We start from the raw sequence: 230,686 nt of genomic DNA, 5'->3' as shown, positions 1-230,686 counted from the left end.
TGGGGCACGTCACGTACGTCATCAGCTCGACGCGCTCGGTGGCGTGGGCGACGGCGCCGAGCACACTCCAGGCATACGGAGCATGACCCTGCGCCGACAACCAGGGGAAATAGTGATCGCTGGACACTTCGAAGTCGAAGCCCACCTCCTCGGCTCCGACCGCGAACCGGACAAGATCCTTCGGGCCGGCCTGTTCGGTCATCAGGGTGTAGCCGAAGCGTGTGGGCATCGATACTCCTTCGCTGAGCCACTGGGGGGATTGTCCGCGACGCCCACGGGGTAGCACTTTTGGTCGAGAACCAAACCCATGGAGGTCCACGTGAACGATTCGAGGTCCAGCGGGTCACCCGCGACCGACCAACCAGTCGACACCGTCCTGCTCGACGTCGACGGCACCCTCATCGATTCGACCTACTTCCATGCCCTTGCCTGGATCCGGGCGTTCGCCGAGCATGATCTGACGCCCGATTGGTGGCGCGTACACCGGACGGTCGGCATGGGCGGCGACCTCCTCGTCGGGGAGGTGTGCGGCGACGATGTCGAACAGCGGCTCGGCGACGATCTGCGTACGGCGTGGGCCGACCGCTACCGGAAGCTGTTGCCCGAGGTCAAGGCGTTCTCCGGGACCCGCGAGTTCATCGGGTCATTGCAGCGTGCAGGTCTTCGTGTCGCGCTGGCCTCGTCGGGCGCGGCGGAGTTCACCGACGCGGCCCTGGACATCCTCGGTATGACACGAGATCAGTTCGTCGCCGTCACCTCGTCGGAGGATGCGGACAACTCCAAACCCGAGCCCGACATCCTTGCGGTCGCACTGGACAAGGCGGGCGGCGGCGCGGCGGTGGTGGTCGGCGACACCGTGTGGGACGTCGAATCGGCCACACGATTGGGCGCTCGGTGCGTCGCGGTCCGCAGTGGAGGCTTCTCCGAGGCCGAACTGCGTGAGGCGGGCGCGGTACGCGTGGTCGACGACGTGGGAGTCCTCGCCCGGGAAGGGTGGAAGCCGTGAGCCACCCCAGCAGCCACCTCCATGTGTGACAACGTCACCTTGCGCCGATCGCGAGGTGACGTTGTCACGGTGGGGTGTCCGCACCGAAGACGGTGGGCAACGCGCGTCCGGCGTGGCAGGATTTCACCGTGGCCGCCACGTCCGAAGCCGACCGTCTGCGTGACATCGCACGACTGCGGCGCGTCCGCGACCGGATCGACCGGGAGTACGCAGAGCCGTTGAACGTCGAGGCACTGGCCCGCGGTGCGCACATGTCGGCCGGTCACCTGAGCAGAGAGTTCCGCAGGGTGTACGGGGAGTCGCCATACTCCTACCTGATGACTCGCCGGATCGAACGGGCGAAGGCGCTGCTCCGTCGCGGCGACCTCACCGTGACCGAGATCTGCTTCGCCGTCGGCTGCTCCTCACTGGGCACATTCAGCACGCGCTTCACCGAACTGGTCGGGATGTCGCCCAGCGCCTACCGCGACTACGACGGTGACATCACGGACGGCATCCCGGCGTGCCTGGCAAAACAGGTCACCAGACCGATCAGGAATCGAGAAGCGTCCAGTCGCACTCCACGTCTAGCGTGATGCGCATGGACATCAACATTCAGTACACCTTCCTCCCGCACACCGATGCCGACGCCGCGCTGGAATTCTATCGGGACACACTCGGTTTCGAGGTCCGCAAAGACGTCGGCTACGAAGGGATGCGGTGGCTGACCGTCGGCCCGCCGAATCAGCCGCAGACATCGATCGTCCTGCACCCGCCCGCCGCGGACCCCGGGATCACCGACGACGAACGCCGGGTGATCCTGGAGTTGATCGCCAAGGGGAGCTTCGCCGCGGTCACGTTGGCCACCGACGACCTCGACGCGCTGTTCGAGAAGCTCGAGGCCAGTGGAGCCGAGGTGCTGCAGGAACCCACCGATCAGCCCTACGGCGTGCGCGACTGCGCTTTCCGCGACCCGTCTGGCAACCTCATCCGCATCGATCAGGTGCCGTGACCGGAGTCGACGGACATGTGCACCTACCGGCAAGGGCACATCGTCACCCGCTCCACGACGATGGATCCGCCACCACCGACCACAGCAGAGCCCCTTCGACCAGTTGAGTCGGCCACACACCGCGAGGTGCGGGCCGAGCCGAACAGATGGAGACACCGTGAGCGCCGCCGCGAGGACGAAGACCCGGACCAAGAGCACATCGCCTGAGATCCATGCAGCCGACAACCACGATCGGATCCGCGTCACCGGAGCACGGGAGAACAACCTCAAGGACGTCAGCCTGGAGATACCCAAACGCAGGTTGACGGTGTTCACCGGGGTGTCCGGCTCCGGGAAGAGTTCACTGGTGTTCAGCACGATCGCCGCGGAGTCACAGCGGATGATCAATGAGACCTACAGTGCGTTCGTCCAGGGCTTCATGCCCAACCTCGGCCGCCCCGACGTCGACGTGCTGGAGGGACTGACGACCGCCATCATCGTCGACCAGGAGCGCATGGGCGCCAATCCGCGGTCCACGGTCGGCACTGCGACCGACGCGAACGCCATGCTGCGAATCCTGTTCAGCCGCCTCGGCACACCCCACATCGGGTCGCCCCAGGCGTTCTCGTTCAACGTCGCGTCGATCAGTGGGGCCGGTGCGGTCACGATCGAGAAGTCCGGCCGCACTGTCAAAGAACGGCGCAGCTTCTCGATCACCGGCGGGATGTGTCCGCGGTGCGAAGGTCGGGGCGCGGTCTCGGATTTCGACCTGAGCGCACTCTACGACGACTCCAAGTCGCTCAACGAAGGCGCACTCACCATCCCCGGGTACAGCATGGAGGGCTGGTACGGGCGCATCTACCGCGGATGCGGATGGTTCGACCCGGACAAGCCGATACGCAAGTACACCAAACGCGAACTCAACGACCTGCTGTACAAGGAGTCGACCAAGATCAAGGTCGACGGCATCAATCTGACCTACCTCGGCCTCATCCCGCAGATCCAGAAGTCGTTCCTGTCCAAGGATCGCGAGGCGATGCAGCCACACATCCGGGCCTTCGTCGACCGTGCGATCACCTTCCAGACGTGCCCGGACTGCGACGGCACCCGCCTGACGGCGGAGGCCCGATCGTCGAAGATCGACGGCAAGAGCATCGCCGACGTCTGCGCCATGCAGATCAGCGACCTGGCCGAATGGGTGCACACTCTCGACGAGCCGTCGGTGGGTCCGTTGTTGACGACGCTGGGCGAGACCCTCGACTCGTTCGTGGAGATCGGCCTCGGGTACCTGTCGCTGGACCGGCCCGCCGGCACCCTCTCCGGCGGAGAGGCCCAGCGCACCAAGCTGATCCGGCATCTCGGTTCCTCCCTGACCGACGTCACCTACGTCTTCGACGAACCGACGATCGGCCTCCACCCGCACGACATCGCCAGGATGAACAACCTGTTGCTGCAGTTGCGGGACAAGGGCAACACGGTGCTGGTCGTCGAGCACAAGCCGGAAGCGATCGCGGTCGCCGACCACGTCGTCGATCTCGGTCCGGGCGCAGGTAGCGACGGCGGGGAGATCGTGTTCGAGGGGACTGTCGACGAACTGCGGGGTGCCGACACCCGCACCGGACGGCACCTCGACGACCGGGCCAAGGTCAAAGAGTCGGTACGCAGCGCCGAGGGCGCGCTCGAGATCCGCGGCGCTTCGACGCACAATCTGCGCGACGTGGACGTCGACATCCCACTCGGCGTGCTGGTGGTGGTGACGGGAGTGGCCGGGTCCGGAAAGAGTTCGCTGATCGACGGCTCCCTCGCGAAGCGAGACGGCGTCGTGTCGATCGATCAGGGCGCGATCCGCGGTTCGCGGCGCAGCAACCCGGCCACCTACACCGGCTTGCTCGACCCGATCCGCAAGGCGTTCGCCAAGGCCAACGGCGTCAAGCCGGGTCTGTTCAGCGCCAATTCCGAGGGCGCCTGCCCCAACTGCAACGGCGCGGGCGTGATCTATTCGGATCTCGCGATGATGGCGGGGGTCGCCACGCCCTGCGAGGTGTGCGACGGCAAACGATTCTCCGCCGAGGTCCTCGACTACACATTCGGAGGCAAGGACATCAGCGAGGTCCTCACGATGTCGGTTGGCAAGGCAGAGGAGTTTTTTGGCAGCGGTGACGCGAAGATCCCTGCGGCACATAAGATCCTGGTTCGACTGCGGGATGTGGGTCTGGGCTACCTGACGATCGGACAGCCACTCACGACCCTGTCCGGCGGTGAGCGCCAACGCCTCAAACTGGCCGCGCAGATGGGCGACAAGGGTGACGTCTACATTCTCGACGAGCCGACGACCGGTCTGCATCTCGCCGATGTCGAGCAACTCCTGGAGTTGCTGGATCGGCTCGTCGACGCCGGCAAGTCCGTCATCGTGATCGAGCACCACCAAGCGGTGATGGCCCATGCCGACTGGATCATCGACCTCGGGCCGGGCGCCGGCCATGACGGCGGCCGGGTTGTGTTCGAGGGCTCGCCGGCCGACCTCATCGCCGAGGCGTCGACGGTCACCGGTGCGCACCTGGCCGAATACGTCGGCGCGTGAGGTCGGTTACGGAAAACCGGTGACGGCGGTGGTACGGCGACGTACACTCGCGTTTGGAACAACAAACACGTTTCGTTCCTTTGGTGCGGACAGCCCGATCGCACCCGGGGGACGCGGTCTCGGGTTGGAGCGCTCATGGACGCGAAGAAGACGATGCAATCGGCACTGGGTTCGCTCAGCAAGGCCTATCCGAGCGCACCGCGACCGTTGGCCGAGCCACCTGCCGGTTCCGACCTGAAACCCGTGATGGGCGACCCCGGGCTGCCGTTTCTCGGCAACTCCCTGGAAGCGCTCAAGGACCCACTCGCCAGCGCGATGGCGCGCTTCGAGAAGTACGGTCCCGTGTCCTGGTCCGGTTCGTTGAACATGAACATCGTCACCCTCGTCGGCCCCGACGCGATCGAATGCGCATGGATGAATCGCGAGAAGGCGTTCTCCAGTGAGCAAGGTTGGGAACCGATGATCGGCCCGTTCTTCCGACGGGGCATCATGCTGATGGATTTCGAAGAACACATGCACCACCGCCGGATCCTGCAGCAGGCGTTCACCCGGCCCCGGCTCAACGGCTACCTCGACATGATGACTCCGCACATCGAGAAGACCCTCGCAGACTGGGAGGTCGGGAGCGGATTCCGGATGTACTCCCGCACCAAGGATCTCACCCTGTCGCTGGCCACCGAGGTGTTCGTCGGTGCCTCGTTGAGCGAGACCGAAGCCCATCGCCTCGAGGAGTCGTTCGAGGCGGCCGTGCGTGGGGGGCAGGCCATGGTCCGCGCCGACGTGCGCGATTGGACCTGGGCGCGCGGACTACGTGGGCGTGAGGCGCTGCAGCAGTACTTCCGCTCCGAGATCGCCGCGCGCAGGGCCGGCGACGGCGATGACCTGTTCAGCGTGCTGTGCCACAGCGCGGACGAGGACGGCAACACCTTCACCGACGAGGACGTGGTCAACCACATGATCTTCGTGATGATGGCCGCCCACGACACCAGCACCATCGCGTTGTCGATGCTGACCTACTTCCTCGGGCGGTACCCGGAGTGGCAGGAGCGCCTGCGAAGCGAGTCGCTGGCGCTGGGCAAGTCCACCATCGACTACGACGACCTCGACAAGCTGCCGAGCCTCGACCTCGCGTTCAAGGAGACACTGCGCATCAACGCTCCGGTCGGCATGCTCTTCCGGAAAACCGTTGCCGACACCGACATCCTGGGCCACTTCGTCCCGAAGGACACGCTCGTCGGGATCCATGCGTGGGCGTCGATGCTGCGCGAAGAGTGGTGGCCGAACCCCACGCGCTGGGACCCCGAGCGCTTCGCGCCGGAACGGCGTGAGGACAAGGTGCATCGTTTCGCGTGGGCACCGTTCGGCGGTGGGGCGCACAAGTGCATCGGCCTGTACTTCGGCGGCATGGAGGTCAAGGCGATCATGCACCAGATGCTGCAGCGCTTCGAGTGGTCGGTACCCAGCGACTACCGCCTGGACCTCACCTACGGGACCGGCCCGACCCCCGCGGACGGACTACCGATCGACCTGCGCCACCGCGTCGCGCACTGAGCTCTATGGCCCGCCGTTCGCTCGCCTCGGCGGCACGAGCGAGCCGACGACCTCCACCAGGTCGCCGATGAGCTGTTCGGTCTCCCGTCTGGCCTGCCAGGCCGCAACCGTGGTGATACTCGCGCGCATTCCGTCGATCGGCAGGATACGCACCGGTTCACCGTGAAAGAGCCTGGTGGCCATGCCGTTGCCGAGGCCGACCAGTGTGAAGGCCTGTCCCGTTGCGACCAGATGCGCCAGACCCGCGAAATTGTCGCCGGTCAGGGTGATCCGCTTGCGGATACCGTGCCGGGTCAGCAGGCCGTCCAGGTTGCGGTAGAGCTCCGGCGCCGAGTCGTGATTGATCGACGCGAACGGGATCTCGGTCAGGTCGGCCAGGGCGATCGAGCTCCGATCATCACCGACCGCATCCGTGCCCACTGCGACCCCGACCGGTTGGCGTTCGAGGAATCGCGTGGTGATGCCGGACCCGCCGACGGGGCCGTGTACCAGGGCCAGGTCGAGGTGACCGGCGCGGAGATCGCGCAACAGCGGTTCGGTGCTCGCCGGCACCAGCCGCGGTGCGACGTCGGGGTGACATTCGGCGAGACCTGCCAGGAATGCGTCGCGCACCGTCGGGGACACCTCGGGCGCGATGCCGACGACGGCTTGCCTCGGGGCACCGCCGTCGGCGGTACGGATCGCGTCGCCGAGCGCGTCCACCCGATCGAGGATCTCACCGGCCCGGGGCAGCAGCACCTCGCCGGCAGCGGTGAGTTCGACGCGGTGGTGGGCGCGCACGAACAGCGGCGCCCCGAACTCGCGCTCGAGGTCCTTGATGCGGCGGCTCAGCGGTGAGGCCGCGATGTGCAGGCGTGCCGCGGCGCGGGTGAAACTCCGTTCTTCCGCGACCGCCACGAACGAACGCAAATGGATCAGGTCCACCGCGCCAGCCTATCGGCGCCATCGGCGCAGTGACCGAAACGGTCATGTCGACGTGCTCGGATCGGCTCTGGTGAGTCGGTCGACATCTTCCTAGCCTGAGAGGTGAGGGTCACCGAGGATCCATGCTCACAGGGAGGTGGCAGATGGCGCGCGAGCCGATCAGGATCGCGAACTTCTCCGGCTATCTGGGCGACCGCCGGACGGCGATCGACGAGGCCATGGCGGGCGATCGGGTGGACGTGTTGATGGGGGATTATCTCGCCGAGATCACCCTCGCGGCCCTGTCGGCCGCGCACCAACGCAATGCCGACCGCGGTTACGTCGACTACTTCGTCGATCAGGTTCGGCCTCATCTGGCGGCGATATCCGAACGCGGCATCAAGGTCGTCACGAATGCCGGTGGTTTCCACCCGGCGGGCCTGGCCGCAGTTCTGCGGGACGAGATCCATTCGGCCGGAGTCGATCTGCGTGTCGCTCACGTCGAGGGCGACAACATTCTCACCGCGTTGCCGCAACTGAGGGAGCAGGGCCATTCGCTGGCCAACCTGGACACCGGGGAGCCGCTCGCGGATTGGGTCGCCACTCCGTTCGCCGCGAACGCGTATCTGGGTGGCTGGGGCGTGGCCGCCGCGTTGGGGGCGGGTGCCGACATCGTGATCTGTGGTCGCGTCACAGATGCGTCGCTCACGGCCGGACCGGCGGCGTGGTGGCATGACTGGGCACCCGACGACTGGGACGCGCTGGCCGGCGCGGTCCTCGCCGGTCACGTGATCGAATGCGGCGCACATGCCGTCGGCGGCAACTTCTCCGGATTCCTCGACATCGCGAACCGCACGGTGCCCGGGTTCCCCATCGCGGAGATCTCCGCGGACGGCAGTTGCGTGGTGACCAAGCATGGTCGCGACGGGGGAGAGGTAACCCTCGACACGGTGACCGCACAGATCATGTACGAGATCCAGGGTCCGGTGTACCTCAATCCGGACGTCACTGTTCGTCTCGACGACGTCCGGGTGACCGACGACGGCCCTGACCGTGTGCGTGTGTCCGGGGCCTCGGGTGCGCCGCCACCGCCGACGACGAAGGTCGCGATCTTCGGGCCGGTCGGATTCACCGTGGTGAACACGGTGTTCGTCACGTCGCCACACATCGAGGAGAAGATCGCGATGATCCGCGATCAACTTCTGCTCGACATGCCCGACGGGGTCGTCGTCGATCTGACGCAGATCGGAACCGCCGCAGACGATCCCGAATCACAATGGGCCGCCACCGTCGCATTGCGGGTGATGGCCACCGCACCGACCGCCGATCTGATCGCCGGCGCGGACCTCGGACGGCGCCTCGGCTCTCTGTATCTGCAAGGCATTCCGGGCTTCTACCACGATGGCGCCGCCGGGCTGCACTCGGCGCCACGTCCGCGGGTCGACTACTGGCCCGGGCTGTTGCCGTTGTCGGCGCTGACCCACGACGCGGTACTCGGCGACGGTCGACGGATCGCTGCGGTCGTACCGCCGGACACCGCGTATGTCGCACAGCCCATCCATCCCGAACCACATGAGGCCCCGCTGGCGGAGCGGGTCACGCGTGCGCCGTTGGGCGTTGTGGCACACGCCCGCAGTGGCGACAAGGGTGGCAACAGCAACGTCGGGGTCTGGACCCGGGATCCACGGGTCTGGCTCTGGTTGAGGCGGTACCTGACGAGCGACGAATTGCGCCGACTGATCCCGGAGACCAAAGACCTCGACATCCAGCGACACGAATTCCCGGAGCTGCAGGCCGTCCACTTTGTGCTGCGCGGCCTGCTCGGCACCGGCGGATCGTCGAACACCCGGGTGGACCAGGTCGGCAAGGCGGTCGGTGAGTACCTGCGGTCGCGGCAGGTGCTGATCCCCGACGACCTGCTCGCCGATGCCGCAGATGCGGCTGTGGAGGAGATTCTGTGACCTCGTTGACCGAACGGCTGCGCGCAGCAGTCGACACCCCGGCCACCGATGATGCGTTCGATCCCGCCGGTGAGCTGGACGACGTCCTCGCCGGCATCGGGATGAGCGCCGACGACACTGGTGGTGCGGTTCGCTTCGTCGGGGCCGACCCGGTGGTGCCGAGCACGCTGCGGCTCGGCGGTGCGGCCGCGATCGCCCTGGCCGCCAAATCGGCAGCGATCGCCAAACTCTGGCAGCTGCGTGGTGGTGCCGGACAGGACATCTCCGTCGATCTTCGGAGCGCCCCACACCGCTTGTGCCCCTTCTACGACCGACGGTGGGAGCTGGTCAACGGCTATCCCGCCGGGACACCGTCGAATCCGTCAAACGCGTTGGGCTTCCGGTTCTACCGCACCGGCGATGATCGCTGGATGATGCCGCTGAACCCATACCCCAAGATCAAGGTCGGCGCGCAGAAACTCCTGGGGGTTCCGGACGACGAACAGGCGGTGTCCGATGCGATCGCCTCCTGGAAGGGCCGCGAACTCGAACTCGCGGGTGCCGATGCGGGTGTCGTGATGCCGATGCTGCGGACGGTCGGAGAGGTGCTCGACGAACCCCACTTCCGCGACGTCCTCGCCGATATGCCGCTGATCGAGGTCACCAAGATCGCCGACGGCGACCCGGTGCCCATGTCCGCCGCAGCGGACCAGCCGCTCGACGGGGTGCGGGCATTGGGGATGGGCCACGTCATCGCCGGCGCCGGAGTGGGGCGGGCACTGGCTCTGCACGGGGCCGATGTCCTCAACGTGTGGCGCCCCAACGAACTCGAACACGACGCGACCTATGTCAGCGCCAACGTCGGCGTCCGGTCGGCGACCCTCAACCCGTACAAAGGCGAAGGTGCACAGCGTATTCGGACTCTGATGCAGGAAGCCGACGTGTTCTACGCCAACCGTCGCCCCGGCTACCTCGCCGGGCTCGGTCTCTCGCCTGATGACATCGCATCGACGCACCGGGGCATCGTGTATGCGACGGCGTCGCTGAACGGTGACACCGGACCGTGGTCATCATGGGTGGGTTTCGACCAGACTGCGGGCAGTCTCGCCGGGATGATGTTGTTGGAAGGCGGCGGCGACAGCCCTCGCCTTCCGCCGATTCTGGTGGTCAACGACTACATCGTGTCCTGGCTGATGGCGGCCGGCATCGTCGAGGCACTGACCCGACGTGCCCGGGAGGGCGGCAGCTACCGGGTCCATGTCTCACTGACTCGTGCAGCGTTGTGGATTGTCGGGATGGGTGTCTTCGATCTCGACTACGCACACGGTGTCGCCGGCCGCGGAGATCGGCATCGCTACCTCGATCCCGAGGTCTTCACCGCCGAGACGCCGCTGGGCCAGTACCAGGGCGTCACCGACCAGGTGCACATGTCGGGGACGCCGGGACGCTATCGGTGTGTGCTCGTTCCGCGAGGTTCGTCGCGGCCGAAGTGGCTTGAGCGGGCGTGATCACACCGAACGCGTGGTCGTTCGGGAGGAATCGCCGGCGAATCGATCCGAGCCATTTCCACCGAACCGAGGGAGCGGTCGGTCGGGTCGGGTAGCGTCGCAGCGTCGGATCTTGTTCGTCGGACAGAGGGGGACCGTGGCCGAGGTGAGCACGTTGAAGTCAACCGATCCCGCCCAGGTGGGCACACGCATCGCCGCCCGATTGGGCACGATCTGGGGACGAGAGGTGGCGGTCCGCCAGGCACGGGTGCTGCCGGCGGGGGCCAGTCGTACGACGTACGCGCTGACAGTGGGTGATGACAGCGGTGACGAAGCGGTCATCGTCCGCGCCGTTCCGGCCGCGGAACCCGGATCGGGAGGTCTGACGGCGGAAGTCGACGTTCTGCGCGCCGCGATGGAGGCTGGGGTACCGGTTCCCGAGGTTCTCGACCTGGGCGACTCCTCCGATGGCGACAACGTCCTCGGCTTTCCCTACGCGCTGATGCGGTTCGTCGACGGCGAGTCGATTGCGCGGCGCATCCTTCGCGACGATGCCTACGGGCCGATCCGCGAGGACTTCGCGCGTCAGGCGGGTGGGATCCTGGCGCGTATCCATGCCATGGACACGGCTACGACGGGCCTGACGTCGATCGGTGATCCCGTGGCCGCGCTGCGAACCCTGTTTCCCCGCGAGTACGACGAAGCACCGGCCGGCATCGTTCTGGCGATCGATTGGCTCGAGCGCAATCGCCCGGAGCCGTCACCGGAGACGGTGGTGCACGGGGATTTCCGGCTCGGCAACCTGTTGATCACCCCGGATCGCATCTCGGCCGTTCTCGACTGGGAACTCGCCCATCTGGGCGACCCGATGGAAGACCTCGGCTGGCTGTGCGCCAAGGCGTGGCGGTTCGGCGCAGCGGCGCCGGTAGCGGGGATGGGCTCGCGCACAGACCTGCTCGATGCGTACGCCCAGGTTTCCGGCCGGCGTCCCGACGAGGCCACCCTGAAGTGGTGGGAGCTGTACGCGACCGTTCGCTGGGGCCTGATCTGCGGGGCGCAGGCCAACCGGTATCTCGACGGCACCGAACGGTCGATGGAACTCGCGGCGATCGGAAGGCGCAGCGCCGAGCAGGAATTCGACGCACTACTGGCGCTGGGGATCACGACACCGCAAACGGTGCCCGATCCGCTCGAGGATGCGGACGTGGTTGCGCGTCCCGAGGACCCGCACACGGCCCCCACGATGCTCGACTTGCTGGACTCCGTTTCCGGATTCCTCCACGACGAGGTGGCTCCCGACGGCGGAGTGTCGTCGCAGGTCAAGTTTCGTACCCGCGTCGCGGGAAACGTCCTGGCGACGGTGCGTCGACAGTTGCTGGTGGGAGAGCGTCAGTTGGAGGCCAGTCGTCGTCGACTGTCTGCGCTCGGTGTCGGCAGCAGCGCCGAACTGGCCGACGCGTTGCGTCGCGGCTCGCTCTCGGCCACCGACGACAACGTGCGTTCTGTGGTGGCCGCCGAGGTCATCGACCGTCTCACGGTCGCCAACCCGCGGCACATGTCCCGACCCGACAGCTGAGAAGAAAGGCACACCGACGTGGATTTCGCACTGCCAGAATCACTCACGGACTATCTTGCCGAGCTCGATGCGTTCATCGAAGCCGAGATCGTGCCGCTGGAGCAGGCCGACGACAACATCCGGTTCTTCGATCATCGGCGGGAGGACGCGCGCACCGACTGGGATCGAGGCGGGCTGCCCAGCGCCGAGTGGGAGGCCCTCCTCCATGAGGCATGCAAGCGTGCGGACGCGGCGGGACACTTCCGGTATCCGTTCCCGGCCGAGTTCGGCGGCCGCGACGGGTCCAATCTGTCGATGGCGGTGATCCGCGAACACCTGGCATCCAAGGGCCTGGGCCTGCACTGCGACCTGCAGAACGAGCACGCGATCGTCGGCAACAACATCGGGCTGCTCCTCATGCTCGAGTACGGCTCGGAGCAACAGAAAGAGGAATGGGTCGAGGCACTCGCCGCGGGGCAGAAATTCTTCGCCTTCGGGATCACCGAACCCGAGCACGGTTCCGATGCCACCCACATGGAGACCACCGCTGTCCGGGATGGGGACTCCTGGGTGATCAACGGTGAGAAGACCTGGAACACCGGAATCCATGTCGCCCACCGGGACATCATCTTCGCCCGCACGAGCGGAGACGCGGGAGATGCCCGCGGCATCACCGCATTCCTCGTCGATCCCGAGGCCGAGGGCTTCACCGTCGAGGAATACCTGTGGACGTTCAACATGCCGACCGACCACGCACACATCACGCTGCGCGACGTTCGTGTGCCACATTCGGCCATCATGGGCGAGGAGGGCCGTGGCCTGCAGATCGTCCAGCACTTCTTCAACGAGAACCGGATCCGGCAGGCCGCGTCGAGTCTCGGTGCCGCACAGTACTGCATCAACCGCGCAGTCGCGCACGCGAACGAGCGTGCTCCGTTCGGCAAGAAGTTGTCGACCAACCAGGCCATTCAGTTCCCCTTGGTCGAACTGCACACCCGGGCCGCGATGCTGCGGGCCCTGATCCGCGAGACCGCGTGGAAGATGGACACCTACGGGCCCTTCTCGGCCTCGCAGGAAGTGTCGATGTGCAACTACCAGGCCAACCGACTGTGTTGTGACGCCGCCGATCAGACCATGCAGGTGTTCGGCGGGCGCGGCTACTCACGGCACGAACCGTTCGAACACATCTACCGCCATCACCGTCGCTACCGGATCACCGAAGGCGCCGACGAGATCCAGATGCGTCGGGTCGCCGGATACCTGTTCGGCTTCATGTCCGCGGGCGCACCGAAGGGCGTGGGCAGTCGTTGATCACCCCTCACCGTTGATCGAGTAGGATCAGGGCCGCCCCCCAACCGTTGATCGAGTAGGACCGAGCCACCCCCCAACCGTTGATCGAGTAGGGCCGAGCCACCCCCCAACCGTTGATCGAGTAGGGCCGAGCCGCTAGGCGAGGCCGTATCGAGATCTACCGCCACCCAACAGGTCTCGATACACTGCTCGCCTAGCGGTGGGGTAACCCTTTCGACCAAGCCGGGGTCGGCACGGGCAACGAGGACCCCGCCGCCCCAACCGTTGATCGAGTAGGGCCGAGCCGCTAGGCGAGGCCCGTATCGAGATCTACTGCCGCTCACGAGGTCTCGATACACTGCTCGCCTAGCGGCTCGCAGCTACTCGACCAGCGGTGGGGCGACTCGACCAGCGGTGGGGCGACTCGACCAGCGGTGAGGCGACTCGACCGACGGCGGGGCACTCGACCAGCGGTGGGGCGACTCGACCGACGGCGGGGCACTCGACCAGCGGTGGGGCGACTCGACCGACGGCGGGGCACTCGACCAGCGGCGGGGGGACTCGACCAGCGGCGTGAAGCTACTCGACCAACCGGGTCGGACCGGTCGGGGCTGCGCCGGTCACCTGTTCCATCGCCCAGTCCAGCGCGTAGTCGGCGACCTGCTCCCACCCGGGCTCGGCACATGTCCAGTGCGATCGACCAGGGAACTCGTGGTAGTCGGTGACCGCCTTGGATTTCCGATACTTCCGCGCATTCGACTTGTTGACCGACGGCGGCATGATGTGATCGGCGCCGCCGGCGATGAACAACAGCGGCGCGCGATCGTCACGTGAGTAGTCGACGGCGGTCTCCAGATGGCGTGGGGTCAGATTGGCGAACACCCCGTATCGCCACACCCACGATCCCGGCGCCGGGATGGCGTAGCGCTCGTAGACGGCAAGCGATTCCTCGGCGGTGAGGGTGTTCGTGAACGAGTAATGGAACTCCTCGGCGGTGAAACCGGCCGCCTTATGCCTGTTGCCGGGGTTCTTGAGGATCGGGAACAATGACTTGAGCTGAGATGGCGGATTGACCAGCACCCCCTCGGTCGGGGCCGAGTCGACCACGACCGCGGCTGCACCCAGTCCGCGGTCGACCAGTAATTGGGTCAGCGTCCCACCGAACGAGTGGCCGATGATGATCGGCGGCGACGGCAGGTCGTCGATGATTCCGGCGAGATGGTCCACCGTGTCGTCGACGGTGGCGTCGGCGATCACCTGCGGATCGGCACGAAGAGCCTCGACCTCCACCTCGAAGCCCGGATACGCGGGAGCGAGGACGCGCAATCCTTTGCCCTCGTAGTAGGCGACCCAGTTCTCCCAGCTTCGCGGGGTCATCCAGAGGCCATGGACGAGTACGACCGTGTCCGGCGGCGAGGGTGTCATGGTGTGCTCCGATCCCCGCGACGCGCGGGTGCGCAGGCTCCGAGACCGTCTCGGCGCATGGTCTGTGGGATCGCACCCTAGCGGCGCCACCGTCCCGCACACTGGCCCAGCGTGCACACTTCTGTCCTCACAGAGCACGGTGGCACCACCCGTCGCACATGTGCGCCAGCGGATCCCGCGTGTGCAGGCACAGAACAGTCTCGTGCAGTGTGCACCAGATCGGCCCGAGTCCCGCACCTTACCGTTGAGTTCCCGCACACATGAAAGGGATTCGGTGATGTCCTCCTTCTCGCGAAACCGGCCGCTCCGCCGTGGTGTACTCGGAGTGTTCATCGTCGTCGGCATCGTGCTCGGTCTCTTCGGTGCGTCCGCGCCTGCCCGAGCGGTCGAACCGAAGCCGACGATCGTCCTCGTCCACGGGGCCTTCGCCGACTCGTCGGGATGGCGCGACGTCGCAGCGACACTCACCGCGGCCGGCTATCCGGTCCAGACCTTCGACAATCCGCTGCGTGGACCGGCTTACGATTCGGCACTGCTGGAGAAACAGCTCTCGACCATCACCGGTCCGGTCGTGCTCGTCGGACACTCGTACGGTGGCGCTGTCATCACCAACACGCACGACCCCGACGTGGTCGCGAACGTCTATATCGCAGCCTTCGCGCCGGAGCGCGGGGAGTTCGTCCAGGGCCTGCTGAATCCGTTGACATACCCCGGCAGTCGACTACTGCCGCCGGCGCTGCAACTGAAGATCGTCGACGACGCGAGCGTTCCCGGCGGCAAGAACGTCGACGGCTACATTGCCGAGCCGTACTTCCACGAGATCTTCGCCCAGGACGTCGATGCCGCCACGGCCGCCGACATGTACGCCCATCAGAAATCGGCCGCGCTGGTGGCCAATCTCGAGCCCTCGGGGGACCCGTCGTGGCGGAAGGTTCGTAGTTGGTACCTGATCTCCGGCCAGGACCGCGTCATCCCGCCCGCTCTGCAGCGCTTCATGGCATCGCGGGCCGCCCCCGGCCGCACCGCCCAGATCGACGCCGGGCACGCGTCACTCGTCTCGCGCCCCGACGCCGTGTCGGCGATCGTGCTGGCCGCCGCCGGCGCCTGAGTGATCCACTCGGGGAGGTCGGACCGATCACGCCCGTGTGATGACCGAGAGTCCGGTGCCGCCAGAAGTGCTGACGCGAAGGGTCATGGACTTCGTCCGGAGCCATCTGAGCGATCTCGATCTGTCGGAGCGGGTGATCGCGGATAATCTGGGTGTGGCCATTGCCCAGATCCGGGATCTCTCGGCGTCCACCCAGTTCGACCTCGACAGGTGGATCGTCGCGGAGCGTCTCCGCCTGGCTCACCACACGCTGGCGCGTCAGGGATCCGGGTGGCATCCCGAACAGTCGCGACGATGGGGCTTCGGGAGCACGTCCGACTTCATCGAGGAGTTCACGGCAGCCTATGGGGTATCACCACGCGATTGGCAGCGGATCTCGGCGGAGGAACGGCGCGCGGGTCGCCCACCCGATGAGCGGTGTTGAGGTGGGCTGACGAGGTGGCGTACTGACATGGTCATGGTCTTCAACACCGAGGCGCTGCATCCATCGGACCGGGTCGAGGCGACCTGCGTGGCGATGCAGGAGCAGTCGGTACCGTCGACGGTCGAACTCGAGAACGCCGAGCAGGTGGCGTCGCGGATGGATGTGTGGACCTACGGGGACACCAGGATCTTCCGCGCCGAGATGACCGGGTTCAGACTCGTCCGGACGACGAATCAGATCCGATCGGGGCCGGGGGAGATGCTGGCGATCGCCGTGCACGAGAACCGTATCGGCAAGCAAGAGCAGTTCGGGACCCAACGCTTCGCGCGTCCGAACGAACTGATGCTCATGGATCTGAACTCGACCTACGACTATGAGTTGAAGGGCAAGCTTCCCGGCGCGTCACGTTGTCTTCATGTGCCCGTCGAGGCGGTCGGGTTACCACACGAGGTCATCCGCACCGCAGCAGATCGTCTCGCCGCCAGTCCGATCCACAAGATGGTCGTCGCCCACATCAACGAGCTCACCGTCCGTGCCGACGCATTGAGTGTCTCCGGCGCGGCGCAGACGTTGGGCGAGGCCAACATCGACATGGTCCGCACCCTGCTGGCCTCGGCCTACGACATCGACTACGCCCGCGGCGCCATGGCGGAGATGCTCTTGCCGAGAATCCGGTCTTATGTGCGACGGCACCTCTCGGACCCGCGCCTCGGGCCGGCGTCGGTCGCCGCGGCGCACGGGATCTCACAGCGCCACCTGTTCAAGTTGTGTTCCACCGCCGATTTCAGCCTGGAGCAGTGGATCATCGCCGAACGACTCGAACGCGCCCGCGACGAACTCGCACGCCCCGACATGCTCGCTCTCCCGATCAGCGCCATCGCCCGCCGGTGCGGCTTCGCCAACGACTCGCATTTCAGTCGGCGCTTCCGGCTCATGTACGGTCTGTCGCCGCGAACCTGGCGCCAGTTGAACACGCGGCGTCCCCCGTCGACGCCCGAGGCCGAGTGACGCGGCCGCGGGGCGATGATGGGGTTGCTGCTCGACACCGAAGGCCGCGGGTCCCCGGGCCTGCCCGACGACCTGCGCACCGCCCTGACCACTGCCGGCGGAGCACCCGCCGCGACCGTGACACCGTTGACGGGACAGCGCGGATTCCATGCGACGGTCAGCAGTTGGCAGATCGGCGACGGCATGTTCCTGATGGACGTCGCCTGCGATCCGGTGGCGGTGTCGACCAGTGCGGCACGCCTTGCGCAACACCAGTACGACCGGGTGGCCGTCGCCGCGGTATCGGCGGGTGTGTGGACGCACCGACACCACGGCGTGACCGTCGAGTCGACGTCGGACGAGGCCACCCTGATCATCGTCGATCCGGCCAGCCCGTTCGACTTTCGTCGATCGGACCGTGGATCGGCTGTGGTGATCTTCGTGGAGGCGAAACACCTGAATCTCCCACCGTCGTCGATTCGAAGGGCAGCGATGACCCTACGTCCGACGCATGCGCACTATCGGCTCTACCGGTCGTTCCTCGGAGAACTCCGAACGGTCGCCCTTCGTGAGCCCGCTCTGCTGACCGAACTGAACGCGACGGCCAATCAACTGACCCGTGCATTGATCATCGACGCCGCGGACACCGCCGCCGGGAACCCGACGGCTGCCGTACCCGATTCGGACCCCGCCGCCCTCGTATCTCGCGTCCGGCGCCACATCGAGGTGCACCTCACCGACCCCGAGTTGTCTGCCGCCACCATCGCACGCGCCCACAATGTCTCCGTGCGGTCGTTGTACAAACACTGGGAGGCGACCGGTGTCCGCCTGCAGGATCACATCATCACGCTGCGCCTCGAACGGGCCTCCCAGACACTGCTGAGCGAGCGTCACCTCTCGGTCACCGCCGTCGCCCGCAGATTCTGCTTCGTCGATCCCACCCATTTCGCCCATCGTTTCCATGATCGGTTCGGGATGAGCCCGACGGCGTGGCGGATGACGAACCCGTGACGCGGTGTGGTCACGCGCCCGCCGGTCCGGCAACGGGTCGCAGAATCGGGCTACGCCGACGCTCCGACACCGACGATCGAGTGGCCAGCCGGACATGGTGCAGACCATCGGTGGCGAAGAGGTCGACCCCGTCTGGAAGCTCACGCGCGATCCGTCGCACCTGAACGGTCGGGCGGGTCCTGCGCATGCCGACGACGACCGCAGTCGCCCGATGACGCGCCGCCGCACCGACGAGCGCCCGAACCGGGTCCGCGACGATCGCCTCACTCGTCACGGCCGCGGTCGTTCGCCGTGCCACCAGTTCTCTTCCGTGCCGCAATTGCTCGTCGACGATCGCGCCGTCGGAGAGGAGATACGCCTCCGACTTGAGCTCATCGTGCAAGAACGTGTCCGAGCGCGGTGACCGCGGTGGCTCGATTGCCATGACCAGCGCGATACGGCAGCGCGCGTCGGCTGAATCAGCCTGTGCCAGCGCAGCATCACGCGAGGATGCAGTACCGCTGTAGCCGACCACGACGATGCCGCGCGGCAGGCCGTCCACCGGCACGGGATTCCATCTGCGTGAAAGCACAAGTCCGTTCATCGTCGTAACCCTCACCTCGAGTAGTGGGAACTGCTGATCTCACAGACGACGCTAAGCGGGCGACACCACTGCGATCTCCGTGCCGAGGACGGAATCCATCTCCACCCCGGGGTGGAGAGCGGCATCCACCCAGAACGCGATGAACCACCACGTGAACCGCCTATCGTTGTATCGGTGAGGTCGGCGATCAGGTGGTTGCGTAGCCGGATAGAACTGGCGGGGGACGGATATCCGCTGCTCTATCCGGTCGTGACGGTGTCCGGTTCGTTCGTGATCATCGTCGTCGCAGTGATTCAGCGGCTGCCGATCGCGCCACCTTGGTGGGCCCTGTGGGGCGCGGCGGTCGCGCTGCTGTCACTGCTGCTCGATCTCTGGTTGCAGAGCAAGTTGCCATGCACCATCCTGGCGTCGGTGTCGACCGGGCTGATGCTGATGGATCCGGTCCCTCTCGACATCGCCCCACTGTTCCTGGCACTCACCACCGCCATCGCGGCAGCCATGGAGTCGCTGCGCGCAAGCCTGGGGGTGGCAGCGCTGTCGATCTCCGTGATCGTCGTCGCCGCCGCGACAGATCATCTGGAGTCGCCCGCCGCCGCACTACTGGCCGTCCTGTGCGGCTGGCTCGTCGGCTACATGATGCTCTATCAGAAGTTGCTGTCGCAGAACGAAGTCCGCGACCAAAGAGTCCGTGCGGATCGCGCGGCCCTCGACGAACGACGACGGATCGCGCGCGAGGTGCACGACGTGATCGCCCACTCCTTGTCGATCACCATGCTCAACGTGACCGGTGCGCGCCGTGCGCTGGAGGACGGCGACCGCAGCGACGCCCTCGAAGCCCTGGAAGACGCCGAGCGGCTGGGCCGTCGGGCGATGACCGAGATCCGCTACATCGTCAAGGTTCTCGGCACCGACGATGCGGACGCGGCGCCCACGCCAGGGGTGTGTGACGTCGAGAAGCTCGTCGAGGAGTACCGCCGGGCAGGGCTGATCGTCACACTCGACATCGTCGGTGACGTCGCCGCCGTCCCGGCGCCGGTGGGGACGGCGCTCTACCGGATTGCACAGGAGTCCCTGGCCAACGTCGTCAAGCATGCGCCGAGTCCGGAAGCCTCGGTCACCCTGCACGCTGACGACGCGGTCACGCTCTCCGTGCGGAATCCGTACACGCCCAGCGTTCACCGGATGGGCACCGACGGGTCCGGAATCGAAGGGATGAAGCAGCGGGCGCGACTGCTCGGAGGGGTGGTCGATGCCACTGGCAACAGCGATTCGTGGGTGGTACGTGCCAGCTTCCCACCGGGCCCACGACACGCAGAGGCGGCGGTCTGATGACGTCGACCCACCCTCTGCCGGTCAGCGCATCACCGATCCGGGTGCTGCTGGTCGACGACCAGGAACTGGTGAGAACCGGTCTGCGCCGAATCCTCCGGGTGCGAGACGGATTCGAGATAGTGGGGGAGTGCGGCGACGGAGGTGAGGTCGTGACCGCGGTGGCCACCTGTTCGCCCGACATCGTGCTGATGGACCTGCGGATGCGCCACGTGGACGGGATCACTGCCACAGCGTCGGTGCGCCGCCTCGCGGAACCACCACCCGTGCTGGTGCTGACCACCTTCGATGACGATCAGTTGCTGTCGGGTGCGCTGCGTGCCGGTGCCGCGGGATTCATCCTGAAGGACTCGCCGGCCGAGTCATTGATCTGGGCAGTGCGGGCCGTCGTCGCCGACGGTGCATTCCTCGACCCGGCGGTGACCGCTCGTGTGCTGCACGGCTTTCGGCGCTCCGCTCCGCAGACACCGACCGGTGCGGACCATCCGCTCACCGATCGCGAGATCGAGGTACTGAAACTCATGGCCCGAGGGCACACCAACGCCGAGATCGGCGGCCGGCTGTACATCTCGGAGGTCACCGTCAAGAGTCACGTCAACCACATCTTCACCAAACTCGATCTGCGGGATCGTGCTGCGGCGATCGTGTACGCCTTCGACCACTCCCTGGTCGTGCCCAACGGTCAGGACGACTGACCGGACACCGAACGCGCACCGACCGGGTTTGTTGGAATCACAACGTCGATTCGCTAACGTGAATCATGGCAACCGAGCTGGTCGAGGGTATGGCGTTCCGGACATCCGGCGCGGTCACGGTCGACGACGCGCTCATCGCATCGTTCGCCGATGTCGTCGACGACGGGCAGGACCCGTGCCCACTCTCGGTCATCTTCCGCGTCAGCGTCGAACTCGCCCATCAGGCAATGGATTCCGGTGTCGTTCCGCGCGACGGACTGGTCCACACTGCGGAGTCGGTGCACCTGCACCGGCCACCCCGGCGGGGTGACCGGCTCTCCGGCGTGCTGACCGTTACGCGTGTCCGCCATCGCGCCGGCGCCACCCAGGTCGACATAAGAAGCGACATCTTCGCCGAGGGCGAAGGGCCTCCGATCGCCGACAGCACGTCAACACTCGTCTTCCGGTCGGCGGAGGTCTCGTCATGAGTGATGTTCTCGGCCAGCAGATCGGTTCGACACCACTCTGGGATGCGGAGGAGGTGCTCACGCTCGACCGCGTCCGGCGCTACGCACGCGCTTCCGGTGACACCAACGCGATCCACATCGACCCGGCGGCGGCCCGCGCGGCGGGTCTCGCCGCGCCGGTGGCACACGGCTTCCTGTTGATCGCCCTGGTCCTGAAGTACGCCCAGCGTTGGGCGCACCACAACGGGAACCGGATCACCGCCTGCGACACCCGATTCGTCCGGCCGGTCTACGTCGGAGATCGACCGGCCGTCCTGCACTTGACGGGGCAACAGATCTCAGCCGGGCACATCAATGCGACCGTGTGGATCCTCGACGACGACGGGATCACGCACCGTGCGGTCATCCGACCGATTCGGATCTCCTTCGAACCGGACCCCGTGCGCTGATCACGCGCTCGGCGATTCGGCTGCGAGAAGTGCCGCGGCACGGTGTAAATCGTGCCGCAATGCGCCGGGCGTGAGCAGACGTAGCGCGAGAACGGCGGGACCGAGGACGCTCGGAACCGTGAGGTACGCCTGAGCGCGCACCTCCGTGCCTCCGTCGACGTCGGTGAACGACAGCGTCAGCAGCGCGTCGATGACGTGCCAGCCACCGATCTCACTCCAGCGCACTCCGGGCCGGTAGTCGACCACTTCCAGTCGCGGCGAGACACCCGGTACCACGGTGCGATCGATCCAGCTGGTCCCCACGTCTCCGCGACGATCGCCGGGTTCGCTGAGTTCGTCGATGCCACGCAGTGACGACTGCCAGTGCGGGCGGTTGCGTGGATCGCTGAGGTAGTCGAACGCCGCGTGCGGGGACGCGGGAACGCGCACCCGGACGTCGGCGATCTGTGCTCGCGTGCTCATACCGACCATTCTGGTCGATGATGGTCGTCGACTAGCTGAGGCCGCCAGGCGTCAGTGCGCCAGCTTGAGACCGACCACCGATGCGACGATCGTCAGAATCAGCCCCACCTTGAGCAGGGATGCGGTCTCGGCGCCCGAGACCATCGCGAAGATGACCGTCAGCGACGCGCCGATGCCCACCCAGACCGCGTACGCCGTACCGGTCGGGAGGTCGCGCATCGCATATGCCAGACCCGCCATCGACAGCGCCAGGGCCACACCGAACACCACGGTCGGCGTGAGTTTGCTGAAACCCTCGGATCTACCCAGTGCGGTGGCCCACACGGCCTCCAGCACACCGGACACCACCAAGACGATCCACGACATGACCTTTCCGAACCTCCAGGCGCCGTCTTGTCGCTGTCCGGGTACGGCGCGCCTCGTCCGGTTGTCCTCGTCGACCCTTCCAGGGTACCCACGCAAACAGCAGGTGAATGGTGTTCTTCGTCTCCACACCTCGACCATCGCGAGCAGCAGGCGGTGGACCCCGGGGGAACGGTCCGCTATTCTGACGACATGCGTAGTCAGAATGAGGTGGGGCAGTGAGCACCCACGCCGAGCGGATGTCGCGGGCGGAGATGGACGCCATCGACAGCAGTTTTTTCGCACAGTCCTTGCTGTCCATGGGGCAGACGATGAGTACGGCCAACGTGATCATGCAGTTGGCCAATCCGGCGGTGGGGTACGGGGTGGCGCGCAGCACCGTGGAGAGCGGACGGCTCGACCGACACCCCGTGAAACGCGCCCGCACCACGGCTTCGTATCTGGCGGTGGCCGCCATGGGCACCGCCGACGACCGGCGACGCTTCCGTCAGGCCGTCAACCGACAGCACGCCCAGGTTCGATCGGACGACGAGAGCCCCGTCGAGTACAACGCGATGGATCCGCGCCTGCAGCTGTGGGTGGCCGCATGCCTGTACTACGGCTGGGAGGACATCTATGAACGCGTGCACGGTCCGTTGACGGGGCCGGACCGGGAGACCTTCTACCAGCAGGGCAAGGTGTGCGGTACGACGTTGCAGATGCCGGCGGAGATGTGGCCTGCCGACCGCGAGAAGTTCCAGCTTTACTGGGACGAGCAGGTCTCGAAGATCCAGATCAGCGACGAGGTCCGAGAGTTCCTGCTCGACATCGCGAACTTCGGGTATGCCCACCGTGAGATCCAGAAGCGATACGGGCCCGTCAAGTATCGGCGCACCATCGGCTACCTGCCCCAGGCGTTCCGGGACGCCTTGCGCGTGGAATGGTCCGACGCCGACCAGGAATGGTTCGACGACTACGTCCATGGTTACGTCGATCGCGAACGTCGTCGACCACTATGGCTGTCGCAGATGGGCTTTCGGGCACTGTTGTGGGATGTCCGGTTGCGATGTCGACTAGGGCGGCCGCTGGTGTGACCGCCGATCAGAACGAGTCGCGGTGACGCTCCTGCTCCACGACGGCGTCGAGGTCCTTGAGTCGGTGCATCGACGAGACCGCTCGCGCGGTGCGGTGATTGGACCGGAGTAGCTCCCGGTGGCGGTAGGTGAACGCCCAATAACCCGCGGTGAACGGGCACGCGTCGTCGCCTACACGCTTTTTCGGGTCGAACACGCACGACCCACACAGGTCGGACATCTTCGAGATGTATGCACCGCCCGAGGTGTACGGCTTGGTGGCCATCTTGCCGCCGTCGGCGTGCTGACTCATCCCGATCACGTTGACGGGCATCACCCAGTCGAACCCGTCGACGAAGTTCGCTCGGAACCACTCGGTCAGTTCTGCCGGGTCGTATCCGCGCTGCAGGGCGTGGCTGCCCAACACCATCAGCCGGGGGATGTGGTGCACCCAGCCGCGTTCGCGTACGCCGCCGAGCGCGTCCGACAGGCACCGGGCGTCCACAGCGTCGGTGTCCAACTCCCGGAACCAGCGGGGCAGCGGCACGTGGGCGTCGAGGCGGTTCTGCGTGGTGTAGTCCTGGCCGAAGTGCCAGTACAGGTGCCAGACGAACTCGCGCCACCCCAGGATCTGCCGGATGAATCCCTCGGCGGCGGCGAGGTCGACGGCATCGGCACGAACCGCGTCCTCCGCTGCCTCGACCACGTCGATGGGGCTCAACAGTGACAGATTCAACGGCACCGACAGCAGCGAGTGCGACATCGCCCAGTCCTCGCCCAGAATCGCGTCCTCCCAACGGCCGAAGGTGGCGAGTCGATGATCGATGAAGTGCCGCAACGCGTTCTGCGCTTCGTCGTGGGTGACCGCGAACAGCCTGGGGCCGTCGTCGCCGACGAACTCGACATCCATGTCATCGAGGTCGGCACGCACCTGCTCGTCGATGTCGTCCTCGGTGGGCCACCATGGGTCGGGGACCCCCAACGTCGTGCGTCGGGGCGGGGGTTCACGGTTGTCGCGGTCGAAGTTCCACGTTCCGCCGGTCGGGCGGTCACCGTCCATCAAGACGTCGAACCGTCGACGCTGGAACCGGTAGAAGTCCTCCAAGCGGAATCGCTCGGCATCACCCGCCCATGCGGTGAAATCGTTTCGGGACAGGGCGAACGACGGATTCGGGAGTATGTCCGACACCAGCTCCTCGTCGGCCAGCCGATGGACGAACTCCGACGCAGCCCGCGACGACGGTTCGTGCACCACGACCGGTCGTCCCAATTCGATGAGGGCGTCGCGATATCCTGCGGCTTGCCACAACTCGGCGCGATCACCGAGCTCGACAGCCAGATGACGCATCCCGGAGAGCAGGATGTGCGCCTTCTGACGATGCCCTCCGCGCCGCCCGAACGCTGCCGACGATTCGATGAGCACGACCTCGCGCTCTTCGTTGCCGGGCGCCGAGTGGATGTGCTGCCCGAGCTGATCACCGAAGAGCCACAACGGGTCTGACGATGAATGACGAGCCACCCTGACCACCTCCGGACCCCGACGCTAATCCGGTTGCCCGAGTTCCTGCGCTCGCGGCTCGTGATCGCAACCCCTTCGGGATGTCGGTAACGGCGCGGTAACCGCACCTGTCCTCGCTGCCCGGTCCGGCATGATCCCGCGAGGGACTCGGCTCAACCCCAGTAGGCGAACCCACATGTCGGGCTGGGTTCGTTCTCGAACGCCACGAGATGCTCACCCATCGTGATCGTGCAGCCGACGGTCCGGGCACCCGACTCGACCGTCACCGAGGTCTCGAGTTCCGGATACACGGAATATGACTTCTCCCAGGGCAATATCACGCCCTGCTCGGTCTGCTCGGCGCCACCGTTGATGCGATAGGTCAGGTCCACTGCGCCGTCGCCCGTGACCTGCATGACCGCGGTGCCCACCGGAGTCCCGGTGGCCGCGGGCGCTGTCGAGGTCGCGCTCGACTGGTTCGGTGTCTGGTTCGCGCTGGTCGAGGCCGAGATCGGAACCGTCTCCGACGACCCGTCATCGCTGTCGTCGGCACATCCGGAGATCAGCGCCGTCATCGCGACGGCGCTCACGGCGAGGATCGACAGTCGACTCATCCACATGTGGTGAGGCTACGACGTAGGACCGAGGAAAAGTGGCCAGGTGAGCACCGGGAACCCGGAATTCATTCACCCGGATGGAGCTTCAGTGTGTCTGTTCGGCATCCGGATCGGCGGTGATGTGCCGGCCCGCCAGCTCATGGAGTGCACGGAACACCCGCCGGGAGGGTTCGGCCCACGGCATCAGGATGGGGAACACGTGGAACATCCCGTACTCCTCCATGGCGTAGACGCGCACGCCGGCTGTCTCGAGCGCTGCCGCGAACGCCTGGATGCCGTCGCGGAACATCTCGTCGGCGCCCCAGCACACGAACGTCGGCGGAAACCATTCCGGGTCGAGCTCGGCGTACACCGCGGACACACGGGAGTCATTCGGTTGCACCCCGTGCAGATACGGCGTCACGGGCACGTTCCACGGCAGGATGTCGAGTTGCGCGTTGTCGGTGATCGACGGACGGTCCAGGTCGAGGTCGACCTCCGGCGAGAACAACGCCACCGCAGCCGGTTTCGGCATCGCCTCGGCCTGCAGGTGCGACATCAGCGACGTGGCCAGCCCACCTCCGCCCGAGTCGCCGGCCACCACCAGGTGCGATGGGGCGACACCCCGCTCGAGCAACCCGCGGTAAACGGCTGCGGCATCGAGTACACCCGCCGGGAACGGGAACTCCGGGGCCATCCGATAGTCGGCGATGAACACCTCGTATCCCGTGTGCTTCACCAACGCTGCCGCGAAGGCCGTGTACATGATCGGGGAGGTGCCGATGTATCCGCCGCCATGCAGGTACAGGATGGTGGCGCCGATGGCCTGCTTGTCGTCGGCATCATCCACATATGCATCGGAACTCGCCTTGGCGCGGCACCAGAGACCCGGCACGCCACCAACCGTGTCGCTGGTGATCTCGACGCCGTCGCTCAGCGCGATGAACGGCGGCATCACCGCCTGGCAGATGTCGTCGAGGACCTTCTCCATGGACCGGAACTCCTCGATGGGCAGACCCATCGAATAGCCCATGAAGGAGCGGACCACCTGACGTGTCACGGACTGGCCGAGGTTGTCCAGCAACCCGCCGGGGCCCTCCCACGGTCGCCGCAGCGGCACGCGAGCGAGTCCGTTCACCAGGCTCTCGGCCAGACCCACCACGGTCAGGGCGGTCACCGGACCGGACGCCGTCTGCACCTCGGGACGATCTGCCATCACCACGTGGCCCATCGTAGAGACGTCGTGGGTGCCCGCGCTTGATATGCAAGTGCACACTTGCATATAGTCGACGGGTGGCCGATGTGTTCCGCGCGCTGGACGACGAGACGAGGCGCCTCGTCCTCGACGAGTTGGCGGCGCGCGACGGCCAGAGCCTGTTCGAGATCTGCTCGTCGCTCGCGATGCACCACGGTGTCACGCTCACCCGGCAAGCCATCTCGCAGCACCTCGCCACCCTCGAGGCAGCCGGCCTGATTGCGACCGAGCGACGTGGCCGCACCAAGTTCCACTACTTCACCCCGGGCCCACTCCGGGAGATCACGCGGCGGTGGCCACCCGATGACGACGGGACATCACGGGACCCGGGTGAGGCCAACAGAAAGGAATGAGCCCATGCGAATCGAACTGACCAGTGTTTTCGTGGACGATCAGCGCAAGGCGTTGGAGTTCTACACCGAGGTGCTGGGCTTCCAGAAGCACCACGACATCCCACTCGGGGACGCCGCATGGCTGACCGTGGTCTCCCCGGAATCGCCCGGCGGACCCGAACTGCTCCTGGAACCGGCCGGCCATCCCGCCGTGGGTCCCTATCGCGACGCGCTGGTGGCAGACGGGATCCCGTTGATCCAGCTCGCCGTCGACGATGCAGCGGCGGAGTATGCGCGTCTGACCGAACTCGGTGTCGTGTTCACCCAGGCGCCGACCGACATCGGAACCGCTGTCATGGCGGTCTTCGACGATACGTGCGGAAACCTCGTGCAGATCGTCGAGGTGAAGTCCGAGGCCGTGACGACGGCGACGCCGGATGCGGCGGCTGGCGACCACGCGTAGCAAGGAGCTACGCTGGTAGCAGATTGCTACACAAGGAGTGCCTGATGCCTCGTTCCACCGACAAGGTGACCCGGTTCGACGCCGACCTGGTCGACAGCGCGATCACCGAGGGCCGTCGACAACAGCGCACCGGGCGCCAGCAACTCGAGCACTGGGCGCGGGTCGGCCGAGCCGTGACCGGCTACGAGACCGCCGGAGTCGCGAAGGTACAGGCCGCCCTCGGCGGAACCCGTTCGGTGGCGGATCTCAGCGATGACGAGGGCCGCGCGTTCAACGCAGAGATGCGGGCGCGGATCTCCGAGAGTCTGGCCGACGCCGACTATCGCGGCACTCTCGCCGCACGCGGCGTCACCACGGTCGCCCTCGACGACGACGGTCGCGTCGTCGAGTATCGCCCCGACGGCACGACGCGCGTCGTCGAGCCCGAGTGAGGCGACTCGACCTGGTGATCGGCCCCAACGGGGCGGGGAAGTCGACGTTCGTCGAGCTGACCCTGGCGCCACTGCTGCCTCGCAGCGTGTTCGTCAACGCCGACCTGATCGCTCGGCAACGCTGGCCCGACGAGGCCGAGTCACGGTCGTACGACGCGGCGAGGGCGGCGGCCGCTACTCGGGACCGCCTGATCGCCGACGGCCGGTCGTTCATCGCCGAGACGGTGTTCTCCCATCCGTCGAAGCTCGATCTCATCGACCGCGCCCACGACCGCGGATTCGTCGTCGTCCTGCACGTCCTGCTCGTCGGTGAGGACATCTCGGTGCTGCGCGTGCGGCACCGAGTCGCCGCGGGCGGTCATCGGGTACCCGAGACCAAGATCCGGTCGCGGTACCGGCGATTGTGGCCGCTGGTCGTCGACGCCATCGGACGTGTCGACGAGGCCACCGTGTACGACAACGCATCGGCCGTCGCACCCAGGGTCGTGGCCGAGTTCACCGGTGGCATCCTCGTCGGTGACGCCCGGTGGCCGGTCTGGACGCCTGCCGCTCTGAACGACCGGTGGTGACCCACCGGGCCGGGCCACCTGCCCCGAGCCCGACCGGCGACCCGGGCAGACGACACCGGCAGACGACACGGCCGAGGTGGTCCTCCGTGGGCATGGCAGACTACCTCGGGTCCTCTTGTCCCTGTGACCCCAGGCGGCGATGACGAACACACGGTGAGGCGGCGATGGAGAACACTGAGCAGTCCACGCTGACGCAGGCGTGGGAGGCCAACCGATCGATCCAGCGCTCGGCAGCGGTCCGCCTCTTCGCGGCGACCAACTCGTCGCTGTACGTGACGCTGATGGAGCGCCATCTGGACTTCGGGGCCAGACGATCGGAGACGGAACTCGCGGTTCGGCTCGAACGGGATCTCGCCGAGCTCGGTGTCGGCGACCAGTCCGGCGGACTGGAGCTGATCAAGCTGTGGGCCAAGCAGGGATGGCTGCACCGGATCACCGATCCGAACACCACCACCGGCCGCAATGTCTGCCTGCTCACCGCCGAGGCACGCTCCGTCCTCGACTACGTCCGGCGCCTGCGCCGCGCGGACAGTGTCGCCACCGGAGGCTCCATCGTCGGCATCGCTGCCGGGCTGCGACGGGTGGCCGGCCAGGTCTCCGACGACCCCGGTCAGATCCGGGACGAGATCGAGCACCAGATCACGGAGCTCGACGCCGAACTCGCCGAGTTGGACGCGGGGCTGCGACGCCCTCCCGATCTGCGATTCGCCGAGGACGAAGCCCGAGCGATCGCGTACCAGATGGAACAGATCGTGTCCGACATCGGACAATACGGCGCGATGCTCGACCGGATCACCACAGCGCTGCTCGACGACCCACACGACTCCGATCTGGCCTATCGCGATCGTCAGCGGCAGATGTTCGACGACTACGAGGCGTTGCTCGAGTCGTCGCAGAGCGCGTCCTATCACGCCTTCACCAACATGATCCAGGACCCCGTCAAACGCGAACGCCTCGTCACCGACATCGCCACCGTCACCGCGCAGATACCCGGAATCGATGGCGGGCTGAGGGCGGTGATGGACAATTTCGTCGAGTTGGTCACCCAGCAGATCGCCGAGGTCGGCCGCACCCGCCAACGGTGCGCACGCCGCATCCGACGCTTCGTCGCATCCGGCACACTCGAACAGAGCCGCGGGGTCGCACGGCAACTCAACGAGGCCCTCGCCACCGCGCACGAGTTGCTCAAGTCGTCGTTGTCCGACCGGCGGATCTCCTACGAGTTGCCCCTGGCCACGCCGGAAGTCACCTCGATCGGCCGACTGGCCTTCGAGATTCGCGATCGGGCACCCGCGGCGCAGGCCGTACCCGCCACCGGCAACGCCGACCTGAGATCGTTCGCATCGCTGGCCGGACAGGTCGACACGGTCGAACTCACCGAGACCGTCAACACCGCGGTGCACACGGGGCCGGTGACGCTGCCGGAGCTGATCGGCCGACTCGACGAGCCGTATCTGGCCCATGTGATCGTGCTGTGGTCGTGGGCAGTCGCCCAACCCGGCGGATCGGACCACGAGAACACGACGGCAGATCGCGCCCTCACGACGGTGCGGTTCCGGTCGCTGGAAGGGGAGGACCGAGCCATTGAGGTGCCCGCATTGACATTCACCGAACCGATTCCGACGGCGGAGGTCGACACGCTGTGAACACCGAAACCGACTCCGACAAGGGCCGTGACCCCGGCGACGCCCGACCTTCCGAGGACTACGCCGGCTTCGACGCGCTGCCGGCGGTCGAGAAGGCCGGACTCGAACAGTCCGCAGACGCACCGCGATTCGACGGCGATGTCAGCGCCCTGCCCGATCGGGCCTGCTGGGCGCTGCAGAACCTTCTCACCCGGCGCTATGTGAGCGGGGACCGCCAACCGCAGCTCTGGGCCTGGGTCCTGGAGTATCAGGATGCTCTTCGCGTACGTCTCTCCGAACTCGACCTGCGGCTCCGGATCGTCGATGAAGTCGAGGTCGCCTATGTGGAACAGGCAGGCTACGACTCGCGTTGGGGCCGAAAGATTCTCAAACGTGAGACGATCCACACCTACGACGCGATCCTGGCACTGCACCTCGCAAAGCATGCGCGAGCTTCCCGCGACGAGCACGTCATCATCACCCGCGAGGAGATCCACGAGCTCTTCGCGGGCGTCACCAACACCATCGACCGCGACCTGGCATTGTTCGACAAGCGCATCGGCCGGGCCATCGACAAGCTCGAAGAGATCGAGTTCCTCCGCAAGCACCGCGACGATCCCGACACGTTCACGGTCAGCCCCGTCATCTCCGCGGTCATGACCGCCTCCGTGATCACCGATCTACAACGACAGTTCGAACAATTCGTCGGGTCCGGCGACGTGCCCCCCGATCCCGCCGGAAGGGAGTCGGCCGCGGGCCGCGACGAGGACCACGACGGCATCGACGATGAAGGAGACGATTGGTGAACGCTCTGGTCGACCAGTACCACCTCTCACGGCTGCAGCTGATCAACTGGGGCGTGTTCGACGGGTATCACTCGATCCCGTTCAGCGCGAGCGGATCGCTCATCACGGGATCGTCCGGAAGCGGGAAGTCGTCACTGCTGGATGCCATTTCGCTGGCATTCCTGCCCGATCACCGTCGGAACTTCAACGCATCCGGCGACGCCACCGCGGCCGGGTCGGCCAGTGGAAGAAGGACTGTCGGAAAGTATGTGCGCGGCGCATGGGGCGAGCGTCGCGACAGCGCCGGCACGCAGCGCGAGATCATGTACCTGCGTGGGACGGGTCCGGCGTGGGCGGCGATCGCTGTCACGTACACGTCCACATCGGGCGCGGCGATCACCGGACTGGTTCTCAAATGGCTCGCCGCCGGCAAGATGACTGACGCGCACAGCGCGTACTTCATCCGTGACGGTGACACCGACATCGTCGACGTGTGCAACGAGTGGGCACGGACCAACCACAACTCCGCGGTCTTCCGCGATCTGGGATGGCGGGGCGGACCGGGGGAGGGCAAGTACCTGGCTTCCCTGTACTCACTCATCGGCATCCGTGGTTCCGATGCGGCACAACAGCTTCTGGGAAAAGCCAAGTCCCTCAAGAGCGTTGGCGGGCTGGCCCAGTTCGTGCGGGAGTTCATGCTGGACGAACCGAGCAGCGTGGTGGGTATCAAGGACGCACTCGAACAGATCGATCCGCTGGTCGAGGCGCGGGAGCTGCTCGATGTGGCGCGTCGCAAACGGACCCTCCTCGGCAACATCGAGGAGATACAGGAACGCTACGCCGCGGAGTCGGCGACGTTCTCGGTGCTCGACACGATCGATACCGCAGCCGTTCGCGCGTATCTCAACAATCTCCGTCGACACACCGCCGAGCCCGAGATCGCCGACCTCGACGATCAGATCGCCAGGCTCGACGCAGACCTCGCCGCCCTCACCGCGCAGCACGATCAGCTCCGGCAGGATCACAGCCATCTGCTGTCTCGAATCGCCACCTCCACCGGCGATCTCGCGCCGCTGCAGGAACAGCTCTCGACCGCGCGCCGGTCGGCCGGCGACGTCGCCACCCGGCGCAGTACGTATGAAGACAAGATCGCCGCGCTGGACTTCGATCTCCCCGACGATGCCGAACAGTTCTGGTCGCTGCGAGAGCACCTGATGGAGGAGGCCACCCGGATCGACGGGCAACTCGAGGCCGGTAAGACCCACTACGCCGACGCGCTGGCGCGCGAGGTCGCTGCACGCACCCAACGCGACGCGGCGCGCGACGAACTCGATCGGGTGCGACAGGCCGGTTCGGCCCTTCCCAGATCCGAGCACGACATGCGCCGGGCAGTGGCGCGTGGGTTGCAGATCGACGAGTCCGAACTCCGGTACGTCGCCGAACTCGTCGAACTGCGTCCGGAGCAGGAACGATGGCGACTCGCAGTCGAGAAGGTGCTGCGCACAGCAGGACTCCGACTCCTCGTGCCGGACAGACATTTTCGCGCAGCCCTACGATTCGTCAACTCGCACGACATGCGAGGCCGAATCCAGTTGCACCGGGCCGAGAACCGGGCGGCACCCATCGCCGACGCGGGGACGCTCGGCGCGACGCTGCAGGAGGTCGATCCGGCGCACCCGTGTTCGGCGGAGGCGATGGCCATCCTCGCCCGGCTCGGCAATTATGTCTGCGTCGATTCGCCGACGGACTTCGCCGATCACGCCAAGGCGGTCACGGACCGCGGCTTGCGGAAGGACTCGGCGAAGCTGGCGGTGAAGGATGACCGGCAGTCGCTGCGACCGTCACAGCACATCTTCGTCGGGGACGTCGCAGCGAAGATCGAGGCACTGCAGGCGGAGCTCGACGACGAGCAGCGAGCCCACGATGCCGCCCGTGAGGCGAGCACCACCCTCGAGGTCGACCGGACCGACAAACAACAGCGGCGCGATGCGTATCGGCGGGTGTGTGAGCAGTTCACCCAGTGGAGTGAGATCGACACCGACTCCGCCGACGACCGCGTCGACCAGCTCACCCAACAGTACGAGCTGCTGATGGACGAACATCCCGACGCCGATGCGTTGCAGCGCAAGGCCGACGATCTGTGGGATCAGGTGCGAGCCGCGATCTCCCAGGCCGCGCTCGTGCGCGACAAGATCGCCGGACACGACCGCCGGCGCACCGAGTTGCTCGAACTGGTCGACCGGCTCGCGCCCGAGGACATCGCCGCGCAGGCGCAGCAGTCGCTCGACGCGTTTCGCGAGGAGTCCGGTGCGACGCTGGATGTGCTCGCGCCCGAACCGTACCGGCAGGAGCTGCTCAAGCTGGTGGCCAAGGACCGCGACCGGATGCGCGCCGACGCGCGGCGCTCCCGCGACGAACTGGCGCGGATCCTCGACTCCTACGACGAGGAGTTCCCCGATGCCGTCCCCAACGACAGCGACGACCTCGACGAGCGGGTCCACGACTACGTCGCGGTGAGTCGCCGGATCGACGAGCGGGAGCTACCGGCCGCCTACGAGCGCATGCGACGCCTGATCACCGAGCAGGCGCCCGGCGCGATTCTCAACCTGCACATGGCCGCCGACGCAGAGGAACGACGCATCATCGAACAGATCGAGCGCGTCAACACCGGTTTGGGCGCGGTGGCCTTCAACAGCGGGACGCGGCTGCGGCTGCATCCCGGGCGCAAGAATCTCTCCGCGGTCGCCGACCTCACCGAGCGCGCACGCCAGATCTCGCAGCGCACAACCGCGGTCAGCTTCGGCGACGAGCAGGCGATCCTCGAGCAGTACACCGACATCCTGCAGTTGCGGGAGCGACTGGCCGGGGTGACCCCGGAGGATCGCCAATGGACGCGCGACGCTCTGGACGTGCGCAACCGTTTCGACTTCTACTGCGAGGAACACGACGCCGTCACGGGGGCGACGATCCGCACCTACAGCAACGCCGGCGACAACTCGGGCGGCGAGCAGGAGAAGCTGATGGCGTTCTGCCTGGCGGGAGCGTTGAGCTTCAACCTGGCGAGTCCGGACGGCACCGACAATCGGCCGATCTTCGCTCAACTGATGCTGGACGAGGCGTTCTCGAAATCGGATCCCCAGTTCGCCCAGCAGGCGCTGTCGGCGTTCCGCAAGTTCGGTTTCCAACTCGTCATCGTGGCCACGGTGCAGAACACGAGCACGATCCAGCCCTACATCGACAACGTGGTGATGGTGTCGAAGTCGGAAGTGGCCTCGGACGGGAGCGCGGACACCCGACCGGTCGCGACCGCCACCTCGACATCGATCCGGGCGTTCTCCGACCTCCGCCGGTCCAGCGGCGGACGACTTCCGGTCTGACCCATCACCGCGACAAGGTGAGCTACTGCGCGGCGAGCAGGCGGTGGTCGTCGCGCAACCACCTCGCGAATCGGTCACCGTCCATGTCGGTGGCGTGCAGTCGCGGTAGGACCCGCCGGTCGTCGGCAAGGGTGGCAGGCAGGGGAACGCTGGTACAGGCCAGCTCGACTCCGAGTTCGCCGACGGTGCGGATCGCGCTGCGGTCGAAGCGACCGAACGGGTAGGAGAACCGGGTGACCCGACTGTCGGCGAGTTCCGCCACCCGCCGATGCCCCTCCACGATCTGCTCGGTCTGCATCTCCGGAGTCAGATCGGTCAGCGACGCATGGTCAAGCGTGTGACTGCCGACGGTGATCAGCGGGTGCGCGGCGAATCGTGCGAATTGCTCGGCGTCCATCGGTCGACGGGCCGCGGGCGCCTCGACGGGCCGTCCCGCCCACGCCAGGAGGTGATCGACCGCCGCGTCCTGCTCGGCGGGCTCCAGGACGACGATGGCGTCCCAGAGCGTCCGAAAAAGCCGTTGGCGCGGAGTCGGTCGGTCGTGACCGTCGGCCCGCCACCCGGCATTCGTGACGGTGGCGCCGGCTGCCTCGTGCAGGGTGTACGTCTGCGGTCCGCTCCCGAATGGGAAGTGGAGAACCTCGGGGAGAGCCGCGTCGTGCAGCACGGCACGATCCACCGCGTCCCACCAGAATTCACGGGTGCGGCCCACGGCCCGGCCGACGAGGAACAACGTGGCGGGGATCTCGTAGCGTTCCAGCACCGGCAAAGCGGCGGTCATGTTGTCGACGTACCCGTCGTCGAAGGTGACCGCGATCTGCCGGCCCGCCCGCGTGTACGCCGTGTCGTCGGTGAACGCACCGAGATCGACCGCAGCACGCGCGTCGGCGAGCACGGCCATCTGTTCGGCAAATGCTTCCGGGGTCACGCAGATGGCCCACGGGTCGCAGACCTCCGCGCAGATGCGGTGATACATCAGCACCCCGCCGCGTCGCCGCCATCGGCGGGCGCGCACCTTGAGCCCCCACCGTATGTCGCTACTTCTCCACATGGAGAACGGTCATCGTTCCCGTGCCGCCGGGAGTGTCGACGAGCTCTTCACGAACGGTCATCCCGGCGAGATAGCTCAGGAGTTCCTCTCGCGGAAGCTGCAGGACCGGCGTCGGCTGCTCGTCGTCGAGTCGCAACTCGCTGTCGCCGAGTGGAATCGAGATCACGAGCACCATGCGTTTGTGGAATGAGCGCACCGTGTCGCCGAGAACTCGGCGCCAGTCCCAATGATGCTCGAGCACGTTGCTCACGTACAGGCAATCCGTGCCGATCTCGGGGTCCGGCAGTATCCCGTCTCGGTTATCCCAGATCTCGATGCCGTCGCTGATGTCGCGGAGAAAGTCCATTCCGGGTTTCTCGCTCGGAAGCTCTTGTGAGACAGGCGAAGTTCCATGATCTCCGGCTACGGACCGGCGCTGTCCGGCGTCGGCCGTCCGGGCCACCACCGTGACGATGACGGGGTATTCGGGGTCGATCACATCCAGCTCGCTGCGGCGGAGTTCCCGGTCGGAGATGCCCTGGAGGAACGAGGTGGCGGCCAGTACGTTGCCGAACGTGCGGACGTCGACGGCGCCTGGCGGGAACACCGAGCCGAACAGCCGCCGCGCCGACAGTTCGGTAAATGACCAGTACCAGGTGGAGTTCCACACCGGGTCGCCGATCTGGCTGATCCCGGGGGCGGTGCACAGCAGGACCCCGCCCGGCTTGAGGATTCGGTAGATGGTGCGCAGCGCGGCTTTGGTGTCGTAGATGAACTGCAGCGTCTGCGTCATGATGATGCAGTCGTAGGTGTTGCTCGGCACGTGCGGCGCATCGGTCAGATCCGCGACGTAGGTGGCATCGGTCACGTCATCGACGTGCAGCATGTCCGAGCGGGTCACGCCGTTCCCGAAAGCCTCGGTGTAGGTTCGTTCGCCGATCTCCAACACACTCCCGGTGATCAGGTCGCCATGCGCAGCAAGGAAGCTCTCCACGTAATAGCGGTCAACGGGGCGACCACGGGCATACCCGTACTCGCGGCAGATCGGCTCGACGCGCCGGAGGTCACCGAACCGGACCTTGCCGACACGAGGCCGCTGCCGTCGGTCGTTGAGGATGCGCAGCGCGCGTCGATAGCCGTCGTCACCCAGGACGGCACGGGCAACCGTGGTCCGGCTGCGTTGCAGAATCGTCATCGTCATATCCGTTCCGTGGCGGCCGGTCAGACCGGCCCGGCGGTGGCCCTCCTGTGGGCCAACAGACGATGAGATTACCTTGTGAGTTAGGTATGGCTTACCTGTGGGGCGAGGTCTCTGGCTCTCGGACGTTTGGATTGCCGACTCCCGGTGAACTCCCGAGCGAGGGGAGAGGAGTTGATAGCGATGCAGAGTCATGTGGAACGCGAGACGAAGTGGGATGTCGAACCGGATGTCCCGCTGACCTTCGACGTGAAGACCGGCGCCGACCAGGGCGTGGAGACGGTCGAACTGACGAACACCTATTACGACACCGACGATCTCGATCTGTTGAATCACGGAGTCACGCTGCGTTACCGCGAGGGTGACGAGAGTGATCACGGATGGCAGGTCAAGGTGCCCACGGACGACGGCCGGATCGAGTCGACGTTCGACGGCGACTCGACGACGGTGCCGACCGAGGTGGCGGACATGCTGTGGGGTCTGCGCCTGGGCAGAGACCTGGGCGTCGCCGCGATCATCCACACCCGTCGCACCCGACATCGCCACCTCGACACCAAGGGGCGGTTGCGCTACGAGATCGCCGACGACACGGTGTCGGCCACCGTGCCCGGCCCCGTCGCCACGGCCACGACGTGGCGCGAGATCGAGGTGGAACTTGGCCCGCAGTCACGCGACATTCCCAAGTCGGTCCGCAACCGGTTGCTCGACGTGGGTGCACGCCCTTCCGACGCGTCCACCAAGTTGGCACGCGCAGTGGGATATGCGCCACTCGACACCCCGCGACGCGGCTCGGCCGCATCCGAGGCGGTTGCCCGATACATGCGGACACAGCTCGCGGCGATCTTCGCCGGCGACGTCGCACTCAGATTGGGCGAGGACCCGATCCACGACACGCGCGTGGCGATCAGGCGTCTGCGCAGCACCCTGCGTACGTCGGCGAAGCTGTTCGACGCGGAGGTGATCGCCGGTGCCGACGACGAACTCAAGTGGTTCGCGGGTCTACTCGGCGAGGTACGCGACCGGCAGGTACAGCGGGCGCGGTTCGTCCGGGCACTCGACGCCATCGCGGCCGAAATGGTGCTCGGTCCGGTGGAGAAGAAGATCGACGACGAGCTCGCCGACGAGCAGGCCGAGCACCGGGCGAAGGTTGCCGAGGCGATGGTGTCGGACCGCTACCGGGACCTGCTGGAGATGCTGGTCGCCTGGGATCGTGGACTACCGTTCGTCGACGCCCGGGTGCGGACCAAACAGCTGCGCAAGATCGTCGAACGTGCCGACCGCAAGGCCGACAAACGACTGACCGAGGCGGTCGGCACGGGTGTTCCCGAAGACCTTCACCGGGCCCGAAAGGCAGCGAAACGCGCCCGCTACGCGAGCGAACTCGGACGCCCGGTGTTGGGCAAGAAGCAGGGGAAGGCGCAGGTCAAGAAGTACAAGAAGATCCAGACCATCCTGGGCGAGCACCAGGATGCCGCGGTCGCGGCGGAATCGCTGCGCCGATTGGGCGCTCGAGCCGGTGTACGCCGCGGAGAGAACGGATTCACCTACGGCATGCTGTATCAGCGTGAACTCGCTGCGGCCGAGGCCGCCCGCGCGAAGGTCATCGCACGCGGACGGCACTGAGGTCCCGGGCTACCGGATCGAAAAAAGGTGGGGCGTATCGGAATTCCGATACGCCCCACGTCACGTTCGATCTCAGTCGCGTGCCGCGGACAGAGCGTCGTTGAAGGTCTTGCTCGGCCGCATCACCGCCGCGGCCTTGTCCGGAACCGGGAAGTAGTAGCCGCCGATGTCGGCTGCTTCTCCCTGCGCACCGTTGAGTTCCTTGACGATCGTGTCCTCGTTGTCGGCGAGGGTCTGCGCGAGGGTGGTGAACCGGTCACGCAGTTCCTCGTCCTCGGTCTGCGCCGCGAGTTCCTGCGCCCAGTACATGGCGAGGTAGAACTGGCTTCCCCGGTTGTCGAGCTCACCGGTGGTACGCGAGGGGCCCTTGTCGTTCTCGAGCAGCTTGCCGGTGGCGGTGTCCAATGTCTTCGCCAGGATCGTGGCCCGCTTGTCGTCGGCCTTCTTACCCAGATCCTCCAGGCTGACGGCGAGTGCCAGGAATTCACCGAGCGAATCCCAGCGGAGATGGTTCTCCTCGAGCAACTGCTTGACGTGCTTGGGTGCCGAGCCTCCCGCGCCGGTCTCGTACAGACCCCCGCCGGCCATCAGCGGCACGATCGACAGCATCTTGGCGCTGGTGCCGAGTTCGAGGATGGGGAAGAGGTCGGTGAGATAGTCGCGCAGGATGTTGCCGGTCGCCGAGATCGTGTCCAGGCCACGGATGACCCGCTCGAGGGTGTATCGCATCGCGCGCACCTGCGACATGATCTGGATGTCGAGGCCCTCGGTGTCGTGGTCGGGAAGGTACTTGTGCACCTTCTTGATCAACTCGTTCTCGTGCGGTCGGTACGGATCGAGCCAGAACAGCACCGGCATCCCCGAGTCGCGGCACCGCGTGACGGCGAGTTTCACCCAGTCCTGGATCGGCGCGTCCTTGACGATGCACAGACGCCAGATGTCGCCCTCTTCGACGGTCTGTGTCAGCAGCACCTCGCCGGTCTCGAGGTCGGTGATGTTGGCCGTGCCGCCCTGTGGGACCTCGAAGGTCTTGTCGTGGGAGCCGTATTCCTCGGCCTTCTGCGCCATCAGCCCGACGTTCGGCACGGTGCCCATCGTCGTCGGGTCGAACGCGCCGTTGGTCTTGCAGAAGTTGATCATCTCCTGATAGATCCGGGAGAAGGTCGACTCCGGATTCACCGCCTTGGTGTCCTTCATACGTCCGTCGGCACCGTACATCTTGCCGCCGGCGCGGATCATGGCCGGCATCGACGCGTCGACGATCACGTCGCTGGGTGAGTGGAAGTTGGAGATGCCACGCGCGGAATCGACCATCGCGAGCTCGGGCCGGTGCTCATGGCATTTGTGCAGGTCGTCGATGATCTCTTCGCGCTGCGCACTCGGCAGCGACTCGATCTTGCTGTAGAGATCGGACAGACCGTTGTTGACGTTCACACCCAGTTCGTCGAACAGGTCTCCGTGCTTGGCGAAAGCATCCTTGTAGAACACCTTGACCGCGTGGCCGAAGACGATCGGATGCGAAACACGCATCATGGTGGCCTTCACGTGGAGCGAGAACATCACCCCCGTCTTGTAGGCGTCCTCGATCTGCTCCTCGTAGAACTTGACGAGCGCCTTCTTGCTCATGAACATGCTGTCGATGACGTCGCCGTCAGTGAGGGCCACCTTGGGCTTGAGGACGAGCGTCTCACCGGAGTCGGTGATCAGCTCCATCTTGACCTCACGGTCGCCCTCGACGGTCATCGACTTCTCACCGTGATAGAAATCGCCCTCGGTCATGTGTGCGACGTGGGTCCGTGAGGCCATCGACCATTCACCCATGCTGTGCGGGTGCTTGCGGGCGTACTCCTTGACGGCCTTGGGGGCGCGTCGATCAGAGTTGCCCTCACGCAGAACCGGGTTCACCGCGCTGCCCAGGCACTTGGTGTACCGGTCGCGGATCTCCTGCTCCTCGTCGGTCTTCGGGCTACCGGGGAAGTCGGGCAGGTCGTAGCCCTTCTCCTTCAGCTCTTTGATCGCGGCCAGCAGCTGGGGCACCGACGCGGAGATGTTGGGCAGCTTGATGATGTTGGTGTCGGACCGCTGCGTCAGTCTGCCGAGTTCACCCAGGTTGTCGGGGAGGCGCTGCTCCTCGGTCAGGTAATCCGGGAACTCGGCGAGGATACGCGCGGCCACAGAGATGTCGCTGGTCTCGACATTGATGTCGGCGGCATCGGCAAACGCGCGGATCACCGGCAAGAAGGCGTAGGTCGCGAGCATCGGCGCCTCGTCGGTCAGCGTGTAGATGATTGTCGGCTTCTCCGCGCTCATGATTCTCTTCTCAACTCCAGTTCTTGGTCGCGTCTGCGGTGTGCGGGATTTTGTCCCGGCGTTACCAGTATCACGTCGGTGGTGGCGTTGTGTGCACCGACCGGTTCAGAGAAACCCCTTTCGCCCTCGGGTCTGGGCGTCATCGGAACGGGTCTACGCGACCGATTCCCAGCCTGCGCAGGGGCGTACCGAGCCGCCAATACAGCAAACCACCCAGCCCCCGAGGGAAGAACGTGGACGTGGAGGTGATCTCGACCACCTCGTCGTCGGCCGTGCTCCATGGGGTCAGCGTGTGGTCGATGAAAGCGCGGCCGGGGAGTCCGTTGTCCTTGCGGACGCGGAGGTGGGTGGGTTGGTCTGCTTCGACGAGGCCCCACCCGGCCCCCACCGAGCCCCGGATTCGCTGCCACTCGTCATCGATAGGGCGCTTCACCACCTTGCGCTCGACCATCTCGAACCTCTCCTCCCCGGACCACGGCGGGTCCGTGGGTAGCGGTTCGGCTGCGGCGCTGTCGGCAGTGGCGTACGACCAATCGACCGCGTCGGCTCCACGGGCCACCCGGTCGAGGGTGGACTCGAGCGCGGTCCGGTACGACATCAGCCCGCCGGTCGGCTTGGGTATCACGTCGTCGATGTCGTGGTCGCGGCAGATCGCGTCACATTCGAGGGACTCGATCAGCGGCCGGGCGATCTTGCCCCGAATGGGTGTGACGAATCGGACCCATCGGCTCGCGATCGTCGGTGTGAGGAACGGCAGGACGATCATCTGGCGGCGAGGCAGTCCCGCCACCTCGGCGTAGATCTGCATCATGTCGCCGTACTCGAGTACGTCCGGCCCGCCGATGTCCCAGGTCCGCGATTCGGGCACAGGGGCGGTGGCCGCCTCGACGAGGTAGTGCAGCGCATCCTCGACGGCGATCGGTTGGATGGTGTTGTGCACCCATCTGGGGGTGGTCATCGCCGGTAGGCGTTCGGTGAGATGCCGGATCAATTCGAAGGATGCGGAACCGGACCCGATCAGGGTGCCGGCCTGCAACGCGACCGTCTCGACCGCCGAGTCGATGAGGATCTGACCGACCTCGGCACGCGAGGCGAGGTGTTCGGACAACTCGACGCCCTCGGGATGTAGCCCGCCGAGGTACACGATCCGCGTGACACCGCATGCGCGGGCGGCGGCCACCACGTTCTCGGCGGAGCGCCGTTCCTCCGCGGCGAAATCGGCATCGGTGCTCATCGAATGCACCAGGTGATAGACGACGTCGACGTCCGTGAATGCCGCCTCGAGCGAGGCCCGATCGGAGAGGTCGCCGCGCACGATGTCGGCGTGGGGGTCGGCCGTCCACGGCGCATCGGCGATCTTCGACGGTGTCCGGGCCAGGGCCCGCACGCGATGCCCCCGAGCAAGGAGTCGTGGGACGAGTCGCCCGCCGACGTAACCGGTGGCGCCCGTGACGAGGCACCGTCGCGTGTCGTTCACACATCCCACAGTACGGACGCCGTCCGTCGACCTCGCCGAGGTTTCGGATGCCGTCGGTCGTGGTAGCTCGGTGGGGTACGCGGATGTCACAAGGCGCCTTCGGGCGCGGGAAGCGAGGGAGATCGATGACCACGACGACCCGGACACGGGTGCTCAAGGAAGCTCTCGACGCCGTCGACTATCCGGCAGACAAGGAGCAGCTGCTCGCCGAGGCCGAGCACGCCGGGGCCGGCACCGCCACGATTCGCGCGCTGCGCAGCATTCCGCTCGAGACCTATCAGAACTTCGCCGAGGTGTCGGCGGCCGTCCCGGTGGACGACACCGCCGACGAGCGATCCGCATCCGACAAGGCTCAGCAGCACCGTCACCACACCAAGGACGGGCTCGCTGCCGGCGAACGCGAGATCCCCGTGAATCCGATCGTCGACGAACTGGGCGAGAACCGCGGCAGCTGACCGGCGATCGCTGGGCGCGCGCCCGGCGACTGGGAACGAAAAGGGTTGCCTCAGTTAACTATCCGATGGGTGAGGGCAGGCTCAACTTGCTGGCGCAAGGTGCTGTACGACCCTAGGCTGATCGGTAGACGCCTACGCGGCGTCGGCCCAGCACCTTCAGCCCAGGAGTGAGTATGGCCACCCTCGAAATGCCGCATGTCACGGAATGCACGGTCACTGCGTGTTCCTACAATCACGACGGTTGCCACGCCTTCGCGATCAATGTCGCCGGCCACAACGGCACCGCCGACTGCGCGACGTTCATACCCCTGTCCACCCGGGGTGGACTCGACGTCGTGTCGCCACAGGTGGGCGCGTGCCAGCGTGCCGACTGCGTTCACAACGAGAATCTCGAATGCACCGCCGCAGCAGTTCGGATCGGTGCCGGCGAGAGTTCTGATACCGCCAACTGCCTGACGTACAGCACCCGCTGAGCTCCACGTCGCGCAACCTCTGCCGCCGCAGTCCCGGATCGGGGCTGCGGCGGTTGTATTCGGTCGATGCGGTTCGGAAGTCCTCGACTCGTGACGACGATCCTGTCGAGAATGTGGTGATGGCTCCGTCCCAGGGGTACGAGCGGTCACCCGGCCGCACGACCAGAAGGAGAAGCGACCATGAAGTACCTACTGCTCAAGCACTATCGCGGCGGGCCGACACCGACCGTCGATTTCCCACCGATGGACCAGTGGGCACCCGACGAGGTGAACGCACACATCCAGTTCATGCGCGACTTCTCGGACCGTTTGGAGAAGTCCGGAGAGATGGTCGATGCGCAGGCGTTGGCACCGGATGGTGCCTTCGTGCGTTATGACGGTGAGGGCCGCCCACCCGTCACCGACGGCCCTTTCGCCGAGACCAAGGACCTCATCGCCGGCTGGATGGTGATCGACGTCGACTCCTGGGATCGTGCGCTCGAACTGGCCGGCGAACTGTCGGCGGCGCCCGGCCCGGTGGCGAGCCGATTCACGAGTGGTTGGAGGTGCGCCCGTTCCTCTCGGCGCCGCCGACGGTGACCGAGTGAACGAATCCGTACTGCGGGATCTGGTGCCCGCGGTGATCGGTGTCCTCGTCCGGCGCGGCGCAGATTTCGCGTCGGCCGAGGACGCCGTTCAGGACGCTCTGATCCGGGCACTGCAGACCTGGCCGCAGGACCCGCCGCGCGACGAGAAGGCGTGGCTGATCTCGGTGGCCTGGCGGAAATTCCTCGACGCGGCGCGGAGCGAAACCGCCAGGCAGAACCGGGAATTCGTCGTCGATATGGAACCTGCGGCGGGCCCGGTGCCGACATCCGACGACACTCTGCGCCTGTACTTTCTCTGCGCGCATCCGACGCTGCCACCGCAGTCGGCCACCGCATTGACCCTCCGGGCCGTGGGCGGACTGACCACACGGCAGATCGCGCAAGCGTATCTCGTCCCCGAATCGACCATGGCCCAACGGATCAGCCGTGCCAAACGCAAGCTCTCCGGGTTACCTCTCGACACCCCCGGCGATCTCCGGACCGTCCTGAGGGTGCTCTACCTGGTGTTCAACGAGGGATACAGCGGAGACGTCGACCTCGCATCGGAGGCGATCCGCCTGACCCGGCAACTGTTCGCCGTGGCCGACGACGCCGAGGTCGCCGGCCTGCTCGCCCTGATGTTGCTCCATCATTCACGGCGCGCATCACGGGTCGTCGATGGGGAGCGCCTTGTGCCCCTTGCGCATCAGGACCGATCGCTGTGGGACACCACCGAGATCGCCGAGGGGGTGACGATTCTGCAGACCGCACTGGCCCGCGACCGACTCGGCGAGTATCAGGCGCAGGCTGCGATCGCCGCGCTCCACGCCGACGCCCCCAGCACCGCGCAAACGGATTGGGTGCAGATCGTCGAGTGGTACGACGAGTTACTCGCACTCACCGAGAGCCCCGTGGTGCGGCTGAATCGGGCGGTGGCCGTCGGAGAGGCCGACGGCGCGGCGGCCGGTCTCGCGGCCCTGGCCGAGGTACCCCACGATCTGCCGCGTCGCGTCGCCGCATCCGCCTATCTACATGAACGAGCGGGCGACATCAGCGCGGCGGCCGAGCTCTACGCGGAGGCCGCCCGCGCCGCCCTCAGTGTCGCCGAGCGCGACCACCTGACGCGGGAGGCCGCGCGGCTACGCCACTCTTCCGGTGCGGGACTCTAGCTGCCGGACTGCTCCTGCTCGGCTGCGACGATCTCGGCGCGCACCTGATCCATGTCGAGGCCGCGCACCGCGCCGATCAGTTCGTCGAGCTGGGCTGCCGGGAGCGCACCTGCCTGATTGAAGACCAGCACGCCGTCTCGGAACGCCATCAGCGTGGGGATCGACCGGATCCCGAAACCCGAGGCGAGCTGCTGCTCGGCCTCCGTGTCGACCTTGCCGAACACGATGTCGGCATTGGCCTCGGATGCCTTCTCGAACACCGGCGCGAACATCTTGCACGGACCGCACCATCCTGCCCAGAAGTCGAGCATGACGATGCCCTCCTGGCCGATGGTGTCCTGCAGGTTGTCGAGTGTTATCTCACGTGTGCTCATGCTCGGTTCAATGCATGTGTCTCGGGGATATTCCCGAAAGGCGTGTCACGGCCGTCGCGATTCCAGTCGGACGCGATAACCCGCGGCGGCCAACCACTCGCGCGCCCGGCCGAGTTTGCGCTCGTCGGAGAACAGCATGAAACGAGTGAATTCCTCTGGCGCCTCGGACAACACGTTCTTGAAGCGACGAAAGGCGCCCCGGCCGTCGAGAGCGACATCGAGCTGGCCGGCAAGTCTCGGGTCGGTGATCGTCCCGGCGAAGTCAACCATGTCGCGGTAGCCGTCGCGTGAGCCGATGGACTCGACGTGCAACCACCGGGTCGAATCCTCGAGTTCGTCCTCGTCGAAGACCTCTTCGCCGCTGTCCTCGAGGACCACGTCAGGCCATGTCTGCCCGGTCCGGAGGTCGATCATCCCTCCGCTGTTCATCAGATCGCCCTCGAGGATCGAGCACAGTTCCTCCAGTTCAACAGGCAACGACCGGAGGGCCGGCGGGGTTGCTGCCGACGCGGCGTCGAGCTGATCCGCGAGGTCGACGTCACCGGCCCACCCCCGGTCGCGCAGCGCAGCAATACACTGCGCCGCCAACTCCGGCCACCCGGGCGCACCGTCTTCGACAGCGATCACCGCGACGTCACCGATCGTCTGCAGGACATCCCCGACAGGATGCCCACGGATCAGATCAGCGACATCGCCACGATCGCGCCGGTACACCGCGCTTCGAAGGGCCTTCAACGTCTCGAGGTTCCAGTTCTCGGCCATGGGCACCGAGGGTAGTTGCAGCTCGACGTCACGCACCTGCAATCGTGGGTTGTTCAGCGCAACGCGTCGGCCAACCGTCGCCACTGCTCGCGCGGCAGCGCACGCAAATCGTCGGTCAGTACCTGCACGCACACGTGGTCGGCGCCGGCGTCACGGTGTTCGGTGATACGACCCAGGACCGCCGACTCGTCGCCCCACGCGATGATCGCGTCGAACAGCTTGTCGCTGACCGTTTCGAGGTCCTCGTCGGTGAATCCGAGTCGCCGGAGATTGTTGGCATAGTTCGGCATGGCGAGGTAGCCGCGCAGCCATTTGGTGCCGATCGAGCGTGCTTCCTCACGATCGGTGGTCAGGATGACGGTCTGCTCCGGAGCGAGTAGGGGCCCGGTTCCCAGCGCCTCGCGGGCGATGGCGGTGTGTGACGGTGTCACGAGATACGGGTGGGCGCCACGGCTACGTTCCGCGGCGAGGTCGAGCATCTTCGGCCCCAGCGCGGCAAGCACGCGGCTGTCGGTCGGAACAGGCGCAGCTGCGTCGTCGAGTCCGTCCAGGAACGCCTTGGTGGTCGCCAGCGGCTTGCGGTAGCGGCCTGCCTCCTGAGCGTCGATCAGCGGGGCGTGGCTGATGCCGAGCCCGAGAAGGAACCGGTCACCGTGTTCGCCGGTGAGGCGCGCATGCGCGGCGGCGACGTCGCTCGGTTCGTGCATCCACATGTTGAGGATGCCGGTGGCGATGACCGCTTTCTTCGTGGCCCCCAGCAGATTGGCGACCGAGTCGAGGACCGGCCCGCCGACGTCCGGAATCCACAGAGCGGTGAAGCCCAGCTCGTCGAGCTCGGCGGCGGCCTCGGCAGCCTCGCCCGGATCCCCATATCGCAGTGGCGAACTCCAGATTCCTACCCCGTTGAGATGCATGCCTCGACACTACATAGTCATCGCAGCGTGGCCCGAACTACCGACTTTTGGCCGCTTCTGTGCTGTCGGCACGTAACCGTGAACCCATACCTTGAGAACGTGACCGAGGTCACAGGCGTTGCGGATGTCCGGGACGCCCCGACGGACGAGGGAGAGAAGAACGCATGCCACTCGAACCGGTATCGCAGGGTCTACTGCAGCAGCTCGCCGAGGAGCGACAACCCCCGATCAGCGAACAGACACCGGCACTGGCCCGGATGACCGGGCCGATCTTCGCCGGTATGAGTGGGCGCGGCCCAGAGGTGGCGGAGGTGCGCAACCTCAAGCTCAACGGTGTCGACGGCGAGCGCTTCCGCGTGCGGGCGCTGATCCCGGAGGGGGAGCCGCAGTCGGTCATCGTCTACTTCCACGGCGGCGGCTGGGTCCTCGGCGACATCGACCTGCAGTACGACCACCTCGGCCGCGACCTGGCGAATCGCACGCAGTCGACGGTCGTGCTCGTCAACTACCGCAAGGCCCCGGAACACCGGTTCCCGACGGCTATCGACGACAGTTACATCGGTTTGTGCTGGGCGGCCGAGCACGCGGCGGAGTTCGCCGAACCCGGCGCGCCCCTGATCGTCGCGGGCGACAGCGCGGGCGGCAACATCGCTGCGGTCATGACGCTGTGGGCGCGTGATCGCGAGGGCCCCAGTATCGACTATCAGGCCTTGGTCTATCCGGTCACCGACTGCGACGTCGACACGCCCTCCTACGTTGACCCGGAGAACCAGCTGATGTTGAACCGGGACACGATGATCTGGTTCTGGGACCACTACCTGCCCGACCGAGAGGCCCGAACCCATCCCGACGCCTCCCCGCTGCGAGCCCCCGATCTCTCCGGTCTTCCACCCGCGCTGGTGTATGTGTGCCAATACGATCCGCTGCACGACGAAGGCGTGGCATATGCCCGGGCGCTCGAGGAGGCCGGCGTCCCGGTCACGTTGGCCGAGGCCGAGGGGCAGATGCACATCTACTTCCAGATGGCGAACATCCTGCCCGGCTACGAGACCGGGATCGGGCTCGTGTCCGAGCACATCCGCGCCTTCATCGACCACCACTCTTCCACCGCACCGGGCGCGACATCAGCGCAGAAGGAGGCAACCAGCGATGCCTGACCGCGACGTACTCATCATCGGCGCCGGGTTCTCCGGTCTCTACCAGCTGCACAAGCTCCGGCAGCTCGGTTTCGACGCTCAGATCGTCGAGGCCGGGCCACAGGTGGGCGGTACGTGGTACTGGAATCGTTATCCGGGGGCGCGGTGCGACATCGAATCCATCGGCTACTCCTACTCGTTCGATCATGAGCTGCAGCAGGAATGGAATTGGTCCGAGCGCTACGCTGCGCAGCCCGAGATCCTGGCCTATCTCGAACATGTCGCCGACCGGCTCGATCTGCGCAAGGACATCACCTTCGACACCCGGGTGCAGTCCCTGGTGTTCGACGACGCCGACGACTGCTGGACGGCCACCACCGGCAACGGATCGACGATCAGCGCACGTTTCGTGGTCGCGGCCACCGGATGCCTGTCGAAGCCGCTGACCCCTACGTTCGACGGGCTCGACGACTTCACCGGGGATGTCCACTGGACCTGGGACTGGCCCGCCGGGGGCGCGGACCTCGCGGGCAAGCGGGTCGCGGTCATCGGGACAGGATCGTCGGGAGTGCAGACCATCACGGCCATCGCACCCGTCGTGGGGTCGATGACCGTGTTCCAGCGGACGCCGACCTATGCCGTGCCGGCGCAGAACCGGCGGATCGACGAGGAACTGGCCGAGCTGAAAACCCACTACGACGACTTCAGGGCCGAGAGTCGGCTGTCGGTTGGCGGATTTCCCTGCGGTGACGAACTGCCGCCGTTCTTCGAGGATCTCGACGACGTACGTATCCGGTCGGAACTCGAGGTGCGATACGGCAACGGCGGCTTGTGTTTTCAGCAGTCGTTCCGCGACCTGCTGCAGAACGAGGAAGCCAACGCCCGCGCCGCCGAGTACGTTCGCAACCGGATCAGCGAGAAGGTCGACGATCCGGCGGTGGCCGAGAAGTTGACACCGCGGACCTATCCGATCGCCGCCAAGCGGATGTGCGTGGACACCGGCTATTACGAGGTCTACAACCAGGACAACGTGGCGCTGATCGACGTCAACGAGCAGCCGATACGGCGCATCACCCCCCGAGGCATCCTGGCCGGCGACACCGAGCACGAGTTCGACGTGATCATCTTGGCCACCGGCTTCGATGCGATGACCGGGGCACTCGAGGCGATCGACATCAGCCACGGCGCACAGACGCTGCGGGACAAGTGGTCCGACGGCCCGCGGACCTATCTGGGATTGATGTCGGCGGGCTTCCCCAACCTGTTCACCGTCACCGGGCCGCAGAGCCCCTCGGTGCTGTCGAACATGGTCACGTCCATCGAAACCCACGTGGAGTGGATCAGCGCCGCGCTCGAGTACCTGCACGAGCACGGACTCACGCGCATCGAACCGGACGTGGCGGCCGAGGACAACTGGGTGAACACCACCAACGACGCCGCCGACATGACGCTGCTCGGGCAGGCGCCATCCTGGTACATGGGCGCCAACGTGCCCGGCAAACCGCGTGCCGCGCTGCCGTTCGTCGGCGGTGTCGGTGTCTACCAGCAGATCCTCGACGGGGTGGCGGTCACCGGATATCACGGCTTCGAACTGGTCTGAGAAGCAATATGATTCGGCGTCCGATCCCTGCGGCTACGAGCCGGGATCGGACGCCGATGACTGTCACGCCTGCGACGCCGAGCCCGCCCAGCGCCGCATGGCCCGCGAGAAGCTCGACCAATCCCGGTACCCGAGCCTCTCGGCGATCTGTGTCCGCGGCAGCGTCGTGTCGCGCATCAGATCGTGGGCGAGTCCGCGCCGCACGTCGTCATGGATTGCACGGTAGGAGGTGCCCTCGCGGGTGAGGGACCGGCGCAGAGTACGTGCCGAGTAGTGCAGGTCGGCTGCACACTCCTCAAGGGTGCAGTCCAAGGACGGACGGTCGATCAGGTATGCGCGCACGCGACCGGCGATTCCGTTGGCGTGCAATCGTTCCGCGCGCAGTCGCTCGCACTGTTCGATGAACACGGCGGCGGTGTGGGGGTTCGCCATCGGAAGCCGGAGATCCAGATACGAGCGATCGAAGATCAATTCGCTGCGCGCGCAGCCGAAACCGACCGGGACCTCGAAGACATCCTGGTAGGCCATCCGTGCGGCCGCACCGTCGACTCGATGGCTGAAGCGCACCTCCCGGAGCGGCGTCACCCCGGTGCCGGCGAACAGCTCCCGCTGCATCTGCACACTGGCAGCCAGGTCCCGCTCGATGACAAAGGACGCCAGGTCGCCGGGGACGCCGTCGGTGCGGGCGACCAGCGACCAGGAGTCGTCGCCGACGAGTTCCCCGGTCATCGTCGCGAAGGCGAACGTCAGCGGGGAATACCTCAGGCCGCACCGCACCATGTCGGTGACGACCTCGCAGGCCTGCAACAGATACCCGTAGTAGCCGTAGGAGGTGAGGTGATACTCGCGACCGATCTCGGCGCCGGTTCCCGGATGATGACTGAAGGCCGCGAGCAGATTGCGGATGACCACGATCTCCTGTTGCGCCTCGATCAGAATGGTCGCATCCCGCAGCGAGTCGGGGGTCAGGCCACTGCCGCGCAGCAACTGGGCAGGCGCGCATCCGCGTTCCTGCGCCCAATCGCAGATGATCGCGACGCCCGCGGTGGTCCGAGGGTGGTCCCAGGGATCCGGCATCCTCGCGAACACGATGTCGTCGGGATCGGAGTCATACCGTCCCCCGTCCGCGTCGACGGTCATCGTCACGCCGTGATCCTCTCCTCGCGCGAGCCCTACTTGTGATCAGTATCACGACGATCCGCTTGGACGGCAATCACCCGCCGCCGCCACCTGCAGTTTTGGGACAGCCGACCCACACGTCGGTGGCCGCAATTGTCGGGCTTCTGGCCCCGGATGGCATGTCGCCACCCCGATGTCCGACCATACGCTCGACCGTGACTGACGTGACAGGCATCACAGTTGGGCAGTCAGCTCGATGAAACCACTCGAGCCGGGGTGGAACCGACCGCACCGAGCGCGATGGCCTACGACGACTACCGAGGAGTCTCACCATGCGGACACACAAGGATCACTTCATCAACGGCCAATGGGTCCCGTCCACGGGCAGTTCATTGCTGCCGGTCACCAATCCAGCGACCGACGAGATCATCGCCGAGGTGGCCGCCGGTTCCGCCGACGATGTCGATCGCGCGGTGGCCGCCGCGCGGGCCGCCTTCGACGGGTGGGCGGCGACGCCGACGGCCGAGCGCGCGCAGTTCCTCGGCGCCATCGCCCAGGGCCTCACCGAACGGGCGGACGAACTGGCGGATCTGATCTCCAGCGAGATGGGGTCGCCGTTGTCGTTCGCCCGCGCCGCACAGGTGCCGCTGCCGATCAACAGCTTCGCCAAGGCCTCGGCCATCCTGTCCGAGTTCGAGTTCGAACAGGAGTACCGAGGCTCCACGATCGTCCGAGAGCCCTACGGCGTCATCGGGGCGATCACGCCGTGGAACTATCCGCTGCACCAGATCGCCCTGAAGGCGGCATACGGAATGGCGGCCGGGAACACGGTCGTGGTCAAGCCAAGTGAGGTCACTCCGCTCAACGCCATCGTCCTGGCCGAGATCGTCGAGGCCGCCGGGCTTCCGCCAGGTGTGTTCAATGTGGTGTTCGGCACCGGTCCCGACGTGGGTGAGGCCATCGCGTCGCATCGCGACATCGACCTGGTCAGCTTCACCGGATCCACCCGCGCCGGGCGACGGGTGAGTGAACTCGCCTCGGGAACCATCAAGCGTGTCTCCCTCGAGCTGGGGGGCAAGAGCCCCAACGTGCTGCTCGACGACGCCGACCTGTCGGCCGCGGTCCCCGCCGCGGTCCAGGCCGCGATGCTCAACTCCGGCCAGACCTGTTCAGCGCTGACCCGTCTGCTCGTGCCACGGTCAAGGCTCACCGAGGTCGAGAACATCGCCAAAGCCGTCGTCGAGTCGATCCCGGTCGGCGACCCCACCGACGAGTCCACCGTGCTCGGACCGTTGTCGTCGCGAAACCAGCAGGAGCGGGTGCTCGGATTCATCCGCAAGGGCATCGACGAGGGGGCGCGTGTCGTCACCGGCGGGCAGACCGAGCCCGGAGCGGGCGACGGCGCCTTCGTGCAGCCGACCATCTTCTCCGACGTGACGCGCGAGATGACCATCCATCGCGAAGAGATCTTCGGTCCGGTGCTCGCCATCGAGCCGTACGACACCGAGGACGAGGCGATCGAGATCGCCAATGACACCATCTATGGCCTCGCGGGTGGCGTGTGGTCGGGTTCGACCGAGCGCGCTCAGCAGGTCGCACGCAAGATCCGTGCCGGCCAGATCGCGGTCAACGACGCTGGAATGAATCTCGATGCGCCGTTCGGCGGATACAAGCAGTCCGGGATCGGCCGTGAGGCAGGGCAATTCGGACTCGAGGAGTTTCTGGAGGTGAAATCGATCCAGGGCTGAGGACGGCGAGCCGTCCGGCTCCGCGAATCGACGATTCGTCTCCGAACGATGAGCTCTGCGACCTAGTGTGTGGTCGAGGCCACATCTGCTCGGGCGTCTCGGACGGCCCGGTCATGACCGACAGCGACAGGGGAGAGGGACGCTATGACAGCCACCGCGAACGGAACGACGACCGATCTGACCACCGAGCCGATGCGTTCGCGCCGGAACCACTGGAACAACCAGATACGTCGACATGCGTTCATGACTCCGGACGCGGTCGCCGTGAGGTACCTCGACAAGTCGACCACGTGGCGCGAACTCGATGAACGGACGCACGCGTTCGCCGCCGCGCTGCATCGGCGAGGCGTCGGTTTCGGCGATCGAATCCTGATGGCGATGCTCAACCGCACCGAGTACATCGAGGCGGTACTCGCCGCCAATCTGATCGGTGCCATCCCGGTTCCGGTCAACATCAGGATGAGTCCGGCCGAGGTCGCCTTCCTGCTCGATGACAGCGGGGCAACGGTGGTCGTCACGGAGTCGATGCTCGCGCCGTTGGTGGACGCGGCGGCTGCATCGACCTCGGGGGTGGCGGCGACCATCGTGGTCGACCGTGCCGGCGACGACTCCCGTCACCTCGACTACGAAACCCTGCTGGCCGAGGATCCGTCCGACCTTCCGGAGATCGACGTTCCCGAGGACACGGTGGCGCTCATCATGTACACGTCGGGGACCACCGGAAAACCCAAGGGCGCCATGCTGACCCATCAGAATCTGCAGGCACAGGCGGTCACCATCATCGCGACCGCGGGGGAAGCCGGCGACGACGATGTCGCCTCGATCGTGCCGCCGATCTTTCACATCGCGGGTGTCGCGGCCTTCGCGCCGGTCTTTTACCGGGGCGTTCGGTCGGTGATCCATCCGCTCGGCGCGTTCGATCCCGACGACATGCTCGACACCCTCGAGCGGGAGGGCACGACATCGGTGTTCATGGTGCCGGCGCAATGGCAGGCCGTGTGTGCGGCGCAGAAGGCGCGTCCGCGCGACCTGAAACTGCGGACGATCAGCTGGGGTGCGGCTCCGGCGTCGGACAGCGTCCTCAACGCCATGAACGACAACTTTCCGGCGGCGCTCAACCTGACCGCATTCGGCCAGACGGAGATGTCGCCGGTCACGTGCATCCTCGAGGGCAAGGACGCGATCCGCAAGATCGGTTCGGTCGGCAAGGTGGTCCCGGCGGTGACCGCACGCATCGTGGACCCGATGATGAACGATGTGAAGCGCGGCGAGGTCGGCGAGATCGTTTACCGCGGACCGAATCTGATGAAGGGCTATTGGCAGAACCCGCAGGGGACGGCCGATGCCTTCCGCGGCGGGTGGTTTCATTCCGGCGACCTGGTGCGCGAGGACGAGGAGGGATTCCTCTACGTGGTGGACCGGGCCAAGGACATGATCATCTCCGGGGGAGAGAACGTCTACTGCGCCGAGGTGGAGAACGTTCTGTTCGGACACGACAAGATCACCGAGGCCGCGGTGATCGGACGGGCCGACGACAAGTGGGGCGAGATCCCGGTCGCGGTCGTCGTCCTCGCCGCGGGCGTCGATGATCTGACGCTGGCCGAACTCGAGCCGTACCTGAACGAGAATCTCGCCCGCTTCAAGCAACCCAAGGATCTCGTCATCGTCGACGAGTTGCCCCGCAACGCGGGCGGAAAGGTGGTCAAGCCCGCGCTGCGTGACGCGTACGGCAGCAAGGACGCGGGCCTGGCGCACTGATCGTGGTTCCTCGGGGGCGGCCCTTCGTGACGGCCTCCGCAAGCTCCGGCCTCCTCAGGGACCGGGGTGGTTCCGGCCTCCGGGAGCGTGGCGGCCCTTCGTGACGGCCTCCGCAAGCTCCGGCCTCCTCAGGGACCGGGTTTGACGTCGCCCCGATCCCTGAGGAGCGAGCTTGCGAGCGTCATGAAGGGGCGGGCTACTTCGCGTAGTCGTAGAACCCCTTACCGGTCTTCTTGCCGAGGTATCCGGCCTCCACCATCCGCTGCAGAAGCGGTGGCGGCGCCAGGTGCGGCTCGCGGAACTCCTGATACAACGACTCCGCGACGTCGAGGACAACGTCGAGTCCGACGGTGTCGGACAGCGTCAGCGGGCCCATGGGGTGGGCGCAGCCGTTGATCATGCCGGTGTCGATGTCCTCCTTGGTCGCGTAGCCGCTCTCGAACATGCGGATGGCGCTGACCAGATACGGGATCAGCAGGGCATTGACCACGAAACCGCCGCGGTCGCCCGCCTGGATGGTCTTCTTGCCGAGATGGTCACGCGCGTAGGTGGTGACGGTCTCGATGGCCTCCGGCGAGCTCGCGAGGCTGGCGATGATCTCCACCAACGGCATCACCGGAACCGGGTTGAAGAAGTGCACACCGACGACCCGTGACGGATCCGCCACATCCTTGGCGACCCGGATGATCGGGATCGACGACGTGTTGGTCGCCAGGATCGCCTCGGGTGCGGTGACCTTGTCGAGTTCGGCGAAGAATCCGACCTTCAGCGATTCGATCTCGGGCAGTGCCTCGATGACGAGTTCGCGATCGCCGAAGTCCTTGACCGCGGTCGTCAGGCGAAGTCGAGACAGCGCCTGCTGCGCGTCATCCTCGGTGATCTTCGCCTTCGACACGCCGCGTGCCAGCGACTTCTCGATGCGCTGACGTGCGGCGTCGGCCGCGGCATCGTCGCGTTCGAGGACGAGGACGTCGTCACCGGCGCGGATCGCGATCTCGGCGATTCCGGCTCCCATGGTGCCGCCGCCGACCACTCCCAGCTGTGTCATGCATTCTCTCCAGATCTCGAGGATGGGTCGTGGCCAGGATAGAGCCGGTCGGCGTGGTCGCGATTCGGTGGTCGACGAGCACGCGGTCGCGGTGTCTCAGAGGCACCCGGACACCCCCGGAGAGCAGATGTGAGCAATTCCTCACCTTTTGCCGGGCTACGCGTGCAGACGACGCGCGACGTCGTCGCCGATGGTCCATCCGCAGCTGCGCTCACCGATCGATGTGTACCGGAGTCTGCACCCTGCACAGACCTGCGAGGGCGTCGTGCCGGGTCGCTGCACATGTCGACCGGCGAGTGCACGGAAATGGGCCCACGCCTGTGCTTTCACCGCAACCACCGCGACCGAACGAACGCGTTGGCGAGGGACCCGATCCTCGAACCCCTCCCGGAATCGGGGAACCGATCATCTGGCCTCCGCCCCGACGAATCCGTCGGTGGCACGTCCCCGACGGGGCCGCGGACCCGACCAGTCGCGACTCGGCTACGGCCGATTCGCCCGGATTCATGCCACGCGGACGATCGGACCGTACTCGCGCGTAGGAAAACGATTCGCAACAATCGAGCGGTGTCCGTCGCCGACGCCCCCGAAAGCCGTCGGCCGGACCCGCCCGACCTGGCACTTGTCATGACCCACTCGGCGGGGAGCGCGAACGACCGCGCGGACCGACCGACAGGCACACACAGAGAAGGGAGTCGGCGATGTTCACTCGCATTGCCATCGTGAACCGAGGCGAGTCCGCGATGCGACTCATCCACGCCGTCCGGGACCTGTCCGCCGAGACGGGACAGCCGATCGAGGTGATCGCGCTGCACACCGACGTCGACCGCAACGCCACCTTCGTCCGTGCGGCCGACATCACCTACGACCTGGGTCCGGCTGCGTCCCGTCCCTACCTGAACCTCAAGGTCCTCGAGCGCGCACTACTCGAGACCGGCGCCGAGGCAGCCTGGGTGGGGTGGGGCTTCGTCGCCGAGGATCCCCTCTTCGCCGAACTCTGTGAACGCATCGGCGTCACCTTCGTGGGGCCGTCGCCGGAGGCGATGCGCAAACTCGGCGACAAGATCGGCGCAAAACTGATTGCCGAAGAGGTCGGTGTCCCGGTGGCCGCGTGGAGCCGCGGCGGTGTCGACACCCTCGAGGAAGCCGTGGCCGCGGCTGCCGAGATCGGTTACCCGCTGATGCTGAAGGCGACCGCAGGCGGTGGTGGTCGAGGTATCCGGAAGGTCGCGAGCGACGCCGATCTGCGCGACGCCTACACCCGCACGCGCGACGAGGCCGAGCGCGCCTTCGGCAGCGGCGTGGTGTTCCTGGAACGACTGGTCACCGGAGCCCGGCACGTCGAGGTGCAGGTGATCGCCGACGGTCAGGGCACTGCGTGGGCGTTGGGTGTGCGCGACTGCTCGGTGCAGCGCCGCAACCAGAAGATCATCGAGGAGTCGGCGTCACCGGTTCTTCCGGCCGACCAGGTCGCCAACCTGAAGGCATCTGCCGAACGGCTCGCCGTCGCGGTGGGCTACCGGGGCGCGGCCACCGTGGAGTTCCTGTATCACCCCGGTGAGAACCTGTTGGCCTTCCTCGAGGTCAACACCCGCCTGCAGGTCGAGCACCCCATCACCGAGACCACGACCGGGTTCGACCTGGTGCGCGCGCAGTTGCACGTCGCATCCGGCGGCCGACTCGAAGGTGAGCCGCCGCAGGAACGGGGCCACGCCATCGAGGCCCGCCTCAACGCCGAGGACCCGGACCGCGACTTCGCGCCGGCGCCGGGACGCATCGCGCTCCTGGAACTGCCCGCCGGGCCCGGCATCCGGGTCGACACCGGTGTCAGCGAGGGCGACACCATCCCGGCCGACTTCGATTCGATGATCGCCAAGATCATCGCCTACGGCCGTGACCGCGACGAGGCGCTCGGCCGACTGCGCCGCGCGATGCGTGAGACCCGGGTGATCATCGCCGGCGGTGCCACCAACAAGAGCTTCGTCCTGGAACTGCTGAGCAGGCCGGAGGTCATCGACGGCAGCGCCGACACCGGCTGGATCGACCGCGTCCGCGCCGAGGGTGGCCTGGTCGCCAATCGGCACTCCGCCATCGCCCTGGCCGCCGCCGCGATCGACGCCTACGAGGAAGAAGAGCACGTCGAACGGCAGCGGCTGCTGTCCACCGCATCCGGCGGTCGCCCGCAGGTCCAGCACCAGAGTGGCCGACCACTCGACCTCAAGCTCCGCGGTGCGGGCTACCGGGTCCGCGTGGCCCGCATCGGCGCGCACCGCTTCCGTGTGGCGATCGAGGCCGGCGCCGAGACCCACACCGCCGACGTCGACCTCGAACGGTTCGACACGCACAGCGCGCAGATGGTGGTCAACCATGTGCGCTACCGGCTGGTCACCGACACCCACGGACCGATCCACCTCGTCGACGTCGACGGCGTGACGCATCGGGTGAGCCGCGACGAAGGCGGCGTGCTGCGGTCGCCGGCACCCGCACTGGTCGTCGCGACGCCGCTCGAGGTGGGCGCCGAGGTCGAGGCCGGGGCGCCTGTCCTCGTCCTCGAGAGCATGAAGATGGAGACGGTGCTGCGAGCTCCGGTCCGCTCGCGGCTGAAGGAGTGCTCGGTGTCGGTCGGCACCCAGGTCGAGACCGGTGCGCCGCTACTGCGACTCGAACCCCTTGCCGACGACGACGAAGCGGACGCGGCCGAGGACGTGGCGGAGGCCGTCGACCTCGAATTGCCCGCCGAGCGGACCGATGTGGAGGCGCACGAGCGCACCACCCGGACCCAGGAGGATCTGCGCAGCCAACTCCTGGGCTACGACGTGGATCTGCACGACCGCACCCGCCTGCTCGACGACTACCTCGCCGTGCGGCACGCCGCTCTCGAGAGTGGACGACGGCCGCTCGCCGACGAGCTGGAACTGATCACCGTGTTCGCCGACATCGCCGAGCTCAGCCAGAATCGGCCGTCGGGGGAGGTCCTCGGGGTCGAGCACGTCCACAGTGCCCGCGAGAACTTCCACACCTACCTGCAGAGCCTGGATGTGGAGCGCGACGGTCTTCCCGAGACCTTCCACACGCAGCTGGGTCGGGCTCTCGGCCATTACGGCGTTGCCGAACTGGACCGTAGCCCCGAACTGGAAGCGGCCGTCTTCCGGATTTTCTTGGCCCTGCAGAATCCGGCCGACTCGGTCAGTGTGATCAGCACGCTGCTGCGCGAGTGGCTGCGCGAGCCGACACCGCGGGAGGAGCTGCGCGACACCGTCGGCAGCTCGCTCGACGGGCTGGTGGCCGCGACCCAGGTCCGTTTCCCCGCCATCGCCGACCTCGCACGCGGCGTCATCTACGCCTGGTACGGCCAACCCCTGCTGCGGCGCGACCGTGCCCGGGTCTACAACAATGTCCGCAAGCAGCTGCGTTACCTCGACGAGAATCCCGACGCGTCCGACCGTTCCGACCGGATCGCGGAGATGGTCCGCAGTACCGAACCCCTGGTACGTCTGCTCGGGCAACGGATCGTGCGCGGCAACCTCGACAACTCGGTGATGCTCGAGGTGCTGACCCGCCGCTACTACGGGAACAAGGGGCTGCGCGACATCCGGATTCAGCCTGCCGGTGGCGCGAGCTTCGTCGTCGCCGAACGCGGTGGCGCGAATCTGGTGTCGGCCGCGGTGAGCTTCGACGATCTGCCCGCCACGATGGGCGGACTCGCCGAGCTCGCGCGGGAGACCGCGTCGGTCGATGCGGACCTCTACCTCAGCTGGGAGCAGCAGCCCGCGGACTTCGATGCGATGGCCGGCAAGCTGCACGAGATCATCACCGCCACGTCGATGCCCGGACAGGTGCACCGGATCACCGTGACCGTCGCCGGCAGCGGTGACGCGCGCATGCACAATCACTTCACGTTCCGACCGTCGGCGACGGGCATGTCCGAGGAACGTCTGATCCGCGGATTGCATCCCTACATCGCCCAGCGCATGCAGATGGAACGGCTGCGGAAGTTCGACCTCACCCAGCTGCCGTCGTCCGACGACGAGGAGGTGTACCTCTTCCGTTGTGTCGCCAAGGAGAATCCGTCCGACGAGCGACTCATCGCGTTCGCCCAGGTCCGCGACCTCAGCGCGATGCGTGAGCACGACGGCCGGCTGCTGACCCTGCCGACCGCGGAGACAACTCTGGCGTCGTGTGTCGATTCGATCCGTCGCGCACAGCGCAGCTCGAACCGGACGTCGTCGACAAACCGCATCGTGATGTACGTGTGGCCACCGATCGACGCTCTCGACGACGACCTCAACACCATCGCCGACTACTTCCGTGGCGCGGCGACCGGCGTGGGCCTCGAGGAGGTCCTGCTCATCGCGCGACGACGCGAACCCGGCAGTCGTGAGCTGACCAAAGTCGCGGTGCGCTTCTCGGTCAACGCCACCGGCGGCTTCGACGTCGCCGTGGGCGAACCGTCGGACGAGCCCATCGAACCCGTCGACGAGTACCGGCAGAAGGTGCTCCGCGCCGCCCGCCGAAACACCGTGTACCCGTACGAGCTGGCCACGCTGCTCGGCGAGTTCTCCGAGTACGACCTCGACGCGGAACAGCGTCTGGTGCCGGTGAATCGGGCCCGCGGCCGCAACACGGCGGCGATGGTCGCCGGAGTGGTCACCACCCCGACCGAGAAGTACCCGGAAGGCCTGACGCGGGTCGTGCTGCTCGGTGACCCGACCAAGTCCCTCGGTGCGTTGTCGGAACCCGAGTGCGCGCGGGTGATCGCCGCCCTCGATCTCGCCGAGCAGATGCAGGTGCCACTCGAGTGGTACGCGCTCTCGTCGGGGGCCCGGATCTCGATGGACTCCGGAACCGAGAACATGGACTGGGTGGCCCGGGCGCTCAAACGGGTGGTCGAGTACACGCAGGCGGGTGGTGAGATCAACATCGTCGTGGCCGGCATCAACGTCGGCGCGCAGCCGTACTGGAACGCCGAGGCGACGATGCTGATGCACACCAAGGGCATCCTCGTGATGACCCCGGATTCCGCGATGGTCTTGACCGGTAAGCAGTCACTGGACTTCTCCGGCGGCGTGTCCGCCGAGGACAACTTCGGCATCGGCGGCTATGACCGCGTGATGGGCCCCAACGGCCAGGCGCAGTACTGGGCGCCGAATCTGGGTGCGGCGCGCGATGTCCTGATGTCGCACTACGACCACACATATGTGGCGCCGGGGGAGCAGTCCCCGCGTCGGGCCGCGACCAGCGACCCCTCCGACCGGGACGTCTCCGAATTCCCGCACGTGTTGGCGGGCAGCGACTTCAGTACCGTCGGCGACATCTTCTCGTCGGCGAGCAACCCGGATCGCAAGAAGCCCTTCGACATCCGCACGGTGATGCGTGCGCTGGCCGACCAGGATCACACTGTGCTCGAGCGGTGGGCCGGCATGGCCGACGCGGAGACGGCCGTCGTCTGCGACGTCCATCTCGGCGGTATCCCGGTGTGCCTGCTGGGGATCGAGTCGCGCGAGGTCGCGCGACGCGGCTACAAGCCGACCGACGGACCGGACACCTACACCGCGGGAACGCTTTTCCCGCAGTCGTCGAAGAAAGCTGCGCGCGCGATCAACGTGGCCAGCGGCAACCGCCCGCTGGTGGTGCTCGCGAACCTGTCCGGGTTCGACGGCTCACCCGAATCGATGCGCAAACTGCAGTTGGAGTACGGCGCGGAGATCGGCCGCGCCATCGTCAATTTCCGTGGGCCCATCGTGTTCTGCGTGATCTCGCGCTACCACGGCGGGGCGTTCGTGGTCTTCTCGAAGGCGCTGAACCCCAACATGACGGTGCTCGCGATCGACGGATCGTTCGCCTCCGTGCTCGGTGGTGCACCGGCAGCGGCCGTCGTCTTCGCCGGTGAGGTCGCCAAGCGTGTGGGCGCCGACCCGCGCGTCCGGGAACTGGAGACCCGCGCCGCCGGCGCGTCGGGCACCGACCGGTCGGCGCTCAACGCCGAGCTGGCCGACGTCCGCCAGTCTGTCCGCGCCGAGAAGATCAGTGAGATCGCCGCCGAGTTCGACTCGGTGCACAGCATCCGTCGCGCGGTCGAGGTCGGTTCGGTCGACGCGGTGATCCAAGCTGCCGAACTACGCCCCCGCATCATCGGCGCGATCGAGAGCAGCTCCAACTGGTCGGACCGCGGAGCTCAGGCCGCCATGTCCTGACGCTCGAGGAACTCCCCGGAAACCGGGGTCCCTACATCACGCCGTCTGCCGGGCCGGAGGATTCGTCCTCCGGCCCGGCAGACGTTTTTCGCTACACCGACACGAGGTATTGACATACAACCGATTGGTTGTATGTTTGTGGTGTGGCCGACGCGGACGAGGACAGAGCAGACGCCCTCTTCCACGCGCTCTCCGATCGCACGCGGCGCGACATTCTGCGTCGTGTGCTTGCCGGTGAGCATTCGGTCTCGGTGCTCGCGGCGAAGTACGAGATGAGCTTTGCCGCGGTGCAGAAGCACGTCGCCGTGCTCGAACGGGCCGGCCTGCTGATCAAAAGGCGTAGTGGCCGTGAGCAGTTGGCCTCGGGCGACGTGGCTGCGGTGCAAGCGGTATCAGACCTGCTGGCGGAGTTCGAGCAGGTCTGGCGCGGCCGCATCGCACGTATCGACGAACTGATAGCAACCGAACCGTCACCGGAGGACTGAGCCATGCCTGTCACCAATGTTTCCCATGACATCGACGCCCGCACCATCACCATCGCCGCCGAGTTCGCCGCCCCGGTCGACCGGATCTGGCAGGTGTACGCGGATCCCCGCCAGCTCGAGAAGATCTGGGGCCCGCCGACCTTTCCCGCGACCGTGGTCGAACACAGCCTCAAGCCCGGCGGGCGGATCACCTACTACATGACCGGACCCGAGGGCGAGAAGTACGCCGGATACTGGGAGGTGGACACCGTCGATGAGCCGAACGAGTTCACCTTCCGTGACGGTTTCGCCGACGAGGACTTCAAACCTGTTGAGTCGCTGCCGGTGTCAACGAACACCTACAGCTTCCGCGAGGAAGGCGGCCGCACGATCGCGACCTATGTGAGCATCTACGAGACCGCTGAAGGTCTGCAGAAGGTGCTGGAGATGGGTGTCGAGGAAGGTGCGTCCGAATCGATCAACCAGATCGACGGGCTGGTGGCCGGATAGCGTCAGGTCGACGTTGGTCGGCCGTCGAGGATGACCCCGGCCGTCGCGGCCACAGTCGGATCGGCGTCCTCGAGCAGTCGGCTCAACATCGGGTCGGCCCGCGGGACCGGGAATTCGGCGAGCGCCTGGGTGATGCGCAGTCGGACGGCGGGATCGGGGGTCGTGTCGTACCGCTCCTGCAGCGTCGCGACGATGTCCGCCGAGGTCTGCTCGGCCAATCGGCCGAGGGCCTCGGCGGCCTCGATGTCGCGTCGCCCGTCGACCACCATCGCCACCAGCCGGGGGATCGCGTCGACCGTACCGGTGTGCGCGAGCACCACCGCCGACCGGTCGCTCACCTCGTCGTCGGGGTCATCGAGCGCTCGCCGCAGCAGAGCCGTCACATCCGGATGGTCGATGGCGACGATCGCGGCGACCGCTCGACGGCGGATCGCCACATCGTTGTCGACGAGCCCCTGTGCGAGACCCGGCAATCCCTCGCCTCCGGCCCGTGCAATCGCCCAACGTAGGGCGCCGGCGACATTCGGATCATCTTCCGACAACACCGCTCTCACGAGTTCCGCGATCGCGGGGCTGGTCTCCCCGGTGGGGGAGAGCACGGCCTGTTGCCTGCGTGCTCCCGATTCGGACTCCAACGCGCGCGCCTGCGTGACCACCCGGACGACGTCGGTCCAGTCCGCCGGCGCGGCAAGTTCCACCCGTTCGAGACGGCGCAGCAGCTCCTGCTCGGACGCGATGCGCTCACGCGTACGCCGGATCACCTCGGTCACCAGTGCATCGGGCGAGAACCGTGGTTGCCCAAGGGCTTCGGCGACCTCCTCGAGTGACAGCCCGAGCGTTCGGAGACTCTCCACGTGGAAGAGCCTCCGAACGTCGTCCGCCGAGTATTCCCGGTACCCACCGGATGTCCGGCCGGTGGGCGTCACCAGCCCGAGTCGGTCGTAGTGCCGCAGCATGCGGGCACTGACGCCGCACCGTCGGGCCACCTCCCCGATCAGCATCGGTGACGCTCACACATCGACACCCACCGAAGCACGACGCGCCATCTCGACCGAGAGATCGAACGCGGCATCCGGATCACTCAACAACCGCTCGGTGGCAGCCGCGTGCGCCCCGACCCGCGGATCCGCGTGGTGCACATACACGTCCACCACTGGATGGGCCGAATCACCGAGCTCGACCATCGCGCGTGCCAGGCTGAGTCGCACCTGCGCATCACCGCGGCCGAACTCCGCGGCGAGGTCGGCCGCCAGATCCGATGCGTCGGCGGGATCGACGAGAGCCACCGCAGCACGCCATGCGGCACGTGCCACGTCGTCGTCGGGGTCATGGATCGACATCGCCACGCGAGAGAACGCTCGTCGTTCCCCGATCTTGGACAACGTGTGCAGCGCCTGGCTGCGGGCCTGTGGATGGGCCGACTCCAGCTCGGTGAGCAGCGCCGGGACGGTGATGTCGGCCGACGCCCGGCACAACGCCCAGGTCAACATGTCGCGCACGAAGAAATCCGGTTCCGTGCCACACCTCTCGATGAGCACCGGGACGAGCCGCTCGTCCGCAGCGGTTCCCGCGGCCAGTGCGGCCCGGAGCCGCTGCGACGCGTCGGTGGCGCCCAGCGCGGTGATCAGTGCAGTGCTGCGATCGTTCGTGGTCATGACGATCACCTCCTTCACCGACCATGAAACAGCTTGTCACGATGACAAGGTCAAGTGCGGCCCGAACGCGCACGAGGTCCGGTTACCATACGACCCATGTCAGCCGCTCTTGCGACGGGAGAGCGAATCATGGCGACCGGCTCGCTGACCACCGACTATCTCGTCGTGGGTGCCGGCGCGATGGGCATGGCATTCACCGACGCCCTGATCGACCACGCCGACGTCCACGTGACGCTCGTGGACCGTCGGCCAACCGCGGGTGGCCACTGGCTCGATGCGTATCCGTTCGTCCAACTGCACCAGGCGTCGGTGTTCTACGGCGTCGGCTCGACGGTGCTGGGCGACGGTACCGTGCAGCGAACCGGTCCCGAGCAAGGGTTCGGGGAGCGCGCTCGCCGGCCCGAGATCGCGGCCTACTTCGACGACATCCTCTGGCGCCGATTCGTGGGCTCCGGACGTGTCACTTTTCTGGGCACGAGCGAGTACCGGTTCGACGGCGAGAACCACCTGGTTGAATCGCGGGTGTCCGGACGGATCCGCCCGGTCACGGTGAGACGCAAGGTCGTCGACGCCACCTACCTGTCGCCGACCATCCCTGCGACGACCCCGGCTCCGTTCGCGGTCGCCGACGAGGTCCCGGTGATTCCGGTGCACGAGCTCGCATCCCTGCGTGAGGCACCTGACCACTTCGTCATCGTCGGGGCCGGAAAGACCGCCACCGACGCGATCATCTGGCTGCTGACGCGCGCCGTGGATCCCAACCGCATCCTCTGGGTTCGTCCACGCGAACCCTGGATGTTGAATCGGGCTGTGGTACAACCCGATCCGCTGGTAGCCCTCCAGCTCGCGACCGACACGATGGCAGCGGCCACACAGGCCGGAACCATCGACGATGTGTTCGCCTCCCTCGAGGACGTCGGGGTGATGATGCGAATCGACCCGACCGCGTTCCCGACCATGGCCAAGGCACCCACCCTCGGCGCCTGGGAACTCGAACACCTCCGGACAATCGACCGAGTTGTCCGTCTGGGCCACATCGAGCGGATCGACCAGCGCGAGATCGTCCTACAACAGGGGAGGGTCGCGCTTCCACCCGGAGCGCTTGTCGTGCACTGCGCCGCATCCGGCCTGCGCTACCCACCGCTCGTGCCGATCTGGGGCGACGGTCCCATCCGCCTGCAGACCATCCGGGCGGGCTTTCCCTGTTTCAATGCAGCGCTGGCCGGATACGTCGAGGCCACCCGCGACGACGACCGTGAACGCAATCGCCTGTGCCCGCCCAACCGACTGTCGGACACGCCGCGCGAGTGGCTACACATGCAGGCACGTAGTGCCCGTGCGACCCGCGCGTTCGGCGCCGAACCCGACATCGCGGCCTGGGCGAACGACTGTGCGCTCAATCCGGCGCGGATCCGACCCGAACTCCGCGACAGCGCGGCGGTGCAGGCGGCGCACCAACGCCTGTCGGAAGTCGCGCAACCAGGTCTCGCCCGGTTGACCGAGCTCGCGGCGAGCGCGACCTCGGCGGCGGGCGCCGACCACACCCGCTGAATACTCCGACCCGAAGCCGGCCGCGGTGTCAACCCGCCGCGAGAAACCCGGTGGTCGTCACGCGTCCTGATCGGCCTTGGTCAGGATGACGTACTGTGCCGAGATCTGTTGGTAGGCATCGGTGATGTCGTCTGACCGAACGTATCCGACGTAGCGGCCTTCCTGGACGTGGCAGGAGTACATGGTGTCTTGGCCGACGCTTTTGCTGCATTCAGCGGTGGCGAGTCCGGGTGGCGGGTCGATGGGGGTACTGGTATCCCCGGGTCCAGCGTCGGCTTCCATGATGGCCGTCGCCCCGTCCGGGGTTGCGGCGCGATACACGATGGACCGTTCGACGGCGTTGGCGGTCGAGCCGGTCTCGGTGAGCACCGTGAAGGTGGTCTTGGGATCGGTGCTGGTGTGCGCTCGTCCACGCGGGCCGTACACCGCCCGCAGCTGGTGACCGGGGCCGAATGTGCCGCCGGTCTGGAGTTCCTCGTCGGTCATCGGCAGCGCATAGATCAACACGCGGTCCTGGTCGACGTACGGTCGGACGGAGCCGGTGATCCCGCGTTCGGCGGCCTCGGCCTTGGTCGGGGTGGCGGGGAACTGATCGATCAACGTGCGTTGCAGGCTCAACGCCTTGCGGAGTGTCGGTTCGAGCAGGTCCTCCTGCTCGGGCGTGGTCTCCACCCACTGGTACAGGACGTACGAGTTGTGCGGGGTGAACGCGAGCATCTGCTCGTTGCCGCCGACACTTGTTCGCTTCACGATCGCTGTCGGCTCACCCGGCAGCCCGGTCAGCTCCGTCTTGTCACGGGTGGCGAGCGCATCGGCCATCTGCCGGGCGGCCATCCGCGCGTGATTCGCGTCCGCGTAGCGCACCACCATGTTGTTGAGACTGCGTGCCGTGCCCGCTCGAAGGTGAGAGTCCGGTGTGGAGGCGGTCGTCGTGTAGCCGCCGAGCAGGAACTCGTTGGCGGGTACGTCGACGGCCTCCGGCCCGAGGATCATGGTGAAGTTCTTGCGCGAGGCGATGGTCTGGGTGGGCATCTTCTGGTTGGTGAGGTCCCCGTCCACCTCGAAGGGCACCACGATGAACTGGGCCATTCGTTGGGCCTCGACCTGCACGATCTCGGCGTCGGTGGCACGGCCGAACGGCTCTCGTGGTTCCGTCGGGTAGCTACCGGTGTCCAACGCGGCCAGGTCGATCGCTGCCTGCGTCTCACCGGCCGCCGACGGACTGGGCTGCGGATTGCCGTTGGTGGTACATCCGGTCGCCACGGCAGTCGCGGCGACCACGACTCCGAGGACGCGAAGAGCCGAACGAGACACGTCGAGTCGAGACGTGATGGATCGAGACTGAGTGGATCGAGACATGACTGTGCTTCCCTCTCACTGCACGCAGCGGCGCGTGCACCCCCTGGTGTGCTTCCGCGGCAGACGTTCCCTGGTCAGAGATTGGTTGCAGCGGAACGCGTGAAAGTTCCCCGACCGGGCACATTCACGATGTTTGCGACGCAGTGCAGGGTAATGCACAGGTGGTCGTCGCTGGTGATCGGGGTCTCAGTACACTGCCGATCTGATAGGACCGCGATCGGGCACCACACTCACCAGCACAGGACAGCTCATACTCATGGCGGATGCGGCTTGGACTCTCGCGATCGATTTCGGTACGTCCAACAGCGCGGCAGCGCATTCCGGGGCGACCAGTGGTGGGATCGAGACCTTGTCGTTGTCGCATGCGAGCCACCTGATGCCGTCGGCGGTGTACGTCGAGCACCCCGACCGGATCTCGGTGGGCGATGCGGCGGTCAATCAGGCCCAGCGCGATCCGAGTGGATTCGTCGCAGCGCCGAAGCGGCTCATCGGTGGACAGCCCACGGTCACCGTCAACGGCCATACGTTCCCCGTATCGATGATGGTTGCCGCGGTGATCGGCGCCATCGTCCATCGCGGGACGGCTGCGCATGCGGGGACGCCACCCAGCAGGCTGATCCTCACCCACCCAGAGGCGTGGTCACCGCAGCAGATTCAGGTGCTCGTCGATGCCGCAGTGCGCGCCGGTATCCCCGCTGCCGCGATCTCGACCATCTCGGAACCCCGTGCGGCGGCGGCGCACTACTCGCGTTCGCACGCCATGCACCCCGGGGCACGGATCGCGGTGTTCGATTTCGGTGGCGGAACTCTCGATGTCGCCGTCCTGACCGTCGCCGGCGACAGCACCTTTCGCGTCGTGGCCGCACGGGGCGACAACGGACTGGGCGGCAAGAACATCGATGCCGTCGTCGCACGGTGGGCCGAGGAACGTCTCGGTGACCGTGATCCGACCCTGGTGCAGTGGCTGCGTCGCGAGGCCACCGTCGACGTTGTCCAGCAGATGCAGGACTCGATCCGTCGGGGCAAAGAGCTGCTCTCGGAGGCACCGTCGGCGACGATCACCGTGCCCACCCCGCAGGGCCGTCAGACCTTGCAGCTCACCCGCGACGAGTTCGACGAGATGATCGCCCCCGCCGTGGATCAGGCGATCCGTCTGACCCGGGCCACCTTATTGGACGCCGGAATCCACCACCCGGACCAGCTGACCGCCCTGTATCTGACCGGAGGATCGTCCCGCATTCCCCTGATCCAGCATCGGCTCGGCGAACTGGGACCCGTCGCCACCCTCGACGACCCGAAAACGGTTGTCGCACAGGGTGCAGCCGTCACTGCGCGGGCCGCGTCGGCGGGGACCGGCAACCGCGGCGTCCCGGTCGCGGCGCAACTGATGCCGGCGTGGCAGCAGCAACGTGCCCCGATGACCGGCGCCCCGCGGCCTCCGACAGCGTCCGCCGACGGCATCCGAACGGACCCGCCCGGCAAGCGGCGCTGGGGACGCCTGGCGGGCGTCACCGTCGGGGTCGTCGCCACCATGGGTATCGCCGCAGGCGCAGTCGCACTCATCGCGCGCGATGATGCGGTACCCCCCACGCCCCGTCCCGAACAGTCGACGGCGGCCACGGCAGCCGGGGACACCGGTAAGGACGGTGGCCGGGTGATCGACGACGAAACCGCGCTGCTCGATGCACTGCCCACCGCCTTACGTTCGTCGACCACCGAGTGCCGGAAGTCGGGCTTCACCGCGAACGACGCTCTGCAGATGAGCTGCCAGATCGCCGACGACAGTGAACTCGCCCCGCTCATGACCGGTGACGGTCCCGTCAGCGACTACATCATGTTCAACGTCGATGACAATCAGGCTCAGTCGGAGATCGTCAACCTGCGCAACGGCATCTACACGAACGGCGACGGTGAACTGTTGGAGAACTCGGCCCGAACCGCTGCGGGAGAGATCACCGAAGACCCGAGCGCGGGATTCTTCAAGGTCCGGTATGCGCGCACCGGCGACGGACTGGTCGCGAGCATCTACGGTCTCGAGTCACTGGCGGATGCCCGCACGTTTTTGACCAGGTCCGGCCTCATCTGAGACTGCGGGAACATTCCCCGCCGCACCCGCCATCCAACCGTCGACAGCGCACCTGAGCCACCGATGGATCGTCCGTGGACCGAACTGAAAGGCCGACCCGATGTCTGATCCCACCAGCCCCGACCTGACCACCGAAGCCGTCACCGACAGCGACGGCGACGGGCAGCCGGACACCGTGCACATGCGCGACGAGCACGGCAACGAGTACACCGGCCATGTCGCCGACGACGGCTCGGTGACCGTCGAGGGCGGTCCCGACGGACCGGTCACGGTCAGCCCCGACGGCACGGTCACCGGACCGGGAGCAACTCCCGAGTCCACCCCGGCACCGGCACCGGCACCGGAGGATGCCAGCGCTACCGAGGACCTGACCGCAGCGGAGAACCCGCAGATCGCACCTGACCGAGCCTACGAACCGAACGCAGACTCCACGGCTGCCGAAGGATTGCCGCCCGCACCGGCCCAGGCACCGAACACTGACGAGAACACCAGCGACCCGGCGGACCGCGAGCCGGCCGCCGCGCCAACCGGTGCGGTCCGACCCGAGTCGACCGATCCGGCGGCTCCCGGCGGTTCTGCCGCAGAGGGGGAGGTGACGATCGACTCGACCGTCGACGTCGATCGTGACGGCGACGCCGATGTGGCGCGCGGCGACGTGGACGGCACGCCGATCACCGCATATCTCGACAGCGAGGGCAACGCGATACTGGTGGAGGCGGACACCGACCACAACGGCACCTTCGAGACCGCGATGTACGCGGGCGACAACAGCACGGTGATCGCCGAGGTCGACACCGACGACGACGGGATCCCCGATCTCGCAGCGCAATACACCGATGACGGGGACCTGTACCGCGTGGCGACCCTGGACGCAGAGGGCCAGGTGACCAGCGTGAGCACCGACGTCAACCTCGACGGCACCCCCGATGAGGTTCTCATCGACACCGACAATGACGGAACCCTGGACTCCACGGTGCTCGACGTCGACGGTGACGCCATCCCCGACACCGTTCTGACCGACCACGACGGTGACGGCACCACCGACGAGATCAGCTATGTCTACGGCGGACCGGACAACCTCGAGGCCCCCGGAGGGCCGACCGACCCCGGCTACGCCGACGACGCATCGTTCTGAGAATCAGCTGCGGGGCGGTGACACCGAGGGGTGTCACCGCCCCGCAGCCGTTCGAGGGCACCCGATCGACGTCGTCCCCCAATCGCAGGACAACTCACCGAAATGTGTAACGCAGAGCACACCCTGCGGTATGTATCTACCAAGAGGTGATCGACGCCTTCAGTCCTCCACATCAGATCGGAGCACCATGCGCAAGGTCCTCAAACGATGCGCTGTTTCACTCGGTTTGGCCGCCGCCGCAGCGTCGGCGACCGTCGGGGCCGGGTCTGCCCAGGCGGCTCCGCCGCACACCGTCTTTCAGATTCCCGCGACGGCCCTGGCGACCAGCGGACTGGTGGTACCCGGCCCCTACTTCGCGAACGTCGTCGCGGCGCCGACCAACCGGCCCGGCCAGACCGCTTTCTCGGCACCGGCACCTCGGTCGATCTGCAGCAGCAGCGCAGCCGGCTCGTTGGTGCGGATCAGCTACGTCAACATCACCACCGGTCAGTCCGGCGCCGTGATGGTCAAGCCATGCTTCTACTACCTGAACCCGACACCGGTCGTCGCCACCGCGAACACCGGCGCAGGCCAGGTGGTGGCCACGATCCAGGTGACCGGGTCGGCGGCCTACCCGAATGCGGGCCAGCCCTCGCTGCCCGGCGTGGCGACCTTCGCCGCTCGCTGAGCCAGTCCCCGAGCCGGCAACGGAGTCCTTCCGTCCCGACCCGGGGTCACTCGGGATCGGCGAACCGCGGCTCCCGCTTGGCAAGTCCAGCGTGGACGGCCTCGAGTTGGTTGGCCGAGCCCATCAGCCCGACCTGCAATTCGCTCTCGAGCATCAACGCCGCGGACGCGTCCGCGCCCGTCCAGGTCTCGTCGTAGAGACGTTTGGCGGCGCGGACGGCGTGCGGTGATTTCCGGGCGATCTTGTGCGCGAGCTCCAATGCGGCGGCGAGAGGATCCTCGACTGCGCGGGTGACGAGTCCCAACACCTGCGCTTCCTGACCACTCACGATGCGGCCGGTGAACGTCAGTTCCTTCGCGACGTCCACAGCGACGACACGGGGGAGCGTCTGGGTGATGCCCATGTCAGGCACCAGACCCCACTTGACCTCCATGATCGACAGCCGGGCGTCGGGTGCCGCGTAGCGGATGTCGGCGCCGAGGGCGATCTGCAGGCCGCCGCCGAAGCAGTTGCCGGTGATCGCGGCGATCACCGGTGCCGGGACTGCGGCCCAGTCCACCGACACGCGCTGCGCCCGGTTGGCGCGGTGTCCGTCCTCGCGTTCGAGGAGCGACTCGGCGCCACCACCCTGTCCGAGGCTCGAGATGTCAAGTCCGGAGCAGAAGCTCTTGCCCGCCCCGTGGACGACGACGGCCCGAATCCGACCGTCGGTCTTGAGCGTGCCGGTGACGTCGAGCAGCGCGTCGAACATGGCGCCGTCCAATGCATTGTGTTTGTCGGCGCGGTCGAGAGTGACAGTCGCTACGCCCGCTTCGTCGATGTCGACGGAGATCCTGTGTTCGCTCACCGGCGACATGCTAGTCGTCGGGTACACCACGCGGGGCGAGTCGCCGCGACTCACGGAAGCAGGCTGACTCCGCACCCGACGGTTCAGGAACCGAGCAACCGGGAGTCGGGGTGCGCTCGCTGCCACGCCGCGATCGCAGCGTCCCATTGATCTCCGTCGAGCGTGGTCACCGATGCCGGGAACAGCGCGTCTTCCTCCTTCGCGATGTGCTCATGCAGATCGAACACCGCTGCACGAAACCGGTCCTGGTATGGCGGCATCGTCAGGTCCATCGACTCCAACAGCTCTGCCAGTTCGCGATGCTCGACGATCAACGGATCGATGTACTCGGCGAAGATATCGTCGCCGGCCAGTAACTCCGCGAACAGACCGTCCTCCTCTCCGCGCCAGTGCGACCGCAGCTCGGCAGCCAGGCGGCCAGCGAGGTCACCCGCCCGGGCGAGGTCACCGGCGTCCAGCGCGCGAACGGCGTCGCCACCGAGGTTGACCGCGCGCTCGTGCTCGGCGGTGTAGTCACGCAACAGCGGCATCTCCCGACATCCGCAGTACTGACACATGCCGACCTCCTCGGCTGGATGGGCTGACAGCCCAACCGTAATGGCAGCGTCGGGTGCGATGTCGGGATCGCGGTCAATGGATCTGCGTCACCGAGATCGTCTGCCACAGTGAGTGGTCGGAACCGGCAGGCACGTCGACCCGGTTCGGTCCGACGTTGGCGGCCTCGACGCACACGAATTCCCGCCAATGTGACCCCACGTCGGCCATTCCCGACGCCGATGCCTCTCCCGGATTCCACACCACTGCGCTGCGCCCGCCTCGAGCCGTCACCTCGACGCTCCGTCGCAATCCCGGGTCGATGATGCGGTAGGTACCGCCGGCATCGGGGTAGACCCGGTCGCTGCGGCCGGAATCCTCTGGCAGTGACCAGTTTCCGTCCTGCGTGTGTGTCCTCATGTCGTCGAACTTGTCGATGTAGGTGAGCTCCCTCAGACCCTCGACGTGTACCCGACGGACGTCGGCCACCTTGAAGTAGTTGTGAAACGCCTCGGTCATCGTCACCGCAGCCAATCTCGGGTTGTGGGTGTGAAGACCCTGGGTCAGCGTGGCGCCGACACGAACGGTCATGTGCACGGTCAGGTCGAGATGATCGAGCCCTTCGGGCGCCAACTCCAGCTCGGTGTCGCCGTTCTCGGTGGTGCGGGAACCGGTCAGGGCCCATCGCGCGGTGCGGGCATACCCGTGCGACGGCACGTCGTCGCTCTGGCCTTCGCGTGCGAAGTACGGCCAGCACACGGGTATTCCCCCGCGGATCGGGGTCGGTGGAGCCGCGACGAGCGGAGACACCCACAGCACTTCGTCGTGGCCGGCGGGTACGAACGACAGGATCTGCCCGCCGAAAAGTGACACCGCCGCGGTGGCGGCCGGGGTCTCCACAACGATCGCCTCGAACCCGTGAACAAGGCCATGCCGCACGCCGCCGATGTCGCCCGATTCCGTCACAGCCCCAGCATCGCACAGCACGCGCGCCCGGTCTCAGCGTCGATCTGGGATGATGGTCGACGATGAGTACCCCGTTGCCGCCAGTGCCGTCCGACGTGCGACTCGTCGTCAGTGACATGGACGGCACCCTCCTCGACCCCAGTAAACGCATACCGGAGTCCCTGTGGCCGTTGCTCGACGAACTCGGGGAGCGCGGAATCGTGTTCAGCCCGGCGAGTGGCCGTCAGGCGGCGACGCTTCTCGACCAGCTCGGCCATGCGGTGCCCGGTCTGGTCGTGATCGCCGAGAACGGCGCGGTGGTGGCCCGCGACGACGAGACGCTGCGGGTGACCCCGATCGACGACCGAGCCGTCGCGGCCGTGCTCGGTCGTGCGCGAGAGCTGGCGGCCACTCGCGTGTCGGACGTGGGAATCGTGTTGTGCGCGCCCGATGTGGCGTTCGTGGATCGTGCCGACCCACCTTTTCTGGAGCAGTTCCAGCCTTACTATCACTCGCACCAGATCGTGCACGATCTCGCCCTCGTGGATCGCGAACTGGTCAAGATCGCAGTCTTCGACTTCGGCAACATCGAAGACGTCACGGCCCCCGCCATCGCGTCGCTCGGGGGCACCATGGAGGTCGTGGTCTCCGGCCGCAACTGGCTCGACGTCATGGCGCCCGGCGTCGACAAGGCGGGCGCCGTCCGCGCCGTGCAAGAACGACTCGGGATCACACCCGCCCAGACGATGGTGTTCGGCGACTATCTCAACGACCTGGCGATGCTCGACACCGCCGAGTGGTCCTACGCGGTGGCAAACGCACATCCGGCCATCCGTGCGGCCGCTCGATATCTCGCGCCGTCCAACGAAGAGAACGGCGTCGTACGCACGGTTCGCGCCGCGCTGGGACTGCCCGACCTGGCCGTTGCCACCTGAGCACTGATTCCGGAGCGGGGTTCTGGTGTCACTCGCGTGAGGTCTCGTCGTTGTCGCGGTTGTCGTCGCCGACGAGTTCCGGATCGTGTGAACTGCCTGCCGGGTTGTCGAAGGTCACGTCGATCTCCTGGAAACCTTTGTGCCGCTGCGCTCGTGCCTGAGCCGAGTATGCGGCTTCGTCGCCCGGCATGAGGACGACGTTGTCGGTGAACGGTGTCAGCAAGGACCGCGGATAGAGGTTGTCGACCCGCACCGCGTTGGCCTCGAGGCACACCACGACCATCACGGCCGCGACGTACAGGAATGCGAGTAGGCCCAGGACGACGGCGAACACACCGTAGGTGGCGCCGGCGTTGGCGATCACGCGCTGGACGAAGACGCTGCCGAACGTCTGCAACACCTGCCAGCCGACGGCTGCGGCCAATGCACCGGGCAAAACATCCGAGATACCCAGGGGGCGAGCGGTGCCGAAACGGAAACCCACGACGAAGACCGCGCTGTAGAGCGCCAACGAGCCGACGATCGCGAGGACTCGTCCTTCGCCTCCGAGGTCGATCGCTGCGGTGACCCCGTTGAGCACGGTGAGGCCGATCACCGCCATCCCCACCGTGGACAGCAACAGAGCCCCTTTGACCCGGACCTGAATCGGATTCGGTCGCTCGTTGCGGGGGACGGCCCACACGTTGTTCATCGCGTTCTGGATCGCCACGGAGACTCCGAGGGTACCGTAGATGGCGCTCACCAGGCCGATCGTCACGGCGGTGACGCTGCCGCTGAGCTGGCTCGATCCGGTCAGCTGGTCGCCGACGACGGGGATCTGCGACATCGCGGAATCGACGATGCGTTCCTGCAGATCGGGGTCGTCCTCCAACACGAATCCGAGCACCGACGTGAACACCAGCAGTAGTGGGAACAGTGACACGAAGCCGTAGTAGGTGATCAGGGCTGCGAGGTAGCCGCCCTGATCATCGAAGAACTTGTACGCCACCGCGAGCGGGTAGCCGCTCTTGGGATGGCGGGTCTGGAATCTGTCGATGCGCTCTGTCAGCGACACGCGCCACCTTCCCTCGCACGATTCACGTCGGGAATCCGGGCGAACCCGCAGTACACGCACGGTATCAGCGATGCCGACGGCGAGCATCGGGTGCGTGATGTCGGCGAGTCGCCGGGATGCTGGTGCGGGACACTAGTGCACGAACGGCGCCACCGACGTGGCGAAGTGGCGCAACTGATCGACGGGTTCGGCCACCGGCCAGATGAAAACCCGGCAACACCGGCCTCGACGTAACGCGCCAGCCTTGCGGCGCACACCTCGGGTGCCCCGATGAGCAGTTGCTCCGCGAGCACGGCGGGGTCTCGACCCAGCATGCGCGCCACCCTGGTCAGGTGGATATCCGCCTCCGCCACGGAGTCCGTGACGTAGGTCCACATCGTCGCGATCACGGTCGGGAACCCGGTGTCGTCGCGGCCGACGGCGCGGAGGTTGTGACGGATGTGCTCGCGTCCGACGGTGATCCTTTCGGGGCTGGTGTTGTAAGCCGAGGCCAACCATCCGTCGCCGAGATCAACGGCACGCCGCAGCCCGGCCGGCGATCCCCAACTCCCGATCCAGATCGGGACCGAGCGTGCCGGCCCCGGCTCGAGGGCCGGCACGTCGTAGAAGGTGCCGGTGTGTGATCGCGGGGTGTCGGAGAGTGATGTGCGCAGTATGCGCACCGCCTCGTCGAATCGTGGCCATCGTTGCTCGAAAGGGATTCCGGCCGCGGCATAGTCGCCGGGGGAGGAGCCCGGTCCAACGCCGAGCACCAACCGCCCTCCCGACAAGATGTCTACTGCGGCAGCCGCTTTCGCCGTCACAGCCGGACCACGGATCACCGGGAGGGTGACCGTGGTCGCCAGCGTCAGGTCCTCGCTATGCTCGACAAACTGACGAGACCATCCCGCCACGGCTTCGAGAACACCACGTGATCATTCGCCCCGATCGCGCTGAACCCGGACTCCCGCGCGGCATCGACTAAGCGCGCCGGCGACGTGGGCTCTGTCCCGTCAAGGTCGATCAGCGGCAGGTGCGCACCGAACCACACCGTCACAGCGTAGCGAACGCGCGTGGGCGAGAAGCCGACCTATATTTCTGTCGTTCGAGTGATGGATTCCGGCCGCCCCGCGAGTCATACCAGGTATGGACGTCGAAGAGCAGAACAGAAGTCCCGGAGGGGACCGAGTCGACCTCACCTCGGCACGCGCCGGTGATCCGGACGCGTTCACACGCCTGGTGGAGCCACACCGCATCGCCCTGCAGACCCACTGCTACGCGATGCTCGGCTCGAGCCACGACGCCGACGACGCGGTGCAGGACACCCTGCTACGGGCGTGGCGGCATCTCGGGTCCTATGCGGGGCGTGCGCCGTTCGGGGGATGGCTGCACCGGATCGCCACCAACACGTGCCTGACCGCCTTGGAACAACGGTCGAAACGGTTCATCCCGGTGGACCTCGCCGACCGTGAGCCGATGGAGTCCGGGGATGGCCTGGCGGGTCACCAGACGGCGGAGGCGATGAGGCCGGGGCCGCTACCGACGGCGTGGTGGCCGTCCGAGCGCGTGGAGCTTCGCGAGGCCGTCGAGTTGGCGTTCGCGGCAGCCCTCCAGCACGTCCCACCGCGCCAGCGCGCTGTGCTGTTGCTGCGAGATGTGCTGGGCTACAACGCCCGTGAGACCGCGGACATGCTCGACACGACGCCGACGGCGGTTGACAGCGCACTCGCGCATGCGCGGCGGACCGTCGCCTCGCGCGTCGGTGAACTGTCCCAACAGCGGACGATCCGCGCGCTCGGCGACCGAGCGGTCCGCGACCTCGTCGCCCGATATACCGACGCCCTGGAGAGCGGCCACGTCGAGCAGATCCTGGCGCTGCTCACCGACGACGCCGAGTGGTCGATGCCGCCCTCGACCGCATCTTTCCGTGGGCACCAGGCCATCACGGAATTCCTCGTCGACGGGCCCCTGCGCCACCGGTGGCGTCACCTGCCTACCAGCCTCAACGCTCAACCGGCCGTCGCCTGTTACTGCTGGGACGACTCCGCCGGGCAGTACCGTGCCCATGTCGTCGATGTCCTGACCGTTCGCGACAACCGGATCGCTGCGGTCACCGCATTCATCGACCCGTCGCTGTTCGACGTTCTCGGGCTGCCGCCGGCATTGTCGTCGAAGGTCAGGTCATGACCGCGGACGTGCGCCCCGGGGTGGTCACCGCTGTGCTCGGCGCCGCGTTCCTCATGACCGTGCTCGACTCGACCAGTGTCGTCGCGGCCCTGCCGAGCATCGAGGCAGCACTGGGATTCGAGACCAACGACGCAGCCTGGGTGATCACCGCCTACGGCGTCGCGGTCGGCGGGTGCCTGCTGTCGGCCGGCCGACTCGCCGACGTCGTCGGCGCCCGCCGCACCTTCGTTGTCGCCACAGCGGTATTTGCTGTCGCGTCCTTGACCTGCGGCCTTGCCTCCAGTCCGGTTGTGCTGGTCGCCGGTCGTGTTGTGCAAGGTGTGGCCGCGGCCGCGATGACGCCATCGGCACTCGCACTCCTGCTCGCCGCACATCCGGAGGGGCCGCAGCGCAACCGGGCGATCGGCATCTGGGGCGGACTGGGCGGGATCGGTGCCACCGCGGGGCTGCTGGTCGGCGGGCTTCTGACGTCGATGGCCGGCTGGCAGTGGATCTTCTTGGTGAATGTCCCGGTGTGCGTCCTCGTCGTGGCGCTCTCGGCTCGGGTGCTGCCGGATCCCCGCCCGTCCGGCGATCGCGAGATCGACATTGCGGCTGCGGCGACCCTGTCGTGTGGTCTGGCCGCTGCCATCCTGGCGGTCTTGCGCGGGCCGGTGACGGGGTGGTCCGACCCAGTGGTCGTCGCCGCCACCATCGGGGCGGTACTGATGGTGACGGCCTTCGCCGTCGTCGAACGCCGTAGCCACGACCCGGTCATTCCGCCACGATTGCTCCGGATCCGCGGCCTCGTCGCCGGCAACACCGCGGTCTTGCTTGCCGGGATCGCCGTCGACGGCCTGCTGCTGCTGTCCACCCGCTACAGCCAGCAGATCCTCGGTGCCGGTGCCCTGGCGTTCGGCGCCGTCGCCGCGGTGATGACGGTGACCTCCGTGGCGGGGGTTGCTGCCGGGCAGAGTTTGGTGGCGCGGTTCGGGGTCCGCACGGTGACCGGCGTCGGCATGGGGCTCATGGTGTCGGCGGGAGCGCTACTGACCCAGGTCGGCGAAACGCGGTGGACACTGCTCGTGCTGGGTCTGGCCTTGTTCGGACCGGGGATGGGAATGGCATTCGTTGCCGGCCAGATCGCCTGCCTCGCCCAGGTTTCCGAGTCAGACGCAGGGACGGCGTCGGGACTGGAGGAGACGTCGTTCGCGGTCGGCACCACTCTGGGCACCGCCGTCGCGAGCGCAGCCCTGGCAGCAGCCGTGAGTGACGCCGCCGGGATCGCTACGGCGGGTGCGGTGGGCACAGCGTTTCTACTGGTGTCGGCGGTGGGGATGCTGGGGCTCGTGGTCAGCCCATTCCTCCCACGTGCCCAGGTTGCTGCGATGGCCGGGGGACGACCCGGATAACGGCCGGGCGCAGCCGAATCGGTGTGGTCACCCAGGGTCCATTCTCCCGTCAACTGCCGGTGTGGTCCCGTACACGAGAGTCGCCGAGACGAATCGACACGGCGTCGAAACACGTAGTGCGCTACTCGTTCCTGCCGTTGAATCGCCCGGCACACTGAATGCACACACCTCCATCCGCCGGAAGAGGCCGACATGAGAATCGCCACCTACAACGTCGAGAACCTGTTCGCCCGAGCGAAGGCGATGAAGTCGCCGATGGGCGGATCAACTGCCGATACCCTCGCTGCTCACGCCGAGATCAACACCTTGTTCAACCGACCCACGTATGACGACGCGACCAAGACCCGGATGCTCGAACTTCTCGAGCAATTGGGCCTGCTGACGTCCGACACCGCTGATCTGGTGATCCTCCGCAAGGTGCGCGGCAAGTTGCTGACCCGCCGGAGGAACGGAACCGTGGAGATCGTCGCATCCGGACGCGCCGACTGGATCGGGTTCGTCGAACTGCGGACCGAAGCGGTGGATGACCTCGCGATGCAACACACCGCGATGGTCATCCGCGACATCGACGCCGACATCCTCGGTGTCATCGAAGCCGAGAGTCGTCCGACGTTGCAGAAGTTCTCCGCAGCGGTGCTCGACGCGGTCCCGGGCGGGCAACCGTACGAGCGGTCGATGGTGGTGGAGGGCAATGACGACCGTGGCATCGACGTCGGCCTGTTGTGGCGACCCACCTACCAACTGCAGCACATCCACACGCACGTCTTCGACGCCGACGACAAGGGAGTGATCTTCTCGCGGGACTGCTGCGAATACCATCTCGCGGCGCCCGGCAAGCCCCGACTCGTCGTGCTGGTCAATCATTTCAAGTCCAAGGGCTATTCGAGTCCCGGGGATCGGCTCGGAAACACCAAGCGCAGCAGGCAGTCGACTCAGGTTGCGAAGATCTACCACTCGCTGGTCGATCAAGGGTTCGAGCATGTCGCAGTGGTCGGCGACCTGAACGACCTGCCGGACAGTGAGTCGCTGAAGCCCCTGATCGCCAAGACCGATCTGAGGGACATCAGCGAACACGAGACGTTCGACTGGCAAGGACGTGAGGGAACCTACGGCAGCACCAACGACAAGATCGACTACGTTCTGCTGTCGCCGGCGCTGTTCGAGCGCGCAACCGGCGGTGGGGTGTTCCGAAAGGGTGTGTGGCGTGGTCCCCGTACCCGCAACCCCTGGGAGATCTACGACTCCCTGACCGCCGACGTGCATCAGGCTTCCGATCACGCAGCGGTGTGGGCCGAACTCGACATCTGATTGCCGGCGTCTCGGTCAGACGATCGCGAGAGTCTCGTCGAGCCAGTCGAACATGCGCTGCTCCGTCAGCGCCCGGGCCATTGGCTGGCAGTGCCAACTCGCTCCCTCGGCGGCGCGGAACGGTACCACCGTGGTGTCACCACCGGACATCGCAGCGAGCTGATCTGACTGGCCGGGCCAGAACTGCTCTGCCTCCGGTGAGGTGATCAGCATCGGGGTGCGGATGTTCGCAGCCACGTCGGCGGTGAGTGTGTATTGGGAGACCGCTTTCATCGTCCCCGAGTACGTGTCCTGGCCGTACGGTCGGGCCCTCCAGTCCCAGAGGCGCTTGGTGGCCCTGCTTGCCTTCATCCCGAGGGACATCATCTGGTCGAAGTCGTGGTCTTTGCCCTCGGCCAGTTTCTTCTGCAACGCGTGTCCGAGTTTGGGTAGCCACGATGCGTCGACGGCCACCACACCGGGATCGGCAATGGCCGCTGCGAACCGATGCTCGAAGGCGATGGCCCGCGGGACCCAATACCCGGCCTGGCTGATGCCGTACACAGCCAGCCGCTCGGTGTCTACGCCCGGCAGTCCGACGACGACGTCGGTTACCGGGGTGAGGACGGCTTCCCAATCGGGACGAAAGAAGGTGCCGTGCTCGAAGAGCATGGACTGCTGACCCGGTCCGTCGAACATCACCACGCGATAGCCCCGCTGTAGGGCACCATCTGCTGCCGACGACCACTGACCCGACACCGGCCCGTCGCTACCATTCACCATCACCAGGGTGGGTCGAAGGCTGTCACCCGCATCGACCGGGGAGAAGTACCACCCGGGTAATGTGCTGTGCTCGTACGGGATCGAGATGCGCTGCGCGACGAAAGGTCCGTGGTCGACGAAGTTCTCCCAGGCGGCACGGTGCTCGGCGAATACCGGCATGCGCTCGGTGTCGTCGGCGATACCGTCGAGCGCGTCGAATGCCTCGGCGAGATATGTGGCGGCACGGAGATAGGTCCACGCCGCACTCAGATTGTGCCCGCGACGGGCGCTGTCGTCCGCTTCAGCCGTGAGTCTCCGGCCCAGGCGGTGCCACGCCTCGTACCAGTCACGGTCGTGGCCGTCGCCGACGGCGTCGATCGTGGACAGCACTTCACCCGCATCAGCGGCGCGGGAGTTGCAGTTGCCGAGCAGGATTCGGATGGCGTAATCGCGCCCGTCGTCGGAGTAGAAGCCGTTGCTGTAGACGGTGTGCGCAGCGTGGGGGAGTTGCATGGGATCGTGCCTTCTGCAGTGTCGAGTGGTTGATGACGCTCTCAACTCTGCTCCGTCCGTCGGCGCATGACATCCGTCGTATGACGGAGTTTTCGATGTCAACGAGCGGCGTCCCGGCATGATGCCGGTCAGTCCGGTGGACGTTTCCTCACCGACCGCCCAGCGTCGTCAGCGCGACGGCCGGTCCGTCGGTGATGAGCAGACCGGTGTCCACAGGTGCGGCACCCGACGGTCTGAGACTTCCGTCGGCATTGATCACATACGTGTGGACCTGACTACTTGTGCTCCGGACAGTCGCCACGTCGACCACATACATGTGCTTGCCGTCCGGGTGCAGCGCGATCTGACCGGGCAGACTGCCAAGCGGCATCGGGTAGGGCGAGTGGGGTAGGGGACTCAACCGCCCATCGCGGTGAATGCGGAATCCGGCGACCGAGGTCCCGACGCCGATCGCATTGGGCACGTACAGACGCTGCCCGTCGGGCGTGACGATGGCGCCGTGCGGAATGCCCCCGGTCGGGTATGGGGAACCTGCTGTGCGGGTGAGACTCCCATCGTCCGACACCTCAAAGCCGGACACGCTGAACGAGAGTTCGTCGCTGGTGTAGAGGAACCTGCCGTCGGGGGAGAAGGCCGGTGCGACAGGTCCGGCTCCGACGGTGCTGACGCCGTGCGGGGTGAGTTGACCGTTCGCGCCGATGGCATAGCTCGACATGGTGTTTCCGACGTAGGTGAGAACCCGCAGGAATCTACCGTCGGGATCGATGGCTGCCTGTCCGATCGCGCTGAGACCGTCGACCGGTACATGTGGTGCGCCGGTGGGTCGTAGTTCGCCCGATGGGGAGACGGCGAATGACTCGACGTGTCCTGGCACTCCGCCGACCACGACGAACAAGTGTGTGCCGTCCGGGGTCAGTTGCGCGGCGGTCGGTGGGCCACTGAACCGCTGGTACGCCCCCGGAATCTTGTGTAGCCGCCCAGACCTGTCGAGTCGGTATCCGCTCACGGCCGGTTCGAGGGCACGGGGGACGAACACCGTGGATCCGTCGGCGGAGACCGTCAATGACAGGACGCCGAAGCCGGTCGGAAACGGACTGCCCGGTACGCGGATCAGGGTCCCGTCGTCGGACACCCGTTGCACGCTGATGCCCATCGAGGCGGTTGCAGCCGTCACGAGAAATCGGTCGACGGCCGCGGGTTCGGAGCGCCCGACCGGTGCGGGACTCACGACGAGGGTGACGATCGCGAGAACGACGACCATCGTCGTCACCCGCAACGGAGTCCTCAGTGTGCTGATCACCTGCGACATCACTGCGCTGAACACCCCCGACTTCTGTCGCCCCCACGTTCGCCAGTGGCCTCGACGGTATCCGGCGCGTCGGCGGTCCGGGCCGAATTCGTGAGAGAGCCGCACGAATGGACTCACCGGAGTGTTCTCGCGCCACGAAAATCCGCTCGTCTCGTAGACTCCACAAACATCGACGACACCGAACTCACGCACCTGCGCGCCGCGATAGCTTTGGCCGCCGAAGCCCGCGCACAAGGCCGTCATCCCTTCGCCGCGTTGGTGGTCGACGGCCGCGGCCGTGTGATCAGCACCGCGATGAACAACTCGCGGCCTCCGTCGGGAGACCCCACCCAGCACGCCGAACTGTGCGCGGTGGGCGCAGCGGCGCGGACAGTCCGGCCCGACGAACTCGCCGACGCGACACTGTTCACCAGTGCCGAGCCGTGCGCCATGTGCGCAGGGGCGGTGTATTGGACGGGCGTGGGCCGTGTGGTCTACGCGCTCAGCGAATCCAGGCTGCTCGAGTTGACCGGCGACAACCCGGAGAATCCGACGTTCGCCCTGCCGTGCCGCGAAGTCTTCGCGCGCGGGCAGCGGGCGATCGAGGTCCACGGCCCGCTCCTCGAGGAGGAAGCCGCTGTGCCGCATATCGGGTTCTGGAAGTGATCGGCTCGCGACCTTCGGCGAACGTTCGGCTGGCGGTGCGCACCGCAGAGATCAAGACGACGATGAAGACGGTGAGATCGTCGTCGCCCGGTTGCCCCGGAGGGTCTGTTCAGACCGCGATCAAAGCGGCGTAATCGATGCCGGACACCTCGGTGAGTCGTCGTGCCGCAACACGGGCAGATGCCGAGCGGAAGTACGGCTCGCGGAGTGCGTGGGCACGTGCATTGGTGGAGCCGGGGCCGTGACGCCGGAGCATGTTGCGCATGCGGTCGTCCAACGTCAACCGTTCTCCCGCCGGGCCCGACGTCTGGTCTGCCACGGTGAGCGCGTCGGTCATCGCGTCTTCGGTGAACTCGTATGCCCGGAGTTCGTCGGCGAGGCCGAGCGGGCCTGCCTGAAATCTCGCTCCAGAATGGTGAGCGACCAGACCACAGATCTGTTCAGACCAGCCGATCGATTCGAGAAATCGGGCGCCGTCGAGGGGATGAAATCCCGTCGACACCAGCTGGGGGGCGTAACCCACGTCGTGCAGCCACGCGGCGGCCACCAACACCGGGCGATCTTCGACAGCGACGGTACCTGTGAGGGCACTGGCTTTGGACACCACGCCTTCGGTGTGCTTCATCCGCAACGGCAAGGGCGCCAACAACTCTCGTGCCGTTGACGCCGCTTCCTCAATGAGCGGGTGCGTATGCGTGTGTCGAACCATTGAGACCCCCAGACCTCTCGGGATTTACGTTACTCCCGGGTAGGTTCTTGGGCCAAAGCAGTGTCGGCAATCTCACCTACCGCTCAAACCCGGCAGCTCAGGGCCGGCAGGCCTTGACGCATGCCCATATAGGCATATGATCGATTGTATGGCACGCGCGGCGACCACATCAGACGCCTTCAACGCGATCGCCGAGCCACAGCGGCGCGAGATTCTGGTGTTGCTGCGGAGCGGTGAACTCGCGGTGAGCGAACTCGCCCACGACCTCGGCATGAGTCAACCGCAGGCGTCGAAGCACCTTCGAGTACTCCGAGAGGTCGGACTGGTCCAGGTGCGCGGTTCGGGCAAACAGCGGTTGTACGACCTCGACGCGGGCGGCCTGAGACCGGTGCACGAATGGCTGGGTGGCTTCGAACAGTTCTGGTCTGAGAGCTTCGACCGCCTCGACGACTACGTGCAGGTCCTGAAACAGACCAGGGGAGAGAGGCAATCGGATGACAACGATCGGTAGTGGCGGCGAGGTCGGCAAGGGTACCAACGGTGCGACTGCGGATCGCGAGATCGTGATAACGCGGACCATCAACGCACCGCGGGAGCTCGTGTTCGAGGCGTTCACCGAGGTCCGGCACCTTGCACAATGGTGGGGTCCCGATGGGTTCTCCACCACCACAAGGTCATTCGATTTCCGTCCCGGCGGCGCCTGGGACTTCGTGATGCACGGCCCGGACGGGACCGACCACCAGGAATGGATCACGTGGCGCGAGATCGTCCGACCCGAGCGGATCACCATGCTGCACGGTTCATCTCGCGACGATCCCGACGCCTTCGAGTCGGATCTGTCATTCGCCGCGGTGGGCGACGAGACCCGCGTGGTCATGCGAACAGTGTTCCCCACCAAAGAACTCCGCGACATCGCGGCCGAGAAGTATCGCGCGGTCGAGGGGGGCGAGCAGACCCTGGGCAACCTCGCGTCCTACGTCGTCCGACTCGTCCGCGGCGATGACCGACCCGATTCACCGACCACACGATGACCAGGAGCACACATGTCTCTCGTCCGCGTTCACAACTTCTCTGTCTCACTTGACGGCTTCGGTGTCGGGGAGGGACAGACGTTCGACTCTCCGTTCGGCCATGCCGGAGCACGCCTCATCCAATGGGCCCTACCGACGCGAACCTTCGAGCAGATGGGCATGCACGGCGAGCAACCGGGCACGGTCGGCATCGACGAGGCCTTCGCCGGCCGATGGGGCTCGGATATCGGGGTAGAGATCATGGGACGCAACAAGTTCGCGCCGAAGAACGGCCCTTGGCCCGACGAGTCCTGGCGAGGCTGGTGGGGCGAGAACCCGCCCTTCCATACCCCGGTCGTCGTCCTGACCCGTCATCCCCGTCCACCGTTGGAGATGCAGGGCGGCACCACGTTCCACTTCGTGGATGCGAAACCGAAGGATGCACTCGCCCAAGCGCGACGTCTGGCCGGCGACCGTGACGTGCGCATCGGTGGCGGTACCACCACAATCCGCGAGTTCCTCGCTGAAGACCTGATCGACGAGATGCACATCGTCATGGTCCCGATCCTCCTCGGCCGAGGAGAGCGGTTGTGGGAGGGCTTGGAAGGGCTCGAGCAGCGCTTCCGCATCGAATCGGTGACGTCGCCGAGCGGTGTCATCCATCTGACCTTCGAGCGCCGGGTCGGCACATAGGCGATCGGCATCACCCGTTGATCCGGGAATCGACGACGCGCCAGCTTGGTTGGTGTGGGTATGCGAGCAATCACCTACGGCCGCTTCGGCGGCCCCGACGTCCTGCAGCTGACCGACCTCCCCACCCCGAAGGTCGGGCCCGACTCCGTCCTCGTGCGGGTGCACGCGGCAAGTGTCAACCCGGTCGACTGGAAGGTTCGTGAGGGCTACCTCGACCAGGTCATGGACACGGTGTTTCCCGCCGTTCCGGGTTGGGACGTGGCCGGCGTCGTCGAACAGGTCGGCCTGGACACGCCCGAGTTCCAGGTCGGCGACGAGGTGTTCGGCTACGTACGCAAGGACCTCGTGGGTGGTGAGGTCGCGGGTGGCACGTTCGCCGAACTCGTCGCCGCTCCTGTGCGCACACTGTCGCGAAAGCCTGCGGCCTGGTCATTCGAGGAGGCAGCGGCGGTACCGCTCGCCGGACTGACCGCCTACCAGACGATTCATCGGGCCGGCGTGCGGCCCGAACACACGGTGCTGGTCCATGCCGCCGCAGGTGGCGTGGGATCCTTCGCGGTCCAGATCGCCCGGTCCATGGGTGCTCGCGTGATCGGGACCGCGTCCGAACAGAACCATGAGTACCTCCGAGAGCTCGGTGCAGAGCCGGTGACCTACGGCAAGGGACTCGCCGATCGCGTGCGCGCTCTCGCGCCCGAGGGCGTCGACGTGGTCCTGGACTATGTCGGTGGCGAGTCGCTCGACTCCGTGCCGGATGTGTTGCGCGAGGGCGGCACCGTCGCGTCGATCACGGACGCGCGTGCGCGCGACGAGTTCGGCGGGCACTACGTCTGGGTACGTCCCGACGTCGCAGATCTCACCGAGCTCGCCCGCCTCGGCGACGCCGGCGACCTGAAGCCCGAGATCGCCGAGGTCTTCGACCTGGCGGACGCCGCAACCGCTCACGAACGCAGCCAGTCGGGGCATGTGCGCGGCAAGATCGTCGTACGCATGTGACGAATCGGGCAGGCACGCCGTCCACTGAATGACCGACCCCAGGCGTGAATTGGGGGATAACCCCGATTCCTTCTGCGGGTCGGGTACGCAACGATCGATTGCATGTTCACTTCGGTCGCTCGATGGACGGTCCGCAATCGCTGGCCCGTTGTTGGCACGTGGGTGGTCGCGCTCGTCGGCTGCATTATTCTTGCCGGGATGTTCGGCGGCGATTCGATCACGAACTTCGCCGACGATGACCGCACCGAATCCGGTCGCGCACTCTCTACTCTCAATGCCGCGGTCGGTGGATCGGCCGCGGATGAGGCCCAGGTCGTTGTCGTCACCGATCCGTCCGTGCCCGGCGGGGTTCGCAATCCGGTGGTTCGGGAGCAGGTCGATGCGCTCCGCGAGCGGATCACAGCGATCGACCCGGACACCCGGATGGTGGACCTGTACTCGCCGACCCTGTCTCCGGACATCGCGATCTCACCAGATGGCACCGTCGGTTACACCACCCTCACGGTTCCGGCGGAATCCGACAGCGAACGATCCGCACTCGTCGCCGAGATCAAGGCCACGACAGAGCAGTTCAACGCCCCCGACACCCGGGTGAACTTCGCCGGTGACTGGTTCGCCGAGGAGGCGCCGGCCGGTCTCGGCGAGGCGGTCGGTCTCGGATTGGCGATGGTCATTCTGCTCATCGCGTTCGGCACGCTGGTGGCCGCCGGATTGCCGCTGTTGACAGCGCTTTTCGGGGTCGGCGTCGGGGCGTCGGTGTTGATGCTGCTCCAGAATGTCGTGGACACACCCAACTTCGCGGTGTCCCTGACCGTGATGCTCGGGATCGGTGTCGGGATCGACTATGCCCTGCTGATCCTGACCCGGTTCCGTGCCCAGCTGGCGGAGGGCGTCGACGTGCCCGAAGCCGTGGTGGCGGCGATGGACACCGCGGGTCGATCGGTGGCGTTCGCCGGGGCGACCGTCACGATCGCGATCGCCGGCTTGCTGACCCAGGGCGGAGTGATCGGTCCGACGATGACCCTCGCCGGTTGCGCCGGAGTGCTCGCGGTGATGGTCGCCGCTCTCACGCTGTTGCCGGCGTTGCTCGCAATCATCGGCACACGCGTGAACAAACTGGCCATACCGGGGCTACGGACCCGGCCGGGCACCGACGGAGCGCTCGCGCAACGCTGGAGCAGGACGGTGCAGCGGTACCCGTGGGGTGGGGTGCTGGTGGCCCTCGCCATCCTGATCGTGTTGTCCATCCCGGTTCTCGACCTGCGCCTCGGGTTCGGTGATGCCGGTAACCGGTCGGCAGAGGACACCACCCGAATCGCCTACGACGACCTCGCCCGCGGCTTCGGAGACGGCGCCAACGGCCCACTGTTCCTGGTCACCGAAGTGCCGTCGGGCGGGGGCGGTGTCGCACAGCTCGAAGCGCTCGCGGGCCGTCTTGACACCACCAACGGCGTAGCCGCGGTCAGTCCGCCCATCCCGCTGGGAACTGTCGACGGCGCGCAGGTCGCGATGCTCACTGTGACACCGACAACCGGACCACAAGAACCTGCGACCATCGACCTCGTGCATCACATCCGCGACTCAGTCGTCCCCCAGTCCGGGCTGTCTGTCGAGCTCACCGGGGTGGCAGTGGGTGGCAACGACTTCGCCGAACTCACCCTCAGTCGCCTGCCGTTGATGATCGCAGTGGTGCTGATTTGTTCATTCCTCCTGTTGGCCATGGCGTTTCGGTCTCTCGTGATCGCGACGAAGGCCATCGTGATGAACCTGCTGTCCCTGGGTGCCGCGTTCGGTGTGATCGTCGCGGTGTTCCAGTGGGGATGGGGAATGGAACTCGTCGGGGTCGGCAAGGTCGGGCCGACCGAAGCGTGGGTGCCCATCGTGCTCTTCGCGGTCGCCTTCGGTCTCGCAATGGACTACGAGGTATTTCTGGTCTCCCGGATACGTGAGCGCTTCCTCGCCACAGGTGATCCGACGACCTCGGTCACCGAAGGACTCGCGAAGACGGCGCGGGTGATCACCGCCGCGGCCGCGATCATGGTGTGTGTGTTCGCGAGCTTCATCTTCTTCGACGACCGCGGCCTCAAGGCGATGGGGCTCGGGCTGGCCACTGCCGTGTTCATCGATGCCACGATCGTCCGGATGCTGCTGGTGCCCGCGACGATGGAGATCCTCGGTCGCTACAACTGGTATTGGCCGAGGTGGCTCGATCGGGTTCCGTCGCTGGACAGCGCACATCGGAGCGAGACCGCTGACGAGGTGACCTCGCCGGAACCGACGGTGAGCACGAGCAGATGAGTCCCGGCTCCGGCATGTCGGAGAACGATATTCCGATTCTCGAGCATCCGCTGATCGATGACGTGCTGGCGCGTCACCGCGCAGCGCTCGGCGCGGACGAACGGGCCTACCGCAATCACGTGTACCGGTGCGCCAACTACCAGCAGGCGCTGCTGGACGACGAACTGCCGAATTCCGCGGCGTTGGCATGGGCCGTCCACGATCTCGGGATCTGGACCGCGGGAACGTTCGACTATCTCGGCCCGTCCGCCGCGTTGGGCGATGAGCTCGCGTCCGAGTTCGCCATCGGGGAGCCAGAACTCGTGCGGACGATGGTCTGCGACCACCACGGTGTACGCGCGCGAACGGACTCGATGGTGGAGACCTTCCGGCTGGCCGATCGCGTCGACGTGAGCCACGGACTACTACGCACCGGTATCGGCGCCGACTTCGTGAACCGCGTCGTCGAGAGGTTTCCGTATCACGGGTTCCACAGCTTCCTCGTTCGCACCGGCCTGCGCCACGCACTGAAACACCCTTCGCGACCGCTCCCGATGCTTCGGTGGTGACCGCGTCGAGCACCCGAACGCGACCGAAACCGGCTGCGCCTGAGCAGAACCCGCTGACAGATCAGTGACGCAATCGACGCACCAGAACGAACACGATCGCACCCACCACGACCGCGCCCACGATCGGAGCAACGCGCTTGAGGACCGACCCTCCGGCGTAAGCCATCAGATCGAGCGCTTCGGCCTCTTCCTGCGGCTGCGCCACGACACCAGTCCGAGGTGACGCGTCGGGTTGAGTCGGCGCACCGGTGACCGCCGTTGTCGGTGTCGCATCTGCTGCCGAGGCAGCCTCCGTTGCCGCGACGGCGGCTTCTGCATCGGCACCGGCCGCCTGCTCCGGTTCGGCGAGCTTCTTCGACAGACATGTCGCGAACTGATCGATGATCTTGCCGCCCACGTCGGAGAGCATGCCCCGACCGAACTGGGCCGGCTTGCCGGTGATCGCCAGATCGGTGAGCACGGTGGCGGTGGTCGTGTCGCCCTCGTCCTTCAGCGACATCGACACGGTCGCCTTGGCCGTTCCCTGGCCGCGGGACTCCTTCGCGTTGCCCTCGATCACGGCGCGGTGGGCGCCTTCGTCCTTCTCGATGAAGGTGCCGACGCCCTTGTACACGAGGGCGACCGGTCCGATCTTCACCTTGATCTGCCCGGTGAATTTGTCGCCGTCCACCTCGGTCAGCGTGGCTCCGGGCATGCAGCCCGCCACCCTCTCCGGGTCGATGAGCGCTTTCCAGACACTGTCGATCGGGGCGTCGACGGTGAAATTGTGTTCGAGTTGCATGGTCAGACACCTGCCGCCGCGACGACGGCCCGACGGGTGAGCACCTTGGCCAGATGAGTGCGGTATTCGGCGTCGGCGTTCGGATCGGTCATCGGGTCGGTGCCCTCCGCGGCGTGTTCGGCTGCGGCGCGGATCACCTCGACGTCTGCCGCCTGTCCGACGAGTGCCTGCTCCACGGCTCTCGCCCGAACCGGCACCGCCGCCATGTTGGTCAGGCCGACGGCGGCCTCGCGGATCACGCCGCCGTCGTCGACGTCGACGGTCGCTGCGACGGCGACCATCGACCAGCTCTGCGCCACCCGATGGAACTTCTCGTAGTGGGCTGCCCATCCGGTGTGTTTGGGGATGCGCACGGACGCCAGGATCTCGTCGGGTTCGAGTGCGGTGGTGAAGAAGTCGGTGAAGAAGTCCTCGGCACCGATGTCGCGGCGGCCGTTCGGTCCGACGAGGGTGAGCGTCGCGTCGAGCGCGACGGCGACGGCACTCAGATCGCCGGCCGGGTCGGCGTGGGCGAGCGAACCGCCGAACGTACCGCGGTGCCGGATCTGGGGGTCGGCCACGGTCTGCGTGGCGTCGGTCAGCAGTGTGGCATGTCGACCGACGAGCGGATCGGTGATGACGTCGTGGTGGGTGGTCATTGCCCCGACGACGATGGCGTCGCCGTCCTCACGCACTCCGCGTAGTTCGGCGATCCGGCCGAGGTCGACGAGCGTGCTCGGCGAGTTCAGCCGCAACCGCAGCACCGGCATCAGGCTCTGCCCACCGGCGATCACTTTGGCATCCTCGCCGGCATCGGCGAGTGCTGCCACCGCGTCGTCGAGAGTGGTGGGGGCGACGTAGTCGAATCCGGACGGGATCATCGGACATCTCCCTGTGTGGATGTGGGCTGGCCGGCCTGGATGGCTTTCCAGACCCGCATCGGACTGCATGGCATCTCGACGTCGCGCACACCCAGGTGACGGACCGCGTCGATGACGGAGTTGACGACGGCCGGGGTGGACGCGATGGTTCCCGCCTCACCGACGCCTTTCACGCCGAGCGCGTTTCCGGTGGCAGGTGTCTCGGTGCGGTCGGTGGTGAAGTGCGGCAGGTCCGGTGCTCCGGGGACGAGGTACTCGGCAAACGAACCGGTGAGCAGAGTCCCGGACTCGTCGTAGATGGCGTCCTCGTAGAGCGCCTGGGCGATGCCCTGGGCAAGTCCGCCGTGGACCTGGCCTTCGACGATCAGCGGGTTGACCACCGTGCCGATGTCATCGACGCACACATACTTTCGCACCGTCACGAATCCGGTCTCGGTGTCGACTTCGACCGCGCACAGATGCGTTCCGTGCGGGAACGAGAAGTTGTCGGGGTCGTAGGTCGCCTCCGAATCGAGGTTCGGTTCGGCACCGTCGGGTAGGTTGTGCGCCGCGAACACCGCGAGCGCCACATCGGCGATACCGACCGACGCCCCGGTGCCCTTCACGGTGAACTGGCCGCCGGTGAACTCCAGGTCGTCCTCAGACGCCTCCATCAGGTGCGCGGCGAGCGGTCGGGCCTTGTCGATCACGCGGTCGGCTGCCTTCACGATCGCCATACCGCCGACCGACAGTGACCGCGATCCGTAGGTGTCGAGGCCGCGCGGGGAGGTCTGCGTGTCGCCGTGCAGCACCTCCACGTCCTCGAATGGCACGCCGAGCCGGTCGGCGACGATCTGGCTGAACGCGGTCTCGTGCCCCTGGCCGTGTGCCGAACTGCCGGTGACCACCTCGACTTTCCCGGTCGGGAGCATCCGCACCGAGGCGTGCTCCCAACCACCCGCACCGTAGGACAAGGAGCCCAGCACTCGGGACGGCGCGAGCCCACACATCTCGGTGAAGGTGGACACCCCGATCCCGAGTTGCACTGTGTCGCCACGTTCGCGGCGCTCGGCCTGCTCACGGCGGAGCCCGTCGTAGTCGAACAATTCCTTGGCCTTGGCGGTCGCCGCTTCGTAGTTGCCGGAGTCGTAGGTCAATCCGGCCACGGTGTCGAACGGGAACTCCTCGTGGGCGATCCAGTTCTTTGCGCGCACCTCGAGTGGATCCATGTCGAGCTCGGTGGCGAGTTCGTCCATGATCCGCTCGATCGCGAAGGTGGCCTCGGGGCGGCCCGCGCCGCGATAGGCGTCGGTGGGCGCCTTGTTGGTGAACACGTTGGTGCAGGCGAAATGGTAGGCGGGGAACTTGTAGATGCCGTTGAACATGAACGCGCCGAGGATCGGGATTCCCGACGTCACCAGGCGGAGGTAGGCCCCCATGTCGGCGAGCAATTCCACCTTCAGGCCGGTGACCGTGCCGTCGCGGCGCGCGGCCAGGGTCAGCTTCTGGATCTGGTCGCGGCCGTGGTGCGCCGCTTGCATCGACTCGCTGCGCGTTTCGGTGTACTTCACCGGCTTTCCCAGCCGGCGGGCGGCCAGGAGCGCGAGGACCTCTTCGGGACAGACCTGGAGTTTGCCGCCGAAGCCACCGCCGACGTCGGGGGCGATCACACGGAGTTTGTGCTCCGGGATTCCGAGTGTCATCGCGAGCATGAGTTTGAGGATGTGCGGGACCTGCGTGGCCGACCACATGGTGATCTGTGTGCCGGTCGGGTCGACGACGACCGAGCGGGGTTCCATGAACGCCGGGATGAGGCGTTGCTGCCGGAAGGTGCGTTCGATGACGACCTCGGCGTTGCGGATCTCGTCCTCGACGTCGGTGCCGGTACCCGCTTCCGCGGAGTCGAACGTCCACACTGCGCTCACATTGGTGCCCAGGTCCGGATGTACGAGGTCCGAACCATCCGAGGCTGCGTCTGCGAGGTCGAGCACCACCGGCAGGTCCTCGTAGTCGACGTCTATCGCGTCGGTGGCGTCCTGCGCTTCGGCGGCGGTGCGGGCGACGACCATCGCGACCGCGTCGCCGGCGAACCGGACGGTGTCCACGGCGAGCGACGGCGCCTGGGGGGCCTTCATGTCCTCGGTGATCGCCCAGGCGTTCGGGAGGCTGCCTTGCTCCTCGGCGAGGTCGGCACCGGTGTAGACGGCGACGACACCCGGCATCGACCTCGCGGTCTCGGCGTCGATGCCGGCGATCCGCGCATGCGCCATCGGGCTACGCAGAATCCCGATGTGCAACATCCCGGGCAGCACGAGGTTGTCCGTCCACTTGGTGCGTCCGGTGATGAGGTGATCGTCTTCCTTGCGGATCCGGGCTTTGCCGACCTCGTGTTCGGCGGCGCTCGGTTCGACGGTCGCGGTCATCGTGCGCCTCCCGTCTCCTGCATCGTCTGCGAACTGTCTGTTCGGGTCTGCGGTGATTCGGTGCGTTCCAACCGCGGTGATTCATCGGCCTGCAACCGCTGCGCAGCGTCCAGCGCCGCACGAACGATGTTCTGGTAGCCCGTGCAGCGGCACAGATTGCCTTCCAGGCCTTCGCGCACCGCATGCTCATCGGGCTTGGGGTTCTGCGCGAGAAGATCAATCGTCGACATGATCATGCCGGGAGTGCAGTACCCGCACTGGAGTCCGTGATTGTCGCGGAACGCCTCCTGGACGGGATGTAGCTCACCGTCGCGGGCGAGACCTTCCACGGTGGTGACGTCGGCGCCGTCGGCCTGCACGGCCAGCACCGAGCACGATTTGACGCTGTGTCCGTTCATCATCACCGTGCACGCACCACAATTGCTTGTGTCGCAGCCGATCACGGTGCCTACCTTGCCGAGTTGGTTGCGTAGGTGATGGACGAGCAAGGTGCGTGGTTCCACCTCGTCCTCGTAGGTCGTCCCGTCGACGGTGATTGTGACGCGCATGTGGCCTCCGATGCGTTCGACCAGGGTGGGCTGAGTGCCGGGTGAGGTCCTCCCGAATCACTGTGCGCCTCTCGTACACGTCACACACCCGAATTCGCGGATCTCGCACGCGCGCTTCAGGCGTCGCGTATGGCCGCGAGGAGCTCCTCGAGGGTGGCCACCGAGTGGCCGGCGAGCAGACCGTCGAGATGGGGTAGTGCCGCCACGATGCCACCCTGCACCGGCTCGTAGCCCGGCGCGCCCGCGTGCGGGTTGACCCAGAACACCGCCCGGGCCAGGCGGTGCAGCTGCGCCATCTGCTGCGCCAGCAGGGCCGTGTCGCCACGCTCCCACCCGTCGGAGAAGACCACCACCACGGCACCTCGGGCCACCCCGCGCCGACCCCACCGATCCAGGAACGCCTGCATCGTCTCGCCGAGTCTGGTCCCGCCGGCCCAGTCGGGAACGGCACGTCCGGCCGCGGCGAGCGCCTGTTCCGCATCGGCCGCGCGCAGAGCCCGGGACAGCCGGGTCAGCCTGGTCCCGAGGGAGAACACCTCGGTTCCGGCCGGATTTGCCCGGGCGACCACGTGCGCGAAGCGCAGGAGGGCGTCGGCGTAGGGGCTCATCGACCCGGAGACGTCCAGCAACAGCACGACTCGGCGTGGCCGGCTTGCCGGTCGGTGTCGGCTCGGTTTCACCGGTTCGCCGCCGGCGGCGAGCATTGCGCGAACCGTTCGACCCGGATCCACCGAACCGCGCCTGGCCGGAGCGCGCCGCAGCGCGGCACGTTGCGGCGGCTGCGGAGTCAGCGTGGCCAGCAGCTCGGCCAGGTGGGCACGTTCGGCAGCAGACAGCGTCGCGATGTCGCGGTGCCGCAGCACCTCGGTGTCGTCGGCGGCCACCGCCAGGTGTGGTCCCGGCCCGGTGGCTGTCTGGTCAGCGGTGGTGCGTAGCGCGGCGATCCGGCTGTGCGCCGGTTTCGCAGGACGGCGGGTGCGGCGCGGCATCCGATCTCCGAACCAGGCATGGAAGGCGAGGTCGAAGCGCACCTGGTCGTCCGGGTCTCGGCACAGGGTGGCGAGACCCGCCCAATACACCTGCTCGATATCGGCGATGTCGATCTCGCGCAACGCGCGAATGAACGTCTCCACGGAGTCGGTCGCCACCGGCAGCCCCGCGTGTGTCAGAGTCCGCGCGAATCCTGCGATCCCGGCCAGTTCGCCGCTCATGCGAGCAGGCGGCCGATGTCGGTGCGTGTGACACGGTCGAGGTCCTCGCGATACTTCAGCACGACACCGAGCGTGGCCGCGGCGATCTCGGCGTCGAGCACGTCGCGATCGAGTTCGCGCAGAGCGACGGCCCAGTCGAGGGTTTCGGCCACGCCAGGCGGCTTGAGCAACTCCAGCTTTCGTAGTTCCTGTACCGCGTGCGCGACCTGCGCGGCGAGGTCGTCACCGATGCCGGGCACGCGCCGTTGCAGGATCGCGATCTCGCGGGCCATGCCCGGGTGTTCGAGCCAGTGATACAGGCATCGACGTTTGAGCGCGTCATGCACCTCGCGGGTGCGGTTGGACGTGAGTACTGCCAGCGGTGGGGTTTCCGCCCGGATGTGGCCGAGTTCAGGGATCGTGACAGCGTTCTCGTCCAACAGCTGCAGCAGGAAAGCCTCGAATTCGTCGTCGGCCCGGTCGATCTCGTCGATGAGGAGGACACACGGCGCTTCGGTGAGGGCCTGCAGCAGTGGTCGCGCGAGCAGAAAGCGTTCGGTGTAGAGGGACGATTCGGCTTCGTCGGCGTCGAGTCGACCCTCGCTGGCAGCTTCGAGAGTGCGCAAGTGCAGCAATTGCCGAGGAAAGTCCCAGTCGTAGAGCGCCTGAGAGGCATCGATGCCCTCGTGACATTGCAGCCGGATCAGCGGTAGCGCCAACGCCTGCGACAGCCCGACCGCGAGCGATGTCTTGCCGGTGCCGGGTTCGCCCTCGCAGAACAACGGCCGGCCCATTCGAAGGGCGAGGAACGCCGCCATCGCCAGGCCGCCGTCGGCGAGGTATCCGGTGGATTCGAGGGCCGCTGCGAGCTCAGCGGGGGACCGCAGGGCGGATGCATCGGTCATGCCGCGAGCCTATTGCCGGTCTTCGACGACCGACGACGATTCCGGCGATGAACACTGTCGGCGACCACGCTCGGCGCATGGGAATAATGCAACACGTGCAACGCGACCTCGAGAATCAGTCTTCGCCGTCAACGTCCGTTCCGCCGATCGTCCGGCTCACCGTTGAGGACGCACCCTTCTGGCTCCTGCATCGAGCACTGGGCTGGTCGGTGGTCCAGCAGATGCTGTGGACATTTCCGCAGGAATTGGACGAGGACAGCCTGCGGCAATTCAATGACGCCCTGGCCCGCGGCCGACTGCATCGTCGACTGGTGGACGCACGAGTGCCGGGGGCACGACCGTACTGGGTGCCCGCGACCGAACCCATCCCACTGGCCCTCGACGACGAACCCATCGATGACGAGCACGTCGAGGGCTGGGCCGTGGAGGAACTGCGTCACGTCGATCTGAACCCCGACGAGGGTCGCTGTTGGCGGCTACGTGCCGCCATGACGACCTCGGGGCAGACCGTTCTGTCGTTGTGCACCCTCCATCTCGTGGCCGACGGAGCGGCGCGCATCAAGGCTGTCGTGGACGCTCTGGCGTCCAGCTCTGACGACGACCGGACGAACGGTGTGAATCAACCGGTCATGGAGACACCGCGGCGAGCTGATGTGGTCGACGCGGTCCGTCAGACCGGCGCGGCAGGTCTCGGTGTGCTGCGTGTCCTGGGCCAGACGATTCGTCGAGACACCGACGACCAGCCGGTGGACCCACGACCGGTTCGCTCCGAACTCGCCGAGCGCGCGCCCACGGCCACACCGGTGTGGGCGACGGCGACGGTTCCCGCCGATCGGTGGGATGACATGGCACGACGTCACGGCGGTACCGCCAATTCGCTGTTCATCGCGGTGGTCTGCGGACTGCTGCAGGCCGGCGGGTACACCGCGCCGGAGAATCCGGTCAAGGTCGGCCTACCCGTCACCGATCGCACAGGTGACGACGACGAGCGTGGCAACGCGGTCGCCGGGGTCACGGTGTATCTCGCACCGGTCCCGACACCGACGACCGACCTGACATCGGTACGGGACGAGTGCCGAACCGCATTCAACCGGTTGGCGAGTGGCCGGCGACCGGCTACGGCACACCTGAGGTCGTTGGCGTGGCTCGTTCCGCCGCGCCGCCTGGCCGGTATGGCGGGCGCCGGCGCTGCCTATCCGGACGCGGTGGCATCCAACGTCGGTCAGCTACCCCCGGAACTCTTGGTCATCGGTGGTGTTCGAGCGACCGCAGTCACCGTGCGGGGTACAGCACAGGGCGTCGATCCCGCCGGCCGTCATCGGTACGGAGAGGGGGTGCAGGCGTGGCTGACCCGGACCGACACTGATGTCACGTTCACGGTGTCGGGTTTCGATGAGACGAGCTTCGTCGACGACCAGACCATCCGAGGCCTGCTGGGCGACGAATTGGCGGCGTGGGGATTGCCGCATCGCCTCTGGTGAGCGTGAGCCGACACCGAGATAGGGGAGACCTCGGCGATGCGTCGGCTACGTCGGCCCGTGCGTGGCCTGATGGGCGGCGACGTCGTCGGCGCTGCGCACGATCGAGTCGGCGCCGGGGTAGACCAGCGCGGTGTGACCAGACTCCGACCAACGGACCAGATAGGGCGGAGAACCGTCGGCCGATCGGACCTCGAGGATCTCACCGAGATCGGGTTTCCTGCCGACCACCGGTTGCTCTACTTCCAGCCAATCACCGGGTTGGGCGTGCATTGCTTCCTCCTTGTCCGACTGCGTTGTCGCGATCCAGGAGCGGTTGGCTTCGACGGGTTCCACCGGCACTGTCATGACCGTCGTCATTCGCTGCAGATGGCCCGGGGTCGGCCACTTCCACGCACAATGCTCCTCGCCTGTCGCAGGCGGGGCAAGCAGCAGAGGTTGTCGTATACGGGGGATCAGGTATCAGTCGTGTAGGCCGCCCGCCGTCGAGGGCCATGACAGTAATACGGGCCGACGCCGTGCCGATAGAACTGACGACGCCACCACCTCCGGCGAAGGGGATCGATCATGAGAATCGGCGCAAGGGTCGCGGCCGGCATGTGCGCGCTCGGCATGATGTTGGGTACGGCAACAGTCATCGCGGGGCAAGCAGACGCGGCCCCACGGGGATGCTCGATCTACGACTATCGCCACGGGGTGTCGGCGTCGTGCCCACCTGGCAAGCGCTACGTCGTGGAGATCGATTGCTTCGGCATCGGTCGGAGCACCGGCGAGACCGGGGGAGTACGGGTCTTCTATCGCCGAACCAGCGCGCCGGCCGACCGGACCGGATTCGCAGCCGTGAACTGCGGCGAGGGCAGCTACATCGGGATCGGTGTCGTCACGAACTCGTGGATTCGCTGACCCTCCCGTCTGTCAGACGACCGGAAGCGCCGCCAATGCGAGGTCCGACCCGCGCGGCCCGACCGCGCACAGACCCACCGGCGGGCCGGCCACGGGCAGTGGGTTACTCACGGCAGGCCGGCCGGTTATCCCGGCAAGACATGTCAGCTGGAAGGTACTGGCGCGAGTTTCCTCGATGACCGGGCCGCCGAGCGCCGCGTCGGCACGGGTGGGAGCGGTGGACGATGCCGACGGGAGGAGCAGGATCGAATCTCCGAGCGCGGTGTTGATGCGGTTTCGCGCCGTCGCGAGTACGGAGTCCGCCGCCGCGAGATCTGATCGGGTCACCTCGGACGCGGTCTCGAACCTGGATCGAACATCCGGATTCAGCGAGTCCCAATGCCGCGAGATCCAGTCTCCGTGCGCACGCCACGCCTCCCACCCCTGACGGGTCTGGAACGCCTTGACCCAGGTGGGCAAGACTGCGGTGTCGAATGCGAGCGGGCGCACCGGCATTCGCGATTCAAGCCGTTTGATTCCGGCGCGCACCGACTCAGCCACATCGGGACTCGCGAGATCGATGATCTCCTCGGCGTAGACCAGTGGGACATCGATGGTCGACGGCAGACCGGGGGCCAGCACCGCCGTGGTAGCGACCAGGTCGGCACGGGACCGAGTCATCCAGCCGACGGTGTCGAATGATGGGGCGAGCGGTATCAGGCCGTCTCGGGAGATGGCGCCGTGCGTCGTCCGGATTCCGTAGAGACCCTGGTACGAGGACGGGATACGTATCGATCCACCGGTGTCGGTTCCCAGGCCGATGGCCGCCTGGCTCAGCGACACCGCGCTGGCCGATCCCGAGGATGACCCACCGGGTATCCGATCCGGGGCCTTGGGGTTCGGAGGCGTCCCGTAATGACCGTTCGTTCCCGCCAGGCTGTAGGCGAATTCGTCTGTGCGACTTATGCCGGCGATCGAGGCGCCGGCCGCCAGCAGTGCCGCGACCGACGGTGCCGTGGTCGTGGCGGGCCGAGACTGTCTCAGCCACTCCTCGTTACCGGCGCCGACCCGATGACCACTGATCGAGAAGAGGTCTTTCACGGCGACCGTCCTGCCTTCGAGGAGGCCGTGGCCAGAAGCAGGCACCAGCGGGTTGCCGTACTCTCGCCACACTGTGGGATCGACTGCGGGAGAGACATTTCCGGGTCGGGGAGCCGCCGAGGTGGGACCGGTTGCCGCGAAGCCCAATGCTCCGGCAACCGATACGCCCGCCACCCCGAAGAATCCGCGTCGACTGATGTCTCTCGTCACTGTATTCCCTCCCGCGGACCGCTCCGCCCATACTGTTCGACCCGGGAGTCGGTGGCACTGACAAGCGCGATCGACGGGTCGTGTGAATGTTAGGCGATCTAACGAGTCTCGGCGACCCGACAACCGACGAACCCTGGGTGACGCTTTCGCACATATGTGCGACCATGTTGTGGTGAGTGCGCGCAAAAGGACCGGTTTATCGGCTGACGACCTGACTGCAGTGGCCGCGGGCCTAGCGGCGGGTAAGCGGGTCACTGTCTACCTTCGTGATCCGATCCCAGCGCTCGAGCTGGACGCCGGGACATCGGCGCGGGTTGTGTCCATCGACGGATCCACCGTGACGGTGAGCCCGAAGGGTGTCGACGACCAGTTGCCGTTCGAGGCCGACGAGCTCCACAAGACCCGGCCGGCCACCGGTTCTGCTGCACCCGCACGTCGACAGTCCGCACCGGCGCCGGCGCCGGCGCGATCAGTTCGGGGCAGACCATCGGAAAAGCCCACAGCACTTGGTTCCTCACGTCCGGTTCCGGCGGAAGCGACTGCGCAGACGACCACACCCAAGCCCCCGGCAGCGAGGACGCAGCGACGGGCGAAGACCTCGGCCGCCGCCGTCAGTGTGACGGTGACCGCGGCAGGGGAGGGCACGTGGACGGTGTCGGTTCTGCACGGCAGCAGGAAGCAGGGCAAGGCCACGGAAGTCTCGTCCGATCGTGTCGCCCGCGCGATGCACGCGCTCGGCGACGAGGCCGCAGTCGCAGCGGTTGAAGGCGTGATCGAGTCGGCGCGGACGGCAGCTCAGAAGCGCGTCGACGAGCTCAGTCACGAGCTGGCAGCGGCCCGGGCGACGCTGGCGCAGCTCGACGGTCCGGCGCCGGATCGCTGACCACAGGGCAGTGCGTCGGACGCCGATAAAATTCGGCCTCATCGCCGTGGAGACAGGAGAAGTGTCGTGACCGAATACCGACCACCGGCTGAGTGGCCCAACAAGGTACGCGAGATCGCAGAGGCAACGGATCTGGGTATACGGTCGGCCCGCGCACAGGACGTCAACGGATTCACCGACGCCGTCGAACAGCTGAAAGACCATCCCGAGGCGCGCGAGGTGCATGCGCACATGGTGCGCGAACTACTCGAGACCACCTATCAGGACGGGTTGAGCGGCGACGATGTCTCGGAGGTCCTGACCCGCACCCTCGGTGGGTCCGCCGACTGGCAGGCGCCGGTCGACCCTTCCGCCGTGGTGGTGGTACTCACCGGCGCTCTGGGCGTTGCGGAGCACGCCGACGACGCCGACCGTGCACCGACGACGAACACGCAACCGGCCGAACTCACCGGCGCCGCGATCCTGGTAATGACCGACCTTACGAAGGGCATTGCCGTCGATCACCGGCCGTATCTGGATCGTGCGGTGGCGGAGATTCGTCGCGCACAGACCGTCGAGATGCCCTGAGTGCAGGTCAGCGCCCTTCTTTCCGGACGTCGCGGCCCTGCTCGACGAATGCCTTGAAATCATCCATGGGTTGTTGCGACTGCTTGCGGAAGGTGCCGGGCATCAGACGTGCGACGAGCCGCATCAACACGCTGTCGAATCGGTACTCGCTCTCACTCTCCCAGAGGGTGGTATCGGGGTCGGCTTCGATCAGCCGGTCGCGCACTGCGCTCCACATCCCGTTGCCTGCGATCTCGCGGTCGAAGTGGACCACGGTGCCTTTCGGGATCTCGGACAGGTCTGCGGGTTCCCGTCGTGTGATGGTCTCGATGCCTTCGAACTCCTGCTTGCCCGCCTTCATCACCACTCGCGACTCGGTACCGACCTGCCCGTCGACGCCGTTCAGCGGCTCGTGAAGCACCAGTCCGCGCAACCATTTCGGTCGGTTGCTCGGGTCGGCGAGCGACTGGACCACCGTCTCCAGTGGCAGATCAATATGGATCGACACGGTGTACTTCATCGCGCTCCGCTCTTCCCTGCGAGGTGTGGTGCAGCTGTTGCGATTCTGCTCCCTCACACCGTAGGCGCGGCCGTCTGCTCAGCTGGGGACCGGACGGAATGTCACATCGACGGCGACCGAGTCGCCGATGACGACGCCACCGGAGCCAACTCCGAAATCACTGCGCCGCACCGTGGTCCGTGCGCAGAGGTCGATGTCGTCGAGGATCGCGCCGGCGCGGTTGTGGGCGAGCGGTGTGATGCGGAGGAACGCCGGCGTGGTCACACCTTTGATGGTCAGGTCGCCGGTGAGCTCCTCGCCCGCGGGTTGGTGGGTTGATCCGACGGGACCCGCCGATCCGCGCACGGCAAACGTCGCCGTCGGATAGGCGGCGGCGTCGAAGAAGGCCGACGACCGCAGGTGTCTGTCGCGTCGATCGTTTCCCGTCGCGATCGAGGCGATGTCGATGTCGACGAGCACCGACGTGGTGCCATCGTCGTTGATCGTGAGGGTTCCGGTGAACTGTGTGAAATGACCCCGTACGGTGGCGAGTCCCATCTGGCGAACCGAGAAACCGATCGTCCAGTGCGTGGGGTCGATCGTCCAGGTCCCGGATTCGACCCGGGTGGTGATGATCGGGGTGGTCATGATGATTCTCCTTGTGTCGTAGTAGGTGTCAGAGTCCGACGGAGCCGAGCATGTGGTCGAGCGCGCCCATCCGTTCGTGCATGAGCGCGTCGAGGGCGGGGTCGCCGGCGTCCTCGGCCGGCAACTGCTCGAGCGGAATGGCCGACACCGCGCTGAAGGCGGCGAGTTGGATGTGGTGGGCGCGGGTCAAGGCGTCGAGGTCGAGCTCGAAGCCGCTGTCGGCGAGTCCCAGTCGATAGTGCCGCAGGCATACGTCCTGCAGTTCGGGTAGCCGGTCGGCAGGCATCCGGCCCAAGTCGATGGCGCTGTTCGTCAGCTGGGTCAGGTCGAATCCGACTCGGGAGCGCCCGAAGAAGGCCCAGTCGATCACCACGAACTCGTGTTCGCCGATGTTGAGCAGGTTGTTCGGACAGGCGTCGCCGTGGGCGCTCAGCAAGGGGAGTGCCTCGATTTCGTCGATCAGTTGGGGCATCAGATCGATGAGTGCGAACAATCTCGCGCGGAGCGCCGGTGTGACGTGGCGCGCGACGATCGGATGAGACCAGATCTCACCGGCGCGATACAGGTCCACGAACTGGGGGCGCAGTCGGCCGTCGAAGTAGGTTCGTGCCTGGTGCGGGCCCGATGGGTGCCCGACGCGGTCGGCGATCCGACCGACCTCCGACGACGCGGCGAATCGGCCGAGGGCTCGTGCAGCATCAGCGTAGGTCTGCGTCGTCCACGCCGTGTCATGGTCCACGCGTTGGATCCAGATGGCTGCGGAATGCTCGTCGATCGCCTGTACCGCGTAACAGCGGGGGAGCGACATCCCCGGCGGTACAACGTCGCCGAGTTCCGATCTGTATACGTCGGGCTCGATCTCCCAGGGCAATCCCCGAGCGGCGGCCTCGGCCAGATCGGCCGGGATGAGATCGAAGATCGGCGAATGCCGGACGTCTCGCGCGATCTTGACGACGAGGGCCAGCGAGCCGGCGGGCGTCGTCACGTCGACGCGCCAGCGTGAACCGGTGGTCAAGGCGGGCAGGTCATACTCCAGTTCTGCCACCTCGACGGCCGTGATCTCGGGCAGTCCCAGCAGTTGGGCGACCTCGCGGGTGTCCATGTGGAGTTGGCCGAACGAGGTCGTGGTGTTCATGAGCTATCCTTAGACAAGCAGCTTTACCAAGAAAGGTAAGTTACTTGACCAAGTTTGTCAATGCCGACGTCGGCCACGAGCACATCGCGACACTGATGGGTCGTGCGATCGAACGAATCGCGGATACGTTCGCGGACGAGGTGTGGAAGGGCCTGCGACCCTCACAATTCCGAATCCTCGAGGCGATCGACCGTGGTGCAGACCGAACAGTCGACGTCGCACGAGTCCTGGGCATGACCAAACAGGGTGCAGGACAGCATATATCGACCCTGACCGACCTCGGATACGTCGCAGTTTCCGACGACGCGGGCGATCGACGGACCCGCAGGCTTCGGCTCACCCGGCAGGGGTCGACGATGCTCGCACGGGGCCACAAGAGGCTCGCGGAGATCGAGAACGAGTGGTCCGGACTGGTCGGCACCGACGACTATGCCGCGTTCCGGCGGGTGCTTGTCGCGGTGGGTGGGGACTCTCAGGCGCTCTGACGGACGCAGTCGCAGGCGGGTCAGACATGCTCGGCGACCACTGAATCAGCCCGGCAGACATAGCGAGGCTTGGAGCGATACTCAGTGTGGATCCGCGTCGTCGAGTTGTTCACGAAGGATATCCGCATGCCCCGCGTGGCGGGCGAATTCCTCGATCATCGCGAGGAGGGTCCAGCGCATGCTGACGACCCCTTCGAGTGGCTGTGTCTTGGTGTCATCCAGGTCGAACCGCGCGGCGATGTCGCGCGATCGCTTGCTGGCGCGCCGGAACTCGTCGATGACGCTCTCCAGAGTTTCGTCGTCCCCTACGTCGAAGGTGCCTACGTCGCGACGGGAGTACCCATCGCAGTCCTCTTCGTCCAAACCTGCCCAGAATCGTTGAAACCAGATTCGTTCTGCGGCCGCGGCATGTTTGACCAGCGCGATCGGGGTGGTCAAGGAAGCCACCATGCGGCGGCGAGCGTCCGTCTCCGACAGACCGCGTACCGCAGTGATCAAGGCTTCGCGGTCGCGGTCGAGCATACTGGTGAGAATCGTTCGTTCGTCACCGACAGTGATCGAGGTCATCGTGCTCCTTTGCTTTCCTGGCGAGAGTTAAAGGTCGCCGCACATGGTGCGAGAATGTGTTTCTGGGTCTCCATAGACACGGCCGAACGGCCGGTGCGAGTGTATGGCGGCCGTCGCATGCAACACAGAAGGGTGCCATCACGTTTCGGGTCGAGATTGACCACTTACCAAAAGGGCCACCAGTCAGGAAGTCTACGCGCCGCAGCTGTCGAGTACCAGATACCGTTCTGCATCAACGAGTTGCTGGCGAGCCCATACCGAACGAGCTGAGGCCAGACGGTTCGCGGCGAATGAGAGGCCAGCGATGGATGGAATGATTCAATCTGCAGTGCCGACCAGTTCACTATGGTAATCATGAGAAGTCGGGGGTTTCTGCTCTAGATTGCGCAAGTACATCTCCACCGCGGTGTTTGGTTTCTCAGCGATGTTGCACCGCAACCTTTTTAGAGCTTGCAAGCTGCCGGTGCCAGCACTGCCGCGATCGTTCATCACTTAGAAAGGCACCCCATGATCATCGAAATCGTCGAGGCGATCAAAACCCTTCACGTCGGCGCCTATGACTTACTGCTTGCTCTCCTGTCCACCGGAAGCGCCGGCAGCAGTTAGGCCCCTTCACGTACTTGGCCGCGCCGAGCCAAACGCTCTGCGCGGCCGGATCGTTGACGATCGCCTCGCCTCGCCGCTGCGGGGATCCGGGTACCGCCGTTCTCGGCGATGAGTTCGTAGCGCCACAGCATCGTGCCGGCGTATGCCGGGTGCGCCGGAATGCGAACCCCGTCCTTTCAGCCGTCGATTGCCGGCGCGGCGGCCGTCGATAGGTGAACGTTCGCCATGTTGCGCGCACTCGTCGAGCGTCGCAGACCGGCGACCTCCGAATCGACGCGGCCGAGGTGTCGAGCAGCGATGTCGCCGTACTGCTTGTCCATGATGCGCGACGCCAGTAGAGGTTTGAGCCATGCGGTCGCCGCAATCCACCGCGGAACATAGACCCGTCTACTGCGATGCGCCATCCCATTCACCATCGCGACCGCGCAATCCTCAACGGGGATGATGCCACGCATCGCCGAGGGCAATTCTTCGAGTGCGCCGAAGAAGGAGGGCAGGTCTTCCGCGACATCCTGGGCCAGCGGGGTGTCGATGACCAGCATGTGGGCGGAGCCCACGGCGACATCACGATGCCCGATCTCGGCGCGTAGCGATGTGGCGAGGTGATCGATTGCCGCCTTGGTCGCGTTGTAGGGCGACTGGCCCATCAGCGGAAGAAACGCTGCCGCAGACGAGACCATCAGGATGTACCCCTTTCGCTCGATCACCGACGGCATCGCCGCGCGGAAAGTGTTGAACACTCCCGTCACATTGACGTCGACGACCCGCGCGAACACCGCCGGATCCACCTGCTGCAGCGAGCCATACGATGCGATGCCGGCATTGGCCAAGACGAGATCGATCCCGCCGAACCGCGCGACAGCCGATTCGGCAGCGTGCCGCACCGCGTCGAAGTCGGTGACATCGACAGGGTAGGCCACGGCGTGATCCGAGCCGAGCTCGTCCGCGAGTTCACGTAGCGGCATCTCGTCGATGTCGAGCAGGATCAGATCCACTCCATGACGTGCCAGCAAAAGGGCTGTGGCCCGCCCGATTCCTCGCGCCGCGCCAGTGATCAGGGCGACCTTGCCGGCCAATGACTCCAGATTCGCAACTGGTTGCCGAATGCGCAGTGCGGGCATGATCGGACTCCTTGGGCGGGGATTGTCAGATCGTGCCAGTATGCGCTCGGCCCCGGTACCTGTACATGCCGGTGAGCACTGCTAACAGTGCAACTGGCCGCCGCCTGGTGTGATGTATGTCCGCCAAATGCCTTTCACCAGCCGAACATTCTGCGGAAGTGACTCTTTTCCGTGCATGCCGCCGGGATTCGGACTCTACGACGGGATCGTGAACTCGTCCGTCGAGAGTGTGCGATCAGGCCTGATCGCGAAAGCTGATCCGCATCAGCCGGCTGGCGGCCCAGTCGTCGATTCGAGTAGGCCGGATGGTGCCCGGGTCGTGGGGCTGGTTGAGATCCGCGATGATCTCTGTCAGGACGTCTTGACGTTCGGTCGGGTCGGTGACGGGCGTGGCATGGGCAGGCAGATCGGCACGGACCCCGGTCTTGAGATGGAAGGTGAAGTCGGGGTGGGCGAGCAGGTTCGCATGCCAGTCGGTAGCGGCGCCGTCGGCGCCGCTACACAGGTACGTGTTACCTGCGGCGCGGTAGAAGAAGATCTCGATGCGGCGCCGCTTGCCGGTGCGCCGCCCCGTGGTCGTGATGTCGATGAGCCGCTCACGCGTGCCCGCGGCGGGCGTGATCTCGATGGCTTGCCGGATGTGATCGGCCAGGTGCGACAACGACGTATCTCGCGCCGAGCCATCTGATCCGGTCGTGCTTGTCCTGCTCATGCGGCTTGGAGAGCGGGACCGAGGAGGAGTCCTCCGTCGATGACATACTCCGACCCGGTGATGAACGACGCCTCCGATGAAGCGAGGAACAGGAGCAATCGGGTGACATCGATCGGCTCTCCGAGGCGGGGGACAGCGAACGGCTCGGGGGAGTAGAAGTCGGCGATCGCCGCGGTGGCGCCGGCGGCCGGCTCGTGGATGAAGGGAGTCGCGATCACGCCGGGGTGAATGGTGTTCACGCGGATGCGGTCCCGGCCGAGCTCGAGCGCTGCCGTCTGGGTGAGACCTCGCACGGCCCACTTACTGGCGACGTACGGCGCGTAGTGCGCAGTACCTCCCATGCCCATCGTCGAGGCGATGTTGACGATGGCTCCGCCGGTGGCGCGACGCAGAGCGGGCGCGGCTGCCTTGATGCCGAGAAACGTTCCCGTGAGGTTGACGTCGAGGATGCGCGACCACGTCGTCTGATCGGTTTCTTCGATCGGGGCCGGCGGGTTCTGAACGCCCGCGTTGTTGACGAGCACATGCAGGGCGCCGAAGGTGCTCTCGGTCGCGCGGACCGCGGCCGACCACGAGTCCTCGTCGGTGACGTCGAGGTGGGTGTAGAAGGCTCGGTCTCCGAGCTCATCGGCGAGAGCGGCGCCACGGTCTGCGTTGATGGCGCCGATCACGACATTGGCTCCCTCCGCGTGGAGCGCTCGGACGTGGCTCGTTCCCTGGCCACCGGTCCCGCCGGTGACGAGCACGGTCTGGTTGGTGAAGCGGCGCATCAGATTTCCTTCGCTTCGCGGGTTCCTGCCTTGGACGTTGATTGGCGACAACAGTGGTGAGTTAGTTGACTCGCCATAAAACCGACACTAGGCCGGTTGGGATGGAGAGTCAAGCCACTCACCTCGTAGACTTTGGGCATGAGTAAGGATGTACCGACATACCACCAACGCGTCGCCCAGGAGAAGCGCAAGCTGATCGTGACGGCCGCGACGGCTCTGTTCCTGGAGCTGGGTTACGACCGGACGTCGTTGGCACGGATCGCCGAGCGTTCGGGCGTTTCGCGAGCCACCTTGTTCAAGCAGTTTCCGACCAAGGCCACCCTTTTCGATGCGATGGTGATCGAGTCCTGGACGACCGCCGACGAGGAGGATCCGCCGACGGCGGGCAACGTCGTCGACGGTCTCAGTTCCCTCGGCCACCGCTACGCGGAGTTGTTGAGCCGACCCCAGATGACCGACCTGTTCCGCATCGTCATCGCCGAGCTGCCGCGATTTCCCGAACTCGCCAATGCGCAGTTCTCGCAAGGGAAGATGCCCTACTTCGAGTCCGTGCGGAACTACCTCCTGGCCGAGCATGAGGCGGGAACCGTACGGGTCGACGATCTGGAACTCGCAGCTACGCAGTTCCTGGGCATGATCTCCAACTACGTCTTCTGGCCGACCCTCCTCGTTCCGGGCTGGGAGGTGAGCGCCGAGCGCGTCGCCGAGGTGGTCGACGAGGCGGTCCGCACCGTCGTCGCCAGGTACGCTGCGGGTGGGCCAGGGTAATCGACCCCACCGACCACGCATGAGCCCAACCGTCACTCAGGCCGCGTCGAGCGTGGCAATCGATCCGTCGGTGTAGCGAAGACTGTTGCGCTGCAGTGCGGTTCCAACTCTCGCCAGCAGCTCGACACAGGGCCAGAGCGCGCCTGGCACATCGACACCACGGACCGTGCTGACGTCGAAGCATGTCACCTCGGTGAGAGTGGACGACCGCCATCCGTCACCGCGCAGCCATTGCAGATCACGACTGCGCGTGAGTGGAGCCAGCATCAGTCGGCGCGGACCGTCCGCAGTGACCGCACGGGACGCACCACCGCGCTCAAGTGTCTTGGTCCACCACAGCACGCCGTCGACGTCGACCTCAGGCATCGTCTGCCCGCCGGGAAGGCTCTCGCGAGCCCGGATCGGGGACTTGCCGAAGACGACCAATCCGGAACCGCCTATGCCCGTCAGACTTCGGGCGTCTCCCGGCGCAACCTCGATCGATGCGAGCGCATCATTGACCGCTTCGGGAACCCAGACCGGCGCCAGGTTCTGCAGCACCTCAACCGCCGTGGTCGAGTGCAGCAGGTTCCCGCTGAGCATGCGATAGAGGGAGTCGTTGTCCAGTTGCTGTGCTACGACCTCATCGAACTCGGCATCACCTGGACCGCGGCCGGCGTCGACAAGTGCGTCCAGCACAGCTTCGTATTCGATGTCGCGCGCACCAACCATGTCCAGGTATGCCGCCCACTCGACAGACAGATCGCGATATGCCTGGGCGAGCTCCCGGTGTATTCGCGGCAGACCGCCGGACAACCAGGGACGCGAGGGACCAACCTCGCGCCTGCCGTGCGTGCGGCCTCGTCGGCCCGGTCCCGGTGTGCGGTGTTTCCTCGACCTCGACATGCGGGCAACAGTAGGGGCATTGGGCGCCGGGACCCGGGTTCGAATCCACAGGCGTTCCGTCCATCCACAGCGACCGTGCACGGCCTCACGCAAGACGTGTGAAGGTGTATGGGTTCTATCAAACTGGGCCAGGAGTGTAGGTTTCAGCCCGCGCCGTATCAGTGCTGCGCTGCGTTCTCCGCAATCTGTAGTTGGATGTTGAGCTCGAACGTGTTGAACAGCCCAGCGAGTTGAAAGTACAGCCGCATGTACATCTCGGTTCCGCGGGCTCCGGTGATGTCGCCGAGGTCGATGACGCGATCGGCAGGCCATCCGAACTCTGTGAGGATCTGTCCGGCGGTATTCTTGGCATCCTCGTCGTTCCCGGCGATAAACAAGGTGTGGTCACCGGGAACGCGATCCGGATCGACCATGACCTGACAGAAGACGGTATTGAGGGTTTTCACGACCCGCGCCTCAGGGAACTCGCGCTGAATCTGCTCGCCGAGGCTGTCGGTGTTCGCCACTGACAAGGTGGGGGGCATGCCCTGGGACATGTCCAGCGGCAAGGCCACGTCGACGAGGACCTTTCTTCTCAGATTCTCCGCACCGACGGCCCGCAGCGCGGCGATCGAGTTCGACCCGTTACTCGCGTTCACGACCAGCTCGGCGAAACGGCCGGCCTCCTCGAACACCATCAGCTGAACGTCGTCATGCTCGGCCTGCCATTGCGCGTACGGCACAGTGCCAAGCGCATCGGTCTCCGTCCTGGCCAATGTCTCCTGGACATCCCGTGTACCGATCACCACATCGTGACCCAGGCCCGCCAACCGGCCGGCGAGGACACGCCCCACCATCCCTGTGCCGATGACCGCGATCTTCATATCACTCACTCTCCTTCATCTCCAACGTAGACGTTGGTTTCAACGTTAGCGCTCCCATGGCACAATTGCAACGAGAACGTTGGAGATTGGAGAGACATGGCTTGGGACACCGAGCGAACCAGACGCAAGATTCTGGATGCGGCCACCGACCAATTCGTCGCGCACGGTCCTCACGGCACAACAATCGAGAAGATCGCCCGGGCGGCTGGGGTCAACAAGGAACGGATATACAACTACTTCGGCGGTAAGGACGCGCTGTTCGAACGGGTACTTCGCGAACATGTCGCGTCCGCGTCCACGTCCGTTCCGGTTCCCTCGAACAGTGCCCGGGAGGTCGGCGCGTACGCCGGGGACCTTTTCGACTATCTCATCGAGCATCCCCAGCTGATGCGCCTGCTGCAGTGGGAGGCGCTTACCATCGACGGCGACGCACCCGATGAAGCCGAGCGGACATCCATGTACGCCAACCGGACCCGCGAGCTCGGCGCCGGCCAGAAAGCCGGGGCACTCGCCGACGACTTCGAGCCCGACGTGCTCAACGTCCTCATCCTCGGGATCGTCGGCTACTGGATGCTGCTGCCTCAGGTCACTCGAATGATCACGGGCACCGGGACCCCCGGTGCCGGGGAACTGGCCCGCCGCAGAAACGCTGTGATCGAAGCAGCTACGCGCCTCGCCACGCCAATTCGGCAATGACGTCACGCGCACGTTCCCGGCCAGCCTCGAGGAACTTGTTGCCGCGGCCAGCCGAAGTCTCTGTACGGCCACGCAATTGCCCGAACAGGCATCAGTCGTGCCCGATCGAAAGGACTTTCGGGCTTGGAACCCGCGTCGGAGGCGGGGATGCTGGAGCGTGGCCGCCGGCCGATCGCCCGCCCGCTCCGGCGTCCAGCCCTACCGACCACGAGACGGAAGCCGAGATTGGGATGGACGCCCCCGAGTTCGATCATCTGGAGCATCCGAAGCGAGCCCCGGTCGTCGCGCATCCGGCGAACGAGTTCGAGGCTGAGAGCTCGTCCAGCTCGTTATCGGGCCTGATCAACCAACCGATCCGGCCGGTGAGCAAGGTGGGTGCTCGGGAACCGACGGGCGAGGGTCGGTCGCCCGGCCTCAGTGGCGCGCTGTCCGGGGGTGACGGAGCGACCCGGGCGGGGTTGATTGCGCAGCTCCAGCGCAGTGTCGGCAATCATGGCGTCGAGGGTGTGGTGCAGAGTCTGGGACCGGCCCGAGTGCGGCCTGCCCGACCGAATGCGTCCGCGGCGACGCCCTGGGTACCCACGATCCAACGCAAGATCCAGTGGGGCACCGGCAGTTCCTTCGTTGAGTTCCAGGCAAGTTCGTCCATCACCGACCAGTCCAGATTGGACAACACGTCGGTGGCGGACCTGATGGCTGGAAACGCCCCATCCGCGACGGTCACGATCAAGTTCGCCGAGGCCGGTGGAGTGAGCACTTTCAGCACGAAGCCCGGCGCCACAGGCCGGGTAAGGCTGGCGGTGTTCACGAACTGGCTCAGGGCCAATAGATACATCGACACCGCTGCGCTGAACGAGTCGGGGGACAACCGGTATTCCGCGGCCTTCGACTACACCGTCGACGACAAGGGAATCATCCACTTCAGCCAACCGACGCCGGAGCAGACCGGAGCGGGCGGGGGCGCCACAGTGACCATGTCACCCACGACCTCCGACGGGATGTTGAAAGGATTTGTGCAGATCACGGCAGCCGTCTCGACCGGTGACACGGTTACGCACGGCTTGAGCGCCGCCCCGGCCGGGTTCGGCCCCTCCAGTTCGATTACGTACACCTCGGCCGATCTCGTGGTCCGTACCTGGAAGGTCAACGTCAATGTCGTGAAGGACGTCAAGCCGTACCAGATGGAACCCGATCCGAAATTCATGGTGAACTCCGCCGCGATAGCCGACGAGAGGGCACTGGTCACGTGGTTCAAGAGTTTGCCGACCGAGGTGCAGGCCGCCGTCAGGTCGGGCGCACGCAAGATGACCATCGACGGATTCGCAAGCACGACTGCAGGCGACAAGCACAACAGCAGGCTGTCCTACGACCGCGCCATGACCGCAAAGAAGATCCTGGAGATCTACACGGGCGAGGCGGCGAAGATCGTTATCTCGGGACGCGGCCGATACGATGCCACAGCAGTCGGAGAGACCGAGTCCGAACGGCGGGTGGAGATACGCGTCCTTCCGCCGGATGGCTGACTGCGGACTCACTCTGCGGTCGCGACCACCCGTACTGTCGGCGACCGCTGAACAGGTGTTTCGTCGGCCAACTGTACTCGAAAGGCTGGCTTTTGCCGATCAATGCCAGATCGAAATCATTCTCGTCACACGGAGCCCGCACGTGGGGCAATTCCATCGCAATGATCGTCAATCACTCACGCGGACAATGGTTCCCACACCATATGCGGCCACACCTGGCTACCACAGATCGCGATGGATGACCGTTTCCGGTTCATGCCTGCGTACCGAACCGAACCTACCTTGCGGCCACCGGATCGGAACGATCGCAAACGTCTTCACCCGGCGCGGAATGCCAAGAACCTCCTTGAACTCCGGCTCGAGCAGTGAGTTGGCTTGACAAGCTGGCCAGGGACATAGCCCATCCAACGCCCGCTCACGGGCCTCCAACCTAGCAAGAATCTTCTCGAAGCTGGGAACGTCTGCTACGCACCAACGACAGACAGAAGCAGTCACTTTGAACCTCCCCAGTTTGAGTGGACACCTGAGATAGCGGGGCGAAGGGTCCTGCTGGGAGGATGTCTACATGTCCAGGACGCGTCGGTCGTTTACGCCTGAGTTCAAGGCGGAGGCTGCTCGTCGGGTGATCGATGGGGGCCGGCCGGTCACCGAGGTTGCGCGTGAACTCAACGTGCATGAGAACTTGTTGGGCAGATGGGTGCGCGCTGAGCGGATGCGCGATGGTGTCGCCGACGAGGTGCGCAACGCCCCACCGGATCGGGACTTGTCGGCTGGTGAGCGCGCGGAGTTGACTCGGTTACGCGCGGAGCTGGCCGAGAAGGATCGTGATCTGGCGTTCCTGAAAAAAGTATCGGCGCACTTTGCGGCGCAGCAACATCGGTGAGCAAGTTTGAGCTCATTGCTGCGGAGTGCGCCAACCATGACATCACGAAACTCACTGAACTGCTGGGTGTTTCACGATCCGGATTCTACGCGTGGGTGGATCGGCAACGACGTGCGGAGCTGACACCGCGCCAGCAGCGCCGCCGGGATCTGGAGGTGAAGATCCTCGCCCATTGGCAGGCATCGGCGCGTACCTACGGTTCACCGAGGATTACGGCCGATCTGCAGCCGAGGGTGTCGCGGTCTCGGAGAACACCGTCGCCAAGATCATGGCCGAGATGGGTATCGAGGGCATCAGCCCACGCACATTCAAGGTCAAGACCACCGAGGTCGATCCGACGGCAGCGTTCCCGCCCGACCGGGTCGGGCGAGTGTTCGACCAGGGCGGCATCGACCTGATCTGGACGTCTGACATCACCTACCTGACCTGCGGCGAAGGAGACGCATACCTGTGTGCGATCCGTGACGAGCACTCACGTCGGGTGCTGGGCTGGTCGCTGGCCGACCACATGCGTACCGAGCTGGTCGAGGCCGCCGTGGACGCCGCGGTGTTCACCCGAGGCGGGTCGGTGGCCGGCACCATCCTGCACAGCGACAGGGGCAGTCAGTACACCAGCCACGACATGGCCGCCGCATGCGGCAAGCATGGCTTGCGGCGCTCGATGGGCGCGACAGGGATCTGCTGGGACAACGCCGGCGCCGAATCGCTGTGGTCGACCGTCAAGCACGAGTACTACAAGCGACACGCGTTCACCACGTACGCGAATCTTACTGCAGGACTTGACAATTACATCAGATTCTACAATCATGACAGGAGGCACAGCTCGCTGGGGATGTTCTCGCCTATCGACTTCGAGATCACATCACTGACAAGTCAGCAATCAAGCTAACCGTGTCCACTTTTTCAGGGGAGCCCCACTTCGCGCATCGAGTAGCGCACTACTCGTGCGCTGACCTTCCAAGCGCCAGCAAGATGACTGCATCGTCGGCGCGAGGAGATGGGCATATGGAACAGGGCAAGATTGCGACCGTAGACAACCATAGCCCGGGCCAGCCTTCAATGAGTCACCGACCCACGCGGGCGGTGCTCGCTTGCGGGATTGCCGGGGGCGCAATTTTCGCGCTTGTGATCACATTTGCATTCATATTATTCGAAACAATGAATGGCGAGGCACAAATTGATCTACGGAAAGAACTGTTCAAGTCGCTGACGCAGCTTGTTGTCGTCGGATTCATTGGCGCCATGGTCTCGGCAATGATTCAGTACTTCAGGGATCAACGAGAGCATCGCACGGAGTTGATCAAAGAGCAGCGGGATCAGGAAAAGATCACTAGAGCGCGCCAATACGAAGTGTTTGCCGAGATTGTCACGGCTTATCACCAGTTCAAGACTGTTCGTCGAAATCTCCGGATGATCGGAATATTGGACGCGATCGAGTCGGGCCGCTTGAACTCATTGACCAAGACTCAGATTGCCGATCTGCGTAGCGGCATGCTGGTTCTGAGCGATGTCGATCTGACCCTTGAGCAAATCGACCGATCACTCACCGTTGATCCGATGTTCGAGGACTCGGAGGCTTTGCAGGCTGACCTATATCCCATGCGCGACTACGTTGAGGCCCTGGTTGACGAATGGGAACTTCGGGGACCGCAATTTCTAGTAGCCGGGGCTGCTCCCGATGACATCCAATTGCCGATCCTTCACGCGTTCCTACGCAAGATCGACGACTATGGAAAACTGGGCTTCTATTACCGCAGTTTGGGATTGGACACTCCGAATCGTGACGATCACTCACTATCGTGGGCTGGTTATCCGCTCTCTCCATTAGAGTTTGGCGCAGATAGCAAGCATACCTTCCACGGAGCGGCGAAGTCGGTCGGGGAAGTTCAGAAAAAGATCGAGCGCGAGCTATCGGGAATCTCAAAAAGTTGAATCTGAAGGTCATTGAAGGGTCCACGACCTCATCGACACCGATCCGGCAGAGCGAATCGGTCCGCCGAACGATCGAATCGTCACCGTGACGTAGTGAAGGGGTCCAAGCACTGGCCCGCGAATGTGAATGGGCGGGGCGGGCAAGCTCGATATTCGTCACTGTGACGTTTCAGTTGGGCATTGGCGGAAACTACGAGCGGGTCACAGGCAGGAGAATTGAGGAAACATGCAGGTCGGCAAAAACTTCTAGCAGCGTCGACTGCGTTGCCTACTTGGCCAACGGAAGACACTCGGCCCGCTGTGTAGTCAAACGCCGACAAAAGCAGACATCGAATGCGCCAACTCGATGAAATTTCGCCAATCTGGGCGATCATCGACAAGGAGTTCTCTCGTCTAGTTTCAACTCATCCTCGTACGCGCCGATAAGATACATTATGTCAAGTAAAGGCTGCATATTGCCTGCAGTACAACGGTATTCACCCGGCGGTCAAGTGCCGCGTCACGGGTGCCCATGACCTCGCGCGTCAGAAATGAAGGAAACGCAGCCCTCAGGCTCCAGCATCTGGATGCGTCACCGAACGTAGCTCTAGTTGGGGTATGCCAAGAAAATCACTTGGGTTGCAGGTGTACAGCGGAATGCCGTTCGCGATGGCGCAGGCCGCGATTAATGCGTCATATGCCCGCGCACTGGGCTTTCGCCCCGATGAGCGTAGTGCCGCCGCGACGCCGCCGAAAGCTCGCGCGCTCTCGGCAGTGAATGCCAGCACCTCGAAATCCGCTTCCGCCTGCTGTACGTGCTGTTGCCGAGCACTTCGCTCGCGGTGGGTTCGCGCGACGTGCGGGCCAACCGAAAGCTCCGCAAGGGTAATCGCACTTATCACCGACTCCTGGGGCAGCTCGCCGGGATCCGCCAGTCTGCCGAGCAAAATCACCGTTGAGGTGTCAAGCATCCCCCGCGTTGTATCGACCGGCCCCGTCACAGGGACGAATCCAACACGCTATCGATGTCAGACCGCAGGGCGTCCGGGTCGATCTGCGGAAGATGGGCGCGCCGCCGAATCAGCTCGGCCGCGCTCACACTCTTTCTGGGCAGAGACCTGAGTTCGGCCACTGGCTCGCCGTCGCGCGTGACGACGACACGCTCGCCACGCGCGACCCTGCGCAGCACCTCGCCACCGTTGTTACGAAGGTCTCTGACACTCACCAGGTCGGTCATGCTACTAGTGTATCACCGGTGATACACACACGCCGTCGGAGAATATGCAGCAATCGAATATACAGGGTTACCAGTAACTGACCGCGTATTGTGGCGCGCCGCACCACTATTGGGACTCGTCGACCGAACTGTCCCTGTTGGATGCAGCGCATATAAGTGATAGTGCGCACTACAACTCGAGAACCACCCGGAGTGCAGCGTCGACGCGGCGCAACTCTTCATAGGTCAGGTAACCCATACTGTCTCCGAGTCGCCCAGGATCAACAGCCGCAACCTGCTCAGCCAGAACCCGCGTCGTTCGACCCGCGACCTCAACTTCAGGCCGAAATGTTGCCGCGCGCGCCGAGGTTGATGTCGGCGCGACCAACCAGGTCGAAAGCGGTAACTGGTCGGATTGCACGACCACCGCGTAGCGGGCGCCCGACTGTTCGTGACCCCGGACATCCTTCGGAGCGCGAAGCCGGTAGACCTCACCTCGCACGTAGCGCCTCCATGTCCCGAAGCACCTGAGCGGCCTCAGCTCGATCAATCGGGTCACCTGCCAGCGCTTCCGCTTCCTCGCGGAGCGACTTGGCAGTCTTATGTCTTGCTGCGTCGATCAGCGCAGCGCGAACCGCAGCAGATACGGGCGTTCCGTCTTCAGTCAGGATCGACAACGCCCGAGAAGTGTCCTCGTCGGGTCGGAATGTGACGGTGTCAGCCATCAACCAAGTGTAGTACACATTGTAAGACACTCGATGTACGCGCATCGAGGCCTGGGGTTTTTGCAGCAATCGAATATGCAGGGTTACCAGTAGCCTCAAGGTATTGCCCTGTTACCCAACGGGTTACGCACTCACCCTTGGGCCGCCGACACGCCGCGCTTCGCGGCCTCCTCGGCCAGGGCATCATCGAAGGTTGCACACCGACCCCGTCCATCACTGTTAGCTACACCTGAGATATAACGCTACGGGAGTCGCCAGGATGCGATCCCGAAGTCATTTTGCGTGGTGCTGCACCATTGAAGCGTCAGGACCGACGGGATTGGCGAGAGCTCCTAAACGACGTCACGGAACCTTCACCTGACAACGGAGACCTGGCGCCCGACCAATGCGTCGGTCGAGTGTGATGAGTGGAGCGTCTGCCAGTTCGGCAACAGCGACATAGCTGGCATCGTATCCGGACAGATTGGTGCGCAATTCCCACACCCGCGAACCGAGAAGCTCGTACGGCCACTGCTCAATTGACAGGTCGAGGAGATCGGCATGGGCCTGTACCGCCTGGTCGGAACTGACGACTCCGGCCAGTTCTTGTCTGCGAATGATGTTGTCTGCCTCGAACATCACCAGTTGCGGTGCGAGCAAGCGAGTACCGGACAACTGCTCGACCGCCCAGCGACCGTCCGGACCGTCGTCGAGCAACAGCGCAATGAGGACCGACGAATCACACACGGCGTCGATGGTCATCGTCGGTCGGCATCTCGCGCGTCGAGAATCGCCGCGGCATCGACCCGAACTTTGGTTGCGCCGACCCGCGCCCGCGCCCGCGCAATCACATCGTCGACCGGCGGACGTGACGTCGACTCGATCAGCATGCCGCGCAAATACTCCTGCAACGACTTACCCGCCCGCGCAGCCCGCCCTGCGAGCTCATCTCGCACTGCGTCCGGAACGTCGCGAACTGTGATCACCACACTCATGCAGTCATAATAGCTGCGTCTACTGCATTACGCAGCTAACGTTACGTCAGCTATCTGCCCGATTCAGGCGATGCGTTCAGCCCAGCCAGGACATGACGCGGCCCCTCGTCCAGCACCGTCCGACGGCTTGCGAACGCAGATCGGACGAACCGAGCATGGTCAGACCGATAATGCTGTGTCCTGAGGCTCGGCGATCGCCCATGGTCGGAATCGAGGGAGCGACGCCGACGCCCTCGACCGATACCCACGCGATCGGCCGCCGCGCGGCGATATCGGTGAGGCGTTGCAGCCAGCGGAGGCGACTCTCGAGTGCCAGGTCCGACAGCGCCCACGTGGTGGTGACAATTGGCAGCGCAGCAACGGGGACCTCGTCGATCGCATCATCGACGACATCGAGGACGTCACCTCTGAGCACAACCGGCGGCTCAGCGGCGGCCACCGCAACAGCGGCGTCCAGCTGGTCTGCCGGCTCGTCTTGGTCGGGAGGAACGCAGGCCCGTAGCCACAGCACCTCGTCCGGGTCGGCCATGTCGACGATGTCCTTACCGATCCCGACGCGAGCGACGACTCGCGGGAGGGTGCGGGTCGGAAGGGCGTTTTGGCCCACCACCCGACAGTCAATCCTCACACGAGATGCACTGTTACCCAGCGACTCTCCGGTGCTGTAGGTGATGGCGACGCGGTCGGTGTGCAGGTTGAGGCCGACGCCCGGGTTCACATCGATCACCCCGATGTCGTCTGCCCCCATCCGGTGCGCCGCCTCGGCGAGGACGGGGTACAGCACCGCGCATACGGCGGTTCGCATTGTCAGGAGGGCCCGGTGCGCAGCGGTGGCGACGACTGCATCGGCCTGCCGAATCACGATCCGGACAGCCGCTGCGGCGGCCGCGTCCGGGTCGCCGATATCGATGGCCGCGGCCAGGTCCGCCGCGCGCCCGGTCAATGCCAGGTGATGCAGGACGGCGAGTACCAGCGCCGGGTCGCGATGACCGGCGGGCACCGACCGGATCACCCGAAGCGCCTCGTCGGACTCACTCAACGCATCCGCGATCCGCGCCGATATCGGAGAACTCTCCGTAACCTCGGCGCCGTACCGCCGGAGCCGGTCGGATTCACTGCGTCGCGCCTGCATCAGAAGACGTCGCTCGGCGTCCACACAGACCACACATGATCACAAGGATGCTCAAGCGTCATCGCTGTCACCTATCTGCACCGACTCCCAGACAAAGCCCTCAGCTATCCCCAACCGTCGCATAACTGCTGTTCACAGGCAATTTTGTGACTACCACACCACACCCGACCGACCGGAACTTCACAGGAAAACCCTCTAGGCTGGTCCGATGTCACTTGTTCTCGGACCGGTCCTGCGCCACGTCGACGACACGACGGCGCTGATCTGGGTGCAGACCACGAACGCCGCCGAGGTGGAGGTGCTCGGGTGCACTACACGGACCTTCGAGGTGCACGGCTGCCACTATGCGGTCGTGGTGGTGACCGGGCTGACGCCAGACTCGACCACGCCATACGAAGTCAGCGTCGATGGGTCGCGGGTGTGGCCGCTCCCCGACTCGTCCTTTCCCCCGAGCGTGATCCGCACACGCGGCCCGAGTCGCGCCGATCGGCACCGCGTCGTGTTCGGCTCCTGTCGCTTTCCCCGTTCCAACGACCCCGCGCTGGACGCCAAGCTCGGCGTCGATGCTCTCGATTCCTATGCGGTGCGCCTCGCACAGCAACCGGACGACGAGTGGCCCGATGCGCTACTACTGCTCGGCGATCAGGTGTACGCAGACGAACTCACACCGCACGCACGCCGGAACCTCGCCGGCCGGCGGCGGTCCGCCGAGCATCCCGAGGACGAGGTCGTGAGCTTCGACGAGTACGAGAGTTTGTACCGACACGCCTGGGGCGATCCCGAGATCCGCTGGATTCTCTCCACCATCCCCACGGCGATGATCTTCGACGACCACGACATCCGCGACGACTGGAACACCTCGGCGGCATGGCGCGAGGCGATCAACACCGAACCGTGGTGGCGTGAGCGGATCCGCGCCGGCCTGGTGTCCTACTGGGTCTACCAGCACCTCGGCAATCTCAGTCCTACGGCGCTCGAAGCCGACCCGGACTTTCAGCAGGCGGTGGCGGCCGACGGCGACTGCTGGCCTCAGCTGGTCGAGCTCGCCGACCGCGCCGACTCCGAAGTCGACGGCCGCAAAGGTTTGCGTTTCAGTTTCCGCTGGGACCTCGGACGCAGCCGGCTGATCATGATCGATTCCCGCAACGGACGGGTGTTCGGTGACGGAGCTCGCAAGATGCTCAGCGACAAGGAGTTCGACTGGTTGGACGAGCAGATGCACGATGCACTCGACGGTGTCGACCATCTGCTGCTCGGTTCGTCGCTGCCGTGGCTGCTGCCACCCGTGCTCGGCAACGCCGAAACTGTCAACGAGATCGCCGCACAACAGACCGGACGCCGCGGTCGACTGGCAGAAAAGCTCCGTCAGGCCCTCGACCTCGAACACTGGGCGGCCTTTGAGGATTCGTTCACCCGGCTCAGCGCGCTCATCCGCGACGTCGCATCCCATCCATCGGCGCCGTCGACCGTCAGCGTGTTGTCGGGCGACGTGCACCACAGCTACACGGCGCGGGTCGACTTCGCGACTCCGGCGAAGTCCGATGTGTACCAACTGGTGTGCTCGCCGGTCCACAACCACGTGCCACCATTCATCAAGCCGGCGTTCATCGCGGGATGGTCACCTCTACTCGGCCGCCTCACCGACCGGTGGGCGCGGCGACGTGGTGCCCCGGACCGTCCGATGTCGTGGACCAAAACCACCGGGCCGCTGTTCGGCAACACGATCGCCAGACTCGAGATAGCGGGCGCTGAAGCGCAGGCTGTCTTCGAGCAGCCGCGAGATGACGAGCAGCTGACCGTCGTGGCCGACATCGCTCTCACCGGTCACAGCGGTTCCGACGTGTCCCCCACCGCGACGTCGACGTATTCTTAGCCGCGCAATCAGAAGTAGACGACCATGATCTGCGCAAGGAAGACCTTGATGATCATGCTGACCGGGAACAGCACCGCATAGCCGAGGGCGACGCGCTGATCAGGCACCTTCCCCATCGCATAGGCGTACGGCGCCGGATTCAACTGCGAGCCGGTGAGACCGCCCAGTGCGCGGGCGGTACCGAACTGCAGCAGGGTGCGCAGGGCGAAGACGCATACGAGTGCGTGCGCGGCCGAGATCGCCAGGCCCAGCAGGACGAGCTCGAGTCCGTCGTCGCCGAGCGCGGTCACCAGTCCGTCACCCGCCCCGGTCCCGACCGCGACCAGAAACACCATGAGGGTGAACTGATTCAACGTGTTCGTGACGTTGCCCGGCAGGGTCCACACGATCGGCCCCGTTCGCCCGAGGGCCCCGAGCACCACCCCGGCGATCAGTGGTGCGGTCGCCGTGCCGAGAACGAGTGTTCCGCCACCGGGCATCGGGATCTCCACGAACGCCAGCAGCAACCCGATGGTGAGGCCGAGGCCGAGCCCGATCGGATTGATGTCGCCGGCCGTGCGTTCGGAGTCTCCGAGGTCGGTGGCCACGTCGGCCAGCCGGTCGCGCGGGGCGGTCACCCGCAACCGATCACCGCTCTGCAGCACCAGATCCGGCGTCGCGATGAGATCGACATCGCCACGTCGCACTCGGCTGACCACCGCGTCGAAGCGCTCCTCGAGCCGCAGCTGATGCAACGGCCGCCCGACGTGCGATCGGTTGGACAGGATGATCCGGCGAAAATCGATGGCCGAGCGGTCGAGCCAGGCCTCGTCGGCGGTCTGCCGGCCGAGGTCGGACACCAGGTGATCGACGACGTCCTCCCGGGCAGTCACCGTGAGCAGATCGCCTGCGGCCAGCGGTTCGGCGTCGTGCGCGACGACCGTTCGGCCGTCGCGAGTCAATCGGGAGACGACCGCGTCGTAGCGCTCAGCGAGCGCGTGCACGGTCAGGTTCGGCTCCCCCACCACCTCCAGGGTGCGGATCACGATCGGCGCGACCTTCTCCCGGTCCTCGGCGGTGGGCCGGCGGCGGCCGACGCCGATCAGGTAGGCGCACGCGAGAATCGTCAACAACACGGTGATCGGGTACGCGACGGCGTAACCGATCGCGGGCTCCGGTGGTATCTCGCCGTCACCCGCCAGTTGCTGCTGTACAGCGCCGAGGGCGGCGGTGGCGGTCCCCGCTCCGGCGAAGGCTCCGGCGATCGTGCCGATGTCGAAGCCCAGCGCCTTCCCCAGACCCAGCGCGGCACCGGCCATCGCGAAAATGGCGACCACCGACACGAGCACCGGTTTCCAGCCGGTGCGGATCGCGCTGATGAACGACGGTCCGGCGGCGATCCCCACCATGTAGCAGAACACGCACAGCGACAGATTCGTGACGATTGCCGGAAGTTCGACGTCGGGCTCGATGGCCGACAGCGCGAGCGCGACGAACAACGCGCCGGCCGGGCCGAATGACACGGGGCCGAGTGGAATTCGGCCGACCAGAGCGCCGACGCCGAGACAGAAGAAGAGGGTGAGCAACGGACTGTCCACGAACCACTGCATCGGGTCTCCTGAGTCGGGCAGGTCGCGTCCTGACGCCTGTGACTCTAACCTCCCGGCGGCGACGGCTGCAGCGATTCAGCCGCGGTCGGGACATCGACCGCCCACGGCGACCACTCGGCGATCAGCGCAGTTTGGCGCCGTAGACGTGGGACACATTGAGGACCAGCAGAACTCGACGGTCAGAGACCATCACCTGCCGGTACTCGTCCCAGTCCGGGTGTTCACCGGCGCCGCGCCGGTAGTACTCGACGAGGGCGTCCACCTCGGCACTGTCTGGGTCGTCGCCGGGACCGATCAGCGTCGCCTCACCCTCGGCGGTCGCCCAGGTGTACCCGTCGGGACTCGTGAACTCGATCGCGGCGCGGGGATCGCGGCGCAGGTTGGCGGTCTTCGCCCTGCCCTCGGTCATCGAGACGTAGATCGTGTCGGCATCGCGGTCGTAGACGCAGGTGACCGGTGAGAGCTGAGGCAGACCACTCTGCTTGGTGGTGGCGAGGATTCCGAGTCGTGCGTCGCTGATGAGTGACCGAGGGTCGAAGTCCGGTGGTGTCATGACCATGCCAACTGCGGATGACGCCGGCCCATTCCGCGGACCCGCCCGGGTATCACCCCATCAGCGTTCGCGACCCGCTCACGTCATACTCCTCAACCACGCCCGCGAGGATCGATGTCTGCTGGTCGTCGTCGGGGCCGGACGCGCGAAAAGCCTCGACGGCGGACTGGGTCTCCCATCTCTCGTAGATGTTGACGCGGTCGGCGTCGAGCAGGTCCGCGGTGATCGCGAAGTCGAGGCACCCGGGCGCTCGACGAGCGAGCTGCACCACCTGCTCGCATCCGGCGAGGTACGCCGGCCGGCGCCCGGGTTCGACGGTGATGTGTCCGGCAACGATGACCATGAGCGTCTCCTGTCGGCCGGGGCGTGCCGGCCTCTGGAACCGGCACTCAGTGATGCTGACCTGCCTGACACCTCGACATCATCGGTGGCGGCCGAAATCTCAGGGCCGGGTTACCGAAGCGTGGGACCTTCGCCCCGGTTCTCGGCATCGATGGTCCCTGGTGGACGTGCGACGACACGCGTTGACTGGAGACAGCAAGGCATCGAGTACGGGAGGTTCACGATGCGCATTCTGGTTGCCACGGCGAGTCGGTACGGCTCAACGCGCGAGGTCGGTGAACGCCTGGCGGCGACGCTCGCCGTCGATCTGGAGCGGCAGATGATCGAGGCCGAGATCGACGTGATCGACGTGGTGGACGTCGAAGACATCGCGTTCTACGACGCCGCGATCATCGGCAGCGCTGTCTACTTCGGCCGCTGGCTACGTCCAGCCCGCGACTTGATCGATCGCGAGCAGCACAACCTGCACCAGCTTCCGGTCTGGTTGTTCTCGAGCGGTCCGGTCGGAGACAACACGCCGGCCACCGGTTCTGCGATGACCGCACCGTGGGCGCGTGAGCACCGAACGTTCCCCGGCAAACTCGATCGCTCGACGCTGCGGCGGTCCGAGCGTCTCGTCGCGGCCGTGCTGCGCGCGCCCGACGTCGACGACCGCGACTTCGTGGAGATCGACGGTTGGGCACACGACATCGCGTCGTCTCTCGCCGGGAGTCGACCGGGGCGGTCGCAGATCGTGTCGTGATCATCGGCCTCGGACATCACGGCCTCACCCCTCAACGCGCCCACGCACGTTAGGTTTGATGGGCAGAATGTCCGACGGAAGAGTTGCAGCGTGGTGGAGCCACACGACTTCGTTCTGATCGCGGCCATCCTGGCCATCGCCTCGGTCGCGGGTCTCCTGGCGACCAAGCTCCGGCAGCCGATGATCGTCGCGTTCATCGGAGTCGGCATCCTGGTGGGTCCCACCGGAACCGGTTGGGTGACCACCAACGAGACGATCGAGCTGCTCGCCCGGCTCGGCATCGCGATCCTGCTGTTCCTGGTCGGGTTGCGCCTGGACATGAACCTCATCCGCACCACCGGCCCGGTCGCCCTGATCACCGGCATCGGACAAGTGGTGCTCACCGGCGCGATCAGCTATCTGCTGGCCCTCGCGTTCGGTATGAGTGCCGTGGCGGCGTTCTACATCGCGTTGGCCCTGACGTTCTCGTCCACGATCATCATCGTCAAACTGCTCTCCGACACCCGCGAGATCGAGCAGCTTCACGGCCGGATCGCCGTGGGGTTGCTCATCGTGCAAGACCTCGTCGTGGTCGTCGTGATGATCGCAATCAACGCCTTCGGTCAGGACACCGACGACGCCATGGCTGTCAGCATCGCCCTGGTGTTGGTGAAAGGTGTCGGACTCCTCGCCGGCATCGCGCTGGTGATGCGCTTCGTCCTGCCCTGGCTGCTACACCAGGTCGCGCGGTCACAGGAACTGCTGGTGCTGTTCGGGGTCGCGTACGCGATCGCACTCGCGGCTGTCACCGCGGAACTCGGATTCAGTTCGGAAGTGGGCGCGTTCCTGGCCGGGGTCTCCCTCGCGGCGACACCGTATCGGGACGCGCTGGGCGCGCGGCTGGTGAGCCTTCGTGATTTCCTGCTGTTGTTCTTCTTCCTCGACCTCGGCGCCGGCCTCGACTTCGCCGATGCCTCCGGCCACATCGCCGAGGTCGTGGTCTTCTCACTATTCGTGCTCGTCGGCAAACCGGTGATCATCATCGCCCTCATGGCGCTGCAGCGCTATCCCCAACAGGTCAACTTCATGACCGGTCTACCGCTGGGACAGATCTCCGAGTTCTCCCTGATCCTGGCCGCCCTCGGACTGGGACTCGGCCACATCAGCGACACGACCTCCAGCGTCATCACGGTGGTCGCCCTGATCACCATCGCCGGCTCCACCTATCTCATCCTGTTCTCACATCAGTTGTATCGACGTCTCGAACCCTGGCTGAGCGTCTTCGACCGCTCCTCGAGCAGGCGCGAGACGTCCGGCGATCCCGAACTGGAGGTCGACGCCATCCTCTATGGACTCGGTCGATTCGGTCGCCACATCGCCGACGAGTTCAGTGCCGCCGGCCATCGGTTGCTCGCGGTCGATTTCGACCCTCATCGGCTCGCCGCCAACACCCGCCCGGGCGTCACGACGATCTACGGCAGTGCCGCGGATCTCCATTTCCTCGAGACTCTTCCGCTGACGCGGGCACGGTTCATCATCTCGACCATCCCGACAATGGACGCGAACTTCGCTCTGCTCCATGCGCTTGCCCACCACGACTACGCGGGCCATGTGGTCATGACCGCCCACCACCCGCACGACGCCGAGGCGCTGCGAGCCGCGGGTGCCGACATCGTCCTCGAACCGTTCTCGTTGGCCGCCGAAGCGACGACGGAGATACTCGACCACCTCATCACCGACCGATCGGATCGCACGGACGACACCGACGACGACCGCCCCGGCGGCCCGCCACCGGGGCACTGACCCATTACGCTCGACGGGAGAGTCTGGACACCCCAAGGAGCGCAATGACTGTCAGGATCTCGGACGTCGCCACCGCGGGCGCGGCCGCCGCCATCGCCACGAACGTGGTACCGCACCTCGCGCACGGCATCAGCGGCAAACCCTTTCCCACGCCGTTCGCCGACCCGCCGGGTGTCGGCGACTCGTCGCCGGCGTCGAACATCGTGTGGGCGTCGATGAACGCCACAGTGGCGGCTTTGTTGGTCTACACAGGCCGGTCGCGACTCCGCGATCCGGCGTGTCTGGCCGTCGCAGCGGTGAGTGCCGCCGGGTCGGCGGTCGGGCTCAGGTCGTACTTCCGAAAGGTCCGGCCGAACGGGGGTTCTGTCGCCTGACCTCGATCTTCCCTACTCGCTCTTGGTGCCCGGAAGATACTGTTGCACTTTCTGCTTGGCGCCTTGCTTGACGATGTCCCAGGAGTCCTCATCGCCCTTGATCAGCGCGGTGCTGAGCGACCTCGCCTGGTCCAGCGTCGCATGCGGTGGAATGGGAGGCACGCTGGGATCGCATCGGACGTCCAACAGCGTCGGCCGGTCCGCCGACAAAGCCCGGTCCCATGCGTGACCGAGGTCTGCCGGATCATCGACGTTGATGCCACCCAATCCGATCCCCCGGGCGAAGGCCGCGTAGTCGACGTCGGGCAGTGTCTGGGAGGCCTCGAACTTCGGCGAGGCGGCCATCGCCCGCTGTTCCCAGGTGACCTGGTTGAGATCGTTGTTGTGCAGGACGACCACGATCAGCCTCGGATCGGTCCATTGCCGCCAGTAGTGAGCGACGGTGAGCATCTCGGCCAGTCCGTTCATCTGCATCGCCCCGTCGCCCTCGAAAGCGATCCCTGGCCGTCCGGGGTGAGCCCACTTCGCACCGATCACGTATGGGACGGCGGGCCCCATCGTCGCGAGGGTCCCGGACAGTGAGCCACGCATGGCGTCACGGAACGTGATGTGACGGGCATACCAGTTGGCCGCACTACCCGAGTCGGCAGCGACGATCGCGTCAGAGGGTGCACGGAGCGAGAACTCGTGGAAGATCCGCATCGGATTGATCGGATCAGCGTCCGTCATCGCCTGCCGCTGCGCTGTGGTGTGCCACCGCTCGACCTGCGTTTCGACCTTCTCTCTCCACGATCGATCCGGTTTGCGCTCCAATTGTGGAATAAGTTGCTGCAGAGTGCGTTTGGCGTCACCCACGAGATTGACCTCGTTGGGATAACGCATTCCGATCAACTTGCCGGATCGGTCGATCTGCACTCCCTGCGCCTGGCCGAACTCCGGAAGGAACTGCGAGTACGGAAAGTTGGAGCCGATGATGAGCAACGTGTCGCAGTCGCGCATGAGGTGATAGCTGGCCGTGGTGCCGAGCAGACCGATCGATCCGGTCACCCAGGGCAGCGTGTCCGGCAGGACGTCTCGACCGAGCAGGGCCTTGGCACAACCGGCGCCGAGCCGGTCCGCGACCTCGGTGAGTTCGTCGGTACAGTCACGCGCGCCTTGGCCGACCAGCATCGCGACCTTGTTCCCCTCGTTGAGCACAGCGGCCGCACGTGCGACGGCATCAGGGGCGGGATCGGGTGTGGCGGTCGCTATTCCGAGGCTGGACGGGACATGTTTGAACTCATGTTGCGGAGGCGAGTACTCCAGTTCGAAGACATCCGACGGGAAGATCAGAGCCGTCGGTGCACGCTCGGTCATCGCCACCCGGAAAGCCCGGTCGATCAGGTTGGGGATCTGTTCCGGCACGGTGCACATCTGCACGAAGTCGCTGCACACATCTTTGAAGAGCGAGAGCATGTCGATCTCTTGCTGGTATGCCCCGCCCATCGCCGAGCGTTCGGTCTGCCCGACGATGGCCACCACCGGCACGTGGTCGAGTTTGGCGTCGTAGAGCCCGTTGAGCAGGTGGATTCCACCAGGTCCGCTGGTTGCCGCGCACACACCGACCTGTCCGGAGAACTTGGCGAAGCCGACCGCCTCGAACGCGCTCATCTCCTCGTGCCGCGACTGCACGAATTGCGGATCATCGTCGGCGTCCGCCCAGGCGGCCAGCAGCCCGTTGATGCCGTCGCCCGGATATCCGAAGACCTGTCTCGTCCCCCATTCGCGAAGTCGGGACAGGACCACGTCGGCAACGGTGTCACTCATCGAGTCTCCTCAGCAGGTAGCGGCCGGCGAACGACTCGATGAATACCCACCTCGCCCGACACCGACACCTCTCGATGGCTCACCGTGCGCGATGTCACCCGTCGGGCACAGGCACCTTCGTGATCACCGACCCTGCGCCGAACCACCCAACTCGGCCAGGTTCTCGATCGACTGACGGACGTCGGACTCGATGACACGCGCGACCAGCCGGCCGACCGGCCCGTTGAGCAGTCCGCCGCTCAGGGTCGCGTTCAGGTCGAAATGTGAACCTGCGCCGTCCTCGCTCACACGCATGGTGAGGTCAATGCGCACACCGCCCCGGCCCTTTCCGGACAACGAGATCTTCTCCGGCTCCTCGTAGTCGGTGACGGTCCAGTGGATGATGTTGCGGAATCCCTTGACCTTGATCAGGGACGAGACCTCGGTGCCCTCGTGGATCTCATCGGGAACCTCACTCTTCCATCCGCCGAAGATCGTCATCCATTCCGAGAACCGTCCGAGGTCGGAGGCCAGTTTCCACGCCGCGTCCGGCGTCATGTCCGATCGAATACCGACATCGACACCTGCCACCGCACACTCCCATCCTCGGCTGAGCGGATCTCCGCGCGTTCTCCCCGACCGTACGATGAGATCGTGAATTCTGCCGACCTGGTGCGCGCCGACGGTCTCGACCCGTCACGGCCGACCATCGGTGTGGAAGAGGAGTTCATCCTGGTCGACCGTGCATCCGGGCATCCAGTGGGCCGCAATCGAGAGGTGGCCGACGCCGCCTCCCGCCGTGGGGTGGATCTGGATCTGGAACTCACCACCTGTCAGGTCGAGATCGCCACCTCGACGTGCGCAACGAGTGGACAAGTCCTCGACGAACTTCGTCGGCTGCGGTTGGTCGTGTCCGACGCGGCCGACGACGTCGGGGTCGACGTGATCGGCACTGGCGTACCACCTACCATCCCGGACGCGTTCCCGGTGACCGACACCGAGCGGTATCGGCGGATCGGCGAACAGTTCGGGATGCTCGCCCATGAACAGGGGATCTCTGGCTGCCATGTTCATGTCGGCGTCGACGATCGGGACATCGCCGTCGAAGTCAGCAATCACCTGCGGCGACGGTTACCGATTCTGCTGGCGATGTCGGCGAACTCGGCGATCTACCGCGACGCCGACACCGGACACGCGAGCTGGCGGTCGATCCTATGGAACCGTTGGCCGGCCTCCGGTCCGCCACCACATCTCCACTCGCGCGATCATTTCGAACAGCTGGTGACGATGTTCGTCTCTTCCGGCGCCATCGTCGACGACCACATGGTGTATTGGGACATCCGACCGTCGGATCATTTGCCCACCATCGAGATCCGCGTCGGCGACGTGCAGCAGCAGCCCGCCGACACCGTCGCGCTGGCGACCGTCGTCCGGGCCCTGGTGATGACGGCGACACGTGCAATCTCTGCGGGAGTACCAGCACCGGAGGTGGATTCGGCGGTACTGGCGGCCGCGATGTGGAAGGCCGCGCACGACGGCGTCGACGGGGATGCCATCGATGTGGTGTCTCAGCAGCTCGTCCCGGCTCGGCAGATGATGTCAGACCTCGTCGACGACATTGCGCCTGCGCTCGACGTGCTCGGTGATCGCTCGCTGGTCACCGACTACATGAGGCGGTTGTCGGAGAACGGGAACGGTGCGTCCCGTCAAAGGCTCCGGTTCGCCGACGGCGCCCGCGGGCGTGACATCGTGGCAGACGCCGCGCGCCTTTTCACCCGGTGATCGAGGAGCCGGGCCTCGAGGGCGGTTTCGATTCGGCGAAATCGACGACCAAGGCAACCGCCACGGCGCCGACGGATCTAGGGTGGCCGATATGAGCAAGTCAGAGTCCGGTACCGACATCGACATCAAGCCCCGTAGTCGCGACGTCACCGACGGCCTCGAGAAGACCGCCGCCCGCGGGATGCTGCGCGCGGTGGGCATGGGCGACGACGACTGGGTCAAACCCCAGATCGGCGTCGGATCGTCGTGGAACGAGATCACCCCGTGCAACCTGTCGCTCGATCGTCTGGCGAAGGCGGTCAAGGAGGGTGTGCACGAGGCCGGTGGGTATCCGCTGGAGTTCGGGACCATCTCGGTCTCCGACGGGATCTCGATGGGCCACGAGGGCATGCACTTCTCCTTGGTGTCTCGCGAGGTGATCGCCGACAGCGTGGAGACGGTCATGAACGCCGAGAGGCTCGACGGCTCGGTGCTCCTCGCCGGATGCGACAAGTCCCTGCCGGGCATGCTGATGGCCGCCGCACGTCTCGACCTCTCCAACGTCTTCCTGTACGCCGGGTCCACCCTGCCGGGATACGCCACGCTCTCGGACGGGGCCGAGCGGCAGGTCACCATCATCGACGCCTTCGAGGCGGTCGGCGCGTGTTCACGCGGCCTGATGAGCCGCGAGGACGTGGACACCATCGAACGGGCGATCTGTCCTGGAGAAGGCGCCTGCGGCGGAATGTACACGGCCAACACCATGGCCAGCGCCGCCGAGGCGTTGGGCATGTCGCTACCCGGCAGCGCGGCGCCTCCGGCACCGGATCGGCGGCGCGACAGCTTCGCCCGGCAAAGCGGTGAGGCGGTCGTCGAGATGCTGCGCCGCGGGATCACCGCCCGCGACATCATGACCCGTGAGGCGTTCGAGAACGCGATCGCGGTGGTGATGGCGTTCGGCGGGTCGACCAACGCCGTACTGCATCTGCTGGCGATCGCCAACGAGGCGGAGGTCCCGCTGTCTCTCGACGATTTCGCGCGCATCGGCTCGCGGGTCCCGCATCTCGCCGACGTCAAACCCTTCGGCCGTCACGTGATGACCGATGTCGACAGGATCGGCGGGGTGCCCGTCATCATGAAGGCGCTCCTGGACGCCGGGCTGCTGCACGGTGAGTGCCTCACCGTCACCGGCAAAACCGTCGCCGAGAACCTGTCCGGCATCGCCCCGCCCGACCCCGATGGACTGGTGCTGCGGGCCATCGGCTCGCCGATCCACCCGACCGGGGGCATCACCATTCTGAAGGGGTCACTCGCCCCGGAGGGTGCCGTGGTCAAGTCGGCCGGTTTCGACTCGGATGTGTTCGAAGGTGTGGCAAGGGTTTTCGACCGTGAACGAGCGGCGATGGATGCGCTCGAGGACGGCACGATCACCTCGGGCGATGTAGTCGTCATCCGCTACGAAGGCCCCAAAGGTGGGCCCGGCATGCGCGAGATGCTCGCGATCACCGGTGCCATCAAGGGCGCCGGCCTCGGCAAGGACGTGCTGCTGATGACCGACGGCCGGTTCTCCGGCGGCACCACCGGCCTGTGCGTCGGTCACGTCGCGCCCGAGGCCGTCGACGGTGGACCGATAGCACTGGTCCGTGACGGGGACCGTATCCGCCTCGACGTCGGGAACGGCACGCTCGACCTTCTCGTCGACGACGACGAACTCGCCGGGCGCGCGAACGACTTCACCCCGCTGCCGCCGCGGTACACGCGCGGGGTGCTGGCGAAGTACTCGAAGCTGGTCACCTCGGCCTCCGAGGGTGCCGTTTGCCGGTGAGGGGGTCTCGATACGCCGGCTCGCAAGCTCACCGGCTACTCGACCAGCGGAAGGGGCGCCGGCTCGCAAGCTCACCGGCTACTCGACCAACGACAGGGGCGCCGGCGAGCGAACGCGCGATGGAACACATTGAACGCTCTGTCTCTTGGTGCGTACGATCGGTCTATGCAGCTGACCGAGTTGATGGACACCGTCCCGTCCACCGCCACCGATGCGCTCGCCCTCTTCGACTCATTGCCTGCGGTCGAGGCGGAATTCATGCTCGGGACGTGGCGTGGGGCGGAGCTCCCCACCGACCATCCGATGGACGGGTTGCTCGCCGCGAGCGGATGGTGGGGCAAACAGTTCGTCGATGCCGAGACCGTGCACCCACTGCTGTTCCCGACCCGCGACGGAACGGCGCTGTGGCCGATGAATCCCGCAATCGCGTTCAGCGGCGTGCCTCTCGGTAACCTTGTCCCGGCGGTCAAGTCACTGTCGTTCGCGACCCCAATCGCTGCGACGCGACTGCTCTCCCAGGCCCGAAAGCCGAAGGCACGCTTGCGCACCACCCGATATCGCGGTGTGGACAGCGCGACGATGATATATGACCAATTGCCGGTCAATGACGTGTTCCGCCGTCTCTCGGATGAGACGGTGCTCGGTGCGATGGATCTCAAGGGGTCGGATCGCCCGTACTTCTTCGTGCTGCACCGCGACGATTCCCTCGCCCTGCGCTGATCGTCCATCCCCTCGGGGTGGTGAGCTCAGTCCAGGCAGAACTCGTTGCCCTCGGGATCGGTGAGCACAATGTGCCCGCCCTGCAGCGGCGGCTGCGGCTCGAAGCGCGTGACCCGGCCGGCGCCCAACGCCACGAGCCGATCGCACTCGGTTTCCAGTGCGGTCATCCGCTCCTCCCCCGCCAGGTCGGGTGCGGCACGCACGTCGAGATGCAGTCGATTCTTGCCCTTTTTCTCTTCAGGCACCCGCTGGAAGAAGATCCTCGGGCCGTGGCCGTCGGGATCGACGATTCCCGAGGCGTCGTTGCGCCGCTCCGGTGGCACGCCGAAGGCGTCGAGCGCCGCGTCCCAGGAGTCGAACCCGGGAGGCGGACTCTGCACCTGGTAGCCGAGGACGTCGGCCCAGAACTCGGCCAGTGCGCCCGGATCGGCGCTGTCGATGGTCACCTGGATCTCGCGAGACATGACTCCTCTTTCCCGGCTGCGAACCCGATGTGATCGGGTCCGACGGTCTGCCGGACCCGCTGGACACCACTGTCCTCCAGGATCCGGACAGACACTGTCCTATTTTCACCGACAAGAGCTGACCTCTGCGACACGGCGAGGCGGTGTGCTCGTTCGGTTTGTCCGATCTGTAGCGTTACGCGCATGTTCACGGTGCGCCGCGGGGCCGTAGCCTCCGCTCTGATGCTGACCATGGCGCTGAGCGCCTGCTCGTCCGACGACGGCACGTCGGATTCGGCCGGCGACGACTCCCCGACGACCTCGGCCGCCGCGACGAGTTGCCCGTCGGGCGCCGCGTCGGACTCGGCAGAGCCGGCCTGGGATTACGACGGTGCGACCGGGAGCATCGCGGTCACGCCTCCGACCGACGCCGCTGCCCCGCAGGTGGACGTCACGACACCGTTCTCGGTGAACGAAACCACGGTCGAAACCCTGGAACCGGCCGACGGCGCGGTCGTGGGTGACACCGCCACCGTGTCGGTGTGTTACCTCGGCGTCAACGGCCGCGACGGATCGGTGTTCGACAGCAGCTATGAGCGGGGTATGCCTGCGGAGTTCCCGCTCGACGGTGTGGTGCCCGGGTTCCAGAAGGCGATCTCGGGTCAGAACGTCGGCGCCACGGTGGCGGTGGCGATGACGTCGGCCGACGGTTATCCGAGCGGCAACCCGGCCGCCGGCATCGAGCCGGACGACACCTTGGTGTTCGTCATCGAGATCCTGTCCGCCGACGGCTGACCTTCTTCACGACGTCGGTCGCTCAGTTCTGGCGCTCGAGGCGCGTCAATGCGGTACGCGCACGATCCACGCGACGACGAGCGTCATCCAGGTCGTCGGCCGCGCCGCGTCGTTGCTCCTCGGCGGTCTCGACCTGTCGGCGGGCGAAGCGTACCTCGGCGTCACGCTGCTCGAGTTCGGCCCGTAGACGCTCGAGGTCCTCGGTCAGCTCATCGGCGCGTTGTCGCGCATCGACGACGTCGCCGTCGCGCTTCCGGACCGTGCCCTCGGCGTCTCGTTCGGCGGCCTCGGCGTCGGCGAGTGCGGCCCGGGCGCGATCCAATCGCTCGGAGTCCACGATGCCCGTCGACGACGCGGAGGAGTCCTCTGGTTCCGCGTCAGGCTCCCCCTCGGCCTGGTCGTCACCGGCGGGTTCCGGGACCAGGAAGACCCCGGCCGGCCCGAATCCGCTGTACTCGGCCGCGGTCACGAGTCGGCCACGACGGAGGACATCGGCTATCTCGTCGTCGGCGACCGCGGCCCGCAGGGTTTGGCCGACGTCGCGGATTGCGTTGTCCGACAATCCGACACCGTTGGCGTCGGCGGTCCGACGGACCGACTCGACACAGTCGGCGACGAGCTCCTGCCGCTGCGCGGCCAGGGCGCGCAGTCGATCTGCCGATGATCTCCGCTGTGCGGCCAGTAGTTCCGCCGCGAGGTCGAGCAGAGCCGCCACCCCATCGGGATCTGTTCGTACCCACTGGTTGATCGCCCACCCGACCTGAGTCGGACGTCGGAGAGCGGCGATCTGGCGCGCCAGATCACGGTTGCCGTCCCCCTTGGCGGCTGTGGCGAGTCGGTTGCGTCGCCCGACGAAGTCCGACGGCGCCAAGCCGTACAGCTCGTCGGTCACCTCATCGATGTTCATCGGTGATCAGTTCCCGACGCTCATCCGCACGCGTCGACGCTCGCCGAACTTCCGGAATCCCAGGGCCTGCAGGATCGGTGACGACGTCTGCTCGGCGTGGACGAGCGCCAAGGTAGCGCCACGATCACGTGCATCTCGGACCCGGGCGCCGATGAGAGCGCGGTAGACGCCCCGTCGACGGAACTCCGGGAGCACGGCGGCACCCCACATCCTGGCCACCTGAGCGGCCAGCGAATAGCCTCCCGCGCCGGCCGTCACGCCCGCGCAGCGGGCGACGAACAGCCCCGGTGAGCGATCATCGTCGTGCGCGGCGGACGGATCCGACAGCACCGGCGGGACGAAACCCCATGCGCGCCGGGACACGTCCTCGAACTCGTCGATGTGGCAGTCCACGCCGACCTTCCGGCAGTCCAGGTCATCGGTGGCCGCGAGACCCTCGGGCGTCGGCCCGCCGATCTCCATCGCGACCACGTCGACGACTGCCACAGTCTCGGCGCCGTGACCGTCGAGTACGTCCGTGCTCACCTCGCCCAGGGGTCCCGGGCCGACGGTCACCAGCGCGGCGTGCGCGCCATGTGCGGACGCGATCGCCAGCGCGTTCTCGATGATCTCCGCCGCGGGGATCCGCGGACCGCGGTAATTGAGGAGCGTCGCCTCGCCGTCCTGCTGGTAGAACTCGTATCCGTCGACCACGAAGTAGTCCGACCCGGCAGGATGCCACGACGATCGCCACGCCGCGGACTCGTCCAACACGGCATCCGACGCCCACATCATCCGATCCGCCTCGCTCGCACGCACACCCAATCAGTACCGCATCCTCGCCCGACGGTGAACCTGCGTCGGACGACCACATCGGCGAGTTGCGGCACAGTTGTGCCTACCCTGGCGTCATGGATGTCTCGACGCGGGTCAGCAGTCCTCTCGCCATCATCATGGTCGTCGGCGCGATTGCGCAGGTGGTGGCCCCAATCGTGCCGTTCGCGGGTATCGGGGCGTCACCGAACGAGTCCACGGTCGACTTGTTGATCACTCCGGCGGGCTACACGTTCTCCATCTGGAGTGTCATCTACCTGCTGTCGCTCGTCCTCGCGGCGACCGTGCTGCTGACGAGGTCAACCGGCACCCGCACGGCGCCCCGCCTGGTCGTCGACCTCTCGATCGCCTTCTTCGGCGCGGCGATCTGGATCCTCTTCTCGGCCGCCGAATGGCGGTGGGTCACATCGATCGTGTTGACCGTCATGACCGTGGCGCTGCTCGATGCCGCTCGGATCGCCGCCGGTGCGCGCGACGCGGACACCCCGGGGTGGCGGACCGCGCTCAGTCGGGTCACGGTCGGCATCTACGCAGGCTGGGCGACGGCCGCCGTGTTCCAGAACTGGGCCTCGGATATCGCGGACAGCGGCGCTGATCCGGGCGAGTTGTGGTGGCAGTTGGTCATTCTGATCGGGGCGGCGGTTTTCGCGTCCGTCGTCACGTGGCTGTTCGGCGGTGTGCTGGTCGGGTATCCACTGACCGTGATCTGGGCGCTCGTCGGCATCATCGTGACGGCGGCCGGCGTCACGACGTCGGTCGTGATCGTCTGCGCCGTGACCATCGCGGTGCTGGCGGCGGTCGCGGGCGGGGCGATGCTCAGAGCCCGAGCTCGACCATCCGACGCGTGATCCGGTCGTCGGTGCTGACCACCGGCGAGCCGGAGGCCACCCACCGATCACCGCCGAAGTAGGTGGTCATGATGTTCTCGGCGGTCCGTGTGGCCAGCGCCTGTGTGGTCAGTGTCGGGTTGGGACCGCCGAGCGAGTTGGCCAGCACCGAGTTGTCCGCGATGAACAACCGGTCGACGAACCGCGCCTCCCCGGACGGGCGTGCAACCGAGTTCTGTGACGACTCCCCCATCCGCATCGATGAGTGGACGTGCAGCAGCAACGGCGCCCAGTCGAGGCGATACACCGTGCGCGCACCCGCCTTCCGGAGGAGCTGTGCGGCCTTGGTGGCCACATACTCACGATTGCGGCGCGTCGGTGCGGAGCGTTTGCGGATGTCGATGTCGATCTTCGCGACCGCGCCGTTGGAGTCGGCCGGAAAGGCCGACGGAGCGATGCGACATTCCGGTTCGACGTGATCGTCGGTGATGCAGAGGATGTTCAGCATCCGGTCGATACCGTGCGCCATGAAGTCGCGGAGTTCCTCACCGGCGAGACGACCGGTCGGACCGTCCCAGGCGCCTCGCATCCCACGTGCGTTGGTGTACTGGCCCCGGATACCGCTGTTCGACAACGTCATCGTGAAGGCCTGGATCGCCGGTGTCACCCCCGAGTTCTCCAGGCAGCCATAGCCCGGCAGCTCCACCCGCGAACACGAGTTCGCGCCACGGGTGTTGCCCGTGTCCTCGTCGAACAGCCCGACCACCCAGTCGAACCAGTGGTCGGTGTGACCGCGCCCGACCCAGCCATTGGGATTCGGCAGGCCACTGTTGAACCAGAGCCGCGGGCTCTCGGTGGCTCCTGCGGCCAGTACCACCACACGTGCATCTTCACGCATCCGCTCACCGGTCACGTTGTCGCGCCAGGTCACGCCCGTCGCCCGAGTATCGCCGCCCGAACCCTGTGTATGGATCTGCTGCACAAAGCAATCCGTGCGCAGTTCGATCGCCTTCCCACCTGGCCGGACGCCGTCGGCGGCGAGGCCGAGAGGGACATAGCTGTTGTCGGTGGAGCGCCGGGCGAACAGGTTTCGTGGCGCCTGCGCGGGTTGGTAACACCCTTGGAAACAGTGCCCGCAGAATGTACAGCCACGTGCCTGCGGGTGAACAAGGAGATCGGCGTCGGAGGTCCGCCCGGCCGTCCCGCCAGGATGGAGGATGCAATTCGGTTGTGGCCGAAACGAAGCACGTGTCGTGTCCCTGGATCTCTGGAGCGGTAGACCGAGTCCTTCACAGCCGCGGAAGAAGATCGCTTCCTTGGTACCCATCGGGGCCGGCTTCACCGGCAGGGTCTCCTCGACCCATTCCAGGTACGGCACGAGTTCGCGGTATGTGAAGGGGAACCGGTGGGCGGTGTCGTACAGTGCGGCATCGCGGCCGCGGTACCCCGCGAATACACCCGGATACGGACGGGGGCTGTTGCCGAAAAAGTGTTGCGTGGTACCTCCGACGCCGCCCAGTTCCCATACAAAACTGTTCTGCGCCCATTCCCGGAACCAGCCGGCCTTGTCCCGATCACCCGGACCGAATCGTAGGAACCCGGCCGTAGGATCGTTGGCGTCGAACTCCAGATGCGACCACTGGCGAGACGGATTCGCCTGCCGTGGACCACCTTCGAGAATCAACACATCGAGTCCCTGCCCGGCCAGTTCGGCGGCCACGACCGGCCCACCTCCGCCGGCACCGATCACGATCACGTCACGCACAGATCAGAACTCCTCGAATCCCCGGTAGTAGCCGATGAAGTCGTCATGGCCATCCACCAACCCTTGCGTCCGGTAGCGGGTGATGTCCCAGGCGACCGGTCGGCGCGCCAGCCGCCGAGTGTTGTGGTCGTAGAGCCGATGCTCACTCCAGACCGTGAAGGCCGAGCCGTCGAGCAGAATGCCACCGACGAATCGCAGCAGCCCGGCGCCGGATCCCCGAAGTGGTTGGGGTAACGCGGAATCAAAGACTGCGACCAAATCGGCGACGGGGAGCTCGATGAGCTCGAACGCACGACACTTGGTGCGGTAGTCGGCGTTGGCGAAGGGCGAGGCGAAGGGCCCGGCGAGCGGGGCGCCGGCAAGGACCGCGGCGACGTCGACGACCAGGCCTGCGAGAAGCGACAGCGGGAAGGTGCGGTCGGTGTCGGCGACCCCCAACGCACGATCGACCGCTCGCGCGACCTGATCGTCCGGCAGCGGCGGGGCCGGAACTGACAGGTCGGTCAGGGTCACCGACAACGCCACGGCGACCGGTCGCACGAGCGCGTCGCCCTGCGGGAGGAACCTGTCGACGAGGCCGATGAACTCGTCGGCGGCGCCGTCGCTCATCGCACCCGGGCCGCGGCCCGTCACCCCCTGACGAACCGAGTAGGGGTCGTCGCCCGGCATCACCATCACCGCGACTCCCCGCAGCGCGTCGCGCGACGACACCCGCAGGCCGGCGAGAATCTGCCGCGCGACCGGCGGCATGTCCTCGTATCCGTCGGGCGGCGCGGCCGCCGCCATCGGTCCACGGGATATCGCGGCCACGACCGTGGCCAGACCGGCCGTTCCCAGCAGTCGACGACGACTGACACCGCTCGAGGGCACGTCCTTGACGCCAGGACGCTGCGAAGTGACTGTGTCTGAGGTCACAGCCGTACCGTACGACACACCGGCCACACCTGCATCTGTTCGCTCCGTCGACACACCGGGACATGTACCCGGTGTTCACCCGTCGAAACCACGACGACATCGTCGACAGCGACGCTGACGGCGACATGGACGGTGACATTGACAGGGGCGATCACCAGCGGTACGAAACGGTCATGATGGCAGCGTCGTCGTTTCGTGCGACACCGTTCGGTGCGGTCTCGGTGCTGGCTTCGGCTCACGGGGGCGCATACCCGTACGGCAACTCGGTGATCGTCAACGGGTCGGCCGGAAGTCTGGCGATCGACCCGTCGCTCGAGGTCGATCACGACCCGGTCGGCGTCGACGCCGTGATGGTCAGCCACGCCCACGAGGACCACATCGCGGGCCTCAAGCATTTCTCGGCCCCCACGTACTCGCACCATTCGGATGTCGAAGCGGTCCGATCCCTCGACGTCCTGCTCGACGGCTACGGTCTGACCTCCCAGGAGAAGATCGACGTTGCCGAGGACATTCACGGTCAGTTCGATCTGCCCGCCGGGTTCCCGGCAACCACCGGAGTCGACGACGGGCATGTGTTCGATCTCGGCGATGTGACCGCCACCGTGATCCACCTGCCGGGGCACACCGCAGGCCACTGCGGGGTGCTCGTCGAGCCGACCGGGTTCCTGTACGTGGCCGACATCGACCTCACCTCGTTCGGGCCGATGTACGGCGATGTCGGGAGCAGTGTCGAGGCCTACCTCCGCTCCATCGACGCGGTCCGCGACATCGAGGCACGGTGGTACGGCACCTTTCACCAGAAGGGTGTCGTCGAAGGCGCCACCGAATTCCGCCGCCGCCTCACCGACTACGCAGCGGTCATCGCTCGCCGCGATGACCGGCTGCTGGATTTCCTGGACAGACCGCGAACGCTCGGCGACATCGTCGCCCACCGTCTGGTGTACCGACCCCATGTGCAGCTGCCGTTCGTCGACGCCGTCGAGCGCCGAACCGCGGAACTCCATCTCGAGCGCCTGATCGATCTCGAGCAGGTGGACCGCACCGACAGCGGATACGTCCGCATCTGAGTGCCCTCCCCCGAGTAACGGCCGACGCGCACCCTCTCCCCGTACGCACACTGCACCGCGAGCGCGGGAGGGCAAGTCGCGCGTTCGCACCCGCGCCGGGGCACCGCATGGGACCATCGGCTCATGAGTGATCACACCTATCGCGTCATCGAGGTTGTCGGGTCCTCACCGGAGGGCATCGATCAGGCCATCGCCAACGCCATCGCCCGGGTCTCGGAGACGACTCGCAATGTCGAGTGGTTCGAGGTGGTCAGCACGCGCGGCCACATCGTGGACGGCAAGGTCGCCCACACCCAGGTCACCCTCAAGGTGGGCTTCCGGGTCGAGTCCAACGGTGCACTGGACTGACTGCCGCCGACCAGCAGCTTTCCGTCAAGACTTGACTGAGTCCAGAAAACCGGCATCATTGTCTGCGTGCCGTCTCCCACTGATCACGTAAAGCGTTTGCGTGACGCGGATCTGCGGGTCACCCGTCCGCGTCTCGCCGTTCTGGACGCCGTGTGGGCACATCCCCATGCCGACACCGACACCATCGTCGGGGCCGTCCGGGCCGGACTTCCTGACGTGTCCAAGCAAGCGATCTACGACGTGCTCCGCGCGTTGACGACCGCCGGGCTCGTACGGCGAATCCAGCCGTCCGGCCACGTGGCCCGCTACGAGTCGCGCGTCGGCGACAACCACCACCACGTCATCTGCCGGTCCTGCGGGGCCATCGGTGACGTCGACTGTGCCGTCGGGGCTGCACCATGCCTCACCCCGTCGGAGCACCACGGCTTCGTCCTCGACGAGGCCGAGGTCATCTATTGGGGTTTCTGCGCCGACTGCGCGGACTCCCTCCCTTCGGGATCACATCCGTGATCACAGCCCGAATCACTCACTCCCGGAAAGGTTTGTCGTGACCGAGCAAAACCCCGCCCACGCCACCGAGCACCCTCCTATCGCCGAGGCCAACACCGAGGCAGCCGACAAGGGATGCCCGATGCGGATCAAGCCGCCCGTCGAGGGTGGCGGCAACCGTGACTGGTGGCCCAATCAGCTCAATCTCAAGCTCCTGGCACACAACCCGGACGTGGTGAACCCGCTCGACGAGTCCTACGACTACGACGCCGCGCTGCAGACGCTCGACGTCGACGCGCTCAAGGCCGATCTCGTCGAGGTCATGACGACCTCGCAGTCGTGGTGGCCGGCCGACTTCGGCCACTACGGTCCTCTGTTCATCCGGATGTCGTGGCATGCGGCCGGCACCTACCGCGTCGAGGACGGCCGCGGCGGCGCCGGTTCGGGGATGCAGCGCTTCGCGCCGCTCAACAGCTGGCCGGACAATGCCAGCCTGGACAAGGCCCGTCGTCTCCTGTGGCCGGTCAAGAAGAAGTACGGCAAGGCGATCTCGTGGGCCGACCTGCTGGTCCTCGCGGGCAACGTGGCACTGGAGTCCATGGGCTTCAAGACCGCCGGCTTCGCCTTCGGACGCCCCGATCAGTGGGAGCCCGAAGAGGTCTACTGGGGCCCCGAGGCCGAATGGCTCGGCGACAGCCGCTACAGCGGTGAGCGTGACCTCGAGAACCCGCTCGCCGCAGTGCAGATGGGCCTGATCTACGTCAACCCCGAAGGCCCCAATGGCAATTCGGATCCGCTGGCGGCAGCCGTCGACATCCGCGAGACCTTCGGCCGGATGGCGATGAACGACGTCGAGACCGCCGCGCTCATCGTGGGCGGCCACACCTTCGGTAAGACCCACGGCAACGGTGACGCCGAGCTCGTCGGCCCGGAGCCGGAGGCCGCGCCCATCGAGCAGATGGGTCTGGGCTGGGTGAACCCGCAGGGCACCGGTGTCGGCGCCGACGCCATCACCAGCGGCCTCGAGGTCATCTGGACCAACACGCCGACCAAGTGGGACAACAGCTTCCTGGAGATCCTCTACGGCTACGAGTGGGAGCTCTTCCAGAGCCCGGCCGGCGCCAACCAGTGGAAGCCGAAGGATGCCGGAGGCGACGGCACCGTCCCGAACGCGTTCGGCGAGGGCAAGACCCATCCGTCGATGCTCACCACGGACCTGTCGATGCGATTGGATCCGGGCTTCGAGAAGATCACCCGGCGGTGGCTCGACCATCCCGAGGAGCTCGCCGACGAGTTCGCCAAGGCATGGTTCAAGCTGCTGCACCGCGACATGGGTCCGGCGATCCGCTACCGCGGACCCCTGGTGCCGTCGGAGACCTACATCTGGCAGGACAACGTGCCCGCGCAGGAGGGGCCGACACTGTCGGACGCCGATGTCGACTCGCTCAAGGCGCAGCTGCTCGACTCCGGCCTGAGCGTCGCACAGCTCGTCTCCACCGCGTGGAAGGCCGCATCGTCGTTCCGCGGCAGCGACTTCCGCGGCGGCGCCAACGGTGGGCGCATCCGCCTGCAGCCGCAGGTCGGCTGGGAGGTCAACGAGCCTGACGAGCTCGCACAGGTCATCAGCACCCTCGAGCGCATCCAGGAGAGCTTCAACGGTGAGGCGGGAGCCAAGGTTTCCTTCGCCGATCTCGTGGTGCTCGGCGGTGTGGCCGGCGTCGAGAAGGCGGCCAAGGACGCCGGCGTCGACGTCTCCGTCCCGTTCACCCCGGGCCGTACCGATGCCACCCAGGAGATGACGGACGAGGACTCCTTCGCGCACATGGAGCCCAAGGCCGACGGCTTCCGGAACTACGCGGGCAAGGCCAGCGAGCTTCCCGCCGAGTACCGCCTGCTGGACAAGGCCAACCTGCTCACGCTGTCGGCACCGGAGATGACGGTGCTCGTCGGCGGGCTGCGGGTTCTGGGCGCGAACTACAAGGGTTCGTCGCACGGCGTGCTCACCGAGACGCCGGGCCAGTTGACGAACGACTTCTTCGTCAACGTGCTGGACATGGCCACCGAGTGGACCCCGTCGCCCGCCGACGACGGCTCCTATGTCGGTAAGGATCGCGAGAGCGGAACGACGAAGTGGACCGGCACGCGTGCCGACCTGGTCTTCGGTTCCAACTCGCAACTGCGGGCCCTGGCCGAGGTCTACGCCGAGGACGATGCCAAGGAGAAGTTCGTGAAGGACTTCGTCGCGGCATGGGACAAGGTCATGAACCTCGACCGGTTCGACGTCTGATCATCTGCTGATCGACGACAGTGCCCTCCGGCCACCGCCGGAGGGCACTGTCGTATCCGCATGCCCGCGCGTCGGTCTGCTCAATCAGACTCTGTCGGAACGTATCCCGGGTGGACCGCACCGTCGCCGTGGGAGGCACTCGCGCTCTGCGTCGTGAATGTCTCCCGGTGCACCGCGTCGGCGAGCGGACGGCGTGACCGCCAACCGAAACGTTCGAGATCGGGCACGGTCTGCAGTTGCGTGACCGGTCCGATACACAGCCACGCGACGACGTCGAGACCTCTCGGCAGGTCGATCAGCCGGCGCACGGCATCGGGCCGATAGAACGACACCCATCCCACGCCGAGTCCTTCGGCGGTCGCGGCGAGCCACAGGTTCTGGATCGCCAACCCGACCGACAACCGCCCGGTCTCCTCGACCGTGTGACGACCGAGCACGTGGGGCCCTCCCCTGTCGGCGTCGTAGGTGACCACGATGCCGGTGCCGGACTGCTCAATGCCTTCGACGACGATCGGGTCGAAGGTCTGCGCGCGGTCGGCGGGCAGCGATCGCGCGAAATCGGCACGACAACCCGCGACATGTTCGGCGAACGCGGCCAGGTGCGCCGGGTCCTGGATCACCACGAAGTCCCACGGCTGGGTGTTGCCGACACTCGGCGCCGCATGCGCGGCCGACAGCACCCGCCACAACCGGGCCTCGTCGACGACGTCCCCGCTGAACTCGTTGCGTACGTCGCGCCGGCTCGAGATCGCCTCGTAGATGTCCATCCCTGACACACTTCCCGAGCCGTTCAACCGACGACGCACGGGGTCCGACGGACAGTCCCGACACACCCGACTTCGCACCGCGAACGATGGCACGATGGGCCGATGGCGACGCGATGGGACGACGCGAGGGCCCCGAAGGGCGACGACTACGACAAACGCTGGCAGCACCTGGCGGCGAGCGGGCAGAACATCCATGGCGAGGCGGACCTGGTGCAATCGCTCATCGGCGACAGAACCGATCAGCGGATCCTCGATGCCGGCTGCGGAACCGGCCGGGTCGCGATCGAACTCCGCCGCCGGGGATTCGCCGTGGTCGGCGTCGACGCCGACGACCACATGCTGGCCACCGCCAGACGCAATGGACCCGACGTCGCCTGGGTGCTCGCCGACCTCGCCGAACTGGACACCAACGTCGAAGGGGTCTTCGATCTCGCGGTACTCGCCGGCAACGTGATGATCTTCCTCGAGCCGGGCACCGAGGGGCGCGTCCTCGACCAGTTGTCTCAGCGGATCGAGCCCGGCGGTCTGCTGGTCGCCGGGTTCTCGCTGCGCGAGGATCGGCTATCCCTCGCGGACTACGACCATCTCGCCGAGCGATCCGGCTTCGACCTGGTCGACAGGTGGTCGACGTGGGATCGCGATCCGTTCGACGGCCACGACTACGCGGTATCGGTGCACAGTCGTCGCTGATCGGCGAGTTCGGTATCCGAGGTCGTCGTACCGGCCGATCGTCGAAGATCTGTTATCTCCTCGCCCAGCATCTGTTCCCTGCAGTCGCTATGCTGGCGCTTCCACTGGCGCCGATGGGCTGCACGGACAGGAGCGACGATGACCTCAGATCTGAGTCCGGATGCGCTGCCGCCCGCGTCATCCGGCCACATCCGACTGACCTCTCACAGCGGCGGGCTCGACGCACTCCCGATCCGATGGGGCGCACCGACCCCGGCCGAACGCGGCCCCGTCGTCGGCACCACCTCGCGCCGTTCGCACCGAAACGTCATCGGAACCCACAGCGGCTCGTACAGCGTCTATCGCGCGCTGGCCGTCGCCGCGGGCGCGCTGTCCCGGGAACACCGCGCCGACCTCACCGACACCGCACCCACCGATGTCGTCGGCCCGCACCCGCAATGGTCGGACTCCGACCGCATCGTCAGCCTCGATCCGTGGGGGGCAGTCACCTCCGATGTGTTCGCCGACCGATTGGCCGCCGGACACGACATCCGTCCGACGATCGCGATCACGAAGGCCCACGTGATCCTTCCCGAGATCGCCGACGCCATCGCACAGGGACGACTCCGGCCCGACGGCCGTTTCCTTCTCGACTCCGGCGCCGCGCTCGTCACCAAGGCCGCCGTCGAACCGGTGTGGTACCTCCCCGGGGTCGCGCAGCGATTCGGCTGTACCGAGGCCGCGCTCCGGCGCGTGCTGTTCGAGGAGACCGGAGGGATGTACCCAGAGCTCGTCACCCGGTCCGACCTCGAGGTCTTCCTCCCGCCGATCGGTGGTCAGACCGTCTACATCTTCGGTAGTGCAACCGATCTCGCGAATCCGGAGGTCGAGCTCACCGCACGCGTCCACGACGAGTGCAACGGATCGGACGTCTTCGGTTCCGACATCTGCACGTGCCGCCCGTATCTGACACATGCGATCGAGGAATGCATCCTCGGTGCACAGCGTGGAGGTGTCGGGCTGGTCGCCTATTCACGCAAAGAAGGACGCGCTCTCGGCGAGGTCACCAAGTTCCTCGTCTACAACGCCCGGAAGCGGCAGGTCGGCGGAGACACCGCAGAGCAGTACTTCGCACGGACCGAATGCGTTGCGGGCGTGCAGGACATGCGGTTTCAGGAGTTGATGCCGGATGTGCTGCACTGGCTCGGAATCCGCAGGATCCACCGCCTGGTGTCGATGAGCAACATGAAGTACGACGCCATCACGGGTTCGGGCATCGAGGTCGGCGAGCGGGTCAACATTCCCGATGAACTCATCCCCGCCGATGCCCAGGTCGAGATCGACGCAAAGATGGCCGCGGGCTATTTCACCCCGGGTCAGGTGCCGGACGCAGCGGAACTGGGCAAGGCCAAGGGCAGAGGTCTGAACACGTGACGGTCGACCTCCCGGAGGTCACCCGCGCGCTGCGCGCCGCCGAGACTCTCCGGTCCACCACGACCATCCGGCAGCGGGCCGGCAGCCTGACCGAGCGCGCCCGTGCCGGCGATTCAGCGTGGTTCATCGTCGACGACGACGCGCTACCGGCCGCCGCGGCCGAGGTCGTGACCGTGACGCGACGCCGATATCCCGAGCTCGACATCCCATTTCACAGTCGCTGGCGACATTTCGAGGCCGGCGGTACGGATCGCACGGCCCGGATCCGTCAACTCCTGCCCGGCGATCGGGCAGCCCAGGCGAGGGCGCTCATCGACCTGGCGGTCGTCAGTGTTCTCCTCGACGCCGGTGCAGGTCCCGACTGGTCGTACGTCGAAGCGGACACCGGCCTGCAGATCGGGCGGTCCGAAGGTCTCGCGGTCGCCTGCTGGCATGCCTTCGTCGATGGCCTGTTCTCCACCGACCCCGACCGGCCGATGCAGGTCGATGCCGCCGGTCTGCGCCGGCTGACCGTCGCCGATCTCGGCACTGCATTCCAGGTCGACGACCACAACCCGCTCGTCGGGCTCGACGGACGCGTGGAGTTGCTGCGGCGGCTCGGGTCCGCCATGGGCCGGCATACCGACGTCTTCGGCGACGATCTGCGGCCCGGTCACCTCTACGACACGCTGGCAGGTGCCGACACCGGCGTGGTCGACGCCCACGCCATCCTCGACCTGCTATTGGCGACCACGTCGGGGATCTGGCTGTCCGGCAACGCCCTCGGTGGTGTCCCACTGGGCGACTGCTGGCGACACGACGCCGTCCGTGGCGACGGGTTGTCCGACGGATGGATGCCGTTCCACAAACTCTCGCAATGGTTGACGTATTCCCTTCTCGAGCCGTTCGTGTGGGCCGGCCATCGAGTCGACGGCCTCGATTCCCTGACCGCACTGCCGGAGTACCGCAACGGCGGTCTACTGCTCGATACCGGCGTCCTGCGGCTCCGCGATCCTGATGTCGCGCAACACCGCTGGGCCGCAGGCGATGAGCTCGTCGTGGAATGGCGGGCGCTGACCGTCACGCTGATCGACGAGATCGCGCAGGACGTACGCCGCGAGTTAGCGGTCGACGCCGACCGACTCCCGTTGGCCTGTGTGCTGGAAGGGGGCACCTGGGCGGCCGGGCGCGAATGCGCCCGGGCCCGGCGGGCAGGTCTGCCTCCCCTCGACATCGCCAGTGACGGCACCGTTTTCTGACCCGAAGGATCCCGACATGGACGACGTGGTTCTCATCGACCATCCGCTGGTACAGCACAAGTTGACGCTCATGCGGCGAAAGGACACGTCCACCAACGATTTTCGACGCCTCCTCACCGAGATTTCCACCCTCATGGCGTACGACGTGCTGCACGACATCCCGATGCACCCGGTGACCATCGAGACCCCGTTCGAGACGACCACCGCCAACGTCATCGACGGCAAGAAGCTGGTGTTCGCTTCGATTCTGCGGGCGGGCACCGGCATCGTCGACGGCATGCTGACGGTGGTTCCGGGTGCGCGGGTAGGCCATATCGGGCTCTACCGAGACCCGAAGACCAGGATTGCCGTCGAGTACTACTTCAAGATGCCCGGCGATCTCGCCGAACGTGACGTGGTCGTGGTCGATCCGATGCTGGCGACGGGACATTCCGCGGTGGCCGCCGTCGACCGCATCAAGGAGTACTCCCCCCTCTCGATCAAGTTCGTGTGCCTATTGGCGTGTCCGCAAGGCATCGACATGATGCGGTCTGCTCATCCCGATGTCCCGATCTTCACGGCCGCGGTCGATCGGGAGCTCGACGAGAACGGCTACATCGTGCCCGGGATCGGGGACGCCGGGGACCGGATCTTCGGCACCACGTAGTGCCTCACGTCCGTCCTTACTGTCAGGACGGCAGGTGCCACGCCACGGCGGCTCCCACCGCGCCGGTGGCATTCAGCGCCCAGTGCAGAGCGATGGGCGCCAACAGACTCGTCGTGCGATGTCGCAGCCAACCGAACACGAACCCCGCCGCGGTTGTCGCGGCGACGGCACCGGCGATGCCCAGCACCTGGCCGATCGCTCCGGAACCCAGCACCGAGCGCAGACCTTCGTTGCCCTCGGTGAGTCCCATCGAGGACCCGACGTGCCACAGCCCGAACGCTGCCGCACCGAGACTCAGCGTGGTGCGGACACCGAACAGCCGGCCCAGCGACCCCTGCAGAACACCACGGAACAACAATTCTTCCGGCAGTACCGTCTGCAAGGGGATGGTCACCAGCGCGGCGAACAGGGCTGCGGTCGCACTGTCGAAACGATCCGACAAGAAGAACTGACGCGTCGCCGGGATGGCGACGGCCACCGTCACGATCCCGAACACGGCGACCACCGCCGCCAACGCGTAGGGGACGCCGGATCGAAGCTCTGCGCGGCTCAATCCCATCTCGCGCCACTGCAGACCCACAAGCCGGGCCACGCCGACGACGATGACCGCCCCGAGGGGCACGGCGAGGACGGCGACCGGGCTCCCGGCGAGGTGGGCGGTGAGGTTGATCGCGACCAGAGCTGCGACAACGGCGGCGAGCAGAACCATCGAGCGCACGCGCGTGGCGTTGTCGGGGCGGATCATCGCATCCTTCCTGGCGACGTTGGGACCATTGTGCCCCATGGTCTTCCGGGGTGGCCCGCTGTTGATGGTCAGACCGAGACCGCCTTACAGGTCTCCCAACAGATAGTTGTCGATGGTGGCGCCCACACTCCGCCCGAGTTCGGCCGCCGTCGCGGTCTCGATCTCGCCGACCTTCATGACATAGCGCGCCAGCACCAATCCAAACATCTGCGAGACCACGAGCGCGATCCGCCGTTCCCGATCATCGGCGCGGGCGACGTCGCCCAACACTGTGGTCGCGACGTCGATGAAGAACTCACGCAGCCGATCGGCGACCTGCTCGTGGGTCACCGCGATCCTGAGCAGTGCGACCGCACGCGACCGCTGTTGTGGATTGTCCTCCCAGAAGCCGACGACACGTTCCACGAATTCGCGTCCCACGCCGGTACCGCGGTCGGCGATGCCGGCGAACAGCGTGGTGGGATCGATCTCGGGTCGCAGGGCCGCGACGAGGAGGTCGTTCTTGGTGCCGAAGTAGTGATGGATGAGCGCCGGATCGACGCCTGCGCGGGTGCCGATCGCGCGCATCGTCGTTCGTTCGAATCCCTTTTCCGCAAACATTTCTCGAGCGGCGTCGAGGATCTGTCCGCGCTTGTCGTCGCCGGTGTCGTCCAGTCTGGGCCGACCGCGGCCCCGTGCCGCTGTCATCGCTCTCGAGCAAGAACCAGCATGCGCTCCTCGATGGTGGCGCGCACCGGTCTGATCTCGGCCTCCACCCCGGCCGCCGACAACGCCTCGTCGATGGTCGCCGGGTCGGTGTCGGGCACCCGAATCGCTCGGCCGTCCAGGATCACCGGTATGTCTGCGGCGTTGAGGATCGCGAAGGTCCGCGCCCAGTCCGACGTGTGCACCGCGACGGCGCGGGTATCCCCGATGATGTCGTCTTCACTCCCCGACCCCACAAGCCGGCCACCGGCCATCAGCAGCAGTCGGTCACATTGCTGCGCCTCTTCCATGTAGTGGGTGGTGACCAGGACACCGGCCCCGCCGTCGGCCTGTGCCCTGATCGTGTCCCACAGCTCGGCTCGGGACAGCGCGTCGACGCCGGAGGTCGGCTCGTCGAGCACCAGCACCTCGGGATGGTGTGCCAGGGCCACGACGAACGCCGTCTGCCGTTGGGCGCCGAGGGCGAGGTCGCCGACGAGCGTGTTCCGGACATCTGCCAGTGCGGCGGGTAGTTCGGGGATGGCGGCGTCGTATGCGGCGGCGCTGAATGACAGGTTCTCGACCACCGTGAGGTCTCGGTAGAGCCCCAGGTTCTGCGGCACGTAGCCCATCCGGGCCCGGTGCGTTCGGTCGGGCGGACCGCCGAGCAGTTCGACCGCGCCTTCGCTGGTCGCCAGCAACCCCAACAGCATGCGGATCAACGTCGTCTTCCCGGCACCGTTGGCGCCGAGCAGGCCGACCACCTCGCCCGGCCGCACGGTCATCGACACCGAGTCGACGGCGGTGAAGTCACCGAACCGACGGGTAACCGAGTCGGCACGCAACACCTCGCCGCTCATGATGCCGGCTCCTCGTGTCGTCGCGACATCGACAAGGCGATGACGATGTCCTCGAGGTCTGGTGTCACCGTCTGCGCATCGGTGTCGGGACTCCCCTGCGCCCAGTACTCGTGGCGTCGTCTCCCCCGCCGCCACGACCACTCCGGCCGGACGGGCACGTCGGCGGCGGTGATGACCCCGGTGAATGCCGTGCGTACCTCGTCGTAGGACCCCTGGGTGAGGATCCGTCCACCGTCGAGCACGACCAGGTTCCCCGCCCGTTCGGCCTCGTCGAGGTAGGTCGTCGACATCACCACCGCCGCCCCGTCGGCCGCGGCCTCGGAGATCATGCGCCACAGGTCGATTCGACTCACCGGATCGACACCTGTGCTCGGTTCGTCGAGCACCAGCAGACGCGGTCGATGAAGCATCGCCATCGCCGCACCCAGCTTGCGCCGCATCCCGCCCGAGAGCGCCGATGCGAGGCGATCGGCGGCCACCCGTAGACCTGCCCGATCGATGGCGCCTTCGCGTCGATCGACCAGTTCGTCACCCGTAAGCCCGTAGATCCCACCGACGAGGTCCAGGTTCTGCCGGACCGTCAGCGCAGCCCAGCTGCCGGGCCCGGCGGACAGGAACCCGATCTCGTGCTTGGTCGGCGCCGAGATCGATCCGCTGTCCGGGCCCACCTCGCCGACGAACGCCCTCAGCAGCGTCGACTTACCCGCACCGTCACCACCGACGAGCGCGACGACCTGCCCGGCCGGAACCTCGACGGTGACGTCGTCGAGAGCCGTTCGGTCACCGAAGCTCACCGACACCGATCGGGCTGTGGCGATGGCGGTCGGGGCGGTCATGCGACGTCCGCGTCGGTCGCCTCGGTGGATGTCGGTGAGGCCGGCGGCGGCGACTTCTTCACATCGGGGGCCAGATCTCGGCGGAATCGCAGGGTGGCCCCGGTGAACACCACCACCGCCATCACCGCGAGCACGACCAGCGGCAGCCACAGCGAGTCGATCGGGGCATCGCGCAGCATCACTCCCTGGGAGATCATCGTGAAGTAGGTCAGCGGAAGCAGGTACCCGATCCACCGGACGCCCGCCGCCATCGCATCCAGCGGGAAGATCATGCCGGACAACAAGATCTGCGGAAGCAGGAACAGGAAAGCGGTCTGGATGGCCTGCCCGGTGGTCTGCGAGATGGTGGATATCAGCACGCCGAGACCGAGGACGACGAACAGGAAGATCCCGGCGCCGAGCGCGAACACGAAGACGTTGCCGTTGAAGGGGACACCGAAGAGAACCATGCCGAGAACCGTGACCACCACCATGTCGATGGCGGCGAGGATGAAATACGGCACGATCTTCCCGAGGATCACCTGACTGGGCCGTATCGGCATGACGGCAAGCTGTTCCAGTGTCCCCGCCTCACGTTCGCGAACCAGACCGATGCTGGTGATGATGGTGCCGATGAACGTGAGGATCAGTCCGATGATCGCCGGCACCATGACCCACGACGTCTTGAGGTCCGGGTTGAACAAGATGTCGGTCCGGATCTGATCCCCCAGCCGGTTCAGCACCGAGACCGTCGACTGCGCGGCGAACAGGTTCGATCCGTCCACATACGCCACCGGTTGCTCGCCCGGACCGCCCGTCACGATGGCCACGTCGACCTTGTTCTCCCGCAACATCTCCTGGGCCTGCGCAGTTCCATCGGCCTCATTCGTCTCGGTGACCTCGAAGTACGACGGCAGACTGTTCTCGACTTGCGCCGCGGCGGGACCGACCACCGCGGTCTGGACCGACGACACGTAGAAGTTGGCTGCGTATCCGAAGATCACCAAGAGCAGCAGCGGCAGAACGATCAGCATGGCCAGGGTGCGGGGGTCCCGCCGGAGTTCGCGAAATTCCTTGAGAATCATGGCGCGCATGATCGGAGCGTACGACTGCGGAATGCGGTGGTCAACGCTTGTTGAATAAATTCATCCTGTCGCGACACGGTCGGCGACGATCTGGCGGTCGGCGAAGGATGGGCGCCATCGGACAGAATGGGCCTTGTGCGTCGACCTGCCGCCCTTCCCGAGACCATGGAACGACACCAGGTCGCGATCTACCTGGCTGCCGTGGCGGCCGGGGCGGGACTGGGACTGTCGATGCCGAGCTGGCAGTCATCGCTGGAACTCGCGATCAACCCCGCGATCGCTGGATTGCTGTACGTGACGTTCCTGCAGGTACCCACGGCGACGCTCGGGAAGTCCTTGCGGGACAGCCGTTTCATGGCGGTACTGCTGGCAGTCAACTTCGTGGTGGTGCCGATCGTGGTCGGAGTGCTGTTCACCCTGCTGCCGGACGAGCCGGCCATCCGGATCGGCGTCCTGCTTGTGCTGCTGTGTCCCTGTGTCGACTATGTGATCGTGTTCAGCGGATTGGCCGGCGGTGCCGGACATCGGCTATTGGCGGCGACGCCGATCCTGTTGCTCGCGCAGATGGCACTCCTGCCCGTCTATCTCACGATCTTCATGGGGACGGAGATCGCCGACATCGTGGAACCCGAACCGTTCGTGGTTGCGTTCATCGTTCTCATCGCGGTGCCGCTCGCCGCCGCGTGGTCGACACAGGCCGCAGCCCGGTCCATCCCGCAGATGGACCGGTTCCGGGCCGGGGTGAGCACTCTCATGGTGCCGCTCGTCGTTCTGGTCCTGGTCGTGGTGGTCGCATCCCAGATGGCCACGCTGGGCGATCACGCCCGCGACATCGTCGAGTTGATCCCCGTCTACGTGGTGTTCCTGGCGGTGATGGCCGGACTCGGGTTACTGATCGCTCGGCGCGCCGGCCTGGATCTGCCCGCGCGCCGCGCGATCGCGTTCTCGGGAGCCACCCGCAACTCACTGGTCGTGTTGCCCCTCGCCCTCGCGCTGCCCGCGGGATTCGAGGTTGCCGGCGCGGTGGTCGTGACCCAGACCGTCGTCGAGGTCCTCGGGATGGTCGCTTTAGTGGCGATCATCCCGAGGATCACCCGATGAGTCGCGCGGTGGTCACTTGTGCGGCACGTCGGCCGTCAGTCCGCCGTCCATGACGAACTCGGTCCCGGTCGCGTAGGAGGACTCGTCGCTGGCGAGGAAGACAACGAACGTCGCGACCTCGTCGGACTCCGCCGGCCTACCCAGCGGAATCTTGACGAGATCCTCGGGTAGCCCTTCGGTCATCGGCGTCCGGATCAGGCCGGGATGAATGGAGTTGACCCTGATGTTGTGCGAGGCCAGTTCCAACGCAGCCGATTTCGCCAGACCACGGACACCCCACTTGGTGGCCACGTAGCCGTGGGCCCACGGGCTGCCCCGCAGACCTTCGACCGATGACACGTTGATGATCGAACCGCCACCGGCGGCGATCATCGGATCCACCGCCGCCTGCATCCCGAGGAATGTGCCGGTGAGGTTGACGTCGAGGATCTGCTTCCATTTGTCGAGCCGGAACTTGCGCAGCTCGGCACCGTTCACGATCCCGGCATTGTTCACCAGAACGTTGAGTGCGCCGAAGTCGTCGACGGCGGCCGACACCGCGCTCGTCCAGTCATCCGGAGAGGTCACGTCGAGGTGGACATACCGCGCTGCCGCGCCGAGGTCGTCGGCGAGCGCCTTGCCCTCGTCGTCGAGGATGTCGCCGATCACCACCTTCGCCCCCTCGCCGACGAGCATGCGTGCGTGCGCCGCACCCATCCCCCGAGAACCACCGCTGATCAACGCAACCTTGCCGTCTACACGTCCCATGGCGAGGAAGGTTACCTGGTCAAGGGATGAATGAGAACAGGTTCTATCAATCCACCGCCCGTCGTGATCTACTAGGTGGACACTAGTCCGGACAATTGTTCACCTGACCAGGCAAGGAGTGATCGATGGCCATCCGAGTAGGTCACGTCGGAACCGGGAACGTCGGCCGGCTGGCGCTGCGTCAACTGATCGGCGACGCACGGTTCGACCTCGTCGGTGTGTGCGTGTCGAACCCGGAGAAGGTCGGCAAAGACGCCGTAGAGCTCGCCGAGCTCGACGCCGGGCCGACCGGCGTCACCGCGACCGCCGATCTCGACGCCCTCATCGCGACCGAACCGGATTGCGTCGTCTACTGCGCCATGGGCGACACCCGCCCCGTCGAGGCCTTCGACGACTGCATCCGCCTCCTCGCCGCGGGAATCGATGTCGTCGGGTCGGCACCGAACACCCTGCAATACCCCTGGGGCGTGATGCCGGACAAAGTCATCAAGAAACTCGAGTCGACGGCCACCGACAACGAGGCGAGCATCTTCATCACGGGCGTGGATCCGGGCTTCGCCAACGACCTCATCCCGTTCGCCCTCGCCGGGACCTGTCAGCAGGTCGAACAGATCCGCTGTATGGAGATCGCCGACTACGCCACCTACGACGGCGCGACCGTGATGTTCGACGTCATGGGTTTCGGCAAGCCGATGGACGAGACACCGATGCTATTCCTTCCGGGGATTCTGGGAATGGCTTGGGGCACAACGATTCGTCAGCTCGCCGCCGGCCTCGGCGTCACCGTGGACGAGATCGTCGAGCACTACGAAGAGGAGGCGGCGCCCGAGGCCTTCGACGTCGCCACGGGTCGTGTCGAGAAGGGAACCCGCGCGGCCGTCCGATTCGAGATCATCGGCATGGTCGAAGGCCGACCCGCGATCGTCGTCGAACATGTCACCCGTCTCCGCGGAGATCTCGGTGCACAGTGGCCGCAACCGGCCCAGCCCGGCGGCTGCTATCGGGTCGAGATCGTCGGAGAACCCGCCTACCGCGTCGACATCTGTCCGTCCAGCGAGCGCGGCGACCACAACCACGCGGCGATCGTCGCGGCGGCCGGCCGGATCGTGAACGCCATCCCGACCGTCGTCGACGGCCCGTCGGGAATCCGCACCACCCTCGACCTGCCATTGGTCACGGGCGCAGGCACGTTCGTCGGTGCCCCTTCGTGACGCTCGGCTAGCGCCTCGCTCCTCAGGGATCGGGACGTGACGCTCCCAATCGCCTCGCTCCTCAGGCACCGAAACGTGACGCACCCACCCGCCTCGCTCCTCAGGGATCGAAATGAGACGCTCCCACCCGCCTCGCTCCTCAGGGACCGAAACGTGATGCTCCCACCCGCCCCCTGAGGAATCCCGGAGCCTGCGAAGGGATGTCACGAAGGGGCCCCCGCCCGAGTCAGCCCCGGAGCACCAGATCCGCGGCCTCACGGTAGCGCGCGTAGACATGCGGACCAGCCGCCACGCCGGTCCGCTCCTCAGCCGGCACCTGCCAATCCGGGAGCTCGCCGGTCGCGGCCCACGCCGCCTGCCGGGCGGCGCCGAGCGCGACGTACTCGCCCGCCTCAGGGATGTGCACAGTGCGACCGAAGAGTTCGGGTGCGATGTCCCGCACCGCCGCCGACCGCACCCCACCACCGATCATCAGGACACGGTCGAGGTCCACACCCTGCCCTCGAACCAAGTCCAGGCAGTACTGCAGTGAGCACAGCAGGCCCTCGACGGCAGCGCGGGCCACGTTTTCGGGGGTCCAGTTGTCGGCGGTGACGCCGACCAGCGACCCGGTCGCGTCCGGCAGGTTCGGCGTGCGTTCGCCTGCGAGGTAGGGCACGAACGCCAGCCCGCCCGCTCCCTGCTGTGCGGAGAGTGCGAGGGTGCCGAAGTCGTCGAGATCGACGCCGAGCATCCGTGCGGTCGCAGCCAGAACCGGTGCACCGTTGAGGGTGCACACCAGCGGGAGGTGTCGGCCGGTGGCATCCGCGAAACCGGCAACGACGCCGTCGGCGTCGCGCGGAGGAGACCCGGAGACCGCACTGACCACACCCGAGGTCCCCAGCGAGACCACACAGTCGCCCGGCCCCACCGCCAATCCCAGTGCAGCAGCGGCGTTGTCACCGGCCCCCACCCCGATCACGATGCCCCCGGACATGGTGCCGGCGGTGTCGGCCGGACCGAGAACCCTCGGGAGTACAGGCCGACGGCCGCCGAAGGCGATGTCGAACACGTCGTCGCGATAGCTGTCCGATGCCGCCGAGTAGTAGCCGGTCCCCGATGCGTCACTACGATCGGTGGTCAGTTCGTGGATGTCCGTCTCGCCGCGCAGTCGCCAGGTGAGCCAATCGTGCGGCAGACACACCGCCGCCGTCGCATCGGCGTGGTCGGGTTCGTTGTCGGCCAGCCAGCGCAGTTTGGTCGCGGTGATGGAGGCGACCGGGACCACACCGACCCGATCTGCCCACTCCGCTGCGCCCCCGAGCTCGTCGATCAGCGTCGAGGCACTGCCTGCCGACCGGGTGTCGTTCCACAACAACGCATCCCGCACCACCTGCCCGTCGCGGTCGAGACAGATCAGGCCGTGCTGTTGACCGGCGACCGAGACGGCGGCCACGTCGCCCAGACCGCCTGCGGACTCGACGGCACTCTGCAGCGCGTCCCACCAGTGGTCCGGATGCACCTCGGTACCCGGCGGGTGCGGCGCCGACCCGCTCCGAACGACCTCACCGGTGGCCGCATCACAGATCAGGACCTTGCACGATTGCGTCGAGGAGTCGACACCTGCGACCAGGGTCATGCCAGCAACCCCTCGAGGGTCGCCCGCGCGCCGTTGCTCCGTAGGGATTCCAGGGCGGCCAGATACGGCTTGGTGAACCGTTCATCGTCGGCGAGATTTCCGAACAGGCTCGCGTCGGACACGAATGCCAGCGGTTCCGATCGCGATCTCACCGCTGCCGAGACCATTCGCTCCGAGAGCGGGTCCACCACCGCGATCTCCGCACCGTCCTCGTCGACGCCCTCGGCGTACCGGGTCCACGACGCGACCACCGCGGCGGAAAGGGTGACATCTCCCCCGCTGTCGAGGCGGTCTCGGATGACGGGTACCAGCCACTTGGGGATTCGGTCCGAGGAGTCCTGGCACAGCCTCGCGATCGTGTCGGCGATCGCGGAGTTGCCGAACCGGGCGATCAGCGTCTCGGTGTAGGAGTCCAGGTCGACTCCGGGCACCGGCTGCAAGGTCGGGCGGCCCTCCTGGGACATGTAGCGGCGCAACAGCTCCGCGATCAGCGGGTCGGCAGTCGCGTCATGGACGTACCGGTACCCCATCAGGTATCCGAAGTAGCACAGCGCCTGATGGCCGGCGTTGAGCAGCCGCAACTTCATCAGTTCGTAGGGCGTCACATCGTCGACGACCTGCACGCCCACCTCCTCGAGGGCGGGACGCCCCATCGAGAAGGCGTCCTCGAGCACCCATTGGGTGAACGGTTCGGCGACCACTGGCCAGCGGTCGTCGATGCCTGTCCGGTCGCGGACCTCGGCGCGGAGTTCCGCGGGGGTGGCGGGGGTGATGCGGTCGACCATCGAGTTGGGGAAGCGGGTGTGGTCGGCGATCCAGTCGGCCAGTTCGGGGTCCTTGTGGCGGGCGAACGCGAGGAAGGTCGACTCGGCGACATGCCCGTTGCCCGCGATGTTGTCACACGACATGACGGTGAATGACTCGATACCGCGTGACCGACGACGACGCAGCGCCTCGGTGACCAGACCGAAAACAGTGCGGGGCACCGCACCCTCGGTGAGGTCGGCGACGATGTCGGGGTTCGTGAGGTCGAACTCGCCGGTGGACGGCGAGAAGTTGTATCCCCCCTCGGTCACGGTGAGTGAGACGATGCGCGTCGCCGGTGCGGCCAGCTGTTCGACGACGCCTTCGGGATCATCCGGCGCATAGAGGTATTTGATGATCGATCCCACGATCGTGGTTTCCACCGCACCGTCGGGATGACGAAGGGTCAGCGTGTAGAGACCGTCCTGCGGCACCAACGCATCACGCATCGCGGCGTCGGCCGGCCGCACCCCGACACCGCAAATTCCCCAGTCCGACGCGGCCTCCGCGTCCGCGGCGAACAGTCGGTCCAGATACATGGCCTCGTGGGACCGGTGAAATCCACCGACCCCGAAGTGGACGATGCCGCATTCTCTCTGCGAACGCTCGTATTCGGGGGTCGAGACGCTGCGGATCTCCGCGAGCTCCGCTTGACGTAGCTCATGTGTGTCGGTCACGGGTGCACGTCCTCTACTGTGTCGGATTCCGCCGATTCCGGCGATTGGATGAGTGGGGCCGGCGGGTTCCCGCCGGGATAGACGATCGCCTTGATGCTGCCGGGTGTGCGGTCGCTCTCGAGAGCTGCTCGGACGTCGTCGAGCCCGAAACGCCCGGTGATCATCGCGTCGAGATCGACACGCCCCGAGGTGATGAGGGACAACGCCGCCGGCCAGGTGTTGGCATAGCGGAACACCCCGGTCAGGACGATCTCACGGTTCTGGATCACGCTGGTGGGCAGCGACATCTCGTCGGCACCCATGCCCACCAGTACCGCTCGCCCGGCCGGGCGAAGTGCGTGTACACCGGCGGCGACCGCAGCCGGGACTCCGCTGGCATCGATGAATGCCGAGACATCGGCGATCTCGGCACCGGGCTCGACGACCTCGGTCGCACCGAACCGCGGTGCCATCGCCTGTCGCGTCGCGTCCGGTTCGCTCACCACGATCCGATCCGCGCCTGCCGCACGCGCGACCTGCGCACACATGAGGCCGATGGGTCCGGCGCCCGCGATGAGCACCGAGTCGCCCATCGTCACCTCGGCTTTCCGGATGGCGGCGATTCCGACGGAGAGGGGTTCACACAGCGCCGCGGCGTCGTCGCCGACCGAGTCGGGCACGGCATGCGCGAACGCAGCACCGATCGTGACGTACTCGCACAGCGCACCGTCGACCGGAGGGGTCGCATAGAAGCGCATGTGCGGGCACAAGTTGTAGCGACCCTGACGGGACGGCTCGCTCGACGGATCAGGCTGTTGTGGCTCGATCGACACCCGCTGTCCCACGCGGGATTCCGGAACATCGTCCCCGACTCCGACGATGACCCCGGCGGCCTCGTGGCCGAGCACGATCGGATGCTCGACCACATGCGTTCCGATACGACCGTGGCGCAGATAGTGGGTGTCGGAACCACATACACCGACGGCGAGTACCCGGATGAGGACTTCACCGGGCCCGGGGCGGGGTATGGGCCGCTCTTCCACGAGAAGCCGACCATCCGGGTACAGCACACTCGCTCGCATGCTCGTGATCGCCAGATCACTCACTGGACTCACTGTTGCGTGCATCACATTCGCAATGTTAGCGTATTGAGCATATTCCCGGCTAGTGAGCAAATGCTCACCCAGATTTTGAGGCGGCGAAGTTGACCACTCCTTCGAGAACCACCGCGGACACCGGACATGACCTGCGACTCCTGGTCCGCGCCGCGACGATGTACCACCTCGAGGGCCTGACCCAGGCCGAGATCGCCACGCGTCTCGGCGTGTCCCGTCCGACTGCCGGCCGGCTCGTCGCCCGTGCACGCGCCCAGGGACTCGTACAGGTGACGGTGAGCGCGCCCAGTCACCTCAGCTCGTCCATCCACACCGACGTCGAGCGGTCCGTCGAGGAGACGTTCGGACTCGACGAGGTCCTCATCATCGACGAGATCGCCGACGGCACCGCATCGGCCAACGCCGCCCTCGGGCGCGCCGGTGCGTCCGTCCTGATGCGCCGAATCCAGCCGACCGATGTGCTCGGGTTCACCTGGGGTCCCGAGCAGGTCGCGGTCGCCGACGCGATGGCGGCCACCTCCTCGTGCCGCCAGGTTGTTCAGATGGACGGCTCGATGACATCGGTCGAGTACCACACCGGCGTCGACCACGCCCTCGCCCGACTGTCCGATCGGCTGCACGCACGCCCGATCCGACTGGTCGCACCGCTGTATGCCGACCCCGAGACCGTCGCGGCCCTGCAACGGGATTCGATCCTCTCCCAGTCGCTGTCCGCGGCGAGGTCGGCCAACGTGATGCTGTTCGGTGTCGGCTCGGTCTCCACCTCGACCACCCTCTTCGAAGGCGCCTTCATCGACGCGATCGTTCTCGATGAACTCGCCGAGCTCGAGGCGGTCGGCGAGATCGGCGGACGGTTCTACGACGACCACGGCCGTGCCGTGGACTCGACACTCGTCGATCGCACGGTGTCGGTGCCGCTCGACAGTGTGCGGGCCTGTCCGACCACGATTCTCGTCTCCGGTGGAGAGCACCGCCGGGACTCCATCCTCGGCGCCATCCGTGGCGGGTACGCGACGATCCTCGTCACCGATCTTCCCACCGCAGAATGGCTTGTCGCGCAACAGAAAGGTGACCTCTGATGGCGCACGTCCCGAAACGCGGCCGCCGTCGCCGCCGCATCCCGCGTGGCCCGAAGATCGGCGCCACCGCCATCGCGTCGGTGGCCGCGCTCACCCTGGCCGGCTGTTCCGGCGCGGGTGAATTGACCGGCGGCGGCGGTGACGCCGTCACCGTGGCCATGGTCTCCAACTCCCAGATGCAGGATGCGGTCGCATTGTCCGGCCAATTCGAAGCCGAGAATCCCGGGATCAATCTGGAGTTCGTCACCCTGTCGGAGAACGAGGCCCGGGCCAAGATCACGGCGTCCGTCGCCACCGGCGGCGGCGAGTTCGACGTTGTCATGATCAGCAACTACGAGACGCCGATGTGGGCCGAGAACGGCTGGCTGGTCGACCTCGGCCCGTACATGGCCGCCGATCCCGACTACGACGCAGACGACTTCATCCCCACTCTCAAATCCGCTCTGTCGTACGACGGTTCGATGTACTCGGCGCCGTTCTACGGCGAGTCGTCGTTCCTCATGTACAACAAGCGGATGTTTGCCGACGCGGGCGTCTCGTTGCCGCCGAACCCGACGTGGCCGGAGGTCGCCGATGCGGCCGCAGCCCTCGACCGGGGCGACGTGTCCGGGATCTGCCTACGCGGCAAGCCGGGCTGGGGCGAGTTGCTCGCGCCGCTGAACACGGTGATCAACGCCTTCGGCGGACGATGGTACGACGAGAACTGGAACGCGCAACTGACAAGTCCGGAGGTCAAGGCCGCCGTGCAGTTCTACGTCGACACGGTCCGCAACCACGGTCAGCCGGGCGCCGCGTCGTCGGGCTTCCAGGAGTGCGGAAACCTGCTCTCCCAGGGCCAGACGGCGATGTGGTACGACGCGACCTCGGCGGTCTCGGTGCTGGAGAGCCCGGAGACATCCACCATCGCCGGTGACGTCGGGTATCTGCCGGCCCCACGAATGGCCAAGTCCGACAATGGATGGCTCTACACCTGGTCACTCGGCATCCCCACCAGCAGCGAGAAGCCCGACGACGCCTGGAAGTTCATCGACTGGATGACCAATCGCGACTACATCGAGTACGTGTCCGAGACCCTGGGACCGGCGAACATCCCGCCCGGCAGCCGGATGTCGACCTATGAGTTGCCCGAGTATCAGGAGATCTCGGCGCCGTTCGCGGATGCCACGGTGTCGGCGATGACCACCGCCGACCAGCAGGATCCGACCCTGCTGCCTGTTCCGTACACCGGTGTGCAGTTCCTCGCCATCCCGGAGTTCCAGGATCTCGGGACCCGGGTGAGCCAACAGATCTCGGCGGCCATCGCCGGACAGATCAGTGTCGATCGAGCGCTCGAACAGAGCCAGGAGTACGCCGAGACGGTCGGCAAGACCTACCAGAAGGAGAGGTGAGCCGTGGCCACCACACTCGCCCAACCGGGGGCCGAACCCCAGCCACAACCGTCGGCGCCGAGTTCGCGGCGCGACCACATCTCGCGTGCCGAAGGCTGGCGACGCCGCGGTCCGCTGCTGCCCGCGCTGATCTTCATGCTCGTGGTGACGCAGGTTCCGTTCGTGTTCACGCTGTTCTACTCGACGCAGTCCTGGAACCTGGTCCGACCCGGATCGCGGAGTTTCGTCGGGATCGACAACTATCTGGCGGTGTTCACCGACGCGCAGTTCTGGCGCGTCACGTTCAACACCATCGTCCTGATCGCCGGCACCGTTCTCGCGTCGGTGATCCTCGGACTGATCTTCGCCCTGCTCCTGGACCGGAAGTTCCTGGGCCGCGGTATCGTTCGCACCCTGTTGATCACGCCGTTCCTGGTGACCCCGGTAGCCGCCGCGCTGCTGTGGAAGACCAGCCTGCTCTCGCCGACGAACGGCTTGGTCAACTGGATGTTGGGACCCTTCGGCGTGGAGACGGACTGGCTCAGCCAGTTCCCACTGATGAGTGTCATCGCCGAACTCGTGTGGCAATGGACGCCGTTCATGATGCTCCTCATCCTGGCCGGCCTGCAGTCGATGCCTCAGGACATCCAGGAAGCAGCACGCGTCGACGGCGCCACCAGTTTCCGACTCTTCCGTGAGCTGACCCTGCCCCATCTGCGTCGGTTCATCGAACTCGGCGCTGTCCTCGGCGCGATCTACCTGGTCAACACCTTCGACGCGGTCTACATGATGACCTCCGGCGGACCCGGCGTCTCCAGCGCCAACCTGCCGTTCTACATCTACCAACGCGCCTTCCTCGGCTTCGACATCGGTCAGGCCGCCGCGATGGGCGTGGTCACGGTGATCGGCACGATCGTCGTCGCCTCACTCGCCCTACGTCTGATCTTCAAGAGCTTCACCGGAAACGAGGAGGCGGCCTGATGACCACCACGACCCCCACCCACCGCTCGACCGATACCGTCGGCGGCGTCGAGATCACCCGGCGCAGAGACACCCGCGGCGCCCTGCTCACGGTGCTGACCTGGATCCTGGCCCTGGGCTTCTTCTTCCCGGTGCTGTGGATGGTGCTCACCGCGTTCAAGCAGGAGAGCGAGGCGGCGACCGATCCACCGACGTTCATCTTCGCCCCGACGCTGGATCAGTTCCGCGAGGTCTTCGACGCCGGTATCGCAACACCGCTGCTGAACTCGTTGTTCGCCACCATCGTCTCCACGATTCTGGTCCTCGCACTGGGAGTTCCGGCCGCGTTCGCACTGTCGCTGCGTCCGGTCCGCAAGACCCAGGACGCACTGTTCTTCTTCATCAGCACCAAGATGTTGCCGATCGTGGCCGCGATCATCCCGCTCTACGTGATCGTCGGACGCATCGGCATGCTCGACAACATCTGGACCCTGGTCATCCTCTACACCGCGATGAATCTCCCCATCGCCGTGTGGATGATGCGGTCGTTCTTCCTGGAGGTACCCGCAGAACTGTTGGAAGCCGCCAGCATCGACGGCGCCAGCCTGTGGACCTCGGTCCGCGAAGTCATCCTGCCGCTGGTGTCACCGGGCATCGCGGCCACCGCACTGATCTGCGTGATCTTCTCGTGGAACGAGTTCTTCTTCGCCGTCAACATGACCGCGGTCAACGCCCAGACCATGCCGGTGTTCCTCACCGGGTTCATGTCCGGTCAGGGCCTGTACTGGGCCCAGCTGTCCGCCGCCTCCGTGCTGGCCGCACTCCCGGTCGTCATCTGCGGTTGGATCGCCCAGAACAAACTCGTCCGCGGCCTCTCGTTCGGCGCCATCAAGTAGCGCGGCCGGTCATGCAACGCGACACCGGTTCCGCTCGCGGCGCCATCAAGTAGTCCCCCCCTTCCTCTTCGATCACAGGAGAACCACCATGGCTTCCATCACCTACGACGGCGCATGCTGCGTCTACCCCGGCGCCGACAAACTCGCCGTCGACCGCCTCAACCTCGACATCTCCGACGGAGAGTTCGTCGTCCTCGTCGGCCCGTCGGGCTCCGGGAAATCCACTGCGCTGCGCATGCTCGCCGGACTCGAGGAGATCGACTCCGGCCAGATCCGCATCGGCGGACAGAACATGGTCGGCGTGGCCCCCAAGGACCGCGACATCGCGATGGTCTTCCAGAACTACGCCCTCTATCCCAACAAGACCGTCGGGGAGAACATGGGCTTCGCCCTCAAGATGCGCGGCATCCCCGCCGAGGAACGCAAGGCCAAGGTGGCCGAGGCCGCCCGCCTGCTCGACCTCACCGACTTCCTCGACCGCAAACCCGCCAAACTGTCGGGCGGCCAACGCCAACGCGTCGCCATGGGGCGTGCGATCGTGCGTGAGCCCCAGGTGTTCTGCATGGACGAGCCGCTGTCCAACCTCGACGCGAAACTACGCGTGCAGACCCGCACCCAGATCGCCGCACTACAGCGCCGGCTCGGCACCACCACCGTCTACGTCACCCATGACCAGGTGGAAGCCATGACCATGGGCGACCGCGTCGCCGTGCTCCGCAACGGTGTCCTGCAGCAGTTCTCCACCCCGGCCGACCTCTACGACAGCCCCGTCAACGCCTTCGTCGCCGGATTCATCGGCTCCCCCGCGATGAACCTGTTCGTCGCGCCGGTCAAGAACTCCTCGATCGAGATCGCCGGGTCCTCTGTCGATCTCGACGACGAGGCGCAGGCGCTGCTACGCGGTTCCGGGCTCGACAAAGTCATCGTCGGTATCCGGCCGGAGCACCTCGAGATCGGGGCCGAGCGGGGCATCGACGCCGACGTCGCACTGCTCGAGGAACTCGGTAGTGAAAGCTACATCTACGCACGTGTCGACGACCCGTCGATCGAGACGCTGGACGGGGATCCGGTGACATTGGTCGCGCGCTCGGCGCACCGGTCGCCGGCCAAGGCGGGAGATTCGGTGCGGCTACACCAGATCGATCGCGCGGTGCACCTGTTCGACCCGGCGAGCGGCGACCGCCTGGGCGGCTGACGCTCGTCGGCCGGCAGCACCGGCAATCCGCCGGATCTTCCACACCCGCTGATACGGTTGTTGCGCCAACCACAGCGGAGGAGCACCGGTGACATCCGAGAGCGGCCCATCCCCCACCGATGACGATCCCGGGACCGGCGCGGACCCTGCCGACGCGTCAGCTGTCGCTGTCGCAGACGCGGATACGGGGTCACCGGAGTCGACGGATACGGCCGCGCCGTGGTGGCGCCGGCACCTGACCCGGTATCCCTTCGCGCCCACGGCCGTCGCAGTCGCCTTCGTCTGGCTGGCCATGACTCCGTCGCTGCTTCCTCGTGGCGCATTCTTCCAGGGCGTCGTCAGCGGCGCATCGGCCGCCGTCGGCTACTGCCTCGGGGTGTTCGTCAGCTGGTTCATCAGGTTCATGATGTCGCGGGACGAACCTTGGCGCCCGGCCTCGCGCCGGTTGTGGATCGTCCTGGGCATCGTGGCTCTCGTCGGGACCGTCCTCATGTTGCTGTGGTTCGCGAACTGGCAGACCGAAATTCGCACGATCATGGATGTGGACGGCCTGCCCTGGACCTCCTATCCGCTCATCGCGATCACCGCCGTCATCGTGTTCCTGCTCCTCGTGACCTTCGGCCGACTGTTCGCCTTCGCCGTGAGGTGGTCGGTTCGTCACCTCAATCGCATTGCACCGCCCCGGGTCTCGGCCGCGGTCGGTGCGATCGTGGTGGTCGCCCTGACGATCTTCATCCTCAACGGCGTGGTCGCGAAGTACTCGATGCAGTGGCTCAACGCGAGCTTCGCCGCGGCGAACGAGGAAACGAAGGCCGAGACCTCCCCGCCGACCTCGTCCCTGCGCTCAGGCGGCCCGGGATCGCTCGTCACCTGGGATTCGCTCGGCCGTGAAGGCAGGGTGTTCGTCTCCAAGGGTCCCGATGTCGGTGCCCTGTCACTGTTCAACGGTTCGCCTGCACAGGAACCCATCCGGGTCTATGCGGGACTGGAGTCCGCCGACAGTCTCCGGGAGGAAGCGGAACTGGCCACCGAGGAACTCGTCCGCACCGGCGGGCTGGAACGGGAGGTGGTGGCCGTCGCGTCCACCACCGGAAGCGGCTGGGTGAACAAGGCGACGGTCGACTCCCTGGAGTACATGTACAACGGCGACGTCGCCACCGTCAGCATGCAGTACTCCTACCTGCCGAGTTGGTTGTCGTTCCTGGTGGACAAGGAACGCGCCCGGCAGGCCGGCCGCGCCCTGTTCGAGGCGGTGTCCGAGCGGGTCCGCGCGATTCCCGAGGCCGAGCGGCCGAAGCTCATCGTGTTCGGGGAGAGTCTGGGTTCGTTTGCGGGAGAAGCGGCGTTCGGCACCATCCCGGCGTTGGCCGCACGCACCGACGGCGCACTGTTCAGCGGCCCGACGTTCAACAACACCCTGTGGAACGACACGGTCAGCAATCGCGACCCGGGGTCACCGCAGGTGTTGCCCGTGTACGACGACGGCACGCACGTCCGCTTCATCGCCGACGAGACCGATCTGTCGCGCCCGGACTCCCCCTGGGAACAGTCGCGGCTCGTCTACCTCCAACACTCGAGTGATCCCATCACGTGGTGGAGCCCGCGACTGATCCTCAATGAACCGGACTGGCTCGACGAGCCCCGGGGACGCGACGTGCTGCCGTCGACGCGGTGGATTCCGTTCGTGACGTTCCTGCAGGTCTCCGCCGACACGGCGGTGGCCGTGAACGTGCCGGACGGGCATGGGCACGACTACAAGTCGTCGATACCGTATGCGTGGGCCCAGATCCTGCAGCCGCCGGGGTGGACGGACGCGAAGACCGTGGCGCTACTGCCGCGGCTGCACCGGGACTGACCTCAGATCTGGCCGGTGGCGTCGTAGATCCAACTGGTGTCGGCGGCGGTCAGGTCGTCCATCCAGGTCGGCGGGCCGTTGTTGATGAGCGTGGCCGAGTCCCAGTAGTCTTTCCACAAGGTCACCTTGCCGTCACGGAGTCGATGCACCGTCACGAACGGCAGCACCGCCACTTCGCCGGTGCGCCACTTCCATGTCTCGGAATGCTCGTAGATGACGTCGTCACCGTCTGCGACGATCAATCCGTCGTGGTTCGAGTACTCCGCCAGGGGTTCGAGCCCCACCTTGAGTCTCTTGACGATGTCTGCCGGACCACGAGCGGCCAGCGCCGGACCGAACGGCACGTCCACATACACGCAGTCCTCGGTCACGAAACCCGCCACCGCATCCCAGTCGCGGTCGGAGAGCGCGCGCCAGAGTCCGAGGACGACAGTCGCTGCGGAGTTCGTCATTCGGTCACCCCCACTTCGGCGAGGACAGGTCTACCCGTCACCTGGCCGGCGGAACCTGCCGCTTCCGCGGCCACCGGCGCGCCACGGCGTCCGGCCCGTAGGAACTGTCCGGTCCGCTGCACTCCCACCATCTCGGTCGGCACCCCACGGTCAACCACGCGACGACCGCTGACGTACACGGCCACGACCGTGTCGTCGTTGCGATTCACCATGCGTGACATACCGCCGAACGCGGGAACGGTTGCCTCGGCGTACTTCTCGAGCGAGTCATCGAGATGCTCCGGATCGACGATCATCAGGTCGGCACGGTCGCCGGGACGCAGATGCCCGGCGTCGATGTCGTACCAATCAGCGAGCTCACCGGTCATCCGGTGTACCGCCTCGGCGACGGTCATGAACGGGTCCCCGCTCTGTTCGGCGAGGTGCACATGCTTGAGCAGCCGTAGTCCGCAGTTGTAGAACGCCATGTTGCGCAGGTGTGCCCCGGCATCGGAGAAGCCGAGCTGGATTCCGGGTTCGCGTGCCATCTGCCTCAGGACCTCGGGTCGGTGATTGGAGATGGTGGTTCGCCAGCGGATGTCGGTCCCGTGTTCGAGCACGAGATCGAGGAACGCATCGACCGGATGCACACCGCCCCGGTCGAGTCCGACCTGTCCGAACGATTTCCCGATCACCGACTGGTCGGGGCAGGCGACGATCTCGGCGTCGAAGAAGTCTCGATGCCAGACCCGGGTGCCGAACTTCGATTCGTAGTCTTTGCGGAAGCGGCGCCGGTACGCCTCGTCGCGCAGCAGTTCGTCGCGGGCGAGCTGCTCCTGCAGATGCAGTGCCGCGGCACCGGAACCGAACTCCTCGAAGATGACCAGATCGATGCCGTCGGCATACACCTCGAAGGGAACCGGGAGGTGCTGCCAGCGGAAGTCCCCGCCGAGTCGGTTCACCAGGCCCGCAAGCGGACCCATGATCTTGATCGCATGCGGATTGGCCTTGATGTCGGCGGCGGAGAGCAGGCTGGTCTTGAGCGTGCGACGTCCGATACCGAGCGAGGTGAACGCCTGCGAGCCGACGTTCGCCGGATTGGAGATGTCGGGTCCGGCCTGCAGAATCCGTCCGGTCTTGCGGAGCAACGACTTGAGGCGACGGAGTTCACGGGGTTTGGCGTAGGTCGATGGAAGGGTGCGCGACCGACAGGTGTCGCCATCGAGCTTGTCGAACAGGAGTTGCTGTGACGACATCCCGACGAACCCACAGTCCAGCGCCTCCGCCAGCCACCGTTCCATCTGGGCCTGTTCGGATGCCGTGGGACGGACATTCGGCCGGGTTGCCCGGTCGAGGCCCATGGCCGCGGTGCGCATGTCGGAATGTCCGATGAACCCGGCGATGTTCGGGCCGAGCGGGCGGGCGTCGAGGGCGTCGATGTAGGCGGCCGGCGCCGACCACGTCTTGTGGCGTTCCACGGTGTCGATCACGTGCTCACGCGGTATGGCCTCGACCCTTCCGAACAGATCCCCCGCCTCGGTGCCGTCGACGTGGATCGTGGACAGCGAACATGACCCCACGAGAACTGTTGTCACCCCGTGGCGTAACGACTCCGCGAGCGCGGGTTGGGCCAGCACCTCGACGTCGTAGTGGGTGTGGATGTCGATCATCCCGGGCATGACCCACGTCCCCGAGGCGTCGATGACATCGCCACATCCGCTCTCGTCCAGCGGATCTGCGGAGACCACCGCCACCGCACCGTCCCGGATCCCGATGGAGCGGATCGCCGGCGGCGTGCCCGTCCCGTCGAACCACAGCCCGTCCCGAATGATTGTGTCGTAGGTCACTCGATCATTAGAGACACGGGTCGCCATCAGTGTCAACGAAACGGTAGACATTTTTTCAAATCTGTACACTCGACCCACTCGCCGTCGCCGGCATCGATAGTGATGCGGAGTCAGCAAGAACGGTCGGGCGCATTCGTCCGCTCGCGGCGGATACTGAGTCCCATGGGCGAGGAGACCGGGCGTGACCGGATACGCGAACTGCTCGATGCCGTGCTGGCCGCCGATCACCGCACGCTCGACGACATGGCCGCCGGTGCGCACGTCTCGGCTTTTCATTTCACCCGACAGTTCACCAAGCATGTCGGCGAGTCCCCGGTCGCACTGCGTCGCCGGGTGATGCTGGAGCGCGCCGCCTGGCAACTGCAACGCGGGTCGTCGGTCACCGACGCGGCCTTCGCCGCCGGTTATGACTCGGTCGAGGGATTCGCCAGGGCATTCGCGCGGGCATTCGGGCACGCCCCCAGCCGACTCGGGTCACGCGCCGTGCGCGGGCATTGGCTGCCGTCGCCCAACGGAATCCACTTCCACTCACCGACCGTGCTCTACATCGACAACGACGCACCATCCGAGGAATCGGCAGGCGACGTGGTCGCACTGATGGTGCGTCACGATCTCGACGACATCGCCGCACTGATCGAGATCGCCAAAGGGGTCGACGACAGCGACTACCAGACCTCTCGCCTGCCCGGTCACCGGCCGATCACATGGAGCGGACCCGAGGAGTCCATCGCAGCAGTCCTCACCCAGCTCGTGGTCGGCAAGCTACCGTGGCTGGCCAGTATCGAGGGAGACGACGAGCCGGATGTCCCCGACGTCGCCGATGTGGCCACCCTCGCCGACCTGCATGCCGAGATCGCGCCGCGCTGGCTGGCACTGACCCGCGACGTGGAACGACGGGCCGCCTGGTCGGACAGCATCGTCGACGCGATCTGCGACCCGCCGGAATCTTTTCTCCTGTCCCAGATCTGGGCGCACGTGCTGACTTTTTCCGCCCATCGTCGGCTGGTCGCCCGGTGGATGCTCGCCGATGCCGGTGTCGACACCACAGCCGCCGATCCCGACCCCATCATGTGGCACCGACACCGATCCGGAGGCGTCGGGTGAGCACGACCGCGCGGCTCTCCCCTCGGCTCGAGCGTGTCGTGGATGCTGTGCCGCTCCGCCCCGGACTCCGGGTCCTGGAAATCGGTTGTGGGCCTGGCAGTGCCGCCCGCGAGATGGCGTCACGCGTGGCACCGGGCGGCACAGTGCTCGGCATCGACCGCTCCGCGACAGCGATCGACATCGCCATCGCGGGGTCGGCAGAGCTGATCGGCTCGGGCGTTCTCGACTTCCGTTGCGCGGCGATCGAGGATTTCGCGCTCTCGGCGGACGAACCTCCGTTCGACCTCGCGGTGGCAGTCCGTGTCGGCGCCCTCGACGGACGCCATCCCGAGATCTTCCACGATGCCCTGCGGCGAATCTCTGCCGCGCTCACCACCGACGGCCGACTCTGGATCGATGCGCCGGCCGGATCAGACAAGGCCATCGTCGAACTCACCCTCGGCCCACGATAGTCAGCTGGGCCGGCGATCTCGCCGAGCGGGCGTCACCTCTAGCGCGGAACACGCACCGTGATGGCGACGACCACCTCGTCGACGACCTTGAGCGTTCCCATCATCAGCGAGAACGGCTTGATGCCGAAATCGGTTTGCCTGATGGTTGTCTCGGTGGCGACCTCATGTCCGTCCGCGGTGTCGACCACACGGAGGTCGAGCGGGTGGGCGCGGCGGTGGCCAAGGATCGTCAGGGTGCCGTCCACGCGGTAGCCGTCGGCGACGGGTGCCAGAGTCGTTGATTCGTAGGCGATCCCGGGAAACTCGCCGGAGTGCAGGGACTTCAGTGCGTTGGTTCGGGCCAGCACCTTCTCGGCCCCGGTCATCGGTGTGAGACCGCCCTCGCCGGCACGGACCTGCAGTGCTTCCGTGGCCAGTGTCGCCTCCAGCCTGACCGGTTGATCATGACGCCAGTTGACGGTGGCCGACCATCGCTGCATCCCGATGGTCAACCGGTGTCCGGTGCGTGCGGCGCGCCCGGCCACGTCGGTACGGATGGTGACGGAACCGTCGGCATCGCCGAGGCGCAAGACGGTGTCATTCACAGGGACAGTGTATGGCCGGGCGCGGGACACCGGACGCACCATTAGGCTGCTCGGGGCGAGACCGCCGTGGTGGGTGGTCGTGGTACAGAAGACAGGACGTCGGTGTGGAACACGAAGATCAGCAGCTCAGAGCGGATTCCCTGTTCGTTCCCGGCGTCAACTGTTGCGAGATAGCGCACGCGGACCGACTGGCCTGCGTCATCGACGCCGCCGACTATTTTCGGATCGCGAAGTCCGCGATGCTGGGTGCTCGACGACGCATCATGCTGATCGGCTGGGACTTCGACACCCGCATCGAACTCGAACCCGATGGTCCGACGCTCGACGGCCCCAACAAGTTGGGCGACTTCCTGAACTGGTTGCCCAAGAACCGACCCGATCTCGAGATCTACCTGCTGAAATGGAGTGTCGGAGCGGTCACCGCACTCACCCGTGGCATGGCGCCGATCTTCGTCCTGAACTGGCTGAACCATCCACGCGTGCACCTCCAGATCGACACCCGCCATCCGCTGCGGGGAGCCCACCATCAGAAGATCGTCGTCATCGACGATGCCATCGCGTTCTGCGGCGGCATCGACATGACCGTGGACCGGTGGGATCGATCCGGGCATGCCGATCGGGACACCCACCGGGTCACCCCCACCGGCACGTCCTACGGTCCGTGGCACGATGCGACCACCGCGGTCGACGGCGCCGCGGCACGTGCCGTCGGCGCCATCGCCCGCAGCCGTTGGCAGAGCGCCACAGGACAGGCTCTCGATCCAGTCCCCACCCTGTCCGGTGATCGGTGGCCCACGGATCTCGAGCCGACCATGCGGTCGGTCGACGTCGCGGTGTCGCGCACGCTTCCGCAGCTCGACGACCGGGCAGAGATCCGCGAGATCGAGCAGCTGTACCTCACCGCGATTCGCAGCGCGCGACACTATCTGTACATCGAGAGCCAGTACCTCGCGGCGCGCTCACTCGTCGAGGCGATGGCTGCCCGACTCGAGGAACCCGACGGCCCGGAAATCGTGGTGGTGTTGCCGCGTCACGCCGACGGCTGGCTGGAGCAACAGGCCATGGACGGTGCCCGCGAGCGGCTCCTCCACCTCCTGTGGCGCGCCGATCACCACGGCCGTTTCCGCGCCCTGTACCCGGTCACCGTGTCGGGACAACCCATCTATGTCCACGCGAAGATCCTGATCGCCGACGACATGCTGCTCCGGGTCGGGTCGTCGAACCTGAACAACCGCTCGATCGGCCTCGACAGTGAGTGCGATCTCGCGGTCGAGGCCACCGACGACGCGACCGGCGCCGACCACCGCGAAGCCATCCGTGGTGTGCGCGACCGGCTGGTCGCCGAGCACCTCGACATCGAGGTGGAGCGTTTCGGTGCGGAGTTCGATGCGCGCGGCTCGCTCGTCGCCACCATCGGCGCACTCGCCGGTGACGGCAAGACGCTGCGCGAGTTCGACCGGGAAACCGTCGACGACGAGGCCAGTGCGCTGGCGGAGAACGATCTCGTCGACCCCGAGTCGTCGGCGCGGCCACCGATACTCGAGCGCACCTACCGGATGCTCGCGTCACAGCCGTTGCGTCGGCTGGCCAAACCCAGCCGGGGTCGTCGGAGCTGACGTGCGGCCTCAGCGGCGCTCCCCGACGCCGTGCCCGGTGGCGACTTCGATGGACGGTGCGCCGGGTAGCCTGTGCCAGATGAGCGATCAATGGAAAGCATTCGAGGTGTCGGTCTCGGAACACATCGCCGAGGTCGTCCTCACCGGCCCCGGCAAGGGAAACGCGATGGGGCCCGACTTCTGGCGCGAGCTGCCGGAGATCTTCGCCCAGCTCGATCGCGACGACGACGTCCGGGCCGTCGTCCTGACCGGATCCGGGGATCACTTCTGCTACGGCCTCGACCTCGTCGCGATGGGCGGCGACCTCGCTCCGGTTCTCGCCGAAGGCGCGAAAGCTCGCGCGCGCACCGGTTTCCACGACAACCTGCGCGGACTACAGGCGGCCATCTCGTCGGTCGCCGACTGCCGTAAGCCGGTGATCGCGGCCGTGTCCGGCTGGTGCATCGGCGGTGGCGTCGACCTCATCAGCGCGGTCGACATCCGCTATGCCAGCGCCGACGCCAAGTTCAGCGTCCGTGAGGTGCGGGTCGCGATGGTCGCCGATGTGGGCAGCTTCGCCCGCCTGCCCGCGATCATCGGCGATGGTCACCTCCGCGAACTCGCCTTGACGGGCAAGGACATCGACGCCGAACATGCCGCCCGGATCGGTCTGGTCAACGATGTGTTGGCCGATCGAGAGGCGGCGTTGGCCGCCGCGCGTGCCACCGCCGCCGAGATCGCGGCCAATCCCCCGCTCGTCGTCCACGGGGTGAAAGCCGTCCTCGACCACAGCCGTCGTGCCGACGTCGACGACAGCCTGCGCTACGTGGCGGCGTGGAACTCGGCGTTCCTCCCGAGTGATGACCTCACCGAAGCGGTGACCGCGGTATTCGAGAAGCGCCGGCCGGAGTTCCGCGGAGCCTGAGCGACAACAGGACCCAACCTGACACCTGGGAGCGAGACACCGACGGGAGCGTCCCGGCCTTGAGGAGCGAGGCGCCAGCCGAGCGTCACGAAGGGGCGGCCTTCGTGACGCTCACTCCTCCGTCGCTCGCTCCTCAGGCATCGGTTGTAAGACACTCCCCCGTCGCTCGCCCTCAGGCACCGGTTGGGGGCCTTCGTGACGCTCACTCCTTCGTCGCTCGCTCCTCAGGCACCGGTCGAAAAAGCACTCGCCCTCAGGCATCGGTTGAAAAGAGGCATCGGTTGGGGGGCTCACCCCACCGGCTCCAGGCGGAAGACCGGGATGCGCCGATCGGTGCGTGTTTCGTAGAGGGTGAAGTTCGGCCACACGTCGACCATTTCGCGCCATGCATCGTCCCGTTCGGCGCCGTCGAGTTCGCGCGGGCGCATCGTAGCGCCGGTGCCGTGACGCACCACGTCCACCGTCGCCGCGGCGCGGACGTTGTACACCCACTGCGGCATCTCCGGGCCACCGAAGTACGATCCGGCGATCAACCAGGCATCTCCGCGGGTGGGTACCGCCAGCAGCCGAGTGGAACGGACCACGCCGCTCTTGCGACCCGCGACCCGCACCGTGATGTTGGGCAGCCCGGCGACATCGAGCAGAGCGACTCGCTGTCCGGTGAGTTTCTGCAGGGCGCCGTCGACCCGCACGATCTGAGGAAGATAGCGGGGCAACCAACTGATCGAACCGATCTTGACCGCCAGGGGCGTGAGCATTCCCATGTGCACAGTGTGACAGCCCGTAGGCACGGAACGTCCCGCTTGGCAAGGCGGGCATCCACACCCGACCTGCCCTGTGGATCGCCGAACCCGCCGAACCCGGCACGATGGTGATGATCGGTTCATGACATCCGATGACACCTCCATCCCCGATATCACGACAGCCCACGATCCGATCCGCGGCACGGAGGACCTGCGACAGCGATGGCGGGCCCTCATGGGAGAACTGGGATTCTCCGCCGGCCGGATCTGGTTCGCCTTCGTCGGCACCGACCGACGACTCGTCAAGATCCTGGACTGGCTGCCCCTGCCGCCGGAGCCCGACGCACACCTCGTGGACATGCTCACCGGCGGACTGGCCACAGCCGTCGACCAACTACCGGTGACCTCGGTGGCATTCCTGATCTCCCGCCCCGGGCGAGACGGCGTCACCGATGCGGACCAGGCCTGGGCGAGTGTGCTGATCGAGGCCGCTCGCCGCAACGGACTGCCGATCCAGCCGATCCACCGCGCCAACGACGTCCACCTGGTCACGTTGACGACCGCGCTCGACGCGGCGGCGTGACCGAGGCCGTTGGTCCAACCGCCCGCTGGGGGTAGCTTGACGGTCGAGGTCGTCGGCCACCGCGCCGGCCGGACACCGACGGAAGGATCGGATGGACGCCCCACGCATCTTGATCGACGGCGGTCAGACCGGCACGCGGCTCCGCGTCACCACCGGCGCATCGACCGGCGATCATGCCGCGGGCCCCATCCACACCGACCGGCCGGTGATCCCGCAACTCGCCGCGGCGGCACGTGAAGTCGTCGCCGCCACAGGTGCGCCTATCGGCGAGCTGGCGGCGGGCGTATCCGGACTCACCCCGGACGCCACCCGACCCGACGAACTGCTTTCTGCGGTCAGCGATCTGGGGATCGGCTCAGTCGCACTCGCCCACGATTCGGTGTCGGCCTACCTGGCCGCGAACGGATTCGAACCAGGAGCGGTGACCGCCGTCGGAACGGGTGTCGTCACCCTGGGCGTCGGGCCGGCGGGCACTGCACGCGTCGACGGGTGGGGACACCTCGTCGGCGATGCGGGCAGTGGCTACTGGATCGGCCGAGCCGGGCTGGACGCGGCCCTGCGCTCCTATGACGGACGCGGCGCCACAACCGATCTGGAGACGGCGGCGGTCCACGCGTTCGGGCCACTCCCCGAGCTGTACATGCATCTGCAGGCCGACCCGGACCGCGTGTCGCGAATCGCGGCGTTCGCCACCACCGTGGACGAGATCGCACGCGCAGACGATGTCGTCGCCGGCGACATCATCGACCGTGCGGCCGACGAACTCGCGACATCGGTGCGCACTGCACTCCGACGCAGCGGGAACCGGCCGGACACACCGACACGGGTCAGTTGGATGGGCGACGTGCTCACCCACAACGACCGCATCCGGAACCGGTTCGTCGACAACATCACACGCCACTGCCCGAGTGCGACCGTGGCAGCACCACACGGTGCACCCCTGGACGGTGTCGCCCTACTGCTCGACCTGCCGGCAGGGCACCCGCTGGCCGATCACGTGCACCGCGCGTGACCGACCGCTCTCAGGACGCGGTGTCCAGTGACTCGGTGAGCGTGCCCGCCAGCAGCCGTGCGAACTCGGCCGGATCGCCCAGCTCGCCGCCCTCGGCGATCACGGCCATGCCGTAGAGCAGCTTCGCGGTCGGCACCAGATCGGTGTGATCGTCGGACGCGGCGAACGCCTTGTTCAGCCCGACGATCAGCGGGTGGTCGGCGTTCACCTCGAGAGCGCGCTTACTCTTCGGCAGCTCCTGACCGGACGCCCGGTAGAGCTTCTCGAGTTGCGGCGACATCGAGAACGTGTCGCCCACCAGGCAGGCAGCGGAGTCGGTGAGTCGCGATGACAGTCGTGCCTCGTTGACGTCGTCGGACAGCGACTCCGCCAGCCAGGTGAGCAACCCGGCGTAATCCTCGGCCCGCTTCTCCTTGTCCGCCTTGGCCTTCTCGGTGTCCGAATCGTCGGTGTCGTCGAGGTCATCGAGGTCGACGGCGCCCTTGGCGATCGAGGTGAAGGACTTGCCCTCGAACTCGAGGCCGGCCGTCACCCACATCTCGTCGACGGGATCGGTCAGCAGGAGGACCTCGACGCCCTTGGCGCGGAAAGCCTCGATGTGCGGAGAGTTCTCGATCTGCTGGCGGGATTCGCCGGTCATGTAATAGATCGTGTCCTGGCCGCTGCGCATCCGGCCGACATAGTCGGCGAGGGTGGTGACGGCGTCCTCGGAATCGGTCGATTCGAACGACGACGTCTTCAGCAGGGCGTCACGGTTGTCGAAGTCGTTGACCAGCCCTTCCTTCCACACGCGGCCGAAGTTCTGCCAGAACGTGCGGTAATCGTCGGGCCGGGAGTCACGCAGGTCGGCGACGGTCGAGATCACCCGTTTGGTGAGGCGGCGGCGGATTGCCCTGATCTGCCGGTCCTGCTGCAGGATCTCGCGGGAGACGTTGAGCGACAGGTCGGCGGCGTCGACGACGCCCTTGACGAATCGAAGGTACTCGGGGACGAGTTCCTCGCAGTCGTCCATGATGAACACGCGTTTGACGTACAGCTGGATGCCCGACGTCCGTTCGCGCATGAACAGGTCGAAAGGCGCCTGGGTCGGGATGAACAGCAGCGCCTGGTACTCGAAAGTGCCCTCCGCCCTGAGCGTGATGACTTCGAGCGGTTCGTCCCATGCGTGGCTGACATGCCGATAGAAGTCCTGGTACTCCTGCTCGGATACCTCGTCGGCGGATTTTGCCCACAGGGCCTTCTGCGAGTTGATCGTCTCGGTGACGATCTCGGTGGTCGGGGTCTCGTCTGACGTGTCGGATTCGTCGTCCGATGTCGCGACGGGCTTCTCCACCTCCATCCGGATGGGCCACGCGATGAAGTCGGAGTACCGCTTCACCAACTGCCGCAGCTTGGTCTGATCGGTGTAGTCGTAGAGGTGGTCCTCGGTGTCCACCGGCTTGAGCTCGAGGGTCACGGCGGTGCCCGCAGGCGCGTCGGCGACATCCTCGATCGTGTACGTGCCGTCGCCGGTGGACGACCACCGGGTGCCGGTGTCCTCCCCCGCACGTCGCGTCACGAGCGAGACGCGGTCGGCCACCATGAACGTCGAGTAGAACCCGATGCCGAACTGACCGATCAGTTCTTCGCTCGCGGCCGCATCCTTGACCTCCGCGAGCTTCCGACGGAGCTCGGCGGTCCCCGACCGGGCGAGGGTCCCGATCAGCCCGATGACGTCCTCGCGGGACATGCCGATCCCGTTGTCGCGGACGGTGAGGGTCCGCGCCTCGGGATCGGTGTCGAGCGAGATGTGCAGGTCGCTCGCGTCCGCCGCGAGGTCATTGTCCTGCAACGCCTCCAGTCGCATCTTGTCCAGGGCGTCCGACGAGTTCGATATCAGCTCCCGTAGGAAGCTGTCCTTGTTGGAGTACACCGAGTGCACCATGAGATCCAGCAACTGCCGGGTCTCCGCCTGAAACTCGTGAACCTCTGTCTGACCAGTCATGAACGACCTCCGTTCGAGCGCCACTGACGGAGCCGCATATTACCGATGCCCGGATTGGCTACCCTGAAGTGGGTCGTTCCCCAGACGCGGCGTGTGACACGCGGCGGGCGGGGCGACACCCACCGCGACCGAACCATCGGAAGTCAGGTGAATGCCAGCTCCTCGTCTGCTGTTCGTGCACGCGCACCCCGACGACGAAGCACTGTGGACGGGCGGCCTGCTCGCGCGCCACACGGCGGGCGGAGGTGATGCCGACCTGGTGATGTGCACCTGGGCGGTCGGGACCCCGCGTCACCGGGAACTCCTCGACTCCGTCCGCGAGTTGGGTCTGCCGCGTCCGCCCATCATGCTCGGATATGCCGACGACCGGGTGCCGGAGTCGGCGCCGGACGCCGAACCATTCTGCGCCGCCCGGTTCGACTCCCTGGTCCGCACGATGGCCACCCACATCCGCAGGCTCCGACCCGACGCGATCGTCACCTACGACGCGATCGGTATCTACGGACATCCGGACCACGTGCACGCGCACCGGTTGGCGTCCGCGGCCGCGGACGCCGCGGCCAGCCCGCGCCTGTATCGCTCGGCCGGCCCGGCATGGCAGACCCGGTCCATCTATTTCGTGACCATCCCCGACTGGATGGCCGACGACGTCAGCGACGATGTGTTCGCAGCGGTCCCTCGCGATCTGCTGCCCGGGACACCTGCATCCGACATCGATCTGTCCCTCGACGTCGGCCCGTGGTGCGACCGCAAGTCCGCGGCCATCGCGGCCCACCGCACGGAGTTCAAGCGCAGCCGTACGATCCAGGCCCTGATGGCGCTGCCGACCGACCGCCGCACTCGTCTGCTCAGCTCCGAGAACTTCATCCGGCGCGATCTGGTGGCGGGCGGCGTGGATCTCTGTCGGGTGGACTGAGCGGCCGGGGCCTTCGTGACGCTCGCTCCTTCGTCACTCGCTCCCTTCCCGCTGATCGAGTAGCGACGAGCCGCTAGGCGAGTCGCGTATCGAGATCCCCTGCGGCAGAAGTGATCTCGATACACCGCTCGCCTAGCGGCTCGCGGCTACTCGATCAACGGAAGGGGCAAGCGGCTCGCGGCTACTCGATCAACGGAAGGGGCAAGCGGCTCGCGGCTAGTCGATCAACGGAAGGGGCAAGCGGCTCGCGGCCAGTCGATCAACGGAAGGGGCAAGCGGGTGGCTACACGGAGGGGGAAGCCGCGGCTACACGGAGAGGGCAAGCGCGAACCACACGGAGGGGCAAGCGGCTCGCGGCTACTCGATCATCCGTCAGACTGCTCAGGCCCGACCGGTGTCGACGACGGTGATCGGGGAACGCAGGCCGCTCGCACGTTGCACACGCCGGCGCACCGCCGCGGCCAGCACCTCTGGTGAGCCGACGATGCGCACCGTCCGACGTGCCCGGGTGACCGCCGTGTAGAGCAACTCCCGGGTCAACAGTTCCGAACCCGCGGGCGGGAGGACCACGGTGACACCGTCGAATTGACTGCCCTGACTACGGTGAATAGTCATCGCGTACAGGGGGACCACGTCCGCGAGGCGGGTCGGATGCAGTCGGCGGATCCGGGAGCCGCGCCGCAACGCCACCTCCAAACCCCCGGACGAACGGATGACCACGCCGCTGTCCCCGTTGAACGTCTCCGTCTGCCGGTCGTTGGCGGTCACCAGCAACGGCTCCCCCGGATGGCTGGACATCGGATCCGGTGGCGCGCCAGGACTCTCGGCCAGCCAGTCGACGACCCGTCGCGACCACCCCTGAACACCCCAACTGCCGTCGCGATGAGCACACAGCACGCGGTGGGAGTCGAGCGCGTCGAGTGCGCGGACCGCGTCCCCGTCCTCGGCCGCGGCGGTCATCTCGGCCCCCCAGGCCACCACGTCGGCTCGCACATCGTCGAGGTCATCCGGCGACACCAAGGTGACGTCCGTCAGTTCGCCACCGGTCACCAGGTCGAGTACCGCATCGGGATCACCCCGGTTGATCGCCGAGGCGACCTCGGCGATACCGCCGCCGAACCGGTGACCACGCTGCAGGGTGACGACGCCGCGCTCGATCCGGTCGCGGTCGGCCAGACCGGCGAGCATGTCCCCGGCCACCGCGCCGTCAGGAAGTCGGGCAGGCTGCGTACCGATCTCCCGGTCGACGAGATCGGCGAGGACGGCACCAGCCTCCACCGAGGCGAGCTGATGAGGATCGCCGACCAGAATCACCCTGGTATCCGGGCGCACCGCGTCGAGGAGCTTGCTCATCGCCGTCATCGAGAGCATGGAGGTCTCGTCGACCACGACGACGTCGTAGGGCAGCTTGTTGCCACGTCCGTGGCGAGGCGCGGAGCCGGGTCGCCAGCCCAGCAGTGCGTGCACGGTGACCGCGCGGACCGATGACGGTGCGGCCTCATCTGCCGAGACCGCCGCCTGCAGTTGCGCTGCGGCCCGACCGGTCGGCGCGCACAGCCCGATCCGGGCGGACCCGCCCGAGAGTCGATCGAGCACGGCCAGAATCCGTGCGACCGTGTAGGTCTTACCGGTGCCCGGCCCACCGGCGACGACGAGGTTCCAACTGACGGCCGCCATCTGCGCCGCCAGCCGCTGTCGATCGACTCCACCCGACCCGGCGGGACCGAACACATCCGCGAGCGCGGCACTCAGCGCCATCACGTCCACATCGGGGCGGGACCGCTCACGAGCCGACAACACTTCCCGGATCAGCTGCTCCTGGCGAAAGTACTTGCGCAGGTACAGCAACGGTCCGTCATCGGAAGAGGCCAGCACCAGCGGTCGCAGGGGCCCGGTGACGCCGCCGCGGACAAGCACGCTGTCCGTGAGCGCCCCAGTCAGTTCGTCGGGCGACGGCAGGACGACGTCCGCACCCCCGTCGACCTCGTCGCCGGCTTCGTCGGTTGTGGGACCGACGATCTCCGCGACGCGCGAGAGCGCAAGACACGTCGACCCGAACCGCACTGCGCGGAGAGCCAGTGCGGCACCGACCTGCGCGATCTCGTCCACCGGTTCCCCGCAGAGACGGGCGAGTCGCAGGGTGACGTGCACGTCGGCCGCGTCGAGAACGCCGGCGCGGTTCAGTTCGGCGAGCCGTCCGGTCGCCGAGGGCGAGGAGCGTGCGTCGTGGGGTGTGCGGACGGAGCCCGTGGTGGTCATGCCGGGATGCTCGGGTGTCGTCATCGGCCTCCCCCGGCCAGTAGGTCGGACAGGTCTTCGATCAGCGCGGCGGGAATCCGCCATTCGAAGACACCACAGCCGTCGGGTGTCTCGGGGCCCACCATGCCCCGTACGAAGTGATACTGCACCGGACCGAGGTGGTCGGCGGCCTGGTACCCGGGTAGTCGCCATCGCAGATACCGATGCAGTGCGACGGAATACAGCAAGGCCTGGAGGGGGTAGTTCGCAGCGACCATCTCGGCGGCCATCGCCGTGCGATCGAAGTCCTGCGCGGAGAGTTCACCCGGGTGCAGCCGATTGGTCTTGTAGTCCACGATGACGAAACGTCCGTCGGGCGTTCGGAGCACCGAGTCGATGCTTCCGGTGAGGAATCCGCGGAGCCGCTGCGGCGGCAACTCGCGCAGACGCGCGCTGTACCCGACCAACGGGTCGTCGGAATCGAGCCGCCGGTCCATCAGATCGGCGATGGCGGACATCGTCACCCCCGCATCCGCCGGCGCACCATCGCCCGCGTCGGTCAGCGGGAACTCGAACTCCATCTCCGCCAGGCGATCCCGTGGACCGATCGACCAGAGATCACCGAAGCCGATCGGCGTGGTCAGTACCCCCGTCAGTGCGTCGGCCAGTCGCTCGACGTCGACGTCGAGCATGCGCCGTTCCACCGCGGTCCGACACAGGTCGGTGACGTGAGCGGCCATGTCCGGCGCGTCGGTGTCGACGTACTCGAGCACCTCGTGGACGAGCGTGCCGAAGGCTGCGCCGAACGGCATACCGTTCATCAACGATGGTGTCCCGGTCGAAACCTCAACCGGTGCCATGGTCTCGTCGTCGACCGGCGGCGGCTCGTCCGCGAGCCGGTCGTCCTCGGTCTCACTTCCGGACCCCAAGACGGCGCCGTGTCCATGACCGCTCGCCGCGACGATCGCCGAATACGATGTGCGACGCCAGCTCTGGTCAATCTTCCGGGTGAACCTCGCGACATCCATGTCGACCGGATCGCGTTGCTCCGGCGACGGTTCGAGATGGTCGTCGCCGTCGCGACCCGCGACTTCCACGGCGATCGCGCCGGCGGCGCGGTACCCCATGAGAACGCGACCGCACGTGTCGTCGTCGGGAACGTCACAGGTGTCCGGTACCGCCGACGTACCCGGCGTGCGACCGAACAACAGACGATGGAGGGCCGAGTACCGCGTGTGATACGACGGCGCCCACCAAGCGACGACCTGTGATTGCGCGCGGGTCAATGCGACATAGAGAAGCCTGAGTTCTTCCCCGGCCGCTTCGGTCTCGTGCTGTTGCCAGCGGTTCTTCTGGCCGGGCGCCGATGCGCCGCCGACGTCCAGGACGCGGTCACCGTCCGGGTTGTGAAACGTGAAGGTCGCCTTGTTGGAGTTGCGGGTGCCGTCCCAGGCGAACGGCACGTAGACGATCGGGAACTGCAGCCCCTTGCTGCGGTGCACGGTCATGATCTGCACTGCTTGGGTGTCGCGATCCAGACGCCGCGTCTGATCCTGGTGTCGTTGCCAACGCGTGGTGTCGGCGATCCGATCGGCGAGCCATTCCGCCAGCCCGCTCAGCCCGCATTCGGATTGCATCACCTCGATGTTGCACAACGACGACACCTGGATCAGATCGGTCAGGCCGCGTTCCCCATCTGCTCCGGCAAGCACTCGCTCGGCCACACCCATCGTGCTCATCAGGCGTTGCGCCATGGCTGCGAAGCCGGCTTCGGCGAACACGCGGCCGAGACCCTGCAGGGTCGTCGCCAGGTCGGCGATGCCGCTCCCGTCGTCGTCGGCGACCTCTCCCGGCGGTCTCCCGATGAGTGGGCCGATGGCGGCGAGCCGGACGAGGTCGGTGCGTGCGGGCTGTTCGATCGCCCGGATCACCGCCAGCCACTGACGTGCCGCTGCCGTGTGGAACACACTTGTCCCGGAACCGATCACCGCCGAGACCCCATGGGACTTGAGGTGCTCCTGCAGTGGGACGATCGTCTTGTTGAGGGTCACCAGGATCGCGATGTCGCCGGGCTCCACCGGCCGGGTCTCGCCGTCCGCCTCGATCATCGTCCTCGAGGCCAACAGGCCCGCGATGTCCGCCGCGACGTCGGCAATCACCCGGTCGCGAACGGTCCCCACGGTGGGAAATCCGCTGCGGTTGACGACCGTGAAGCTCCGTCGAGGGAAGGCGCGCAACCGAACCGGCGGCAGACCCGGGATTCGGGTGCCCGACCGGGAAGCGCTGACGTCGTGCACCACGATGTCCCCATGTCCGAGCTCGGCACCTCCGTGGAGGCGGGCGAGCGCTGCGACCAACGCGCCGTCGGATCGTCGGTTGACGTCGAGGGCACGCAGCGAGTCGGCCGAACCGACGGCCTGGAGATAGCTGAGCACCTCGGCGCCACGGAACCCGTAGATCGATTGCTTGGGATCACCGACCAGTACAAGGGTGCGGTGTCCGTGGAAGCATCGGCGGACGATCTCCCACTGTTGCGGATCGGTGTCCTGGAATTCGTCGACCAGCACGGCCTCGAACATCGCCCGGATGCGTTCGCACGCCGAATCGCCGACGACCGGGTCGGTGACGATGCGGTAGAGGATCATCTGCAGATCGTCGTAGGTCCGGAGCCGGGATGTCCGTTTGCGTCCTTCGACGATCTCGCGGATGCGGGCGGCGAACCGGACGCGACGCAGAGCCGCGGCGGCGTCATCGTTCCCGGCGTCGCCGGGCCCGTCGAGGTCGGCGGTGTCCGGCGCCAGGATCGTGGCCGGTTGCCGTACCGCGTCACGCGCGATCTCGGTCGCGTCGGCCAGTGAGAAGTCGGGAGCGTCTGCGCCCGCGAAGCCCCGCAGATAGAGGTCGAGGGCGGCTTCGTTGACGAGATCGTCCACGTCTTCGACGATCTCGTAGATCAGCTCGCGCTCCCCGAGGAACCCGAGAGCATCGAGCATGCGGTTGCAGAAGGTGTGCGTCGTGGCGATCGTGGAGGCGTCGAAGTCCGACAACGCGCGCACCAACAGTTCCCGGCGGTGGTTCACCGTCGCCGCGTCACCCTCTGCCAGATGACGGACCAGCGGATCGGCATGGTCCCGACAGACAACCGGATCAGACAGTGCGGCAACGAGTTCGGACACCCGCTCACGCATTCTTTCACGGAGTTCGGCCGTGGCCGCGCGACTGAACGTGACCAGCAGGAGTTTGTCGATCGGCACGCCCTCGGCGATGAGTCTCGCGCCGAGTCCGACGATCGCGTAGGTCTTGCCGGTGCCGGCGCTGGCCTCCAGAACGGTCGTCCCGTCCGGCAACGGAGCGGTGATGTCGAATGCCGTCGGCGCGCCCGCCGGCCGGCCTGCGTCGGAACGGGTCATGTCAGGTCACCGTCTCGTGATCCATCAGCGGTTGCCACACCAGTCGGGCGAGTGCACCGAACACCGACTCCCCCGGCTCACCCGACAGGTCGATGCCCGCCGCCCAGGAACCTGTGGGCGGGATCGTGTCGCGCAGCAGTGCATCGAAATCGACCGGGACGGTGATGTCGCCACCGAACGCCAGACGCAGGTACCGGTCGGTGCCGGCCCCGAAGTCGCCGCCGAAGGCGCGGTGCGCGGCCGGCAGGGCGCGGTCCTCCCGACCGGACCGCCGATGGTGGTCTGCGAACTCCGCGGCCGGATCGAGCGGCAGCGGCAGCACCCGCGACAGGCCGATGTCGCGCAGCGCGATCAGCGATGTGAGGACCCCGATCGGGTCGTCCGGAACGGCCAGCAACGATCGCGCCACACCACCGGACCGGGCCGGGCGTCGAGCGACGACCACGGCGGCCCGGACACCGTCGTCGGTCGCGGTTCGCGCGGCGGCCACGGCGAGCAGCCGGATCCATGCGGTGAGCCGTTGTTTGGCCCGGAGTTTCGAGTATGTCGCGGTCACGACCGTGCCGTCGTAGATGTCACCGACGGTGCCGTAGAGTCGCCGCCCGTCGGGCAGAGGCACCACGAGGTCGACCGTCGACGGGGAGCCGACGCGCGCGGAGGTCGCCGCGCCGAAGACGGCTTCGACGTCGGTCGAGATGTCGGACAGTTCACGCGTTCCGAATGCGAACGGCGGCAACGTCCCTCGACGCAACTCGGCGGCCTGACAAGCTGCGAGGTCGGTGCCCGCGAGCATCCTGGCGAGGAAGCGGTCACCGATCGCCCACCGGTCGAGCGGTCCGAGCGCGACGTCGAGCTGGTCGGCGTGCGGCCGCTCCTCATCGGGGATGCGGGCACCGAGCCGTTGCCGGACGAAACCCTCGATCGGGTTGGTCAGGAACGCCACCAGCGACGTGAGGTCGATGTCGTCGGCCGCAGCCGGATCGAGACGGAGGTCGGCGATCCGGGGCGCACTCTCCCGTGTCGTCGACGACGCGCGAGCGCCGGCGAACAATCCGGTGTCGAACGAGAAGGGACCGTCGACCCCGGTCACGGCACCGGGTCGGAAGTTCTGCGTGTCGAATGCGTGCAGTGTGTGCCGACGGAGGCAGCTGTCGGCCTGCCCGGTGATCGCGGACACGGCATCGATGAGTTCGCTCACGACGACGGCTGGTGGGATGCGTTGTCCAGAAACCGGATCGGCGCCGCTGTAGAAGATGAGCAGGTGTTCTTCGGCGGCGCAGATCGCGTCGAGGAACAGTTGCCGGTCCTCGTCTCGCGGGTTGCGCTCGCCGAGCAGGGGGGCGCGGCCGAGGATGTCGTCACCGTCTTGACGCACGGCGCGCGGGAATGCGTCGCCGTCCACGCCGAGGAGCACGATCACCCGATGCGGGACCGATCGCATCGGCACCATCGAACAGACCGTGAGCTCCCCGGTCCGGAAGTTGGCGCGCGTCGGGGCGGCCGAGACGAGACCTGCGACGAGATCACGGATGTCCCCGAGGCGCAGCTCCACCGCACCACTTCCGTGCACACCGTCTGCCGATGCTTCCTCGAACACGGTTGCGATGGCCCGAAGCGCCTGCGCGCGTTGCCATTCGTCGTCGGCGTCGGTGCGCACCAGCGTGTCGGCGATGCGGGCGAGAGTGTCCACCCAGGTGGAGGACGGATGGGTTCCGGACAGAGTGGTCAGCGTGGCGGACAGACGGTCGATGAACTCGGCGAACCGACCGGCGAGGTCGATCTCGGTGCTCTCGACCCCCGCGAGGGGAAGTGCGGTGTCGAGCCATTCGCCGTCTGCCTCTTCGGCGACCGCACCCAGGATCACCCGGTCGAGACCTGACTCGAAGGTGCCCTGACCGAAGCCGGCCAACCCGTATCGGGCCCGTTGCGAGTCGTCGATGGCCCAGCGGATGTTGCTGCCCTCCAACCATTCCCGGATGATCTCCAGGTCATCGTCGGTGAAGTCGAACCGACGTCGCACCGGAGCCCGCCCGAGCAGGTCAAGCACCGCGCCCGCCGTCACCCGCCCGGCCGCGAGTTCGACGACGGCGGCGATCACGTCGAGCACGGTGTTGGTGTGCCGAAGCCCGCGATCGGCGAGCCGGACCCGTAGTTCGAAAGCCGGATGGCCGAGACCCGGCTGACCGAACGCCCCGCGGATCACCGGGGCGAAGGACTCCACGTCGGGGCACATCACCAGCACATCGCGTGGTTGCAGTGTCGGATCCGCGGCGAACAGGTGCAGGAGTCGGTCACGGAGAACCTCGACCTGCCGTTCGGCACCGTGGCAGGAATGCACCTCGACCGAGGAGTCCGGCGGTCGGCTCGTCTGCGGCGGGAGATCGTCGGCCAGACCGGTCTGCAATGTCGTCAGCACCGACTGCCGCGCACCCGGCGACACCGGCGGATGATGCTCGACGCGATCGGCGACCGGGGAAACGCGGCGTTGCAGCTCCTGGACGTCCCGGGACAGGCCGGCCAGGACCGGGTGCAACAGCCGCGGGGCCGGGTTGTCGGCGCGGCGGGGGCTTCCGGACGGGCCGATGGCGTCGACGGTTGCCCACAACGCGGGGCTGGGGTGTGGCGCGAACAGATGGACGTCTCGGTGGACCGACACCGCGGCGAGTACCTGGCGGAGGGTCTCGGTGATTCGGGTGGGACCGAAGACCGACAGCCGTTCGGGAAGGTCGGTCATCTCTGGTCCCTCGCGGAGCGTGGCGCAGCATTCGGCGAGTGTCTCGGCGGGGTGGGCGCGCCCGATCTCGGTGCGCACCGCGCGCCAGAAGTCGGGCTGCCACGCGAGGTCCGCGGGCACTGACGATCCGGCACCGTCGGTGTCCTCGCCGGACGCCCAGTCGGCCAACATCGTCGGCCGCTGCCGGCCGTACGAATCGAAGAGGCCCGCGATCTGGCGGGCAGTGGCGTACCGGCGGCCGCGACGGTGGTCATCGGCTGCTCCCCCGGAGCCCACGTGGCGCGCGAGGACGGCAAGGCGCGGGTCGTCGACCATGTCGTCGAGGACCCGGAGCACGGGCCAGGTCATCGCGCTCGGCCGCCACCGCTGCGCGGCAGGCACGTCACCGTCCCGCTGTCGATTGTGGCCATCGATACGACCGTCACCATCGATCACGGCGAGCGCGTCATCGAGTACGCGGTCCGTCAGCGATGCCGGGGACACGAAATCCAGGTTGGCGGCGACTCCGTCGCGTGCGCCGGATGTGCCCAGGCGAGTGGCCAGCCACTGCTGCAGCCAGCGCTCGACCCCGGGCGCCGGTACCGCGACGACCTCGGTGGTCATCGGATCGGGCAGAGGGGGGACAAGGAGATCCGCGAGTGCGACGGCCAGCGCGTCGGTCCGCTCGGCCCGATGAAGGTGGAACATGTGCTCTCAGGTTCCTCGGCTGTCTGGTCCTCGGCTGGCTACATCTCGGCGGTTGGGTCGGACCGGCGTCAGGAACGCACCGGCAACCCGGCGTCGGCCACGAGGTGGGACTCCAAAACGGCGCGCACCTGGTCCGGCGGAGGCGTGGGGCGGCCGGTGTGCGCGTTCACCGACACCATCGTGGTCTCTGCGACCGCGCACGTGGTCCCGTTCGGGTCGATCAAGGTCAGCGAGAGGTTCAGCGACGTGGTGCCGATGCGACTGACACAGGTCCGGACGGTCACCGGGGCCAGCGAGTAGTCCAGGACGGCGGTGAACACGATCTCCTGCCGGGCGACCAGCATCGAGAAGCCCTCGGGACGATCGGGGAACCACGAGGCGAACGAGCGCACTCGGGCCTCCTCGAAGATCCTCGCGAACTGCACGTTGTTGACGTGGTTGTTGATGTCCATGTCACCCCAGCGGAGCTGAATCGACAGGTCCAGATGTTCGTCGGCCACGATCGCAAACCCTATCCGCCGACTCCGACGGTGTGCAGACCCGCAGGGGCTGCCGCCGTTCGGCACATCCCGACACACGTGGCGGGATGCACCCGGAGTGGGCCGGCGGAACCGTAGACTCTGCGCAAGCACTGACGCGAGGGGGACATCGTGATCTTGGAGACCGTCCGGCTTCGGCTACGCCCGGTCACCGTGTCCGATGTCGACGCCCTCGTCGCCCTCGACAACGACCCGCAGGTCATGCGCTTCGTCAGCGGCGGCGCACCCACACCCCGTGAGGTGATCGAGGGATGGGTGCTGCCCCGGGCCGAAGCCGAGCGTCGAGCCCACCGGACGGGGATGTGGGCGGCCACCGACCGCCGGACGGACCATTTCCGCGGCTGGTTCGCGTTGCGCACGCCTCGCCACAGCCACCGGCCCGAGGTCGAACTCAGCTACCGGCTGCAACGGGAGCATTGGGGCCGCGGCCTGGCCACCGAGGCAGCGCACGCCCTGCTGACGATGTCGTTCCGCGAACTCGGCGCCGAGCGTGTCTTCGCCGGCACCATGGCGGCCAACACCGCGTCCCGACGGGTGATGGAGAAGATCGGCATGCGGTTGTCGGCCATCCACCTCTGCGACGACGACGTCGTCTTCGGATCGGGTGCCGGCGAGGTGGAATACGAACTGCTGCGCAGTCATTGGGAGACGACGACGATGAGTTGGTCGTCAGGACAGCGTGCGCGCGGCCTGCCACCGAACCCGCCCCCGCAGGGCCCACGTCACGCGGTCGCCGGCCTCACCGCCTGACCGACCACACTCCCCGTCGGACCGCCCATTCGGACAGATCGGGCGCGCACGCGCGCGGCTTGGGTCCTCGTCCAAACCTTTTGGCGATCATTGACTACCGTTAGAGGTGCGCGGCAGCAGCCCACAGCCCGACCGACAGGAGATGTTCTTCTGATGAGCAGCCCCACTCCGACCAACACGCGCCCCCATGTCGTCATCGTCGGGTCCGGATTCGGCGGTCTCTTCGCAGCCCAACGCCTGGCCAAGACCGATGTCGACGTCACGCTGATCGCGAAGACCACTCATCACCTGTTCCAGCCGATGCTGTACCAGGTCGCGACCGGCATCATCGCCGAAGGCGAGATCGCGCCGGCGACCCGGGTCATCCTGCGCAAGCAGAAGAACATCAAGGTCCTGCTGGGTGATGTGTACGAGATCGACCTGAAGGGCAAGTCGGTGACCTCGCGACTGCTCGAACGCGTCACCGTGACGCCGTACGACAGCCTCATCGTCGCCGCGGGCGCCGACCAGTCCTACTTCGGCAACGATCATTTCGCCGAGTACGCACCCGGCATGAAGACGATCGACCACGCGCTCGAGCTGCGCGGCCGCATCCTCGGGGCGTTCGAGCAAGCCGAGCTGTCCGACGATCCCGAGGAACGGGCCAAGCTGCTCACCTTCGTCGTCGTCGGCGCCGGCCCCACCGGTGTGGAGCTCGCCGGACAGATCGCCGAGATGAGCGACAAGACCCTCAAGGGCACCTTCCGCAACATCGACCCGACCGAGGCCCGAGTGATCCTGCTCGACGCCGCGCCTGCCGTCCTCCCGCCATTCGGCGAGAAGCTGGGCCGCAAGGCGGCCGACCGGCTCGAGAAGATGGGCGTCGAGATCCAGCTCAACGCCATGGTCGTCGACGTCGACTACGACGGCCTGGTCGTCAAGGAGAAGGACGGCAGCACGCGCCGGATCGAATCCCAGTGCAAGGTGTGGTCGGCCGGCGTGCAGGCCAGCCCATTGGGACAGCAGCTCGCCGAACAGTCGGGCGTCGAGCTGGACCGGGCCGGACGGGTCAAGGTGCTCCCCGACCTCACCATCCCGGATAACCCGTATGTGTTCGTCGTCGGCGACATGATGGCCGTCGACGGTGTGCCCGGTGTCGCCCAGGGGGCCATCCAGGGCGGCCGGTATGCGGCCGACGCGATCAAGGCCGGCTTGCACGGCCAGACCCAGGAGCAGCGGAAACCGTTCAGCTACTTCGACAAGGGCTCGATGGCGACGATCTCACGGTTCAGCGCGGTCATGCAGGTGCCGGTTCCCGGCATGAAGAAGAAGTTCGAGACGGAGGGCTACTTCGCGTGGCTCGGCTGGCTGGCACTGCACCTGGTGTATCTGGTGGGATTCCGCAACCGGCTGAACACGTTGATCAACTGGTTCTTCGCCTTCAGCACGCGTGGTCGCACCCAGCTCGCGGTCACCGAACAGCAGGTGTACGCGCGCACCGCGCTCGGCGCCCTGTCTGCGCTGGAGGGTAAGACGCCTGAGGAGGCGATCACCGAGGCGACCGACGCGATCCCGTCGACACGAGCGCCGGGGTCCGCGCCCTCCTCGGAATCCGAGGCTAAGGCCGAGGCGGAAGCCGGCTGAGGACACGATCTCCGGCGTCCGGAGATCACCTGCTGATCAGGAACTCGACATCGAGGTCGTCGGTCAGTGTGCTGGTCTGGTGGGCCGAGGCTCCGAGCGCGGTGGTGAGCGTCGCGGGTCCCACACCGGCCGGACGGGCCAGCTCGAGACGTCCCGCGTAGGCGTCGGCGGACACTGCCGCCGGTCGCGCGTCCGGGTAGCGCAGCACACTGCTCACCGCCCGGTGTCCGGACGTGGCCGGCCCGCCGAGAACGAGCCGATGCCGCAATACTCTCGACGTCCCGATGTCGACGTGCAACGCACCCTGCCATCGCGCTCGAGCGCGGTGTTCCTCACGTTCGACGGAACGACCGAGCTGAGCGTGCTCGGCGATGGTCAGCGTCGATTCGGGATCGGCTGACACCCGCGTGAACGTGTGATGCTCGGCCCCACCCGCCACGACGGTGGGCTGCGGGTCGAGATGCAGCCGCGCACCCGCGCCCACCTCGATCACCCAGTCCATCCGGGAATCGAGCCGGTCGAGCGCCGGCAGTGCGAGAGTCGCGGCCACGGTCTTGAGATGGAGGACGGCGCCGTCCTCCACCCGGACCCGAACCATGATCGAGTCCCCGCCGAGCGGTGTGGCTGCGGTACTGATCAGGTGCACGGTGTGGGCTGCGGTCTGTCGCACGGCCAGACCGCCGACCGCGTGCACCCGCGGTGAACGGCCCGACCGGGCCACGATGTCGATCTCGGTGTGCACGTCAGCCGGTGACCGCGACCTCGGCGAGCTGCGCGCGCACCCAGGCGAGGACGTCGGTGGCGGCGGGATCCTCGGTGAGCGAGATCATCGCGGTCGGGCGGCCCTCGCGGACCCGCTCCGCATCCGAACCCATGACCCCCAGATCGGCCCGCACCTGCTGGGCCAGGTCGGTCTTGTTGATGACCAAGAGATCCGAGTAGGTGACGCCCGGTCCGCCCTTTCGGGGCACCTTGTCGCCACCGGCGACGTCGATGACGAAGATCTGCACGTCGATCAGCCCGGTCGAGAAGGTCGCGGTGAGGTTGTCGCCGCCGGATTCCACGAGGATCAGATCCAGCGGCGGATTGGCCGCCACCAGATCGTCGATGGCGTCGAGGTTGGCGGTGATGTCGTCACGGATCGCGGTGTGCGGACACCCTCCCGTCTGCACGGCCGTGATGCGCTCGTCGGGTAGGACTGCGTTGCGCCGCAGGAAGTCCGCGTCCTCGGTGGTGTAGATGTCGTTCGTCAGCACCGCGACCGAGAGTTCGTCGCGCAACTGACGGCAGAGTGCGGCGACCAGTGCGGTCTTGCCGGAGCCCACCGGCCCCCCGATCCCGATGCGCAGGGCCTCGCCGGGTTCGCGATGGCGCCGTGGCCGGGAGTGATCGTGGCCGTGGGGCTCTCCGTCGATGAGATGCGGGGGCATGTCGTCGTCCTCTCGTGTCGTTTGGGTGGGGTCGGCGGCTTCCGTGAATGCGGTTGCCGTGCTGTCGGATTCGGTCTCACATCGGCTCGGCCGATCAGGAGACGAAGAGTGGCATGTCGCGCCGTTCGTGCCGTTCGGCGAAGACGTCGAGGGTCGGGTCCGATAGATCGGCGAGTTCCACCGCCGCGGCGGCGGCGATGCGTTCGCATTCGCCACCGAGGTCGGCGATGACCACTGCGACGTCGGCGGGGTCGAGTGCCAGGAGGCGCTGACCTGCTGTCGCGGCGCCGCTCATCGTCGTGTACACGAGGACCAGGGCGGTGTGGAAACCGGACAGCCGGCTGACCCGCCCGACAGACCCGGAGATCACCGGCAGGTGGGTCTGCGGAGCGTGGGGGCTCCAGTCGTGGCCGGGCCACAACCGGCGGGCCAGGCGGAGCATCCCGCGGCCCTGGGCGTACGACGCTCGGCGTGCCGCCGCCGACGGAGTGCGTGCGTCGGTCTCCTGCTGGGCGTCGGCCACCTCGATGGTTCCGTCCGCGACGGCGGCCGCGACGGACGCGGCGACGAGTCCACTGGTGGCGATCCTGCGGTGCACGAACGTCTTGAGACTCGCGGCGTCGACGACCACGCGGTCGGCGATGGCCTGTTCGACACCGCCGGAGTGCACGTGCCCACCGACCGGCAGGCGGGAATCGGCGAGCGTCAACATCATCGCCAACTGCGAATGCGTCTCGGGAGATGCGGGGATCATGTTCGCTGTCTCATCGGTGTCGAAACCTTCGGGCTCAGAACAGGAAATACCGCTGCGCCATCGGCAGTTCGGCGACCGGTTCGCTGTCCCACACCTCGCCGTCGACCCGCACGGTGAACGTATCCGGCTCGATCAAGATCTCCGGGGTGGCCGAATTGTTGACCATGTCGGCCTTGCCGACCCGGCGCGTGTCGGTCACCGCGACGAGCCTGCGGTCCAGCCCGAGGGACTCTTCGAGTCCGGCGTCCAGACCGCCCTGTGCCACGAAGCTCACCGACGTGGCGGCGGCGGCTTTCGGTGCGGCACCGAACATCGGACGCGGAAGGGTCGGCTGCGGTGTCGGGATGCTGGCATTCGCATCGCCCATCGACGCCCACGCGATCGCGCCACCCTTGATGACGAGGTCGGGTCGCACGCCGAAGAACGCCGGATCCCACAGCACCAGGTCGGCCAGTTTGCCGTTCTCGACCGATCCGATCTCGGAGTCGAAACCGTGCGCGATCGCCGGACAGATCGTGTACTTGGCGATGTAGCGCCGCGCCCGGTTGTTGTCGGCCGCGTCATCGCCCGGCAGTGCGCCGCGTTTGGCCTTCATGACGTGTGCGGTCTGCCAGGTCCGCAACACCACCTCGCCGATCCGGCCCATCGCCTGCGAATCCGAGCCGATCATCGAGATCGCGCCGAGATCGTGCAGCAGATCCTCCGCAGCGATCGTCGACGGCCGGATCCTGCTCTCCGCGAACGCGAGATCCTCCGGCACGGTCGGATTGAGGTGGTGGCACACCATCAGCATGTCGAGGTGCTCGTCGAGGGTGTTGACGGTGTGCGGACGCGTCGGATTGGTCGAGCTCGGCAACACGTTCGGGTGCGACGCGACGGTCATGATGTCCGGTGCGTGGCCGCCGCCGGCACCCTCGGTGTGATACGCGTGGATGGATCGGCCGGCGATGGCGCCGATCGTCTGTTCGACGAACCCGGCCTCGTTGAGCGTGTCCGAGTGCAGCGCCACCTGCACGCCGGTCTCGTCGGCCACCCGCAGGCAGGCGTCGATGGCCGCAGGCGTACTCCCCCAGTCCTCGTGCAGTTTGAAACCCGATGCGCCCGCACGGATCTGCTCGTGCATCGCCTCGGCCGAGACCGTGTTGCCCTTGCCGAGCAACGCGATGTTCATCGGCCAGTGGTCGGTGGCCGCGAGGATCGAGGCGAGGTGCCATGCCCCCGGCGTGACCGTGGTGGCCTTGCTACCTTCGGCGGGCCCGGTCCCGCCACCGATCAATGTGGTGATCCCGTTGCCCAGCGCCTCGTCCATGATCTGCGGACAGATGAAGTGGACGTGGCAGTCGATCCCGCCGGCGGTGAGAATCTTGCCGTTGCCCGCGATGATCTCGGTCGATGGCCCGATCACCAGGTCGGGATGGATCCCGTCCATCGTGTCCGGGTTGCCCGCCTTGCCCATCGCGACGATACGACCGTCGCGAATCCCGATGTCGGCCTTGATGATTCCCCAGTGGTCGAGGATGACGACACCGGTGATCACGGTGTCCGGCGCACCGTCGGCGCGGGTGGCGCGACTCTGACCCATCGACTCGCGGATGACTTTGCCGCCGCCGAACACCGCCTCGTCACCGGCGAGACCCGGCCCGCCGCAGCGGTCTTCGGTGACTTCGATCAGCAAGCCGGTGTCGGCGAGGCGAATCCGGTCGCCGACCGTGGGTCCGAACAGCTGGGCGTAGCGGTCCCGGCCGAGTGTCGCCATCAGTCGATCCTTCCTGGTGGGTCGAGAGAGATGCCGTGGACCTCGCGCGAGCCGCCGAGATCCACCAGGGACACGGTCATCTCGATCCCCGGCTCGAAGCGCACCGCGGTACCCGCGGGGATGTCGAGCCGCTTGCCGCGGGCCGCGGCGCGCTCGAAGTCCAACGCGGCGTTGGCCTGTGGAAAATGCACATGACTCCCCACCTGCACCGGTCGATCACCGGTGTTGACCACCGTGAGGGTGATGGCCTCGGAGCCCTCGTTGAGTTCGATGGTTCCCTCGGCGGGCAGGATCTCGCCGGGGATCACCGACGGCTGTGTTCGCGACATGTCAGCCCTTCGCGGTCAATCGATCGGGTCATGCACGGTGACGAGCTTGGTCCCGTCGGGGAAGGTGGCCTCGACCTGCACGTCGTGCAGCATCTCCGGCACGCCGTCCATCACGTCGGCGCGACCGAGGACCTCGCGGCCCGAGGTCATGAGTTCGGCGACCGTCCGGCCGTCGCGTGCGCCCTCGAGCACGTGGTCGGTGATCACCGCGACGGCTTCCGGATGATTGAGGCGCAGTCCGCGCGACTGCCGACGCCGAGCCAGTTCTGCAGCATAGGAAATGAGCAGACGTTCCTGCTCATGCGGCGACAGACGCACCAGTTCCTCTCCTCGCGACACGGACCCGGCCTCTACAGACCGAAGTCACCCGGGGGCGCGCATGCCGTGAGACCCGGCGATGCGTACAGGTCATCCTGCCACGAGTCGAGGCTTCCCGGCTCGCCGAGCCGAGCCCGTCCGGCGAGCCGGGAATGCGACGTGGCCGGTCAGGCGGGCAGGCCGCCCCCTCCGGCACGCAAGGCGTCCAACCGTTCTGGGCTGCACAGTGGCGCGATCCGGACGATCTCGTCGGCGGTGAACGCGCCGGCGGCCAGACCGCGGTGGAGGACTGCCGCCAACGACATCGCGGTGGCGGGTTCGTCGACGACGTCGCCCGACGTGCGGTCGAAGTAGGCCTGCAGGCGCTGCGCGGCGGTCGGCATCGCCGACCGGAAGAACCCGATCACCGCGACCCACCGCGTGACCAGATGCCCCGGGTGCATGTCCCAACCCTGATAGAAGCCGCGTTCGAGCGAACGCAGCACAAGCGCGTGATGGCGACGGATCGCGGCTTCGACCTTGTCGGGCCCGCCGACGGGTACGACCTGGGTGGAACCGTCGCTGATCCACACACCGGTCTGTGCGGCCGCGCTCTGCATGACCGCCTTGGCGTGGTCGGCGACGGGATGCGCGAGCGACTGGTGCGCCGAGACGATCCCACATGCTGCGCTGTAGTCGTAAGTGCCGTAATGCAATCCCGACAGCCTGGGCCTCCCCCGGTGAATCGCCTCGGCGACCGTGGCCCGACCGTCGGCGCTCATCACCGCCTGCGGGATCTCCACCTGCAGTTCGTACCGCACGGCGTGATCGGGCAATCCGTGTGCGCGCTCGAACTCCGCACAGACGACATTGATCGCGTCGACCTGACGCACATCGCGCAGTTTCGGGACGGTGAACACGAAACCGTCGGGCACACCGCCGGCGCCGTCGAGGACGAGCTCCAGCGTGCGCAGACCTCGTGCTCGTTCGGCCGCACCGAGCCCTTTCGCCCGGACCCCGGCACTGCGCGGTGCATGCGGACGCATGTCCGTCCAGGCCGCCAGGATCTCCCCCGCACGGCGCGCATGGCGATCCTCGACGTCGTCCGGACGCCACCCGTACCCGTCTTCGAGATCGATCCGCAGATCCTCGATCGGATTGTGGCGAAGCCGCCGCCGCGCGAGATCGACCACCACTTCGTCGCCGCCGGTGAGTTCGACGAGCAGATCCGTCGTGTCGTCCGCGAGCTCCGCAGCCTGCCCACCCCAGGACGCCGGGGTGTCGACCGCCACCTCGGCGGCACTGACATATGCGGTGTGCACGGGCTGCGGCTGCGCCCGCTCACCGGGATAGTTCGCCTCGAGCTCGGCGTCCACGGGTCGCAGGATCTCGTCGACCTGCGCCCACTTTCCCGCCGGCGACGCGCTACCGGTCATGCGCCGGTGGCGGGAACGGGTGGCTCGACACCCTCCGGCAACTCGATGTTCTGCAGCCGTACCTGCGACGTCGCGACCAGCCGACCGTCGGCGTCCGTCATGGACACCCGCCACAGTTGCTGTCGGCGTCCACGATGGACGGGCGTCGCCTCGACGGCGACGGTGCCGGTACTGATCGACCGGAGGAAGTCCGTGTTGTTGTTGACCCCGACTGCGGTGCCACCGATCCCGCTGGCCTGCAACCAGGTGAATCCACCGATGCTGGCGGTCCCTTCGGCCAGGGCGCAGTACACGCCGCCGTGGACGATGCCGAACGGCTGGTGATGCTTGGCGGACATGTCCACCGTGCCGGCCACGAGATCGGCCGTGACGTCGGTCAGTTCCAGCCCAAGTGCGGCGTCGAAGCCACGTCCGAAGGTGTCCTTGATCAGCTCTTCGTTGTCCACGCTCATACCGAAGAGAGTGGCACGCACGCAGGCGATGCGTGAAGCGAGGTACAGCGACGACCACGATGCGAACGCGGCCGACCGACCCCGGGGAACCGACAGGCCCCACGTTGCGTTTGCAACGTGGGGCCTGTCGCGACGTGGACCGGGGGTCTCTGCAGCCCTCAGGACTCTCGCGCGGTCCGACGTGTCTTTGAATGTAGGGTAGCCTTACCAATGTTGTCAAGGGTGGTTCGGAATTGATTCACGGCAGGCCGATGGCCGACATACACGTGCAGGGGAAGCGGAAGTAAAATGCGAAGAATGAATGGGCTGGGCGACCTCGAACGAGCAGTCATGGACACCCTGTGGGAGAGCTCGACCCCCCAGACGGTGCGTCAGGTCCACGAGACCTTGTCCCAGGACCGGTCCTTGGCGTACACAACGGTCATGACGGTGCTTCAGCGGCTGGCGAAGAAGAACCTGGTGACCCAGATCCGCGACGACCGCGCCCACAAGTACGTACCCACCCACCCCCGCGAGGACCTCGTCGCGAGCCTGATGGTCGATGCCCTCAGCGAAGCCGAGGCCCCCGGGTCGCGACACGCAGCGCTCGTATCGTTCGTCGGCCGAGTCGGCGCCGACGAGGCCGCGGCGTTGCGTCACGCACTCGACGAGCTCGAAGCCGCCCGCGGAGCGGGCGAGGCAGGTTAGATTCGCCCCACCACCACATCGATTCGCTCTAGCCCACGCACACAGCCCACCCGAGGACGTTTTCGATGACCGCGCTCTTCTTCGGCATCCTGACCCTGGTGCTGGTCGGCCCCGCCGCGGAGGCACTGTCCCGCGCATCCTGGCCGGTCCGAGCCCCCCGGGCCGCGATGACGTTGTGGCAGGCCATCGCGCTCGCCGGCGTCCTGTCTGCGTTCAGTTGCGGACTGGCGATCGCGGCGAACCTGCTCGCTCCCGGCCCCGACGGCGCGCCGACCACCAATCCCGTGCACGAGATCGACCGCCTCGGATTTCCGCTGTGGCTCACCCTCGTCGGCGTGTTCGCGCTGACCCTCATGGTCGGGGCCCGGTTGATGTACACGGTGATCCGGGTCGGCGTCCGCACCCGCGCCCGACGACACGCTCATCGCCAGCTCATCGACATCCTCGATCGGTGCGATCACAGCGACGCCTCGAACCCCCTGTTCGGCCGCGACGTCCGGATGATCGACGTCCAACAACCCCTCGCGTACTGCCTGCCCGGGCTGCGCCAACGCGTCGTCGTCAGCGAAGGGGTCGTGGCACGGCTCTCCCGCGAGGAGCTCACCGCGGTGCTCGCCCACGAACGCGCTCATCTGCGCGCCCGGCACGACCTCGTCCTCGAGGCCTTCATCGCCTTGCATGAGGCATTCCCGCGGGTTGTGCGCAGCCGTTCCGCCCTCGGCGCAGTCGAGCTCCTGGTGGAATCCCTCGCCGACGACCAGGCGGTCCGCGCGACCGCGCCGACCACCCTCGGCCGTGCGCTCGTCGCCTGCGCAGATGCGGTCGCCCCTCGCGGCGCGATGGCCGTCGGCGGCCCGACGACGCTGACCCGGGTACGTCGACTCCGTGATGAACGGCCGACCCTGCTGCTCGCCACGGTCGCCTACGCGGCGGCCGCGACCATTCTGGTGGTGCCGACGCTCGCCGTCGCGATCCCGTGGCTGACCGAACTCAGCCGCCTGATCTCCGCGGCATGACCCGCCGGGGCCGGAGGCAGTCTCCGCCCCAGCTCCGGTCGTGGCCCCTCCCGGTCGTGGCCCCTCCCAGTCGTGACATTGAGGTGGACGCAATAGGCTTGGTGCCATGACGACTTCCGCCGCCTCCACCGGCACTGAATCCACCGACTCGACCAAGGCCCAGATCGGCGTCACCGGGCTCGCCGTCATGGGCTCGAACATCGCCCGCAACTTCGCGCACAAGGGCTACACGGTGGCTCTGCACAACCGGAGCATCGCGAAGACGGACGCGCTGATCGAGCAACACGGGACCGAGGGAACCTTCATCCGCACCGAGACGGTCGCGGAGTTCGTCGCGGCGCTCGAGCGCCCGCGGCGGGTGCTCATCATGGTCAAGGCCGGCGCTGCCACGGATGCCGTGATCGAGGAACTGGCGTCGGCGATGGAGCCCGGCGACATCATCATCGACGGCGGGAACGCCCTCTACACCGACACGATCCGGCGTGAGTCCGCACTCGCGGAGCGCGGTCTGCATTTCGTCGGTGCGGGCATCTCCGGCGGCGAGGAGGGTGCACTCAACGGACCGTCCATCATGCCGGGCGGACCGGCCGAGTCGTACAAGTCGCTCGGGCCGATGCTCGAGTCCATCTCGGCACATGTCGACGGTGAACCGTGCTGCACCCACATCGGGCCCGACGGCTCGGGGCATTTCGTGAAAATGGTGCACAACGGCATCGAGTACGCCGACATGCAGTTGATCGGCGAGGCCTATGACCTCATGCGCAAGGCGCTCGACCTCCCGGTCGCCGAGATCGCAGATGTCTTCCGGGAGTGGAACTCCGGCGACCTCGACAGCTATCTGGTGGAGATCACCGCCGAGGTCCTCTCCCAGGTCGACGCGGAGACCGGCAAGCCGCTGGTCGACGTGATCGTCGACGCCGCAGGCCAGAAGGGTACGGGCCGATGGACGGTGAAATCGGCGCTCGACCTTGGCATCCCGACGACGGGCATCGCCGAGGCGGTGTTCGCGCGCGCCCTGTCGAGTGCGACCGATCAGCGAAAGCAGGCCCAGGGTCTGGAGTCGGGTACCCTCGCCGCCGCGCCGACGGACACCAAGACCTTCGTCGACGACATCAACAAGGCGCTGTACGCCTCGAAGGTCGTCGCCTATGCGCAGGGGTTCGACCAGATCGCCGCAGGCAGCGCGGAGTACGGCTGGGATGTCGCACCCGGTGATCTCGCGACCATCTGGCGCGGCGGCTGCATCATCCGGGCCAAGTTCCTCAACCGCATCCGCGATGCCTATGCCGAGAACCCCGAGCTGCCCAGTCTGCTCCTCGCGCCCTACTTCCGTAAGGCCGTCGAGGACGCGGTGGACAGCTGGCGGCGCGTGGTCGCCACCGCCACCACGATGGGCATCCCGGTCCCGGCGTTCGCGTCGTCGCTCGCCTACTACGACGCGCTGCGCAGCGAGCGTCTGCCGGCCGCCCTCACGCAGGGTCTGCGTGACTTCTTCGGCGCGCACACCTATCAGCGCGTCGACAAGCCCGGCACCTTCCACACCCTGTGGAGCGGCGACCGGTCCGAAGTGACGGCCTGAGAGGAGCTCCGGCTACACCGTGCGATTCCTGGAAGGCCATGCGCCCGATCACGACCTGACCTACGACGATCTGTTCATCGTCCCGAACCGATCGGATGTGGCGTCCCGGTTCGACGTGGACATGTCGACCGACGACGGCAGTGGCACCACGATCCCGATCGTGGCGGCCAACATGACCGCCGTCGCCGGAAAACGCATGGCCGAGACGGTGGCTCGCCGCGGCGGGCTCGTCGTGTTGCCGCAGGACCTGCCGATCCCGGCGGTTGCGGCGTCGATCGACCACGTCAAGTCCCGCCACCTGGTGGCCGACACGCCGGTGACCCTGACTCCCGAGAGTTCGGTCTCCGACGCGCTGGCATTGATCCCGAAACGGGCCCACGGCGCGGCCGTCGTCATCGAGGACGGGCGGCCGATCGGCGTGGTCACCGAGAAACGCTGCCACGACGTCGACCGATTCGCGCGCGTCCGTGACGTGCTCGACCCGGACATCGTCACCCTGCCCGTCGAGACGGCCCCGCGCGAGGTCTTCGACGCGCTCGGGGACATGCACCTCGGGCTGGCGGTGCTCGTCGACACCGATGGGCGACTGGCCGGCGTCCTGACCCGGCTGGGCGCCCTGCGCCACGGGATCTACCGGCCCAACGTCGACGACGCGGGGCGTCTGCGCATCGCCGCGGCGGTCGGGATCAACGGCGATGTGGTCGGCAAGGCCAAGGCGCTGGCCGCGGCGGGTGCCGACCTGCTCGTCATCGACACCGCCCATGGCCACCAGGAGAAGATGCTCACCGCGTTGGAGGCGGTCGCCGCAGCCGACCCGGGCGTGCCGATCGCGGCGGGGAACGTGGTCTCCGCCCAGGGTGCGGCCGACCTGATCGACGCCGGTGCCTCCATCGTGAAGGTGGGGGTCGGGCCCGGTGCCATGTGCACCACCCGCATGATGACCGGCGTCGGGCGTCCCCAGTTCTCGGCCGTCGCCGAGTGCGCCGAGGTCGCGCGGACCCGCGGTGCCCATGTGTGGGCCGACGGCGGTGTCCGGCACCCACGCGATGTCGCGCTGGCCATTGCCGCGGGCGCATCCAACGTGATGATCGGGTCGTGGTTCGCCGGAACCTACGAGTCCCCGGGTGACCTGCAGCAAGACGCGGGTGGCCTGTACAAGGTGAGCTTCGGGATGGCGTCCAAACGCGCCGTCGCCGCCCGGTCGGCGACCGACGGCGCCTACGACCGCGCCCGCAAATCGCTGTTCGAGGAAGGGATCTCGACCTCACGGATCCGGCTCGACCCGGAGCGCCCATCCGTGGAGGATCTCATCGACCACATCTGTTCGGGGGTTCGCAGCACCGCCACCTACACTGGCGCCCGCTCGCTGCGGGAGATGCACGAGAAGGTTGTGCTGGGGGTGCAGTCGGCGGCCGGTTTCGCCGAAGGGCGTCCGCTCCCGGGCGGGTGGTGACGATTGGAGATCCTCCTCTTCGTCGCCAGTCTCGTCGGCTTCGTCGCATTGACCCTGGGCACGGCGTTGTTCGTCGCGGCGGAGTTCTCGCTGACCGCCCTCGAGCGCTCGACGATCTCCGACGACGTCGAGACCCGCGACGATCGTCGGTCACGGCTGGTACAGCGTGCGCACAGCACACTGTCGTTCCAACTGTCCGGCGCGCAGCTGGGCATCACGATCACCACCCTGATCACCGGCTACATCGCCGAACCCGTGCTGGCCCGGATCTTCACGCCGGCGCTGACCGGTCTCGGGGTGAGCGATTCGGTGGCCGGAGGTGTGTCATTGGCACTCGCCCTGATCATCGCCACGTCATTGTCGATGGTCCTCGGCGAGCTGATCCCGAAGAACCTCGCCATCGCCAAGCCGCTGGCCGTCGCGCGCGCCACCGCCGGCCCGATGACACTGTTCTCCGCGATGTTCCGCTGGGCGATCGACGGCCTCAACGGATCGGCCAACTGGGTGGTGCGACGACTGGGGATCGAACCGGCCGAGGAGCTGCGGTCGGCTCGCTCCCCTCAGGAACTGGTGTCGCTGGTGCGCAACTCGGCACGGCAGGGATCGCTCGACGCGGGTACGGCGGCGCTGGTCGACCGGTCGCTGAAGTTCGGTGAACTGACCGCCGAGGATCTGATGACGCCGCGGGTAACGGTCGAATGTCTCGACCTCGACGACTCCATCCGCGACCTCGTGATGGCGTCATCGCGCACCGGCCACTCGCGGTTCCCGGTCGTGATCGACGGCGACCTCGACGACCTGGTCGGCGTGGTCCACATCAAACAGGCCTTCACCATCGCCCCCGAGCATGCCGCGCAGACAACGGTGTCCTCCATCGCCCGGGGTGTGCCGCGTGTGCCCGCGAGCCTGGACGGCGATGCCCTGATGGAACGCATCCGCGCCGACGGGATGGAACTGTGCGTGGTCATCGACGAGTACGGCGGTGCCGCCGGAATCGTCACCACCGAAGATCTGATCGAGGAGATCCTCGGTGACGTCACCGACGAGCACGACCAGGAGCGCGCCGACGTCGCGGCGGACGGCGACGGCTTCCTGTGCTCGGGGTTGTTGCGGATCGACGAGGTCGCCGACGCGACCGGGTACCGCGCGCCCGAAGGTTCCTATGACACTCTCGGCGGACTCGTGATGTTCTCTTTGGGGCGCATTCCGGAGGTCGGCGACGTCGTCGACCTGCCGATCCGTACCCCTGTCACCGAGTCCGACGACGAGGACGAGGACGAATCCCTGCCCGGCAGCGACAGATCCTGGCGCGCGACCGTGACACAGATGGACGGGCGTCGTATCGATGTCGTCGCGCTCCATCCCATCCACGACACCGACGAGTGACAGAGGAGAAGACCGTGCCCACCGTGACCGACTCCCGGTCGGACCCAGTTCGGAGTTGCCGGACCGATGGGTGACGTCTGGGCGGTGCTCCTCACCGTCGTACTTCTCGGCGGCAACGCGTTCTTCGTCGGCGCCGAGTTCTCCCTCATCTCCGCGCGCCGCGATCGTCTCGAAGCGCTGGAGGAATTGGGCAAGACCCGTGCCCGGACGGTGATCCGCGCGAGCGAACAGCTGTCGCTGATGCTGGCCGGCGCCCAGCTGGGCATCACGATCTGCTCGATTCTGCTGGGACGGGTAGGCGAACCGGCGGTGGCCCACCTGATCGAACACCCCCTGCACCTGGCGCACGTGCCCGATGCGCTGCTGCATCCGATCTCGTTCACCATCGCCCTGTCGCTGGTCGTCGTCCTGCACATCCTGATCGGCGAGATGGTCCCGAAGAACATCGCGCTGGCCGGGCCGGAGACCATGGCGATGCTCCTGGTCCCCGCTCACCTGATGTTCATCCGGCTCGTTCGTCCGCTCATCGCGTTCTACAACTGGTTGGCCAACTTCGCCTTGCGGCTGATGCGCGTGGAGCCGAAGGACGAGCTCGCGTCGAGCGTTTCGCCCGGAGAGCTCGCGCAGATGATCGTGGAGTCGAAGCAGGAAGGCCTCATCGACGCGGAGGAGCACGAGCGTCTCACCCGCGCGCTGCAGTCGGTCACCCGGACGGTTCGCGAGGTGATGATCCCCCTCGACACGTTGCGCAGCGTTTCGGTCGACGTCGACGAGACCACCGGACGCACCGGCCCGACGTTGGGGTCGGTCGAACGGGCGGTCAGCGACACCGGGTTCTCCCGCTTCCCGGTCCGCGGCCCCGACGGCACATTCACCGGGTACCTCCACCTGAAGGATGTCCTCGACGAGATCCTCGACGAGACGGCCGGACCCGGCACGGTCATCGGGATCGACAAGATCCGCCCGTTGCCGGTCATCGCGTCGGCCACACCACTCGACGAGGCCACGGCGGCGTTGCGCCGCACGAGCGCTCATCTCGGTGCGGTGGTCGACGACAGTGGCCGCACGATCGGCGTCGTCGCGTTGGCGGACCTGGTGGAGGAGTTCGTCGGCAACGTGCGCGACGAGACCCATCGGGTGTGACGTGACCGTGCCCGCCATCACCGACATGGTCCTGCAGCGCACCGAGTGGCAACATCGGCGCGACCGGCACCGTGCCCGGGTGGACGATCTGATCGGCCCGTACCTGAAGGAACGTCGACGCGGGCGAAAGCACCCGGTCATCGACTTCCTCTTCACCTACTACGCCTCACGCCCGGCGCACGTGCTCCGCTGGCACCCCGGCCCCGGCGTCGTGCTCGAGGAGGGCGAGGACTATCTCCGGCTCCGCGGGTATCAGCGGGTCGCCGACGGTGTGCGGGTGGATCCCGCCTACGTCGCAACCCGGGTGGGGGCACTTGCCGCCACCGAAGCCCTGCTGCGGGCCACCGCCTCACGCACCGCCCGGCTCGGGTGTTTCGGTCTGCACGAGTGGGCGATGGTCTACCGGACCAGCGACATCCGCCACGACCTCCCGCTGCGCCTCGGATCCGCGGGCACCGACGCCGTCGTCGACGAGATGCCGTTGCGCTGTACCCATTTCGATGCTTTCCGGTTCTTCACACCGGCCGCGCGGCCGCGCAACGAGACCGAACTGAGCCGCGAGCGGCAACGCTCCGACGAACAGCCGGGCTGCCTGCACGCCACGATGGATCTGTACCGGGCGTGCTTCACTCTCGCGCCGCTGATCGAGTCGGACCTCACCCTGGACTGTTTCGAGCTCGCGCTTCGCGCCCGTGAGCTCGACATGCGCGCGAGCCCCTACGATCTGCGGTCTCTCGGCTACGAGCCGGTACCGATCGAGACGGCCGCCGGTCGTGCACAGTACGTCCGCGAGCAATCGGCCATCGCCGCCGACGGCGAATCATTGCGGTCCGCCGTCGCCGAGAGGTGCACGCAACTACTGGAACAGGTTCGCCGGGATGCCCGCGAACAGCCGATTACCGGCGAGTAGCATGGATGCGTCGATTCACCCTGGAGAGAGGCTGTCATGTCTGACCGGACCACCGTCAACGGGCTGCAGGTCGCTACCGTCCTGTACGACTTCATCAACAACGAGGCGCTGCCCGGCACCGGTGTAGACCAGGACAGCTTCTGGGCGGGTGCCGCCTCGGTGATCGCCGACCTCTCGCCGCGCAACCGTGAACTGCTCGGGGTCCGCGACGAGCTGCAGGCCACGATCGATCAGTGGCACAAGGACAACCCGGAATTCGACTTCGCCGCGTACAAGAAGTTCCTCGGCGACATCGGATACCTCGTCGAGCCGCCGGCCGATTTCCAGATCGCCACCGACAACGTCGACCGTGAGATCGCCGAAACCGCCGGACCGCAGCTCGTCGTGCCGGTCCTCAACGCCCGGTTCGCGCTGAACGCGTCCAATGCCCGCTGGGGGTCGCTGTACGACGCGCTGTACGGAACCGACGTCATCCCGGAGACCGACGGCGCCGAGAAGGGCTCCTCGTACAACACCGTCCGCGGCGACAAGGTCGTCGCCTACGCCAAGGACTTCCTCGATCGGGCCGTCCCGCTCGAACAGTGCAGCTACACCGACGTCACCGCGTTCGCGGTGGTGGATGCGGCGTTGCAGGTCACCCTCGCCGACGGCAAGACCTCGACTCTGGCCGACCCGTCCGCGTTCGCCGGCTACCGCGGTGAACCGTCCGCTCCGACGTCGATCCTGTTGCGCCACAACGGCCTCTACCTCGACATCGAGATCGACCCGGAGTCGCCGATCGGCAAGACCGACCCGGCAGGCATCAAGGACGTCGTGATGGAGTCCGCGATCACCACCATCATGGACTTCGAGGATTCGGTTGCCGCGGTCGACGCCGACGACAAGGTGCTCGGCTACCGGAACTGGCTGGGCCTCAACAAGGGTGACCTCGCCGAAGAGGTCAGCAAGGGCGGCAAGAGCTTCACCCGCACCCTCAACGACAACCGCGACTACACCGCACCCGACGGTTCCGGTTTCGACCTGCACGGTCGCTCGCTGCTGTTCGTCCGCAACGTCGGTCACCTGATGACCAACCCGGCCGTCCTCGACGCCGACGGCAACGAGGTGCCCGAGGGCATCCTCGATGCACTGTTCACCTCCCTCGCCGCCATCCACGGTCTGTCCACCGAGGGCGGGGTGCAGAACTCGCGGACCGGCTCGATCTACATCGTCAAGCCCAAGATGCACGGCCCGGACGAGGTCGCGTTCACCGTCGAACTCTTCGGTCGCGTCGAGAAGGTGCTCGGGCTGCCCGAGAACACCCTGAAGGTCGGCATCATGGACGAGGAACGCCGCACCACGGTGAACCTGAAGGCCTGCATCAAGGCCGCCGAGAACCGCGTGGTGTTCATCAACACCGGCTTCCTCGACCGCACCGGCGACGAGATCCACACCTCCATGGAAGCCGGCGCGATGATCCGCAAGGGCGAGATGAAGCAGCAGAAGTGGATCGCCGCCTACGAGGACTTCAACGTCGACACCGGACTGGCCGCCGGTCTGCAGCACAAGGCACAGATCGGCAAGGGTATGTGGGCGATGACGGATCTGATGGCCGACATGGTCGAGCAGAAGATCGGACAGCCGAAGGCCGGGGCCACCACCGCGTGGGTCCCGTCGCCCACCGCCGCCACCCTGCACGCGATGCACTATCACCTGGTCGACGTGTTCGAGCGCCAGAACGAGATCGCCAAGCGGGACCCCGCGAACGTCGACGACATCCTGACCATCCCGCTCGCACCGAAGACCGACTGGTCCGACGAGGAGAAGCAGCAGGAACTCGACAACAACTGCCAGTCCATCCTCGGCTACGTGGTGCGCTGGATCGATCACGGCGTCGGCTGCTCCAAGGTGCCCGACATCCACGACGTCGCGCTGATGGAGGACCGCGCCACCCTGCGCATCTCCAGTCAGCTGCTCGCCAACTGGATCCACCACGGGATCGTCAGCGCCGACGACGTGGTCGCCGCCCTGGAGCGGATGGCTCCGGTGGTGGACCGGCAGAACGCCGATGACCCGACCTACCGGCCGATGGCACCCGACTTCGACGGCAACATCGCGTTCCAGGCCGCCAAGGCGTTGATCCTGGAGGGCACCACCCAGCCCAGCGGCTACACCGAGCCGATCCTGCACCGCAAGCGTCGCGAGTTCAAGGCCGCCAACGCCTGAAACCTCGGCGGAGAAACGCACTCGGATCGTCCGGCCCACCGCCACCCCGCTGTCGGCACGACCGATGTCGGCTATCGTCATCATCTGTCGCCCCGGTCACATACACGGTCATCCGGACCGGGGTGCCAGACGTTGAACGACGCAAGAGCGGGAAGGCGGGGGGTTGGCACACCATCGGAGTACCGACGGCCGCGGGTCGGTGCGTGGTCGCGGCGTCAGTCGAGGTCTGGTCGGTTCCCTCCTGGCGATCGTTCTCGTCGCAGCGGTCGTCGTGGTGTGGGTGCAGCTCGGTGATCGAATCGATCGTCAGGGTGAGCAGGCCGCGGCGAACTGTGTGGAGGGCACGGCGACCGTCCCCATCGTCGCCGACCCCGACATCGCCGACGCGCTGGGAACCATTGCCGAGGCCTATGCCGAGACCGGGCCCGTCGTGCGCGACCACTGTGTGGTCGTCGAAGTGCGACCCGGTGACGCCAAGGTGACCCTCGACGGGCTCGCCGGTACCTGGGATCCCGCGGCGCTCGGTGCCCGGCCGGCCGCCTGGGTTCCACAATCGTCGATCTGGGCCGCCGACCTCGTGTCCGCCCGTCCCGACGTCGTCGACGGCCAACCTCCGTCGCTGGTCAGCTCGCCGGTGGTGTTGGCGACCGCGCCGCGATTGGCCGAGGCATTCGACGATGATCTCGAGTGGCAGCAACTTCCCACACTGCAGCAACGGGACGCCGCGCTCGGCGCCTTCGGCCTGGGCAGCTGGGGCTCGATCCGTCTCGCGATGCCGGTCGGCGCACAATCCGACGCCACAGCGCTGGCAGCCCAGGCAGTCGCCATGCAGGTCACCCGCACGATGGGGCCGCTCACCGAACAGGACGCCGACTCACCGCGCGTCTCCTCCAGCATCGAGGCGATGCAGTCCGGCGCTCCGCAATCGCCCGACGGTACGCCCGTGGGCGCTGCGCGTACCATCGCCGACGCCGCCGATCCGGCGGAATCACCGATCCATGCGGTCGCCATCACCGAGCAGGCGCTCTATCAGCTCACCCGGACCGACACCACCCCGCGGCTCGCCGAGGTGATCCCCGGCGGCCCGACACCGATCGCCGACTATCCGATCATCCGACTCACCGGCGACGACGTCGCCGTCGAACAGACCGACGCGGTCGCGGACTTCTTCGAGTTCGTCCGTCAGCCCGAGCACCTCGCCGGTCTGACCGCGCTCGGGTTCCGAGGCGACGCGCCGCTGCCGGAGCCGACCGAGACGGTGGGATTCCCCACCACCGAGGACCCGATGCCCCAACCGGAGACGGCCGCGACGGTCACGATCAACCGCCTCGTCTACGGGCCCGACAGCGGCCCGCCCTCGGCGGGCTGACGACCGCGTCAGCTGCTGAACGCCTCGATCGGCGGGCAGCTGCACATCAGGTTCCGATCGCCGAACGCCTGATCGATGCGGCGCACCGCCGGCCAGATCTTCGCCCGACCACCCGCAGACGGCAGACCCAGCGGATAGACCGCCACCTCGCGCGAGTACGGATGCTCCCACTCACCGACCAACGCCTCGGCGGTGTGCGGCGCCCCTCGCAACGGGTTGTCGTCGGCGGGCCACTCCCCTGCTCCGACGCGATCGATCTCACCGCGGATGGCGATCATCGCATCGCAGAAGGCGTCGAGTTCGTCGAGGTTCTCGCTCTCGGTGGGCTCCACCATCAGGGTTCCCGCGACCGGGAAGCTCATCGTCGGGGCGTGAAAACCGTAGTCTGCCAGCCGCTTTGCCACATCGTCCACGGTCACACCGGTGGCCTTGGTCAGCGGCCGCAGATCGAGGATGCACTCGTGGGCGACCAAACCGTTCTCTCCGGCGTAGAGCACCGGGTAGCTGTCTTCGAGACGGCGGGCGATGTAGTTGGCCGACGCGATGGCGGTCAGCGTCGCGCGCCGCAGTCCGGCGGCCCCCATCATCGCGATGTAGGCGTAGGTGATCGGCAGGATCGACGCCGATCCGTAGGGCGCCGCGGAGATCGTAGCCTCGTCCGACATGTCGGCATCGAGCGGATGCCCGGGTAGATATTTCGCGAGATGGGCACGCACCGCCACCGGACCAACACCCGGCCCGCCACCACCATGCGGTATGCAGAAGGTCTTGTGCAGGTTCAGGTGGCTCACGTCCCCACCGAAACGGCCGGGACGTGCGACCCCGACCAGAGCGTTGAGGTTGGCGCCGTCGACGTACACCTGTCCCCCGGCGTCGTGCACGGCCGCACAGATCTCCTCGATGTCGTGCTCGAAGACACCGTGCGTGGACGGATAGGTGATCATGATGGCCGCCAACGCGTCCCGATGCTTGTCGATCTTGGCGCGCAGGTCGTCGACGTCGACGTCACCGTTCTCGCGGCAACCGACGACCACCACCCGCATGCCCGCCATGACCGCGGAGGCCGCGTTCGTGCCGTGCGCGCTCGACGGGATCAGGCACACGTCACGGGCCTCGTCGCCCCGGCCGAGGTGATATCGACGAATGGCCAGCAGTCCGGCGAACTCGCCCTGGGACCCGGCGTTCGGTTGCACACTCACCCGGTCGTAGCCGGTGATCGCGACCAGCCAGTCCTCCAGAGTGGAGATCAACTCGCGAATCCCGACCGTGTCGGCGGACGGCGCGAACGGATGCAGTCGCGCGAAACCGGGCCACGTGATGGGCTCCATCTCCGCGGTCGCGTTCAGCTTCATGGTGCACGACCCGAGGGGGATCATGCTGCGGTCGAGAGCGATGTCCTTGTCGGAGAGGCTGCGCAGGTACCGCAGCATCGCGGTCTCGGTGCGATACCTGTTGAACGCCGGGTGCGTGAGAAACTCGCTGCGCCGGGTCTCGATCGGCTGCGAGAACGCATGCTGCCGAACGCCTTCCGCGCTGAACGCACGGAGCACCGCGTCGATGTCCGCGGGTGTTGTGGTCTCGTCGCACGCGATACCGATGGTGTCCGCGTCGATGCGCCGGAGGTTGACGTTCTCGCGTTTGGCGTGCGAGATCACGGTGTCGGCCTGACCGGGGGCGCGCACCACGATCGTGTCGAAGAACGACGAGTACGCGATCTGGAACCCGGCCACGGTCAGACTGTCCGCGAGGTGCGCGGCACGTTCGTGCACGCGTCGAGCAATGGCCCGCAATCCGTCCGCGCCGTGATAGGAGGCGTACATCGCGGCCACCACCGCGAGCAGGACCTGGGCGGTACAGATGTTGCTGGTGGCCTTCTCCCGGCGGATGTGCTGTTCGCGGGTCTGGAGGGCAAGTCGATAGGCCAGGTTGCCGTCCACATCTTTGGACACACCGACGAGGCGGCCCGGGAGCTGGCGCGCGTGCGCCGAATGGACCGACAGGTAGCCGGCGTGCGGGCCGCCGAAGCCCATCGGCACACCGAATCGTTGAGTGGTGCCGAAGCACACGTCGGCGCCGAGCTCACCGGGTGGCGTGATCAATGTCAACGCCAGCAGGTCGGCGCCCACAGCGACCAGGGCGCCGCGCTCGTGGGCGGCGTCGATGACGGGGCCGACGTCGAGAATCCTCCCGGACGCGCCAGGGGTCTGCATGATCACCCCGTAGAAGTCGCCGTCGGGCAGTCCGCATCCCGGCATCCCGGGATGCAGTGACGCCTCGACGATCTCGATGCCGAGCGGTTCGGCGCGGGTGTCGAGTACTGCACGGGTCTGCGGGAAGAGATCGGCGTCGACGACGAGCCGGGGTGAGCGTGACTTACCGGCGCGACGCATGAGCGTCATGGATTCGGCGGCGGCGGTCGCCTCGTCGAGCATCGAAGCGTTGGCCACCTCCATCGCGGTCAGGTCCGCGACCATGGTCTGGAAGTTCAGCAGCGCTTCGAGGCGTCCCTGGCTGATCTCCGGCTGATACGGGGTGTATGCGGTGTACCAGGCCGGGTTCTCCAGCACGTTGCGCAGGATCACCGGCGGTGTGTACGTGTCGTAATAGCCGAGGCCGATCATCGATGTCGCGACCTCGTTGCGTGCCGCGAGTTCTGCCAGACGCTCATGGACGAGGTGTTCGTCGAGCGCGGGGGGCAGCGCATCGAGCCCGTTGGCATCGGCGTCGTCGGCGATGACCGCCGGGACGACCCGTTCGGCGAGTTCATCGAGGGACGAGACTCCGATCGCGGCCAGGATGCGTTCGGTCTCGTCGACGTCGGGCCCGACATGTCGGTCGACGAAGGCTGCCGGATCGGATGCGGGAGTGGCGGGCATGGACAGGTCAACCTCTCGGCGGTCTGCGGCCCTCCCCCTCTGTCATGTCCGGAATCCGAGTACGGACTCGTGGACGCCTGAGAGATTCGGCCATCCCGGGTGGGCTGACCTTTCACCGTGGGCGGAACCGGGCTCGCCCGATTCTCTTTCCAGAGACGCCGTCAACATCACGGTCCTGGGTGCCTGAGAGTTTGACGAGGAGGTGTTGCTCCTTCGGCGGCCACTCGCGATCAGTGGCTCTCTCCCGCGACGCAGCGACGCCGGTCCAGTATACGTCGAGGAGGCGAGAGCGCAGTTCAGGCCACGCGCGGAGCGCTGGGGTTGCTAGCCGGTGCGACGGGTCCGGCTCTTGCGCCGCGCCGCCAGCTCATCTTCAGGCGCGGCTTCGGTGACGCCGCCGTCGGCGCGCTCCCCGGGGAAATCGGCGATGGTGCCTGTGAGTTCGCGCATCGCACCGCTCACCGCGATACCGAAGACGCCCTGTCCACCCTGCAGCAGGTCGACGACTTCCTCGGCGGAGGTGCACTCGTACACCGTGGTGCCGTCGGAGAACAGGGTGATGCGCGCAAGATCCTCGACACCACGCTGGCGCAGGTGATCGACTGCCACGCGGATGTTCTGCAGCGAGATCCCGGTGTCCAGCAGCCGCTTCACGATCTTGAGGACGAGGATGTCCTTGAACGAGTACAGCCGCTGACTGCCCGAACCGGCGGCGCTACGGATGGAGGGCACCACCAGTGACGTCCGGGCCCAGTAGTCGAGCTGCCGGTAGGTGATCCCGGCGATCTGGCAGGCACTCGGCACCCGGTAGCCGACCAACTCGTCAGGCACGGTGTCGTTCGGGAACAGACCCGGCGCGATGTCGTCAAGGCTGCCCTGGGTCGCGGTGCCGGTCGGCGGCGCGGTCACACCGTCGGCGTGCCCATCACCGTCGGGTGACGTCACTTCGTCGTCGAACGGCTGATCGCCCACTGCAGACTCCCTCGCAACGCCAGGATCGACTCGACAGACATCACACCTCGAGGCCTGGCCTCGAGGACTGCTTCAACAGTACGCGCCTGAAAGACGATCATCCTCTGTCCCCGCTCAAATCGGGCGACGTGTCGACGGTATGCGGGGCGCGAGCACCGAATCAACGCGACGCGCCCGACAAACCTCAACCTCAACTTGAGATCGAGCGAATGGTGACCAGTCGGTGGCCGTTCCGTGATCTGGGTCGATCGTCCACTGACTGCTCGACCGTCTCAGGCGCCGCCGCTGGCCTTGAAGTCGTCGGGGGACACGTTGTCGAGGAACTCCTTGAACTTCTCGACCTCATCCTCTTTGGTCTCCGGCGACGCGCCGTCGTCGGAATCCTCATCGGGGATCAACAGGCCCGCCTCGGTGAGGACATCCTCGTCGGCGATGATCGGCACCCCGGCGCGCATGGCCACGGCGATCGAATCCGACGGGCGCGCGGACACGCGCAGGTCGTCGGCGAAGATCATCTCCGCGTAGAAGGTGCCCTCCTGCATGTCGACGATCCGCACCTCGCGCAGCGTCTTGCCGAAGTCGGTGATCAGATTGACGATCAGATCATGCGTGAGCGGCCGCGGCGGTTCGATGCCCTTCTGTTGCAACGCAATCGACGCCGCCTCGCTCTGTCCGATCCAAATGGGCAGATACCGCTCGCCCTCGACTTCGCGCAGCAGCAGTACCGGCTGGCTCTGGGGCGGCTCGACCCGAATGCCCACGACTCGCATCTCGCCCATCTCGCACCCGCTTCCTCATGATCGCCGGACGATTGACTCCTCGGCCCACTCGAGGGGCACCTCGAGACGCTCCGATCACTGAACACGACGCTACACCGCAATGAGGTGGGGCGGCGGGCGGTGAACGTCGATCAGTCGAGCACGTCGCGGACCGCAGCCTTGACGAGCTGGGTGTGCAACGTGACCGACAGGGCGGCGATCTCGCGGACGAGTTCCTCGGCGCGGTCCCGCGCTCCGGTCCCCTTGCCCTTGGCAATCGGACTGGCGATCTGCGCCACGAGACCCGCCTCGCGGTCCGCAGAAACCTTGAACGCCCGCAGATGCCGCGTCTCCACGCCGTAGTTCGCCAACGCCGCAGCCGCCTCGACCAGCCGGACGGCATCCTCGTCGAAGAAGCCACCGGGGCCGGTGGCCAGGAGTCCGGCACGCTGCAGTTCGGTGACGAACGCGGCGTCGACACCGGTCCTCTCGATGAGCGTCTCCCGTGAGACGCGACCGCCGCGAGATCCGAAATCGGTGGCCGGGGCAACGGCGCCGCGGGCAGACGAGATCAACCGCGTGCCGCCGGCGCCGGAGCCGCCCTCACCACTGTCGATGGCCTCGAGCTGCTCCTTGATGACCTTGAGCGGCAGGTACCGATCACGCTGTGCGGTCAGCACGAAACGCAACCGATCTACGTCGGTCGAACTGAACCTACGGTATCCGGATGGCGCGCGCTCGGGAGTGATCAGACCCTCGGACTCGAGGAACCGGATCTTGGAGATCGTCACATCCGGGAAATCCTCGCGCAGAAGGGCGAGCACCGAGCCGATGGACATCGACCCCTCGCCGCGCTGACCTGCCGACGACGCCGTCACGGGTCAGGAGCCGGTTTGGCCGTCGCGCGGTCCGCTGAGGAACACCAGGCGGAACTTGCCGATCTGGACCTCGTCGCCGTTGCTCAGCTGCGCGGTGTCCACGGGCTCGCGGTTGACGTAGGTGCCGTTCAGGCTGCCCACGTCGACCACCTGGAACTCGTTGTCACCGAGGCGGAATTCGGCATGCCGACGGCTGACCGTCACGTCGTCGAGGAAGATGTCGCTGTCGGGGTGCCGACCGGCCGATGTCGTCGGCTGGTCGAGCAGGAATCGTGACCCGGCGTTGGGACCGCGCTTGACGACAAGCAACGCCGTGCCGGGCGAGAGCCTCTCGACCCCGGTGTCGGCGGGCTCACTCGAGGTGCTCGCTCCGGAGTCGAGTTCTGAGATGAACTCCTCCCGGAAAACCGATGTCGTCTCCACCGGTGCCTCGAGATCCTTGTCGTTTTCGCTCACCACTTCTCCTTCGTCTGTTTCGGTGACGCCGAGAGTCTCGACACCACCAACACCCTGTCGACCCGGGCGAGCGCGCAGGTCATGCGCCCCACTCGCCGCCGATGCCGATCGTCGTCCACTGGCTCGGGGAGCCGGTCCGTCTGTCGCATCGCGTGACCGACCGGATCTGCTGTGAGTAACCGTACCGTGTCGCGGCCTCCACACGGGTGATCGAGTCGATCGGGACACCGATGATCTTAGTCGCAGTGTCTCCGCGCTCGATCCGTGCCGGACACAGTGCCCGGCACTGACGTCGGCGATCAGCCGTCGATCACCGCACGGTAGCCGTCGGCGTCGAGCGTCTCCGCCAGCGCCGCGTCGAGCGCCGCCTCGTCGGCGACGTTGATCACGACCAGCCACCCGGCACCGTACGGGTCGGAGTTCACCAGTTCCGGCGTCGTCTCGAGATCCCCGTTGACCTCGGCGACGGTGCCCTCGAGCGGCCCGTAGATGTCCGAGACGCTCTTGGTCGACTCGACCTCGGCGAAGGACTCACCGTTCTCCACCGCGTCGTCCACGGTCGGCAGCTGGACGAACACCACGTCGCCGAGCGCGTCCTGGGCGAAGTCGGTGATTCCCACCCGCACGCTGGTCGGCCCGGTCCGTTCCACCCATTCGTGTTCGGGGGTATAGCGCAGGCCTGCGGGAACATTGGTTTCGGTCACGGTCGAACCTTTCTGGTCTGTTGCACCGTCTGCTCTGCGGTGTCGGTGGAGCGCTGGGTCGGTCGAGAATGCGGGATCGGCGACGTATCCGGGAGTTCAGGGTACGTTGCCGGGACGTCGTTGCGGCGGCATCTGCCGCAGCACGAGAACGGTCTGGTAGGCGTACAGCACGAAGGACCACAGGTAGAGTCCGACGCCCCAGATCATGAACGCCCAGCCGATCGGGTAGCAGATGGTGCCGATGATCGAATCCAACTGTCCGGCAAGGAGCCACGGGAACGCACTCATCAACGCGAAGGTGGCGGCCTTGCCGATGTAGAGCACCGGCAGCGCCATCAGTCCCCGTGACCGCAGCAGCGGCGCTGTGGCGAACAGAGCCAGATCGCGCCCGATGATCACCGCGATCAGCCACCAGGGCACAAACTCTCGGATGCCGAAGGCGATCGGGATGATGACGATGTAGAGCCGGTCGGCCGCCGGATCCAGCAGCGCACCGATCCGCGACGACTGATCGAGCCATCGGGCGATCTTGCCGTCGGCCCAGTCGGAGAAACCCGAGAACATCAGGATGGCGAACGCCCACCCGTCGGCTTCTTCGACCAGCAGTAACCACAGGAAGACCGGGATGAGCGCCAACCGAAGCATGCTCAGCGCGTTCGGCACGGTCAGCCACCGATCGCTCTCGGCGGTCACCGACTCGTCGTGACCCACGTCCTCGCTCGGACCACCCGGCCCGCCGGCGGTCACCGGAAGATACCGATGATGCCCTGCAGGGTCTTCGCGCCGCCCGACGCGAAGAGGTTGTCGTGGACCATGTAGGTCCACGTCGTCGTCGAACGGTGCAGATCCGCCGTACCGAGGTCCACCCCGTCGGCGGTGATCGTCGCCTCCCGGAAGGTGGTGCGCGCGTTCTCGACCGCGTCGGTGGGCAGGGTCGCGAACTCGTCGAGGATCAGCTTGTGGAACTCGTCGAGTGGGCTCTCCTTGCCGAGCGACCGGAGATGGATACTGGCCCGGGCATCGGACACGAATGCGAGGTGATCCGCCCAGGCGCGGTCGAGGTGATACAGCATGATCTCCCGCGCGGCCTGCGCCAGCACGACTCGGTCGACGGGTTCGACCGGTGCGGCCGGACTCGAGTCGACTGCCGGGGCACCCTCGACCGACTCGCGTTCCGATGCGCCCTCACCGGGGTCTGCCTCGGTCTCGTCCGCGTCGGTCGATTCGCCGGCAAGTGACTCGGTTTCGCCGATGAGCTGCGCGTATCGCTGCGGCTCCTTCTCGGCGAGTTCGTCGAGCGCGATGTCGGTGGTCAGGACCTCCATCCGGCGCGAGACGACGATGTCGCGCTGCTGGTTGACCAGTGTGTTGTAGCGCCAGGTGTTGGCATGCAGCTCGAGCATCACACCCTCGGCGACCCGCTGGGCCTGCTCGATCAGGTCGATGCCCTTGGCCCCCATGGACCCGTCGTCGGACTGCGACACGGGATCACGCTTGAACGCCAGGTTCTTGGTGACGACCGGATCTTCGAGGCTGGAGAAGAACACCGACCGACCGGGGTCGCCCTGCCGTCCGGCGCGGCCACGCAGCTGGCTGTCGAGGCGCTGGGTGTCGTGCCGGCCGGTACCGATCACGCAGAGTCCGCCGAGCTCGACGACTTCTGCCCGCGCCTCCTCGTCGTCGGCGGAGCCGCCCAACCGGATGTCGGTGCCGCGGCCGGCCATCTGCGTGGAAACCGTCACCGCGCCGCGCGCGCCGGCCTCCGCGATGATCTTCGCCTCCTCGGCGTCGTTCTTGGCGTTGAGGACCACGGTCGAGACCCCGGCCTTGTCGAGGAAGTAGGCCAGCTCCTCCGACTCGGCGACGTCGTGGGTGCCGATCAGGATCGGTTGTCCGGTCTCGTGCACCTCCTGCACATATCCGACGATCGCCTCGACCTTGTTCGCCTTCGTGTCGTAGACGCGGTCCGGCTCATCGACACGAATGTTCTCCGTGTTGGGCGGGATCTGCGAGACCAGCAGCTCGTAGAACTGCCGGAACTGTTCGCCCGCGGCCAGCGCGGTGCCGGTCATTCCGCACACCGTCGGGTAGCGACTGATCAGCGCCTGGACCGTGATGGTGTCGATCACCTCGCCCGAGTCGGTCTGGCTGAGACCTTCCTTGATCTCCACGGCCGCCTGCACGCCGTCGGGCCAGCGCTGCAGCTGCGCGACTCGTCCGCGCGACGCATTGATGAGGTGCACCCCGCCGTCCCGGACGATGTAATGGATGTCGCGTTCGAGCAGGTAGTGCGCGTGCATCGCGATGTTGACGTGCACCAGCGTGGTACCGACGTGTTCCTCGTCGTAGAGGTTGATGCCGCCGAGTTCTTCCTCGACGAACGCGGCCCCTTCGTCGGTGAGGGTGACGTTGCGGCCTTCGGCGTCGACGTCGTAGTGCTTGTTCTTCATCCGCGCCACCACGTCGTGGATGGCCTGATCCGGCACCTCGGCCTCGGTGGATCCGGCGAGCACCAAGGGCACCAGCGCCTCGTCCACCAACACGGAGTCCGCTTCGTCGATGATCGCGACGTCGGGCTTCGGCGAGACCAGGTCGACCGGTGACAGCGCGAGCTGATCACGCAGGACGTCGAAGCCGATCTCGTTGACGGACCCGTAGGTGATGTCGGCGGCGTATGCCGCCTTCCGCTCGTCGTGATCGGAGTTCTCCGACACGGCCCGTGCGACCAGACCGAAGGCGGCGAACAACGGCGCCATCCACTCCGCGTCGCGGGTCGCGAGGTAGTCGTTGACCGAGATCACGTGCACCCGGTGTCCCTCGAGCACGTGGCCGATGGCCGCGATCGCCCCGGCCAGGGTCTTACCCTCACCGGTGGCCATCTCGACGACGTCGTTCTCGAGTAACCGCAACGCGCCCTGCAACTGGACGTCGAACGGCCGCATGTCCAGCGTGCGGTCGGCGGCCTCACGGACCAGGGCGAGGAACTTGGCGCGATCATCGCGGTCCGTCCCGATGTCCAGCTTCTGCGCCTCAGAGGCAAAGGCGTCGTCCTCGAGTTCCGCGGCCCAGGTCGTGTGGGCGTCCGCGTCCTTGATCAGGGCGACGGATTTGGACTGATTGCGCGACGACTGGGAACCCAGAAGGCGCCACATCCTGTTGCTCAGTTTTCCCACCGAAAACACTTCTCCTGACTCGTGCCTGTCGGGCGTGGACCACCGCCACGGCGCCGCTGCGACAATGGGGTGACGCCACGACGAACCACCACGGGCGCCCCGAGGTCGCCGTCCACGGTACGCGCCGTGCACCGGGGCACCGTCGAAGGCACCTCGTCCCCGCCCGTTCGATCGGCTGACGCGACCGTCTCGATCTCCCGACGGGCGCGATCAGCCGTACCGCGATCAGCCGTAGAAGGCCGCACGGCGAACCGTGCGGTTGGGTACCGTTGGCTCATGCCTTGCACTGGTGCGCAGACGGTGGCGACACAGGATGATCGTCACTTATCGCATCGCGCCGCAGAGCGCGGAAATCGACAAGTCACGGCGCCGAAAGGACTCGGTTCGCTCCGATCGGTTCTGCTGGCGGTGGCGTTCCTCGCCCTCGTCGCCCCCGTGGTCGGCACGGGTGCCGCGACGGCCGCACCGGTGCCGGTGCCGCCCGCGCCGCTCCGCCCTGCTCCGGTCCCGCCGATATTGCCCGACGACCCCTACACGCTGCTCGCCGGTCATTCCTATTCGTCGGTCGGCGTGATCGGCGGCGCCATCCCCGGCGGAGGCCCGCTCACCGTGGACTTCGCCCGAGGTGAACGTCGCGTCGGCCTCGACGCCGGATGCAACCAACACGCCGGCACCGTGACGGTGAAAGGCGACCAACTCCGCATCGACCGCCTGGCGTCGACGATGATGGCGTGTCCGGCGCCGCGGTCCGAGGCCGATGGGTGGCTGACACGATTCACGTCGGTGCCGTTGACCTGGCGTGTGCTGGGTCCCGTCCTGGCGCTGTCCAGTCCCGTACAGACGGTCGTTCTCGTCGAACAGCAGCCGTCGACCCGCTGACCACGAGAGGCCTCGATGTCATCGTCGCACCCTGCCGTGGTGACCGTGACCGGTGCCGCCGGCCACATCGGCTACGCGGCCCTGTTCCGGATCGCCGCCGGCGCGATGCTCGGTCACGAGCGCCCCGTCCACCTGCGCCTCCTGGAACTGCCACATGCCGTGTCCGCGGCCGCCGGAACGGCGATGGAACTCGACGACGGCGCGTTCGAGCAATTGCTGTCGGTGGACATCTACGACGACCCACGCGCGGCCTTTGACGGCACCGACTTCGCCCTGCTGATCGGGTCCCGGCCGCGCAGCAAGGGGATGGAACGCGCGGATCTGCTGCAGGCCAACGCCGCGATCTTCGCAGAGCAGGGTGCGATCCTCAACGACGTTGCCGCAGAGGACCTCCGCGTGATCGTGGTGGGCAATCCCGCGAACACCAACGCGGCCATCGCGTCGGCGCACGCACCGGACATCCCGGCGGAGCGGTTCACCGCACTCACCCGCCTCGACCACAATCGGGCGATCGCGCAGCTGGCGCACCGCGCCGGGTGTGTGGCGCGGGAGATCAGCCGGGTCACGGTGTGGGGCAACCACTCTCCCACCCAATACCCGGACATCTTCCATGCCCGGGTCGCGGGTCGGTCCGGAGCCGAACTGGCCACGGACCGCACGTGGCTCGAGGACGACTTCATCCCCACCGTCGCGAAACGCGGCACCGCGATCATCGAGACCCGTGGCGCGTCATCGGCCGCGTCGGCTGCCAGCGCCACCATCGACCACGTGCACGACTGGGTCCTGGGCACACCTGCCGACGACTGGACGTCGGCGGCTCTGCCGTCACCCGGTGTCTACGGTGTGCCGGAAGGTCTGGTGTGCTCGTTCCCGGTGCGTGCGGTGGCCGGGCGGTGGGAGATAGTCGAGGGTCTCGACATCAACGACTTCTCGCGAGCCCGTATCGACGCGTCGGTGGCCGAACTGGCGGGTGAGATCGCCGCGGTCGGGGATCTGTTGCCGGCCTGAGGCCGAATGGGGTGTCGCTCTCGGGTCTTCGGTCCGGCGTGCGCTCCGGCGCCGTATCCTCTCCCCATGGCGAAGAAGTCGACAGATGGCAAGGCTGCGAAGAAGATCCCGAACAACGTCTACGAGGCCGAACTCTTTCGACTACAGACGGAACTGGTGAAACTGCAGGAGTGGGTCCGGGCCACCGGTTCTCGGGTCGTCGTCATCTTCGAGGGCCGCGACGCCGCCGGCAAGGGCGGCACCATCAAACGGATCAGCGAATACCTCAGCCCACGCGTCACACGCATCGCGGCGTTGCCGGCGCCGACGGACCGCGAACGGGGTCAGTGGTACTACCAGCGCTACGTCGCCCATCTCCCGGCGCCCGGCGAGATCGTCCTCTTCGACCGTTCCTGGTACAACCGCGCCGGTGTCGAGAAGGTCATGGGATTCTGCACGCCGGAGGAGCACACCCGGTTCCTGCGCCAGACACCGATCTTCGAGCAGATGCTGATCGACGACGGAATCCTGTTGCGCAAGTACTGGTTCTCCGTGTCCGACGACGAGCAGCTCAAACGTTTCCGCTCCCGGCTCGACGACCCGGTGCGGCAGTGGAAGCTCAGCCCGATGGATCTCGAGGCCGTCTACCGATGGGAGGACTACTCCCGGGCCAAGGACGAGATGATGGTGCACACCGACACCGCGCTGAGCCCGTGGTACGTGGTGGAGTCCGACGTCAAGAAGCATGCCCGCCTCAACATGATCTCCCACCTGCTGTCGACCATCGACTACGAGGACGTGCCGCGGCCCAAGGTCGATCTGCCGAAGAAACCGATCGACTCCGGCAATTACCGGCGACCGCCGCGGTCGCTGTCGAAGTACGTCCCCGACCACGTCGCCGACCTCCTCGGCGGTGATCACTGACAGAGCGTGCATGCGGCGCGCCGACGGTGGGTAACATCCCATGAGTGCCAGTGCCCGGTGTCCCCACCGCTCTCCGTGACCGATTTCGCAACCGGCGCGGCGACGACGAGATCATCTACCTCATCTCCCCGGCCGGATTCCCCAACTACGGCGACGAACTGATCGCCCGCGCATGGCTGCGTGAGCTGGCTGTCCGTCGTCCGCGGGCGATGGTCGTCCTCGACTGTCACAGCCCCGGCCAGGCCGGTCTCCTGTTGCGTGACCTGCACCCACGCGCAGTGTTCGTCGACACCCTCTGGCAACTGACCCACTACGCGTCTGACCGGGAACGCACCGACGGCCCCGATCCCGACACGCCATGGACCTGGGTCGCCGACGCCGCCACGCGTTTCGGACCGGCGCCGCGGCTCGCCGAGGGCGTCGACGTGTTCCGACGGGCGACCTCGGTGCACATCCTCGGCGGCGGATACCTCAACGCCGTCTGGCCTCAGCATGTCTCGCTGGTGGCCGCGGTCGCCGAACTCACCCGTGCCACCGGGGTCCCGGCCTACGCCACCGGGCAGGGGCTGCTTCCGCTGGTGGGCGAACCCGCGTGGTCGGTCCTGCGCAAGGGCATCGAGGACTTCGCGGTCTTCGACTGTCGCGACGCCGCGTCCGCCGCGGCGCTGGCCGGCGCCGGGTCGGGTCGACACACCGGCGACGACGCCTGGCTGGGCCTCGACGATCCCGAAGTCGTCCGCAGACCCGAGCTCGAGCAGACACCGGGGCGATTGAGCTCCGGCGGGACCGCGGCAGGTGTGACCTTGTGCGTCCAAGGCGATCTCGCCGACGAGTTCAGCGCGCGGGGCCAGACCGGACTCGATGCACTCACCGAGTTCATCCGGGCCACCCTCGACGCCTGGGAGGTGCCGGGGGATGCGATCACCGTCATCGAGGGAATTCCGGGCCGCGACCGCGAAGTGCCACTGAGACTCGGGGAACGACTCAAAGGAGCACGGACGATCCCCTTCCTCGGGGTGTGGCGCAACGGCCTGCCGGTCGGCTTCGGCGACACCTGGATCAGCACCCGATTCCATCCGCATCTCGTCGCGGCCGCAGCCGGCGACTCCGGCGTCGCCGTGATCCCGCGGCCCGACTACTACGCCACCAAACACGGGTCGCTCACCGCCAGCGGATCCCGGTGGACGGTGGTCGACGACCCCGAGGTGATCCCGGAACGTCCACGCGCCGGCGGTTTCGACGGGGCAGCCCGACGACGTGCCGTGTCCACCAAGCGGGCACTGGCCGATGAGTTGTATCCCCGATGAGTTGTATCCCCGCTGATTTGAATCCCCGACACCCGTGACCGACTCGACGATGTGGATCGGATTCGCCGAACTGGACTATCTGCTCGGCGACGTCCACTCACTCAAACACAAGCGATCGATCGTCCGACCGATCATCGCGGAGATCCGACGCCGATTCTCGGTGTCCACGGCCGAGGTCGGACACCTCGACGCCCACCGCCGCACCGTCATCGGTGTCAGCGTCGTCGCCGCCGACCGCTCGCATGTCGTCGACGTGCTCGACGCGGTCGAACGGTTCGCGGGCGGACGCCCCGAGGTCGAGCTCCTGGCGGTGCGGCGACGCGTGTTCTCGTCGTCGGACTTCTAGTCGAACTCGAGGATGCCCGCCGCACGGGCCGCGTCGCCGTAGGCCACCGCCAGGGAATCGACGGTCTCGTGCGCGTTGAGTCCGCTCGGGTTGGGGACCACCCACACCTCGGCGCCGTCCCACCGCTCCTCCTGACGACCGACGACGGCCCGCGGTATCTCGAACGCCGACCGGTACGCGGTGATCCCGGCGACGGCGACCACCCGTGGGCCGATATCGGCGACACGCGCACGCAGTTGCGTACCACCGGCACGAAGCTCGTCAGCCGACAGCTCTGCGGCCGTCGCCGTCGCCCGCGCGACGACGTTGGTGATGCCGACACCGCTGCGACACAACATGTCACGATCGTCGTCGGACATCCCCGCGGAGGCGTCGATCAATCGCTCGACGATGCCTGCCCGATGCAGCGCGGGATAGAACCGGTTGCCGGGGCGTGCGAAATGAGCGCCGACCGCGGCGGTCCACAGGCCGGGGTTGATGCCGACGAACAGCAATCGACAATCGTCGCCGATGAGATCGGGGACCTCGACACCGCGATACTCCAGCAGTTGTTCACGCCGCACGCCCGTCACCTCTCTCACGAACTGCTCGACCGGCGTCCCGGTTCACGGAATCGGACACGGCGCCAGCGTAGTCCGAACAAATGGACATCCGCGGGCGACCCACGCCGATCAGGTCTAAACTCTCGCTGGTGGCTCGGCTCGCATACACGGTCCTGGGCGGACTCGGCGCGCAGATCGATTCCGAGCCCGCCGAACTCGGCACGCGCAAGCAGCGTGCGGTGCTCGCTCAGCTGATCCTCGCGGCCGGCGCCCAAGTCAGCGTCGATCGCCTGATCGAAGGCATCTGGGGAGCGAGTGCACCCGACCGCGCCGAGGTCTCGGTGCAGGCGTACATCTCGGGCCTGCGCAAAGCTCTGGAACCCGGCCGCAAACCACGAGCCCCGTCATCCGTACTCGTCACCCGGGGCGCCGGGTACGCACTGGTCGCCGACGACGATCAGGTGGACGCGCGCAGGCTCACTCGTGTGATCGCCGACGCCCACGCGCAACACCGCCGCGGCGACTCCGCCGAAGCCGCTGTGCAGTTGCGGGCCGCGTTGGACGGATATCGCCCACTGCTGCCGGAGTTCGAGGGCCTGGCCTTTCGCGACGAGGCCGCGGCCCTGCTGGACCGCACGATCGGCGAAGCCCTCGAGTTCTCGTACGAGGTGCGTCTCGCGCTGGGCGAGCATCGGGCCCTCGTGCCCGAGCTGGAGCAGGCCGTTCGCCGCTCACCGCTCGACGAGGGCCTCTGGGTGCTCCTCGCCACCGCGCGATACCGACTGGGACGCCAGTCCGATGCGCTTGCGGCGATCGCCGACGCCCGGAAGATTCTCGCCGACGAGATCGGCGTGGATCCTGGTCCGCGCCTTCGGGATCTGGAACGCGACATCCTCGACCACGCACCCGACCTGGTGCTGCCCGACGCCACCGGACGGGTACCGCGCCTGGTCGGTCCGAGCGATCACGTCACCGCCCCGCCAACCGTCCCGGATGCCCTCGCCCAGGCGCCCGGGGGCGAGCGCACGACGATCACCGGCTCCGCGACCGCCGATGCCCGATCGCCCGAGGACGCGGCCGGGGCAGACATCGGCTCTCTGATCGGACGAACCGACGAGCTGTCGGTCCTGCACCGCGCGGTCCTCGCGTCGCTGCAGGGGCCTGGCGGCGTGGTCATCGTCGAGGGGGACCCCGGCGCGGGCAAGAGCGCCCTCATCGAGGAAGCCGCCCGCCGTGCGGCCGCCGCGGCCGACCTAAAGGTGTTGTGGGGGCGGTGCGTCGAGGATGCAGCCGCCCCGTCGATGTGGCCGTGGGTGCAGATCCTGGGAACCGTTCTGCCGGATCTGGCCCCGGAGGACCGGACCGCCCTCCTCGACAACGACCTCGGGCGCCTGGTCACCCACGACACCACCGTCATTCCACCACCCCGTGAGATGCCGGATGCGACAGCACGTTTCCGGTTCTACGATCAGGCCGCGAACATTCTCGCCGGGGTGGCCGAACGACATCTGCTGATCATCGTCCTCGATGATGTGCAATGGGCCGACAGCGCATCACTGGAGTTGTTCGCGCACATGGCCGCACGGCGCACGCCCGGGGTGACGTTCTTCGCGTCGCTGCGGACGCGGACCCGGCGGTTGGCGGTCGGCAACGCGTTGGCCACGGTGTCCCGGCTACCCGAGCACCGCAGGATCGAGGTCGGCCCCCTCACCGACGACGACATCTCGGCCATGGTCCGCCGCGAGACCGGGGACTGGCCGACCCCCGGCACGGTCGCGTCGATCTCCCACCGCACGCGCGGCAACGCGTTCTTCGTGCGGGAATTGGCCCGTATCCTGGCCGACCGCGGGTCCATCGACGACCGTTCGGTTCCGGCCGGGGTGCGTGACGTCGTCCGTGAACGGCTCGGTCCGCTGCCGCCGGCGACGGTGGAACTACTCGAGTTGGCGGCGCTGATCGGCAGCCGGGTCGACCTCAGCTTGCTCGCCGCGGCGGCCGGACGGCCGATCGACGAGACCCTCGAGGCACTCGAACCCGCCGACGCCGCGGGTTTGATCGGCGCCGAACCGGACGACCCGTTCGCGTTCCGCTTCGACCACGACCTGATCCGTGAGGCGATCGCCGGGCGCATCTCCACCTCGCGAGCCTGTCGCCTCCATCTCGCCGTCGCCGATCAGTTGGAAGGCGATCCGACGGCCGGCGCGACCACCCAGCGCGCCACCCACCTCTTCTCGGCGGGCCCGCTGGCCGACCGCGCCCGAACCGCCCGTGCCCTCGTGGAAGCCGGCCGAATCGCCCTGCGTAGCTACAGCTTCGACACCGCAACCCGGTGGCTCGCCGATGCTGCCCGGTTGGCGCGCGGTATCGACGACCGCGACCTGGAATTGCAGGCGATCACCACGTTGATCGCCAGCGATGTGGCCCGCAACGGGTACTTCGCCGCCGATCGGGAGCTACTCCGCCGGGCACGGGAACTCGGCGAGGCCGATGCCGACGACGCGCTGCTCGCACGGCTCGACTACGCGAGATTCGCGGCACATTCACAGATCGCCGACATCCGTGGCGCGCATCGCCATGCCGACGAACTCGCGGCCCGGGCGAGACTGTCCGACAACCCCGTGGTGAAGCACCTCGGGATGCAGGCAACCGGGATCGACCTGTTCGACCGAGGTCACATCGGTCAGGCGCTCCGGGTGCTCGAGACCTATGCGCCGATCGACCGGGCAGTCAGTGGTCTCCAACTCGACCAGCTCATGATCGGACAGGGTTTCCGGGCGGTCGCAGCAACCCTGTCCGAGGGCCCAGCGGTCGGCCGCGAACTGTTCGAGCAGATCGACACCGGACCCGACGAACCGATGTCATACCTCGGAACAGCGATCTTCGCCGTCACCGGCGCCGCTCTCATCGGGGACGTGGACTGGGCCCGCGAGGTCGGTGAGCGCCTCGTGCGTTCGTCCGCGCACAACGCGCTGGAGTACCTGCGGACAGGCGGCGAACGAATGTACTGGTGGGCTCGGGCGGTCGGGGATTCGCCGGACGAGGCCCTCGACCACATCGAGCGTCTGCACGACCCACGCCAAGAGCAGCGCACCGGAATCGGCCTGTGGTGGGCGCTTTACGCCGAGGCCCTGGTCGCCGCCGGCCGATTCGAGGACGTCCCGGTGCTGCTCGAGCACGCACAGGTGTTCGCCGAACGAACGGGTCAACGCTATCCCGACGCCCATCGCCTTCTCGTCTGCGCCGAGTTCCAGCACGCCACGCAGCATCCCGCCACCACTGTCCGCGACACGTTGCGGGAGGCCCGGCGGGTGGCCGCACGGCAGGAGGCTCATGCGCTACGCGCCCGCATCGAGGCGTTCGCGACCGATCACGGGTATCCAGATCTCGCCCGCTGACCTGCGCGAATCGACTTGAGGTCGGGTCTCCAAATCGGTCCCAAGTACCTCTCAAGGGGTGCCGTCGAGAGTTGGTCTCATCCGGGACATCCGGACCCCGACCAGCCGACGACTTCGGCGCACAGCGATTGGAACCACTCGATGACCATTCAGACCACCCGTCCGGCCACCCACCCCGACTCCCCGGAAGGGCTCGAGGTCCGTCCGCAGACCTCGGTCCTCGCCGAACTCGCCGACCGCATCGCCGGCGACGTCCTCGGGCCCGGAGACCACGGGTATGACGAGGCCCGCACCGGTTTCAACCTGTTGGCCGACCACCGTCCCGCCGTGATCGCCGTTCCCGCGAACCGCCACGACGTGATCGAGGTGGTCCGGTTCGCCGCGGACGAGGGGCTTCGTGTCGCGATCCAGGCCACCGGGCACGGTCCGGGTTCGGCCGCCGACGGCGCGTTGCTGATCAACACCTCGAAGATGACCGACGTGAGCGTCGACCCGGCAGCCCGCACCGCCACCGTCGCGGCCGGTGCCAAGTGGGCGCCGGTACTCGCACAAGCCCAGGAGCACGGGCTGGCCCCGTTGCTCGGGTCCACCACCGACGTCGGCGTCGTCGGATACACGCTCGGCGGCGGATTCGGGTGGCTGGGACGCAAGTACGGATTGTCGTCGGACGCCGTCCGCTCCTTCGACATCGTCACGCCGGACGGCAACCCGCTCCGGGTCAGCGCGACGAGTCATCCGGACATCTTCTGGGCGTTGCGCGGCGGTGGCAGTGGCAGTCTCGGCGTGATCACCGATGTCGTGATCGACCTCTTCCCCGTCAGCACCGTCTACGCCGGCAATCTGTTCTACTCGGCCGAGGACGCACCGGAGGTGCTGCGGCGGTTCGCCGAGTGGGCGCCGCAGCAGTCCGAGGACCTGACGTCGGCGGTGACGGTGATGAACTTCCCACCGCTCGACATCGTCCCGGAACCCTTCCGCGGCAAGACCTTCACACTGGTCCGCGGCTGCTGGTCCGGAGACGTCGCCGACGGTGCCCGGGTGATCGACGAGTGGCGGCAGTGGAAGACCCCGGAGGTCGATCTGTGGGCGGAGATGCCGTTCGCAGCGGCCGACGCGATCAGCATGGACCCGACCGATCCGCTACCGGCGATGGTCACCACCGAGTGGCTCGACGAGCTGCCCGACGCCGCGATCGACATCGTGGTCGACCGGGTCCGACCCAAGCCGGGAACCCTTCCGCTGGTGCTGTTCGCCGAAATCCGGCACGCCGGCGGTGCGGTGGCGCGCGGGGCCGCGACGTCCCCCAACGATCGCGGGCGCGAAGGCACCTTCCTGCTCGAGCTGGCATCGATGGTGCCCGATCCGCACGTCGGACTCGCGGTGGAGTCCGCCTTGCGACTCACCCGCAAGGCCCTGGAGCCCTACGTGACCGGGGCCGCGTATCTGAACTTCGTCGAGTTCGACGAGAAGACCGCGCGGTCGGCGACGTCGTTCAGCGAAGACAACCACCGGCGACTCGTCGCCATCAAGGCGGCGCTCGACCCCGAGAACCGCTTCTGCCACGGGGTCGCGCTCCACTAGGTCGACCGACCCCGCTGCGGGAGGGCCCCGGCACACCCCGGCCGGGGCCCTCTGTGGCGCTTTGTCGATGGCACCCGAGTGGTGCGTACATTGGCGGTGTGACCACGCCCCGGCCTCCGCTGATCATCGTCGACGCCGCCAACGTCGTCGGATCGAAGCCCGACGGATGGTGGCGCGACCGGCACGGAGCCACGGAACGACTCCGAGACCGGTTGGTGGGACTCGCCGAAATCGGGTTACCGGGCATCCCGGGCCCGGTCGAGGTCGTCATGGTCGTCGAAGGGCAGGCGCGACACGTGGCACCGTCACCGACCGTGTCGACCGAACCGGCGCCACGATCCGGAGACGATCGCATCGTCGACTTGGTGTCCGAACACCGAGGTCGACAGATGACCGTGGTGACCGCCGATCGCGAGTTGCGGCGGCGGGTGGCCGATCTCGGCGCCGACGTCGTGGGACCGTCGGCACTACCCGATGCCAGGATGGGGACATGACCTCGAGCGAAGCCGACCTATCGACGATGACCGCCGCATACTTCGATCGGATCGGATACACCGGCCCGACGACTCCATCGCTCGACACACTGACCGGCCTCGTTGCCGCACACGTACGGCACATCCCGTTCGAGAACCTCGATCCGCTGACCGGCACCCCGGTGGCCGACCTCGATCGAGAGAGTCTGCACGACAAGTTGGTCGGCCGGCGGCGCGGCGGTTTCTGCTACGAACACAACGGTTTGTTCCGCCATGTCCTGCTGGACCTGGGGTTTGCCGTCGACCAGTTGGCCGGCCGTGTCGTGTGGATGAAGGAGCCCGGTCCGCTACCCGCGGAGACCCATCAACTCCTCTCGGTTCGCGTGCCCGGGCAGGACGGCAGCTGGCTCGTCGATGTCGGGTTCGGGGGCCAGACACCCACGGCTCCACTGCGTTTCGAGGTCGGAACCCAGCAGCCCACCGACCTCGAGCCGTTCCGGATCACGCTCTCCGACGACGGGCTCTTCCACGTCATGGAGTCCAAGGTCGGAGGGCGGTGGCAACCGCTGTACCTGTTCACCGATCGTGCGCGTCCCCCGGTCGACAGCGTTGTCGGGAGTTGGTTCGCCTCGACGAATCCGAGTGCACCATTTCCCAATGCGCTCATGGTCTGCCTGATCGTCGACGACACGCGGTGGAACCTCAACAATCGACACCTTGCCGTGTACCACGCCGACGGAACCCGCGAAAAGCGTGAACTCGCTTCTGCGGCTGAGGTTCTCGATCTGCTCGGAAGTCGTTTCGGCATAGATCTCGCAGGGATCGAGGGAATCGAGGAGCGCGTGGCACAGGTCGTGGATTCCTGACGGCCCACCGCCCCCTGAGGAGCCCGCCGAACGAAGTGAGTGGGGCGTTCCACCCGGCCCCTGAGCGGCCTATGAGGTTTGTTGTCAAGGGGGTGTTTTGCGGGTTGGGGCATGGGGTATTTGCCCGCGGGCGGTGTTTCGATGTGGCGTGCGGCGCGGGTTGTTCGGGGTGTTCGGTGGGTGGT

The 230,686-nt window shown here is 66.7% G+C and carries 214 protein-coding genes, 1 pseudogene and 2 riboswitches (1 of these 217 cut by a window edge); of the genes and pseudogenes, 116 read left to right on the top strand and 99 right to left on the bottom strand.

The window, feature by feature from the left end:
- A protein-coding gene (locus tag VZC37_RS07950; RefSeq protein ID WP_330431936.1) for a TIGR03557 family F420-dependent LLM class oxidoreductase crosses the window boundary here: on the bottom strand, positions 1–229 show its 5' portion. 767 nt of this gene lie to the left of the window's left edge; only the first 229 of its 996 coding nucleotides appear in the window; its start codon is at positions 227–229; its stop codon lies off the left edge, out of view.
- Between the two features lie 90 nt (positions 230–319).
- On the opposite strand from VZC37_RS07950, the gene VZC37_RS07945 reads away from it, so the two are divergent.
- From VZC37_RS07945 to VZC37_RS07925, 5 genes are all read left to right on the top strand, one after another.
- On the top strand, positions 320–1,006 hold the full coding sequence (locus tag VZC37_RS07945; RefSeq protein WP_330431935.1) for an HAD family hydrolase: 687 nt from the start codon (positions 320–322) through the stop codon (positions 1,004–1,006).
- Between the two features lie 128 nt (positions 1,007–1,134).
- Positions 1,135–1,581: a helix-turn-helix transcriptional regulator gene (locus VZC37_RS07940; RefSeq protein ID WP_330432476.1), complete on the top strand. Its 447-nt coding sequence runs from the start codon at positions 1,135–1,137 to the stop codon at positions 1,579–1,581.
- 5 nt (positions 1,582–1,586) lie between these two features.
- A complete protein-coding gene (locus VZC37_RS07935; protein WP_330431934.1) occupies positions 1,587–1,997 on the top strand; it encodes a VOC family protein in 411 nt (136 codons plus the stop codon).
- 157 nt (positions 1,998–2,154) lie between these two features.
- Positions 2,155–4,557 carry an excinuclease ABC subunit UvrA gene (locus VZC37_RS07930; protein WP_330431933.1) on the top strand — a complete coding sequence of 801 codons (2,403 nt, stop codon included), beginning with the start codon at positions 2,155–2,157 and terminating at the stop codon, positions 4,555–4,557.
- A 135-nt stretch (positions 4,558–4,692) separates the two neighbouring features.
- Complete coding sequence (locus tag VZC37_RS07925; RefSeq protein ID WP_431309358.1) at positions 4,693–6,108, top strand: cytochrome P450; 1,416 nt, start codon at positions 4,693–4,695, stop codon at positions 6,106–6,108.
- A 3-nt stretch (positions 6,109–6,111) separates the two neighbouring features.
- Here VZC37_RS07925 and VZC37_RS07920 read toward each other — a convergent pair whose 3' ends face one another.
- Entirely contained in the window at positions 6,112–7,032 is a 921-nt protein-coding gene (locus VZC37_RS07920; RefSeq protein WP_330431932.1) for a LysR family transcriptional regulator, read from the bottom strand.
- A gap of 143 nt (positions 7,033–7,175) precedes the next feature.
- Here VZC37_RS07920 and VZC37_RS07915 point away from each other — a divergent pair, with 143 nt between their 5' ends.
- The 4 genes from VZC37_RS07915 to VZC37_RS07900 all read left to right on the top strand — a co-directional run bounded on the left by VZC37_RS07915 (position 7,176) and on the right by VZC37_RS07900 (position 13,304).
- Positions 7,176–8,972: an acyclic terpene utilization AtuA family protein gene (locus tag VZC37_RS07915; protein WP_330431931.1), complete on the top strand. Its 1,797-nt coding sequence runs from the start codon at positions 7,176–7,178 to the stop codon at positions 8,970–8,972.
- The gene (locus tag VZC37_RS07910) at positions 8,969–10,459 is read left to right on the top strand and encodes a CoA transferase (protein WP_330431930.1); all 1,491 of its coding nucleotides are present in this window, start codon (positions 8,969–8,971) and stop codon (positions 10,457–10,459) included. The genes VZC37_RS07915 and VZC37_RS07910 overlap by 4 nt, the downstream gene beginning before the upstream one ends.
- Before the next feature lie 145 nt (positions 10,460–10,604).
- A complete protein-coding gene (locus VZC37_RS07905) occupies positions 10,605–12,014 on the top strand; it encodes a phosphotransferase family protein (protein WP_330431929.1) in 1,410 nt (469 codons plus the stop codon).
- An 18-nt stretch (positions 12,015–12,032) separates the two neighbouring features.
- Positions 12,033–13,304: an acyl-CoA dehydrogenase family protein gene (locus VZC37_RS07900; RefSeq protein WP_330431928.1), complete on the top strand. Its 1,272-nt coding sequence runs from the start codon at positions 12,033–12,035 to the stop codon at positions 13,302–13,304.
- Positions 13,305–13,862: 558 nt separating this feature from the next.
- Here VZC37_RS07900 and VZC37_RS07895 read toward each other — a convergent pair.
- Positions 13,863–14,708, bottom strand: coding sequence for an alpha/beta hydrolase (locus VZC37_RS07895; protein ID WP_330431927.1), 846 nt, complete (start codon positions 14,706–14,708; stop codon positions 13,863–13,865).
- Positions 14,709–14,985: 277 nt separating this feature from the next.
- Here VZC37_RS07895 and VZC37_RS07890 point away from each other — a divergent pair, with 277 nt between their 5' ends.
- The 4 genes from VZC37_RS07890 to VZC37_RS07875 are packed head-to-tail and all read left to right on the top strand — an operon-like array spanning position 14,986 to position 18,238.
- Positions 14,986–15,816: an alpha/beta fold hydrolase gene (locus VZC37_RS07890; protein WP_330431926.1), complete on the top strand. Its 831-nt coding sequence runs from the start codon at positions 14,986–14,988 to the stop codon at positions 15,814–15,816.
- Positions 15,817–15,856: 40 nt separating this feature from the next.
- On the top strand, positions 15,857–16,240 hold the full coding sequence (locus tag VZC37_RS07885; protein WP_330431925.1) for a helix-turn-helix domain-containing protein: 384 nt from the start codon (positions 15,857–15,859) through the stop codon (positions 16,238–16,240).
- 27 nt (positions 16,241–16,267) lie between these two features.
- A complete protein-coding gene (locus tag VZC37_RS07880; RefSeq protein ID WP_330431924.1) occupies positions 16,268–17,248 on the top strand; it encodes an AraC family transcriptional regulator in 981 nt (326 codons plus the stop codon).
- 15 nt (positions 17,249–17,263) lie between these two features.
- Entirely contained in the window at positions 17,264–18,238 is a 975-nt protein-coding gene (locus tag VZC37_RS07875) for an AraC family transcriptional regulator (RefSeq protein WP_330431923.1), read from the top strand.
- 10 nt (positions 18,239–18,248) lie between these two features.
- Here VZC37_RS07875 and VZC37_RS07870 read toward each other — a convergent pair whose 3' ends face one another.
- Positions 18,249–18,821 (bottom strand): universal stress protein, encoded by a 573-nt coding sequence (locus VZC37_RS07870; RefSeq protein ID WP_330431922.1) that lies wholly within the window; start codon positions 18,819–18,821, stop codon positions 18,249–18,251.
- Positions 18,822–18,995: 174 nt separating this feature from the next.
- Here VZC37_RS07870 and VZC37_RS07865 point away from each other — a divergent pair, with 174 nt between their 5' ends.
- The 4 genes from VZC37_RS07865 (at position 18,996) to VZC37_RS07850 (ending at position 21,740) form a co-directional block, all read left to right on the top strand.
- Positions 18,996–20,150 (top strand): sensor histidine kinase, encoded by a 1,155-nt coding sequence (locus VZC37_RS07865; RefSeq protein ID WP_330431921.1) that lies wholly within the window; start codon positions 18,996–18,998, stop codon positions 20,148–20,150.
- Positions 20,150–20,845, top strand: coding sequence for a response regulator transcription factor (locus VZC37_RS07860; protein WP_330431920.1), 696 nt, complete (start codon positions 20,150–20,152; stop codon positions 20,843–20,845). Before VZC37_RS07865 ends, VZC37_RS07860 begins: the two co-directional genes overlap by 1 nt.
- Positions 20,846–20,910: 65 nt before the next feature.
- The gene (locus VZC37_RS07855; protein ID WP_330431919.1) at positions 20,911–21,312 is read left to right on the top strand and encodes a hypothetical protein; all 402 of its coding nucleotides are present in this window, start codon (positions 20,911–20,913) and stop codon (positions 21,310–21,312) included.
- On the top strand, positions 21,309–21,740 hold the full coding sequence (locus VZC37_RS07850) for a MaoC family dehydratase (RefSeq protein ID WP_330431918.1): 432 nt from the start codon (positions 21,309–21,311) through the stop codon (positions 21,738–21,740). Before VZC37_RS07855 ends, VZC37_RS07850 begins: the two co-directional genes overlap by 4 nt.
- Here VZC37_RS07850 and VZC37_RS07845 read toward each other — a convergent pair whose 3' ends face one another.
- Both VZC37_RS07845 and VZC37_RS07840 read right to left on the bottom strand, forming a co-directional pair.
- Positions 21,741–22,202: an SRPBCC family protein gene (locus VZC37_RS07845; RefSeq protein ID WP_330431917.1), complete on the bottom strand. Its 462-nt coding sequence runs from the start codon at positions 22,200–22,202 to the stop codon at positions 21,741–21,743.
- Between the two features lie 51 nt (positions 22,203–22,253).
- Positions 22,254–22,568: a DMT family transporter gene (locus VZC37_RS07840; protein WP_330431916.1), complete on the bottom strand. Its 315-nt coding sequence runs from the start codon at positions 22,566–22,568 to the stop codon at positions 22,254–22,256.
- A gap of 16 nt (positions 22,569–22,584) precedes the next feature.
- A riboswitch (guanidine-III (ykkC-III) riboswitch) is annotated at positions 22,585–22,648 on the bottom strand.
- 156 nt (positions 22,649–22,804) lie between these two features.
- Between VZC37_RS07840 and VZC37_RS07835 the strand changes: the two genes are divergently transcribed.
- On the top strand, positions 22,805–23,638 hold the full coding sequence (locus VZC37_RS07835; RefSeq protein ID WP_330432474.1) for an oxygenase MpaB family protein: 834 nt from the start codon (positions 22,805–22,807) through the stop codon (positions 23,636–23,638).
- A gap of 7 nt (positions 23,639–23,645) precedes the next feature.
- On the opposite strand, the gene VZC37_RS07830 is transcribed toward VZC37_RS07835, so the two are convergent.
- Positions 23,646–25,136, bottom strand: coding sequence for a cryptochrome/photolyase family protein (locus VZC37_RS07830; RefSeq protein WP_330431915.1), 1,491 nt, complete (start codon positions 25,134–25,136; stop codon positions 23,646–23,648).
- A 152-nt stretch (positions 25,137–25,288) separates the two neighbouring features.
- Positions 25,289–25,531, bottom strand: coding sequence for a hypothetical protein (locus VZC37_RS07825; protein ID WP_330431914.1), 243 nt, complete (start codon positions 25,529–25,531; stop codon positions 25,289–25,291).
- On the opposite strand from VZC37_RS07825, the gene VZC37_RS07820 reads away from it, so the two are divergent.
- Positions 25,530–25,742, top strand: coding sequence for a hypothetical protein (locus tag VZC37_RS07820; RefSeq protein ID WP_330431913.1), 213 nt, complete (start codon positions 25,530–25,532; stop codon positions 25,740–25,742). The genes VZC37_RS07825 and VZC37_RS07820 overlap by 2 nt on opposite strands.
- 75 nt (positions 25,743–25,817) lie before the next feature.
- Here VZC37_RS07820 and VZC37_RS07815 read toward each other — a convergent pair whose 3' ends face one another.
- The gene (locus VZC37_RS07815; RefSeq protein ID WP_330431912.1) at positions 25,818–26,933 is read right to left on the bottom strand and encodes an alpha/beta hydrolase; all 1,116 of its coding nucleotides are present in this window, start codon (positions 26,931–26,933) and stop codon (positions 25,818–25,820) included.
- A gap of 71 nt (positions 26,934–27,004) precedes the next feature.
- On the opposite strand from VZC37_RS07815, the gene VZC37_RS07810 reads away from it, so the two are divergent.
- The 7 genes from VZC37_RS07810 (at position 27,005) to VZC37_RS07780 (ending at position 34,548) form a co-directional block, all read left to right on the top strand.
- Positions 27,005–27,319 (top strand): ArsR/SmtB family transcription factor, encoded by a 315-nt coding sequence (locus tag VZC37_RS07810; protein ID WP_330431911.1) that lies wholly within the window; start codon positions 27,005–27,007, stop codon positions 27,317–27,319.
- A gap of 4 nt (positions 27,320–27,323) precedes the next feature.
- A complete protein-coding gene (locus tag VZC37_RS07805; RefSeq protein ID WP_330431910.1) occupies positions 27,324–27,761 on the top strand; it encodes a VOC family protein in 438 nt (145 codons plus the stop codon).
- 44 nt (positions 27,762–27,805) lie between these two features.
- Positions 27,806–28,192, top strand: a complete 387-nt coding sequence (locus tag VZC37_RS07800; RefSeq protein WP_330431909.1) for a TA system antitoxin ParD family protein — start codon at positions 27,806–27,808, stop codon at positions 28,190–28,192.
- Positions 28,189–28,761: an ATPase gene (locus tag VZC37_RS07795; RefSeq protein ID WP_330431908.1), complete on the top strand. Its 573-nt coding sequence runs from the start codon at positions 28,189–28,191 to the stop codon at positions 28,759–28,761. Before VZC37_RS07800 ends, VZC37_RS07795 begins: the two co-directional genes overlap by 4 nt.
- A gap of 164 nt (positions 28,762–28,925) precedes the next feature.
- Positions 28,926–30,407: a DUF3375 domain-containing protein gene (locus VZC37_RS07790; RefSeq protein ID WP_330431907.1), complete on the top strand. Its 1,482-nt coding sequence runs from the start codon at positions 28,926–28,928 to the stop codon at positions 30,405–30,407.
- Positions 30,404–31,192, top strand: a complete 789-nt coding sequence (locus VZC37_RS07785; protein ID WP_330431906.1) for a DUF4194 domain-containing protein — start codon at positions 30,404–30,406, stop codon at positions 31,190–31,192. The genes VZC37_RS07790 and VZC37_RS07785 overlap by 4 nt, the downstream gene beginning before the upstream one ends.
- Positions 31,189–34,548, top strand: coding sequence for an ATP-binding protein (locus VZC37_RS07780; protein ID WP_330431905.1), 3,360 nt, complete (start codon positions 31,189–31,191; stop codon positions 34,546–34,548). Before VZC37_RS07785 ends, VZC37_RS07780 begins: the two co-directional genes overlap by 4 nt.
- 22 nt (positions 34,549–34,570) lie before the next feature.
- On the opposite strand, the gene VZC37_RS07775 is transcribed toward VZC37_RS07780, so the two are convergent.
- The gene (locus VZC37_RS07775; protein ID WP_330431904.1) at positions 34,571–35,599 is read right to left on the bottom strand and encodes a polysaccharide deacetylase family protein; all 1,029 of its coding nucleotides are present in this window, start codon (positions 35,597–35,599) and stop codon (positions 34,571–34,573) included.
- Positions 35,586–36,779: a methyltransferase domain-containing protein gene (locus VZC37_RS07770; protein ID WP_330431903.1), complete on the bottom strand. Its 1,194-nt coding sequence runs from the start codon at positions 36,777–36,779 to the stop codon at positions 35,586–35,588. Before VZC37_RS07770 ends, VZC37_RS07775 begins: the two co-directional genes overlap by 14 nt.
- Before the next feature lie 180 nt (positions 36,780–36,959).
- Between VZC37_RS07770 and VZC37_RS07765 the strand changes: the two genes are divergently transcribed.
- On the top strand, positions 36,960–38,399 hold the full coding sequence (locus VZC37_RS07765) for a CYTH and CHAD domain-containing protein (RefSeq protein WP_330431902.1): 1,440 nt from the start codon (positions 36,960–36,962) through the stop codon (positions 38,397–38,399).
- Positions 38,400–38,471: 72 nt separating this feature from the next.
- Here the strand turns inward: VZC37_RS07765 and VZC37_RS07760 are convergent, their stop codons facing one another.
- Both VZC37_RS07760 and VZC37_RS07755 read right to left on the bottom strand, forming a co-directional pair.
- Complete coding sequence (locus VZC37_RS07760) at positions 38,472–40,709, bottom strand: NADP-dependent isocitrate dehydrogenase (RefSeq protein WP_330431901.1); 2,238 nt, start codon at positions 40,707–40,709, stop codon at positions 38,472–38,474.
- 139 nt (positions 40,710–40,848) lie between these two features.
- Complete coding sequence (locus tag VZC37_RS07755; RefSeq protein WP_330431900.1) at positions 40,849–42,186, bottom strand: NAD(P)H-binding protein; 1,338 nt, start codon at positions 42,184–42,186, stop codon at positions 40,849–40,851.
- 125 nt (positions 42,187–42,311) lie between these two features.
- Here VZC37_RS07755 and VZC37_RS07750 point away from each other — a divergent pair, with 125 nt between their 5' ends.
- The 4 genes and pseudogenes from VZC37_RS07750 (at position 42,312) to VZC37_RS07735 (ending at position 44,849) form a co-directional block, all read left to right on the top strand.
- On the top strand, positions 42,312–42,641 hold the full coding sequence (locus VZC37_RS07750; RefSeq protein ID WP_330431899.1) for a DUF2795 domain-containing protein: 330 nt from the start codon (positions 42,312–42,314) through the stop codon (positions 42,639–42,641).
- Between the two features lie 173 nt (positions 42,642–42,814).
- Entirely contained in the window at positions 42,815–43,114 is a 300-nt protein-coding gene (locus tag VZC37_RS07745; protein ID WP_330431898.1) for a DUF1540 domain-containing protein, read from the top strand.
- Between the two features lie 180 nt (positions 43,115–43,294).
- Positions 43,295–43,701, top strand: a pseudogene (locus VZC37_RS07740) (YciI family protein).
- Positions 43,698–44,849 (top strand): RNA polymerase sigma factor, encoded by a 1,152-nt coding sequence (locus VZC37_RS07735; RefSeq protein WP_330431897.1) that lies wholly within the window; start codon positions 43,698–43,700, stop codon positions 44,847–44,849. The pseudogene VZC37_RS07740 and the gene VZC37_RS07735 overlap by 4 nt, the downstream one beginning before the upstream one ends.
- Here VZC37_RS07735 and trxA read toward each other — a convergent pair.
- The 3 genes from trxA to VZC37_RS07720 are packed head-to-tail and all read right to left on the bottom strand — an operon-like array spanning position 44,846 to position 46,899.
- On the bottom strand, positions 44,846–45,223 hold the full coding sequence (gene trxA, locus VZC37_RS07730) for a thioredoxin (protein WP_330431896.1): 378 nt from the start codon (positions 45,221–45,223) through the stop codon (positions 44,846–44,848). The genes VZC37_RS07735 and trxA overlap by 4 nt on opposite strands.
- Positions 45,224–45,268: 45 nt before the next feature.
- On the bottom strand, positions 45,269–46,021 hold the full coding sequence (locus tag VZC37_RS07725) for a hypothetical protein (protein WP_330431895.1): 753 nt from the start codon (positions 46,019–46,021) through the stop codon (positions 45,269–45,271).
- A gap of 17 nt (positions 46,022–46,038) precedes the next feature.
- Positions 46,039–46,899: an LLM class F420-dependent oxidoreductase gene (locus VZC37_RS07720; RefSeq protein WP_330431894.1), complete on the bottom strand. Its 861-nt coding sequence runs from the start codon at positions 46,897–46,899 to the stop codon at positions 46,039–46,041.
- A gap of 164 nt (positions 46,900–47,063) precedes the next feature.
- Between VZC37_RS07720 and VZC37_RS07715 the strand changes: the two genes are divergently transcribed.
- Positions 47,064–48,056: an alpha/beta hydrolase gene (locus VZC37_RS07715; protein ID WP_330431893.1), complete on the top strand. Its 993-nt coding sequence runs from the start codon at positions 47,064–47,066 to the stop codon at positions 48,054–48,056.
- Complete coding sequence (locus VZC37_RS07710) at positions 48,049–49,635, top strand: flavin-containing monooxygenase (RefSeq protein ID WP_330431892.1); 1,587 nt, start codon at positions 48,049–48,051, stop codon at positions 49,633–49,635. Before VZC37_RS07715 ends, VZC37_RS07710 begins: the two co-directional genes overlap by 8 nt.
- 63 nt (positions 49,636–49,698) lie before the next feature.
- Here VZC37_RS07710 and VZC37_RS07705 read toward each other — a convergent pair whose 3' ends face one another.
- Complete coding sequence (locus VZC37_RS07705) at positions 49,699–50,775, bottom strand: AraC family transcriptional regulator (protein ID WP_330432473.1); 1,077 nt, start codon at positions 50,773–50,775, stop codon at positions 49,699–49,701.
- Positions 50,776–51,086: 311 nt separating this feature from the next.
- Between VZC37_RS07705 and VZC37_RS07700 the strand changes: the two genes are divergently transcribed.
- Entirely contained in the window at positions 51,087–52,502 is a 1,416-nt protein-coding gene (locus VZC37_RS07700; protein ID WP_330431891.1) for an aldehyde dehydrogenase family protein, read from the top strand.
- 144 nt (positions 52,503–52,646) lie between these two features.
- The gene (gene fadD5, locus VZC37_RS07695; RefSeq protein WP_330431890.1) at positions 52,647–54,260 is read left to right on the top strand and encodes a fatty-acid--CoA ligase FadD5; all 1,614 of its coding nucleotides are present in this window, start codon (positions 52,647–52,649) and stop codon (positions 54,258–54,260) included.
- A 196-nt stretch (positions 54,261–54,456) separates the two neighbouring features.
- On the opposite strand, the gene VZC37_RS07690 is transcribed toward fadD5, so the two are convergent.
- Complete coding sequence (locus tag VZC37_RS07690; protein ID WP_330431889.1) at positions 54,457–55,308, bottom strand: 3-hydroxybutyryl-CoA dehydrogenase; 852 nt, start codon at positions 55,306–55,308, stop codon at positions 54,457–54,459.
- A 701-nt stretch (positions 55,309–56,009) separates the two neighbouring features.
- On the opposite strand from VZC37_RS07690, the gene VZC37_RS07685 reads away from it, so the two are divergent.
- From VZC37_RS07685 to VZC37_RS07675, 3 genes are all read left to right on the top strand, one after another.
- On the top strand, positions 56,010–61,502 hold the full coding sequence (locus tag VZC37_RS07685) for an ATP-binding protein (RefSeq protein ID WP_330431888.1): 5,493 nt from the start codon (positions 56,010–56,012) through the stop codon (positions 61,500–61,502).
- A gap of 143 nt (positions 61,503–61,645) precedes the next feature.
- On the top strand, positions 61,646–61,987 hold the full coding sequence (locus tag VZC37_RS07680; RefSeq protein ID WP_330431887.1) for an ArsR/SmtB family transcription factor: 342 nt from the start codon (positions 61,646–61,648) through the stop codon (positions 61,985–61,987).
- A 3-nt stretch (positions 61,988–61,990) separates the two neighbouring features.
- On the top strand, positions 61,991–62,476 hold the full coding sequence (locus tag VZC37_RS07675) for an SRPBCC family protein (RefSeq protein ID WP_330431886.1): 486 nt from the start codon (positions 61,991–61,993) through the stop codon (positions 62,474–62,476).
- 2 nt (positions 62,477–62,478) lie between these two features.
- Here VZC37_RS07675 and VZC37_RS07670 read toward each other — a convergent pair whose 3' ends face one another.
- Entirely contained in the window at positions 62,479–63,477 is a 999-nt protein-coding gene (locus VZC37_RS07670) for a HEAT repeat domain-containing protein (RefSeq protein ID WP_330431885.1), read from the bottom strand.
- Between the two features lie 9 nt (positions 63,478–63,486).
- The gene (locus VZC37_RS07665; RefSeq protein ID WP_330431884.1) at positions 63,487–64,131 is read right to left on the bottom strand and encodes a HEAT repeat domain-containing protein; all 645 of its coding nucleotides are present in this window, start codon (positions 64,129–64,131) and stop codon (positions 63,487–63,489) included.
- 96 nt (positions 64,132–64,227) lie between these two features.
- Between VZC37_RS07665 and VZC37_RS07660 the strand changes: the two genes are divergently transcribed.
- The gene (locus VZC37_RS07660; RefSeq protein ID WP_330431883.1) at positions 64,228–65,682 is read left to right on the top strand and encodes an NAD(P)-binding protein; all 1,455 of its coding nucleotides are present in this window, start codon (positions 64,228–64,230) and stop codon (positions 65,680–65,682) included.
- 57 nt (positions 65,683–65,739) lie between these two features.
- Here VZC37_RS07660 and VZC37_RS07655 read toward each other — a convergent pair whose 3' ends face one another.
- Positions 65,740–67,041: a DUF7373 family lipoprotein gene (locus VZC37_RS07655; protein WP_330431882.1), complete on the bottom strand. Its 1,302-nt coding sequence runs from the start codon at positions 67,039–67,041 to the stop codon at positions 65,740–65,742.
- Positions 67,042–67,297: 256 nt separating this feature from the next.
- Here VZC37_RS07655 and VZC37_RS07650 point away from each other — a divergent pair, with 256 nt between their 5' ends.
- The 3 genes from VZC37_RS07650 to VZC37_RS07640 all read left to right on the top strand — a co-directional run bounded on the left by VZC37_RS07650 (position 67,298) and on the right by VZC37_RS07640 (position 70,929).
- Positions 67,298–69,127 carry an Hsp70 family protein gene (locus tag VZC37_RS07650; protein ID WP_330431881.1) on the top strand — a complete coding sequence of 610 codons (1,830 nt, stop codon included), beginning with the start codon at positions 67,298–67,300 and terminating at the stop codon, positions 69,125–69,127.
- Between the two features lie 100 nt (positions 69,128–69,227).
- Positions 69,228–70,262: a hypothetical protein gene (locus VZC37_RS07645; protein ID WP_330431880.1), complete on the top strand. Its 1,035-nt coding sequence runs from the start codon at positions 69,228–69,230 to the stop codon at positions 70,260–70,262.
- A gap of 187 nt (positions 70,263–70,449) precedes the next feature.
- Positions 70,450–70,929 (top strand): hypothetical protein, encoded by a 480-nt coding sequence (locus VZC37_RS07640; RefSeq protein ID WP_330431879.1) that lies wholly within the window; start codon positions 70,450–70,452, stop codon positions 70,927–70,929.
- A gap of 46 nt (positions 70,930–70,975) precedes the next feature.
- Here VZC37_RS07640 and VZC37_RS07635 read toward each other — a convergent pair whose 3' ends face one another.
- From VZC37_RS07635 to VZC37_RS07625, 3 genes are all read right to left on the bottom strand, one after another.
- Positions 70,976–71,776: a crotonase/enoyl-CoA hydratase family protein gene (locus VZC37_RS07635; RefSeq protein WP_330431878.1), complete on the bottom strand. Its 801-nt coding sequence runs from the start codon at positions 71,774–71,776 to the stop codon at positions 70,976–70,978.
- A gap of 83 nt (positions 71,777–71,859) precedes the next feature.
- On the bottom strand, positions 71,860–72,333 hold the full coding sequence (locus tag VZC37_RS07630; protein WP_330431877.1) for a hemerythrin domain-containing protein: 474 nt from the start codon (positions 72,331–72,333) through the stop codon (positions 71,860–71,862).
- A gap of 73 nt (positions 72,334–72,406) precedes the next feature.
- The gene (locus VZC37_RS07625) at positions 72,407–73,276 is read right to left on the bottom strand and encodes a D-hexose-6-phosphate mutarotase (protein ID WP_330431876.1); all 870 of its coding nucleotides are present in this window, start codon (positions 73,274–73,276) and stop codon (positions 72,407–72,409) included.
- A 62-nt stretch (positions 73,277–73,338) separates the two neighbouring features.
- On the opposite strand from VZC37_RS07625, the gene VZC37_RS07620 reads away from it, so the two are divergent.
- Positions 73,339–74,190 (top strand): Cof-type HAD-IIB family hydrolase, encoded by an 852-nt coding sequence (locus VZC37_RS07620; protein ID WP_330431875.1) that lies wholly within the window; start codon positions 73,339–73,341, stop codon positions 74,188–74,190.
- 28 nt (positions 74,191–74,218) lie between these two features.
- Here VZC37_RS07620 and VZC37_RS07615 read toward each other — a convergent pair whose 3' ends face one another.
- Together VZC37_RS07615 and VZC37_RS07610 are read right to left on the bottom strand one after the other, a co-directional pair.
- Positions 74,219–75,244 carry a YihY/virulence factor BrkB family protein gene (locus tag VZC37_RS07615; protein ID WP_330431874.1) on the bottom strand — a complete coding sequence of 342 codons (1,026 nt, stop codon included), beginning with the start codon at positions 75,242–75,244 and terminating at the stop codon, positions 74,219–74,221.
- A complete protein-coding gene (locus VZC37_RS07610; RefSeq protein WP_330431873.1) occupies positions 75,235–76,137 on the bottom strand; it encodes an LLM class flavin-dependent oxidoreductase in 903 nt (300 codons plus the stop codon). The genes VZC37_RS07615 and VZC37_RS07610 overlap by 10 nt, the downstream gene beginning before the upstream one ends.
- Before the next feature lie 232 nt (positions 76,138–76,369).
- On the opposite strand from VZC37_RS07610, the gene VZC37_RS07605 reads away from it, so the two are divergent.
- The 3 genes from VZC37_RS07605 to VZC37_RS07595 all read left to right on the top strand — a co-directional run bounded on the left by VZC37_RS07605 (position 76,370) and on the right by VZC37_RS07595 (position 80,109).
- Positions 76,370–77,410: an RNA polymerase subunit sigma-70 gene (locus tag VZC37_RS07605; protein ID WP_330431872.1), complete on the top strand. Its 1,041-nt coding sequence runs from the start codon at positions 76,370–76,372 to the stop codon at positions 77,408–77,410.
- Entirely contained in the window at positions 77,407–78,801 is a 1,395-nt protein-coding gene (locus tag VZC37_RS07600; protein WP_330431871.1) for an MFS transporter, read from the top strand. Before VZC37_RS07605 ends, VZC37_RS07600 begins: the two co-directional genes overlap by 4 nt.
- A gap of 192 nt (positions 78,802–78,993) precedes the next feature.
- On the top strand, positions 78,994–80,109 hold the full coding sequence (locus VZC37_RS07595; protein WP_330431870.1) for an endonuclease/exonuclease/phosphatase family protein: 1,116 nt from the start codon (positions 78,994–78,996) through the stop codon (positions 80,107–80,109).
- A 15-nt stretch (positions 80,110–80,124) separates the two neighbouring features.
- Here VZC37_RS07595 and VZC37_RS07590 read toward each other — a convergent pair whose 3' ends face one another.
- Positions 80,125–81,363 carry an alpha/beta hydrolase family protein gene (locus VZC37_RS07590; RefSeq protein WP_330431869.1) on the bottom strand — a complete coding sequence of 413 codons (1,239 nt, stop codon included), beginning with the start codon at positions 81,361–81,363 and terminating at the stop codon, positions 80,125–80,127.
- 148 nt (positions 81,364–81,511) lie between these two features.
- Positions 81,512–82,687, bottom strand: coding sequence for a beta-propeller fold lactonase family protein (locus VZC37_RS07585; protein WP_330431868.1), 1,176 nt, complete (start codon positions 82,685–82,687; stop codon positions 81,512–81,514).
- Positions 82,688–82,840: 153 nt separating this feature from the next.
- Between VZC37_RS07585 and VZC37_RS07580 the strand changes: the two genes are divergently transcribed.
- Positions 82,841–83,317 carry a nucleoside deaminase gene (locus VZC37_RS07580; RefSeq protein WP_330432472.1) on the top strand — a complete coding sequence of 159 codons (477 nt, stop codon included), beginning with the start codon at positions 82,841–82,843 and terminating at the stop codon, positions 83,315–83,317.
- Positions 83,318–83,426: 109 nt separating this feature from the next.
- Here VZC37_RS07580 and VZC37_RS07575 read toward each other — a convergent pair whose 3' ends face one another.
- Entirely contained in the window at positions 83,427–83,942 is a 516-nt protein-coding gene (locus VZC37_RS07575) for an HD domain-containing protein (protein WP_330431867.1), read from the bottom strand.
- Positions 83,943–84,174: 232 nt separating this feature from the next.
- Between VZC37_RS07575 and VZC37_RS07570 the strand changes: the two genes are divergently transcribed.
- The 6 genes from VZC37_RS07570 to VZC37_RS07545 all read left to right on the top strand — a co-directional run bounded on the left by VZC37_RS07570 (position 84,175) and on the right by VZC37_RS07545 (position 89,571).
- Positions 84,175–84,537: an ArsR/SmtB family transcription factor gene (locus VZC37_RS07570; RefSeq protein ID WP_330431866.1), complete on the top strand. Its 363-nt coding sequence runs from the start codon at positions 84,175–84,177 to the stop codon at positions 84,535–84,537.
- Complete coding sequence (locus VZC37_RS07565; protein WP_330431865.1) at positions 84,521–85,057, top strand: SRPBCC family protein; 537 nt, start codon at positions 84,521–84,523, stop codon at positions 85,055–85,057. Before VZC37_RS07570 ends, VZC37_RS07565 begins: the two co-directional genes overlap by 17 nt.
- A 12-nt stretch (positions 85,058–85,069) precedes the next feature.
- Positions 85,070–85,729 (top strand): dihydrofolate reductase family protein, encoded by a 660-nt coding sequence (locus VZC37_RS07560; protein WP_330431864.1) that lies wholly within the window; start codon positions 85,070–85,072, stop codon positions 85,727–85,729.
- Between the two features lie 60 nt (positions 85,730–85,789).
- Positions 85,790–86,725, top strand: coding sequence for an NADP-dependent oxidoreductase (locus VZC37_RS07555; RefSeq protein ID WP_330431863.1), 936 nt, complete (start codon positions 85,790–85,792; stop codon positions 86,723–86,725).
- 102 nt (positions 86,726–86,827) lie between these two features.
- Complete coding sequence (locus tag VZC37_RS07550) at positions 86,828–89,023, top strand: MMPL family transporter (RefSeq protein WP_330431862.1); 2,196 nt, start codon at positions 86,828–86,830, stop codon at positions 89,021–89,023.
- Positions 89,020–89,571, top strand: a complete 552-nt coding sequence (locus tag VZC37_RS07545) for a protein kinase family protein (RefSeq protein WP_330431861.1) — start codon at positions 89,020–89,022, stop codon at positions 89,569–89,571. Before VZC37_RS07550 ends, VZC37_RS07545 begins: the two co-directional genes overlap by 4 nt.
- A gap of 61 nt (positions 89,572–89,632) precedes the next feature.
- On the opposite strand, the gene VZC37_RS07540 is transcribed toward VZC37_RS07545, so the two are convergent.
- The 6 genes from VZC37_RS07540 to VZC37_RS07515 form a co-directional block, all read right to left on the bottom strand.
- Positions 89,633–90,352, bottom strand: coding sequence for an SRPBCC family protein (locus VZC37_RS07540; RefSeq protein ID WP_330431860.1), 720 nt, complete (start codon positions 90,350–90,352; stop codon positions 89,633–89,635).
- 2 nt (positions 90,353–90,354) lie between these two features.
- Positions 90,355–91,212, bottom strand: a complete 858-nt coding sequence (locus VZC37_RS07535; protein ID WP_330431859.1) for an FAD binding domain-containing protein — start codon at positions 91,210–91,212, stop codon at positions 90,355–90,357.
- Positions 91,209–93,614, bottom strand: coding sequence for a xanthine dehydrogenase family protein molybdopterin-binding subunit (locus VZC37_RS07530; RefSeq protein WP_330431858.1), 2,406 nt, complete (start codon positions 93,612–93,614; stop codon positions 91,209–91,211). The genes VZC37_RS07535 and VZC37_RS07530 overlap by 4 nt, the downstream gene beginning before the upstream one ends.
- Positions 93,611–94,162 (bottom strand): (2Fe-2S)-binding protein, encoded by a 552-nt coding sequence (locus VZC37_RS07525; protein ID WP_330431857.1) that lies wholly within the window; start codon positions 94,160–94,162, stop codon positions 93,611–93,613. The genes VZC37_RS07530 and VZC37_RS07525 overlap by 4 nt, the downstream gene beginning before the upstream one ends.
- Positions 94,163–94,278: 116 nt before the next feature.
- The gene (locus tag VZC37_RS07520) at positions 94,279–95,373 is read right to left on the bottom strand and encodes a vWA domain-containing protein (protein ID WP_330431856.1); all 1,095 of its coding nucleotides are present in this window, start codon (positions 95,371–95,373) and stop codon (positions 94,279–94,281) included.
- Positions 95,370–96,257 (bottom strand): AAA family ATPase, encoded by an 888-nt coding sequence (locus VZC37_RS07515; RefSeq protein WP_330431855.1) that lies wholly within the window; start codon positions 96,255–96,257, stop codon positions 95,370–95,372. The genes VZC37_RS07520 and VZC37_RS07515 overlap by 4 nt, the downstream gene beginning before the upstream one ends.
- 77 nt (positions 96,258–96,334) lie before the next feature.
- Between VZC37_RS07515 and VZC37_RS07510 the strand changes: the two genes are divergently transcribed.
- Complete coding sequence (locus VZC37_RS07510; protein ID WP_330431854.1) at positions 96,335–97,738, top strand: hypothetical protein; 1,404 nt, start codon at positions 96,335–96,337, stop codon at positions 97,736–97,738.
- Between the two features lie 45 nt (positions 97,739–97,783).
- On the opposite strand, the gene VZC37_RS07505 is transcribed toward VZC37_RS07510, so the two are convergent.
- Positions 97,784–98,083, bottom strand: a complete 300-nt coding sequence (locus VZC37_RS07505; RefSeq protein ID WP_330431853.1) for a DUF1918 domain-containing protein — start codon at positions 98,081–98,083, stop codon at positions 97,784–97,786.
- A gap of 219 nt (positions 98,084–98,302) precedes the next feature.
- Here VZC37_RS07505 and VZC37_RS07500 point away from each other — a divergent pair, with 219 nt between their 5' ends.
- Positions 98,303–98,638, top strand: coding sequence for a hypothetical protein (locus VZC37_RS07500; protein WP_330431852.1), 336 nt, complete (start codon positions 98,303–98,305; stop codon positions 98,636–98,638).
- A 12-nt stretch (positions 98,639–98,650) separates the two neighbouring features.
- Here the strand turns inward: VZC37_RS07500 and VZC37_RS07495 are convergent, their stop codons facing one another.
- Positions 98,651–99,928, bottom strand: coding sequence for an amidase family protein (locus VZC37_RS07495; protein ID WP_330431851.1), 1,278 nt, complete (start codon positions 99,926–99,928; stop codon positions 98,651–98,653).
- Positions 99,929–100,082: 154 nt separating this feature from the next.
- Here VZC37_RS07495 and VZC37_RS07490 point away from each other — a divergent pair, with 154 nt between their 5' ends.
- Together VZC37_RS07490 and VZC37_RS07485 are read left to right on the top strand one after the other, a co-directional pair.
- Positions 100,083–100,811, top strand: coding sequence for a DUF6319 family protein (locus VZC37_RS07490; RefSeq protein WP_431309357.1), 729 nt, complete (start codon positions 100,083–100,085; stop codon positions 100,809–100,811).
- 66 nt (positions 100,812–100,877) lie between these two features.
- Entirely contained in the window at positions 100,878–101,378 is a 501-nt protein-coding gene (locus tag VZC37_RS07485) for a hypothetical protein (RefSeq protein WP_330431849.1), read from the top strand.
- A gap of 7 nt (positions 101,379–101,385) precedes the next feature.
- On the opposite strand, the gene VZC37_RS07480 is transcribed toward VZC37_RS07485, so the two are convergent.
- The 3 genes from VZC37_RS07480 to VZC37_RS07470 all read right to left on the bottom strand — a co-directional run bounded on the left by VZC37_RS07480 (position 101,386) and on the right by VZC37_RS07470 (position 103,639).
- Positions 101,386–101,877 (bottom strand): SRPBCC family protein, encoded by a 492-nt coding sequence (locus tag VZC37_RS07480; protein ID WP_330431848.1) that lies wholly within the window; start codon positions 101,875–101,877, stop codon positions 101,386–101,388.
- A 78-nt stretch (positions 101,878–101,955) separates the two neighbouring features.
- Entirely contained in the window at positions 101,956–102,504 is a 549-nt protein-coding gene (locus VZC37_RS07475; protein ID WP_330431847.1) for a YceI family protein, read from the bottom strand.
- A 28-nt stretch (positions 102,505–102,532) separates the two neighbouring features.
- Positions 102,533–103,639, bottom strand: coding sequence for an aminoglycoside phosphotransferase/kinase family protein (locus tag VZC37_RS07470; protein WP_330431846.1), 1,107 nt, complete (start codon positions 103,637–103,639; stop codon positions 102,533–102,535).
- 44 nt (positions 103,640–103,683) lie between these two features.
- On the opposite strand from VZC37_RS07470, the gene VZC37_RS07465 reads away from it, so the two are divergent.
- A complete protein-coding gene (locus tag VZC37_RS07465) occupies positions 103,684–104,124 on the top strand; it encodes a helix-turn-helix domain-containing protein (RefSeq protein WP_330431845.1) in 441 nt (146 codons plus the stop codon).
- Between the two features lie 81 nt (positions 104,125–104,205).
- On the opposite strand, the gene VZC37_RS07460 is transcribed toward VZC37_RS07465, so the two are convergent.
- From VZC37_RS07460 to VZC37_RS07445, 4 genes are all read right to left on the bottom strand, one after another.
- Positions 104,206–104,646 carry a DinB family protein gene (locus VZC37_RS07460; protein ID WP_330431844.1) on the bottom strand — a complete coding sequence of 147 codons (441 nt, stop codon included), beginning with the start codon at positions 104,644–104,646 and terminating at the stop codon, positions 104,206–104,208.
- An 827-nt stretch (positions 104,647–105,473) separates the two neighbouring features.
- Positions 105,474–106,382, bottom strand: a complete 909-nt coding sequence (locus tag VZC37_RS07455; RefSeq protein ID WP_330432471.1) for an SDR family oxidoreductase — start codon at positions 106,380–106,382, stop codon at positions 105,474–105,476.
- 271 nt (positions 106,383–106,653) lie between these two features.
- Positions 106,654–107,130: a nitroreductase/quinone reductase family protein gene (locus VZC37_RS07450; RefSeq protein ID WP_330431843.1), complete on the bottom strand. Its 477-nt coding sequence runs from the start codon at positions 107,128–107,130 to the stop codon at positions 106,654–106,656.
- Entirely contained in the window at positions 107,127–107,900 is a 774-nt protein-coding gene (locus VZC37_RS07445) for a glucose 1-dehydrogenase (protein WP_330431842.1), read from the bottom strand. Before VZC37_RS07445 ends, VZC37_RS07450 begins: the two co-directional genes overlap by 4 nt.
- A gap of 138 nt (positions 107,901–108,038) precedes the next feature.
- Between VZC37_RS07445 and VZC37_RS07440 the strand changes: the two genes are divergently transcribed.
- Positions 108,039–108,668 (top strand): TetR/AcrR family transcriptional regulator, encoded by a 630-nt coding sequence (locus tag VZC37_RS07440; RefSeq protein ID WP_330431841.1) that lies wholly within the window; start codon positions 108,039–108,041, stop codon positions 108,666–108,668.
- Between the two features lie 36 nt (positions 108,669–108,704).
- Here VZC37_RS07440 and VZC37_RS07435 read toward each other — a convergent pair whose 3' ends face one another.
- Positions 108,705–109,463, bottom strand: a complete 759-nt coding sequence (locus VZC37_RS07435; RefSeq protein ID WP_330431840.1) for a hypothetical protein — start codon at positions 109,461–109,463, stop codon at positions 108,705–108,707.
- A gap of 248 nt (positions 109,464–109,711) precedes the next feature.
- Positions 109,712–110,416, bottom strand: a complete 705-nt coding sequence (locus tag VZC37_RS07430; protein ID WP_330432470.1) for an NADPH-dependent F420 reductase — start codon at positions 110,414–110,416, stop codon at positions 109,712–109,714.
- Between the two features lie 96 nt (positions 110,417–110,512).
- On the opposite strand from VZC37_RS07430, the gene VZC37_RS07425 reads away from it, so the two are divergent.
- The 5 genes from VZC37_RS07425 to VZC37_RS07405 all read left to right on the top strand — a co-directional run bounded on the left by VZC37_RS07425 (position 110,513) and on the right by VZC37_RS07405 (position 115,450).
- Positions 110,513–111,112, top strand: a complete 600-nt coding sequence (locus VZC37_RS07425) for a TetR/AcrR family transcriptional regulator (RefSeq protein ID WP_330431839.1) — start codon at positions 110,513–110,515, stop codon at positions 111,110–111,112.
- Positions 111,109–112,635: an OmpA family protein gene (locus VZC37_RS07420; RefSeq protein ID WP_330431838.1), complete on the top strand. Its 1,527-nt coding sequence runs from the start codon at positions 111,109–111,111 to the stop codon at positions 112,633–112,635. Before VZC37_RS07425 ends, VZC37_RS07420 begins: the two co-directional genes overlap by 4 nt.
- A gap of 565 nt (positions 112,636–113,200) precedes the next feature.
- Entirely contained in the window at positions 113,201–113,518 is a 318-nt protein-coding gene (locus tag VZC37_RS07415) for a transposase (protein ID WP_330431837.1), read from the top strand.
- 172 nt (positions 113,519–113,690) lie between these two features.
- Positions 113,691–114,407 carry an IS3 family transposase gene (locus VZC37_RS07410; protein ID WP_330431836.1) on the top strand — a complete coding sequence of 239 codons (717 nt, stop codon included), beginning with the start codon at positions 113,691–113,693 and terminating at the stop codon, positions 114,405–114,407.
- A 116-nt stretch (positions 114,408–114,523) separates the two neighbouring features.
- Positions 114,524–115,450: a hypothetical protein gene (locus tag VZC37_RS07405; protein WP_330431835.1), complete on the top strand. Its 927-nt coding sequence runs from the start codon at positions 114,524–114,526 to the stop codon at positions 115,448–115,450.
- Positions 115,451–115,998: 548 nt separating this feature from the next.
- Here the strand turns inward: VZC37_RS07405 and VZC37_RS07400 are convergent.
- The 7 genes from VZC37_RS07400 to VZC37_RS07370 all read right to left on the bottom strand — a co-directional run bounded on the left by VZC37_RS07400 (position 115,999) and on the right by VZC37_RS07370 (position 119,500).
- Positions 115,999–116,400, bottom strand: coding sequence for a type II toxin-antitoxin system VapC family toxin (locus tag VZC37_RS07400; protein WP_160902225.1), 402 nt, complete (start codon positions 116,398–116,400; stop codon positions 115,999–116,001).
- A gap of 26 nt (positions 116,401–116,426) precedes the next feature.
- A complete protein-coding gene (locus tag VZC37_RS07395; RefSeq protein ID WP_247449312.1) occupies positions 116,427–116,666 on the bottom strand; it encodes a type II toxin-antitoxin system Phd/YefM family antitoxin in 240 nt (79 codons plus the stop codon).
- Positions 116,667–116,835: 169 nt separating this feature from the next.
- On the bottom strand, positions 116,836–117,147 hold the full coding sequence (locus tag VZC37_RS07390; RefSeq protein WP_330431834.1) for a type II toxin-antitoxin system PemK/MazF family toxin: 312 nt from the start codon (positions 117,145–117,147) through the stop codon (positions 116,836–116,838).
- Positions 117,137–117,370 (bottom strand): hypothetical protein, encoded by a 234-nt coding sequence (locus VZC37_RS07385; protein ID WP_330431833.1) that lies wholly within the window; start codon positions 117,368–117,370, stop codon positions 117,137–117,139. Before VZC37_RS07385 ends, VZC37_RS07390 begins: the two co-directional genes overlap by 11 nt.
- A 342-nt stretch (positions 117,371–117,712) precedes the next feature.
- On the bottom strand, positions 117,713–118,111 hold the full coding sequence (locus VZC37_RS07380) for a type II toxin-antitoxin system VapC family toxin (protein WP_330431832.1): 399 nt from the start codon (positions 118,109–118,111) through the stop codon (positions 117,713–117,715).
- Positions 118,108–118,344, bottom strand: a complete 237-nt coding sequence (locus tag VZC37_RS07375) for a FitA-like ribbon-helix-helix domain-containing protein (RefSeq protein WP_330431831.1) — start codon at positions 118,342–118,344, stop codon at positions 118,108–118,110. The genes VZC37_RS07380 and VZC37_RS07375 overlap by 4 nt, the downstream gene beginning before the upstream one ends.
- 76 nt (positions 118,345–118,420) lie before the next feature.
- Entirely contained in the window at positions 118,421–119,500 is a 1,080-nt protein-coding gene (locus VZC37_RS07370; RefSeq protein WP_330431830.1) for a DUF2332 domain-containing protein, read from the bottom strand.
- A gap of 184 nt (positions 119,501–119,684) precedes the next feature.
- On the opposite strand from VZC37_RS07370, the gene VZC37_RS07365 reads away from it, so the two are divergent.
- On the top strand, positions 119,685–121,349 hold the full coding sequence (locus VZC37_RS07365) for an alkaline phosphatase D family protein (protein ID WP_330431829.1): 1,665 nt from the start codon (positions 119,685–119,687) through the stop codon (positions 121,347–121,349).
- A gap of 8 nt (positions 121,350–121,357) precedes the next feature.
- Here VZC37_RS07365 and VZC37_RS07360 read toward each other — a convergent pair whose 3' ends face one another.
- From VZC37_RS07360 to VZC37_RS07350, 3 genes are all read right to left on the bottom strand, one after another.
- The gene (locus tag VZC37_RS07360; protein ID WP_330431828.1) at positions 121,358–122,938 is read right to left on the bottom strand and encodes an aspartate:alanine exchanger family transporter; all 1,581 of its coding nucleotides are present in this window, start codon (positions 122,936–122,938) and stop codon (positions 121,358–121,360) included.
- A gap of 121 nt (positions 122,939–123,059) precedes the next feature.
- Complete coding sequence (locus VZC37_RS07355; protein WP_330431827.1) at positions 123,060–123,491, bottom strand: PPOX class F420-dependent oxidoreductase; 432 nt, start codon at positions 123,489–123,491, stop codon at positions 123,060–123,062.
- Positions 123,492–123,543: 52 nt separating this feature from the next.
- Positions 123,544–123,834 carry a putative quinol monooxygenase gene (locus tag VZC37_RS07350; RefSeq protein ID WP_330431826.1) on the bottom strand — a complete coding sequence of 97 codons (291 nt, stop codon included), beginning with the start codon at positions 123,832–123,834 and terminating at the stop codon, positions 123,544–123,546.
- A gap of 222 nt (positions 123,835–124,056) precedes the next feature.
- Between VZC37_RS07350 and VZC37_RS07345 the strand changes: the two genes are divergently transcribed.
- The 3 genes from VZC37_RS07345 to VZC37_RS07335 all read left to right on the top strand — a co-directional run bounded on the left by VZC37_RS07345 (position 124,057) and on the right by VZC37_RS07335 (position 126,731).
- Positions 124,057–124,575 (top strand): flavodoxin domain-containing protein, encoded by a 519-nt coding sequence (locus VZC37_RS07345; protein ID WP_330431825.1) that lies wholly within the window; start codon positions 124,057–124,059, stop codon positions 124,573–124,575.
- Positions 124,576–124,665: 90 nt separating this feature from the next.
- On the top strand, positions 124,666–126,357 hold the full coding sequence (locus tag VZC37_RS07340) for a cation:proton antiporter (RefSeq protein ID WP_330431824.1): 1,692 nt from the start codon (positions 124,666–124,668) through the stop codon (positions 126,355–126,357).
- A gap of 44 nt (positions 126,358–126,401) precedes the next feature.
- A complete protein-coding gene (locus tag VZC37_RS07335) occupies positions 126,402–126,731 on the top strand; it encodes a hypothetical protein (RefSeq protein WP_330431823.1) in 330 nt (109 codons plus the stop codon).
- 12 nt (positions 126,732–126,743) lie between these two features.
- Here the strand turns inward: VZC37_RS07335 and VZC37_RS07330 are convergent, their stop codons facing one another.
- Together VZC37_RS07330 and VZC37_RS07325 are read right to left on the bottom strand one after the other, a co-directional pair.
- Complete coding sequence (locus VZC37_RS07330) at positions 126,744–128,537, bottom strand: thiamine pyrophosphate-requiring protein (protein WP_330431822.1); 1,794 nt, start codon at positions 128,535–128,537, stop codon at positions 126,744–126,746.
- 123 nt (positions 128,538–128,660) lie between these two features.
- The gene (locus VZC37_RS07325) at positions 128,661–129,107 is read right to left on the bottom strand and encodes a type II toxin-antitoxin system Rv0910 family toxin (protein ID WP_330431821.1); all 447 of its coding nucleotides are present in this window, start codon (positions 129,105–129,107) and stop codon (positions 128,661–128,663) included.
- 63 nt (positions 129,108–129,170) lie between these two features.
- Between VZC37_RS07325 and VZC37_RS07320 the strand changes: the two genes are divergently transcribed.
- The 3 genes from VZC37_RS07320 (at position 129,171) to VZC37_RS07310 (ending at position 132,822) form a co-directional block, all read left to right on the top strand.
- Entirely contained in the window at positions 129,171–130,298 is a 1,128-nt protein-coding gene (locus VZC37_RS07320; protein WP_330431820.1) for a glutamate--cysteine ligase, read from the top strand.
- A 91-nt stretch (positions 130,299–130,389) separates the two neighbouring features.
- Positions 130,390–132,102, top strand: coding sequence for a dihydroxy-acid dehydratase (gene ilvD / locus VZC37_RS07315; RefSeq protein WP_431309356.1), 1,713 nt, complete (start codon positions 130,390–130,392; stop codon positions 132,100–132,102).
- A 165-nt stretch (positions 132,103–132,267) separates the two neighbouring features.
- The gene (locus VZC37_RS07310) at positions 132,268–132,822 is read left to right on the top strand and encodes a DUF4334 domain-containing protein (RefSeq protein WP_330431818.1); all 555 of its coding nucleotides are present in this window, start codon (positions 132,268–132,270) and stop codon (positions 132,820–132,822) included.
- Positions 132,823–132,848: 26 nt separating this feature from the next.
- Here the strand turns inward: VZC37_RS07310 and VZC37_RS07305 are convergent, their stop codons facing one another.
- Positions 132,849–133,286: a VOC family protein gene (locus tag VZC37_RS07305; RefSeq protein ID WP_330431817.1), complete on the bottom strand. Its 438-nt coding sequence runs from the start codon at positions 133,284–133,286 to the stop codon at positions 132,849–132,851.
- Positions 133,287–133,469: 183 nt separating this feature from the next.
- Between VZC37_RS07305 and VZC37_RS07300 the strand changes: the two genes are divergently transcribed.
- Positions 133,470–134,060: an FKBP-type peptidyl-prolyl cis-trans isomerase gene (locus VZC37_RS07300; RefSeq protein WP_330431816.1), complete on the top strand. Its 591-nt coding sequence runs from the start codon at positions 133,470–133,472 to the stop codon at positions 134,058–134,060.
- Positions 134,061–134,082: 22 nt separating this feature from the next.
- Here the strand turns inward: VZC37_RS07300 and VZC37_RS07295 are convergent, their stop codons facing one another.
- Entirely contained in the window at positions 134,083–134,967 is an 885-nt protein-coding gene (locus VZC37_RS07295) for a hypothetical protein (protein WP_330431815.1), read from the bottom strand.
- 6 nt (positions 134,968–134,973) lie between these two features.
- Entirely contained in the window at positions 134,974–135,765 is a 792-nt protein-coding gene (locus VZC37_RS07290; protein WP_330431814.1) for a GNAT family N-acetyltransferase, read from the bottom strand.
- Positions 135,766–135,857: 92 nt separating this feature from the next.
- On the opposite strand from VZC37_RS07290, the gene VZC37_RS07285 reads away from it, so the two are divergent.
- Entirely contained in the window at positions 135,858–136,628 is a 771-nt protein-coding gene (locus tag VZC37_RS07285) for an MFS transporter (protein WP_330431813.1), read from the top strand.
- On the opposite strand, the gene VZC37_RS07280 is transcribed toward VZC37_RS07285, so the two are convergent.
- Positions 136,597–138,372: a GMC family oxidoreductase N-terminal domain-containing protein gene (locus tag VZC37_RS07280; protein WP_330431812.1), complete on the bottom strand. Its 1,776-nt coding sequence runs from the start codon at positions 138,370–138,372 to the stop codon at positions 136,597–136,599. The genes VZC37_RS07285 and VZC37_RS07280 overlap by 32 nt on opposite strands.
- A 3-nt stretch (positions 138,373–138,375) precedes the next feature.
- On the bottom strand, positions 138,376–139,287 hold the full coding sequence (locus VZC37_RS07275) for a hypothetical protein (RefSeq protein ID WP_330431811.1): 912 nt from the start codon (positions 139,285–139,287) through the stop codon (positions 138,376–138,378).
- Positions 139,288–139,460: 173 nt separating this feature from the next.
- On the opposite strand from VZC37_RS07275, the gene VZC37_RS07270 reads away from it, so the two are divergent.
- The 4 genes from VZC37_RS07270 (at position 139,461) to katG (ending at position 143,478) form a co-directional block, all read left to right on the top strand.
- Positions 139,461–140,354 (top strand): MBL fold metallo-hydrolase, encoded by an 894-nt coding sequence (locus tag VZC37_RS07270; RefSeq protein ID WP_330432469.1) that lies wholly within the window; start codon positions 139,461–139,463, stop codon positions 140,352–140,354.
- A gap of 123 nt (positions 140,355–140,477) precedes the next feature.
- The gene (locus tag VZC37_RS07265) at positions 140,478–140,702 is read left to right on the top strand and encodes a dodecin (RefSeq protein ID WP_330431810.1); all 225 of its coding nucleotides are present in this window, start codon (positions 140,478–140,480) and stop codon (positions 140,700–140,702) included.
- Between the two features lie 66 nt (positions 140,703–140,768).
- Positions 140,769–141,212: a Fur family transcriptional regulator gene (locus VZC37_RS07260; RefSeq protein WP_330431809.1), complete on the top strand. Its 444-nt coding sequence runs from the start codon at positions 140,769–140,771 to the stop codon at positions 141,210–141,212.
- Positions 141,213–141,333: 121 nt separating this feature from the next.
- Complete coding sequence (katG, locus tag VZC37_RS07255; protein ID WP_431309380.1) at positions 141,334–143,478, top strand: catalase/peroxidase HPI; 2,145 nt, start codon at positions 141,334–141,336, stop codon at positions 143,476–143,478.
- 80 nt (positions 143,479–143,558) lie between these two features.
- Here the strand turns inward: katG and bluB are convergent, their stop codons facing one another.
- Positions 143,559–144,245 carry a 5,6-dimethylbenzimidazole synthase gene (bluB, locus tag VZC37_RS07250; RefSeq protein ID WP_330431807.1) on the bottom strand — a complete coding sequence of 229 codons (687 nt, stop codon included), beginning with the start codon at positions 144,243–144,245 and terminating at the stop codon, positions 143,559–143,561.
- A gap of 102 nt (positions 144,246–144,347) precedes the next feature.
- Between bluB and VZC37_RS07245 the strand changes: the two genes are divergently transcribed.
- The 4 genes from VZC37_RS07245 to upp all read left to right on the top strand — a co-directional run bounded on the left by VZC37_RS07245 (position 144,348) and on the right by upp (position 148,232).
- Positions 144,348–144,935, top strand: a complete 588-nt coding sequence (locus VZC37_RS07245; protein WP_330431806.1) for a class I SAM-dependent DNA methyltransferase — start codon at positions 144,348–144,350, stop codon at positions 144,933–144,935.
- Positions 144,936–145,073: 138 nt separating this feature from the next.
- Complete coding sequence (locus tag VZC37_RS07240) at positions 145,074–146,348, top strand: GTP cyclohydrolase II (RefSeq protein WP_330431805.1); 1,275 nt, start codon at positions 145,074–145,076, stop codon at positions 146,346–146,348.
- Positions 146,345–147,586, top strand: a complete 1,242-nt coding sequence (locus VZC37_RS07235) for a URC4/urg3 family protein (protein WP_330431804.1) — start codon at positions 146,345–146,347, stop codon at positions 147,584–147,586. The genes VZC37_RS07240 and VZC37_RS07235 overlap by 4 nt, the downstream gene beginning before the upstream one ends.
- Positions 147,587–147,602: 16 nt before the next feature.
- Positions 147,603–148,232 (top strand): uracil phosphoribosyltransferase, encoded by a 630-nt coding sequence (gene upp, locus VZC37_RS07230; RefSeq protein WP_330431803.1) that lies wholly within the window; start codon positions 147,603–147,605, stop codon positions 148,230–148,232.
- A 22-nt stretch (positions 148,233–148,254) separates the two neighbouring features.
- Here upp and VZC37_RS07225 read toward each other — a convergent pair whose 3' ends face one another.
- The 5 genes from VZC37_RS07225 to VZC37_RS07205 all read right to left on the bottom strand — a co-directional run bounded on the left by VZC37_RS07225 (position 148,255) and on the right by VZC37_RS07205 (position 152,430).
- Positions 148,255–148,977 (bottom strand): CPBP family intramembrane glutamic endopeptidase, encoded by a 723-nt coding sequence (locus VZC37_RS07225; RefSeq protein ID WP_330431802.1) that lies wholly within the window; start codon positions 148,975–148,977, stop codon positions 148,255–148,257.
- An 84-nt stretch (positions 148,978–149,061) separates the two neighbouring features.
- A complete protein-coding gene (locus VZC37_RS07220; protein ID WP_330431801.1) occupies positions 149,062–149,664 on the bottom strand; it encodes a TetR/AcrR family transcriptional regulator in 603 nt (200 codons plus the stop codon).
- On the bottom strand, positions 149,661–150,521 hold the full coding sequence (locus VZC37_RS07215) for an ABC transporter ATP-binding protein (protein ID WP_330431800.1): 861 nt from the start codon (positions 150,519–150,521) through the stop codon (positions 149,661–149,663). The genes VZC37_RS07220 and VZC37_RS07215 overlap by 4 nt, the downstream gene beginning before the upstream one ends.
- Positions 150,518–151,357 (bottom strand): ABC transporter ATP-binding protein, encoded by an 840-nt coding sequence (locus VZC37_RS07210; RefSeq protein ID WP_330431799.1) that lies wholly within the window; start codon positions 151,355–151,357, stop codon positions 150,518–150,520. Before VZC37_RS07210 ends, VZC37_RS07215 begins: the two co-directional genes overlap by 4 nt.
- Entirely contained in the window at positions 151,354–152,430 is a 1,077-nt protein-coding gene (locus VZC37_RS07205) for an ABC transporter permease (protein WP_330431798.1), read from the bottom strand. Before VZC37_RS07205 ends, VZC37_RS07210 begins: the two co-directional genes overlap by 4 nt.
- Positions 152,431–152,547: 117 nt before the next feature.
- On the opposite strand from VZC37_RS07205, the gene VZC37_RS07200 reads away from it, so the two are divergent.
- Positions 152,548–153,522: a bile acid:sodium symporter gene (locus tag VZC37_RS07200; protein ID WP_330431797.1), complete on the top strand. Its 975-nt coding sequence runs from the start codon at positions 152,548–152,550 to the stop codon at positions 153,520–153,522.
- 12 nt (positions 153,523–153,534) lie between these two features.
- Here the strand turns inward: VZC37_RS07200 and VZC37_RS07195 are convergent, their stop codons facing one another.
- Positions 153,535–154,269, bottom strand: a complete 735-nt coding sequence (locus VZC37_RS07195; RefSeq protein ID WP_330431796.1) for a glucose 1-dehydrogenase — start codon at positions 154,267–154,269, stop codon at positions 153,535–153,537.
- A gap of 125 nt (positions 154,270–154,394) precedes the next feature.
- Here VZC37_RS07195 and VZC37_RS07190 point away from each other — a divergent pair, with 125 nt between their 5' ends.
- Complete coding sequence (locus VZC37_RS07190) at positions 154,395–155,480, top strand: NAD(P)H-dependent amine dehydrogenase family protein (RefSeq protein ID WP_330431795.1); 1,086 nt, start codon at positions 154,395–154,397, stop codon at positions 155,478–155,480.
- Between the two features lie 226 nt (positions 155,481–155,706).
- Here VZC37_RS07190 and xylB read toward each other — a convergent pair whose 3' ends face one another.
- The 3 genes from xylB to VZC37_RS07175 are packed head-to-tail and all read right to left on the bottom strand — an operon-like array spanning position 155,707 to position 159,685.
- Positions 155,707–157,098, bottom strand: a complete 1,392-nt coding sequence (gene xylB / locus VZC37_RS07185; RefSeq protein WP_330431794.1) for a xylulokinase — start codon at positions 157,096–157,098, stop codon at positions 155,707–155,709.
- The gene (locus tag VZC37_RS07180) at positions 157,095–158,537 is read right to left on the bottom strand and encodes a mannitol dehydrogenase family protein (RefSeq protein ID WP_330432468.1); all 1,443 of its coding nucleotides are present in this window, start codon (positions 158,535–158,537) and stop codon (positions 157,095–157,097) included. The genes xylB and VZC37_RS07180 overlap by 4 nt, the downstream gene beginning before the upstream one ends.
- 38 nt (positions 158,538–158,575) lie before the next feature.
- On the bottom strand, positions 158,576–159,685 hold the full coding sequence (locus VZC37_RS07175; protein WP_431309379.1) for an NAD(P)-dependent alcohol dehydrogenase: 1,110 nt from the start codon (positions 159,683–159,685) through the stop codon (positions 158,576–158,578).
- Between the two features lie 77 nt (positions 159,686–159,762).
- On the opposite strand from VZC37_RS07175, the gene VZC37_RS07170 reads away from it, so the two are divergent.
- From VZC37_RS07170 to VZC37_RS07145, 6 genes are all read left to right on the top strand, one after another.
- Complete coding sequence (locus VZC37_RS07170) at positions 159,763–160,752, top strand: sugar-binding transcriptional regulator (protein ID WP_330431793.1); 990 nt, start codon at positions 159,763–159,765, stop codon at positions 160,750–160,752.
- Complete coding sequence (locus tag VZC37_RS07165) at positions 160,752–162,140, top strand: ABC transporter substrate-binding protein (protein ID WP_330431792.1); 1,389 nt, start codon at positions 160,752–160,754, stop codon at positions 162,138–162,140. The genes VZC37_RS07170 and VZC37_RS07165 overlap by 1 nt, the downstream gene beginning before the upstream one ends.
- Before the next feature lie 3 nt (positions 162,141–162,143).
- Positions 162,144–163,100 (top strand): carbohydrate ABC transporter permease, encoded by a 957-nt coding sequence (locus VZC37_RS07160; RefSeq protein ID WP_330431791.1) that lies wholly within the window; start codon positions 162,144–162,146, stop codon positions 163,098–163,100.
- A complete protein-coding gene (locus VZC37_RS07155; RefSeq protein WP_330431790.1) occupies positions 163,100–163,975 on the top strand; it encodes a carbohydrate ABC transporter permease in 876 nt (291 codons plus the stop codon). Before VZC37_RS07160 ends, VZC37_RS07155 begins: the two co-directional genes overlap by 1 nt.
- Positions 163,976–164,063: 88 nt before the next feature.
- Positions 164,064–165,170: an ABC transporter ATP-binding protein gene (locus tag VZC37_RS07150; protein WP_330431789.1), complete on the top strand. Its 1,107-nt coding sequence runs from the start codon at positions 164,064–164,066 to the stop codon at positions 165,168–165,170.
- A gap of 88 nt (positions 165,171–165,258) precedes the next feature.
- Positions 165,259–167,025 (top strand): alpha/beta hydrolase, encoded by a 1,767-nt coding sequence (locus VZC37_RS07145; RefSeq protein WP_330431788.1) that lies wholly within the window; start codon positions 165,259–165,261, stop codon positions 167,023–167,025.
- A 2-nt stretch (positions 167,026–167,027) separates the two neighbouring features.
- On the opposite strand, the gene VZC37_RS07140 is transcribed toward VZC37_RS07145, so the two are convergent.
- Together VZC37_RS07140 and VZC37_RS07135 are read right to left on the bottom strand one after the other, a co-directional pair.
- Entirely contained in the window at positions 167,028–167,477 is a 450-nt protein-coding gene (locus tag VZC37_RS07140) for a nuclear transport factor 2 family protein (protein WP_330431787.1), read from the bottom strand.
- Positions 167,474–169,330, bottom strand: a complete 1,857-nt coding sequence (locus VZC37_RS07135) for an N-acyl-D-amino-acid deacylase family protein (protein WP_330431786.1) — start codon at positions 169,328–169,330, stop codon at positions 167,474–167,476. Before VZC37_RS07135 ends, VZC37_RS07140 begins: the two co-directional genes overlap by 4 nt.
- Positions 169,331–169,465: 135 nt before the next feature.
- Between VZC37_RS07135 and VZC37_RS07130 the strand changes: the two genes are divergently transcribed.
- Together VZC37_RS07130 and VZC37_RS07125 are read left to right on the top strand one after the other, a co-directional pair.
- Entirely contained in the window at positions 169,466–170,407 is a 942-nt protein-coding gene (locus VZC37_RS07130; protein WP_330431785.1) for a helix-turn-helix transcriptional regulator, read from the top strand.
- A complete protein-coding gene (locus tag VZC37_RS07125) occupies positions 170,404–170,859 on the top strand; it encodes an SAM-dependent methyltransferase (RefSeq protein WP_330431784.1) in 456 nt (151 codons plus the stop codon). The genes VZC37_RS07130 and VZC37_RS07125 overlap by 4 nt, the downstream gene beginning before the upstream one ends.
- A 38-nt stretch (positions 170,860–170,897) precedes the next feature.
- On the opposite strand, the gene VZC37_RS07120 is transcribed toward VZC37_RS07125, so the two are convergent.
- Entirely contained in the window at positions 170,898–171,443 is a 546-nt protein-coding gene (locus VZC37_RS07120; protein WP_330431783.1) for a YceI family protein, read from the bottom strand.
- Between the two features lie 104 nt (positions 171,444–171,547).
- Here VZC37_RS07120 and VZC37_RS07115 point away from each other — a divergent pair, with 104 nt between their 5' ends.
- Together VZC37_RS07115 and VZC37_RS07110 are read left to right on the top strand one after the other, a co-directional pair.
- Entirely contained in the window at positions 171,548–173,059 is a 1,512-nt protein-coding gene (locus VZC37_RS07115) for a phospholipase D-like domain-containing protein (RefSeq protein ID WP_330431782.1), read from the top strand.
- 79 nt (positions 173,060–173,138) lie between these two features.
- Entirely contained in the window at positions 173,139–173,963 is an 825-nt protein-coding gene (locus tag VZC37_RS07110; protein WP_330431781.1) for a crotonase/enoyl-CoA hydratase family protein, read from the top strand.
- A gap of 290 nt (positions 173,964–174,253) precedes the next feature.
- Here VZC37_RS07110 and VZC37_RS07105 read toward each other — a convergent pair whose 3' ends face one another.
- Positions 174,254–174,727: a nitroreductase family deazaflavin-dependent oxidoreductase gene (locus tag VZC37_RS07105; RefSeq protein ID WP_330431780.1), complete on the bottom strand. Its 474-nt coding sequence runs from the start codon at positions 174,725–174,727 to the stop codon at positions 174,254–174,256.
- A 121-nt stretch (positions 174,728–174,848) separates the two neighbouring features.
- Between VZC37_RS07105 and VZC37_RS07100 the strand changes: the two genes are divergently transcribed.
- Together VZC37_RS07100 and VZC37_RS07095 are read left to right on the top strand one after the other, a co-directional pair.
- On the top strand, positions 174,849–175,289 hold the full coding sequence (locus VZC37_RS07100) for a hypothetical protein (RefSeq protein ID WP_330431779.1): 441 nt from the start codon (positions 174,849–174,851) through the stop codon (positions 175,287–175,289).
- Between the two features lie 91 nt (positions 175,290–175,380).
- A complete protein-coding gene (locus VZC37_RS07095; protein ID WP_330431778.1) occupies positions 175,381–176,301 on the top strand; it encodes an N-acetylglucosamine kinase in 921 nt (306 codons plus the stop codon).
- A 10-nt stretch (positions 176,302–176,311) separates the two neighbouring features.
- On the opposite strand, the gene htpG is transcribed toward VZC37_RS07095, so the two are convergent.
- The gene (gene htpG / locus VZC37_RS07090; RefSeq protein ID WP_330431777.1) at positions 176,312–178,285 is read right to left on the bottom strand and encodes a molecular chaperone HtpG; all 1,974 of its coding nucleotides are present in this window, start codon (positions 178,283–178,285) and stop codon (positions 176,312–176,314) included.
- Positions 178,286–178,436: 151 nt separating this feature from the next.
- On the opposite strand from htpG, the gene VZC37_RS07085 reads away from it, so the two are divergent.
- Positions 178,437–179,201: a PIG-L family deacetylase gene (locus tag VZC37_RS07085; protein WP_330431776.1), complete on the top strand. Its 765-nt coding sequence runs from the start codon at positions 178,437–178,439 to the stop codon at positions 179,199–179,201.
- A gap of 381 nt (positions 179,202–179,582) precedes the next feature.
- Here the strand turns inward: VZC37_RS07085 and recD are convergent, their stop codons facing one another.
- From recD to VZC37_RS07065, 4 genes are all read right to left on the bottom strand, one after another.
- Positions 179,583–181,484, bottom strand: a complete 1,902-nt coding sequence (gene recD / locus VZC37_RS07080) for an exodeoxyribonuclease V subunit alpha (RefSeq protein ID WP_431309355.1) — start codon at positions 181,482–181,484, stop codon at positions 179,583–179,585.
- Positions 181,481–184,849 carry a UvrD-helicase domain-containing protein gene (locus tag VZC37_RS07075; protein WP_330431775.1) on the bottom strand — a complete coding sequence of 1,123 codons (3,369 nt, stop codon included), beginning with the start codon at positions 184,847–184,849 and terminating at the stop codon, positions 181,481–181,483. The genes recD and VZC37_RS07075 overlap by 4 nt, the downstream gene beginning before the upstream one ends.
- A 1-nt stretch (position 184,850) precedes the next feature.
- Positions 184,851–188,270 carry an exodeoxyribonuclease V subunit gamma gene (gene recC / locus VZC37_RS07070; RefSeq protein ID WP_330431774.1) on the bottom strand — a complete coding sequence of 1,140 codons (3,420 nt, stop codon included), beginning with the start codon at positions 188,268–188,270 and terminating at the stop codon, positions 184,851–184,853.
- Positions 188,271–188,338: 68 nt separating this feature from the next.
- On the bottom strand, positions 188,339–188,770 hold the full coding sequence (locus VZC37_RS07065; RefSeq protein WP_330431773.1) for an acyl-CoA thioesterase: 432 nt from the start codon (positions 188,768–188,770) through the stop codon (positions 188,339–188,341).
- Positions 188,771–188,920: 150 nt separating this feature from the next.
- Here VZC37_RS07065 and VZC37_RS07060 point away from each other — a divergent pair, with 150 nt between their 5' ends.
- Positions 188,921–189,559, top strand: coding sequence for a GNAT family N-acetyltransferase (locus VZC37_RS07060; RefSeq protein ID WP_330431772.1), 639 nt, complete (start codon positions 188,921–188,923; stop codon positions 189,557–189,559).
- A gap of 153 nt (positions 189,560–189,712) precedes the next feature.
- Positions 189,713–191,182 (top strand): NAD(P)/FAD-dependent oxidoreductase, encoded by a 1,470-nt coding sequence (locus VZC37_RS07055; RefSeq protein ID WP_330431771.1) that lies wholly within the window; start codon positions 189,713–189,715, stop codon positions 191,180–191,182.
- 25 nt (positions 191,183–191,207) lie between these two features.
- On the opposite strand, the gene VZC37_RS07050 is transcribed toward VZC37_RS07055, so the two are convergent.
- From VZC37_RS07050 to VZC37_RS07015, 8 genes are all read right to left on the bottom strand, one after another.
- A complete protein-coding gene (locus VZC37_RS07050) occupies positions 191,208–191,924 on the bottom strand; it encodes an urease accessory protein UreD (protein WP_330431770.1) in 717 nt (238 codons plus the stop codon).
- Between the two features lies 1 nt (position 191,925).
- Entirely contained in the window at positions 191,926–192,612 is a 687-nt protein-coding gene (gene ureG, locus VZC37_RS07045) for an urease accessory protein UreG (protein WP_330431769.1), read from the bottom strand.
- A 94-nt stretch (positions 192,613–192,706) separates the two neighbouring features.
- Positions 192,707–193,366, bottom strand: coding sequence for an urease accessory protein UreF (locus VZC37_RS07040; RefSeq protein WP_330431768.1), 660 nt, complete (start codon positions 193,364–193,366; stop codon positions 192,707–192,709).
- Positions 193,367–193,400: 34 nt separating this feature from the next.
- The gene (locus tag VZC37_RS07035) at positions 193,401–195,122 is read right to left on the bottom strand and encodes an urease subunit alpha (RefSeq protein ID WP_330431767.1); all 1,722 of its coding nucleotides are present in this window, start codon (positions 195,120–195,122) and stop codon (positions 193,401–193,403) included.
- Positions 195,122–195,451 (bottom strand): urease subunit beta, encoded by a 330-nt coding sequence (locus tag VZC37_RS07030; RefSeq protein WP_330431766.1) that lies wholly within the window; start codon positions 195,449–195,451, stop codon positions 195,122–195,124. The genes VZC37_RS07035 and VZC37_RS07030 overlap by 1 nt, the downstream gene beginning before the upstream one ends.
- A gap of 15 nt (positions 195,452–195,466) precedes the next feature.
- Complete coding sequence (locus tag VZC37_RS07025; protein WP_330431765.1) at positions 195,467–195,769, bottom strand: urease subunit gamma; 303 nt, start codon at positions 195,767–195,769, stop codon at positions 195,467–195,469.
- 167 nt (positions 195,770–195,936) lie between these two features.
- Complete coding sequence (locus VZC37_RS07020; protein ID WP_330431764.1) at positions 195,937–197,184, bottom strand: DUF6986 family protein; 1,248 nt, start codon at positions 197,182–197,184, stop codon at positions 195,937–195,939.
- A complete protein-coding gene (locus VZC37_RS07015; RefSeq protein ID WP_330431763.1) occupies positions 197,181–197,636 on the bottom strand; it encodes a PaaI family thioesterase in 456 nt (151 codons plus the stop codon). The genes VZC37_RS07020 and VZC37_RS07015 overlap by 4 nt, the downstream gene beginning before the upstream one ends.
- Positions 197,637–197,924: 288 nt before the next feature.
- Here VZC37_RS07015 and VZC37_RS07010 point away from each other — a divergent pair, with 288 nt between their 5' ends.
- The 9 genes from VZC37_RS07010 (at position 197,925) to VZC37_RS06970 (ending at position 209,384) form a co-directional block, all read left to right on the top strand.
- Positions 197,925–198,323 (top strand): BlaI/MecI/CopY family transcriptional regulator, encoded by a 399-nt coding sequence (locus VZC37_RS07010; RefSeq protein WP_330431762.1) that lies wholly within the window; start codon positions 197,925–197,927, stop codon positions 198,321–198,323.
- A 65-nt stretch (positions 198,324–198,388) separates the two neighbouring features.
- On the top strand, positions 198,389–199,339 hold the full coding sequence (locus VZC37_RS07005; RefSeq protein ID WP_330431761.1) for a M56 family metallopeptidase: 951 nt from the start codon (positions 198,389–198,391) through the stop codon (positions 199,337–199,339).
- 106 nt (positions 199,340–199,445) lie between these two features.
- On the top strand, positions 199,446–200,918 hold the full coding sequence (gndA, locus tag VZC37_RS07000) for an NADP-dependent phosphogluconate dehydrogenase (RefSeq protein WP_330431760.1): 1,473 nt from the start codon (positions 199,446–199,448) through the stop codon (positions 200,916–200,918).
- A gap of 19 nt (positions 200,919–200,937) precedes the next feature.
- The gene (guaB1, locus tag VZC37_RS06995) at positions 200,938–202,371 is read left to right on the top strand and encodes a GMP reductase (RefSeq protein ID WP_330431759.1); all 1,434 of its coding nucleotides are present in this window, start codon (positions 200,938–200,940) and stop codon (positions 202,369–202,371) included.
- A 3-nt stretch (positions 202,372–202,374) separates the two neighbouring features.
- Positions 202,375–203,757, top strand: coding sequence for a hemolysin family protein (locus VZC37_RS06990; RefSeq protein WP_330431758.1), 1,383 nt, complete (start codon positions 202,375–202,377; stop codon positions 203,755–203,757).
- A 66-nt stretch (positions 203,758–203,823) separates the two neighbouring features.
- Complete coding sequence (locus VZC37_RS06985; protein WP_330431757.1) at positions 203,824–204,900, top strand: hemolysin family protein; 1,077 nt, start codon at positions 203,824–203,826, stop codon at positions 204,898–204,900.
- 25 nt (positions 204,901–204,925) lie between these two features.
- A complete protein-coding gene (locus VZC37_RS06980) occupies positions 204,926–205,810 on the top strand; it encodes a 3-methyladenine DNA glycosylase (protein WP_330432465.1) in 885 nt (294 codons plus the stop codon).
- A 36-nt stretch (positions 205,811–205,846) separates the two neighbouring features.
- The gene (locus VZC37_RS06975) at positions 205,847–208,015 is read left to right on the top strand and encodes a malate synthase G (RefSeq protein WP_330431756.1); all 2,169 of its coding nucleotides are present in this window, start codon (positions 205,847–205,849) and stop codon (positions 208,013–208,015) included.
- Positions 208,016–208,178: 163 nt separating this feature from the next.
- Complete coding sequence (locus VZC37_RS06970) at positions 208,179–209,384, top strand: hypothetical protein (RefSeq protein WP_330431755.1); 1,206 nt, start codon at positions 208,179–208,181, stop codon at positions 209,382–209,384.
- Positions 209,385–209,392: 8 nt separating this feature from the next.
- On the opposite strand, the gene gcvP is transcribed toward VZC37_RS06970, so the two are convergent.
- The 8 genes from gcvP to secA2 form a co-directional block, all read right to left on the bottom strand.
- Complete coding sequence (gcvP, locus tag VZC37_RS06965) at positions 209,393–212,260, bottom strand: aminomethyl-transferring glycine dehydrogenase (RefSeq protein ID WP_330431754.1); 2,868 nt, start codon at positions 212,258–212,260, stop codon at positions 209,393–209,395.
- Between the two features lie 160 nt (positions 212,261–212,420).
- A riboswitch (glycine riboswitch) is annotated at positions 212,421–212,517 on the bottom strand.
- A gap of 67 nt (positions 212,518–212,584) precedes the next feature.
- Entirely contained in the window at positions 212,585–213,232 is a 648-nt protein-coding gene (locus VZC37_RS06960; protein WP_330431753.1) for a MerR family transcriptional regulator, read from the bottom strand.
- Between the two features lie 272 nt (positions 213,233–213,504).
- Complete coding sequence (locus tag VZC37_RS06955) at positions 213,505–214,011, bottom strand: bifunctional nuclease family protein (RefSeq protein WP_330431752.1); 507 nt, start codon at positions 214,009–214,011, stop codon at positions 213,505–213,507.
- 131 nt (positions 214,012–214,142) lie between these two features.
- Positions 214,143–214,868 (bottom strand): transcriptional regulator FtsR, encoded by a 726-nt coding sequence (ftsR, locus tag VZC37_RS06950; RefSeq protein WP_488803381.1) that lies wholly within the window; start codon positions 214,866–214,868, stop codon positions 214,143–214,145.
- A 3-nt stretch (positions 214,869–214,871) separates the two neighbouring features.
- Entirely contained in the window at positions 214,872–215,327 is a 456-nt protein-coding gene (gene garA / locus VZC37_RS06945; RefSeq protein WP_330431750.1) for a glycogen accumulation regulator GarA, read from the bottom strand.
- A 296-nt stretch (positions 215,328–215,623) separates the two neighbouring features.
- The gene (gcvH, locus tag VZC37_RS06940; RefSeq protein ID WP_330431749.1) at positions 215,624–216,028 is read right to left on the bottom strand and encodes a glycine cleavage system protein GcvH; all 405 of its coding nucleotides are present in this window, start codon (positions 216,026–216,028) and stop codon (positions 215,624–215,626) included.
- A 96-nt stretch (positions 216,029–216,124) separates the two neighbouring features.
- Positions 216,125–216,739 carry a CDP-alcohol phosphatidyltransferase family protein gene (locus VZC37_RS06935; protein WP_330432464.1) on the bottom strand — a complete coding sequence of 205 codons (615 nt, stop codon included), beginning with the start codon at positions 216,737–216,739 and terminating at the stop codon, positions 216,125–216,127.
- Positions 216,740–216,771: 32 nt separating this feature from the next.
- Positions 216,772–219,201, bottom strand: coding sequence for an accessory Sec system translocase SecA2 (gene secA2, locus VZC37_RS06930; RefSeq protein WP_330431748.1), 2,430 nt, complete (start codon positions 219,199–219,201; stop codon positions 216,772–216,774).
- Between the two features lie 276 nt (positions 219,202–219,477).
- On the opposite strand from secA2, the gene VZC37_RS06925 reads away from it, so the two are divergent.
- The 5 genes from VZC37_RS06925 to VZC37_RS06905 all read left to right on the top strand — a co-directional run bounded on the left by VZC37_RS06925 (position 219,478) and on the right by VZC37_RS06905 (position 223,644).
- Positions 219,478–220,080: an META domain-containing protein gene (locus tag VZC37_RS06925; RefSeq protein WP_330431747.1), complete on the top strand. Its 603-nt coding sequence runs from the start codon at positions 219,478–219,480 to the stop codon at positions 220,078–220,080.
- 15 nt (positions 220,081–220,095) lie between these two features.
- Positions 220,096–221,088, top strand: coding sequence for a malate dehydrogenase (locus tag VZC37_RS06920; protein WP_330431746.1), 993 nt, complete (start codon positions 220,096–220,098; stop codon positions 221,086–221,088).
- A 66-nt stretch (positions 221,089–221,154) separates the two neighbouring features.
- Entirely contained in the window at positions 221,155–221,991 is an 837-nt protein-coding gene (gene ppk2 / locus VZC37_RS06915) for a polyphosphate kinase 2 (protein ID WP_330431745.1), read from the top strand.
- A gap of 44 nt (positions 221,992–222,035) precedes the next feature.
- Positions 222,036–223,298, top strand: coding sequence for a polysaccharide pyruvyl transferase family protein (locus tag VZC37_RS06910; RefSeq protein ID WP_330431744.1), 1,263 nt, complete (start codon positions 222,036–222,038; stop codon positions 223,296–223,298).
- A 49-nt stretch (positions 223,299–223,347) separates the two neighbouring features.
- On the top strand, positions 223,348–223,644 hold the full coding sequence (locus tag VZC37_RS06905) for a DUF503 domain-containing protein (RefSeq protein WP_330432463.1): 297 nt from the start codon (positions 223,348–223,350) through the stop codon (positions 223,642–223,644).
- Here VZC37_RS06905 and VZC37_RS06900 read toward each other — a convergent pair.
- Positions 223,641–224,216 carry a mismatch-specific DNA-glycosylase gene (locus tag VZC37_RS06900; RefSeq protein WP_431309378.1) on the bottom strand — a complete coding sequence of 192 codons (576 nt, stop codon included), beginning with the start codon at positions 224,214–224,216 and terminating at the stop codon, positions 223,641–223,643. The two genes, VZC37_RS06905 and VZC37_RS06900, sit on opposite strands and share 4 nt — an antisense overlap.
- A 119-nt stretch (positions 224,217–224,335) precedes the next feature.
- On the opposite strand from VZC37_RS06900, the gene VZC37_RS06895 reads away from it, so the two are divergent.
- The 4 genes from VZC37_RS06895 to VZC37_RS06880 all read left to right on the top strand — a co-directional run bounded on the left by VZC37_RS06895 (position 224,336) and on the right by VZC37_RS06880 (position 230,501).
- Positions 224,336–227,581, top strand: a complete 3,246-nt coding sequence (locus tag VZC37_RS06895) for an ATP-binding protein (RefSeq protein WP_330431742.1) — start codon at positions 224,336–224,338, stop codon at positions 227,579–227,581.
- A 141-nt stretch (positions 227,582–227,722) separates the two neighbouring features.
- A complete protein-coding gene (locus VZC37_RS06890) occupies positions 227,723–229,162 on the top strand; it encodes an FAD-binding protein (protein WP_330431741.1) in 1,440 nt (479 codons plus the stop codon).
- An 89-nt stretch (positions 229,163–229,251) separates the two neighbouring features.
- Positions 229,252–229,656 (top strand): hypothetical protein, encoded by a 405-nt coding sequence (locus tag VZC37_RS06885; protein WP_431309377.1) that lies wholly within the window; start codon positions 229,252–229,254, stop codon positions 229,654–229,656.
- Positions 229,653–230,501: an arylamine N-acetyltransferase family protein gene (locus VZC37_RS06880; protein ID WP_330431739.1), complete on the top strand. Its 849-nt coding sequence runs from the start codon at positions 229,653–229,655 to the stop codon at positions 230,499–230,501. Before VZC37_RS06885 ends, VZC37_RS06880 begins: the two co-directional genes overlap by 4 nt.
- The last annotated feature ends 185 nt before the right edge of the window (positions 230,502–230,686 follow it).

The organism is Gordonia sesuvii (assembly GCF_036350415.1).
Lineage (GTDB): Bacteria > Actinomycetota > Actinomycetes > Mycobacteriales > Mycobacteriaceae > Gordonia > Gordonia sesuvii.
Note: the sequence above shows the minus strand (reverse complement) of the source record. Positions and strands in the feature narration are given on the sequence as shown.

Bases quoted from the DNA above. Each gene is read 5' to 3' on its own strand.
- VZC37_RS07870 (WP_330431922.1), bottom strand. From the start codon at position 18,821: ATGAACGGACTTGTGCTTTCACGCAGATGGAATCCCGTGCCGGTGGAC.
- VZC37_RS07675 (WP_330431886.1), top strand. From the start codon at position 61,991: ATGCCTGTCACCAATGTTTCCCATGACATCGACGCCCGCACCATCACC.
- VZC37_RS07710 (WP_330431892.1), top strand. From the start codon at position 48,049: ATGCCTGACCGCGACGTACTCATCATCGGCGCCGGGTTCTCCGGTCTC.
- VZC37_RS07510 (WP_330431854.1), top strand. From the start codon at position 96,335: ATGGGAATAATGCAACACGTGCAACGCGACCTCGAGAATCAGTCTTCG.
- VZC37_RS07330 (WP_330431822.1), bottom strand. From the start codon at position 128,537: ATGAGTGACACCGTTGCCGACGTGGTCCTGTCCCGACTTCGCGAATGG.
- VZC37_RS07700 (WP_330431891.1), top strand. From the start codon at position 51,087: ATGCGGACACACAAGGATCACTTCATCAACGGCCAATGGGTCCCGTCC.
- VZC37_RS07270 (WP_330432469.1), top strand. From the start codon at position 139,461: ATGATGGCAGCGTCGTCGTTTCGTGCGACACCGTTCGGTGCGGTCTCG.
- VZC37_RS07620 (WP_330431875.1), top strand. From the start codon at position 73,339: ATGAGTACCCCGTTGCCGCCAGTGCCGTCCGACGTGCGACTCGTCGTC.
- VZC37_RS07085 (WP_330431776.1), top strand. From the start codon at position 178,437: ATGCCAGCTCCTCGTCTGCTGTTCGTGCACGCGCACCCCGACGACGAA.
- VZC37_RS07400 (WP_160902225.1), bottom strand. From the start codon at position 116,400: ATGCTTGACACCTCAACGGTGATTTTGCTCGGCAGACTGGCGGATCCC.
- VZC37_RS07915 (WP_330431931.1), top strand. From the start codon at position 7,176: ATGGCGCGCGAGCCGATCAGGATCGCGAACTTCTCCGGCTATCTGGGC.
- VZC37_RS06890 (WP_330431741.1), top strand. From the start codon at position 227,723: ATGACCATTCAGACCACCCGTCCGGCCACCCACCCCGACTCCCCGGAA.
- VZC37_RS07165 (WP_330431792.1), top strand. From the start codon at position 160,752: ATGGCGCACGTCCCGAAACGCGGCCGCCGTCGCCGCCGCATCCCGCGT.
- VZC37_RS07015 (WP_330431763.1), bottom strand. From the start codon at position 197,636: ATGAGCGTGGACAACGAAGAGCTGATCAAGGACACCTTCGGACGTGGC.
- VZC37_RS07655 (WP_330431882.1), bottom strand. From the start codon at position 67,041: ATGTCTCGATCCACTCAGTCTCGATCCATCACGTCTCGACTCGACGTG.
- VZC37_RS07285 (WP_330431813.1), top strand. From the start codon at position 135,858: ATGGATGTCTCGACGCGGGTCAGCAGTCCTCTCGCCATCATCATGGTC.
- recC (WP_330431774.1), bottom strand. From the start codon at position 188,270: ATGTTCCACCTTCATCGGGCCGAGCGGACCGACGCGCTGGCCGTCGCA.
- VZC37_RS06905 (WP_330432463.1), top strand. From the start codon at position 223,348: ATGTGGATCGGATTCGCCGAACTGGACTATCTGCTCGGCGACGTCCAC.
- VZC37_RS06985 (WP_330431757.1), top strand. From the start codon at position 203,824: ATGGGTGACGTCTGGGCGGTGCTCCTCACCGTCGTACTTCTCGGCGGC.
- VZC37_RS07590 (WP_330431869.1), bottom strand. From the start codon at position 81,363: ATGCAACTCCCCCACGCTGCGCACACCGTCTACAGCAACGGCTTCTAC.
- VZC37_RS07155 (WP_330431790.1), top strand. From the start codon at position 163,100: ATGACCACCACGACCCCCACCCACCGCTCGACCGATACCGTCGGCGGC.
- htpG (WP_330431777.1), bottom strand. From the start codon at position 178,285: ATGACTGGTCAGACAGAGGTTCACGAGTTTCAGGCGGAGACCCGGCAG.
- VZC37_RS07630 (WP_330431877.1), bottom strand. From the start codon at position 72,333: ATGTGTCAGTACTGCGGATGTCGGGAGATGCCGCTGTTGCGTGACTAC.
- VZC37_RS07365 (WP_330431829.1), top strand. From the start codon at position 119,685: ATGTCACTTGTTCTCGGACCGGTCCTGCGCCACGTCGACGACACGACG.
- VZC37_RS07805 (WP_330431910.1), top strand. From the start codon at position 27,324: ATGCGAATCGAACTGACCAGTGTTTTCGTGGACGATCAGCGCAAGGCG.
- VZC37_RS07605 (WP_330431872.1), top strand. From the start codon at position 76,370: ATGGACGTCGAAGAGCAGAACAGAAGTCCCGGAGGGGACCGAGTCGAC.
- VZC37_RS07240 (WP_330431805.1), top strand. From the start codon at position 145,074: ATGACCTCAGATCTGAGTCCGGATGCGCTGCCGCCCGCGTCATCCGGC.
- VZC37_RS07265 (WP_330431810.1), top strand. From the start codon at position 140,478: ATGAGTGATCACACCTATCGCGTCATCGAGGTTGTCGGGTCCTCACCG.
- VZC37_RS07935 (WP_330431934.1), top strand. From the start codon at position 1,587: ATGGACATCAACATTCAGTACACCTTCCTCCCGCACACCGATGCCGAC.
- VZC37_RS06880 (WP_330431739.1), top strand. From the start codon at position 229,653: ATGACCTCGAGCGAAGCCGACCTATCGACGATGACCGCCGCATACTTC.
- VZC37_RS07775 (WP_330431904.1), bottom strand. From the start codon at position 35,599: ATGTGGAGAAGTAGCGACATACGGTGGGGGCTCAAGGTGCGCGCCCGC.
- ilvD (WP_431309356.1), top strand. From the start codon at position 130,390: ATGAGCAAGTCAGAGTCCGGTACCGACATCGACATCAAGCCCCGTAGT.
- VZC37_RS07565 (WP_330431865.1), top strand. From the start codon at position 84,521: ATGACAACGATCGGTAGTGGCGGCGAGGTCGGCAAGGGTACCAACGGT.
- VZC37_RS07535 (WP_330431859.1), bottom strand. From the start codon at position 91,212: ATGATCCCGTCCGGATTCGACTACGTCGCCCCCACCACTCTCGACGAC.
- VZC37_RS06920 (WP_330431746.1), top strand. From the start codon at position 220,096: ATGTCATCGTCGCACCCTGCCGTGGTGACCGTGACCGGTGCCGCCGGC.
- VZC37_RS06975 (WP_330431756.1), top strand. From the start codon at position 205,847: ATGTCTGACCGGACCACCGTCAACGGGCTGCAGGTCGCTACCGTCCTG.
- VZC37_RS07765 (WP_330431902.1), top strand. From the start codon at position 36,960: ATGCAGAGTCATGTGGAACGCGAGACGAAGTGGGATGTCGAACCGGAT.
- VZC37_RS07460 (WP_330431844.1), bottom strand. From the start codon at position 104,646: ATGCTCGACCGCGACCGCGAAGCCTTGATCACTGCGGTACGCGGTCTG.
- VZC37_RS07690 (WP_330431889.1), bottom strand. From the start codon at position 55,308: ATGACACAGCTGGGAGTGGTCGGCGGCGGCACCATGGGAGCCGGAATC.
- VZC37_RS07550 (WP_330431862.1), top strand. From the start codon at position 86,828: ATGTTCACTTCGGTCGCTCGATGGACGGTCCGCAATCGCTGGCCCGTT.
- VZC37_RS07665 (WP_330431884.1), bottom strand. From the start codon at position 64,131: ATGACCACGAACGATCGCAGCACTGCACTGATCACCGCGCTGGGCGCC.
- VZC37_RS07295 (WP_330431815.1), bottom strand. From the start codon at position 134,967: ATGAACATCGATGAGGTGACCGACGAGCTGTACGGCTTGGCGCCGTCG.
- VZC37_RS07520 (WP_330431856.1), bottom strand. From the start codon at position 95,373: ATGAGCGGCGAACTGGCCGGGATCGCAGGATTCGCGCGGACTCTGACA.
- VZC37_RS07345 (WP_330431825.1), top strand. From the start codon at position 124,057: ATGCGCATTCTGGTTGCCACGGCGAGTCGGTACGGCTCAACGCGCGAG.
- VZC37_RS07220 (WP_330431801.1), bottom strand. From the start codon at position 149,664: ATGACAGCGGCACGGGGCCGCGGTCGGCCCAGACTGGACGACACCGGC.
- VZC37_RS07020 (WP_330431764.1), bottom strand. From the start codon at position 197,184: ATGACCGGTAGCGCGTCGCCGGCGGGAAAGTGGGCGCAGGTCGACGAG.
- VZC37_RS07660 (WP_330431883.1), top strand. From the start codon at position 64,228: ATGTCAGCCGCTCTTGCGACGGGAGAGCGAATCATGGCGACCGGCTCG.
- VZC37_RS07420 (WP_330431838.1), top strand. From the start codon at position 111,109: ATGACGTCACGCGCACGTTCCCGGCCAGCCTCGAGGAACTTGTTGCCG.
- VZC37_RS07350 (WP_330431826.1), bottom strand. From the start codon at position 123,834: ATGGTCATCGTTGCCGGACACATCACCGTCGAACCCGGGCGCCGGCCG.
- VZC37_RS07525 (WP_330431857.1), bottom strand. From the start codon at position 94,162: ATGCGCGTCACAATCACCGTCGACGGGACGACCTACGAGGACGAGGTG.
- bluB (WP_330431807.1), bottom strand. From the start codon at position 144,245: ATGGACATCTACGAGGCGATCTCGAGCCGGCGCGACGTACGCAACGAG.
- VZC37_RS07415 (WP_330431837.1), top strand. From the start codon at position 113,201: ATGTCCAGGACGCGTCGGTCGTTTACGCCTGAGTTCAAGGCGGAGGCT.
- VZC37_RS07245 (WP_330431806.1), top strand. From the start codon at position 144,348: ATGGCGACGCGATGGGACGACGCGAGGGCCCCGAAGGGCGACGACTAC.
- VZC37_RS07205 (WP_330431798.1), bottom strand. From the start codon at position 152,430: ATGCGCGCCATGATTCTCAAGGAATTTCGCGAACTCCGGCGGGACCCC.
- VZC37_RS06980 (WP_330432465.1), top strand. From the start codon at position 204,926: ATGGTCCTGCAGCGCACCGAGTGGCAACATCGGCGCGACCGGCACCGT.
- VZC37_RS07720 (WP_330431894.1), bottom strand. From the start codon at position 46,899: ATGCATCTCAACGGGGTAGGAATCTGGAGTTCGCCACTGCGATATGGG.
- VZC37_RS07375 (WP_330431831.1), bottom strand. From the start codon at position 118,344: ATGAGTGTGGTGATCACAGTTCGCGACGTTCCGGACGCAGTGCGAGAT.
- VZC37_RS07560 (WP_330431864.1), top strand. From the start codon at position 85,070: ATGTCTCTCGTCCGCGTTCACAACTTCTCTGTCTCACTTGACGGCTTC.
- katG (WP_431309380.1), top strand. From the start codon at position 141,334: ATGCGGATCAAGCCGCCCGTCGAGGGTGGCGGCAACCGTGACTGGTGG.
- VZC37_RS07005 (WP_330431761.1), top strand. From the start codon at position 198,389: ATGACCGCGCTCTTCTTCGGCATCCTGACCCTGGTGCTGGTCGGCCCC.
- VZC37_RS07530 (WP_330431858.1), bottom strand. From the start codon at position 93,614: ATGACCGCGACCGTCGAACCGAGCGCCGCCGAACACGAGGTCGGCAAA.
- VZC37_RS07405 (WP_330431835.1), top strand. From the start codon at position 114,524: ATGGAACAGGGCAAGATTGCGACCGTAGACAACCATAGCCCGGGCCAG.
- VZC37_RS07570 (WP_330431866.1), top strand. From the start codon at position 84,175: ATGGCACGCGCGGCGACCACATCAGACGCCTTCAACGCGATCGCCGAG.
- VZC37_RS07110 (WP_330431781.1), top strand. From the start codon at position 173,139: ATGAGCGATCAATGGAAAGCATTCGAGGTGTCGGTCTCGGAACACATC.
- VZC37_RS07450 (WP_330431843.1), bottom strand. From the start codon at position 107,130: ATGAGCAGGACAAGCACGACCGGATCAGATGGCTCGGCGCGAGATACG.
- VZC37_RS07445 (WP_330431842.1), bottom strand. From the start codon at position 107,900: ATGCGCCGCTTCACCAACCAGACCGTGCTCGTCACCGGCGGGACCGGT.
- VZC37_RS07055 (WP_330431771.1), top strand. From the start codon at position 189,713: ATGAGCAGCCCCACTCCGACCAACACGCGCCCCCATGTCGTCATCGTC.
- VZC37_RS07035 (WP_330431767.1), bottom strand. From the start codon at position 195,122: ATGGCGACACTCGGCCGGGACCGCTACGCCCAGCTGTTCGGACCCACG.
- VZC37_RS07835 (WP_330432474.1), top strand. From the start codon at position 22,805: ATGTCGCGGGCGGAGATGGACGCCATCGACAGCAGTTTTTTCGCACAG.
- recD (WP_431309355.1), bottom strand. From the start codon at position 181,484: ATGACGACACCCGAGCATCCCGGCATGACCACCACGGGCTCCGTCCGC.
- VZC37_RS07470 (WP_330431846.1), bottom strand. From the start codon at position 103,639: ATGAACACCACGACCTCGTTCGGCCAACTCCACATGGACACCCGCGAG.
- VZC37_RS07075 (WP_330431775.1), bottom strand. From the start codon at position 184,849: ATGACCCGTTCCGACGCAGGCCGGCCGGCGGGCGCGCCGACGGCATTC.
- VZC37_RS07135 (WP_330431786.1), bottom strand. From the start codon at position 169,330: ATGGCGACCCGTGTCTCTAATGATCGAGTGACCTACGACACAATCATT.
- VZC37_RS07010 (WP_330431762.1), top strand. From the start codon at position 197,925: ATGCGAAGAATGAATGGGCTGGGCGACCTCGAACGAGCAGTCATGGAC.
- VZC37_RS07715 (WP_330431893.1), top strand. From the start codon at position 47,064: ATGCCACTCGAACCGGTATCGCAGGGTCTACTGCAGCAGCTCGCCGAG.
- ppk2 (WP_330431745.1), top strand. From the start codon at position 221,155: ATGGCGAAGAAGTCGACAGATGGCAAGGCTGCGAAGAAGATCCCGAAC.
- VZC37_RS07190 (WP_330431795.1), top strand. From the start codon at position 154,395: ATGGCCATCCGAGTAGGTCACGTCGGAACCGGGAACGTCGGCCGGCTG.
- VZC37_RS07595 (WP_330431870.1), top strand. From the start codon at position 78,994: ATGAGAATCGCCACCTACAACGTCGAGAACCTGTTCGCCCGAGCGAAG.
- VZC37_RS07860 (WP_330431920.1), top strand. From the start codon at position 20,150: ATGACGTCGACCCACCCTCTGCCGGTCAGCGCATCACCGATCCGGGTG.
- VZC37_RS07150 (WP_330431789.1), top strand. From the start codon at position 164,064: ATGGCTTCCATCACCTACGACGGCGCATGCTGCGTCTACCCCGGCGCC.
- VZC37_RS07545 (WP_330431861.1), top strand. From the start codon at position 89,020: ATGAGTCCCGGCTCCGGCATGTCGGAGAACGATATTCCGATTCTCGAG.
- VZC37_RS07925 (WP_431309358.1), top strand. From the start codon at position 4,693: ATGGACGCGAAGAAGACGATGCAATCGGCACTGGGTTCGCTCAGCAAG.
- VZC37_RS07850 (WP_330431918.1), top strand. From the start codon at position 21,309: ATGAGTGATGTTCTCGGCCAGCAGATCGGTTCGACACCACTCTGGGAT.
- trxA (WP_330431896.1), bottom strand. From the start codon at position 45,223: ATGAGCACACGTGAGATAACACTCGACAACCTGCAGGACACCATCGGC.
- VZC37_RS07890 (WP_330431926.1), top strand. From the start codon at position 14,986: ATGTCCTCCTTCTCGCGAAACCGGCCGCTCCGCCGTGGTGTACTCGGA.
- VZC37_RS07555 (WP_330431863.1), top strand. From the start codon at position 85,790: ATGCGAGCAATCACCTACGGCCGCTTCGGCGGCCCCGACGTCCTGCAG.
- VZC37_RS07105 (WP_330431780.1), bottom strand. From the start codon at position 174,727: ATGGGAATGCTCACGCCCCTGGCGGTCAAGATCGGTTCGATCAGTTGG.
- VZC37_RS07100 (WP_330431779.1), top strand. From the start codon at position 174,849: ATGACATCCGATGACACCTCCATCCCCGATATCACGACAGCCCACGAT.
- VZC37_RS07385 (WP_330431833.1), bottom strand. From the start codon at position 117,370: ATGGCTGACACCGTCACATTCCGACCCGACGAGGACACTTCTCGGGCG.
- VZC37_RS07540 (WP_330431860.1), bottom strand. From the start codon at position 90,352: ATGCAACTCGAACACAATTTCACCGTCGACGCCCCGATCGACAGTGTC.
- gcvP (WP_330431754.1), bottom strand. From the start codon at position 212,260: ATGCCCGCCACTCCCGCATCCGATCCGGCAGCCTTCGTCGACCGACAT.
- VZC37_RS07175 (WP_431309379.1), bottom strand. From the start codon at position 159,685: ATGCACGCAACAGTGAGTCCAGTGAGTGATCTGGCGATCACGAGCATG.
- VZC37_RS07685 (WP_330431888.1), top strand. From the start codon at position 56,010: ATGTTCACTCGCATTGCCATCGTGAACCGAGGCGAGTCCGCGATGCGA.
- VZC37_RS07200 (WP_330431797.1), top strand. From the start codon at position 152,548: ATGGGCCTTGTGCGTCGACCTGCCGCCCTTCCCGAGACCATGGAACGA.
- VZC37_RS07855 (WP_330431919.1), top strand. From the start codon at position 20,911: ATGGCAACCGAGCTGGTCGAGGGTATGGCGTTCCGGACATCCGGCGCG.
- VZC37_RS06925 (WP_330431747.1), top strand. From the start codon at position 219,478: ATGCCTTGCACTGGTGCGCAGACGGTGGCGACACAGGATGATCGTCAC.
- VZC37_RS07750 (WP_330431899.1), top strand. From the start codon at position 42,312: ATGACCACGACGACCCGGACACGGGTGCTCAAGGAAGCTCTCGACGCC.
- VZC37_RS07875 (WP_330431923.1), top strand. From the start codon at position 17,264: ATGATGGGGTTGCTGCTCGACACCGAAGGCCGCGGGTCCCCGGGCCTG.
- VZC37_RS07800 (WP_330431909.1), top strand. From the start codon at position 27,806: ATGCCTCGTTCCACCGACAAGGTGACCCGGTTCGACGCCGACCTGGTC.
- VZC37_RS07480 (WP_330431848.1), bottom strand. From the start codon at position 101,877: ATGAAGTACACCGTGTCGATCCATATTGATCTGCCACTGGAGACGGTG.
- VZC37_RS07475 (WP_330431847.1), bottom strand. From the start codon at position 102,504: ATGACCACCCCGATCATCACCACCCGGGTCGAATCCGGGACCTGGACG.
- VZC37_RS07840 (WP_330431916.1), bottom strand. From the start codon at position 22,568: ATGTCGTGGATCGTCTTGGTGGTGTCCGGTGTGCTGGAGGCCGTGTGG.
- VZC37_RS07770 (WP_330431903.1), bottom strand. From the start codon at position 36,779: ATGACGATGACGATTCTGCAACGCAGCCGGACCACGGTTGCCCGTGCC.
- VZC37_RS07300 (WP_330431816.1), top strand. From the start codon at position 133,470: ATGTTCACGGTGCGCCGCGGGGCCGTAGCCTCCGCTCTGATGCTGACC.
- VZC37_RS07380 (WP_330431832.1), bottom strand. From the start codon at position 118,111: ATGACCATCGACGCCGTGTGTGATTCGTCGGTCCTCATTGCGCTGTTG.
- VZC37_RS07310 (WP_330431818.1), top strand. From the start codon at position 132,268: ATGCAGCTGACCGAGTTGATGGACACCGTCCCGTCCACCGCCACCGAT.
- VZC37_RS07575 (WP_330431867.1), bottom strand. From the start codon at position 83,942: ATGAAGCACACCGAAGGCGTGGTGTCCAAAGCCAGTGCCCTCACAGGT.
- VZC37_RS07515 (WP_330431855.1), bottom strand. From the start codon at position 96,257: ATGACCGATGCATCCGCCCTGCGGTCCCCCGCTGAGCTCGCAGCGGCC.
- VZC37_RS07360 (WP_330431828.1), bottom strand. From the start codon at position 122,938: ATGCAGTGGTTCGTGGACAGTCCGTTGCTCACCCTCTTCTTCTGTCTC.
- VZC37_RS07425 (WP_330431839.1), top strand. From the start codon at position 110,513: ATGGCTTGGGACACCGAGCGAACCAGACGCAAGATTCTGGATGCGGCC.
- VZC37_RS07225 (WP_330431802.1), bottom strand. From the start codon at position 148,977: ATGATCCGCCCCGACAACGCCACGCGCGTGCGCTCGATGGTTCTGCTC.
- upp (WP_330431803.1), top strand. From the start codon at position 147,603: ATGGACGACGTGGTTCTCATCGACCATCCGCTGGTACAGCACAAGTTG.
- VZC37_RS07210 (WP_330431799.1), bottom strand. From the start codon at position 151,357: ATGACCGCCCCGACCGCCATCGCCACAGCCCGATCGGTGTCGGTGAGC.
- VZC37_RS07845 (WP_330431917.1), bottom strand. From the start codon at position 22,202: ATGAGCACGCGAGCACAGATCGCCGACGTCCGGGTGCGCGTTCCCGCG.
- xylB (WP_330431794.1), bottom strand. From the start codon at position 157,098: ATGACCCTGGTCGCAGGTGTCGACTCCTCGACGCAATCGTGCAAGGTC.
- VZC37_RS07650 (WP_330431881.1), top strand. From the start codon at position 67,298: ATGGCGGATGCGGCTTGGACTCTCGCGATCGATTTCGGTACGTCCAAC.
- VZC37_RS06955 (WP_330431752.1), bottom strand. From the start codon at position 214,011: ATGGGCGAGATGCGAGTCGTGGGCATTCGGGTCGAGCCGCCCCAGAGC.
- VZC37_RS07355 (WP_330431827.1), bottom strand. From the start codon at position 123,491: ATGACACCACCGGACTTCGACCCTCGGTCACTCATCAGCGACGCACGA.
- VZC37_RS07885 (WP_330431925.1), top strand. From the start codon at position 15,857: ATGACCGAGAGTCCGGTGCCGCCAGAAGTGCTGACGCGAAGGGTCATG.
- VZC37_RS07430 (WP_330432470.1), bottom strand. From the start codon at position 110,416: ATGAAGATCGCGGTCATCGGCACAGGGATGGTGGGGCGTGTCCTCGCC.
- VZC37_RS07030 (WP_330431766.1), bottom strand. From the start codon at position 195,451: ATGTCGCGAACACAGCCGTCGGTGATCCCCGGCGAGATCCTGCCCGCC.
- VZC37_RS07790 (WP_330431907.1), top strand. From the start codon at position 28,926: ATGGAGAACACTGAGCAGTCCACGCTGACGCAGGCGTGGGAGGCCAAC.
- fadD5 (WP_330431890.1), top strand. From the start codon at position 52,647: ATGACAGCCACCGCGAACGGAACGACGACCGATCTGACCACCGAGCCG.
- VZC37_RS07895 (WP_330431927.1), bottom strand. From the start codon at position 14,708: ATGACACCCTCGCCGCCGGACACGGTCGTACTCGTCCATGGCCTCTGG.
- VZC37_RS07130 (WP_330431785.1), top strand. From the start codon at position 169,466: ATGGGCGAGGAGACCGGGCGTGACCGGATACGCGAACTGCTCGATGCC.
- VZC37_RS07395 (WP_247449312.1), bottom strand. From the start codon at position 116,666: ATGACCGACCTGGTGAGTGTCAGAGACCTTCGTAACAACGGTGGCGAG.
- ureG (WP_330431769.1), bottom strand. From the start codon at position 192,612: ATGCCCCCGCATCTCATCGACGGAGAGCCCCACGGCCACGATCACTCC.
- VZC37_RS07500 (WP_330431852.1), top strand. From the start codon at position 98,303: ATGAGAATCGGCGCAAGGGTCGCGGCCGGCATGTGCGCGCTCGGCATG.
- VZC37_RS07305 (WP_330431817.1), bottom strand. From the start codon at position 133,286: ATGTCTCGCGAGATCCAGGTGACCATCGACAGCGCCGATCCGGGCGCA.
- VZC37_RS07825 (WP_330431914.1), bottom strand. From the start codon at position 25,531: ATGCAGGTCACGGGCGACGGCGCAGTGGACCTGACCTATCGCATCAAC.
- VZC37_RS07640 (WP_330431879.1), top strand. From the start codon at position 70,450: ATGCGCAAGGTCCTCAAACGATGCGCTGTTTCACTCGGTTTGGCCGCC.
- VZC37_RS07645 (WP_330431880.1), top strand. From the start codon at position 69,228: ATGTCTGATCCCACCAGCCCCGACCTGACCACCGAAGCCGTCACCGAC.
- gndA (WP_330431760.1), top strand. From the start codon at position 199,446: ATGACGACTTCCGCCGCCTCCACCGGCACTGAATCCACCGACTCGACC.
- VZC37_RS07600 (WP_330431871.1), top strand. From the start codon at position 77,407: ATGACCGCGGACGTGCGCCCCGGGGTGGTCACCGCTGTGCTCGGCGCC.
- VZC37_RS07040 (WP_330431768.1), bottom strand. From the start codon at position 193,366: ATGATCCCCGCATCTCCCGAGACGCATTCGCAGTTGGCGATGATGTTG.
- VZC37_RS07095 (WP_330431778.1), top strand. From the start codon at position 175,381: ATGGACGCCCCACGCATCTTGATCGACGGCGGTCAGACCGGCACGCGG.
- VZC37_RS07440 (WP_330431841.1), top strand. From the start codon at position 108,039: ATGAGTAAGGATGTACCGACATACCACCAACGCGTCGCCCAGGAGAAG.
- VZC37_RS07880 (WP_330431924.1), top strand. From the start codon at position 16,268: ATGGTCATGGTCTTCAACACCGAGGCGCTGCATCCATCGGACCGGGTC.
- VZC37_RS07140 (WP_330431787.1), bottom strand. From the start codon at position 167,477: ATGACGAACTCCGCAGCGACTGTCGTCCTCGGACTCTGGCGCGCGCTC.
- VZC37_RS07705 (WP_330432473.1), bottom strand. From the start codon at position 50,775: ATGACCGTCGACGCGGACGGGGGACGGTATGACTCCGATCCCGACGAC.
- VZC37_RS07195 (WP_330431796.1), bottom strand. From the start codon at position 154,269: ATGGGACGTGTAGACGGCAAGGTTGCGTTGATCAGCGGTGGTTCTCGG.
- VZC37_RS07215 (WP_330431800.1), bottom strand. From the start codon at position 150,521: ATGAGCGGCGAGGTGTTGCGTGCCGACTCGGTTACCCGTCGGTTCGGT.
- VZC37_RS07335 (WP_330431823.1), top strand. From the start codon at position 126,402: ATGACTGTCAGGATCTCGGACGTCGCCACCGCGGGCGCGGCCGCCGCC.
- VZC37_RS07505 (WP_330431853.1), bottom strand. From the start codon at position 98,083: ATGACAGTGCCGGTGGAACCCGTCGAAGCCAACCGCTCCTGGATCGCG.
- VZC37_RS07745 (WP_330431898.1), top strand. From the start codon at position 42,815: ATGGCCACCCTCGAAATGCCGCATGTCACGGAATGCACGGTCACTGCG.
- VZC37_RS07670 (WP_330431885.1), bottom strand. From the start codon at position 63,477: ATGCTGATCGGGGAGGTGGCCCGACGGTGCGGCGTCAGTGCCCGCATG.
- VZC37_RS07490 (WP_431309357.1), top strand. From the start codon at position 100,083: ATGTGCGACCATGTTGTGGTGAGTGCGCGCAAAAGGACCGGTTTATCG.
- VZC37_RS07760 (WP_330431901.1), bottom strand. From the start codon at position 40,709: ATGAGCGCGGAGAAGCCGACAATCATCTACACGCTGACCGACGAGGCG.
- VZC37_RS07820 (WP_330431913.1), top strand. From the start codon at position 25,530: ATGACCGCGGTGCCCACCGGAGTCCCGGTGGCCGCGGGCGCTGTCGAG.